The following is a 230,686-nucleotide window of genomic DNA, read 5'->3' as shown; positions in this document are numbered from 1 at the left end:
GTACAGACGAACCGCTTCCTCGGTCAGCGTTTGCAGATCGAGATTCAGGTTCTTCTCAACGATAATACGCAGAACGCCCAGCGCGGCACGGCGCAGCGCAAACGGGTCTTTGTCGCCTTTCGGATGCTGGCCGATACCGAAGATACCCGCCAGGGTGTCCATCTTGTCGGCAATCGCCACGGCACAGGCTACCGGGTTAGACGGCAGGTCATCGCCGGCAAAGCGCGGCTGATACTGCTCGTTCAGCGCCACGGCTACATCTTCCGCTTCGCCATCGTGACGCGCATAGTGCATGCCCATCACGCCCTGGGTGTCGGTGAACTCGAAGACCATGTTGGTCATCAGGTCACACTTGGACAGCAGGCCCGCACGCGTTGCATGGTTAACGTCAGCGCCAATCTGACCAGCAATCCAGCCCGCCAGCGCCTGGATACGATCGGTCTTGTCGCGCAGCGTACCCAGTTGCTGTTGGAACAGCACGGTTTGCAGACGCGGCAGATGATCTTCCAGACGTTTTTTACGGTCGGTATTGAAGAAGAACTCGGCATCCGCCAGACGCGGGCGAACAACTTTCTCGTTACCGGAGATAATCTGGATCGGATCTTTCGATTCGATGTTGGCAACGAAGATAAAGTTCGGCAGCAGTTTGCCGTCATTCGCGTAAACCGGGAAGTACTTCTGGTCACCTTTCATGGTGTGAACCAGCGCTTCTGACGGAACCGCGAGGAATTTATCTTCGAACTTCGCGGTCAACACTACCGGCCATTCCACCAGCGAGGTGACTTCTTCCAGCAGGCTTTCGCTCAGGTCGGCGTTACCGCCAATTTTACGCGCCGCTTCTTCAGCATCGGCTTTGATTTTCGCTTTACGCTCAGCGTAGTCCGCAATCACTTTCCCGCGCTCACGCAGGATTTCTGGGTATTGATCGGCAGAATTGATGGTGAATTCCGCTTCGCCCATAAAGCGATGGCCACGAATCACGCGATCGGACTGAATGCCCAGAATCGTTGCCGGAATCACTTTGTCGCCCAGCAGCAGGGTCACGGTGTGAACCGGACGCACGAAGTGGACGTCAGACGCGCCCCAACGCATCAGTTTCGGGATTGGCAGCTTAGCCAGCGAGGTGGCGATCATGTTCGGCAGCAGCGCTTCAGCGCTTTCGCCTTTCACATGCGCGCGGTACAACAACCATTCGCCTTTATCGGTGGTCAGACGCTCGGCCTGGTCAACGGTGATACCGCAGCCACGCGCCCAACCTTCTGCCGCTTTGCTCGGTTTGCCTTCGGCGTCAAACGCCTGAGCAATTGCCGGGCCGCGTTTTTCAACTTCACGGTCAGGTTGCGCTTCAGCCAGGTTCGCGACTTTCAGCGCCAGACGACGCGGTGCGGCGAACCACTCAACGGTGCCGTGCGCGATGCCAGCGTTATCCAGCTCCGCGGTAAAGTTCGCAGCAAAGGACTCAGCCAAGCTGCGCAGTGCTTTTGGTGGCAGCTCTTCAGTGCCGATTTCCACCAGAAAAGTTTTCTCAGACATGGCCGCCTCTTATTTGTCTTTGTTGCACATCGGGAAGCCAAGGGCTTCACGGGAAGCGTAGTAAGCTTCTGCCACTGCTTTAGTCAGGGTGCGAATGCGCAGAATATAACGCTGACGCTCGGTGACGGAGATGGCTTTACGCGCATCCAGCAGGTTGAAGCTATGGGCGGCTTTCAGAATACGTTCATACGCAGGCAGCGGCAGTGGGTTTTCCAGCGCCAGCAGCTGCTGCGCTTCTTTCTCGTACTGCTCGAAGCAGGTGAACAGGAAGTCCACATCGGCGTATTCGAAGTTGTAAGTGGATTGCTCCACTTCGTTCTGATGGAACACGTCGCCGTAAGTGGTTTTACCCAGCGGGCCGTCGCTCCAGACCAGGTCGTAAACGCTGTCTACGCCCTGAATGTACATGGCCAGACGTTCCAGACCGTAGGTAATTTCCCCGGTTACAGGTTTACATTCCAGACCACCAACCTGCTGGAAGTAAGTGAACTGCGTGACTTCCATACCGTTCAGCCACACTTCCCAACCCAGACCCCAGGCACCCAGCGTCGGGTTCTCCCAGTTATCTTCCACGAAACGGATGTCGTGGATGGTCGGGTCCATACCCAGCTCTTTCAGAGAACCCAGGTACAGCTCCTGAATGTTGTCCGGAGACGGCTTAATCACTACCTGGAACTGATAGTAGTGCTGTAAGCGGTTCGGGTTTTCGCCATAGCGGCCATCGGTCGGACGACGAGAAGGCTGCACATACGCAGTCGCCATCGGTTCCGGCCCCAGCGCACGCAGGCAGGTCATTGGGTGAGATGTCCCCGCGCCGACTTCCATGTCCAATGGTTGAACGATGGTGCAGCCCTGGCGAGCCCAGTAATCCTGTAAGGTCAGGATCAAGCCCTGGAAGGTCCTGGTATCAAACTTTTGCATATTATTTCGTGCTGGATACGTGTGGATTTAAAGGAAGCGGTCAGTATACCCGCTGGCTGCAAGATATACAGTACGAAACGGGAAAAAGGGGAAACTTAGCGCATGGAAAGGTGCAAAAACTGCCCGTCTGCGTCAAAAGAGCAGACAAAACTCTCTTTACGGAAGGTCGAACCGCGCATCTCATAGCTGCCCTGGAATTGTTCCAGGCCGGCGATATCAATTTTCTGCGTGCCGGTGTTATAAAGTTCTGCCGCCTCATTTTTGCACAATGACGCCATATCGAGCGAACGTGCGGCATTCACCTTTTGCGCCTTCTGCGCAGGTGCAGGCGGCGGTGTGTCGGCGCATGCCGCCAACAAAAGGATAGCGATCGCGGGAAAGAAATACTTCATCATCATTTTATTACCGCCTGGTTTGCTGGTCAGTCTTATTATTAGTGTCTGGACACAGATCCTATTTTGAGAATCTCATCAGACCATCTCAAGCTTTAGCGTAAAAACTCAGATTATTCCAGTGAGTTACGCTCGCAAAATATCGGTCAGACTTTTTTTAATGGAGACAGAGGAACTGATGCAGCCCAAAATTTTCTGGATTGATAACCTGCGCGGAATAGCTTGTTTAATGGTCGTGATGATCCACACCACAACCTGGTACATCACCAATGCGCACAGCGTCAGCCCGTTGAATTGGGATCTGGCCAATGTGCTCAATTCCGCCTCTCGCGTCAGCGTCCCGCTGTTCTTTATGATTTCGGGCTATCTGTTTTTTGGCGAGCGCAGCGCCAAACCGCGCCATTTCACGCGCATCGCGCTGTGCATTCTGTTTTACAGCAGCGTGTCGCTGGCCTATATCCTGTTGTTTACCTCGATCAATGCTGAGCTGTCGCTGAAAAACCTGCTGCAAAAACCGGTGTTTTATCACCTGTGGTTTTTCTTCGCCATCGCCGTCATCTACCTGGTTTCCCCGCTGATACAGGTGAAAAATATCAGCGGCAAGATGCTGCTGGCGCTCATGGTAGTGATTGGGGTGATTGCCAATCCCAACACCGTCTCGCAAAAAATTGGCGGTTTTGAGTGGCTTCCCATCAACCTGTACATCAGTGGCGACACGTTCTATTACATCCTGTACGGCATGCTGGGAAGGGCGATTGGCATGATGGATACACAGAAACGCTCGCTCACCTGGCTCTGTGCGGCGTTGTTCATCGTCGCCGTGTTTGTTATCTCTCGCGGCACGTTGCATGAACTGCGCTGGCGAGGCAATTTTGCCGATACCTGGTACCTCTACTGCGGCCCGGCGGTATTTATTTGTGCCGTCTCGCTCCTGACGCTGGTCAAAAACACGCTCAGCACGCGCACTCTGCCGGTATTGGGCCTTATTTCCCGCCACTCGTTGGGTATTTATGGCTTTCATGCGCTGATCATTCACGCGCTGCGCACCAACGGTTTAGAACTCAAGAACTGGCCGCCGCTGGATATGCTGTGGATTTTTAGCGCCACGCTGGCGGGTAGCCTGCTGTTGTCCATACTCTTGCAGCGCATTGATACACGCAGGCTGGTGAGTTAAGACTCGCCGTTTTGCTCATTCTGCCGTGGGCGCAGGAGTAAAACTTGTCCGGCCAAACACACGAAGAATGCTGCCGGGTATAGCCCCTTTTCGATGGGCGCTAACGGAATATTCCATATCCCGACCAGCAACAATCCGATCGTTATGAGCGCCACCATCTGACACACGGAAGTGAAGCGTTCGTCGTTCTGATTAAGATTTACAGCACGCTGATAAGCATACGTCACGAACATTCCCGTCATCAGCGCACCCAAAAAATAGCCTTTGCCGCTTAATAACGGGCAGGCCTGCCAGAAGCCAATAACGTAAATCAGTATGCCAGAGAAGAATAATATCCATGGCAACAGCCTGGTCGTCTTCATTGGGATCTCCTTATCCATCATGGATACAATATGAATAACCCGCTAAATACAACACAGAAAAATGCCACTACGCTACATTTTCAGAATAAATCCATTCCCATCAATTATTTATTAGATTGAAATATATATTTGATAAATCCCCTCTGCTAGCCAGAGGGGAAAGTCGTCAGGACATCAGCGGCTGTAATTGCTGATAAATACGACGGAAGGTTTCCCGACGCTGTTGGTAAAGCGCATGGCGATCAGCATCAGGATAATGCGCCTGTTCCAGCGTAAGCTGCGGCAGTATGTCTGATAACGCCTTTTGCGGGCTCATGGCAATTTGCGCCAGGCGCGCCGCACCGAGTGCAGGACCGACATCGCCGCCGGTACGATAATCCAGCTGCAACCCGCTGATATCAGACAGCATCTGACGCCAGTATTCGCTGCGCGCCCCACCGCCAATGAGCGTAATGCTGGCGGGCTGTACACCGCACGCATGCACCACATCCATGCCGTCGGCCAGCGCAAATCCCACACCTTCCAGTACCGCCCGCGCCAGTTCTGCCGGACCATGCTGATGCGTCAGACCGAAAAATACGCCCTTCGCCTGCGGGTTATTATGCGGCGTACGTTCACCGGACAGATAAGGTAAAAACCAGACCGGTTCGGCGTCTTCATTAGCCTGTTGCGCTGCGGCGATCAATGCCGGTACGCTCGCCAGTCCGGTTAATTTTGCCGCCCAATCCAGGCAGGATGCCGCACTCAGCATCACGGACATCAGGTGCCATCGCTCCGGCAAAGCATGACAAAAACTGTGGACCGCGCTTTCCGGCTTGCTGAGGAAGCCGTCGCTTACCGCAAAATAGACGCCGGATGTACCCAGCGAAAGCATCGCCTGACCGGCATTCATCATGCCTACGCCGACCGCCCCCGCCGCGTTATCCCCGCCCCCGGCAACGACCGCAACCTCACTCATTCCCCAGTCCTGGGCGACTTCTGGCAGCAATGTTCCGGTAATCGCACAACCTTCGTATAACGCAGGCATATGCGCACGAGACAGCTTACAGGCCGCCAGCATGACATCACTCCAGTCACGTTTAGCGACATCCAGCCACATCGTACCTGCCGCATCAGACATATCGCTGGCAAAATCGCCGGTCATACGCAGACGCAGGTAATCTTTCGGCAGCAGCACTTTATCAATCTGGCTGAAAATCTCCGGCTCGTGGCGCTGCACCCACAACAACTTTGGCGCGGTAAAGCCAGGCATCATCAGGTTGCCAGTGATAGCACGAGACTGCGGAACCTGGTTCTCCAGCATTACGCATTCTTCACCGCAGCGGCCATCGTTCCACAGGATAGCGGGACGTAATACTTTCTGTTGTTTGTCCAGTAACGTCGCGCCGTGCATCTGGCCGGCAATCCCTAACGCTTTCACCTCACTGAGCGAATGCTGCTGGCCCAGCGCTTTTACGGCGCGATCCGTTGCCAGCCACCATTGTTCAGGGTCCTGCTCTGACCATAACGGATGCGGGCGCGAGACCGTGAGTTTCTCCGTTTGCGAAGCGATCACATCGCCCTGCTCATTCAGCAGAATGGCCTTTACGCCTGAGGTGCCAAGATCTATCCCGATATACATAGCGTATCGTTCCTTAAAGAAAGGCCCGGCAGCGCGTAGCTTTCCGGGCTTACGGACGTTCTCAGAAACCTGTTATTTGTCGAACAAATAATGGTTTACCAGGTTTTCCAGCAGTTCCTGATGGCCGCTCTGGTGCACTGGCGCCAGGTTATGTTGTTCAGCGTACTGCGCAATTTCCGTCAGCGTCATCTGCCCTTTCAGAATTTGCTGGCCCAGCTCACCATTCCAACCGGCATAACGCTTGGCCACGCGCTGATCCAAACCACCGTCTTCAATCATACGGGCCGCAATTTTCAGCGACAGCGCCATAGTATCCATCGCGCCAATATGACCATAGAACAGATCGTATTTATCGGTACTCTGACGACGGACTTTGGCATCGAAATTCAGACCGCCGGTGGTGAAGCCGCCCGCCTTGAGGATTTCATACATCACCAACGCATTCTCTTCTACGCTATTCGGGAACTGGTCAGTATCCCATCCCAGTTGGGCGTCACCGCGGTTGGCATCGACAGAGCCAAACAGACCCAGCGCGATAGCTGTGGCGATTTCATGATGGAAGGAGTGACCCGCCAGCGTAGCGTGGTTGGCTTCGATATTCAGTTTGATCTCTTTTTCCAGGCCGAACTGCTTGAGGAACCCGTAAACGGTCGCCGCATCGTAGTCGTACTGGTGTTTGGTCGGTTCCTGCGGCTTCGGTTCGATAAGTAAAGTGCCCTGGAAACCCGTTTTGTGTTTATGCTCTACCACCAGTTGCATAAAGCGGCCAATCTGCTCACGTTCCTGACGCAGATCGGTATTCAGCAGCGTTTCATAGCCTTCACGACCGCCCCACAGAACGTAGTTTTCGCCGCCTAGTTTGTGCGTGGCGTCCATCGCCGTGACCACCTGCGTGGCAGCCCAGCTGAACACTTCAGGATCCGGGTTGGTGGCCGCGCCCGCGCCGTAGCGTGGATTGGTGAAGCAGTTTGCCGTTCCCCACAGCAGCTTGACCCCACTTTGTTCCTGTTTTGCCGCCAGCACATCAACCATCTGCGCAAAGTTGTTTTTGTACTCTTTCAGCGATGCGCCTTCCGGCGAGACATCCACGTCATGGAAGCAGTAGTAAGGGACGTTCAGCTTGTGAAAGAACTCAAACGCGACATCCGCTTTGCGTTTCGCCAGCGCCAGTGCTTCTCCAGGCTGCTGCCACGGGCGATCGAAAGCGCCCATGCCGAACATATCCGCACCGTTCCAGCAGAATGTATGCCAATAGCAGGCGGCAAAACGCAGATGATCTTCCATGCGTTTGCCCAACACGATTTCGTCAGGGTTGTAATGGCGAAATGCGAGCGGGTTAGTAGATTTAGTCCCTTCAAAACGAACACGATCGAGTTGGTCGAAATAAGCCTGCATAATAAGCTCCATAATCAGGTAATACGGCGAGTAAACTGCGATATCGCTATACTGGAATTTCCTGATTTATTGCTCAATTACGTTATTTCACACCGCTATTAAGAGAATACCCAAACGTGCGCTGGCTCCCAAAAAAGCGCATTGAAAAAAGAATTAAAAAAGCGATCGCGATCGAAGGTTAATCATTAAACAAAAAACCGTAATGCGCAGATAAAAAATGGCAATTGTCATCCCGCGTTCAGTATGTGAATTTTGCGTAGCATCAGGAAAATAAAAATTTGTCACGCTTCATCAAGCAGTCATACCTGCGGTTTTGCTAGTATCGACAGGCCACGTTAACCTTCCAGGACAGATTCTTATGTTTGATAAACGTCACCGCATCACTCTATTATTTAATGCCAATAAAGCCTACGACCGCCAGGTGGTAGAAGGAGTGGGTGAATATTTACAGGCATCGCAATCAGAGTGGGATATATTCATTGAGGAAGATTTCCGCGCCCGCATTGATAATATCAAAGACTGGTTAGGCGATGGTGTTATTGCTGATTATGACGATGATGACATTGCACAATTACTTGCCGATGTGGATGTTCCCATCATCGGCGTCGGAGGTTCCTACCATGCGGAACAGGATTATCCGCCGGTACATTACATTGCCACTGATAACCACGCGCTGGTAGAAAGCGCTTTCCTGCATCTGAAAGAAAAAGGGATCAACCGGTTCGCATTCTACGGACTGCCCGCTTCAAGCGGCAAACGCTGGGCTGCTGAACGTGAATATGCGTTTTGCCAGCTGGTCGCGAAAGAAAAGTACCGCGGTGTTGTCTATCAGGGGCTGGAAACCGCACCGGAAAACTGGCAGCACGCGCAAAATCGTCTGGCGGACTGGCTGCAAACTCTGCCGCCGCAAACCGGCATTATCGCCGTCACCGACGCGCGAGCGCGGCACGTCCTGCAAGCGTGCGAACACTTGCATATTCCGGTCCCGGAAAAACTGTGCGTGATTGGCATCGACAACGAAGAACTGACCCGTTACCTGTCGCGGGTGGCGCTGTCATCCGTTGCTCAGGGGGCCAGGCAGATGGGGTATCAGGCCGCTAAGCTTCTGCACCGTTTACTGGCGAATGAAGAACTACCGCTGCAACGCATACTGGTCCCCCCAGTACGCGTCATTGAACGCCGTTCAAGTGACTACCGTTCATTGACCGATCCGGCGGTGATTCAGGCGATGCACTTTATCCGCAACCATGCCTGCAAAGGCATTAAAGTCGAACAGGTACTGGATTCAGTGGGGATTTCGCGGTCGAACCTGGAGAAACGTTTTAAGGAAGAGGTCGGAGAAACTATCCACGCGGTAATTCATGCCGAAAAGCTGGAAAAAGCGCGCAGCCTGTTGATTTCCACCACGCTTTCAATCAACGAAATTTCACAAATGTGCGGCTATCCGTCTCTGCAGTACTTCTATTCTGTCTTCAAGAAAGAGTACGACACGACGCCAAAAGAGTATCGCGATGTGAATAGTGAAGTGTTGCTATAGAGAGAATGGCCGGATGGCGGCTTCGTTTGATCCGGCCTACAAGATGATTTGTAGACCGGATTAGCGCACGTTACATATGCGCGGCGATTAAGCGCTGGTTATCCTGATACATTGCGAACAGATAGTTGTTGTAGCTCTGTCCCTTCGTAGAATAACCCTTCAGCTTATGGATCATCGCGGTAGCGGTGACTTCCTGATCGGCTTTACGCAGTTGCGCACGTGACTTACGGAAAGAAGAGTAAGCAGGGTGCGTATTCAGGTTAATGACATAGGCATTGACTGACTCTTTCACTGATTCAAACTGTGAGTAGCCTTTCACCTTACCTGGGGCATTGTTACAACGCCCTTTGCCACATTTCATGCCAAACAGGTTGTTGTTGCTCCGCGCCAGCTTCGACGTACCCCAGCCGCTTTCAGCCGCAGCCATGGTTGCCACCATACTGGTCGGGATAATGTCTACACGCTCAAGCAGCGTATTCCACGGAATTTTACGCGTGTTACCAGACCAGCTCACCTTGTAGCGCTTGGCGATGTCTTTCATCCGCGTACGCTCTGTCGGTGACCAGCGATTCTGGTACTGTTTTGAAATCAGCCAGTTACGATCCGCCGTAATGGCAGCATTTTGGCTGGTAATATAAGGCATAACCGTCCGGAGAAACGCTTTTTTCCTTGGTGTTCCGGAAGGGTATTTTCGCAAATCAGGAAGTGAACTACTCTTTGCACTATTGCGAGAATACTCTTGTTTACTGCTAACCTGTTTATTACTTGCCTTGATTACCTGGGGCTTGTGACTCGTTGTCGCCGTGTGTGTCTTTGCCAGCACCTCACCCGAAAATGCAACGGTGAGTAACATAAGAATCATTGCCCCATATCGTCGAATGGGAGTCAATATCATTAGGTCTCCTGGTCGGATTTATACATTCCAACACCTTATATTTTTCACAAAAATGAGAGATGAATCTCAAATCATATCAAAAATAACGGTCAAGAGCACCCAAAGGAATAGTCCAATTCTGAAACTATGTCACGCGTTAACGATTCGGGCTGCCATTAATTTGATGAAAATGTGGGGGTTATCGCAAAATTAGTTCATTTTTTGCACGCGTTAACTCACCCTCACTTCTCCTCCTGGCGGAATCACCTCAAAGGAGGAGTTTCCGGCCTGATTTCACTGGCAAACTGGCGAAAATCGCAGCATCAAGGACCGCATTATGAAACTTGCCGCCGTTGCGCTGGCGCTAATACCCGGCATTGCCATCGCCTCCACATGGACTTCTCAGGGACTTCCCACCTTCGAAGCGGAAGGCACGGGTAAATTCGTCAGCCATGCAGCGTTGACGAAGGGTACTCGTCCTTTAATTCTGAATTTTGACCAACAGTGCTGGCAGCCAGCTGATGCAATAAAACTCAACCAGATGCTGTCGCTCAAACCTTGTGAAGGCGCCCCGCCGCAGTGGCGTTTATTCAAGGACGGCGATTACACGCTGGAAGTCGATACCCGCTCCGGCACGCCAACGCTGATGCTCTCAGTCAAAAGCGCCGCTGACCCCGTCAGCACCCAAATTCGCCAGTGTCCAAAATGGGATGGTTCGCCATTAACGCTGGACGTCAGTCAGACCTTCCCGGAAGGCACCGTGGTGCGCGACTACTACAGTAACCAAACGGCGACGGTAAAAAACGGGTCGATTACCTTGCAGCCCGCCGCAACCAGTAACGGCCTGTTGCTGTTGGAACGGGCGGAAACCGACTCCCCCGCCGCTTTTGACTGGCATAACGCGACGGTGTATTTCGTCCTGACGGACCGCTTTGTGAATGGCGATGCGGGCAATGACCACAGCTACGGTCGGCGCAACGACGGTATGCAAGAAATTGGCACCTTCCACGGCGGCGATTTACGCGGTCTTGCCAGCAAACTCGACTATCTGCAACAACTGGGCGTCAATGCGCTATGGATCAGCGCGCCGTTTGAGCAAATCCACGGCTGGGTCGGCGGTGGCACCAAAGGCGATTTTCCCCACTACGCCTATCATGGCTACTACACTCAGGACTGGACCACGCTCGACGCCAATATGGGCAACGAAAACGATCTGCGCGCGCTGGTTGACGGCGCTCACCAGCGCGGCATCCGTGTCCTGTTCGATGTAGTAATGAACCATGCTGGCTACGCCACGCTGGCGGATATGCAGGAGTATCAGTTTGGGGCCCTGTACTTATCAGGCGATGAATTGAAAAACACGCTCGGCGAACGCTGGACAGACTGGAAGCCAGCCGCCGGGCAGAGCTGGCATAGCTTTAATGATTACATCAACTTCAGCGATAAAGCCGGCTGGGAAAAATGGTGGGGCAAAAACTGGATCCGCACCGATATTGGCGATTACGACAACCCTGGTTTTGACGACCTGACCATGTCGCTGGCTTTTCTGCCCGATCTGAAAACCGAATCCACCACGCCCTCCGGCCTGCCTAACTTTTATCAGCACAAACCGGATACTCACGCCAAAGCTATCGCCGGCTACACGCCCCGGGACTATCTGACCCACTGGCTTAGTCAGTGGGTGCGCGATTACGGAATTGACGGCTTTCGGGTCGATACTGCCAAACATGTTGAGCTTCCCGCCTGGCAGCAGCTAAAAACACAGGCCAGCGCGGCGCTGATCGAATGGAAGAAAGCCCACCCGGACAAAGCGCTGGATGACAATCCCTTCTGGATGACCGGCGAAGCCTGGGGCCACGGCGTCATGCAAAGCGACTATTATCGTCACGGTTTCGACGCGATGATCAATTTCGACTATCAGGAGCAGGCGGCGAAAGCCGTCGATTGTCTGGCAAATATGGATCTCACCTGGCAACAGATGGCGGAAAAACTGCAGGATTTCAACGTCCTGAGCTATCTCTCCTCCCATGATACCCGGCTGTTCCGCGAGGGTGGAGACAAAGCCGCCGAGCTATTGCTGCTAGCGCCTGGGGCCGTACAACTGTTTTACGGTGACGAGTCGGCCCGGCCTTTCGGTCCCACGGGGTCCGATCCTTTGCAGGGTACGCGCTCAGAGATGAACTGGCAGGACGTGACCGGGAAATCTGCCGCCAGCGTCGCACACTGGCAACGTATCAGCCAGTTCAGGGCCAGACACCCCGCCATTGGTGCCGGTAAACAAACCACACTGACATTGAAGCAGGGGTACGGATTCGTCCGTGAGCGTGGCAACGATAAAGTCATGGTGGTGTGGGCCGGTCAGCATTGATCCTGACGGGCTTCTCGTACTCGCTGATGCGAGAAGCCCAACTCACGATAAAAAACTAGTCAGATAAAAATCTGCAGCACAAAACATCAATCCAGCCTGATGCCCCTGATTTGCACCCCGCCATAGGTAGCGCTATGGTTAGCCACTTTACTACTCAGTTCGACAGACCACCTGCTATGACATTCTCACTTTTTGGCGACAAATTTACCCGCCATTCAGGCATCACACGCCTGATGGAGGACCTCAACGATGGCTTACGCACACCAGGCGCCATCATGCTCGGCGGCGGTAATCCGGCGCAAATCCCAGAGATGAAAAATTACTTTCAGTCTCTGCTGGCAGATATGCTGGAAAACGGCAAAGCCGCTGATGCGCTTTGCAATTATGACGGTCCACAAGGTAAAACCGAGCTACTGGCCGAGTTGGCGAAACTGCTACGTGAGAAGCAGGGTTGGGATATCGAGCCACAAAATATTGCACTGACAAATGGCAGTCAGAGTGCATTTTTCTACTTATTCAATCTTTTCGCCGGACGCCGCGCCGACGGAACAACCCAAAAAGTGTTGTTCCCATTAGCGCCGGAATATATTGGCTATGCCGATTCCGGGCTGGAAGAAGAACTCTTTGTCTCTGCACGCCCAAACATCGAACTGTTACCAGAAGGCCAGTTTAAGTATCACGTTGATTTTGAACATCTGCACATCGGTGAAGAAACGGGGATGATCTGCGTGTCGCGCCCGACTAACCCGACAGGCAACGTGATCACCGACGAAGAACTGATGAAGCTGGATCGGCTGGCCAACCAGCACGGCATCCCGTTGGTGATCGATAACGCGTATGGCGTACCGTTCCCTGGCATCATTTTTAGCGAAGCGCGGCCGCTGTGGAACCCAAACATTGTGCTGTGCATGAGCCTTTCTAAGCTGGGTCTGCCAGGCTCCCGCTGCGGTATCATTATCGCCAATGAAAAAATCATCACCGCCATCACCAATATGAACGGCATTATCAGCCTTGCGCCTGGCGGAATGGGACCGGCGATGATGTGCGAAATGATTAAACGTAACGATCTTCTGCGCCTTTCTGAGACGGTGATCAAACCGTTTTATTACCAGCGCGTTCAGCAGACAATTGCGATCATTCGCCGCTACTTATCCGAAGATCGCTGCCTCATCCATAAACCAGAAGGGGCGATTTTCCTGTGGTTATGGTTTAAAGATTTGCCTATTTCCACCGAGCTGCTGTACCAGCGCCTGAAAGCGCGTGGCGTACTGATGGTTCCCGGTGATTACTTCTTCCCTGGGCTGGATAAACCCTGGCCGCATACCCATCAGTGCATGCGCATGAATTACGTTCCAGAGCCGGAGAAAATCGAAGCTGGTGTGAAGATTCTGGCGGAAGAGATCGAGCGCGCCTGGCTGGAAGGTTAATGCAAATCCCGACCCGAGCGCGGGTCGGGATCGCTTCACAGCGGCTGTGAACGCAGACGCTGTCGCTGCATACTGACAGCATCAATACACTGCAAGGCACGGGTCGGGCAGGCTTCTACACATGCAGGTCCCGTCTCGCGATGCCAGCACAAATCACATTTTATCGCCTGCGCCCGTGCCGTTCGTGCGACAACATTCATCGCCCCAAACGGACACGCAACCATGCAGCTTTTACAGCCGATACAATGCGCCTGTTCAACGAAGATATGCCCATGTTCACGACGAATAGCGTGCGTTGGGCACTCGTTAGCACAGGGAGCATCTTCGCACTGATGACAGGTAACTGCCGTCGTAAAGGCGTCGTCTTTAATAACCCGAATCCGCGGGATAAACGCCCCGGAGGAGACCGATGCGCAATCCTGATTTTCCTGATGCGCGACAACGCAGGCAACTTCGCAGGTACGACACCCAATACATTTTGCCGCATCCGCCATTATAAACGCGTTCATTGCCCCCTCCGTCTGAGTTAAAACCACAGAGTGCCAGAGAGAGCGTCCCTGCCGCCTTGATCGGACAGGGGAAACGGTTAAATTTTGTCAGGTGCCTGAACGACGCCAGGCATGCGCCTAATCGCGAACGGTAAAGCCCAGCTCATTGGAAATTGCCTGAGCGGTTTCGCGCAGCGGCTTAAGTAAATTCTTTTCCCCTACCTGCTTCAGACGCGAGGTAGAAAGTGAAATCGACACCGAATACGGCACCCGACCGTGAATATCAAACACCGGCACGGCAATACAGGAAACCCCCAGCTCGTTCTCTTCTCGATCCATCGCCATACTGCTTTCGCGGATCTGCGCCAGTTCATCGTACATCGCCGGTAAACCGGTAATGGTATTGCGGGTCAGCGGCTGAATCAGATCCTGATGGCTCTCCCAGTAGGATGCCACGTAATCCGCATGCCCAAACGCCATATAGATTTTGCCCATCGCGGAGCAGTACAGCGGCATATGCTGGCCGATATAGGCGCGGGTACGCAGCATGCCCGTCGTCGGCTCGAGCTTATAGATCAAAATAGCGTGGTCATCTTCACGGCTGGAGAAGTTGATGGTTTCGCCGGTGGCAATATTCAGTGCTTCAAGGTGCGGCGCGGCGACATGGATGATATTCAGTGACGACAGCGCCTTCTGCCCAACGGCGATAAATTTAGTGGTCAGGCGATAGCTGCCCGCAGCGGGTGCGGGAGTGACATAGCCGCAGGATTGCAATCCTTGCAGGAGTCGATGCACGGTACTTTTGTTCAGCCCCGCCAGTTCAGACAGGTGGGCCAGCGGGCACCCATTCGGATAGTTGCTCAGGATCTCAATCAACATCAACCCACGGAACAGGCTCTGACTTCCGGCTGGCCTCTCTTTGTCTTGCGTCATTTCACTCTCTTTTGTGCCCATTTTTTCCGCTCCCCTTTTCGTCGCGCTCTGATGGTAACGCAAAGTGTGTTTCAGTTCACGATCTGAACCGAAAAAACACAACTGTTTGATTTTTCAGATTTTAAAAAACAGGCCTCCCCGTTGATCTGTTAAATTTTGATCGCTATATTTGAAATCAGATTTCGCATAGTGAAATTTAGAGATAAAAAAGCGATCAAATTTAAACAAGGAAACAGGAATGAAAGTCACCTTTGAGCAGTTAAAAGATGCATTCAATCGGGTACTGCTGGCACGCGGTATCGCCGTTGAAACCGCCGATGCCTGTGCCGAAATGTTCGCACGCACCACCGAATCCGGTGTCTATTCGCATGGCGTCAACCGTTTTCCCCGCTTCATTCAGCAACTTGATAACGGCGACATCATTCCTGAAGCCAAACCTCAGCGCATCACCAGCCTGGGCGCGATTGAGCAATGGGATGCCCAGCGTTCGATCGGCAACCTGACGGCGAAAAAGATGATGGACCGGGCCATTGAGCTGGCTTCCGATCACGGTATTGGTCTGGTGGCGCTGCGTAACGCCAACCACTGGATGCGCGGCGGCAGCTACGGCTGGCAGGCTGCGGAGAAAGGTTACATTGGTATCTGCTGGACCAACTCAATTGCCGTCATGCCGCCGTGGGGCTCAAAGGAATGCCGCATTGGTACTAACCCGCTGATTGTCGCGATCCCTTCCACGCCAATCACCATGGTTGATATGTCGATGTCGATGTTCTCCTACGGCATGCTGGAAGTGAATCGCCTGGCCGGTCGCGAACTGCCGGTAGACGGTGGTTTTGACGATGAAGGCAATCTCACCAAAGAGCCTGGCGTTATCGAAAAAAATCGTCGCATTCTGCCAATGGGTTACTGGAAAGGTTCAGGTCTGTCGATTGTGCTGGATATGATTGCCACCCTGCTTTCTGACGGCTCTTCCGTTGCGGAAGTCACTCAGGATAACAGTGACGAATATGGCGTTTCGCAGATTTTCATCGCCATTGAAGTGGATAAGCTGATCGATGGCGCCACGCGCGACGCCAAACTACAGCGGATTATGGACTTCATCACCACCGCCGAACGCGCGGATGAAAACACGCCGGTTCGTCTGCCAGGCCACGAGTTTACAAAGCTACTGGAAGAAAATCGCCGTAACGGTATCACCGTTGATGACAGCGTCTGGGCGAAAATTCAGGCGCTGTAAGGAGCAACACCATGATCTTTGGACATATTGCTCAGCCTAACCCGTGTCGTTTGCCCGTGGCGATTGAAAGGGCGCTCGATTTCCTGCGCACCACGGATTTCCACAAACTTGAGCCGGGCGTGGTGGAGATCGAGGGTAAAAATATCTTCGCGCAAATTATCGATTTAACCACGCGTGACGCTGCCGAAAATCGCCCTGAAGTACATCGCCGCTATCTGGATATTCAGTTTTTAGCCTGGGGTGAAGAAAAAATCGGTATCGCCATTGATACCGGAAATAATGCAATCAGCGAATCGTTATTAGAACAGCGCGATATTATTTTTTATCACGCCAGTGAACATGAATCGTTTATTGAAATGATTCCGGGAAGTTACGCCATATTTTTCCCGCAGGATGTTCATCGTCCAGCATGTCATAAAACTGTCGCCACGCCGATCCGCAAAATAGTCGTGAAGGTTGCTATTTCAGTTTTATAAAAGGAGCACAAAAAATGAAAGCTAACACAACCGGTTATATTATCGGTGCGTACCCTTGTGCACCCTCATTTCACCAAAAGAGTGAAGAGGAAGAGAAGGAATTCTGGCGTCAACTCTCAGATACCCCGGATATTCGCGGACTGGAGCAGCCCTGCCTTGAGCATCTGCATCCGTTAGGTGACGAGTGGTTATTGCGCCATACGCCAGGCGAGTGGCGAATCGTGGTCACCGCGATTATGGAGACCATGCGCCGTCGTGGTAACAATAGCGGTTTTGGGCTGGCCTCCAGCGACGAAGAACAGCGTCAGGCCTGTGTGGCGTATTACCGCCATCTGCACCAGAAAATCAACCATATTAATGCGGCCAGCGCCGGGAAAGTAATCGCCCTTGAACTGCATGCCGCCCCGCTGGCAAGCAACCCAAACGTCGCTCAGGCCACCGACGCGTTTGCCCGTTCGCTCCAGGAAATTACCCGTTGGGACTGGTCCTGCGATCTGGTACTGGAACATTGCGATGCCATGACTGGCCCGGCGCCGCGCAAAGGCTTTTTGCCGTTAGAAAACGTACTGGATGCGATCGCCGGTTACGACATCAGCGTGTGTATTAACTGGGCGCGATCGGCGATTGAAGGGCAGAACCTCGCCCTACCGCTGGCCCACACGCAGCAGGCCCAACGGGCCGGGAAACTGGGCGCGCTGATGTTTTCTGGCACGACGCTGACAGGAGAATACGGCGAGTGGCAGGACCTACACGCCCCATTTGCCCCTTTCTGCCCGCAAAGCCTGATGACCACCGACCATGCCCGCGAATTATTCACCTGCGCAGGAACCGAACCACTGCAATTTGCCGGTATTAAATTGCTGGAAATAAATGCCAATGCAGATGTGAACCATCGCGTAGCGATATTACGCGACGGCATCGCTGCATTAAACAAAGCAAAACTATAAAAATACGACCCTACGAGAATATTAATATGAACATGACCTCTCGCCCTACACTCAAAGATATACCCCGCCAGCGCTGGCTGCGGATTATTCCCCCGATTCTGATCGCTTGTATTATCTCTTATATGGACCGCGTTAATATCGCATTTGCGATGCCCGGCGGAATGGATGAGGAATTAGGTATTTCCGCCACCATGGCAGGTCTGGCTGGCGGGATTTTCTTTATCGGTTATCTGTTTTTACAGGTTCCCGGCGGAAAAATTGCCGTACACGGCAGCGGCAAGAAATTTATCGGCTGGTCGCTGGTTGCCTGGGCGGTTATTTCCGTTCTGACGGGATTAATCACTAATCAGTATCAACTGCTGGTTTTGCGCTTCTTACTCGGCGTGGCCGAAGGCGGCATGCTGCCGGTGGTGCTGACGATGATCAGTAACTGGTTCCCCGACGCCGAACGCGGTCGCGCCAATGCGATTGTGATTATGTTTGTGCCTATTGCCGGGATCATTACCGCCCCGCTCTCGGGCTGGATAATCACCGTACTCGACTGGCGCTGGCTGTTCATTATTGAAGGTTTACTCTCCGTCGTCGTTCTGGTGCTGTGGGCCTATACCGTTTACGACCGTCCGCAGGAAGCGCGCTGGATCTCTGAGGCGGAGAAAAATTACCTGGTAGAAACCCTGGCCGCCGAGCAAAAAGCTATTGCCGGAACAGAGGTCAAAAATGCCTCTCTGGGCGCAGTGCTGTCCGACAAAACCATGTGGCAACTTATCGCCCTGAACTTCTTCTATCAGACCGGGATTTACGGTTACACCCTGTGGCTGCCGACCATCCTCAAAGAGTTGACCCACAGCAGCATGGGGCAAGTTGGCATGCTCGCCATTCTGCCGTACGTCGGCGCGATTGCCGGGATGTTCCTGTTCTCTTCTCTTTCTGACCGGACCGGTAAACGCAAGCTGTTCGTCTGCCTGCCGCTGATTGGCTTTGCCCTGTGCATGTTCCTCTCTGTAGCACTGAAAAATAACGTCTGGCTGGCTTATGCCGCGCTGGTTGGCTGCGGATTCTTCCTGCAATCGGCTGCGGGCGTGTTCTGGACTATTCCGGCGCGTTTGTTTAGCGCGGAAATGGCCGGTGGCGCACGTGGGGTCATCAATGCGTTGGGGAACCTCGGCGGTTTCTGCGGTCCTTACGCGGTCGGCGTACTCATCACCCTGTACAGCAAAGATGCAGGTGTTTACTGCCTGGCAATTTCACTGGCTCTGGCCGCGCTGATGGCATTGCTGCTGCCAGCGAAATGCGATGCGGGTTCCGCGCCGCTCAAAACACTGAACCCACATAAACGCACGGCGTAAAACCATGCCCGGGGGCGCTGCGCTTACCGGGCCTACAAAATCAATAAATACCCAAGGCCGGATACGCGCAGCGCCATCCGGCAAAAATGAGATAACAAAGATGAGTGATAGAGAGACCTTTTGGCTGGGGATCGATTGTGGCGGTACTTATCTGAAAGCCGGTTTGTATGATGCCAAAGGTCATGAGCATGGAATTAACCGGCAATCGTTGCAGACCGTATCGCCATTACCGGGCTACGCCGAACGCGATATGCACCAGCTGTGGCAACAGTGTGTAGCCACCATTGCCGGCCTGCTGAAGCGCACCGGCGTATCCGGTGAACAAATCAAAGGCATCGGTATTTCCGCTCAGGGCAAGGGACTGTTCCTTCTCGATAAACAGGACAAGCCGCTGGGCAATGCCATTCTCTCTTCCGACCGACGTGCGATGGGCATCGTTCAGCGCTGGCAGCAGGATGGGATCCCCGAACAGCTCTACCCGGTCACCCGCCAGACATTGTGGACCGGACATCCCGCATCCCTCCTGCGCTGGGTGAAAGAAAATGAACCGCTACGCTACGCGCAAATCGGCAGCGTCATGATGGGCCATGACTACCTGCGCTGGTGCTTAACCGGCGTGAAAGGCTGTGAAGAGAGCAACATCTCCGAGTCCAACCTCTACAACATGACGACAGGTCAGTACGACCCGCGTCTGACCCAGTGGCTGGGCATCAGTGAAATAGACAATGCGCTACCGCCCATTGTCGGTTCAGCAGAAATATGCGGGGAAATCACCGCTCAAACAGCCGCCATAACCGGTCTGGCGGCGGGTACTCCCGTCGTCGGCGGTCTGTTTGATGTGGTTTCCACCGCACTCTGCGCCGGGATCGAAGATGAACACACCCTCAACGCGGTGATGGGGACCTGGGCTGTCACTAGCGGGATCGCTCACGGCCTGCGCGACCACGAAGCGCATCCTTATGTCTATGGCCGCTATGTCAATAACGGGCAGTACATCGTTCACGAAGCCAGCCCAACCTCTTCCGGCAATCTGGAGTGGTTTACCGCCCAATGGGGCGAACTCTCTTTCGATGAGATCAACCAGGCCGTTGCCAGCTTGCCGAAGGCCAGTAGCGCTCTTTTGTTCCTGCCTTTTTTGTACGGCAGCAACGCCGGGCTGGAGATGACCAGCGGTTTTTATGGCATGCAGGCTATACACACCCGCGCCCACTTGTTACAGGCCATCTACGAAGGCGTGGTTTTCAGCCATATGACCCACCTCAACCGCATGCGCGAGCGCTTTACCAAGGCGCATACCCTGCGCGTTACCGGTGGCCCGGCGCACTCCGACGTCTGGATGCAAATGCTGGCAGACGTCAGCGGGTTACGTATCGAACTGCCGCAGGTCGAAGAGACCGGCTGCTTTGGCGCAGCGCTCGCCGCCCGCGTAGGCACCGGTGTTTATCACAATTTCAGCGAGGCCCAACGCAGCTTACAGCATCCGGTACGCACGCTGCTGCCGGACGCCGCGGCGCATGCGAACTATCAGCGCAAATACCACCAATACCAGAATTTAATTACCGCACTGCAGGGCTATCACGCCCGTATTAAGGAGCACGAAGAATGAGTCGACCATTACTGCAACTGGCGCTTGACCACACGAATCTACAAGCGGCCCAACGCGATGTCGCTCTGTTACAGGAAAGTGTCGATATCGTTGAGGCGGGCACGATTCTCTGTTTAACCGAAGGTCTGGGCGCGGTGAAAGCGCTGCGCGCTCAGTGCCCAAATAAAATCATCGTCGCCGACTGGAAGGTAGCCGATGCAGGTGAAACCCTCGCCCAGCAAGCGTTTGGCGCAGGCGCCAACTGGATGACCATTATCTGCGCCGCGCCCCTGGCTACCGTAGAAAAAGGTCATAGCGTCGCACAGTCCTGCGGCGGTGAAATTCAGATGGAACTGTTCGGCAACTGGACCCTGGATGATGCCCGCGACTGGCATCGCGTCGGCGTTCGCCAGGCAATTTATCATCGTGGACGTGACGCGCAGGCCAGCGGTCAACAGTGGGGAGAAGCGGATCTGGCGCGGATGAAGGCGCTTTCCGATATCGGTCTGGAACTGTCGATTACCGGCGGTATCACGCCCGCCGACCTGCCGCTGTTTCGCGACATCAACGTCAAAGCCTTTATCGCCGGACGCGCGCTGGCGGGAGCACAACACCCGGCGCAGGTTGCCGCTGAATTCCATGCGCAAATCGACGCCATCTGGGGGGCACAGTATGCGTAACCATCCGTTAGGTATCTATGAAAAAGCGCTGGCCAAAGACCTCTCCTGGCCGGAGCGGTTGGTGCTGGCGAAAAGCTGCGGTTTTGATTTCGTTGAAATGTCGGTAGATGAAACCGATGAACGTCTGTCGCGCCTTGACTGGACTCCTGCCCAGCGCGCATCGCTGGTGAGCGCGATGCTGGAAACCGGCATGGCTATTCCTTCCATGTGTCTGTCGGCCCACCGCCGTTTTCCCTTTGGCAGCCGCGATGAAGCCGTCCGCGCCCGGGCGCGCGACATCATGACCAAAGCCATCCGCCTGGCCCGTGATTTAGGTATTCGTACCATTCAGTTGGCCGGTTACGACGTCTATTACGAAGAACATGACGACGGTACGCAGCAGCGCTTTGCCGAAGGGCTGGCATGGGCCGTCGAGCAAGCCGCCGCCGCACAGGTGATGCTGGCGGTAGAAATCATGGATACCGCGTTCATGAACTCGATCAGCAAGTGGAAAAAGTGGGATGAAATGCTCTCATCGCCGTGGTTCACCGTCTACCCGGACGTGGGCAACCTCAGCGCCTGGGGTAACGACGTTACGGCTGAATTGACGTTGGGCATCGACCGTATCGCCGCTATCCATCTGAAAGACACGCTGCCGGTAACCGAAACCCATCCGGGCCAGTTTCGCGATGTCCCCTTCGGCGAAGGGTGCGTGGACTTTGTGGGCATCTTCAAAACGCTGCATGAACTGAACTATCGCGGATCGTTTCTGATTGAAATGTGGACTGAAAAAGCAAAAGAACCCGTGCTGGAAATTATCCAGGCCCGACGTTGGATAGAAGACCGTATGCAGGAAGGAGGTTTCCCATGTTAGAACAACTGAAAGCCGAGGTGCTGACGGCGAATCTGGCGCTGCCGGCACATGGTTTAGTCACCTTTACCTGGGGTAACGTCAGCGCAGTGGATGAAACACGCAAACTGATGGTTATCAAGCCATCCGGCGTGGAGTATGACGTGATGACCGCCGACGATATGGTGGTGGTGGATATCGCCAGCGGAAACGTGGTTGAAGGCAGTAAAAAACCCTCCTCCGACACACCAACCCATCTGGCGCTGTATCGCCGTTACCCTGAAATCGGCGGCATTGTGCACACGCACTCACGCCATGCGACAATCTGGTCGCAAGCGGGTCTTGATCTCCCGGCATGGGGCACCACGCATGCCGATTACTTTTACGGCACTATCCCATGCACCCGAATGATGACCGTGGAAGAGATCAACGGTGAATATGAATACCAGACCGGCGAAGTCATCATTAAAACGTTTGAGCAACGGGACCTGAACCCGATGCAGGTTCCGGCGGTACTGGTGCATTCACACGGTCCGTTTGCCTGGGGTAAAAACGCCGCGGATGCTGTGCATAACGCCGTGGTACTAGAGGAGTGCGCCTACATGGGGTTGTTCTCACGCCAGTTGTCCCCGCAGTTACCGGATATGCAGCCTGAGTTACTGGATAAACACTATCTGCGTAAACACGGCGCGAATGCCTATTACGGGCAGTAACGGGTCAGGCGCTATTGATATGTTCTTTGCAATAGCGCCGTTTCCATGCCGCTGGGGTCAGGCTGGTATGCTTGCGGAAGATTTTGCGAAAATAGCCCACGTCGTTAAATCCACATCTCCGCGCCACTTCAGTGAGCGACAGCGAATCGCTGATTAACAGTTTTTCTGCCGCTCTCACCCGTTGACGATGCAACGCTTCGGTAAGTGTCAGGCGAAAAGCGCCACGGAAAACACGCCCCAGATAGTCTGCATTGCAATGCAGTTCTTTCGCCAGCGTTGAAGCGCAAATCGGCAGGTGGAACTGGGTGTGAATCATTTGCTGCGCTTTCCATGCCAGCGCATTCCCAGGGCTATCAACAGGTTGCTCGCCGGCGGCTGCGGATATTTGCTGCAAAATCAACAGCAGGATCAGTTCCAGCGCCATGCTGCGATGAATATTTTCCTGCTCGCGTAAGAACTGGCGGAACAGTGAAATAATATATTGCGGCTCGCTCACCCGGGTATGCTGAGGAATCGCAAGTAACGGTTCTGTTGATGGAGCATCGTTTCCTGTCGTTAACTCAAAGTGCAGCCAGTAAAATTTTAAATCGGGCGGAAATTGCCCCACGCCAATATGTAAGCGATGCGGCCACAGCAGCAGACTTTCCCCGGCACTGACATAAAAAATGTTACTGCCTTCGCGAATCGTTAATGTCCCTTTTTCGACAAAGATTATTTCCCAGGATTGCAATTGCCGCGCAGGATGGCTACCGATACCGCGTGAAATAAATAACCCGCCGTTTTGCACTTTAATCGGCAGAGACATGGACAATTCTAGCATATATATTCAAATTCCCGCTTTTTGCATTAATTAGACCAGCCTTTACCTTTGATTATTCACGATAAAATCGCTTTTCGCCGGATCGAAATCACATTTTCCCAATGAAGTCGGAATTGTCACCTTTTTATACTTTTCTCTTCCCTTGTTGACCCAAACATAACGTGCAAAATTAATCATGTATTTTGCAAATTACATCCAAATAACCCGCAGAGTAGCGGGATACATTCCGAATATTACTTCCGGGAGTTATTTATGACTTCGGCTCCGATTACGACATCTGATTTGGCACAGCGTGCGCAAGACGACAAATTATCCCTGCGTGAAAAAATAGGGTATGGGTTAGGCGACGCAGGCGGGACGGTGATTACCTGCCTGATCATGAACTTCCTGACGTTCTTCTATACGGATGTCTTCGGGTTAACGCCCGCGCTGGTTGGAACATTGTTTATTGCCCTGCGCGTGTTTGATGCGATTTCCGACCCCATTATGGGCGTTCTCGCCGATCGGACGCAAAGCCGCTGGGGACGCTTTCGCCCCTGGCAGCTGTGGGTCGCGGTTCCGATTGGCATTATCGGCGTGCTGACCTTTACCGTCCCAGACGCCAGCATGGGCGTAAAAATCGCCTGGGCATTCGGCACCTATCTCTTGCTCTCCGTCGGCTATACCGCCATCAACGTACCGTACTGTGCGCTGATTAACACCATGACCACCCGCCATAATGAGGTGATCGCCTGCCAGTCATGGCGCTTTGTGCTGTGCGGCGTGGCGGGTTTTCTCGTCTCCGTCGGCCTGCCGTGGATGGTGGATGTGCTGGGCCAGGGCAATGCCGCGCAGGGGTACCAGTTCGGTGTCGGCGTCCTGTGCGCCATCGCGGTGGTCATGTTCCTGTGCTGTTTCTTCTGGGTGCGTGAACGTGTGCCGCTGGCGATGATGGGGAAATTTACCCTGCGCGAACATATTGGCGGCCTGCGCAAAAATGACCAGTTGCTGCTGATGCTGGTGATGTCGTTCCTGCTGATTAACGTCTTTAATATTCGCGGCGGCGGGTACATGTACTTCATTACCTACGTGCTGGAAGGCAGCACCGCCTACACCTCGTTGTTTTTCACGATGGTCACCTTCGCCTCTATCATCGGTTCCGTGCTCGTCAGCCCGCTGACCCGACGCATTGATACCGTCAAACTCTATTACTACACCAACCTGGTGTTGGCGGCGCTGGCGGTGCTGATGTGGTTCCTGCCAACCGGCCCGGCTTATCAGGCATTATGGCTGGCGGTTATCCTCGGTAACGGCATTATTCTGGGCTTCACGCTACCGCTGCACTTCTCACTGATGGCCTTTGCCGATGATTATGGCGAGTGGAAAACCGGCGTACGTTCCTCCGGTATGAATTTCGCCTTCAACCTGTTCTTCATCAAACTGGCCTGGGCCTCCAGCGCGGGGATCATCAGCCTGTTGTTTATTTTTGTCGCCTATCAGCCCGGCGCCGGTAATCAAACCGCCAGTTCGCTGCAAGGGATTACTGCCATGGAGACGCTGCTGCCCGCACTGTTCCACCTGCTGCTGGCGCTGTCTGTCCGCATCTGCAAACTCAATAACCCGATGATGTCGCGCATTGCTACCGATCTGCGTCAGCGTCATGTACAGCCTTAAGGAGCACGAAATGAATGTACTGGAAGTCGACCTGCATAAGCTCACGGTCAGCGATCCGTTCCTCGGACAGTATCAGCAACTGGTGCGTGACGTGGTGATCCCCTACCAGTGGGATGCGCTCAATGACCGCATTACAGAAGCGGAGCCAAGCCATGCGATCGAGAATTTCCGTATCGCCGCAGGCCTTCAGCAAGGCGAGTTTTACGGGATGGTTTTTCAGGACAGCGACGTGGCGAAATGGCTGGAAGCCGTCGCCTGGTCACTGTGCCAGAAGCCCGATGCGGCGCTTGAGAAAACTGCCGATGAGGTCATTGAACTGGTCGCCGCCGCGCAGTGTGAAGATGGCTATCTCAATACGTATTTTACGGTCAAAGCCCCGGATGAGCGCTGGACTAACCTCGCTGAGTGTCATGAGTTGTACTGTGCGGGTCATTTGATTGAAGCGGGCGTTGCTTTCTACCAGGCAACGGGAAAACGTCGTCTGTTAGAGGTAGTGTGCCGCCTGGCAGATCATATCGACAGCGTTTTTGGGCTGGGAGAGAATCAACTGCGCGGTTACCCCGGACACCCGGAAATCGAGCTGGCATTAATGCGTTTGTACGAAGTCACTCAGCAACCACGCTATATGGCGCTGGTAAATTACTTTGTTGAGCAACGCGGCGTGCAACCTCATTTTTATGATGAAGAGTACGAAAAACGCGGCCAAACGTCTTACTGGCACACTTACGGTCCGGCATGGATGGTGAATGATAAGCCCTATAGCCAGGCACACCAGCCTATTTCAGAGCAGCAAACGGCTATCGGTCATGCCGTACGTTTTGTTTATCTGATGACCGGCGTGGCGCATCTGGCACGCCTAAGTCAGGATGAAGGCAAGCGTCAGGATTGTTTGCGTCTGTGGAACAATATGGCCCAGCGTCAGTTGTATATTACCGGCGGGATCGGCTCGCAAAGCAGCGGCGAAGCGTTTAGCAGCGATTACGATCTGCCCAACGATTCCGTCTATGCCGAAAGCTGCGCCTCAATCGGGCTGATGATGTTCGCCCGCCGGATGCTGGAAATGGAAGCCGACAGCCAGTATGCCGACGTAATGGAGCGTGCCCTGTATAACACCGTACTTGGCGGCATGGCGCTGGACGGTAAGCACTTCTTCTACGTTAATCCGCTGGAGGTGCATCCTAAATCGTTAAAATTCAATCATATTTACGACCATGTAAAGCCCGTTCGCCAGCGCTGGTTTGGCTGCGCCTGCTGCCCGCCCAATATCGCCCGCGTACTCACTTCTCTTGGTCATTACATCTATACGCCACGTCAGGACGCACTGTATATCAACATGTATGTCGGCAATAGCATGGAAGTTCCTGTGGCAGACGGAGTGCTCAAACTGCGCATCAGCGGAAATTATCCGTGGCATGAGCAGGTAACAATCGCCATTGAATCACCGCTACCGGTCGATCATACCCTGGCGTTACGCCTGCCGGACTGGTGCTCCGCGCCGCAGATTTTGCTGAATGGTCAACCGGTTGCGCAAGATATACGTAAAGGCTATTTGCACATCAGCCGAACCTGGCTGGAGGGGGATACGCTAAGCCTGACCCTGCCGATGCCCGTGCGTCGCGTATACGGGAATCCACTGGTGCGCCATGTTGCCGGTAAGGTCGCCCTTCAGCGTGGGCCGCTGGTGTATTGTCTGGAGCAGGCCGACAACGGCGAAGAGTTGCATAACCTGTGGCTGCCAAAAGAGAGTGAGTTCAGGGTGTTTGAGGGGAAGGGACTATTCAGCCATAAGATGTTAATTCAGGCCGAAGGCGTGAAGCAAAGTACCCACAATGCGGCACAACAAGCGTTGTGGCACTACGATGTTTCACCAGCTTCGCGCCAGACGCATACGCTGACGTTCATTCCGTGGTTTAGCTGGGCAAACCGTGGTGAAGGCGAAATGCGAATCTGGATAAACGAGCAGTAATGATGACGACGGATGGCGGCGGTTAGCCCATCCGTCAAAACATCATGAAAAGATTGCCCTCCTCCCTGAGGACAAACGGGTGAGAATCAGAAACGCCAGGTCAGACCGGACATCAAGGTGAAGCTGTCATCGCGATCAACCATCGGGCTATTTTTAATATCATCCGGCAGCGCGCTATAGTTGGCGCTGGCCAGCAGCGTCAGGTTGCTGGTCAACGCGTATTTAGCGGACAGGCCAACGTACGGTGTCCAGCTGTCCCCTGGGGAGTAGCTTGATAACCCACTACGGCGGGATTCATTGCCAGAGATGCCGTAGTAATATTCGTTGAATTTTTCGTCATAGTAGAGCACGCCAATCGCCGGCGTCAGCGTCAGCTTGCCCATTGGCATTTGGCGGAACAGAGACATTTCCGCCACCCAGCCATTGCTGTTATCCAGTACATCCGCTGCGGCAGAGACCTTCACGCTGCCCCATTTCTCATGGTGATACCATGCGGCACCCGCCATCGCGGTTGCATCACGCTTGTCCAGTTGCTTCATCGCATGATCGTCGTTATCACCGGGATCAAACTCAAGCGGCATGTAAGAGGCAGTAATGCTAAATTCATTACTGTCACTTTTTGCAAGAATATAGCCTAGTGTTGTTTGCCTAAAATAAAATGATTCACTTTCATAACTGATAAGCGGTACTGCATGAACATTATCATTATATCCACGATAAGGAGATTCATTATAGACAGCGCCACCGCCAATAGAAAATTCTGCGGCAGTTGCACTCGCCATAAAAGAAAAGGCGAACAGCGCCACAATATTGCGTTTAATTAACATGCCAACATTCCATTTTAAAATAAGCTACAAAGCGCGTGCATAATAATGCTTACAATTTCATCGATGCAACCTTCATATTTATATAGTAGTATATACAAACATATATATATTGGGTTTGGCGATGAACAAATTACAACTCAAACACCGGGAACTGAAGATTATTTCGGTAATTGCTGCCAGTGAAAACATCAGTCATGCCGCTACGGTTCTCGGCATCGCACAGGCTAATGTCAGCAAGTACCTTGCTGATTTTGAATCCAAAGTTGGACTAAAGGTATTTGACCGCACCACCCGGCAGTTGACCCTGACGCCCTTTGGTGTAGCGCTGCTACCTTACATCAATGACATGCTGGACAGAAACGAGCAGCTAAATAGTTTCATCGCTGATTATAAGCATGAAAAACGTGGCAGGGTAACGGTGTATGCACCAACCGGAATTATTGCTTACTTATCGCAACACGTTATTGCAAAAATTCAGGATATCGGTGGTATTACTCTCTCGCTGAAAACCTGCAACCTTGAACGGAAAGCATTTTATGAAGGTGTAGACTTCCCGGATGATTGTGACGTTTTAATTACCTATGCGCATCCCAAAGATGAATCACTGGTCGCCAGCTTCATTACCAAATATGCAGTAATGGCGTTTGCCAGCCCTGAATATATCAAACAGCATCCTATTAACAGCCCTGATGAGCTGGAAAATCATTCCTGTATTTTAATTGATTCAATGATGATTGATGATGCCAATATCTGGCGCTTCAGCGCCGCGGGCGGCAAGGAAATGCATGATTACCGGGTGACCGGAAACTACGTCTGTGACAATACACAATCCGCGCTGGCGCTGGCGCGTAATCATCTGGGCATTGTTTTTGCGCCTTATGCGAGTATACAAAAAGACGTTCAATCCGGGTTGTTAGTTCCCTGTTTCTCCGAGCAACACGAATGGTGGCTGGATTTGGTGGCGATTTTCCGCAAGCGGGAATATCAGCCCTGGCGTGTACAGTTTATTCTCGACGCAATGTTAGCGGAGATACGTCAGCAGCTTACTCAGACGCTACAGCTGTCTGAGTAAGCAAAATAGCCTGCACCTAGTGGTCGAGATACAGGTAATGCACCCAACTGGTCATCCGCAGCAAAACTTTACGCATGACTGACACATGTTCGAAGTGGTCAGAGTAAACGGCGACCTGGGCGTAAATCCCGTCAGGTAACGCGCTCACATCCGCATTGTCGTTCAGCTCAATCGTGGCGATCACCCCTTCTGAACCGGGCGTAGAGTTTAAGGATTGCAGCGCCCCGTTCGACTGGTATGTTCCACCCGGTACTGCCGGGCTGATAGCTGCCAGTTTGCCGCTAAATACCTTACCCGGCAGAGCGTTAAACACCACTTCCGCTTCATCGCCTGGCTCCAGTCGCAGCAGCGAATTTTGACGGAACTGGGCGATAATTTGCCGCTTCTGTTCCGGGATAAACACCATCACCGGACGCATAGGCAGCGCCGCGGCATAGGTTCCTGGGCGCATCAGCACCTGTGTAACGTAACCATCGCTGGGCGCACGAACCACGGTCTGGTCAAGGTTAAACTCCGCTTCGGCGAGTTGCGCCTTCAGGCTGGCAATTTGCGAATTTTCACCCAGTACCAGGCTGTCTAACTGGCTCTGGATTTGCTGTTGCTCCGCAATAGACGATTTCACCGATGCTTCCTGCGCCAGATAGTTTTGGCGCGCCGCATCGATATCCCGTTCAGAAAAAGGGTTGACCTTCGCCTGACTCCCCTGCGCATAGCGCTGGTAATCTTTTGCCAGCTTGTCACGCGTGGCCTTTGCCCGCTGCGTATTGGCTTTCATTTCGTCTAACTGCGCAACCAGCGCCTGCTCTTTATGCTGAGCGGTGACAATATCGGCTTTCAGACGATCGACCCGTGCCTGATAACGTCCTGGATTAAGCTTAAACAGAACTTCGCCTTTTTTGATCAGCGTATTCTTCTTATCCGTCACTTCTGTTACAACACCCGTGACCTGCGGCACTACGGGAATCGAAATTACCGCTTTTTGCGCCTTAAAGGTATACGGATGGTTATAATTCATCAGTAATATAAGCCCGCAAACAATGAAAATACCCCCCAATGCCGCAGTGGGTACCGTCCATTTATTTACAGGAATTTTAAAAATTTTAAAAATTGACCATGCGCATGCCACATAGGTCAGAACAATCAGTAAATCCATCGAAATTACTCCGCCGGAGAGGTCTTACCCTCACCCAGTTTCTTTTCCAGGTCGGCAACCCGCGCCTGAAGCTGGATCAGGGAAGAATCCGCGCTCTGCATACCCCAGCCGCGCTCCGGGCGATAAAGCGTTGCCCAGATCCATAAAAAGGGCCAAATAACATGTAAGGTAAACAAGCTCACCCAGCCCGCAACATGTATCGCGTCAGCATGAGGATGGTTACGTTTCTTTGCAATAAGATAGGGAATATCATGCAGAATAATAATCCCGTAAAAAATGACCAGGAATACAAAAATAAGCACTCCTAATGCAAAATAATCAAGGAACATATTTGCCTCAGGGATTTAAAATTAAAAAATTCGGCTGCTATTTATTTAAAAAATAGAGTTGATAATAGTAGTGGAATGACCAGATTGGATGCAATGGTGTTATTTATATAACGATATATGAGTTTCTATATATACCCGTTGTCTTTCGAGCTGCTTCTTTGTTGGCTGCGTTCGCTCACCCCAGTCACTTACCGGAGTAAGCTCCTGGGGATTCCCTCTCTTGCCGCCTCGAAGCAACACGAAATCCATAGGGTACCCTTGTCATACTTTGAACTGCAGGACATAACTTGATGCCCGGTACGCTAAGCGCGACCGGGCAGTAAGTGACGGGATATTAGAACAGCCCCAGCGGTTTATCCGAGTAGCTCACCAGCAGGCACTTCGTTTGCTGATAGTGCTCGAGCATCATTTTGTGCGTCTCGCGCCCAATGCCCGACTGCTTATAGCCGCCGAACGCCGCATGTGCCGGATAAGCATGGTAGCAGTTGGTCCATACACGCCCCGCCTGAATCCCACGCCCCATTTTGTACGCCAAATTCCCGTTACGGCTCCAGACGCCAGCGCCAAGTCCATATTGGGTGTCATTGGCAATTTCCAGCGCTTCGTCCATGGTTTTAAAGGTCGTAACAGCCAATACCGGGCCGAAGATCTCCTCCTGGAAAACCCGCATGTTGTTTTTACCAAACAGAATGGTCGGTTCGAGGTAGTACCCCTCTTTTAACTCACCATCCAGTTGCTTGCGCCGTCCACCGGTCAGGACATCCGCCCCTTCTTTCTTACCAATATCGATGTAATTCAGAATGGTTTCCAGTTGACCATGTGAAACCTGCGCCCCCATTTGCGTCACGCTGTCTAACGGGTTGCCGCTGCGGATACTCTCCACCCGGCGAATGGCTCTTTCCATAAAGCGTTCGTAAATGGATTCCTGCACCAGCGCGCGGCTCGGACAGGTACACACTTCGCCCTGGTTAAAGGCAAACAGCGCAAAGCCTTCCAGCGCTTTATCGAAGAACGCATCTTCTTCATCCATCACATCCGCGAAGAAGATATTGGGTGATTTGCCGCCCAGCTCCAGCGTGACAGGAATAATGTTCTGCGTGGCGTACTGCATGATCTGCTGGCCGACTTCGGTTGAGCCGGTAAACGCCACTTTCGCAATACGTTTAGACGTCGCCAGATACTCACCGATTTCTCCACCCGCGCCGTTTACCACGTTCACTACGCCAGGCGGGAGCAGATCGCCGATGACTTCCATCAGCAGCAGCACGGAAAGCGGCGTCAGGCGCGCGGGTTTAAGCACCACGCAGTTACCCGCTGCCAACGCGGGCGCCATCTTCCAACTGGCCATCAGCAGCGGGAAGTTCCACGGGATAATTTGCCCGACCACGCCAAGAGGCTCATGGAAATGATAAGCCACGGTCTCACTATCAACCTCGCTGATCCCCCCTTCCTGCGCACGAATACAGGAGGCGAAATAGCGGAAATGGTCAATTGCCAGCGGCACGTCTGCCGCGCTGGTTTCACGAATGGGCTTACCGTTATCCCAGGTTTCTGCCGTCGCCAGCAGCTCCAGGTTTTGCTCCATACGATCGGCGATTTTGAACAGAATCGCCGCTCTGTCCTGCACGGATGTCTGCGCCCATTTATCTTTTATTTTGTGCGCGGCATCCAGTGCCAGATCGATATCCTTCTTACCGGAAGAGGCCACTTCGCACAGCAATTGCCCAGTGACCGGCGTCAGGTTTTGGTAATACTCGCCGTCCACCGGCGCGACCCAGTCACCGCCGATAAAGTTATCGTATCGGGCTTTTAACTTCAGAGGGTAACCATACTCGCCGGGATAAATACGCGTTGAAGGGGGGTTATTGGTCATGACCGTCTCCTTGCTGTAGGGGTACTACAAGGGTAGACGGGGCTGGCGAATTATTCGCCAGCCTTTTACTTCTTTACGACAGGTATCACGAATTACATCGCAGCGCGATAAATCGCCATGATCTCGTCATGAGTCGCCTGAATCGGGTTAGTGAAACCACAAGCGTCTTTCAGGGCATTGGTCGCCAGAACGGCAAAATCTTCTTCCTTCACGTTCAGCTCACGCAAACCGGCCGGAATATTCACTTTCTGCGCCAGTTCACGGATCGCCGCGATACAGGCTTCCGCCCCTTGCTCTGCACTCAGTCCTGCGACGTTAACGCCCATGGCAGCCGCGCAATCACGCAGACGAGCGGCTGCAACTTTGCTATTGAAAACCTGCACATGCGGCAGCAGCACGGCGTTACATACACCGTGTGGCAGATCGTAGAAGCCACCCAACTGGTGCGCCATGGCGTGCACATAACCCAGCGAGGCGTTGTTAAATGCCATACCTGCAAGGAACTGCGCGTAAGCCATGGCTTCACGTGCCTGAGCATTGCTGCCATCTTCAACGGCAACCGGCAGGTTTTCCGCAATCATGGTGACCGCTTTCAGCGCACACGCATCGGTAATCGGGGTCGCAGCAATAGAAACGTAGGCTTCAATAGCGTGGGTCAGCGCATCCATACCGGTGGCCGCCGTCAGAGACTTCGGCATACCGATCATCAGCGAGGAGTCATTGACCGACAGCAGCGGGGTGACGTGCTTATCGACAATCGCCATTTTAATATGGCGTTCTTCATCGGTAATGATGCAGAAACGGGTCATTTCAGATGCCGTACCCGCCGTGGTGTTGATGGCAATCATCGGCAACTGCGGTTTTGCAGAGCGGTCAACGCCTTCGTAATCACCGATGTAGCCACCGTTAGCGGCCACCAGCGCAATGCCTTTCGCACAATCGTGTGGTGAACCACCGCCGAGAGAAATAACGCTATCGCAGTCGTTTTCTTTCAGCATTTGCAGGCCAGCAGCAACGTTGCTGGTCGTGGGGTTAGGATGCGTACCATCGTAAATTACGCTGAAAATATCACGTTCCTGTAATGCCTTCTGAATCTCGCCAGCCATACTTAATTTGGCCAACATGGCATCCGTGACAATCAGCGTGCGGCGAAAACCATATTCCGCCATTGTATTCAGCGCATCTTTTAATGAATCAGCGCCGATTACATTCACGGAAGGAATAAAAAATGTTGAAGCAGCCATTGTACGATCCTTAATTACTCAAAAGAGTCAGGAAGCATACGTGTGAAATTTCCAACAAAATATGATCGCGGTTGTTATTTTCATAACATTCAGAATAAAAAAAGCACATTAGGTTAATAATCTAATGTGCTGATTTCAATCAATATATATATTGTATTAATTCATTTGATTTCTGAATTAATTGTTTCATTATTTTTCAGGAAACAGTAATGCATCGCGTAATAAATGATCATTCCCGCGACGACGCGTAAAACCAATCCGGTCAAAATATTCCAGAATCTGGATAGCTAATTTACGCCCCACGTTAAGCCTGTCGCGAAAATCGGCGGCGCAGGTCGATCCTTTATCCTGATCCAACTCGCGGATCATATTGGCGAAGGCCACAATACGATCGTTACGATAATAACGATCTTTCACGATCGCAGTAATGATGCCTTGCTGCGCCGCTTGTCGTAACGCCACGCGCATCATTTGCTCATCCGTCCCCGTCTGTTTTGCCAGGTCGCGCACCCACCACGGCTCATCGCCAAAAAGTGGTTCTGCTTTTTGCCAGATAGCCTGCTGTTCATCGCTGAACCCCGCCTTGTGATCCGGCAAATGCAGCCAACCGTGATGGCTATGGATGGCGCCGCTCTCGCGCATCTTTTCTATCAGCAGCAACACCAGCGCTTCATCTTCCATCGGCAAAGCCATACGACGCAGGCGTTCGCGCCCTGGCCCTGGCTCATCACGATGCTGTTCGTGATAGGTCGCCAGCGTATCGAGGACTTTTCGCTGCCAGCGCGCGGCAACGGGAGCATTCAACAGGCTATATCCCGCCTGAATAAAACCATGTTGCTCAATCAACGGACGCATACCGTTGCCGTTGAGCTGACGCGCCCAGGCGAAATCAGGAATATTCACCGCCCCACGCGTCAAATGTAGCGCCAGGGCGTCGCCGTCGGTGTGTGCATTTTCCAGCGCCGACAACCATTGCAGATATTCCGGTTTACGCTTTCCGCGTCGCGGTGAGTTGAGCGTGACGACGCGTGCGCCAGCCAGCGTCGTGCGGGCTGAAATATCGCGCAGCACCAGGCGGTCGTTATCGGCGAGCCACAGCGGTGTATCAAACACCAGTTCCGCCAGCGTTCCTTCAAGCAATGAGATGCGCCCGGTGACATGGCTGGCCGCGTGGTGAATATGCAGCGGTTGCCACTGCATCAACGGCGCGGCATGTTCTAAAGAGACTATCACACGGTTAAACGCCTCTGGCGGAACATCTGAAAGCAGCCAGTCGCCGCGGCTAAGCTCCTCTTTTTGCGCATCGCCTGCAATATTCAGCGCAATACGCTGCCCGGCATGAGCATGCTCAGTAGCCTGGTTTTGCGCATGCAGGCTACGTACGCGCATTGGCTTGTTGACGCCCGTCAGCCACAGCGTATCACCGACATTCACTTCACCGCTGAGCGCCGTCCCGGTCACCACCAGCCCTGCGCCTTTAACCGTAAAGGCACGGTCAATCGCCAGGCGGAAGCTGTGATCGCGGGCATGTTCGCGCGAGGTTAACTGCAACAAATGGTGGCGCAGTTCTTCGATGCCACGGCCTTCACTGGCGGCAGTCACAAAGAGAACCGCATCGGCAAAACCATAGTTTTCCAGCGTGGTGTGCACCTCTTTACGCACCGTATTGATGCGTTCCTCATCCACGCGGTCGGCTTTCGTGAGCGCCACGGTGATTTGCGGATTGCCCGTCAGCTGTAGAATTTGCAAATGTTCACGCGTTTGCGCCATCACGCCATCATCACAGGCGACAACCAGCAGCGCGTGGTCGATACCGCCTACACCCGCCAGCATGTTGGACAAAAACTTTTCGTGTCCGGGAACATCAATAAACCCCAGCACCTGCCCATCCGGCTGCGGCCAGTAGGCATAGCCGAGATCGATGGTCATGCCACGCTTTTTTTCCTCCGGCAGACGGTCGGCATTCACGCCCGTAATCGCCTGTAATAACGTTGTTTTTCCGTGGTCAACGTGTCCGGCGGTTGCAATAATCATTTCAGCATCATCTCCATAAACCGGGTCTCGTCTTCAAGGCAGCGCAGATCCAGCCACATGCGGCCATCATAAATTCGCCCAATGATCGGCACAGGCAGCGCACGCCAGCGGGCGGCCAGTGCGTCAAGGCGGCTACCGCGCCCGTCATGCGGGGTAAAGGTCAATGCCGCGCTGGGTAACCTGTCAACGGGTAACGAACCGCTACCAATCTGCGACAGGCAAGGCATGACATTCAAAGCAAACTCGTCGCTGTAACGATCGGCAAGCTGCGCCTGTAATTGCTGGGCCTGCGCGTGGATCGCCTCTTGCGAGCGGGTGAGCTGGCGTAACGTCGGCAACTTCGCCGCCAGCGCTTCCGGATGCAGATAGAGCCGCAACGTTGCTTCCAGCGCCGCCAGCGTCATTTTATCCGCCCGTAACGCACGTTTCAGCGGATGGCTCTGTAAGCGAGCGATCATCTCTTTTTTACCGACGATAATTCCGGCCTGTGGCCCACCCAGCAGTTTATCGCCAGAGAAGCTCACCAGACTCACGCCTGCGGCAATCAGTTGCTGCGGCATCGGCTCCTGCGGCAAACCATACTGGCTGAGATCGACCAGCGAACCGCTGCCGAGATCCGCCACCACCGGTACATCCAGCTCCCGGCCAATGGCGGCCAGGTCTGCCTCATCCACCGACTTCGTAAAGCCTTCGATGCTGTAATTACTGGTATGCACCTTCATCAGCAGGCCGGTATTTTCATTCACCGCCTGACGATAATCTTTCGCGTGTGTCCGGTTGGTGGTCCCCACTTCGCGCAGCATACATCCGGCCTGACACATCACATCAGGAATACGAAACGCGCCGCCAATTTCCACCAGCTCACCGCGCGAAACGACCACCTCTTTGCCGTTAGCCGTGGCGGCCAGCATCAGCAGAACCGCTGCCGCATTGTTATTCACGATACAAGCGTCTTCGGCCCCCGTCAGGCGACAGAGTAAATCCGCCAACGCCCGATCCCGATGTCCGCGCCCGGCATCATCCAGGCTGTATTCCAGCGTCACCGGCGTGCGCATCGCCTGCACCACCGCTTCGATGGCTTCCTCGGCCTGCGAGGCACGACCCAGGTTAGTATGCAACACCGTTCCGGTCAGGTTAATCACTGGACGCAGCGCGCTTTGCGATTCTCTTTCCAGCCTGGCTCTGGCTTCTTGCGCCCAGTCCTCACACCATGCCGGGAGCGCGTGGGCGTCGCGAATGGCTTCTCTGGCTTCGTCGAGCATATGACGCAGCAGGTCAACTACCCGGGTATGACCGTGGGATTCACGTAAGGCTGAGAAAGCGCTATCGCGCAATAAACGATCGATAGCAGGAAGCTGGCTGTAGAGTGAACGCATGTCGGTTGTCATGAAAGGGCCTGGCTGTTGGTGGCCCTCTCCACCGTGGAGAGGGCTATCGATATAGGAAGGATTGTATCGTGACTTTGCTCATGCGGACATAACGTGTATCAAGCCTTTGGCGGTTCCGTACGGGCAAAACTTTCGCGTTGAAAGAGCGTTTCCACCAGTTTGACCAGACGCGGGCGGTCCACACACCAGCCGGGCGCGACCCGACGAAAATTGAGATAGCCGACAGCGCAGGCAATCGCAATGGTGGCCAGGTTAACCGTATCCGTTTTCAGCGTACCATCCGCCAGATAGCCTTCCAGCACATCCAGACTGCGGGTGATCTTCTCCCGCTGGCGTAACAACTCAGTTTCTGACTGCTGTGCGGCGGGGCGAGCCTGTTCGCGTACCGAGACGAGACCGGCATCCATAATGCCGTCTGCCAGCGCTTCCAACTGACGTACCTTCAGCGCCGCCAGCGGTTCACGCGGCAACATAGCTGGCGCAATATCCAGCAGCTCTATGTATTCCGCGATGATTGGAGAATCAAACCAATACTCACCCTCATCAGTAACCAGCGCGGGCACTTTTCCTAACGGGTTATAGCGCGCCACGCCGCTATCCGCGTTGTAGGGGAGTTCATTTACAAATTCAAAGGTGATGCCCTTTTCCAGTAACAGAATAGAAATTTTACGCACAAAAGGGCTGGTATAGCTGCCAATGAGTTTCATGCCGGGTCCTTTTTGCCAACAAAAAGCTATGCCCAACGATTGTGGGGCACAGCTTAGTATGGCTCAGGTCAGCGCAAATGGCAGGTGATGACGGTCTCAATGATCCAAATAAAGGTAATGCATCCAGCTGGTCATGCGCAGTAGCACTTTACGCATCACCGACACGTGGGCGAAATGGTCGGAATAGACCGCCACCTGGGCATAGATACCGTCCGGCAGCGCCTCCACATCGGCATTCGGATCCAGTTCAATGGTTGCCAGTACGCCATCGGTCCCCGGCACCACCGTTAAGGACTGTAATGCTCCCTGCGCTTGATAAGAACCTCCCGGAACAACGGGAAGGATACTGGTTAGTTTGCCGCTGAACACCTGGCCTGGCAGCGCGTTGAAAACCACTTCAGCTTCATCACCCGGTTCAAGACGCAGCAGTGAGTTCTGGCGAAATTGCGCCACGATTTGCCGTTTCTGTTCAGGAATAAATACCATCACGGGTCGCAGAGGCAACGCGGCGGCGTAGGTCCCCGGGCGAATGAGCACCTGCGTCACGTAACCGTTGCTGGGCGCACGCACAACGGTCTGTTCAAGATTATATTTGGCTTCGGCAAGCTGGGCGCGCAGGGAGGCGACCTGGGATTGCTCACCGTTGACCATACTGTCTAACTGGCTCTGAATCTGCGTCTGTTCCGCTACTGAGCCTTTTACCAGCGCATCCTGAGCCAGATAGTTCTGGCGGGCATTGTCGATATCACTTTCGGAGAACGGGTTAACCTTCGCCTGACTACCCTTCAAATAACGCTGATAATCTTTATACAGGCGGTCACGTTCAGCAGACACGCGAGTGGTATTTGCGACCGCTTCCGACAGTTGCGCTTTCAAATTGTCGATGTTGTGGGTCGCGGTAACCAGGTCGGCCTGGAGTCTGTCAACCCGCGCCTGATAACGCACAGGATCGAGTTTAAATAACACTTCGCCTTTTTTAATCAGCTGATTATTTTTATCCGTCACCTCACTAACAATTCCTGTGACCTGCGGGGTAACGGGAATTGAAATAACCGCTTTTTGCGCCGTAAAGGTATACGGATGGTTATAGTTCATTAATAAGATCAGTCCCGCCACAATAAATACGCCGCCTAATGCCGCAGTAGCAAGCGTCCACTGGTTTACCGGAATGCGAAATATTTTGAAGATGGCCCAGGCGAATGCCACATAAGTCAGGACAATTAACAAATCCATGATTAAATCTCCGGAAAGGTGGAGTTATCGATTTTCTTTTCCCCATCCAGCTTTTTTTCCAACTGGGCGATGCGCGCGGCCAACACGGCTATCTCAGGGTCAGGTTCCTTTCCGGTCGGCGTGATGTGCGACTGCATCCCCCACCCCTTTTCGGGCTGGTAGAGCGTGGCCCAAATCCACAGGAACGGCCAAATAACATGTAACGTAAAAAGACTGACCCACCCTGCCGTATGGATAGCGTCGGCATGAGGATGATTGCGCTTTTTAGCGATGTTATAGGGAATGTCATGGATGGCGATGATTCCGTAAAACAGAACCAGAAAAACGAAGATCAGCACGCCTAACGCGAAATAATTTAGAAACATACCTGCCTCGAATTCACGCTAATTAGAGTTTTTTTATGCCGGCAGCCGTATGCACCCAGGCTGATGTTTTGAACATAACTGCAGTTTGCGGTTTTCGCCATACCACAAAAAAAATATTTTTTCTGGTTTTAAGTTGCTTAATCTGGCAAGGAAAATGTCAGCTCCAGAATCCGTCGCAGATCACATCTGATTAAACCCAGACAAAAATACTTTGTGAATCACATCACAAAAATTCAACAAACAGCAAATAAGAAAACGTGAACAAGTTCACGTTTAACCGCCATTTTTAGCGATTCCTTGCGCTGTGATGTTTTTTTGTACCGGTATTTTGTGATGAAAATCACATTAACTAATGCCATACACCCTATATTTACGTGACAAACATCACATAAAAGGCCGTCGACTGGACAGTTGAACGATTCAGTGCCAGATTTCGCAGTATCTACAGGGTCCGGCTACCTCCTGCCGCTACATTAACAAACCTCGGGCTTTCAGCCTGCGCGATAGCAAACATAAGAAGGGGTGTTTTTATGTCATCCGATATTAAGATCAAGGTGCAAAGCTTTGGTCGATTCCTCAGCAATATGGTGATGCCAAATATCGGCGCGTTTATCGCGTGGGGTATTATCACCGCATTATTCATTCCGACAGGGTGGTTGCCGAACGAAACGCTGGCGAAGCTGGTCGGTCCGATGATCACCTATCTGCTGCCGCTGCTGATCGGTTATACCGGTGGTAAGCTGGTAGGCGGCGAACGTGGCGGCGTGGTTGGTGCTATCACCACCATGGGCGTTATCGTCGGCGCGGATATGCCGATGTTCCTTGGCTCCATGATCGCAGGCCCGCTGGGCGGCTACTGCATCAAGAAATTCGATAACTGGGTAGACGGTAAGATCAAATCCGGTTTTGAGATGCTGGTGAATAACTTCTCCGCAGGCATCATCGGCATGATCCTCGCCATCCTGGCTTTCCTCGGCATTGGTCCATTGGTTGAAGGTCTGTCCAAAATTCTGGCGGCAGGCGTTAACTTCATGGTTGTCCATGACATGCTGCCGCTGGCGTCGATTTTCGTTGAACCGGCAAAAATCCTGTTCCTCAACAACGCCATCAACCACGGTATTTTCTCACCGCTGGGTATTCAGCAGTCCCATGAGATGGGCAAATCCATCTTCTTCCTGATTGAAGCTAACCCAGGTCCGGGTATGGGCGTCCTGCTGGCGTACATGTTCTTTGGTCGCGGCAGCGCTAAGCAGTCTGCGGGCGGCGCGGCTATCATCCACTTCCTGGGCGGTATCCACGAAATTTACTTCCCGTATGTGCTGATGAACCCACGTCTGATCCTGGCCGTTATCCTTGGCGGTATGACTGGCGTATTCACCCTGACCATCCTGAACGGCGGTCTGGTTTCTCCGGCTTCTCCTGGCTCGATTCTGGCCGTACTGGCGATGACGCCAAAAGGCGCTTACTTCGCCAACATCGCTGCTATCTGTGCCGCAATGGCGGTCTCCTTTGTGGTCTCAGCCATTCTGCTGAAAACCAGCAAAGTGAAAGAAGAAGACGATATTGATGCGGCGACCCGTCGTATGCAGGACATGAAAGCGGAATCTAAAGGCGCATCTCCGCTGGCGGCTGGCGATGTGACCAACGACCTGAGCCATGTACGTAAAATCATCGTGGCTTGCGATGCCGGTATGGGTTCCAGCGCCATGGGCGCAGGCGTACTGCGTAAGAAAGTGCAGGATGCGGGTCTGTCTCAGATTTCCGTCACCAACAGCGCGATTAACAATCTGCCGCCGGATGTGGATCTGGTCATTACCCACCGTGACCTGACCGAACGTGCGATGCGTCAGGTGCCTCAGGCACAGCACATCTCGCTGACCAACTTCCTCGACAGCGGTCTGTATACCAGCCTGACCGAACGTCTGGTCGCGGCACAGCGCCACAATGTGAACGAAGAGAAAGTCCGCGATCACCTGAAAGACAGCTTTGATGAGGGTGATACCCACCTGTTCAAACTGGGTGCGGAAAATATCTTCCTTGGCCGGAAAGCCTCTAACAAAGAAGAAGCGATTCGCTTTGCCGGTGAACAACTGGTGAAAGGTGGCTATGTTGAGCCGGAATACGTCGAGGCGATGCTGGACCGCGAAAAGCTGACGCCGACTTACCTCGGTGAGTCCATCGCAGTACCGCACGGTACCGTAGAAGCTAAAGACCGCGTGCTGAAAACCGGCGTGGTGTTCTGCCAGTACCCGGAAGGCGTACGCTTCGGTGAAGAAGAAGACGATATTGCCCGTCTGGTCATTGGTATCGCCGCACGTAACAATGAGCACATCCAGGTCATCACCAGCCTGACCAACGCGCTGGATGATGAATCCGTGATCGAACGTCTGGCCCATACCACCAGCGTGGATGAAGTTCTGGAACTGCTGGCTGGTCGTAAGTAAGCGTTATTGCCCGGTGGCGCTCACGCTTACCGGGCCTACAATATCCTCTCCCTTGTGGAGAGGGTTAGGTTGAGGGAAAAGCCTCACCCCAGCCCTCTTGGGTAAAAACATTAATGAAGGTTAATACTATGAAAGCATTACATTTTGGCGCAGGTAATATCGGTCGTGGCTTTATCGGCAAACTGCTGGCGGACGCGGGGATACAGCTGACGTTTGCAGATGTAAACCAGGTCGTGCTCGATGCCCTGAATGCCCGTCATAGCTATCAGGTTCATGTTGTGGGTGAAAACGAGCAGGTTGATACCGTTTCCGGCGTCAACGCCGTCAGCAGCATCGGCGAGGATGTCGTCGACCTGATTGCCCACGTTGATTTAATCACCACTGCCGTGGGTCCGGTTGTGCTTGAGCGTATCGCTCCGGCCATCGCTAAAGGGCTGGTAAAACGCAAAGCGCAGGGCATCTCTACCCCGTTGAATATCATTGCCTGTGAAAACATGGTGCGCGGAACCACACAGCTGAAAGGCCACGTCATGAACGCGCTGGCAGATGAAGACAAAGCCTGGGTTGAAGAACATGTTGGCTTTGTCGATTCCGCCGTGGATCGCATCGTGCCGCCATCTGCTTCTGCGACCAACGATCCGCTGGAAGTTACCGTTGAAACATTCAGCGAGTGGATTGTCGACAAAACACAGTTCAAAGGCGAGCTGCCAAACATCCCAGGAATGGAATTAACTGATAACCTGATGGCATTTGTCGAACGTAAACTCTTCACGCTGAACACCGGGCATGCTATAACCGCGTACCTCGGAAAATTGACCGGTCATCAGACCATCCGTGACGCGATTCTCGACGAGAAAATCCGCGCGGTGGTAAAAGGTGCGATGGAAGAGAGCGGCGCAGTACTGATCAAACGCTATGGCTTTGATGCAGCTAAACATGCAGCATACATTCAGAAAATCCTCGGTCGTTTTGAAAACCCGTATCTGAAAGATGATGTTGAGCGCGTAGGACGTCAGCCGCTGCGTAAACTGAGCGCGGGCGACCGCCTGATTAAACCGCTGCTGGGCACGCTGGAGTATGGTCTGCCGCACGTTAATCTGGTTAGCGGTATTGCTGCTGCAATGCACTATCGCAGTGAAGAAGATCCGCAGGCACAGGAACTGGCCGCGCTGATTGACGAAAAAGGTCCACAGGCCGCGCTGGCGCAGGTATCCGGTCTGGATGCCAACAGTGATGTGGTGGCGGAGGCGGTTAACGCATATAACGCGACCAAATGATAGAGAATGTGGCGCAGGTCAGCCTGCGCCCGAACGACAGATTGTCAGATATGCAGGCAATAATGGAACAAACGCAGGCCTTTGAAAATCGTGTGCTTGAGCGTCTGAATGCTGGCAAAACCGTACGCAGCTTCCTCATCACCGCCGTAGAACTGCTCACCGAGGCGGTGAATATCCTTGTGCTTCAGGTATTTCGCAAAGATGACTATGCGGTGAAATATGCCGTAGAACCGTTGCTCGACGGCGACGGTCCATTAGGCGATCTTTCGGTTCGTTTGAAGCTAATCTATGGTCTGGGCGTACTCAGCCGCCCGGAGTATGAAGATGCGGAGCTTCTGATGGCACTGCGGGAAGAGCTGAATCACGACGGCAATGAATATGCGTTTACCGACGACGAGATTCTTGGGCCGTTTGGCGAGCTTCACTGCGTGACGGCACTCCCGCCGCCGCCACAGTTTGATACCTCAGACTCAGGTTTGCACGCCATGCAGATCCAGCGCTACCAGCAAATGGTACGCTCCACGATGGTACTTTCCCTGACCGAGCTGATTTCTAAAATCAGCTTAAAAAAAGCCTTTCAAAAATAAGTCTATGCAGGCTTATTTCTCTTCCTGCTGCGGCCGATAAAGCTGTCGATAGTACGCCAGACGTTGCAGATACAGCTGCGCATTCTCCTGCGGTATTTCAGAAGGGACAACGTTGCGCGGCGGTGTTTTATTCAGATACTCGCGAAAAGCCTGGCTTGAGGCCATGAAATCAACAGTCTTATCAATAAGGACCGAAACATTCTCACCTATTTTCGCCATAATCCTCCCTCCTCCATGTATTAACCACGCTTAGCCTGCGCGGTTGATCATTTAAGTTTAGGATCGGTTGGGCGATTATATTGAGGAAAACGTGCTTCGCTATCAACCCGCCAACAGAAAGCGCCATGGCCGATCTTATTGCTTAAAATTCCTTATCAATCAAAAGCGTAATATTATCATTAGCTGATTAATACTTGCGTCATTTGATTATTTATCTTCGATTTGTTGTGAAGAATCCCGCTCTGCGCGCATACTATAGGATATACATTCTATTTTTATCAGAAGCTATCCTATGAAAGAAGTCGAAAAAAACGAAATTAAACGCCTGAGCGATCGTCTGGACGCCATCCGCCACCAGCAGGCTGACCTGTCGCTGGTTGAAGCCGCTGACAAATATGCCGAGCTGGAAAAAGAGAAAGAAACTCTGGAAGCCGAGATCGCGCGCCTGCGTGAAGTCCACGGCCAGAAGCTGAGCAAAGAAGCGCAAAAGCTCACGAAACTTCCCTTCCGCCGCGCCATTAGCAAAAAAGAACAGGCCGACATGGGCAAGCTGAAGAAAAGCGTGCGTGGTCTGATTGTCGTCCACCCGATGACCGAACTGGGCCGTGAAATGGGCCTGAAAGAGATGACAGGCTTCGCAAAAACCGAGTTCTGATCTCCTGCCGGGCGACATCCGTTTGCCCGGCTCTTCCTGCCTCACCAATTGGCCCTACCAATTATAGCCAGATCCTACCAGCGCCTCACATTTCATTAAAATGTGCGTACAATACCGTTGCCAACAAATAACATTTGATTAACTATTCATTGTCATTATCCCTACACAACAATATTGGCAGGGCCACTTTTACACATAATGTGACGAAGAGATGAGCAAAGACTCATTCCATTATGTCTGAGGCCCCCAGGAGACCTGCAATGAATCTCTGGCAACAGAACTACGATCCGGCCGGTAACATCTGGCTTTCCAGTCTGATCGCATCGCTCCCAATCCTGTTCTTTTTCTTCGCCCTAATTAAGCTCAAGTTGAAAGGCTATGTTGCGGCGTCCTGGACGGTTGTGATCGCTCTGGCGGTCGCCCTGTTGTTCTACAAAATGCCGGTCGATCACGCTTTGGCCTCGGTGGTGTACGGCTTCTTTTATGGTCTGTGGCCGATTGCCTGGATAATCATCGCCGCGGTATTCGTCTATAAAATCTCGGTAAAAACCGGGCAGTTCGACATCATCCGGTCATCAATACTCTCCATTACCCCCGACCAGCGTCTGCAAATGCTGATCGTCGGTTTCTCCTTTGGGGCATTCCTTGAAGGGGCGGCAGGCTTTGGCGCGCCGGTCGCCATTACCGCCGCGCTGCTGGTGGGTCTGGGCTTTAACCCGCTGTACGCGGCCGGGCTGTGCCTGATCGTCAATACCGCGCCGGTCGCCTTTGGCGCGATGGGTATTCCGATTCTGGTTGCCGGTCAGGTTACCGGACTGGACAGCTTCGAGATTGGCCAGATGGTCGGTCGTCAGCTGCCATTCCTGACGATTATCGTGCTGTTCTGGATTATGGCGATTATGGATGGCTGGCGCGGCGTGAAAGAAACCTGGCCTGCGGTAATGGTCGCTGGCGGCTCGTTTGCTATCGCCCAGTATCTCAGCTCGAACTTTATCGGGCCGGAACTGCCGGACATTATCTCTTCGCTGGTCTCACTGGTGTGTCTGACGCTGTTCCTGAAACGCTGGCAGCCGGTACGTATCTTCCGCTTCGGCGATATGGGCGCTTCCCAGGTCGATATGGACCTGTCGCGCACCCGCTACACCGCAGGGCAAATCATCCGCGCCTGGTCCCCGTTCCTGTTCCTGACAGCCACCGTCACGCTGTGGAGCATACCGCCGTTTAAAGCGCTGTTTGCGCCGGGCGGCGCGATGTACCACTGGGTAGTGAATATTCCGGTTCCGTTCCTCGACAAGCTGGTAGCCCGCATGCCGCCGGTCGTACACGAAGCCACAGCCTACGCGGCGGTGTACAAATTTGACTGGTTCTCCGCGACCGGTACCGCGATTCTGTTTGCCGCCCTGCTGTCTATCGTCTGGCTGAAGATGAAGCCGTCCACTGCACTGCAGACCTTTGGTAACACGCTGAAAGATTTGGCACTGCCCATCTATTCCATCGGGATGGTGCTGGCATTCGCATTTATCTCTAACTACTCCGGGCTTTCATCAACCCTGGCACTGGCCCTGGCGCACACCGGTAGCGCGTTTACTTTCTTCTCGCCATTCCTCGGCTGGCTGGGGGTATTCCTGACCGGGTCCGACACCTCATCTAACGCCCTGTTTGCCGCCCTGCAGGCCACCGCGGCTCAGCAAATCGGCGTTTCGGATGTGCTGATGGTGGCGGCAAATACCACCGGCGGCGTGACCGGCAAGATGATCTCTCCACAGTCTATCGCCATCGCCTGTGCGGCAGTGGGATTAGTGGGGAAAGAGTCTGATCTGTTCCGTTTTACCGTGAAACATAGCCTGATTTTCACCTGCATGGTGGGGGTGATTACCACCCTGCAGGCCTATGTCTTAACCTGGATGATTCCATGATTGTGATGCCCAGACGCCTGTCCGACGAGGTCGCATCTCGTGTGCGGGCGCTGATTGAAGAACAACAGCTGGAGGCGGGCATGAAGTTGCCCGCTGAGCGCCAGTTGGCCGTACAGCTCGGCGTGTCGCGCAACTCGCTGCGCGAAGCGTTAGCAAAGCTGGTGAGTGAAGGCGTACTGATTAGCCGTCGCGGCGGCGGGACGTTTGTTCGCTGGCAGCATGAAGCCTGGTCTGAACAAAACATCGTTCAGCCGCTGAAGACCCTGCTGGCGGACGATCCTGATTACAGCTTCGATATTCTGGAAGCCCGCCACGCCATTGAAGCCAGCACCGCCTGGCACGCAGCCATGCGGGCCACTAGCGCTGACAAAGAGAAGATCAGACTCTGTTTCGAAGCCACCCAGAGCGAAGATCCGGATCTCGCTTCGCAAGCGGACGTGCGCTTTCATCTCGCCATTGCGGAAGCCTCGCATAACGTGGTGCTGTTACAGACCATGCGCGGTTTCTTCGACGTATTGCAGTCTTCGGTAAAACAGAGCCGCCAACGTATGTACCTTGTGCCGCCTGTATTTTCACAGCTTACAGAACAACATCAGGCCGTGCTGGACGCCATTGTCGCCGGTGATGCCGATGGCGCGCGAAAGGCCATGATGGCGCACCTCAGCTTTGTCCACACCACGATTAAACAATTCGATGAAGATCAGGCCCGCCAGGCGCGTATCACCCGCCTGCCCGGTGACCCTGGTGAGAATAGCAGGGAGAACAACACATGATTATTTCAGCCGCCAGCGACTATCGCGCCGCAGCCCAACGCATTTTGCCCCCTTTCTTGTTCCACTACATTGATGGCGGCGCGTATGCCGAGCGCACTCTGCGCCGTAACGTCGAAGACCTGTCGGAAGTGGCGCTGCGCCAGCGTGTGCTGAAGAATATGTCCGATCTGAGCCTCGAGACAAAGCTGTTCAACGAAACGCTCTCCATGCCCGTGGCCCTCGCGCCTGTCGGCCTGTGCGGAATGTATGCGCGTCGGGGAGAGGTGCAGGCCGCCGCTGCCGCTGACGCCAAAGGCATTCCGTTCACGCTTTCTACCGTTTCCGTATGTCCAATTGAAGAAGTCGCGCCGACCATCAAGCGCCCAATGTGGTTCCAGTTATATGTTCTGCGCGATCGTGGCTTTATGCGCAACGCGCTGGAACGCGCCAAAGCGGCGGGCTGCTCCACGTTGGTCTTTACCGTCGATATGCCTACGCCGGGTGCCCGCTACCGTGACGCGCATTCGGGTATGAGCGGTCCCAACGCTGCGCTGCGTCGCTACTGGCAAGCGGTCACCCATCCGCAGTGGGCATGGGATGTGGGCCTGAACGGTCGCCCGCATGATTTAGGCAATATCTCAACTTATCTTGGCAAACCTACCGGCCTTGAGGATTACATTGGCTGGCTGGCGAATAACTTTGACCCGTCAATTTCGTGGAAAGACCTTGAGTGGATCCGCGAGTTCTGGGATGGCCCGATGGTGATCAAAGGGATCCTCGATCCGGAAGATGCCCGCGATGCCGTCCGTTTTGGCGCGGATGGCATTGTCGTCTCTAACCACGGTGGCCGCCAGTTAGATGGCGTACTGTCTTCTGCTCGCGCGCTGCCCGCCATTGCCGATGCGGTAAAAGGCGATATCACCATTCTGGCAGACAGCGGGATCCGTAACGGTCTGGACGTTGTGCGCATGATTGCGCTGGGCGCGGATAGCGTACTGCTGGGGCGTGCTTATCTGTACGCGCTCGCCACCCACGGCCAGGCCGGCGTGGCGAACCTGTTGAACCTGATCGAGAAAGAAATGAAGGTGGCGATGACCTTAACCGGTGCGAAATCGATTAGTGAAATCAGCCGCGATTCTCTGGTGCAGGAGCTGGGTAAGAGCTTGCCTGCTGCATTGGCTCCTCTGGCTCAGGGTAGCGCTGCGTAACACTCTCTCCCGTAAAATCGCGTTTTCTGCATGGTCGGCCTGTTTTCAGTCCGACCATTTTTTATGCAAAAATAACGACCAGTTAACATTTACAACCAATATATTTGACAACTTTTTATCCACCTGCCAAATGTATATACAAGCTAATACAAGGGTAATTTATACCGATAACAACCATCATAACGGGCGAGGGTGACATGGCTTATTCCGGCAAAGTGAATATCCAGCAGGCGATAGACGACAGTCCTTTTTCACGCTTTCATTGGGTGATTATTGTCCTGGGCTTTCTGGTGTTAGCCATTGACGGCTTCGATACCGCGGCGATGGGTTATATTGCTCCCACGCTCTCTGCCGACTGGGGTATCCAGAAGCAAGATCTCGGGCCTGTTTTAAGCGCCGCATTATTGGGTCTCTCATTTGGCGCATTAATGGCCGGACCGATTTCCGATCGTATGGGCCGTAAGCGTGTTCTGGTCTTTTCCTGCCTGTTCTTTGGTCTCGCCAGTCTGGGCACCGCCTATGCACAGACGCTGAATATGCTCACATTTTGGCGCTTTCTCACCGGGCTTGGACTCGGCGCGGCAATGCCTAATGCTATTACTCTGGTATCAGAATTTGCGCCCAAACGCTGCCGTTCGATGGCAATAAACACCATGTATTGCGGCTTTCCATTAGGGGCTGCAGGCGGTGGCGTCATCTCCTCCTGGCTGATCCCCAACTATGGTTGGCACAGCGTGCTGCTCGCTGGCGCAATCGCCCCGCTGACGCTCACCGTGCTGTTGGTGCTGTTCCTGCCGGAGTCGGTTAAGTATTTGGTGCACCGTGGCAAAAGCGTTACACAGGTGAAACGTATTGCCCAACGCTTTATGTCGGGCTGTCTGGAACAGGTCACCCAGTTTTATCTGGATGAAGACAAGGTTACGGTCAAAAAAGGAAGCGTGGCGCAGTTGTTCAGTATGCCCTGGCTGCCTGGCACGCTGATGCTGTGGATGACCTACTTTATGGGACTGGTTATCTATTACGTACTGCTGAGCTGGATGCCAACCCTGATGTTGGGCATGGGCTATCCGCTGGCGGAATCGGCCTGGTTAACCTCACTGTTTACCTTCGGCGGTACGGCGGGGATCCTGCTGGCCGGTTGGTTAATGGATCGCTGGGAAGCACATAAAGTGGTATCACTCGGCTTTATCCTGACGATGCTGTTTGCCCTCGCCCTCGGTTTTGAGCATAACCATATCATCCTGTTTGGCGCACTGATCTTCCTGATGGGGATTACCATGAACGGTGCGCAGTCCGGGCTGCAGACGCTGGCCGCAACGTTCTATCCTACCCACTGCCGCGCGACGGGTATTGCGTGGATGCAGGGCGTGGGTCGATTCGGCGGCGTGGCCGGAACGATGATGAGCGCCCAACTGCTTTCCCTGCAATGGCAGGCTGATAGTATCTTAATGTTCCTTAGCCTTCCCGCGCTGCTGGCTGCTGCTGCGACGATTTACAAGCTGCAACGCTATAAACCGCACGCGCTGACCGTCGCATAGTACCCGCTCTTTCTGCTATTCTGCCCCCCGTTATTAAGGGGGCAGTATGCTTAACATCGTTTTATTCGAACCAGAAATCCCGCCAAATACCGGCAATATTATCCGTCTTTGCGCCAATACCGGCTTTCGTCTGCATATCATTGAGCCGATGGGCTTTACCTGGGACGACAAGCGCCTGCGTCGTGCGGGACTGGATTACCATGAATTTACCGCCGTGCTGCGCCACCCTGATTACGCCGCCTTCGTCGCCGCAGAAAACCCGCAGCGTCTGTTTGCCCTGACCACCAAAGGTACGCCAGCACACAGCGCGGTAAGTTATCAGGATGGGGATTATCTTATGTTTGGCCCGGAAACACGCGGTCTGCCAGCCAGTATCCTCGACGCTCTGCCAGCCGAACAAAAAATTCGTATTCCGATGATGCCGGACAGTCGTAGCATGAACCTGTCAAATGCGGTGTCAGTGGTGGTGTATGAGGCCTGGCGCCAGTTGGGATATCCTGGCGCGGTATTACGGTCGTAAAAGAATTCAATGCCGGATGGCGGCTACGCCTTATCCGGCCTACAAATACCACGTAGGCCCGGTAAACGCAGCGCCACCGGGCATGGCTCGAAATCAGATGCCATCGCCGTATTCGAAAGTATGATGTATCCCGTTGAAATGCTGATCCATATCCATGGACGGCTTATCGCTGTCAGGCTTGCCGACGATACGTGCCGGAACGCCGGCGGCGGTGGTGTGCGGCGGTACGGGTTGTAAAACGACGGAACCCGCGCCAATCTTCGCGCCGCGCCCGACTTCAATGTTGCCGAGAATTTTCGCGCCCGCGCCAATCATCACCCCTTCACGAATTTTTGGATGGCGATCGCCGCCCGCTTTACCGGTCCCGCCAAGCGTGACGGATTGCAAAATAGAGACATCGTTTTCAATAACAGCGGTTTCACCCACCACAATACCGGTGGCGTGATCGAGCATAATCCCACGGCCAATTTTTGCCGCCGGATGAATATCTACCTGGAAAGAAACAGATACCTGATTTTGCAGGAAGATTGCCAGCGCCTGACGCCCCTGATGCCATAGCCAGTGGCCGATGCGGTAGGCCTGAAGCGCATGAAAGCCCTTCAGATACAGAAGTGGGGTGGAATATTTGTCGACGGCCGGGTCGCGCGTACGTACCGCCTGGATATCACAAGCCGCCGAAGCGATCATTTCGGGATCGGCCGCGTAGGCCTCTTCCACGACTTCGCGAATCGCAATGGCAGGCATGATTGGGGACGCGAGCTTATTGGCCAGCATATAGCTCAGCGCGCTGCCGAGGTTTTCATGCTTGAGCAGCGTTGCGTGGTAAAAACTGGCCAGCATAGGCTCACATTCCGCCAGTGCCCGGGCTTCCGCTTTAATGTTTTTCCAGACGATATCCAGTTCTTCACACGGCATTGCGTACTCCAGAAGGTAGCAAAACGACCGACCCGTTCTTCGCGGGTCGGGTCGTTATATTCAACAGATCCTTACAGCTAGTGGCGGCTCAGCTCGTCCTTGCGTGCACGGCCTAATAACGTTAATGCTGCCTCGCGCGCGTTTTTTCCGCAATACAATACTTGATAAATTTCCTCGGTTATTGGCATCTCAACACCAAAACGGTGCGCCAATTCACGAACTTCTTTCGTATTGCGGTAGCCTTCAACCACCTGACCAATCTTGTCCTGCGCGCCTTGCACGTCCATCCCCTGGCCAAGCATCATGCCAAAACGACGGTTACGCGACTGGTTATCGGTACAGGTCAGCACCAGATCGCCTAAACCCGCCATCCCCATAAAGGTGGCAGGATCGGCACCCAGCGCCGCGCCAAGACGCGACATTTCGGTCAGTCCACGGGTGATCAATGCGGTTCGCGCATTGGCGCCAAAACCGATGCCGTCGGACATCCCCGCGCCAATCGCGATAACGTTTTTCACCGCGCCGCCAAGCTGCACGCCAATGAAATCCGGGTTGCTGTAAACGCGGAAGCTTTTGCCGCAGTGCAGCAACTGCTGGAGATCGTCAGCAAAAGTCTCATCCGTTGAGGCCAGAGAAATCGCCGTCGGCATGCCCGCCGCTAGCTCTTTGGCAAACGTCGGGCCGGAGATGACCGCCAGTGGAATCGCATCTCCCAGCGCTTCACGCGCCACATCCTGCAGCAGGCGTCCCGTTTCCGCTTCCAGACCTTTTGTCGCCCAGACCAGACGCGCATCAGGACGCATCAGCGGTTTGATGTTACGCAGCACTTCGCCAAAGACGTGGCTCGGCACCACCACCAGAATATTACGACTGGCGGCCAGCGCAGTGGCTAAATCACTTTCCAGGCGCAGCGTGTCGGGAAAAGGCACATCAGGGAGGAACGCGACGTTGCAGCGATCGTGCTCAAGGGTCGCGATATGTTTTGGATCATGGCCCCACAGGACAACCTGATGGCCATTTCTTGCCAAGGTAATGGCAAGAGCGGTGCCGTACGAGCCGGCACCAATCACAGTCATTGAAGCATTACTTTGGTTCATCAGGCATCCTGATGTTCTTCAGTACCTTCGCCAGCCTGCTGCTGTAAATAGTTCATGAACAGCGCATCAAAGTTGACCGGCGCAAGGTTCAGTTGCGGGAACGTACCGCGTGAAACCAGGCTAGTGATGCATTCGCGGGCATACGGGAACAGAATGTTCGGGCAGTATGCGCCGAGGCAATGCGCCATCTGAGTCCCTTCGATACCACTGATGGAGAAAATACCGCCCTGCTGAACTTCACACAGGAACGCTGTTTCTTCACCAAGAGACGCCGTTACGGTGACACGCAGCACGACTTCATACACGTCATCTGCCAGTTGGGTAGATGCGGTATCAAGATCAAGTTTAACCTCTGGCTGCCAATCTTTCTGGAAAACATGCGGTGCATTTGGCGCTTCGAAAGATACATCCTTGGTATAGATACGTTGGATCTGGAAAGCCATTTCAGTGTTATTTTGTTCTGACATGTTTAGAAAACCCTTAGTGTTGTCCTTTAAATACTTTCAGTACGCCTTATCGCAGCAGGGGATCCAGTCCACCACGCGCATCCAACGCATACAAGTCGTCACAACCGCCAATGTGCTGTGCATCAATAAAAATCTGTGGAACCGTCGTACGGCCACTGCGCTTGATCATCTCTTCACGCTTTACGGCATCGCCGTCAATCGGAAGTTCCTGGAAACTCACACCCTTGCTGTTCAACAGCGCTTTTGCGCGATGGCAAAACGGGCAGGTTGCTTTGGTGTAGATCTCAATATTGGCCATGACTTATCTCCAGTGTTCTTTTTACCCTGCGGCATGAAAGAAGACGGGTAAATTACTTGCCGCGAACCAGTGGCAGATTCTCACCACTCCAGCCCGCTACGCCGTCTTTCAGTACGGATACCTGCTCAAAACCGGCTTTAATCAGCGCAGTTGCTGAATCCTGGCACTGCATGCCTGAACCATCAACCACAATCACAGGTTTGTTTTTGTGTTTTTCAAGTTCACCAAAATTGTTGGCTTTGATTTCGCTCGGCAGCAGGTTAGTGGAGCCTGCAATGTGGCCTTTGCGGAAGTCGTCGCGCTGGCGTAAATCCACAACAACGGCGTCTTCTTTGTTGATAAGACGTGTAGCTTCGCCGCGAGTAATCACCTTCACTTTTGAGGTCAGGCTCTTAAACGTGGTAAATAATACAGCCGCCAGTAACGCAATCCAGGCGATACTCAAGACAGGGTGGCGACTAACAAATTGCATAATTTCTTGCATGGGGGGTAACAACTCCCGACTCAGTGATTAAAAAAACCAGGAAAGGAGTATACCTGCGCGTTGGCGCAAATACAGCCAGAGCGTGCATTGGATTGCATTTTTGCGGGGCGCTACGGAAAAAAAAATGTAAATCGGTGTTCCCCCTGGCACGCGATCCCCCATTATTTGATCTTCGGGGGCTACTTTATCGATTCAGCTGTAGTAAAATTACGCAATTATTTTTTATCTATTGAGTGTGAGGTTGTCGCAATGTCGGTTTCTAAAAAACCTATGGTACTGGTGATTCTGGATGGCTACGGCTATCGCGAAGACAGCCAGGATAACGCCATTTTTAGTGCTAAAACCCCGGTAATGGATGCGCTGTGGGCAAAACGTCCGCATACCCTGATTGATGCGTCCGGTCTGGAAGTCGGCCTGCCCGATCGCCAGATGGGCAACTCCGAAGTGGGTCACGTCAACCTGGGCGCGGGCCGTATCGTGTATCAGGACCTTACCCGTCTGGATGTCGAAATCAAAGAACGTACTTTCTTCGCTAACCCGGTGCTGACCAACGCGGTCGACCAGGCAAAAAATGCCGGAAAAGCGGTACACATCATGGGTCTGCTCTCTGCTGGCGGCGTTCACAGCCACGAAGATCACATCATGGCGATGGTAGAACTGGCCGCTGAACGCGGTGCGGAAAAAATCTATCTGCACGCTTTCCTTGATGGTCGTGATACTCCTCCGCGCAGCGCTGAACATTCACTGCAGAAATTCGAAGAGAAATTTGCCGCGCTGGGCAAAGGTCGCGTAGCGTCCATCATCGGTCGTTACTACGCTATGGACCGCGACAACCGTTGGGATCGCGTAGAACAGGCTTACGATCTGATGACGCTGGCGAAGGGCGAGTTCCAGTTCGCTACGGCGGTTGAAGGCCTGCAGGCTGCTTATGCCCGCGACGAGAACGACGAATTCGTCAAAGCGACCGTGATCCGTGCCGAAGGCCAGGCAGATGCTGCTATGGAAGACGGCGATACGCTGATTTTCATGAACTTCCGTGCTGACCGTGCGCGTGAAATCACTCGTGCATTTGTTAACGCTGACTTCGATGGCTTCGCCCGTAAGAAAGTCGTTAACCTCAACTTTGTGATGCTGACCGAATACGCGGCAGACATCAAAACTGTTGTAGCTTACCCACCAGCATCTCTGGCTAATACCCTTGGCGAGTGGATGGCAAAACACGACAAAACGCAGTTGCGTATTTCCGAAACTGAAAAATATGCGCACGTAACCTTCTTCTTCAACGGCGGCGTTGAAGAGCCGTTCAAAGGCGAAGACCGTATTCTGATCAACTCGCCGAAAGTCGCTACCTACGATCTGCAGCCGGAAATGAGCTCTGCTGAACTGACCGAGAAGCTGGTTGCAGCGATTGAGAGCGGTAAATACGACACCATCATTTGTAACTACCCGAACGGCGACATGGTTGGCCACACCGGGGTGATGGAAGCAGCGGTTAAAGCGGTTGAAGCGCTGGACCATTGCGTTGAGCAGGTCGCGAAAGCCGTTGAATCCGTTGGCGGACAGCTGCTGATCACCGCAGACCACGGTAACGCAGAGCAAATGCGCGATCCGTCTACTGGTCAGGCGCATACCGCGCATACCAACCTGCCGGTTCCGCTGATTTATGTCGGTGGTAAAAACGTTAAAGCGGTCGAAGGCGGTAAACTTTCGGATATCGCCCCGACGATGCTGACGCTGATGGGTATGGAAATCCCGCAAGAGATGACTGGTAAGCCGCTGTTCATCGTGGAATAATCCCTCCCCATGAGGGGAAAGGCGATTAATACCATCACTCGGGCCGTGAAACTGCCAAAGTTTTCAGTCAGGCCCTTGTTCTACGCCAGCGCGCTTAGCGCTGGCGTATTGCTGTGCGCCTTTTCCGCCCACGCGGACGAACGCGATCAGCTCAAATCTATTCAGGCCGATATCGCGGCAAAAGAACGCGCGGTACGCCAACAGCAACAACAACGTTCCACTCTCCTCGCTCAGCTTAAAGCTCAGGAGCAGGCTATCGCCGTCGCCGCAAGGCAACTGCGCGAAACGCAAAACTCACTGGCACAGCTGAACGCACAAATCGCTGAGATGAACGCCGCGCTCGCGAAGCTGGAAAAGCAGAGGGCAGCGCAAGAGCGCAGCCTGGCAGCCCAGTTAGACGCCGCGTTTCGCCAGGGTGAACACACCGGTATTCAGCTCATCCTTAGCGGCGAAGAAAGCCAGCGCGGACAGCGCCTGCAGGCCTATTTCGGCTACCTGAACCAGGCGCGGCAAGAAACTATCGCGCAGTTGAAACAAACCCGCGAAGAGGTTGATTCGCAAAAAGCCGAGCTGGAAGATAAGCAGAGCGAACAGCAGACCCTGCTGTACGAACAACGCGCTCAGCAGGCTAAGCTGGAGCAGGCGCGTAACGAACGCCAGAAAACGCTCTCGGGTCTGGAGTCATCGATTCAACAGGGCCAGCAGCAACTGGGCGAAATGCGCGCTAACGAATCCCGTCTACGCAACAGCATTGCTCGCGCCGAAGCCGCGGCCAAAGCGCGCGCGGAACGTGAAGCGCGCGAGGCGCAGGCCGTACGTGATAAGCAGAAGGATGCGTCACGAAAAGGCTCGACCTACAAGCCGACCGAAAGCGAAAAATCATTGATGTCCCGTACCGGCGGCCTGGGTTCGCCGCGCGGCCAGGCATTCTGGCCCGTTCGTGGCCCAACGCTGCATCGTTATGGCGAACAGCTGCAGGGTGAGCTACGTTGGAAGGGTATGGTTATTGGCGCATCCGAAGGCACCGAAGTTAAAGCCATTGCCGATGGTCGCGTCATTCTGGCGGACTGGTTGCAGGGCTATGGCCTGGTCGTCGTGGTTGAGCACGGTAAAGGCGATATGAGCCTGTACGGTTATAACCAGAGCGCGCTGGTCAGCGTCGGTACGCAGGTTCGCGCCGGGCAGCCTATTGCACTTGTGGGTAGCAGCGGCGGTCAGGGCAGGCCGGCACTCTATTTCGAAATTCGTCGCCAGGGTCAGGCGGTCAATCCACAGCCGTGGTTGGGAAGATAAGTTTTGCCTCAATTTCGTCGTCTATTACTCTCTCTTGCCAGCGTGCTGGCCTTCGTAACACCTGTTTTTGCTGGCAAACTCGCCATCGTCATTGATGATTTCGGCTATCGCCCACAAACTGAAAACCAGGTGCTGGCGATGCCTTCCACCATCTCGGTTGCCGTTCTGCCTAATGCCCCACACGCGCGTGAAATGGCGATTAAAGCGCATAACAGCGGGCATGAGGTCTTAATCCATCTGCCGATGGCGCCGCTGAGCAAACAACCGTTAGAGAAAGACACGTTACGCCCGGAAATGAGCAGTGAAGAGATTGAGCGCATTATTCGCGACGCGGTAAGCAAAGTGCCGAATGCCGTGGGGCTAAACAACCATATGGGCAGCGCGATGACTTCCAGCCTGTTTGGCATGCAGAAGGTGATGCAGGCGCTGGAACGTTACGATCTCTACTTTCTGGACAGCATGACCATCGGCAACAGCCAGGCCATGCGCGCAGCGTCAGGAACCGGTGTGAAGGTCATCAAACGCAAAGTCTTCCTGGATGACACGCAAAATGAGGCTGACATTCGTCGTCAGTTTACTCGCGCCGTCGATCTTGCGCGCCGCAACGGCTCAGCAATCGCCATTGGGCACCCTCACCCGTCCACGGTGCGAGTATTACAGCAGATGCTTTATAATCTGCCAGCCGATATTACGCTGGTTCGTCCGAGCAGTCTGCTCAATGAACCGCAGGTCGATACCTCCAGACCCAACCTCACGCCGCCGAATAACAGCGCACCGCGTAATCCTTTCCGTGGTGTAAAATTGTGCAAACCGAAACAGCCGTTAGAACCCATTTACGCCAGTCGATTCTTCACCGTACTCGGTGAAAGCATCACCCAAAGCACGCTGGTGCAGTATATGCGCCTGCAGTGGCAGGGCTGGCAATAATCAGTCGTTAAGATCCAGCGTTAAATGGGCCAGGCGGCGCGACGTCAGTGATTTATCGCGCCACTGGCTAAAGCGGATGGCCCACAGCAGCACCTGATAACCCAGCTTAACGCTGCAGATATTACTCACCATCCGTTTGAACATACCCGACACGAATACTTCAGCAATCATACGCTGGCGGATTTTTTCGTCCGGCTCTTTACGTATGCAATGACAAACGCGTAGCGCTTCGTAAATCACCTGCTGTTTGAATTCCGGGTAAATGGGAATGCGCCCGGCGTACTCGTGATTCATCTTGTCGAGCAGGCGGGTAATTTTAATGTAATGGCGCTGATAGGCGAGGTTCTTCAGCCCGGTGCGCGGCAGACGACTCACAGACGCGCCGTGCAGGAAATATTTGTACAATGGAACTTCCGTGTAGCGCGCGCGTTTCGCATTAAACATAAACTCCGTGGTCCAGATGATATCCTGGTGGTGCAGGCCAGACAGGAAGGTCAGCCCCGCGTCACGGATCGTCTGATGGCGGTATACGCCCATCCAGACGACGTGCCGCCAGCGGCGACTGGCTAACGCTTTTCTTAACCAATCCGGTCCGGTCATCACCTCAGTAGAACGTATACGATCGGTAGGAATAGATGCCCATGTATGCCCCGTCTCCGCAATACACCAATCGGCATTGCACTGCGCCACATCCAGATTGTCCTGCAGCGCCATATTCATCAACGTTTCATACATTTCCGGATAAGCAATATCATCACCGTCAACATAAGCGATGTACTCGCCCCTGGCGACTTCCATCCCGGTATTACGCGCCGCTGAGACTCCCCCGTTCCGCTGATGCAGTAGATGAACATGCGGATAACGATCCGCATACGCCTGTGCGAGCTGCGCAGAGTTATCCGTAGAGCCATCATTAACAATGATGATCTCCAGATTTTTCCACGTTTGCGCAATCAGCGAATCCATACACGCAATGAATGGTTCACCCGTATTGTAGAGCGGCATGATGACGCTCAATAGGCCGGGAGTATAGGTCATATCAAATCCTGCCAAACAGTATAATTAACGGCAATTTCTAACATATTTAGCGGTAAATCTTCAGAGAAAATTTCTCAAACCTTTAGCGGAAAATGCGCCGGATGAGTGAGCACAGCAAACAAAAAAATCCCCGGAGAGTTAACGATAGTCAACATCCGGGGATTACATACAGAATCCACTACGTGGATACGGTTAATCCCAGCTCAGGATCACTTTCCCTGACTGGCCTGAACGCATCGCGTCAAAGCCTTGCTGGAATTCATCGATGGAGAATCGATGGGTGATGATTGGCGACAAATCCAGACCAGACTGAATCAGTGCAGCCATTTTGTACCAAGTTTCAAACATCTCACGACCGTAGATACCTTTAATAAACAGCCCCTTAAAGATAACTTTCGTCCAGTCGATAGACATATCCGACGGTGGGATCCCCAGCATAGCAATACGGCCACCGTGGTTCATGGTGTCCAGCATAGTGCGAAACGCTGGCGGCGCGCCGGACATCTCCAGACCTACATCAAACCCTTCGGTCATACCCAGCTCAGCCATCACGTCGGTCAGATTCTCTTTCGATACGTTGACCGCACGGGTGATGCCCATTTTGCGTGCCAGCTCAAGGCGATACTCATTCACGTCGGTGATCACCACGTGGCGTGCGCCAACGTGCTTCGCGACCGCCGCCGCCATAATTCCGATTGGACCCGCGCCGGAGACCAGCACATCTTCGCCCACCAGATCGAACGACAGCGCCGTGTGCACCGCATTACCAAATGGATCGAAGATAGACGCCAGATCATCGGAGATATTGTCCGGAATTTTAAACGCGTTAAATGCCGGGATCACCAGGTATTGTGCAAAACAACCAGGACGGTTTACACCGACACCGGTCGTATTACGGCACAGGTGAGTACGCCCACCGCGGCAGTTACGACAATGGCCACAGGTGATATGGCCTTCGCCAGAAACGCGATCGCCGATTTTAAAGCCTTTAACTTCCTGACCGATGCCAACAACCTCGCCGACATATTCATGTCCCACGACCATCGGAACCGGGATGGTTTTTTGCGACCAATCATCCCAGTTATAAATGTGAACGTCAGTCCCGCAGATGGCTGTTTTACGGATTTTAATCAGCAAATCGTTATGGCCGACTTCCGGTTCAGGAACGTCGGTCATCCAAATGCCCTCTTCCGCTTTCAGTTTGGATAACGCTTTCATTTCACATCCTCAGGCAATAACGCCCAGTTGTTTACCAATGCGTGTGAACGCCTCAACAGCACGCGTGATCTGCTCAGAGGTATGCGCTGCAGACATCTGGGTACGGATACGCGCCTGGCCTTTTGGAACCACTGGATAGAAGAACCCAGTAACGTAAATCCCCTCTTTTTGCAGCTCACGGGCAAATTCCTGCGCCACCACAGCATCACCCAGCATGACCGGGATGATCGCGTGATCAGCACCGGCTAACGTAAAGCCTGCGGCAGACATTTGCTCGCGGAACTGACGTGCATTCGCCCACAGGCGATCGCGCAGTTCGCTACCTTCCTCAACCATTTCCAGCACTTTAATGGAGGCCGCAACAATCGCCGGCGCCAGTGAGTTGGAGAACAAATAAGGACGGGAACGCTGACGCAGCCACTCAACAACTTCTTTGCGCGCTGCGGTGTAACCACCGGATGCGCCGCCGAGTGCTTTACCCAGCGTACCAGTGATGATGTCCACACGGCCCATCACGTCACAGTATTCATGGGAGCCACGACCATTTTCGCCGACAAAGCCGACCGCATGGGAATCATCAACCATGACCAGCGCATCGTACTTGTCCGCCAGATCGCAGACGCCTTTCAGGTTCGCGATCACGCCATCCATAGAGAACACGCCATCGGTGGCGATCAGGATATGACGAGCCCCCGCTTCACGCGCCTCTTTCAGACGCGCTTCCAGCTCGACCATGTCGTTGTTGGCGTAACGGAAACGCTTTGCTTTACACAGACGAACGCCGTCAATGATTGAAGCGTGGTTCAGGGCATCGGAGATGATCGCGTCTTCTGCGCCCAACAGCGTTTCAAACAGGCCGCCGTTGGCGTCAAAGCAGGAAGAGTACAGGATGGCATCTTCCATACCGAGGAAAGCAGCCAGTTTTTGCTCCAGTTGCTTATGGCTGTCCTGGGTACCGCAAATAAAGCGTACCGAAGCCATGCCAAACCCGTGAGAATCCATACCCGCTTTTGCCGCGGCAATCAGTTCCGGGTGGTTAGCCAGCCCCAGATAGTTGTTCGCACAAAAGTTAATAACGTGGCTTCCGTCTGCCACGGTGATATCCGCCTGCTGGGCAGATGTAATAATGCGCTCTTCTTTAAACAATCCTTCCGCACGTGCGGTTTCGAGATCGTTGGTTAACTGTTTGTAAAAATCCCCACGCATTTCAATTCTCCAGACTGGGCAAATTTCAGCACATATTACCCAAAGCTATACATTGATACGAGATGACGCATCATGACTTCTTCAAAATGAAGCATAAATCACGCGTACCCGCACAGCTTATCGGTGAATGGCTGAAGCCTGGAGCATGTAGTGATATGATAGAAAGTATTCGTGTCTGAGATTGTCTCTGACTCCATAATTCGAAGGTTACATTTATGATCATCGTTACCGGCGGCGCGGGCTTTATCGGCAGCAACATCGTTAAGTCCCTGAATGATAAAGGCATCACCGATATTCTGGTGGTGGACAACCTGAAAGACGGCACTAAATTTGTTAACCTGGTGGATCTGAATATTGCTGACTACATGGACAAGGAAGACTTCCTGATCCAGATTATGGCTGGCGAAGATTTCGGCGATATCGAAGCGATTTTCCACGAAGGCGCATGCTCTTCCACCACCGAGTGGGATGGCAAGTATATGATGGATAACAATTATCAATACTCCAAAGAGCTGCTGCACTACTGCCTGGAGCGCGAAATTCCGTTCCTGTACGCCTCTTCCGCCGCGACTTACGGTGGTCGTACGTCTGATTTCATCGAATCCCGTGAATATGAGAAACCACTGAACGTCTATGGCTACTCAAAATTCCTGTTCGACGAATACGTGCGCCAGATCCTGCCCGAAGCCAACTCTCAGATTGTTGGCTTCCGCTATTTCAACGTCTACGGACCGCGTGAAGGCCACAAAGGCAGCATGGCAAGCGTCGCTTTCCACCTCAACACCCAGCTAAACAATGGCGAAACACCAAAACTGTTCGAAGGCAGTGAAAACTTCAAACGTGATTTCGTTTATGTTGGCGATGTGGCGGCGGTAAATCTGTGGTTCCTCGAAAACGGGGTTTCCGGCATCTTTAACCTCGGTACCGGTCGTGCGGAATCTTTCCAGGCCGTAGCCGATGCAACGCTGGCGTACCACAAAAAAGGCAGCATTGAGTACATTCCATTCCCGGAAAAACTGAAAGGTCGTTATCAGGCGTTTACCCAGGCAGATTTGACCAATCTGCGCGCTGCGGGATATGACAAACCGTTCAAGACCGTTGCCGAAGGCGTAACGGAATATATGGCCTGGCTGAACCGCGACAACGCTACAAATTCACAAAATCATTCGAGCGGTATCAAGGCGGCAACTAAGTGAATCTCCGGGAGCTTACAAGAGTAAGTGACCGGAGTGAACGCAGGCAGCCAACGCAGAGACAGCTTGAAGGATGAAGTGAATGAAGATTTTGGTGGTAGGCCCGTCCTGGGTGGGCGACATGATGATGTCGCAAAGTCTCTATCGCACGCTCAAGGCGCGCTATCCCCAGGCGATAATCGACGTGATGGCACCTGCGTGGTGCCGTCCGCTGCTGTCGCGTATGCCTGAAGTCAACGAAGCCATCGCCATGCCGCTGGGACACGGCGCGCTGGAGATCGGCGAACGCCGTAAGCTCGGTCACAGCCTGCGTGAGAAACGCTATGATCGGGCCTATGTGCTGCCTAACTCGTTTAAATCCGCTCTGGTGCCGTTTTTTGCTGGCATTCCCCATCGTACCGGCTGGCGTGGCGAGATGCGCTACGGCCTGCTAAACGATGCGCGCGTGCTGGATAAAGAAGCATGGCCGTTGATGGTCGAGCGCTATGTGGCTCTGGCCTATGATAAAGGTGTGATGCTGACGGCCAAAGATTTGCCGCAGCCTCTGCTATGGCCGCAGTTGCAGGTCAGCGAAGGTGAAAAATCACTGACCTGTAGTCAGTTTTCCCTCTCTGTCGAACGTCCCATCATCGGTTTTTGCCCAGGTGCGGAATTTGGTCCGGCGAAACGCTGGCCGCATTATCACTATGCGGAACTGGCGAAACAATTAATCGATGAAGGCCATCAGATTGTGTTGTTTGGCTCTGCAAAAGACCACGAAGCCGGCAATGAGATCCTCGCTACGCTGAGCATTGAACAGCAGGCCTGGTGCCGTAATCTGGCGGGTGAAACACAGCTGGAGCAGGCGGTTATTCTTCTCGCCGCCTGCAAAGCGGTTGTCACCAACGATTCTGGGTTAATGCACGTTGCCGCCGCGTTGAATCGACCTCTGGTAGCATTGTATGGTCCAAGTAGTCCGGACTTTACCCCGCCGTTGTCGCACAAAGCGCGAGTCGTCCGCCTGATTACGGGCTACCACAAGGTGCGTAAGGGCGATGCGGCAGAAGGTTATCACCAGAGCCTGATCGACATCACTCCTCAGCGCGTACTGGAAGAACTCAATGACCTGTTGTTACAAGAGGAAGCCTGACGGATGCGGGTTCTGATCGTTAAAACATCGTCTATGGGCGATGTGCTGCATACGTTGCCCGCATTAACCGATGCGCAGCAGGCCATACCGGATATTCACTTTGACTGGGTGGTGGAAGAAGGGTTCGCTCAGATCCCCTCCTGGCATTCGGCCGTTGACCGCGTGATACCGGTGGCGATCCGCCGCTGGCGTAAAGCGTGGTTTTCCGCGCCGATTAAAGCCGAGCGTAAAGCGTTCCGCGATGCGGTCCGTTTACAACAGTATGACGCGATAATTGATGCGCAGGGGCTGGTAAAAAGCGCGGCGCTGGTTACCCGTCTGGCACACGGGATCAAGCATGGGATGGACTGGAGCACGGCCCGTGAACCGCTGGCGAGCCTGTTTTATAATCGCAAGCATCATATTGCCAGGCAACAGCACGCCGTCGAACGTACGCGTGAATTGTTCGCAAAAAGTCTGGGATATACCAAACCGCAATCGCAGGGTGATTACGCTATCGCTCAGCATTTTTTGACAGAAGTAAATGCTGATACAGAGCAATATGCGGTGTTTCTGCATGCCACGACCCGTGATGATAAGCACTGGCCGGAAGCCAACTGGCGGGAGCTGATTGGCCTGTTAAACAATGCAGGCATACGCATTAAACTGCCCTGGGGAGCCGCGCATGAAGAAGCGCGTGCCAGGCGACTGGCGGAAGGATTTACTTACGTTGATGTCCTGCCACGGATGAGTCTGGAAGAGGTCGCCCGCGTTCTGGCGGGGGCCAAATTTGTCGTGTCGGTTGATACAGGCCTGAGCCATTTAACCGCCGCATTGGATCGCCCCAATATAACGCTGTATGGCCCAACGGATCCGGGACTGATTGGGGGATATGGGAAAAACCAATATACACAACAGAGCCATTCCGGAAAATTGCAGGATCTGGATGCTAGTTTAGTCAACGCATCGCTGGTTGATAATAATTTGCTTTAACTTTAAGAGATGAACCATGCTTCACCAACACATGTTTTCTCGCTTTATATATAGTATAAAAAACAATCCTTTCGATTATATATACTTCTTATTTTATGTCGGGATACTTGCTACTTTAGGGATGGTACTGGTCAATCCAGATGAAGCGCTGAAGATATTTATTTTTTCCACGGCTCTGTCTCTGCCTCTTATAGGTAAAAACTTAAAGCATGTATGCAGTAACAAAAAGAATCTGGTTTTGCCTTTTATGTTGCTGCTCTTCGGTTTGCTGCAGATTATTTGGGTAGAAATATTTAAACAACCAGGCTCTGCTTTTACCGGAGCCTACCGCTCATACCAAAACGGTGGCAAAGTGATGCTTTTTTCCGCACTGGTGATGACCGCGCTAACATCGCGAGCGCCGTGTGCCAATAAAACCCGCATCACTAGTGTCTGGGTGATTGTTACAGCAATCGGTTTGTACCTTTTCGCGGGATATCAACTTGCCGGAGCGACTGAACCTTTAAAATACCGTGTAGCACTTGGTTTTGAACACCAAACTGGTACAGCTTATGCGCTGACATTGGTTAGCTTATTGGCATCTCAAGCCATCATCAACCTGCGTATGCGACATACCGTTTCACTGTATCTGTTACATTTTTTGATCTCGCTGGCGGTTATCATCACCACGCAAACTCGGGCAGCGATTTTGGTATACCCGATCCTGAGCATCGGCCTGTTTCTCATGCACTACCATCACAACCGGAGCATGTTGTTCAAGGCATTATTGGGCTTCGTGTTATTTGTGGGAATTGCGTCAATTCCGCTTAAATCAATTATTGAAAATCGTTACCAGAACATGATGGCCGATTTGCATTCCTATAGCCAGAATAATAGTAGAACCTCTATTGGCGCGCGACTTGCGATGCAACGAGCAGGTATTGAGGCAGGGAAAGTGCATCTCGGAGGGCAGTCACTTGAACAGCGTAGTTCGGAAATTCAGCGACTTGCTGTAGAAGATAACTCGCTGCAAGGGGCGATTAAGTTCCTTGACGTCCATCTGCATAACGAAATCGTTGATACCTTTTCGCTGAAGGGCATCCCTGGTGTGATTGTGCTACTCTTGCTCTATACTGCCATGTTTTTAACAGCTTACTGGCAACGCAATCCTCTGTTGTTCGTCATCTCTGGCGCTATCGCTATCTATGGCTTGAGTGATTTATTATTGTATGCCAAAGGTGAAGCCTTGAGCAGTATGCTGGCGTTATGTGTAGCAGCGATGCTGAGCTCGCAATTCAACGAGAGAACAATGCCATGATTAACGCTTCAGGTTATTTGCTGAGCATAATTATACCTACCTATAACAATGCTGAACTCATCACAGCTACGTTGACATCGATCCATCAGAGCATCACTGATGAGGTGGAGATAATCATTGTTAATGATGGCTCAACAGATTTAACAGAAGAATGTATCAAGGCATTTTATCGTGAGCAGAACTGCAACAACGTAAAATACATAAGTCATGAAAATCAGGGCGTTGCAATAACCCGAAACGTTGGACTTAACCAAGCGACGGGAAAATATATTGGTTTTGTCGACAGTGATGACATTGTCTGCGCTGATTATTTCACTATTCTCCTCCCTAAACTGCGGGAGGAAAAATATGATATTGTGGAATTCAATTTAACTCGAAATATCAACAACCTGTATCAGAATAAACCTGGAGCAAAGAATACCCTGGCCCAACACGAAATTGTCTTGGCTGATGATAACTATGCTCCCCTGTTGCCAACTTTTCGTGCCGGGCAATGGCATCTCATGACAAAAATTTTTCACCGTGACATTATTGGAAACGATCGGTTCGAAGAACATCGTCGCTATGAAGACATGATTTTTTGCCCCTTTCAATATTTTAAGTGTCATAACATATTAAAGATAGAGAATAAATTATATTACTATAGGGTAAATGAAAAAAGCATTACCGAGAATATTATTGATAGCGATGCGGACAGCATCTTCTTTGCTATGCGAAAAATGTATAACTATGTGAATCAAAATAACGAGAAACGTACCGTCGCCACATTAATGATCATCAATTGTTTTCTGGAAGGCCGCAAACTTTTACGTAAGAAAAAAGGCTACTATCGTTATAACGAAAGTATGTTGAATGATATTCAGAATGCGCTTGCGTGCTGCGATACAAAAATCGTTAAGAATAAAATAATCCTTAAGATGAAATATCCGCATATCGATCGCTCAATTTCTGAAATTAGATATAAGATACTATCCGCTTGCAAAAGTTTATTTTTTCGAAAGGGATTTTAACATGTTTGATAAAGTCGACCGTGTTCTTATTTGCAAGCTCAAATTTTATGGTGATGTTCTGTTAACAACACCGGTTATTGCCAGCATTCAGGCTCGTTATCCTCATGCTAAAATCGATCTTCTTCTTTATAAAGATACAAAATCAATTTTGGCAGCAAATGAAAGTATCAATGAGTTTTATCTCATTGAGAAAAAGAAGGGCCTTTTAGATACAGTAAAAAATTATCTTTCAGTGCGAAAACAGCTGAAAAAAAATCACTATGACCTGATCGTTAACCTAACCGAGCAATGGCCGATTGGCGCTCTTGTTGCCTCCTTACGTCGCCCCTCGATTGCATTTGAGCGTGATAAGAAACAATGGAACAACCTTTTTTCACGGGTTACACCACTGATCGGTACACACATAGTTGAACAAAATCTCTCCATTCTAAAGGGCATTGGATTTAGCGAAGCAGATCTGAAAAAAGAGATGTCACTGCACTATCGCCAGGATGATTATCACTATTTGGTTTCCCAACTTCCGGCATTATCTTCACAAAAATATGTCGTTATTCAACCGACTGCCAGACAAGAATTTAAATGCTGGGATGATGATAAATTCGCCCATGTGATTGACCATCTGCATCAGCTTGGCCTGCATGTTTACCTTACCTGTGGGCCAGCGTTTAGTGAGCAACAGCAAGTCCAGCGCATTGCTGAACAGTGTCAATCATCACCTGACCTGACGCTGGCAGGCAAAACAACCTTCCTGCAGTTGGCTGCGTTAATCGACCATGCAGTTCTATACATCGGGGTCGATTCTGCGCCTATGCATATGGCGGCAGCGTTAGGAACACCACAGGTCTGTCTGTTTGGTGCTACCAATTATCAGCAGTGGAGACCATGGTCAGATAATGCCGTGTTGATTTGGGCTGGTGATTACCATCCAATGCCCTCCAGAGATGAACTCGACAGGTCAAAAAAATATTTAACATGGATACCGGAACAAGCCGTGATTGACGCTATCGATAGGGTCCTTCATGATAGTGGCAATGATAAAGGTAATGAGAAAGCATAAATGGACAACAAAAATAACGTTATCAATATTGCTTACTGTACGGATGCTAATTATCTGGAATATGTAGCAGTATCCATTATGTCTGTCATAATGAACAACCCAGGACAAGACCTGTCATTTTTCGTTTTTGTCTATGACGTCTCAGATGACGAAATCAATAAACTGCGCTCAACCAGCGATAAAATTCAGGTTATCAATATTGATAAAGAGGAGATTGAAAAATATAACAATGATTTTGCAATCAAACACCTGAATCGTTCAACCTATATGCGCCTTGCCGTTCCGCGCTTACTTAAAGATAAAGTTGAGTACTTTATCTATTTAGATGCCGATACTCTGTGTTTTGATAAACTCAATGATATTTACAGTATTGACATCAGTAATGTCATTTGCGCAGTTAGCCACGACTCGCTCGATATCCATGATACAAAAAATGCTAAACGCCTGGGTCTTAGTACAGGTCATTACTTCAATGCCGGTTTTTTGTATATTAATATCGCGAATTGGATTAAATTCGGCATCGAAAACAAAGCAAATACTGTACTATTTGAACAGGGAAAAACCCTACCTTACTTTGATCAAGATGCGCTGAATATCGCAATGGATGGCAACGTCAAATTTATTGATAATCGATGGAATTTTTTGTTTAACTGGTTTAACGACCAACAAAAAGATAGCTTCTTCTATCAAAAAGATATCCTGCCGCGCATTATACATTTCACCGGTGGACGAAAGCCATGGTATAAAGAACATACTGGGCTTGCACAGCAACTGTATCTTTTTTACCATCATTTCACACCATGGCAGAACACCGAAATGCGCTCCTACGCTCCGCGCATGAGACCTACTGATTATCGGGTTTACTCGCGTCAGGAAGCCAAAAAGGGAAATTACTGCGCTTCTATCAAATGGTATGTGAAATATCTCAAAACAAAACTGCGCTAAATAAAAAACTCCCTTTCGGGAGTTTTTTTACTTACTTTGTAACTTTGCACGTAAATAGCCAATATAGCTAATTACTGAAGCGAAATATTTTCCTTGCAGCCGTTCATGCCGTGATTTCTTTTTATATTGCTTTGGTGTTCTGGCCGGTAACAAAGGGACATCAGCCCATGGAGAAGACTTCCACGCTTCAACAAAATACTGAGCTGAAGGATAGTTAGCCCATGAATTCCATGGTTTGGTCACGCCTATATAATGGATCAGAATGGTTTCAGGCGTAATATACTCTTTATACTTTGAAAGATCTTTGCTCTTAAGTTCTTGTTTAATACCGTATATTGCATCATAAATTCGTGGTAAGAAAATAGTTTTCCCCAAAAACATGATATTTAAAACATCCTGGTCAAGAAACGCAAATTTCTTAGTTTTATCTAACAAAGTAGAAAATGCTTTAGAGAAAAATTGTTGCGCCTTCCATTCCTTTAAATTAGCAAAAATAACCCCAGCATTAAAATACTGCTCATTAAACTCTGGAACATTAAGACGAGTAGCTGCATATGAGCGACTATCATCAACATCCTGAATAACCGCAGCTACATGATTCTCAAATTTGATGTTCGTTAAATCAATCAACGAACCCTTACATACCACATCGGCATCAATATAGAGCAAACTATCGATTTTTTCGCTAAGATATTCAAATGCAATGAATCTAAAATAAGTCGCATGAGACCAGGCATTTCCGCATGGCAGGACCTTTAGTCCTTCAGCATTCATTACATAGACAGTTATATTAGTCGCAAATTTTTTTGCTAGTTTTTCAAGCCGTTGCCGATAATCTAAATCAATATAATCAGTAAAAAGGTGGAAATGAATGCTGATATCTTGATTATGTAGTAAAACGGACGACATCGAAACTGCCGCTCCGAACATAAAATTCTGATCAACCCCCCATGCAATATTGAGCTGCGGGGTATGATCTGTTGGAGCACCAAAGATCTCAATGGTATCCTTGATAGACTGATGACAATCAAAATTCATGTACTACACCTTTTTTATGCTATCTGAAAATTATCTGCACAACAAACTAGTGCGACCGTGCATTATGTAGTTTATTTTTTATATACATAACATGACTGAGTACAGAACGGATATATTTTCGCTGCACTCTTTCATGTCGTGACTTACGTTTATACAACTTGGCTGTATTTGCATTTAACAGGGATTTTTCTGCCCATGCGGATTTCTGATATGCTTCAATAAAAAACTTAGCCACCGGATATTTGGCCCATGAATGCCATGGTTTTGTGACACCGACATAGTGAATTAATACCGTATTATCAGTAATGTAATCCTGATAAACTTTATCATTCTTGTTTTTCAGTTCCTGATCTACACCATAAATACAGTTAAAGTCTCTTCTCAGGAAAATAACATTCCCGACAAACAAAATATTGAGCACGTCCTGGTCGAAATAAAGTAATTCTTTTTGGCGTTTTTCCAATATAGAAAATGCTTTGGTTAACAACTGCTGCTCATGCCAGACTTTGAGATTCGCAAATACAACACCAGAATTAAAATACCCATTACTCAGTTCAGGGATACCGAGCCTGGATCCAGATTTAATCCGCACTTCATCAATATCATTGATGACAGCAGCATATTCCCCACAAAAATTAACCTCAGTAAACTCTCGAAGAGAACCTTTACAAATGACATCGGCATCCAGATACAGTACCGAGCTTAATTCGGTGCTTAAATATTCAAATGCAAAATAACGATAGTACATTGCATAGGTCCATGCTTTCGTACTCGGCAGTTCACGAAATGCCGCATTATCGAAAACAAGGACAGTCACGGTCGTACTGTACATTTGCGTCAGTCGTTTTATGCTTTCCAGATAGTCGTCATCGATATAGTCAGTGGCGATATAAAAATGGATATCAATATCAGGATTATTCACTAATACTGAGGTCATAGAAATGCCGGATCCAAATAAAAAATTACGATCGACACCATATGCAACGCTTAATTTTTTACTCTTGTCATGCGTCGAGCTGTCGATGATATGTTCTTGAATGATCAACTTCTGGAAATCGATGTTCATAATAAAATAGCCTCAAACTTCATGTGTAATTTATAGCGCTTTTCTTATTGTTCTTTGTCTTATTTTTTGCGCTTTTGTGACAGCCTGTTCAAACAACCTGACTTCCTGACGAAAGATTTCACGTAATGGCATCGAAAAATAGACACGTAAAAAACGGTAGATATCTCTGGACGTTAGCCCAATCTCCAGTGAGGAGAAATAGAGCCCGATCAAATCCTTATCCCGCCAGCGACGTGGTACCTGCTGACGTATTTGTGCACGATGTAGATCAATCACAGAGAGTTTGATATCCGCAACATCTGCTGGCATCGGCTGTTGGAGCAGGAAATGGCAGATATAACAATCCCGATGATTTACCCCACCTCGATGCATTTTACCCACCATTTCCGCCACGCGGGTAATAATGGTCCGTTTTAATACAAAATCGGGCCGTTCAACGCCCCAGTTGGCGCAAAAATCTTCAAGGCTGATGGCAGGAGAAAGATCCTCAGTGATAATAAATGAGGTTCGCTCTAACGGATTCAGCCCTTTCTGTCCAAAAGCAACACCCGTCATTGTATCCACATTCAGTGCTTGCAAACGGTGAATCGCCAGCCACTCCCGGTCCGCGCCAAGCACAGGCATGCGCAGAGAAATCAGGTTCTTCACCACTTCTTTAAGCGTGGTCCCATGATGGTATTTAAGAAAGTAACCTTTTCCCATCATCTCAAAACGCAGGGTACGCCGAGTTTCCAGAGCGCGAAAAACCTCGCCATCCAGCTTAGTGACTTCCGTGAACGGGTCTTTTCCTTGCCATTGCGTGGCAAATGGCTCTTTTAATTCAATCATTTTCGAAACCTAAAATGATATCTGCAGCTTTATCTGCCAGGCTGTAGAGATCTTCTGTATCAGCAAAATGTCGCGCATTTCCAGCCCAACGACTTCTCTGCTCATTATTTTGCAGCGCATCGAAAAGTGCTGTATTCAAATTACCCTGCGCAAAAGGTTCAGGGATCACCACACCGCATTGGGCGGCACTGATATAACCTGCATAGCCGCATACCTCAGTTGTTAATACTGGCAGCCCGGCCACTACGGCTTCTAACAAGACAATACCAGCGGCTTCCTGAACTGCCGGGTGAAGCAATAAATCAGCAGCGGACATCAATTCAGCGACATCATCTCGCCCCGAGAAGAATTGCACTTGCTCTTCAATACCTAATTGGCGGGCCTGAGCACGATAACGATCGGCCTTATCCTGACCAACAACCATCAACTGAGTGCGGTGACGTATAGACTCAGGTAAAGAAGCCAACGCCTGTAAGCTTCTTGGCACACCTTTGCGTTTGAAATCGGATCCGACCTGCAAAAGCAGGAACTGATCGAGACCAATACCATTCTTTTCCCTGACAATCTGCCTGCTGTTTTCAGGTTGCAGGCTGTATTTCCTGTCTGGGTATATACCTGGCGGCAGAATACGAAAACGCTGGCTCTCGGTATGATAATGCTTTTTGAAATCACCAATTTGCTTATCAGTTAACATCAAAAGCGTGGTGCCGGAACCTTGTTGAAAAGTCGCGTTTTCAAATGCAGAGTAGTGTCGATACCGACGCGTCAACTTATAGAAAAAGCCCTTCTCACGAGCGACCTTCTCCGCATAACACACGTCGGCGGCGTAATACACATCCAGCCCAGGCATTTTATTAAAACCAACGATACGATCGACGGGATGCTGACTTAAATAATCCTGAACCCACTGATAATATTGCTCGTTTTTCCCATGATTAGTTCTGGCTGTGACGGGTACGAGTATAATTTCCAGCCCTTCCGGACGTTCGCCCTGCCATGACTGGGTAAACACCTGGACATGATGACCGCGTGCAGCAACCGTGAGTGCTACTCGCAGAAAATCACGCTGTAACCCACCATAGGGGAAATACTTGTACAAACAAAAAGCAATATTCATGCATTAATATCCGCATCGCGTCGCCAGGCATAGCAGGTCTGATACATCCAAAGATTACCGCCCATGTTTTCGAAACGTTTCTGCCGGCTAGCTACCTGAAATTGCGCAGTAGTATATCATTTATTATCACGCATTCCGAAACGAATATTTTTTGAACAAAATAAAGAAATAAACATTTAAAAACAAAAAGATATAAAATTAGTGCGTTCACCTTAAAACACACGCCGCACAAGACGTTAAGCCACGTCAGTACGATCATTAGCATTTTTAAAATAGCCGCAGGTTAAAACAGTGCCCGACGATTCCATCGTTTTGATACAACCTGGATAAAAATGATGGTAAAGCCATAGTTAAATACATAGAATCCCCTGCACATTCATAAGTTAGCTACCATTATGCTCGAATTGCTTTACACCGCCCTTTTCTACCTTATTCAGCCTTTAATCTGGATACGGCTTTGGGTGCGCGGACGTAAGGCTCCGGCCTACCGTAAACGCTGGGGTGAACGCTACGGTTTTTACCGCCGTCCGCTAAAACCAGGCGGCATCATGCTTCACTCAGTTTCTGTGGGCGAAACGCTGGCAGCTATTCCATTAGTCCGCGCTCTGCGACATCGTTATCCCGACTTGCCGATCACGGTCACCACCATGACGCCAACCGGCTCTGAGCGCGTCCAATCCGCTTTTGGTACTGACGTTCAGCACGTTTATTTGCCATACGATTTACCGGATGCACTGAACCGTTTCCTGAATAAAGTTGACCCCAAACTGGTGTTAATCATGGAAACCGAGCTGTGGCCAAATCTGATCGCGGCACTCCATAAGCGCGGTATTCCTCTGGTCATCGCCAACGCACGGCTTTCTGCTCGTTCAGCCGCTGGCTACGCTAAATTAGGCAAATTTGTTGGTAAGCTACTGCGTCGAATTACGTTGATTGCCGCACAGAACGAAGAAGATGGCGCTCGTTTTATTACGCTTGGCGCCAGGAGCAACCAGGTCACCGTCACCGGCAGTCTGAAGTTTGATATTTCCGTCACGCCCCAGCTGGCCGCAAAAGCGATTACCTTGCGTCGTCAATGGGCGCCACATCGCCCGGTGTGGATTGCAACCAGCACGCACGATGGTGAAGAAAGCATTATCATTGCAGCCCATCAGGCGTTATTAAATCAGTTTCCTAATCTTTTACTGATCCTGGTTCCCAGGCATCCGGAGCGCTTCCCGGATGCCATTAACCTCGTACGTCAGGCTGGGCTAAGCTATACCACACGTTCTTCTGGCGAAGTTCCATCCTCAGATACTCAGGTCGTTATCGGCGACACCATGGGCGAGCTGATGTTGCTGTACGGCATTGCCGACCTTGCTTTTGTCGGTGGTTCACTGGTTGAACGTGGGGGACACAACCCACTGGAAGCCGCGGCACACGCCATTCCGGTGCTGATGGGGCCACATACCTTTAATTTTAAAGATATTTGCGCCCGTCTCGAACAGGCAAGCGGATTGATCACCGTCACCGACGCAACCACGCTGGTGAAAGAGGTCTCTTCTTTACTGACCGATGCCGATTATCGTAATTTTTATGGCCGTCATGCAGTTGAAGTCCTGTATCAAAATCAGGGCGCGCTACAGCGCCTGCTGCAACTGCTGGAACCTTATCTGCCACCCAAAACGCATTGAGGCAAATCATGCAAAAACGGGCGATTTATCCAGGAACCTTTGATCCCATAACTAACGGCCATCTTGATATCGTGACGCGTGCGACCAGCATGTTTGATCATGTGATCCTGGCGATTGCCGCAAGTCCCAGTAAAAAACCGATGTTTACCCTTGAAGAACGCGTCGAGCTGGCGCAACAGGCAACGGCGCATCTCGGCAATGTGGAAGTTCTGGGATTCAGCGACTTAATGGCAAACTTTGCCCGCGATAATCAGGCTAACATTCTGATCCGAGGCCTGCGCGCGGTAGCAGATTTTGAGTATGAAATGCAGCTGGCGCACATGAACCGCCACCTGATGCCGCAACTGGAAAGCGTCTTTCTGATGCCGTCTAAAGAATGGTCATTTATCTCATCGTCACTGGTGAAAGAAGTCGCCCGCCATCAGGGTGATGTGACGCACTTTCTGCCGGAAAACGTCCATCAGGCGTTAATGAGTAAACTAAAGTAATGCGTCTGGCCGGATAAGACATAAAGTTTATCCGGCCAGCAACGAATTTTATTTCTGACAGCGACGGCAGTAGAACGTCGTGCGCTGGGCGTGTTTTGTCGCAATGATTGGCGCGCCGCATACACGACAGGGTTCACCTTCTCTCCCATAGACCTGCAGTTCCTGGGCAAAATAGCCCGGCTTACCGTCGCTTTGCAGGAAGTCCTTCAGCGTCGTTCCGCCCTGTTCGATCGAACGCAGCAAAACCGCCTTGATGACGCGCACCAGCAGTTCGCACTCAACCTGCGACAGAGATGACGCCAGGCGGTCAGGATGGATGCCCGCTGCAAACAGCGACTCGCTGGCATAGATATTACCTACCCCCACCACCAACTTGTTATCCATCAGCCACGGTTTAATCGCGGTTTTCTTCTTCGCGCATTTCTGCTGCAGATAACTGGCGTTGAAATCGTCGCTCAGAGGCTCAGGGCCAAGATGAGCGAGAACATTATGTCCATCGAGCTCTGTAGTCCACAGCCAGGCGCCAAAACGGCGAGGATCGGTATAGCGCAGGACTTTGCCGTTACTCATCACTAAGTCGACGTGGTCATGCTTTTCTGCCGGAAGCTCTTCAGGAAGGATACGCAAACTACCCGACATCCCCAGATGAATGATAATCCAACCATCCGACAGCTCCAGCAGCAAGTATTTCGCGCGCCGCTGTACGCTGAGAACGGGCTTATCGCTCAGACGATAGATTTCCTCTGATACCGGCCAACGCAGACGACCGTTACGCACAGTCGCGTGCATAATCGTTGCCCCAACCAGATGCGGCTCAATACCGCGGCGGCTGGTTTCGACTTCAGGTAATTCAGGCATAGTATCTCCGGCGATGTATCAGGTCTCATTAATATGGGGACGGCCAGAAAACAAAAAACCCCGCCGAAGCGAGGTTTTTTATTACATCAAAGCGAGAATTATTTGATTTTCGCTTCTTTGTAGAGAACGTGCTGACGGACAACTGGATCGAATTTTTTCAGTTCCAGTTTTTCCGGCTTAGTACGTTTGTTCTTCGTAGTGGTATAGAAGTGACCAGTACCAGCAGAAGAAACCAGCTTGATTTTCTCACGAATACCTTTAGCCATGATTTATTTCCTCTTAGTACTTAGTACTTTTCGCCACGGGCACGCAGTTCAGACAGAACTGTTTCGATGCCTTTCTTATCAATAACACGCATACCTTTAGCAGATACACGCAGGGTGACAAAACGCTTTTCGCTCTCAACCCAGAAACGGTGAGAGTGCAGGTTAGGCAGGAAACGGCGTTTAGTCGCGTTCAGTGCGTGGGAACGGTTGTTACCGGTCACCGGACGCTTGCCAGTAACTTGGCAGACTCGGGACATGTCTATTCTCCAAAAATCAAATTAGCTCGAGCTTCGTATGGGGTATCGGCGCCTCGTCAGGCTTTACAGCCCGGTCATCGCATAGTTCTAAGTGAACTCTCGATTGCCAGGCCCAAATGCCAAACCCGAGATTCTCAAAGGTGGCGTAGTATACGCTGACCCGGCGTTATGCTCAAGTCCCGAACAGACAAAGATCCCGATGGATCGCGTAAAGTGCGTTAAATCCAACCGCGTTCCGCAAAAGAAACATACTCTCCGCGCCCAATGACCAGATGATCAAGCACCCGGATATCCATGAACTGACAGCATTTCACAACACGCTCGGTGATGAGTTTATCTGCTTTACTCGGCTCTGCACAACCCGAAGGGTGATTATGTGCAAGGATCACCGCTGACGCATTCATTTTTATCGCTTCACGCACAATTTCTCGCGGATGCACCTCAACATGGCTAAGCGTGCCGGAAAAAAGTTTGCTGTGTTTAATCACGCGATGTTGAGAATCCATAAAGATCACCATAAAGATCTCACGTTCCTCTTGCGCGAGCTGACTTTGCAGAAATTCTCGTGCCATTTCCGGGCTAAGTAACGCGCTCTCCTCCATCACTCGCACGTTATGGTAGCGCCTTGCCAGTTCGGCAATCCCTTTAAGCTGCGCATACTTCGCCAGGCCAATACCGTGAACGTGGCTAAACGCCATGTAGTCTGCAGATAACAGGCCATACAGCGAACCAAAATGCTGGATCAACTCTTTTGCCAGCGACAGCACATCTTTACCCAGAATCCCGGTGCGTAAAAAAAGCGCCAGTAGTTCAACATCGCTAAGTGAACCAGCCCCCTGCGCCAATAGCTTTTCCCGGGGCATCATACGTCCTGTATTTTCCATGCTTCCCCCTCCTTTCGCGTCCGCATAGTGGCATAACGCCAGTCGCGAATCGACGCTCTGTTATCACTTCTTCGTAGCGGCTCGCAAACTGAAGCGCGGGCAAAAGCACGACTCATTGCGGATTGTGATAAAATATCCGCCTTCTGGTGAAACCCAACAGGAAAGATCATGATGAGCCTGGCCGGTAAAAAAATCGTACTTGGCGTCAGTGGCGGCATTGCTGCGTACAAAACCCCTGAACTGGTGCGTCGTTTGCGGGAACGCGGCGCTGACGTCCGCGTGGCGATGACCGAAGCGGCAAAAGCGTTTATTACTCCCCTGAGCTTACAAGCGGTTTCGAGTTATCCCGTTTCCGACAGCCTGCTTGACCCTGCGGCTGAAGCCGCGATGGGCCACATTGAACTGGGGAAATGGGCCGACTTGGTTATCCTGGCCCCTGCCACGGCAGACCTGATTGCCCGCGTCGCCGCAGGTATGGCTAACGATCTGGTTTCAACGATTTGTCTGGCAACGTCTGCTCCTGTTGCTGTGCTGCCAGCCATGAACCAGCAGATGTACCGTGCTGCCGCGACCCAGCACAATCTGAGCATTCTTGCCTCGCGAGGTTTGCTCATTTGGGGTCCTGACAGCGGTAGTCAGGCATGTGGCGATGTCGGTCCTGGCCGCATGCTGGATCCGTTGACGATTGTCGATATGGCCGCAGAACATTTCTCGCCTGTCAACGATCTGCAACATCTCAACATCATGATTACGGCGGGCCCGACGCGTGAACCGCTGGATCCCGTGCGTTACATTTCCAATCACAGCTCCGGGAAAATGGGATTTGCTATCGCAGCCGCTGCCGCAAAACGCGGGGCAAACGTCACGCTGGTGTCGGGTCCTGTATCGTTACCCACGCCGCCATTTGTGCAGCGCATTGATGTGATGACCGCGCTGGAAATGGAAGCCGCCGTGCAATCTGCGGTGCAACAACAGCATATTTTTATCGGCTGCGCCGCAGTCGCTGATTATCGCGCCGAGACCGTCGCCCACGAAAAAATCAAAAAACAGGCGACGCAGGGTGATGAATTAACAGTAAAAATGGTCAAAAACCCAGATATTATCGCCGGTGTTGCCGCACTGGATGCTAATCGTCCTTTTGTCGTTGGGTTTGCCGCCGAAACAAATAATGTGGAAGAATATGCCCGGCAAAAACGCATCCGCAAAAACCTTGATGTGATCTGTGCGAACGACGTTTCGCTATCAACTCAAGGATTTAACAGCGACAGCAACGCATTACACCTTTTTTGGCAGGATGGAGATAAAATCTTACCGCTTGAGCGTAAAGAACTCCTGGGCCAATTATTACTCGACGAGATCGTGACCCGTTATGATGAAAAAAATCGACGTTAAGATTCTGGACCCGCGCGTAGGGCAACAATTTCCGCTCCCGACGTACGCCACTTCTGGCTCTGCCGGACTTGACCTGCGTGCTTGTCTCGATGACGCCGTAGAGCTGGCGCCGGGTGCAACTACGCTGGTGCCAACCGGGTTAGCTATCCACATCGCCGACCCTTCTCTGGCGGCGGTGATGTTGCCACGTTCCGGGCTGGGCCATAAGCACGGTATCGTACTGGGCAATCTGGTCGGTCTGATTGATTCCGACTATCAAGGACAACTGATGGTGTCTATCTGGAACCGTGGTCAGGACAGCTTCACGATTGAACCGGGCGAACGTATCGCGCAGATGGTATTTGTACCGGTCGTGCAGGCTGAATTTAATCTGGTGGAAGAGTTTGAAGCCACCGATCGTGGCGAAGGTGGCTTCGGCCATTCCGGGCGCAAGTAACCCGCAGAAAAGTATCCCGCAGCGTAATAACGCAATAACACACCGCAAACAGCCGTTTGCGGTCGCTGTGTGGATGCCTGCCTGGCAAGAGCTTATTTTCAGGGGTATTTTGTAACATGGTAGAAAAACAAACTGCGAAAAGGAATCGTCGCGAAGAAATACTTCAGTCTCTGGCACTGATGCTTGAGTCCAGCGATGGAAGCCAACGCATCACGACAGCGAAACTGGCAGCCTCTGTAGGCGTTTCCGAAGCGGCCTTGTATCGCCATTTTCCCAGCAAGACCCGCATGTTCGATAGCCTGATTGAGTTTATCGAAGATAGTCTGATTACCCGTATCAATCTGATCTTAAAAGATGAAAAGGACACCAGCGCACGTCTGCGTCTGATCGTTCTGCTGATTTTAGGCTTCGGTGAACGTAACCCCGGTCTGACGCGCATTCTGACCGGGCATGCGCTCATGTTTGAACAGGATCGTCTGCAAGGCCGCATTAACCAGCTTTTCGAACGTATTGAGGCCCAGCTGCGCCAGGTTCTGCGCGAAAAAAGAATGCGTGAAGGCGAAGGTTACACCGTGGATGAAACGCTGCTGGCCAGCCAGTTACTGGCTTTCTGCGAAGGTATGTTGTCCCGGTTTGTACGTAGCGAATTTAAATATCGCCCAACGGATGATTTTGACACCCGCTGGCCGCTGGTTGCCGCTCAATTGCAGTAACACGGTTGCCGGATGGCGACTTTGTCTTATCCGGCCTACGGTGATGTAGGCCGGATACGCGCAGCGGCATCTACAGTTCTTATACGCCGTATGCTTCGCGATATGCCCGCACTGCGACCAGGTGTTCTGCCATTTCAGGCTTCTCTTCCAGATACGCAATCAGGTCTTTCAGGGTAATGATTGAAATCACCTTGCAACCATAATCACGCTCTACTTCCTGAATCGCCGAAATCTCGCCACGACCGCGTTCCTGACGATCGAGAGAAATCAGTACCCCAGCAAGCGTAGCGCCATTAGCCTGAATAATCTCCATCGACTCACGAATAGCCGTACCAGCGGTGATAACATCATCCACCAGCATGACACGCCCCTCAAGAGCGCTACCTACCAGATTACCGCCTTCACCGTGGGTCTTTGCCTCTTTACGGTTAAAGCAGTACGGCAAATCTTTATCGTGGTGTTCCGCCAATGCTACAGCCGTGGTGGTCGCAATCGGAATACCTTTGTACGCAGGGCCAAACAACAAATCGAACTCGATGCCTGAATCCACCAGCGCCTCAGCATAAAAACGGCCTAACAGTGCCAGATCGCGCCCGGTATTAAACAGCCCAGCGTTGAAGAAATAGGGGCTTTTGCGCCCGGATTTCAGCGTAAATTCGCCAAACTTTAGTACCTGCTTGCTAAGCGCAAACTCAATAAACTGGCGCTGATACGGTTTCATGGATTCGCTCCTCATCTCACTTTATTACAGACAAAAAAAGGCGACTCTTCAGTCGCCTTTAAAATCAATTTTCTAACGCCGCCTTCTGCGTCGCTACAATGGATTCGATTCCCCCTCGGGCCAAGGCCAGTAGGGTGAGAAGTTCTTCATGGCTGAACGGCTCGCCTTCCGCCGTGCCCTGCACTTCAATAATGCGACCGTCTTCAGTCATCACCACGTTCATGTCAGTTTCTGCCGCTGAATCCTCAACGTACTCGAGGTCACAGAGCGCTTCACCATTGACAATACCCACGGAAACCGCGGCAACCATCCCTTTCATCGGGTTAGTTTTCAGCTTGCCGCTCGCCACCAGCTTGTTCAGCGCATCCGCCAGCGCAACGCATGCGCCAGTAATTGATGCAGTACGCGTACCGCCATCAGCCTGAATAACATCACAGTCCAATGTAATCGTGAATTCACCGAGCGTCTTCAGGTCAACGGCAGCGCGCAGCGCACGAGCGATCAGACGCTGGATTTCCATGGTACGACCGCCCTGCTTACCTTTCGCCGCCTCACGGGCGTTACGGGTGTGCGTGGCGCGTGGCAGCATGCCATATTCTGCGGTGATCCAACCCTGGCCCTGACCTTTCAGAAAACGTGGGACGCCTTCATCAATAGAAGCGGTACACAGCACTTTGGTATCACCAAATTCGACCAGCACGGAGCCTTCAGCGTGTTTTGTATAATTACGGGTCAGGGTGACGGGACGCACCTGATTGGCACTACGACCTGCTGGACGCATGATAAAATCTCCGGCTTGAAACGAATGTGGCTGCGCATTATACGGACTTCCGACGGTTATTCCTATCCTGACAAGACGTGGATGGCTATAATCCTCCCATCTCATCTTTAAAAACAGGAACGTCTATGATCCGCAGCATGACCGCCTACGCCCGGCGTGAAATCAAGGGTGAATGGGGTAGCGCAACCTGGGAAATGCGCTCGGTAAACCAGCGTTATCTGGAAACTTATTTTCGCCTGCCGGAACAGTTCCGTAGTCTCGAACCCGTGGTTCGCGAACGTATTCGCTCGCGCCTGACGCGCGGTAAAATCGAATGTACGCTGCGTTTTGAGCCTGATGCCAGCGCGCAGGGCGAGCTGATCCTGAATGAAAAGCTCGCTAAACAGCTCGTTAGCGCCGCTAACTGGGTCAAAATGCAGAGTGATGAAGGTGAAATTAACCCGGTTGATATCCTGCGCTGGCCGGGTGTAATGGCTGCCCAGGAGCAGGATCTGGACGCCATTGCCGCCGAAATCCTCGCCGCACTTGACGGTACGCTGGATGACTTTATCGTTGCGCGTGAAACCGAAGGTCAGGCGCTGAAAGCGCTGATCGAGCAGCGTCTGGAAGGCGTCAACGGGGAAGTGACGAAGGTACGTGCGCATATGCCCGAAATTCTGCAATGGCAGCGTGAACGTCTGGTGGCCAAACTGGAAGATGCTCAGGTGCAACTGGAAAATAACCGTCTTGAGCAAGAGCTGGTGCTGATGGCACAGCGTATCGATGTGGCTGAAGAACTGGATCGCCTGGAAGCACACGTCAAAGAAACCTACAACATTCTGAAGAAAAAAGAGGCGGTTGGTCGTCGTCTGGACTTCATGATGCAGGAATTCAACCGTGAGTCGAACACCCTGGCATCCAAGTCTATCAATGCTGAGGTGACTAACTCTGCAATTGAACTGAAAGTCTTGATCGAGCAAATGCGCGAGCAGATTCAGAACATCGAGTAAGCCACTACTCAACGTAGCCCGCCAGTAAACGGCGGGACTGCGTGTTTTTCCCGACGTTTCGCTTCAGCCCCTTTACTTCGAATTACGTTTTCTCATCGTTTATTATTATCCACCACACTTTAAACAGCATGCCATAACGCATTTCTGTCATATTCGCATTAGCTGTAGTTATTAAAATCGTTTCACCTTAGAAAATCTCAATCGTGACAATGCGCACAAATCGATAACCTTAGCCCCCAGCACATCAGGGGGAATACATGCTGTTACACGTTTTATATTTAATTGGTATTACTGCCGAAGCCATGACCGGCGCGCTTGCGGCGGGACGTCGCCGTATGGATACATTTGGCGTCATTATTATTGCCACTGCGACCGCCATTGGCGGTGGTTCGGTACGCGACATTCTTCTCGGCCACTATCCGCTTGGCTGGGTAAAACATCCCGAATACGTCATTATCGTGGCGGCCGCTGCGGTACTCACCACCATTATTGCTCCTGTCATGCCCTACCTGCGTAAAATATTCCTTGTACTGGATGCGCTGGGCCTGGTGGTCTTTTCTATTATTGGCGCACAGGTGGCACTGGATATGGGCCACGGGCCGATTATCGCCGTGGTCGCTGCGGTCACGACAGGCGTCTTCGGTGGCGTGTTACGCGACATGTTCTGCAAACGCATTCCGTTAGTGTTCCAGAAAGAGCTGTATGCTGGGGTTTCCTTTGCCGCTGCCGTACTTTACATCGTGCTGCAACATTACGTCTCCAGCCACGATGTGGTGGTTATCTCTACCCTACTCTTCGGCTTTACCGCCCGGTTACTGGCGCTGCGCCTGAAGTTGGGCCTGCCAGTATTTTATTATCGCCATGAAGGTCATTAAGGCATAAAGCCCGTAATACGCTGAGCAGCCAGCCAGTTGCTCAGCGCTATGACCTCCCTGGCCCCCAGCCACTGAATGATCTGTCGTGCCCGGCGTTCCCCCATTAAAGGGAGCTGTCGCCAGCTTTGTTCATCGCGGTCCTGCAACTGTTGCCACGAAGCATCCCGACTGGCATTCAGCGTTGCCTGTGTTAACGGTATTCCCATGGCAATAACCCAACGTGTGAACGGAAGATGGCGCGACAGGTTGAACTGATGCCACATCTTTTCCCCTTTGCTTACGCCTAATGTGGACTGGAGCTGCTCCTGGGTTAATCCGAGCCAGGAAAAGATATGTTCAAAGTGATACGTCTGATGAAGGTCACGCCATCCCGCTTCACCAATACCTTCTAATTCCAGCACCTCTTTTGCGCCCAACCAAACCAGTCTGGCAATAAACTGCTCATAACACGCCGGCGTGGCATAAAAGCAGGTCATTGGATTGAAGCGCCCCTCCGGCGGCGTTGGCTTAATGCGTTGAGTGCTGCGCCAGACCACTTCGTCGATACGAGGGATCCCCTGTCCGGCCAGGCTTATCAGGATCCGATCTCCCGGCGCGATATCCCATTCATTCCAGCGGCGTACAGAACCAATATTGACGCGTTGCACGCGTTTATCATCAAGCATGACGGGTGCCAGCAGCGCGACTACGGCAATTTTTCCACTTTTACCGACTGAAAACTGAATATCTGTGACCTCAGATACCTGAGCCACGGGCGGATATTTCCACGCCGCCAGCCAGCCTCCCTGCCCGGGTAACCAGTATCGCGCCTGCGGTTCTTTCCCCGATCGCACCACGACGCCATCCGTCACAAAAGGGAGTGCCGAAGTCCACCACCGGGCACGGGCATGCTCGACATCGTCCGCATTTTTCACGGGCTGGGTATAGTGTTGCGTGAAACTAAACCCGGCAGCAGTGAGTTGTTCCAGCCTTTCCGACATGACCGCCGGACCATCAGGCCAGGCCCAGATGAAAATAGCCAACGAGCGTAACCGTTCCGGGTTGCTCTGGCGCATCATCATTCCAGCGACCTTTGAGCGGGCGTTCATTCCCCCGCTCTGTTGCTGGATATGTCCTTCCTGCTGTAAAAATATCTCGCCCTGCAACGTACTGTTTGCCAGCAGACCTTTGGTCGTGTGTGGTACGGAAGGGATCTGAAGAATCTTTTGCGTCCAGTCTTCACCTTTCAGGCCATTACCTCGGCTAATCGCTCTTACCAGATTGCCATTGCGATAGACCAGCGTTACCGCCACGCCGTCGACCTTTGGTTGTACCCAGAGATCGCTGCGCACGCGCATCCATTGCTGTAACGCTTGCTTATCTGCCAGCTTACGGACCCCCGTGTGAGGCACTGGATGCGAGACTGTGCCACTAATTGGGGGTGCAGACAGATCAGGTGGAGCTTCATCGCCAAAACAGCGCTGCCATTGGATTAGTTGCGCATTGAGCTGGTCATAAACGCCGTCATCAACGGCGCTGACCCCTTGTTTCCAGTAACTGTCATTCCACCGTGTTATCTGCTGCTGTAATCGTGAAATTTCCTCGCTTGCCCGGGCTGGAGACCAGACCGGGCATACCGCCCAGACCGACAAATTCCAGACCAATAAAACTATGCCAAGGCATTTCCATAGCCCCATATTGCCTCCGCTAACCAATGTGTTTCCCGGCAGGTATAGCGCGGAGTGCAAGCGAAACAGAGCGACAAAAATTCATCGTGCGAGCAGGCTTCCTGACATTTTCACGTGTTACTGCAAATTGCCGGTAAAACAGGAAACGGGTACGCAAAACGCAATAAACATGCGCAAAAAGTGTGACAAAGGCTACGTCACATAGCGGCTACGTGTATAATAAGCCCGTATGTAGGCTCTCTTTCGACAATCACATACATTAAGATACTCATGGCTCAAGGCACGCTTTATATTGTTTCTGCCCCCAGTGGCGCGGGTAAATCCAGCCTGATTCAGGCTTTATTAAAGACCCAACCGTTGTATGACACCCAGGTTTCTGTTTCGCACACCACGCGCGCACCGCGCCCGGGGGAAGTGCACGGTGAACACTATTTCTTTGTGAACCATGACGAATTCAGAACCATGATTGGCAGAGACGCGTTTCTGGAACACGCTGAGGTTTTCGGTAATTACTACGGCACTTCGCGTGAGACCATTGAGCAAGTATTAGCATCCGGCGTAGACGTCTTTTTAGATATCGACTGGCAAGGTGCGCAGCAAATTCGTCAAAAAATGCCGCATGCGCGCAGTATTTTTATTTTGCCGCCATCTAAGATTGAGCTGGACCGCCGTCTTCGTGGTCGAGGTCAGGATAGTGAAGACGTGATCGCAAAACGTATGGCGCAAGCTGTTGCAGAAATGAGCCATTACGCCGAATATGATTATCTTATTGTGAACGATGATTTCGATACCGCCCTGGGCGATTTGAAAACCATCATTCGCGCCGAACGTCTGCGCATGAGCCGCCAAAAGCAGCGTCATGACGCTTTAATCAGCAAACTGTTGGCAGACTGAACCCACATTCAGTATCATGCCCAGTCATTTCTTCACCTGTGGAGCATTTTAAGTATGGCACGCGTAACTGTTCAGGACGCTGTAGAGAAAATTGGTAACCGTTTTGACCTGGTACTGGTCGCCGCGCGTCGCGCTCGTCAGATGCAGGTAGGCGGAAAGGATCCGCTCGTACCGGAAGAAAACGATAAAACTACCGTTATCGCGCTGCGCGAAATCGAAGAAGGTCTGATCAACAACCAGATCCTCGACGTGCGTGAGCGCCAGGAACAGCAAGAGCAGGAAGCCGCTGAATTACAAGCCGTTACCGCTATTGCTGAAGGTCGTCGTTAATCACAAAGCGGGTCGCCCTTGTATCTGTTTGAAAGCCTGAATCAGCTGATTCAAAACTACCTGCCGGAAGACCAGATTAAGCGTCTTCGGCAGGCGTATCTCGTTGCACGTGACGCTCACGAGGGCCAGACACGTTCAAGCGGTGAACCCTATATCACGCACCCGGTAGCGGTAGCCTGCATTCTGGCCGAGATGAAACTCGACTACGAAACGCTGATGGCTGCGCTGCTGCATGACGTGATTGAAGATACTCCAGCCACCTATCAGGATATGGAACAGCTTTTTGGTAAAAGCGTTGCAGAGCTGGTAGAAGGGGTATCGAAGCTTGATAAGCTTAAGTTTCGCGATAAGAAAGAGGCGCAAGCTGAAAACTTTCGCAAGATGATTATGGCGATGGTGCAGGATATCCGCGTCATTCTCATCAAACTTGCCGACCGTACCCACAATATGCGCACGCTGGGCTCATTACGCCCCGATAAGCGCCGCCGCATCGCCCGTGAAACCCTCGAAATCTACAGTCCGCTGGCGCACCGTTTAGGTATTCATCACATTAAGACCGAGCTGGAAGAGCTGGGTTTTGAAGCGCTGTACCCGAACCGCTATCGCGTGATTAAAGAAGTGGTAAAAGCCGCCCGCGGCAACCGCAAAGAGATGATCCAAAAAATCCTCTCAGAAATCGAAGGGCGTTTGCAGGAAGCAGGCATCCCGTGTCGCGTAAGCGGTCGCGAGAAACACCTGTACTCTATCTACTGCAAAATGGTACTCAAAGAGCAGCGTTTTCACTCGATCATGGACATTTACGCTTTCCGCGTCATCGTTCATGACTCCGATACCTGCTATCGCGTACTCGGCCAGATGCACAGCTTGTACAAACCGCGTCCAGGTCGCGTGAAAGACTATATCGCTATTCCCAAAGCGAACGGATATCAGTCTTTGCATACCTCAATGATCGGCCCGCACGGCGTTCCTGTTGAAGTACAAATTCGTACCGAAGACATGGACCAGATGGCGGAGATGGGGGTCGCGGCACACTGGGCGTACAAAGAGCATGGCGAAACCAGTACCACGGCACAAATCCGCGCCCAACGCTGGATGCAAAGCCTGCTGGAACTGCAGCAAAGCGCCGGTAGCTCGTTTGAATTTATTGAAAGCGTTAAATCTGATCTCTTCCCGGATGAGATTTATGTTTTCACACCGGAAGGGCGCATTGTCGAGCTGCCTGCCGGTGCGACGCCTGTCGACTTCGCTTATGCGGTGCATACCGATATCGGTCATGCCTGCGTTGGCGCACGTGTCGACAGACAGCCTTATCCGCTTTCCCAACCGCTGTTTAGCGGTCAGACCGTTGAAATCATTACCGCGCCAGGCGCTCGGCCGAATGCGGCATGGCTCAACTTCGTCGTCAGCTCGAAAGCGCGAGCAAAAATTCGCCAACTGCTGAAAAACCTTAAGCGTGATGATTCCGTCAGTCTGGGGCGTCGACTGCTTAATCATGCCCTGGGTGGTAGCCGTAAACTGGCTGAAATCCCGCAGGAAAGTATCCAGCGTGAGCTTGAGCGCATGAAGCTCGCCACGCTTGACGATCTGTTAGCGGAAATCGGTCTGGGCAACGCCATGAGCGTGGTGGTAGCGAAAAACCTCCAGCAGGGCGAAGCATCAGCGAACGTTCCTGCGCCATCTGGTCATGGTCATCTGCCGATCAAAGGCGCAGACGGCGTACTGATCACCTTCGCTAAATGCTGTCGTCCAATTCCTGGCGATCCGATCATTGCCCACGTCAGTCCGGGTAAAGGTCTGGTAATTCACCATGAGTCCTGCCGTAACATTCGTGGCTACCAGAAAGAGCCAGAGAAGTTTATGGCGGTGGAATGGGATAAAGAGACAGAGCAGGAGTTCATCACCGAAATTAAGGTGGACATGTTTAACCACCAGGGTGCTCTGGCGAACCTGACGGCGGCAATCAACACGACGACCTCCAATATTCAAAGTCTGAATACTGAAGAGAAAGATGGCCGTGTTTATAGCGCCTTTATTCGCCTGACCGCTCGCGATCGCGTGCATCTGGCGAATATTATGCGCAAAATCCGCGTCATGCCGGACGTGATTAAAGTCACCCGCAACCGAAACTAGAGATATGAACTCAAAACGCTATGAGCGCATTTGCGAAATGCTTGCCAGGCGTCAGGCCGATCTGACCGTCTGCATGGAGCAGGTCCATAAACCTCATAACGTTTCTGCGATCATTCGTACCGCAGACGCCGTCGGCGTACACGAAGTCCACGCCGTCTGGCCGGGTAGCCGTATGCGTACCATGGCCTCTTCTGCCGCGGGCAGTAACAGTTGGGTGCAGGTTAAGACCCACCCCACCATTAGCGATGCGGTCACACAATTAAAAAGCCAGGGCATGCAGGTTCTGGCGACCCACCTCTCTGATAAAGCCGTCGATTTTCGCGAGATTGATTATACGCGACCGACCTGCATCCTGATGGGCCAGGAAAAAACCGGTATTACTCAGGAAGCACTCGATCTGGCGGACCAGGATATCATCATTCCAATGATTGGCATGGTGCAGTCACTGAACGTTTCGGTTGCCTCTGCGCTGATTCTGTATGAAGCGCAGCGCCAGCGACAAAATGCTGGCATGTACCGACGAGAAAACAGCATGTTGCCGGAAGATGAGCAGCAGCGCCTGCTGTTTGAAGGCGGTTATCCGGTGCTGGCGAATGTCGCTAAGCGCAAGGGACTTCCCTACCCTCACGTAAACACGCAGGGCGAAATTGAAGCCGATGCAACGTGGTGGGCCACTATGCAATCTGCGAAATAAACGCGATGAAAGGCCGTTTACTGGATGCCATCCCGCTCAACTCTCTGACGGGCGTTGGCGCAGCACAAAGCAGTAAACTGGCGAAAATTGGCCTGCACACCGTGCAGGACCTCCTGCTCCACCTCCCTCTGCGTTACGAAGACCGTACTCATCTGTACCCCATTGGCGAACTGCTGCCGGGCGTCTATGCCACCGTTGAAGGCGAAGTGCTGAACTGCAATATCACTTTCGGTGGCCGCCGAATGATGACCTGCCAGATAAGCGATGGCTCCGGCATTCTCACTATGCGCTTCTTCAACTTCAGCGCAGCAATGAAAAACAGCCTCGCCACCGGGCGCCGTGTGTTGGCCTATGGCGAAGCTAAACGTGGCAAGTACGGCGCAGAAATGATCCATCCGGAATACCGCGTACAGGGCGATCTCAGCACGCCGGAACTGCAGGAAACACTCACACCGGTTTATCCGACCACTGAAGGCGTTAAGCAGGCAACGCTGCGCAAGTTGACCGATCAGGCGCTGGATCTGCTCGATACCTGCGCCATTGCCGAGTTGCTCCCTCCGGAATTACTACAAGGCATGATGAGCCTGCCGGAAGCGTTGCGCACACTGCACCGCCCGCCGCCGACGCTACAGCTTAGCGATCTCGAAATCGGGCAACATCCGGCACAGCGGCGCCTGATTCTGGAAGAACTCCTGGCGCACAATCTCAGCATGCTGGCGCTTCGCGCCGGGGCGCAACGTTTTCACGCCCAACCGCTGAGTCCTAACGATCGGCTGAAAGATCAACTGCTGGCGGCGCTCCCCTTTAAGCCAACCGGCGCACAGGCACGGGTCACAGCCGAAATTGAACGCGATATGGCGCTGGATGTCCCAATGATGCGCCTGGTGCAGGGCGATGTCGGTTCCGGTAAAACGCTAGTTGCAGCACTTGCCGCCCTGCGCGCAATTGCGCATGGTAAGCAGGTGGCGCTGATGGCTCCTACTGAGTTGCTGGCTGAACAGCACGCAAATAATTTCCGTAACTGGTTTGAACCTCTGGGCGTTGAAGTGGGTTGGCTGGCGGGTAAGCAAAAAGGTAAAGCACGCCAGGCACAGCAGGAAGCCATCGCCAGCGGTCAGGTGCAGATGATTGTCGGCACACACGCAATTTTTCAGGAACAAGTTCAGTTCAACGGGCTGGCGCTGGTGATTATCGACGAACAGCACCGTTTTGGCGTGCATCAGCGTCTGGCGCTGTGGGAGAAAGGCCAGCAGCAGGGTTTCCACCCACACCAGCTCATTATGACCGCCACCCCGATCCCGCGTACGCTGGCCATGACCGCCTATGCCGATCTCGACACGTCAGTGATTGACGAACTGCCGCCGGGGCGTACGCCGGTCACCACGGTGGCGATTCCCGACACCCGCCGTAGCGATATCATTGACCGTGTGCGCAACGCCTACACCCACGAAGGGCGTCAGGCGTACTGGGTTTGTACACTAATCGAAGAGTCTGATTTATTAGAAGCGCAGGCGGCAGAAGCCACGTGGGAAGAACTTAAGCTTGCCCTACCAGAGCTGAATATTGGCCTGGTGCACGGGCGCATGAAGCCCACCGAGAAGCAGTCGGTAATGGCCGCCTTTAAGCAGGGTGAATTACATCTGCTGGTCGCCACCACGGTGATTGAAGTGGGTGTGGACGTGCCAAACGCCAGCCTGATGATCATTGAAAACCCGGAGCGATTAGGCCTGGCGCAGCTGCACCAGTTGCGTGGCCGCGTAGGCCGTGGCGCCGTGGCTTCCCACTGCGTCCTGCTCTACAAATCGCCGCTGTCAAAAACGGCGCAGAAACGCCTGCAGGTTCTGCGGGACAGCAATGACGGGTTCGTGATTGCACAAAAAGATTTAGAGATCCGCGGACCAGGCGAGCTGCTGGGTACGCGCCAGACCGGAACGGCAGAATTCAAAGTAGCGGATTTATTGCGCGATCAGGCTATTATTCCGGAAGTTCAGCGTATAGCCCGCCATATTCACGAACGTTATCCGCAACAGGCTGCCGCGCTGATAGAGCGCTGGATGCCGGAAACCGAACGTTACTCCAACGCATAATCGACTTATCGCGGCGGATGTTACTCCGCCGCACCGCCGTTATTGCGCAAAAATCGGCAGCAGCAGATACAGCTTAATCACCAGCGCGTTGACGATATCGATAAAGAACGCCCCCACCATCGGCACCACCAGGAACGCCATATGGGATGGCCCAAAGCGTTCGGTAATTGCCTGCATGTTAGCAATCGCCGTCGGCGTCGCGCCGAGGCCAAAACCGCAGTGGCCGGCTGCCAGTACGGCGGCATCGTAGTTTTTGCCCATCATGCGCCAGGTCACAAATACCGCGTACAACGCCATGAAAATCGTCTGCACAACCAGTATCGCCAGCATCGGCAGCGCCAGAGATGCCAGTTCCCACAGTTTCAGGCTCATCAGCGCCATCGCCAGGAACAGCGACAAGCTCACGTTGCCCAGCACTGAAACCGCCCGTTCGAACACCCGATAAAAGCCCATGAGTGCCAGGCCATTACTGAGGATCACACCAACAAACAGCACGCAGACGAAGGTCGGCAGTTCGAGCACCGTTCCGACCAGCATTTGCGCAACGATTTTACCCACCGTCAGACAGATAGCGATCAGCGCGATAGTTTCAATCAGCACCAGCGAGGTGATTATGCGTCCAACGTCCGGCTTTTCAAACGCGGTCGGTACAGCCTGATCGTCCGGCATACCATCAGGCGTAGTGGAGTGTTTAACCAGATAGCGCGCCACCGGGCCGCCAATCAGTCCCCCCAACACCAGACCAAAGGTTGCGCAAGCCATTGCTACTTCCGTCGCATTGGCAAAACCGTAGCGCTCAATAAACAACTTGCTCCACGCAGCCCCGGTTCCGTGTCCACCAGAGAGCGTTATCGAACCGGCAATCAGGCCCATTATCGGATCCAGGCCCAGCAGGCTCGCCATACCGATGCCGATGGCGTTCTGCATCAACAGCAGACCCACAACGACAATCAGAAAAATACCCACCACGCGGCCACCGGCGCGCAGGCTGGCGATATTGGCATTCAGGCCGATGGTAGCGAAGAACGCCAGCATCAGCGGATCGCGCAGGGTCATATCGAAGTTTACTTCCCAGCCCATGCTTTTTTTCAGCACCAGCAACGCAATCGCCACCAGCAATCCACCGGCTACAGGTTCGGGAATGGTGTATTTTTTCAGGAAGGAGACAGACTGGACGAGCTTACGTCCCAGCAGCAACACAAGGGTTGCCGCAACCAGAGTAGATAACGTATCGAGATAAAACATTTACAGCTCCATTAGTGCGTTTAGCACAATCACGCACGATGCATTCCAGACCGATTTTTAGCTCTTATTGAGTTTTCGGGGTGGATTTTAAGCAGAAAATGATGAAAAGTTATATAAAAAAGTTTGTTTATCCGTTTTAAATATTAAGAATAACTGCTGGCAAACGTTTGCTTTTCCTCCCTGGTCAGATAAAATCACCGCTTTTCCACCATGGGATTGCCTCTGATGTCCGTTAACGCCGTAGAGTCAACAAATGCGCAACCGGTTGCGCAGACTCACAACAGTGAACTGATTTACCGTCTTGAAGATCGCCCCCCGTTAGCCCAGACCCTGTTTGCCGCCTGTCAGCATCTGCTGGCCATGTTCGTTGCGGTGATCACCCCGGCGCTGTTAATTTGCCAGGCGCTCGGTTTACCGGCTCAGGATACTCAACACATTATCAGTATGTCGCTGTTCGCTTCCGGCGTAGCTTCTATCATTCAGATCAAAGCCTGGGGGCCGGTCGGCTCCGGCCTGTTATCTATTCAGGGCACCAGCTTTAATTTTGTTGCGCCGCTGATTATGGGTGGCACGGCGCTAAAAACCGGTGGCGCAGATGTCCCAACCATGATGGCGGCCCTGTTCGGTACGCTGATGTTGGCGAGCTGCACTGAAATGGTTATCTCGCGTGTACTGCATCTGGCGCGGCGTATTATTACCCCTTTGGTCTCAGGCGTAGTGGTGATGATTATTGGCCTGTCGCTGATTCAAGTGGGCCTGACGTCGATTGGCGGCGGCTATGCCGCAATGAGCGATAACACCTTTGGCGCACCGAAGAATTTACTGCTGGCCGGCGTTGTGCTGGCACTGATCATCCTGCTTAACCGCCAACGCAACCCGTACCTGCGCGTTGCGTCCCTGGTGATTGCGATGGCGGCAGGCTACCTGCTGGCCTGGTTTATGGACATGCTGCCGCAAAATACCGCGCCGGTAAGCCAGGAGCTGATCATGGTGCCAACGCCGCTGTACTATGGCCTCGGCATCGACTGGAGTTTACTGCTGCCGCTGATGCTGGTCTTTATGATTACGTCGCTGGAAACCATTGGTGATATTACGGCGACCTCCGATGTTTCCGAACAGCCGGTTTCTGGTCCGCTGTATATGAAACGCCTGAAAGGCGGCGTGCTGGCGAACGGTCTGAACTCGTTTGTTTCCGCCGTGTTTAATACCTTCCCGAACTCTTGTTTTGGTCAGAATAATGGGGTCATTCAGTTAACGGGCGTTGCCAGCCGCTACGTCGGTTTTGTGGTGGCGCTGATGCTGATCGCGCTGGGCCTGTTCCCGGCAGTCAGCGGTTTTGTACAGCATATTCCTGAACCGGTACTGGGCGGCGCCACTCTGGTAATGTTCGGAACTATCGCCGCATCCGGCGTGCGTATTGTGTCTCGCGAGCCGCTGAACCGCCGCGCTATTTTGATTATTGCGCTCTCGCTGGCCGTTGGCCTGGGCGTCTCTCAGCAGCCGCTAATCCTGCAATTTGCCCCGGATTGGGTGAAAAATCTGCTCTCCTCAGGCATTGCCGCAGGCGGTATCACCGCTATCGTTCTGAATCTGGTGTTCCCCCCAGAGAAGCAATAAGCAAAATGCGGCGTTGGTTCTGAATCAACGCCGCTGTAACGCTCTTTCACCATTCCTGCCTTGAGCATTGCCTCTAAATCGTGCATAACTTGACTATGTGCACTTCGCGGGATGGAAGACCATGAAATTTATTGGAAAGCTGCTTCTTTACGTGCTGATCGCCTGTGCAGTGGCGATTCTCGGCCTTTATTTTCTACTGCAAACCCGTTGGGGCGCAGAGCACGTCAGCGCCTGGGTTTCAGAGAACAGCAGCTATCATCTGGCCTTTGATGCTATCGATCACCGGTTTTCTTCCCCTTCCCATATTCTGCTGGAAAACGTCACCTTTGGTCGCGATGGTCAGCCCGCAACGCTGGTCGCTAAAACGGTCGATATTGGGCTGAGCAGTCGCCAAATCACCGACCCATTGCACGTAGACACTATCCTCTTGCAAAACGGCACGCTGAATCTTTCCCAGCAAACCGCACCGCTGCCGTTCCAGGCCGATCGCCTGCAGTTACAGGATATGGCGCTCAACAGCCCCGGCAGCGAGTGGAACCTGAGCGCCCAGCGCGTGAACGGCGGCGTGATTCCCTGGAGCCCTGAGGCAGGTAAAATTCTCGGTAGCAAAGCACAAATTCAGCTCAGCGCCAGCTCATTGATGCTGAACGATGTCCCAACCACCAACGTATTGATTGAAGGCAGCATTGACCATGGCCGGGTGATGCTAAGTAATATTGGTGCAGACGTAGCGCGGGGCGCATTAACCGGCGTGGCGCAGCGCAATACCGACGGTAGCTGGGTGGTAGAGAATCTGCGCCTGAACGATATCCGGCTGCAAAGTGATAAATCGCTGACCGACTTTTTTGCGCCGCTAACCACTATTCCATCCTTGCAAATTGGTCGTCTGGAAGTGACGGATGCCCGTCTGCAAGGTCCTGACTGGGCGGTCACGGACCTTGATCTGAGCTTGCGCAACATGACTTTTAGCAAAGATGACTGGCAAACGCAGGAAGGGAAGCTGTCGATGAACGCCAGCGAGTTTATCTACGGCTCACTGCATTTCTTCGATCCGATTCTGAACGCCGAGTTCTCGCCGCAGGGCATTGCGCTGCGCCAGTTCACCACCCGCTGGGAAGGGGGAATGCTCAGAACATCCGGAAACTGGATCCGTAACAACAAAGCGCTGGTTCTCGACGATGCCGCGATTGCCGGTCTGGAATATACGCTACCGGAAAACTGGAAACAGCTATGGATGAACCCTCTGCCAGCCTGGCTAAACAGCCTGACGCTGAAGAAATTCAGCGCCAGCCGTAATCTGGTGATCGACATCGACCCGGCCTTCCCGTGGCAACTCACCGCCCTGGACGGTTACGGCGCTAACCTCGGACTGGTACAGAATAATCAGTGGGGGATCTGGAGCGGTAACGCTACGCTCAACGCTGCTGCTGCCACCTTTAACCGCACCGACGTGCGTCGTCCTTCGCTGGCGCTAACGGCGAACAACAGTACTATCAATATCAGCGAACTAAGCGCCTATACAGAAAAAGGGCTGCTGGAAGCCACCGCCAGCATTTCGCAACTGCCTCAGCGTCAGGCCCAGGTCAGCCTGAACGGGCGCGGTGTGCCAATGACCATCCTGCAACAGTGGGGATGGCCCGCACTGCCGATTTCCGGCGACGGTAACATTCAGCTCACCGCCAGCGGCAACATTCAGGCCGATACGCCGCTCAAGCCAACGGTCAACGGCCAGTTACATGCGGTCAATGCAGAGAAACAGCAGGTCACCCAAACCATGCAGGCGGGTGTGGTATCAGGTAGTGGAGTTGTCGCCCCACCCGTTACGCAGTGATTATTGCCCGGTGGCGCTTTTGCCCGCCGGGTCGCCGCTTATAGCTATAAACGCTCATATTCACTGCATAATAACCATTTCACCGGCTCATCCTCTTCTATCACCGGGAAGCGATCGCCTGGTTCAAGGAAGTGATTGTCATGCTGGTCGTCATTGACCATCGAGATTTCCCAGCCCAGCACAAACGCTTTCTCAGCCCAGAAACGATGATACAGTCGCGGCGGCAGACACACGCCCTGCCCCGGTTTGAGCACCAACGTATCACCAGATTTAACGGTACGTCGCTGACCATCTACGCTAACCTCAACAATGCGCTGGGTATCATATTCGTCATCGGGTGTGGACCACGCCAGTTGCATACACAAATCACCGCCGCCGCGGTTAACGATATCCTCCATCTTATGGCAATGAAAATGCCACGGTGTTTGTTGATCCTGCTGAATTTGCAGCATCTTTTCGGCATACGGTTTGGGGTAATCCGCTGACCCCATCAGACCATTGCGCAACGTCAGTAACGTCAGCCCCGTTTGCGCAAAATCTCCGCGCCCAAAGTCAGTAATGTCCCAGCCCAGTTGGAGATCGCGCACTTCACGCCACAGAGTTTGATCCTGTTGTCGCCAGGCGTCGACCGTAAAATACGCAAAATCTGGCAGACAGACCCGAAAGGTCTCGGCGATGGCATGCGCTTTATCGATGACATAATTAATATGTGAACGCTTCATTGCACTTTTCCTTGGTGCGAAAGAGGCGGGTCACCCCGCCTGCATGCCGTTAGTACAGTGATGCTTTTCCGGTTGAGCCAAACAGTTTCATTTTGTGGCGGATCACGTCCCGCGCGGCGCTGATGGCTTCCGGGTAGATGACGTTCGGGTCCCACCAGGTCTCTTTTGCCAGGATTTCACGTACTTTCTGGAAGTAGGCGTATTTCATATCGCTGGAAATGTTGATTTTGCCCACGCCAAGGGTGACGGATTCAGCGATTTCCGCATCCGGATTCGCAGAACCGCCGTGCAACACCAGCGGAATGTCCACCCGCCCGGCGATGTCGCGCAGGATGTTCATTTGCAGCTCTGGCTGCATCCCTTTCGGGTAGATGCCGTGCGCGGTGCCAATCGCCACTGCCAGCGTATCGGCCCCGGTACGGGCGATAAAATCCTGCGCCTGGGCGGGATCGGTATAGGTGACTTTCGACACGCCGCCTTCCACGGACGTTCCGGTCTGGCCAATCGTTCCCAGCTCGCCTTCAACCGAAACGCCCACTGCATGCGCCAGCTTGACCACTTCACGGGTTAACGCCACGTTTTCTTCATACGGCAGCAGCGAGCCATCAATCATCACCGAGGTAAACCCACACTGAATCGCCCGCAGGACATGCTCTACCGAAGCGCCGTGATCCAGATGCAAAGTGAACGGGACCGGGCTGCGCAGGGTGATATCTCGCACATAGCTAAAAAACGCATCACCGAGGAAGTCATGTTCGCTGGGGTGAATGGAGATAATCGCCGGGGTGTTGGTCGCTTCCGCTTCTTCCACTACCGCACGTACAAAGCAGCTATCCGCCACGTTAAATGCGCCGATGGCAAAGCCGTGCTGACGGGTCGGTTGCAGTAATTCTTTCATCGAAACTAACATGTTAATTCTCCAGTTTCAGGGTGTAGAAAGCCCTGCCAGTGCGTTATCGCAGAGGCATAAAAGGCGTTACAGAAAATGACTCAGGCTTTGCCGATAGCGCCGCTGGCCTGTAGATACGGAATAATGGCTTCCTCGCAGGCCTGCTCCATCAGAGCCAGGGCATCAACAAGTTCGCAGGATGTGTCACGACACAAGGTGTGCAATAGCGCGGCCTTTCCGGCTTCGAAGACCGCCGCACCAACATTAATCTTGGCGACGCCGAACGTCGGGCAACGCTGTAGCTGGTCAAACGGCGTCCCGCTACCGCCATGCAGCGCCAGCGGCACCGTTGATAAACGGGCAATTTCCTCCAGCCGTTGAAAATCAATGGCTGGCGTTACGCCCGGCGCGTACATACCGTGCGCCGTACCGACCGACACCGCCAGTAAATCAATCCCGGTCTGTTGGATAAATGGCTCCACGTCAGCGGCCTGAGTCATCAAATCAGCGTTAGCGGCATGGTCATAGCGCGGGGCGTCGGCCAGGTGGCCCAGCTCGCCTTCCACGCACAGAGAAGCGCTGGCTGCAAGCTCGACCACCGCCCGGGTCTGGCGAATGTTTTCTTCCAGCGCAAAGGCGGAGGCGTCGATCATTAACCCGCTGAATCCGGCGCGAAAAGCCTGGCGAATGCGTACAGGATCCTTTCCATGATCTAACGCCAGCGCGATCGGTACCGAAGCTTCCTCTGCCAGCGTTTTAACCACCACCGCCGCTATCGGGGCCGGAAAATGGTCCAGATGCCCCTGATACAGATTCAGAATGATGGGCGCACGGTGTTTCTCTGCGACGCGTACCGCCGCTCGGGCGCTTTCCAGGTTCATACAGTTAATGGCCAGCAGCGCATACTGCCCGCGCCAGGCTTTCGTCACCATGCTTTTCATATCGGCAAACATACGGCCTCCGGTTATTCCAGGGTGAAGGTGATCTCTTCGTCTTTCAACTTTTGATCGCTGAGCTCATCAAACTCTTCGTCACGCTCGGTCACCGGTTTCTTCCACAGCGACAGCATGACGCCGCAAATCACCGTACCGATCCCCAGCGCCAGGCAAAACAGCAGCGGATGCGTAAAGAGTGGAACCACAAACATGCCGCCGTGCGGTACCGGGCTTTCGACGCCCCATACCATAATCAGGCCACCCGCTATCGCCGAGGCCACCACGCAGGAGCCCACCACGCGCAGCAGATCACGCGCCGCAATCGGAATAACCCCTTCGGTTATCATGCAGATCCCCATCGGGAATGCCGCTTTCAGCGCCTCACGTTCCGCACGGGTGTACTTGTGGCGTGTGAGCAGGAAGGAGAGGGTAATACCGAACGGAGGGATTATCGAACCGACAAACTTCACCGCTTCGGGGCCATACACGCCGCTGACCAGCATGCCGTCAGCGAACAGCGACATGGTTTTATTCACCGGACCGCCGAAGTCGAACGTCGCCATTGCGCCGAGAATGGCGCCCATCAGGAAGCGTGACCCGCCTTGCATGGACTCCAGCAGATGAATTAGCGCGTCCTGCAGCCAGGCTATCGGCTTGCCAATCAGCGTCATCATCAGCAACCCGCCGATGACGGTGCTCAATACGGGCAGCACCATGATGGGCATCAGACCCTGCATCGACTGCGGTAAACGGATATAGCGCTTGAGCAGCAGAACGGTATAACCGACCAGAAACCCGCCCAGCATCCCGCCAATAAAACCGGTATGAATTTCGCCGCAGACAAAACCGACAATCAGACCCGGCGCGAATCCGGGACGATCGGCAATGGAGTACGCAATCGCCGCACTAATCAGCGGCACGATTAACCCCATCCCCCAGCCGCCAATCTGGTTGAGCATCCAGGGTATAGTCCCTGTTTTTTCGCCGACGTTAGTGCCGCCAAGTATTTGCCCGAGGGCAATACAGATCCCGGCGGCCACAATTAACGGGATCATCCACGAAATCCCCGTTAATAAATGTCTTTTTATTTCCTGAGATAGCGGAATTTTATTTTCACTCATGTGAAATCCCTCCAGAATGAGGAGCGCTACTGGTTAGTGTTAACTAATGATTTTTCGACCTTTTCAAGAAACTGAATGGGTGATTTTATAACAATTTCGGTTTTTACTCGCACAATACGTTTATTTGAAAATCGTTCCTCCCCTTTTATTTTGACATCGACGGCAAGAATCACGACATCCGCAGCAGAAATATCATCTGCCAGCAGTTCGTTTTCCGTGCCGATTGTGCCCTGGGTTTCAACTTTTATATTATGCCCAAGCGCTTTAGCGCCTTTAATTAATTTTTCGCGGGCAATATAGGTGTGCGCAATACCCGCCGTACAGGCGGCAACACAAACAATATTCATAACATGCTCCACATTTTATTTAGCAGACGTTGGATTCAGCATATTGACTAAACAGTTCAATAATTTTCTGTGGACTACTTTCAACTAAGAGTTGTTCAATAATGTCGTCATCCGCTAGCGCGCCGGCAACCTGCGAGAGCAGACGAATATGGGTAGTGTTTTGATCTTCAAGACGTACGGCAAACAGAATGATGCAGCGCACATTGCTGCCGTCCAGGGTTTCCCAGGGAATATCCTGACGGGTACGACCAATTGCCAGGGTGGTATTAACCACCGCCGAGGATTTCCCGTGAGGGATCGCAATATGATTTTCGAATCCGGTCGAGCCTTCGGACTCGCGCTGCCAGACATCCTGAATAAACGTTTCCCGACAGCTAATTGCCCCATCATTTTGCAGAATATCAGTAAGTTCCTCAATAGCCTCCGTTTTGTTCGTAGCCTTCATATCCAAAATAACGCGATTTGTATTGAGAATTTTCGTGATGTCCATCAATCATACCTCATGGAGTTCAGACATTAATTTTCAACGACCAGCGACGTCGCCTGATGTAATTTTTCCGTAATAACCGTTTCCGTTACCCGCTTAATATCCGCATCATTGAAAAAGGCGGTGACATACACGACCGGCATAGCAATGGCGGGTAAATTAATGGTCGATACCACCAGCTCAATATCGTCCGTCAGTACGGAGGGCAAACTGCCAGCTGACACCACGCCGACAATTGTCCAGTCCGGAAAGGCGCGCAGAATGCGGCTTTTAAGTAAATGTGAAGTACCAATCCCCGTTGAGCAGACTAACAACACCCGCTTACGCGCTATCTGGCGCTCCATTGCGGCCTGAAAATGCACGGTTAAATATCCCACCTCATCTTCCGAAACGGCCCGTTCGCCCCAGCCGCTAAACACCCGATTCACTGCACATTGGGTCAGACGCCAGACATCCTGCAACTCGCCTTTAATGTCCTCCAGCAGCGGATTACGAATGCGGATCTGGTAGTTCAGGCGGTTAATCAGCGGCTTAATATGGATTAGCAATCCATCATACAGCGCAGTATCCTGGCTGAGATCGCTGTCGACCATCTCGGCGAAGGAGGCAATCAGCCGGTGAGTAATCAAGCGCGCTTCGTCGCTGGAGTGCATATGCCCAATCACACTCACGTCGTTATGCTCTTCAATCACCACGCCAGACGAGATAATGTATTGATAGATAAACCAGACCTCGTCTTCCGGCAGCGGGTGGGCGATGCGTTTTTCGATATGCTGAATCATACGACTGGCAATAGATAAAATATTCTCGTCACATGAGGTAATATTTTCATCTTTTCTCGGCAACGCATTTCCGCGCGTGATGCGGTACATCATGATCAAAATATGAGTGAAGATATTGACGTAATAAGGCTCACCCAACGACCAACACAGGTCGTTCTCCATTTCCTGCAGCAGCGTCTGGACAAATAAAACGTCTTCCTCGCCGAAGTAATGCACTAACGCTTTATAGCTGCCGGGATCAAGACGCGAATACACCATGCTGCCGGGTTCATTATGGTTAATCACACCGTTAATCAGCGACGCCATCGCCTGTCGCACGCCGCTCTCGCTGCCTTCAATGTGTGTGCCGCTTTGACTGCGGATCAGCGATAGCCCCAATGGCGTTATCCAGGATTCAATCACTTTCAGATCGTTAACGATCGATGCGCTACTAATGAAATAACGTTCAGACAATTTACTGATCGACGTTTCATACGGCGTTTCGCTTAATAATTGCGATGCTATCTTAACGCGCCGCGAATTACTCATCATGCCGTCAGTATCATCACCCTCAGTCCCTAATAACTGATCCAGATATAAAAGGTCAGTAATATTCTCGGCACTTAATATTACGCCCGCGCCAGAACGTTTATCGATGGATATTTTCCATTCCGCTAACCATGGTTCCAGCAACCGCAGATCGCGCTGCACGGTTTTCTCTGAAACAGATAAATATTCGGCAATTTTTAGCAGTGTGACATATTCCTTCCTGGACAGAAGGAATTTTAATAATCTGTTTTGTCGCGAGGTAATCATTTGCATTATTTACCCTTATTACACACCAGATTAAATATCTCTACCCGTCATACTTCAAGCTGCATGTGCGTTGGCTTTCCTCGCTCACCCCTGTCACGTACTTATGTACGCTTCAGGGGATTCGCTGCGTCGCCGCCTTCCTGCAACTCGAATTATTTAGGGTATAAAGAAGCATTTAAGCTCCACGTGTCATCCGTGATGATAAATATAAGAGGACTACGATGCGCCAACAATACTAAATCGTGTCCTGTATTCCGGACAGAAATAAGACAAAACAGGGAAATAGTGAGATATTTACGGCGCAGATCACATTTTTTACGAGAATTAGAGTGATAACGCTCGCAAATATGGGTAGGTAAAATTTTAAGTCAGAATATTTTTGCTTTTCAGATCTGGAACGCTGGCCGCATCGTGGGCCGGATAAAACGCATCCGGCACCACGTAGACTGAATTTACAGGGTAATCGTCAGAGTATCACCTTCAGGCGTTACCACGACGCCCTGCTCACTGCCGACATATGAACCGCCCTTCACGCCGCTAATTTGCGGAATATTACGCAGGCACAACGTCCAGTTACGCGCTTCACCGCTGCTTTGTACGGTGATGGTTTTACCCGTGTGTATCGCCTTCAGAGTGAAGATAACCGACCCGTCAGCCGCCGGGACTTCACAGACCGCTTCCCTACCTTCTTGCAGATGGAACAACTGGAATGCGGTCCCTTCATGCCATGCGTAGTCCGGCTTCTGGTTATTACTGCCCAGCGCCAGCAGGGTGTTGTCGCGCACGTACACCGGCAGGCTCAGGAAATCATGCTGCTGTTTATACCAACGGCTGCCCTGCACTTCGTCGTTGTGCCACAGATGCGTCCAGCGCCCTTCCGGCAGGTAGAACTGCACGTCACCAGCTTCGGAGAACACTGGCGCCACCATGACTGAATCGCCCAGCATGTACTGACGGTCGAGGTAGTCGCACGCCGGGTCGTCCGGGAACTCCAGCATCATGGCACGCAACATCGGCGTGCCGTATTCGTTCGCCAGCGCGGCCTGACGGTACAGGTACGGCATCAGGCGGCACTTCATTTCGGTGAAATAACGCACCACGTCGCAGGACTCTTCGTCATACGCCCACGGCACGCGGTAGGATTTGCTGCCGTGCAGGCGGCTATGGCTGGAGAGCAGCCCGAATGCACACCAGCGCTTGTAGACATCCGCCGGGGCGGTGTTCTCGAAGCCGCCAATGTCATGGCTCCAAAAACCAAAGCCTGAGAGACCAATGGACAGGCCGCCGCGCAGGCTTTCGGCCATGGATTCGTAGTTGGCGTAGCAGTCGCCGCCCCAGTGTACCGGAAACTGCTGCGCGCCCACGGAAGCTGAACGGGCGAACAGCACCGCCTCTTCTTCACCGACGGTCTCTTTCAGCACGTTCCACACTAGTTCGTTGTAGATGTAGGCATAATGGTTGTGCATTTTCTGCGGGTCTGAGCCATCAAACCACTGCACATCCGATGGAATACGTTCGCCAAAGTCGGTTTTGAAGCAGTCCACGCCCATCTCCACCAGGCCTTTTAGCTTGTCGGCGTACCACTGGCAGGCTTGCGGGTTGGTGAAGTCGTAAATTGCCAGCCCCGGCTGCCATTTATCCCATTGCCACAGGGAACCGTCCGGGCGTTTGAGCAGATAACCTTTCTCTTTCAGTTCCTTGAAAACAGGTGATTTCTGACCGATGTACGGATTGATCCACACGCAGACCTTGAGACCTTTTTCTTTCAGGCGCTGAATCATACCTTTCGGGTCCGGGAAGGTCACCGGATCCCACTCAAAGTCGCACCACTGGAAAGCCTTCATCCAGAAGCAGTCGAAGTGGAAAACATGTAGCGGAAGATTGCGCTCGGCCATGCCGTCGATAAAGCTGTTCACCGTCGCTTCGTCGTAGTTGGTGGTGAACGAGGTGGTGAGCCACAGGCCGAACGACCAGGCTGGCGGTAGCGCTGGACGACCGGTAAAGCGGGTATAGCGATCCAGCACCGCTTTCGGCGTCGGGCCATCGATGACAAAATATTCCAGATACTCGCTTTCAACGCTGAACTGCACTTTCGACACTTTCTCAGAACCGATTTCAAACGACACGCACTGCGGATGGTTTACCAGCACGCCGTAGCCACGGTTGGTGATGTAGAACGGGATGTTCTTATAAGACTGCTCGGTACTGGTACCGCCATCACGGTTCCAGGTCTCTACCGTCTGCCCATTACGCACCAGCGCGGTAAAACGCTCGCCCAGCCCGTACACCGTTTCACCGACGCCCAGATCCAGGCGCTCGAACATATAATTGCGTCCGCTGTTGGCATCCTGCACATAGCCGTTGTTTTTCAACTGGCTGCCGGTAATACGTTCACCGTTACGCAGGAAATCCAGCGACCAGAATTCACCTTTGGTGACGCGCACGCTCAGGTTGCCGCTTTTCAGCTCAGCAAACTCGGCGGTGTTGTGCATCTCAACCTTTACGTCCTGCTGCACGTTCAGCGGGTAATGCGGACCGTTGTCCAGCGCGCCCTGGAAGTGTTCCATCCGGACACCCACCACGCCTTCCTGCGGCGAGAAAAGGCGCAGCGTGAACAACGGAGTATCGAGTTGCCAGGTCCGTTCACGCACGTCACGCGGCGCAACGTAGACCAGCATCTCATTACCTTGCTGTTCAACCTCGAACACCTGGATTGGGTTAATCACATTCAGGCCGGGCTGAATCAGCCAGTTTCCGTCGCTAATTTTCATAATCGGTTCCTTAGTTCTGTAATTCTTTCGTCGTAAAATCCTGCTGATTACGGCGCGCACCCTGCGCCAGTTGACGCATAATTTCAGTCAGATACGGGGTTTTCAGGGTGTAGAAGCGTTTGGCGATCACAGCACTCAACAGGTAGCAAATAGCCGGAATAAGGGTGAACAATGCAATGATGATGCTGATGGTGGCACTGTTTTGCGTTTTCGCCGCGGCGTCGTAACCACCACCTGCCAGCATCCAGCCGATGAGCGCCCCGCCGAGCGCCAGACCCAGCTTGAGCACGAACAACGTTCCCGCAAAGCTGATCCCCGTCAGACGCTTGCCGTTACACCACTCGCCGTAATCAACGGTGTCGGACATCATGACCCACTGGATTGGCGTCACGAGCTGATGCAGAACGCCAATCACAAAGATAAAGACAAACATGGCGATGTCGGCGTGCATCGGGACGAAGAACATCGCCACGCTGATGACGGCCAGCAGGGCGTTCGTCCACCAGAAGACGCTGACTTTGCATTTCCAGTCGGTCAGCGGTTTTGCCAACGCAGAGCCAATCAGGTTGCCGACGCAATAGGTGGTAAGGAAGGCGACAAATACCTCCGGAGTGCCCAAAATCCAGGTGACGTAATACATCATCGCGCCGCCGCGAATGCAGACCGCCATAATGTTGAGGATGGTGAGCAAGCCGACAATACGCCATTGATCGTTCTGCCAAATGTCACGCAGGTCTTCACGCATCGAGGTGCTGCTCGGCGGCGCTTCCACGCGTTCTTTGGTGGTGAAAAAGCAGAATGCGAGCATCAGGAACGCCACAACCGAGAGCACTGCGATGCCGCCTTGGAAACCCAACGCTTTATTTTCGCCGCCAATCAGCTTTACCAGCGGCATCATCAGAACGGTGGAGAGCATTCCGCCCGCCGTCGCCAGCACAAAGCGCCACGATTGCAGGGAGATGCGCTGCGTAGGGTCATTGGTGATCACGCCGCCCAGCGCGCAATAAGGGATATTCACCACGGTATAAAGCAGGGTTAGCAGCGTATAGGTGATGACGGCATAAATCATTTTGCCGTGCAGGCTGAAGTCGGGCGTGCTGTAGGCGAGAACACAAACCAGACCAAACGGCAGCGCGCCAAACAGCACCCACGGACGGAATTTACCCCAGCGCGACCGCGTACGGTCAGCCAGCAGCCCCATGCAGGGGTCTGAGATAGCATCCAGCGCGCGGGCCAGTAAGAACATCGTGCCGACAAAACCGGCCGGGATACCAAAAATATCGGTATAAAAGAACATCATATATAACATGACGTTATCGAAGATGATGTGGCTGGCGGCATCGCCCATGCCGTAGCCAATCTTCTCCTTAACAGACAGAATCTCACTTTTCATTACGCATCCTTGTTTGCACTTTCACACGCACTGGTACCGGTTACAGTTCTTGTAAACCATCCTTGTGAGCGCGGGTATTCCGATATCTCGTTATCAAATTACGATTCTTGTTTTCTGTGATCGGAGTAGCGTCAAAAAATATGTCTAAGTGTAAGTAATGGATTTTGTAGAGATTTATTTGAAACGGGTCATGGTAAGGAGAAAGGGAAGTTAAAAAAGTGAGTGAGGGGGTGTGGAAACCCCAGGAAGTAGCTATAATGCGCCCCGCCTCCATGTAGCAATCGAGGCGCGGAAGATCGTCATCTCCGGTGAGGTGGCTGGACTTCAAATCCAGTTGGGGACGCCAGCGTTCCCGGGCAGGTTCGACTCCTGTGATCTTCCGCCAAAATTCTCATATTTTATTTATAATTTTCCTAGACAAACGTCTTTATATTTATATTATAAACGTTGCGCTTTTTATTATTGGATCGAATATGGAAAGTCAAATAAGTATAAAGATAGATTATAATGCAGAAAGAAAAAGACCAGAAGATATATTTACAGCAATGGCTCTATATATTTCTGCTCAGAAAAAATATGGAAATTTATTAGCAAAAGCATTAGATCTTAATATTAACTACGACTTAGTACTTTCTGATATTGAAAGAGGTTCAATAAAATCAATTTTAGGTTCTATAGCAAATGGATTTGGAAACTTTATTAACAGGCAATCAATGAATTTAGTTAATGACCTTATTGATTTGGAAAACTTAGATTCAACTGATAAGATTGAATCATTGATAGAAAACCAAGAAGTAAGAATTAAGAATGAGTGTAATAAAATATCACCTCATATAGATAGAGTACGATTTACAGAAGTAGTTTCAGATATTGCAACTGCAAATCAGCTTTTAGAAAAAAACGAAACCGTCGAAATAGGTCATAAAATAGATAGTATTGATAATGTATATTACCTTAATACAAGAATGAGACTCTCAGTTTTACCTGAAGATATGATACTGAAAGGAGAATATGTAATACACACAGTTAAAGATTATTTAGATATCATTAAGCCTGTAAATTTCGGTGACTCACAGTGGCTTGTTCGTAGTCGAACAACAGGAAAGCAGTATTTAGCATTCATGGGAGATAAACCATGGCTTAACAAGTATCAAACAGGACAACTCCCTGTTATCACAGCCAAATATTGTATGATTGCAATCATAAAACTCGAAGCATACAAAACAAAAAAGAAAACAGAAATAAAAAAAGCAACTATTTTAAGTGTTGAGGATATAATATCAAGTGATGAGGTACAACATGAATTATTCTAAACACTTAAAGAGTTTACTAGCGGCCTATGCATTTGTAGTTGTTCCATTTACTTTAATGATTTTAGTAAAAGCATCAGAAAAAAAATGGCAAGAAATAATACTTACCAGTGACTGGTCCATAGCAAGTTTTATTATATTTGGACAATCTTTAACATTTTTATCGTCTGTATTGATATCAACACCAAAAAATAAAAAAAGAGAAGGTTGGGAATGGTACATTGCAAAAGTTTTTTTGACAGGCATTGGGCCTAGTTTAGTTTTATATACTTTATTATTAGTCAAACCATCTATTCCTATTGGTATAGGACAAATTGTTTTATTTGTTTACGCATCCTATAGATTTTTTGTTGATGGTTTGGCAGCCAAAAAACTAGAAAGTGATCTTATTCAATGAAGTAAAACCATTAACTTTTCCTCAATCGTTCTATACAAGCCTCCTTCACCCACTTACTAAAATTCCCTTTCCCCGCAGCTTTCTCGATCTGTTCCAACAGCTCATCCTCAAAACGGATGTTCTTCATGGTGCTTTTAGTGCGGTCAAAATTTGGTTTCTTTTTTTCTTGCATGGTAGGTACCACTTAGGTTAATTTACACACATGTGGTACCTACCACATGGAATCTAAAATTAAGCAACGCCCAACAGTGCTGTCACACCAAAGGGCGTCTAACCTCACCAACTATCAAGGAGTTGATTATGGCTGATTCGCATTCTACCCCAGACACCGACCAATCCGGAACCGAACGTTCGGTAATTGTGGGATACCGCCCGAATGTTTTCGACAAATCCACACCAAAAATTGTTCTTTCCGGCAAGTGGCTACGCGACGCGGGGTTTGATACCGGCCAACAGATTACCGTAAAAGTGATGAATGGTTGTATCGTCCTGATGGTCTACGGCGAACAGGAACAACGGCTGCAGGATGAGTTGAAAGAGGCACATCAGAAGTTGAACAGAATTGAGAGCACGCTGGCGACTCTCCAGTGAAGTACGGCTGAACCTGCAAGCGGTACTTACAGGTTCACCTGGTGCCGGATGGCGCTTACGCTTATCCGGCCTACTCAACTGAACTGGATTTGATAGAAAATGAACTATCCGGAAATTCCGGATAGTTCATCGGGAAGGGAAAGATTAGATTTCCGGATCAATAGCTCTCTAGAATCGCGTAAGTGACACTTACATGCTCACCTGGTGCCGGATGGCACTTGCACTTATTCGGCCTACTTTCAAAATGAATTAATCTTCCATAACAAATCATCCTGCTTATATATAGATATTTTAAATTCAGCCGTGGAATGATTTATTTATTTTTCTCTATTATTAACACCTTCACTATTGCAAACCAATCGCAAAAACCCTCATATATTATTTTCTCAACAAAATGGATTATTAAAATGGCAATTCCTGCTTATCTCTGGCTCAAAGACGATGGTGGCTCACTTATAAAGGGATCTGTTGATGTAACCAATCGCGAACGCTCAATCGAGGTGATATCGTTTAGCCATAACCTTTACATCCCCACGGATGGCAATACAGGAAAGCTTACTGGCACACGAGTGCACGGCGCACTGATTTTTGAGAAGGAATTCGATAGCGCTTCACCTTACCTTTTTAAAGCCGTTGCCACAGGGCAAAGCTTGCAATCGGCAGAATTTAGGTGGTACGAGATCAATAATGCAGGTCAGGAAGTAGAGTACTACAACATGCTCCTCGAAGGGGTTAAAGTTGTATCCGTAACACCGATGATGCATGACACTAAAACTGTCATCAATGTTGGTCATAGAGAACAAGTACAGCTGCGTTACGATAAAACACTTGGCATTATCTCGATGGTAATATCCAGTATTCGGATGCCTGGAATGAACGCATAACCGAATAAGTGAAATCATATGGACACTATCGAAGAGCTTAACGGTACATATTTCTACAGAGGGTTTGCTAATCTTTCAGCAGGAGAACTTCTTTTCTGGATTTTCCTGGATGAAACAAGTGAACAATTTGGCGTAAATGATTACATGACCTTGGGTCTAATTTTACTTGGTCAACCTACGATCGCAACCAGAGGTAAGCCGATAGGGGCAACAGCAGGGACATCACCTCTGAGCTCTCAGCTACGACACTGGTTAAATATAGAAACCAGACGTTTACCCACCCTAACTACAGGAAGTATAAGACGATTAAAATTTGCATATGTAACAAATCTGGGCGCTTTTGTTGGAAGATGGATTCCAATATTGGGGATTATCATAATGGCTTATGACGTGAGTGCGATTTCATACAAAGCCACAATTAAATACAACACCATTGCCAGAGGTAAAGATAAGCTATGGTAAGTGATAATGATGTCATCGCCTGGTACGATGAAACATTTAATAAACCCAGCTTATTCTTTAAAAAGCGTTGGCCAGTCACGCTCGATACCAGCCTTTCAACAGGAGATTATGTGTGGGCCAGTGAAACGGGCGCACACATCATGGATGCTTACTTTGCAACTTTCGATGTTGATTGCGCCAATTTCGATTTCTATAAATATTGGCCTATTGAGACATTCATACTTTATGCAATTTTTACCTGTAGCAGAGATGACGATGAGCCACAGCCATTAACACTCCGCATGCTTGCAGAGTCAGCTAAAGCGGGTAAATGGCTTTATGACTGAGCCTTATTGACGGATGCCATTTATCCGACCTACCGCTTCCAAAAAATAAAGCCGCTGACCCATTAATCAGCGGCTTTTCCATTACCGCATTAGATTAGAAATTATATTTCACGCCGAGCATACCGCGGGTATCACTGTAGCCTTTGTCGCCAACCTGTTGGGCCACGTTGCTCCACACGTTGAGGCGCGGAGTGATTTGACCTTCAACACCCACCTTCAGCTCGCCGATATTCTTCGTGCCGCGCATGTCGTTCCTCACATCGTCCATCTTCACGCTGGCAGTCTGCGTATTGTGGATCCAGTTCGCTTCGACAAACGGCTGGAACTCGCGAGATTTACCGTCGTCGATGGCGTTGTGGCCGTTGATAAAGGCTTTCACACCCAGACGAGTCATCAGGTTGCCATCGGTGTCATCCTTCACGCGGGTGCCGTTCGCTTCTCGATGGCTGTCGGCCTGTACGTCCATCCACACCACCTGCGCTTTCGGTTGTAGCCAGTAACTGTTACGCTCGCTTTCGCCCAGTTTAAAGCTGTAACCGGCTTCGACCGAGGCGGTGATACCGCTGGATTTATATTTCTCTGTCGCCAGCTCCTGGCCCATTACTTTGTTATCAAACCAGTTATACAGCGCCCAGGTATCTACGTAGGTGCCGGTCTTGTCTGCGTCATTGGCATACCAGGTGCCGTACAGCCCCACGCTGTAACCAGTAACCTGTCCACGTGAATAGTAGCCGGTCAGGTTAGACTGCGTGCGGTTCTGGCTGTTGGCATAACCTGCCATCGCGCCAATATGCCAGCGGTCGAGACCGTCGCTACTCCACTGCGCCAGATCGCCGCCTAACTGTAAGACGTAGCTGTTGCTTTGGGTTTTCAACTGCCCGCTACCGTCTTTGAAGCGGGTATGCGCGCCAACGTTACGCATCCACAGGCTGGTCACTTTTTTCTCACCGGTCAACATGTCGACGTACTGGGTTTCCCCCAGACGGTCGTGCAGTCGGGTCATGAACAGCGTGTTAGCGGCATAGTTGTTCGCCAGATAACTGCCGGCTTCCGGACGATACTGTTGCTCTGTGACCGGCGGAACATGAGGCTCTTCCGGTCCAGGAATAACCGGGTCCACAGGGTCGGTCGGGTCAGGGTTAACCGGATCAGGGATAACCGGGTCCACTGGGTCCGGGTCTACGGGATCGGGGTCGATGGGATCAACCGGGTCCGGGTCCACCGGATCGGGCGGAGCGGGAATAAAGCTGGTCAGATACCAATTGCTGCCCTTCTGCACAACGTTATAGTCGTACGCCCCGGCAACAATACGGCTCTCTTTCTCAAAAGTGCCGTCAGAATTGCCAGCAACCTCGATTATCTCAATGCCTTCAACGGTCTGCGCCCCGGTACCGCCAATGTTATTCACCGCCACAAAGGCATTACCCGTCGTATTGCCGAGCACTGTTAACTTATTGGTTTCGGAGGCATCGTCATTCAGTACGGTATTGAAAACCAGTTTGCCGCCATTGCCGGTAAAATCTTCATTAATGGTAAGCGTCTGCCACGGTTCGCCGTCAACATGGCCAAAGTTAACCACTGCCCCGCTGTTCAGCGTCAGGTCGGTCAGCGTTGAGCTGTTGGTCATATTCCAGGTCGCATCGCTCATTTGCAGAGAGATTACCCCCGTCCCGGCGGTCGCGCTGGTGATGTAAGACGCCCCGTTCCATAACGAGTTATCGGTCATGTTGAGCTTAATCGTACTGTTTTGCTGGGGCAGACTACTGGTCGCTGCTGTCGCTCCGGCAGCATGAAGATCGCCGTCGATAAGAAAGCGTCCACCAGCGGAGCCGTCGACGGTGCCGCCCGTTTCTGTGCTGATGGCATAGCTTTCAGTACTGTGGTCGCCCGCCATAGTAATGGCAGCACCGCCGGCCAGGTTTATCGCTCCGCGTGAAATCGCAAACAGGCCGCGTGGCGCTTTGCTGTATGAAGCCGCTTTTCCAGAACTGTTCACGCTAATCGTCGCGTTATCGCCCAGGTTCACGGTCGCGTTGGTGGAATAGACCGCATGCGCACTCGCGCCATTAACCGTAATAGTGGCGTTATTACCCAGTTCCGTTTTGGAAGATGAGGCGGCATAAATGCCCGTTGAGGAGGCACCCGACGTCTCGATAGTGGCGTCATTGCCAAGCAGTATTGAGGAGCCGCTCTGCCCGGAGCGAATGCCTTCAGAGCCGTCGCCGGTCGTCACAATATGCGCACGATCGCCAACAACAATCGTATTTTTGGCAAGCGTCGCATCTCGCATGGCATTGGCGGTGATACCACGCCCCTGGTTACCCGTCGTTTTGATGTACAGATCATCACCGACGTAGATATTTGCCGAGCCTATCCAGCCCTGGCCTATCGCGTTATAACCAGCGTTAATACCGTCACCATCCTGACCGTCCACATAAATACTGGTGCGGTCCCCGGTGATGATAAAGACCGGATTATCCGGCGTATTGGCCCCATGCGTGCGGATACCGTCAACATCTTTACCATTATTGGCGGCATTTTTCGACTGGGTGCGAATCGTCAGGTCGTCACCGAAAATAACGCCAGGACTCCCTGTTTTATTATTTTGAATAACGGTAAGGGAATGTTCAAAGGCTTCTGCGCCTGGCCCATTTAACGTTATTCCATTACCATAAACGGGAATGGTGCCCGCGCTCCACTGATAAACATAATTTGGTATGGCACTGGTTTTAGCGAAATTGGCATTTGCCTGCGCAGGGATTATTGCCTGCAATTCCGGGGGCAGACTGCTAACCAGACCGCTGGAAGGAAGACTATCAACATCAACCCAGGCTGCATGGGCTGAAAATACCATAGACGTTAATGCGGCTGAAACCGCGATGGCAATACGAGAGTAAGACTTTGGATTTGGCATATTAGCCTCCTGCTATCAGGCGTAGAGCGTCCACCACATCGCAAGGATGTGAAATAATAAAAATCAGAAATGCGTTATAAAATATTCGATAGTATTTGATGAATACTATGGCCCAACTTATCTTCAAGCCGGAGCTTATAGACATATATTTTCTTAATATCAATATTATCTATTTGGGTAATTTGCTGAATACTTTTTCCTGAGACAAATCGCTTCAGTAATATCATTTCTGTGTAGTTGAGTGAGCGTCCACGTTTACTGTTAGCGAGATGACCAGTAAATAATCGTCTCATTTTCTGATGCTGTACGTCATCATCATCATCAGAATATATAATGCCTTGTATTTTAGTGCTTTTCGACAACCAGTAGTTGGCTAACGGCGCCAGGTTCCGGTCCGCTATCAAAACAATATGCATGCCGCTATAAGCCAGACGGTCAACCCATTGCGGGTCGGCGAACAGGCGCAGGTTTGGGAAGGAGAAATCCACAAAAATAAACCCGCGCGACAAATGGTTTTGATTATTAAGCAGAAGTTTTTCAATAACGCCTCTTTGCAGAAAGCCATTTCCCTCCGGCCAGATCGCAAAAGCAGCACGGTGACAGTACCTGGCGCGTACCGCAGTATCCGGAAATAATTGACAGGATAATTCACAGCTTATGCAACGAATACTCTGTGATGGGGATCTGTTCATAAAAAATGACTCCTGTTATTTTTCCATAAATATTTCATCGGTAAATAAATGTGTCAATCCGACACGCATGACATTCCTTGTCAGTTAATAACAGCAACCCTAAAAAAATGTAATAAACTCTTGATGCGCTAATATGTACATACGGTAAGCAATGCCATACCGCTAAGTTTTTTTATGTTTTATCTCAGAATAACAATCTGGGCATTAGGAATTTTATGCATAAATTAAAATCCTAGGATAAATCTTAAAAAAGCACTATTTGCTAAAAAATAACCGATGTAAAGGTTACTTGTTAATTACACAATTCAGATAACTTAATCACCCTTGTCGCTCTGTGGATAAATATAATGATAACCCAGATAAAACTGTAATGAATTCTCATTATTTAACATTAGCTAATTCCCACCTAAGAAATTAGGTTAATAACGTGTTGTATTTGAAGGGTTTTTATCCCCTAAGTGAAATTCTTATCTTCGATCATGTACAAAGAGTGAGGCGTCTTATCGATTTGGATGTAAAATTTAAGGGGTGTGCAAGGACACGCTGTGATACGTTTTGGTTACTGAGGGCTGGGCAATTGTATCTTATCAATCAGTTGGTCGAATTTAATCCTGATAGCAAAAGTCTGGTCAATCGCCAGACCGGGCGCACAATACAACTCCAACTCCCTGCTTCGCTCTGTTTTCTCTATTTAATTACTCACGCAAGTGACATTGTTTCCCAGAACACGTTGATGATAGTGGGTTGGGGAGAGAGAAATAATGTCACCACCACCAACACGTTCTACCAGGCAATTCTGACGTTACGTAATGCGCTGGCGGAAGTGGGACTACCGCGCGATACGGTGAAAACTATTTCCCGCCGTGGGCTAAGATTGAATGAAAACGCTCAGGTAGAAGTGATACCGGATCCTCAGAGTGAGGTTTCCCTGCCACCGGTTATTGAGGAGCGCGCGCCTGTAAAGGTAATTCTTACCGCACCACAACAAACGACGCAGACCTCCTGGTGGAACATTTTATTTAGCGTTAGTATTGTTATTGCCACTCTGGTTATCTGGCTGGTGTGGTATCAGACTCGCCCGGTTATGCCATTTAGTAAGTTTGTCTCTGTTTCCATGCAGATCCCTTCGCGGCAAAACTGCAAAATTTATTACTCGCCAAATGAGTATGACCAGCATGGCTATTTCAATCTGATGCAACTTCATCCTTTACTTTGTGAAAACAACAAGCACGTATTTCTATCCGGCTACCTCAAAGCAGAAAGGATGGTAGCATTTGTATGCGATAAAGATGCGCGGATGGATGCCCACGCATTTTGTACTACCCATTATTATTGGATGCGCGGGCAATGAAAAAAATACGCCACAAAATCTTGCTCACTATTGGTCTGGTTACCCTGCTTGGTTCTGGCAGTTGGCTATGGTATTCGCGCTATGCCGAAAAGCCGCTGAATTGTGTTGGGAATGTTGAATGGAATATTGGCAGCAATCGCTTTGTCGGTACGGTTTCGTTTCGGATGTACAGCCAGGAAGGATTATCGACAATTACCGGTAAGCTGTATGGGCGTAATATCTCAGACATCAGCAGGAACATCTATTTCAGCTACACCCAACAGCGTGATGCGCGGGTGTTACAGGCCATGCAAGTCGTCAAAACCTTCGCCGACACGGCCGATGAAGCGGATATCAACAATACGTTGCCCGGATTTTATCGGCAGACCGGACGCAGCCTGAGCCTGGTCATGGAGGAGTATAAGGGCGCATGGATTTTTGCCAGTTCCAATGTTCCCTCGCTGTATTGCCGCAAAAGGTAACGTCATATCCGGAAACAAAAAGTACGGTGCTCTCACGGGATTCACATTTGTCATCATTAACTTACGCGACACAGGTCACTGAATCCACTAATAAGCCATTCTATTCTTCACCGCGAATCAGGAAACATCCTGAATATCAGGATATTCGTTGCGTAATAATTAAGCGAAATGGACATTTTATTTTGTCCAGAAGACTTCAACCTACGAATGAATATTTGGAGAAGACGTGGGCAGGGGCGTTTATCTCTCTCGCGAGAACTGTCTGAACATTCAGGCGTTATCGCATTTCAGGAAACGGTATGTTTCCGGTGTATTTTGGCGTACATATGAGGGATACGTAATGTTTACTTTTAAAAAGTGCCTGATTGCACTTTCAATAAATTTGGCGGTTGTTTCATCAGGTTTTGCTTGTACGACCCTGCTGGTTGGCAATGAAGCATCAGCGGACGGCTCCATGTTGGTCGCCCGTAGCGCAGACAGCGATGCCCTGAAAGCACAGCATTTTGTCATTCATCCGGCAAAACAGAATCAGACCGGGGTATACAGCACCAAAGCACATAATGGCGCGAATGATTTTACCTGGCCACTGCCGAAAAACTCTCTGCGTTATACCACCGTCCCAAACTGGAAAACTCAACTGCACGGCGCGACCGGATTTAACGAACTGGGCGTCGGTGTGAGTGGGACAGAGTCTATTTTTGCTTCACCAAAAGCGCTGGCCGCCGACCCGTACGTTGAGGATAAAGGGATCACTGAAGACGATATCCCGGATATTCTGCTGTCGCAGAGCAAAACCGCACGTGAGGCCGTTGCGCTGCTGGGACATATTGTTGAAACCGTCGGTGCGGGCGAAGGCTTTGGCGTTGCCGTGGTCGACGATAACGAGATCTGGTACCTGGAAACCGGCAGCGGCCACCAGTGGATGGCGCAGCGCCTGCCCAATAACCAATATTTCGCCACCGGTAATCAGGGCCGCCTAAAGGATTACGATCCTAAAAACCCGGATATGATGGCGTCAAAAAATCTGATTCAGTTCGCAACGGAAAAAGGTCTGTACGAACCGACGAAAGATGGCAAATTCAACTTCGCCAAAGCCTATACCCGTGATGACGAGCGTGACCGCACGTATAACGATCCTCGCGTATGGACCATCCAGAAAACGTTCAATCCTTCCGTAAATCAGGATATGGCCAAAGGACGTGAATTCCCGGTCTTCATGAAGCCAGAGAAGAAAATGACGCTGGACGATGTGAAAGCCGTACTGCGTAGCCACTATGAAGGCACCAGCCATGACCCGTACACCAACGGCCTGAACGGTAAAGAGCCGTGGCGTCCGGTCAGCGTCTTCCGCACCTATGAAGCGCACGTTATGCAGGTACGTCCGTGGTTGCCAAAAGAGATCGGTGAAACAACCTACATTGGTCTGGGTATGGCCGATCTCACCGCCTTTGTTCCGTACTACAGTGGCCTGAAAGCATATCCGGCCAACTATACAATGGGTACAGATAAGGCTGACGATCAATCCATCTACTGGAAATATCGTAAATTGCAGACGCTGACGATGACCGATTATCCGAAGCTCGCGCCAATCGTCAAAAAGGCCTACAAAGCGTGGGAAGATAAAGTGGCGAAGGAGCAAAAAGAGGTCGAAGCAGAATATCTGAAGATGGCGAAAACCAATAAACCTGCCGCAGACAAAATGCTGAATGACTTCAACCTGCGCATCATGGCCGATGCCGAGAAGTTAACGGAAGATCTCACTAATCAGCTGTTTACCATCCGCACCAAAGACATTCAGTCTGATATTTTCTTTGCTAACGCAGCGAAAAAAGACTAAGTCACACCACAGTAATGTACTGGCGCAAAGCGTATCTTAGCTTTGCGCCAGCATCTCACATCGCGCCTTCACGGCGTCATGCAGCAAGCGTACTGCTGTTGACAGCTGCTTACGATGCGGGCAAATCATATTCAGCGGTACTTTCTCTCCTTGATAATCCGTCAGCAGCAACTGCAATCGTCCTTCGCGGACATCCTCGCTAACATCCAGCCACGACTTGTAGGCAATCCCCTCACCCGCAATCGCCAGCCGTCGGATCACTTCGGCATCATCGCTCATAATCGTGCCGTTGACCTGCACGCTGCTGACCTCGCCGCCGCGTGTAAAGGCCCAGCGGTCGTGCAGGCGTCCACGTAAGACAAAGGTCATGGCGTTCAGATGCGCTAAATCTTCCGGGGTTTTCGGCGCACCATTTTGTAGAACCCAATCCGGGGATGCCACCAGCACGCGTCGGTTACCCGGCGCAACGGGCAGCGCAATGTATGACGCATCTTCGGTATTACCATAACGAAATGCGACGTCGACAGGATCTTTAAAGACATCCGTCACCTGATCGGAGAAAAAGATCCGCAAACGCAGTGCAGGATAGCGGCGTCGAAAAGATTGAAAGACCGGCAGCAGCAAATTCCGCCCAAGATCGGAAGGAACGGCGATTTGCAGCGTGCCAGAAACTTCATCTTCCGGGGTCTGAATTTTTTGCAGCCCGGCCTGCATCACGTCCAGCATCTGGCGGGCATAGGGCAACCAAATCTCGCCTTCCGGCGTCAGGCGCAGACTGCGCGTGGAGCGAGCGAACAGGCGGATAGTCAACGTAGACTCCAGGCGCTTAATAGCAGAACTGACCTGAGCAGGCTGGACGCCGACTTCGCGTGCCGCATCGCTAAAACTATTCAGCGCCGCGGCGCGGACAAACAACGTGAGATCTTCAAGCCGGAACATTTTCACTCCCCGAGTATAAGTCCTGTCGCTGTAGGGCTATTTTTCCCGTTCTGCTGCCGGTTTACCATCGAATTATTCAAGATTACTGTGACCGGAGAGACTATGAAAGCCATCGCCATTACCCGCGCCGCGACCAACGGCAATAACATTGAGTTTTTACAAGAGATTGACCTGCCCATGCCAGTTGCCACAGGGCATGACCTGCTGGTTGAAGTGAAGGCCATTTCCGTCAACCCCGTTGATACCAAGGTCCGCGAAGGTTTTAACGCTGATGTGCCGCGCGTGCTGGGTTGGGATGCCGTCGGCGTGGTGAAGTCCGTGGGCGAAGCAGTCACTTTGTTCTCGCCTGGCGATGAAGTCTGGTACGCCGGAGCACTGGGGCGTGCGGGGAGTAACAGCGAATTTCAGTTGGTTGATGAGCGAATCACCGCGCTGAAACCGCGATCGCTGGATAACGCCTCTGCGGCAGCGCTGCCGCTGACCGCAATCACCGCCTGGGAAATGCTGTTCGATCGCCTGGGCATTGAGGAAAACGGCAACGAAGGCGATGTGTTACTGATTGTCGGTGCGGCTGGCGGCGTGGGCTCCATTCTGACGCAACTGGCCAGTAAGCTGACCAAAATGACCGTCATCGGTACCGCATCGCGTGCGGAAAGCCAAAAATGGGTTCGTGAAGTCGGTGCGCACCATGTGATTGACCACAGCAAACCGCTGACGGAAGAACTGGCGCGGATAGGGATCGAGGAAGTGACGCACGTTGCCAGCCTGAACAATACCGAGCAGCACTACCAACAAATTATTGCCGCACTGGCTCCGCAAGGAAAGCTGGCGCTGATTGACGATCCGCAAACCCTTGATGCCCGCCCGCTGAAGGCCAAAAGTATTTCGCTGCACTGGGAATTTATGTTCACCCGTTCGATGTTCACCACCCACGATATCATTGCCCAGCATCAGTTATTGACCCGCGTGGCGCAGTTGATCGACGACCACACCATCCATACCACGCTGGGCGAACATTTTGGCGCAATCACCGCGGCGAATCTGCAAAAAGCGCATGCGCAAATTGAAACGGGTCGCTCGGTCGGCAAGATTGTGCTGGAGGGGTTTTAACATGTCTGATGCAGAAGTGATTTCAATTATTGCAGTACTGAAAGCCAAACCAGGGAAAATCGATGCACTAAAACAGGCGCTACAGGCTCTCTTGCTGCCCACGCGCCGGGAGGAGGGCAATATTGAGTATGCGCTGTTCCAGTTACGCGACACGCCAGATGTATTTTATGTGCGCGAATCCTGGCGCGGTCAGGCTGGTCTGGACGAACATATCGCCCTGCCTCATTTCCAGTCGTTTATATTGCAAATGAACGATCTACTGGCCGAGCCGCTACGACTGGATTATCTGACGCCGATTGAACCTTGATTTCATCTACATTATCCCCCGCTGCGCGGGGGATACTTGTCAGGCATTACGCCCTGCCATAACACCGCCATCGACATCCCAGACAGCGCCGGTCACCCAACCTGCCTTGTCTGACAGCAGGAACGCGACGGTTTCAGCAACGTCAAGCGGCGTACCGACCCGACCGATCGGGTGGAAACCATTAAAACTGCTCATCACACCTTGTACCTCTTCTTTCGGGATGAATCCTTCATAGATGGGTGTATGCACGACAGCTGGCGAAACGGCGTTCACGCGAATCCCATGCGCGCCCAGTTCAATAGCCAGATTTTTGGTTAAAGCATGCAGACCCGCTTTGGCCATCGAATAGGCCGATGAAGGCGTCGCGCCCACCGCTTGTTGCGCCCACATTGAACCAATATTCACGATGGCGCCGTTAATATTGTCTGCCAACATATTGCGCACCACGTCGCGGGTAATGAAAAACGTCGCCCGATTGAGGCTCATATATTGCTCATAATCCTCAACCTCATGTTCAATAAACGTTTTCGGGAAAAACACGCCAGCCGCATTGACCAGCAAACTGATATCTTTATGCTCGGCATTCAGGCTGGCCATTACCTGATGCATTCCGGCTTCCGACATCAAATCCGCGACAATCACCGCGACATCCCCCGCCGTCGCCAGAGTTTGACGCGCTTGTTCGGCTTTGTCGGCGCGGTTGCCTACCAACACCACGCTACCGCCGCCCCGAAGGATCAGTTTCGCCGTTTCGAACCCCATTCCACTGGTTCCACCCACTACTAATAATTTCTTTCCGGCAAATAATGTGCTCATCGTTAACCTCGTTTAAAGAATCCGTTGACGCGCTAAAGATGCCAGTCGGCTCAGAGGTTGACGACTGAGAAGAAATAACGTCTCAAGAAAGAAAATCTATCTCGCTGGCGTATACTGAAAACAGTTAACAAGAATGGATAAAAGCAGATGCGTTCACTCAATCGGCTAAAATGGTTACACGCTTTTGAAGCCACCGCCCGCCATGGCAGCTTCACCGGCGCGGCGCAGGAACTGGGCGTGACGCCTGCAGCCGTTGGGCAACTGGTGCGGGCGTTGGAAGATTGGGTAGGCCATCCACTGTTACATCGCACCCGTACGGGCAAAGAACGCCTCACGCTGGTCAGCGAAGCACAGGACGCATTGCGCGACATCACTCAGGGACTGGATAACCTGGAATCCGGACTCAACAAGCTGCGCGGCCGTCGGGCGCGCTCGGTGGTGATCATCACCGCGTCACAGGTACTGGTCATGAACTGGTTGATGAGTCGTCTTAATCGATTCTCACAAACGCATGAAAACATCGAATTACGTTTGAATGTGACGGAAAAGCTGATGGATGTCGCCCACGGCGAAGCCGATCTGGGCGTACGCTGCGGCAAAGGTGACTGGCCAGGCGTCAACAAAACCTGGTTAATGGATGAAGAAGCCGTCCTGGTCTGCAGCCCACGAATTGTACCGGTAGATAAAATCGTCTGCGGAGAATGGCTGGCCGCGCAAAAGCTGATCCACGATGATACCCCCCACCCCGGCGCTCATTTTCCTGCCTGGGATGATGCCTTGAACGCTACCCATGCCCCGACCGTCCGCGACAGTGGACTGCACATCAACTCCACCTCTGCGGTGATCCTGGCGGCAATCTGCGGTCAGGGCGTGGCTATCGTTCGCCGGGCGCTGGTTCAGCAGTTACTTACCGACGGACAACTGGTGCAACTTCACCCCGACACCCGTTGGCCGCTGACGTGGTCATACTACATCGTCACGCCGCAACACGCGGTAATGCGTCCGGAGGTGAAAGTCTTTAATGACTGGCTGATTACGGATGTGCTGGCAGAAATCGCGGCTAACTCTGCTATGATGCCTGCACACAAATAAAACAAAACAACATGCCGAGGGAAAGATGGGTTCCACCAGAAGAGGGATGATGAACGTCCTGATTGCCGCCGTATTGTGGGGAAGTTCAGGGGTTTGTGCACAGTACATCATGGAGCAAAGTCAGATGTCATCTCAGTTTCTGACCATGACGCGTCTGATTTTCGCCGGACTTATTCTACTGATGCTCTCTTTCGTTCACGGCGACAAAGTATTCTCCATTTTCAAAAACCGCAAAGACGCGATTAGCCTGCTGATTTTCTCCGTGGTAGGCGCGCTTACCGTACAGTTGACCTTTCTGTTAACCATTGAAAAATCTAACGCCGCCACCGCGACGGTACTGCAATTTTTGTCACCGACCATTATCGTGACGTGGTTTTCCGTAGTACGTAAAGCGCGACCGGGTATTTTGGTGCTAACCGCGATCCTGACCTCGCTCATTGGCACGTTCCTGTTGGTCACCCACGGTAACCCGACGTCGCTGTCTATCTCACCTGCCGCGCTGTTCTGGGGAATTGCCTCCGCATTTGCCGCCGCGTTTTATACCACCTACCCTTCAACGCTTATCGCGCGCTATGGCACGCTGCCGATTGTTGGCTGGAGTATGTTAATCGGCGGGATGATCCTGCTGCCGTTTTATGCCGGGCAGGGAACAAACTTTGTCGTCAATGGCAGTTTGATTCTGGCGTTTTTCTATCTGGTGGTTATCGGTACGTCACTCACGTTCAGCCTGTACCTGAAAGGCGCGCAGATGATTGGCGGTCCGAAAGCGAGCATTTTGAGCTGCGCAGAACCGCTGAGCAGCGCGTTGCTGTCTCTGCTGCTGTTAGGTATTACGTTCACCCTGCCTGACTGGCTGGGCACGATACTGATCCTCTCATCGGTAGTGCTGATCTCAATGGATTCACGTCGCCGCGCCAGAGCGGTTTAACCCCAACCGGCGCGGCAACGGGTTAATTACCAGCCCGGAACCGCGCCGCCGTTGAAGATGGTTTCCGCCGCTTTTGCCACTTCCGGTGACTGATAAGCTTGCAGGAATTCTTTCACGTTTTCGGCATCTTTGTTGTCTTCTCGCGCCACCAGGATATTCACATACGGCGAGTTCTTATCTTCGATAAATACGCTGTCATGTACCGGGGAAAGTCCGGTTTGTTGGATATAAGTGGTACTGATAATCGCCACATCCACTTTCCGATCGTCCAGTACGCGTGGTAGCTGCGCACCTTCCAGCTCCATGATATTCAGATGCCGTGGATTATCAGTGATATCCAGCGCCGTAGGCAGCAAACCTGTCCCCGCTTTCAGCGTGATTAACTTTTCTTTTTGCAGCAACAACAGCGCCCGCCCGAGGTTGGTCGGATCGTTAGGTATTGCAATCGTTGCGCCGTCTTTCAGTTCCGCTACGGTTTTGATTTTCTTCGAATAACCGGCCATCGGAAAAACAAAGGTATTGCCCACCGCCACCAGCTTATAGTTATGCGCTTTATTATCCTGTTCGAGGAACGGACGATGCTGGAAGACGTTGGCATCCAGTTCGCCATGATTAGTGGCATCGTTGGGTAATAACGAGCCGCTGAAGCCTACCAGCTCGACGTCCAGGCCGTATTTCTCTTTGGCTACTTTCTTCGCGACCTCCGCCACGTCCTGCTCTGCGCCATTAATCACGCCCACTTTGATATGTTTCGCGTCGTTGCTCTGCCGATCGCACCCTGCCAGCAACAATCCCGCCAGCAATACCACCGTCCCGGCTGCAAAATGAGGTATCTTCAGTTTCACGTTTTTATCCTTTTGAAATAACCGCCTGATAGGTAATGAAATGACTATAGCGGGAAGGCCGTTGCGGTTTAAAAAACGAAAAAGCATCAGCAAGAAGAAAAAAGCATAATGGAAAAAGGATAATTAGTCGGAAGGTGCCGTGAGCTCATCAATGGAAAGCCCGGTAGCGCTTACGCTGACCGGGCTGGTGACATGAGGTTATCTGTAGGCCGGATAAGCGAAGTGCCATCCGGCGATAGCAACATCACACCATCTCTTTCACTATCTCCATTAACCTGGCGACATCTTCAGGCCGGGTATTACCCGTTTGAGGATCGATAATCGAGCTGTAAACATGCGGCATCACACGGGGCACTCCCGCCTCCAGACAGGTTTTCAGGATAATGCCGAAGTTATCGAGATCGATCCCGCCCGTCGGTTCAATCAGCGTCATGCCGTTTCGCGCAGCGGTCATTGCCAGCGCGTACAACTCAGGCAGCGACTGCTCTCCTCCCATCGGGAAAAACTTCGCCGCGTGAGCACCTGAATCCAACATCATCCGTACCGCTGCATCGCAGGAAACGCGGGCAGGCGTGCCCTGGCTACTGCTGACGCCCGTCGAGATCAGCACTTCCCCCGGTGTGCCTGTCGGGCTGACCAGCGCATTGATATGAGTTTGTTCGCCGCCCGTGGCCGCCAAGGCGCCTGCCGCAAACCCGCAGCCGGTAAAGGTCTGGTTGACATGCGCCGGGTGAACCGCTGAGGCTATCATCGCCGCTTTGTAATACTGTGCCGGGTCGCCAGCCCCCAATCCGACGGAGATCGACGGCACATCCATCATCCAGCGTTTAACTTCCCGAACGCCCTCATCAACTGACGTAAACTGCGCGGAAAGCACGCCGATCACCGCATGGCCTTCAGCGGCATCATAGATTTCCCGGGCATTGGCGATATCCTTCGCCAGCACGTTAATGGCCACTTTATTACGATAAAAATTAATGTGCTGCATGGTCTGCAATCTCCTTTAATCGCGCTACTATCAACGCCATTTCCCCTTCTGCGACCGTACGCGGGTCAAGACTAAAAACGCCCTGATGAAGGTTGTAACGACGAGCGTAAATCGCGATATCGCCCTCGCGAAGTTGCGCTTCTACAGCATAAGCATCCAGCCCCAGCGCCTGCGCGTTCACCCGAATTCGAATCCGCCAGATGGCGCGTCCGGCTTCGTCCTGCTCGATATCGGCGTCCAGTCCGTGAATCGCTGATATCGCTTGCGCCACGGGCTGGAGTTCCTCAGCAGTCACCACGGTCTGTCCCTGATGATAGTTTTCCAGGGCATACACCAGCCCGACCATATTCTCTTTGCCGATTTTCATCGCCCGGGCAATCCCGTGGTGCTGCGCTTTACATGCGGCAATCCACTGTTTCTTACCGGTGATAAACCCGGAAGTCGGCGCGTTAAAGGCTTTTGCCCCGCTGTAGACCACCATATCCGCCCCGCTCGCCACCCAGGCGTGTAAATCTTCCTCGGCGGCGGCATCGACAATTAGCGGCAGGTTGTGAACCTGCGCGATCTGCACAAAATCCGCGATGCTCAACATGCCCTTCTGCACGCAGTGGTGCGATTTCACGTACAACAGCGCGGCGGTGTTATCGGTAATCGCGCTCTCCAGCTGCCAACGGGCCGCCAGATTACTTGAGCCTACCTCCACCACGCGACCACCGCCCAGGCGAATCGCGCTGGTGATTGGCGCCCCGTAGTCAACGTTATGCCCGCGCAGCATGACCACTTCATTCGCCATACCCGTGCTATCAGGCATTAGCGAGACTCGCGCCGGGTCGCCACGGGTAATGGCTGCGGCAACAGAGATAGCAATACCCGCCGACGCACAAGAGGTGACATAGCTGTCCTCCGCGCCGGTATAGCGGGAAACCAGCTCGCCGGTACGGTCCACCAGCCGATCGATTTCAACAAAGGCTGAGGCCGCTCGTGCAGTGGCCTGCATCACCTCCGGCGCTACGCTGGAAACCCCCAAAATCGTCATCTTGCCGCAGGCGTTAATGACCTGTTTTAGCCCCAGTTGTTGATAAATATTCTGTGTCATGGCTTACAGCACTCCCAACAGCGAACAAACCACGCTGAGCGCCACAATCGACAGCAGAATAGTGGTGTAACGCGGTCCTTTCTTCACCAGATAAAAGTAGATGGCGAACACCGCCGCCAGCGGCAACAGGCCGGGGGCAATAGAGTCGAGGATTTGCTGGACCACCACTTCAGATCCTTTCAGGGCGCTGAGTTTTAGCGGGGTGGTGATCTTAACGTAGCTCGCAGAAAGCGCGCCCATCATGATCAGACCCAGCACGTTCGCACCGTAGATAAGCTCCTTAATTCGCCCTCCCTGCAGCAGACCGATAATCGAGTCACGCCCCAGCGTATAGCCTTTGTGCACCATGCCGTAGCTGATGGCCAGCGTAATAGCGGGATAGAGAATTAACGGTACAATTCCGCCCATCGCGCTGCCATTGGCGGCGAATGGGATGAAAATAGCAATTAACAGCGGCATAACGGCGGCCCAGATGATGGAGTCGCCCATCCCGGCCAGGGGCCCCATTAAGCCGGTTTTAATCCCAGTGATCGAAGCGTCACTAATCGGCTCGCCGCGCGTTTTCTGCTCCTCCATCGCAATGGAGATCCCCTGAATCACTGCCCCGAACGTCTGCTCTGAGTTGAAGAAGTTGAGATGGCGTTTCAGCGCTTCCACCTGCTCCTCTTTTTGCGGGTAAAGTTTTTTGATGATCGGTGTCATCGAGGCGCAGAAAATCAGGCTCTGCAAACGCTCGTAGGAGCTGGAAACTTCAGCACCCAGCCAGTAGATAAACCAGGCTTTGGTGATATCTGCTTTGGTCAGCGTGCCGCTTTCGCGTGCGCGTTCCACCAGTTCATGCTGCATTACGTCGCTGCTCATCATGCTGCTCCTTCATTTTTCGCCAGACCTTTAATCAGGAAGGCCACGCAGGTACCAAAGATTGCCATCGCCATGATGTCCACCTTCAGGTACAGCACTGCAAAGAATCCGCCGATAAACCACGGCAGCAGGCTCTTTTTACCGATCACCATAATGGTGATGGCGAAGCCCAGCGCCGGCAGAATGCCGCCCATAATTTCAAAGGAGTGAGTGAGCCAGTGCGGCATCAGCTTCAGGAAGCTTTCCACCACGTCCTGACCAAAATAGTTAGCGGCGAAGACCACCGGGAAACGCAGCACCAGCCCGAGTAATGCCGGGTAGAGGAACGCACAGCGCATAATGCCCGCCATGTTGGCCGTTTCCGCGTGCTTGTCGGCCATATGTACCCACGCGGCGTTTAGCGTGCGACGCAACTGGTCAAGGAACACGCCGATAACGCCAAACGGGATCGCCAGTGCGATGGCCAGGTTCGGGTCCATTCCGGCCTTCACGGCGATAGGAATTGAAATACAGGCAGCCAGCGCCGGATCCGACGGGACGTTGCCGCCCGGCGTAGAGGTCACGCCGAGGTAAACCAGTTGCATGCCTGCGCCAATGATCATCGCCGTTTCCATGTTGCCTAACAGCAGGCCAACGAAGACGGCAATCACCACCGGCTGTAGCAGCATGGCGGAGAAGGTGTAGCCAAGGCGTAATCGGGCAAACCAGTAATACAACCCCATCAGGCTTGCAAAGACTAAAGTATCCATAGTTTTTTACCCTGTTATCAAAGGATTAGAATTTTTTCAGGATATCGTCCAGCGACTGCGGCTTATCTTCCGGTATAGTCTGGAAGAACACCTGAATCCCACGATTTTTCAGGTCGCTCAGAATGCCGACGTCTTTTTCATCCAGCGTGATGTTCTGGAATACTGCTTTGCGGTTTGGCCCACCGCCCAACCCACCGACCTGAATGGTGGTGACGTCAAACCCCAACTGGACCGCTTCCTGAACTGCCGCCAGAGAGGGGAACAGCACCAGAACCTTGCCGTCACCAAGCTGGTTTTCTTTCCATGCGGCGGCAAAACTCTGGTTACCGAAGCAATCCACTTTGATATTCGGCGGCGCTGCCATCAGGTAGATATTTTTCATAAATGGGTCGGCGTCCAGCTCATCGCTAACCACCGCAATCCGGTTTGCCTGAGATTGACCAACCCACTTAGTCACAACCTGTCCATGAATCAGACGGCTATCGATACGACATAAAACGATGTTTGCCATGATGTTTATTCCTTATTGTGATTGTTGTAATTGACGTACGTGAGCAACAACGTCCAGGCAGCTGCTACGCCCGGCCTCGACCAGTTCGGCCACACAGGTGGTCAGTTGGCCCTGCTCGCGTTTGTCCAGCGCCTCCAGTAACAAAGAGGCATTCAGCCCGGAAATGACTGCCACCGGGTAATCGGCACTCAGCCGCGCGGCCACGTTAGAGGTAGTGCCACCAATAAAATCGGTCAGGATCAGTGAGCCTTCCGGCATGGTTTTCACCACGGCTTCAACGCGCTGATAAAACTCGCCGAGCGTATCGACAGGCATCAACGCAATTTCCGTCACGCCTTTGATTTCGCCCATCACCATGCGCAGGCTGTTGCAAAGCTGTTGCCCCCAGCCGCCATGGGTCAGCAGCAGGATCTGGGGCAAGGATTCAGTGGTAGTCAAAATGGCCTCCTGGCTCGATTACATAGACATAGGTAAACAGAGCAAAGGCTGTGCCAGAATTTGTGTCACGCGGGGGAGTGGTAGATGCTGGCGGGGCGCAAAGCCCCACCAGGAAAGAGATTAGCTATACAGCAGTTCGTAGATATAAAAATATTCCGCGTCCGATAAGCGAATGGCGTAGGCCTCTTCGATCGGCAGGAAAGCCGATTTAATGACACTAAACGCGCGGATATCCAGATCCGGCTTGTTCTCTAACGCCATCTGTAACGGTTTGCGGTTAATCACGATACGCTCCACCATACAGCAGCAGTGGATCAGGAAGCGCAGTGTCACCTGACGGCTCGGTTTCAGCGAAAGCGCGGTGGTCAAATGATTCAGCACACCTTCCATCTCTTTCAAAATGCGCTGCGGGTTGAGCACCGAAATATGGTTAATGATGCTTTCCATGGTCAACGCGCTGATGAAACGCATCGCGCTGCGCTCCATCTCCAGACGTCGTTCACTGCTGGAGAGATCCGGCGTCAGCAGACTGAGCACCAGTTCGGGTCCCTGCTCAGAAAACAACTCCTCGAGCGAGATAAACGGAATGTCCGGCAGCCCCGGTTGGAAAGTGCCGACGATCCCCGCCAGACGCTCGCTGGCGTTAATCGCCTGCTGAACGCGCTCCAGGCTGCGGACTTCATTGTAGTCGAGGATCACCATCCGCGTGTCCTGCGACATCAGCTCACCGAAGCTCTCTTCCAGCACCTTTTTGATTTTTTCCGCCGTACCCATACCGGTGATACAGGAGATGACCAGCACTTTGCCGCTGTTTTCCTGCTGTGGCGTACAAAGCTGACAGGGAATATTTTTGCTCTGCATTAATGCCGCCAGCTGCGGTAAATCACTGGTTTCGTAACTTAAATCCAGTCCTATTTCCAACAAGCTGGTGAGCGTAATGTTCGGCATCAGCAGAACATCTATCTGGAATAATTTGCTGATCGTGCTGCCAAAATGGACCAACGAGCCAATATCCACCATCAGAATCAGTCGGCGATATTGCCGGACCTGGATCATCTGCGTCAGGGCTTCCAGCGTGTCATGCACCGACTGCTCGAAAGGCATATCGATAGCGCTGAACAACTCACGCTCCAGCACGCGATTCACATACTGCGCCTGGCTGGTGGCCGTCGTCGCGCCATGGGCGATCAAAATCACACCACAGTCCGGGCTGGCATCAATGCGTTGGCGGTAATGCCGACACTCTTTGAGGAACAGGCACAGCCAGACCACCTCCGTCGCCGGGCACTGAATATGCAGCAGTTCGTTGATTTTCCGGCATAACAGCGTAGCGTTTTCGTATTCATCTTTACAGCGATCGAGGATCAGGCTGGAAGAATAAAGCTGGGGAATAAGCCCGCGCTGCACGTAGCCAATCAGCGCCAGAAAGTGTTTGCGCAGCGGGTTAACCAGATTCTCCGGCAGCGTGAAACCAAGCACCTGCTCAACGCAGCCGATCAGCAGCGTCACGCGCTCTTCAATCTGATCGCCATAGCGCGGGGGATGCGCCACGCTGTCGCGGCTGTAGAGACCGTATTCAAAAATCGAGCTGAGTTTGTTTTTAAGTATCGCCAGGGTTTCGGCTGGCGGTACGTTGCTGTTACGCAGGTTGATATATTCCCGGGTCAGGAAGCTGTAAAAGAGATCGCTCTCTTCAATTTCGGCTCCGGTCGCCAGCGAGTTTTTCAGTGCGGGTAGTGTACGGGCATCGATACTCAGGTGCTCTTTACCTTCGAACAGCGCCCCAACCAGCAGACGTTGTTCCGGCGTGGCGTTAAACGGCATTTCTGCCAGACGTTTATCCAGCTGTAGCGTATCGCTGTGTTCCGTCATCCCCGAGGCCCAGGCCTGGGCGCAGAGAAACTGAATGTCGCTCTTGAGCTGACCAATATTGCCTTCCAGCGGCTTATTCAGCAGCCAGAGCAGCAGGGTACGGTCGATGCTTATCGTGCGCTCGATTTTGCGGCTTTCACGCTGTAAGAAGCCGACGATCAGTTCAACCTGCTCTTCCACCGAGCGCTGGCGGATGCCGGGTAAGTCGATACACACCTGAATACGTCGCTGGAAGGTGCGCAGCAGCGCCGAGCTGACCGGTTCGGTGGTCGCACAAATCAGACGTACCGAAATAGAACGCGCCACGGCGCTTGAGCCGAGCGGCCGGTATTCGCCTTTGTCGAGAATTGAGAACAGCTTTTCCTGACCTTCATACGGCAGGCGATGCACTTCATCAAGCAGCAGATACCCGCCATCAGCCTGCTCCACCAGACCCGGTTTATTCTCGTTTGCGCCGGTAAAGGCCCCCTGTCGATGCCCAAACAAATGGGACGAGAGCAGCTCCGGGTTATGGGCGTATTCCGCACAGTTAAAATAGACCAGTGGTGGCGGTGTTCCCGTCGCGCGTTCACAGGCGAAACGGTGCATCAGTTCGGCAAAAAAGGTTTTACCCACGCCGGAGGGGCCGGTCAGCAAAACGTGCAGCCCGTGGGGATAAAGCACCGCCGCGCGACCTTTTTCCACCGCATCGCGCAGGCTGCGATCGTAACCAATCAGGCCGAAAAAGGGATCGTCTGTCGCCTGGTCTTCCTGAACAGGCAACAGATCGGCGACGGTTTGCACTTCGCGTTCGGACTCATCCAGTTGGCGTCCCAACAGCGTTTCGATTGCCTGACGATGCAGAAAGAATACCGGACGTCCGCGACTTTTAATCGCCAGACCGTCATTCCAGAGCTGATTGAGATCTTTACTGACCGAGTTACGCGCCAGCCCAAGATTAAAGCCGATGGCCTCCGCTGTGAACGCCGTTTCCTGCGCCAGTTGGGCAAGATTCAGTCCTCGCGTCAGCCGTTCCAGCTCTCCCAGTATTATCTCAATCCGTCTCATCTCTTTACCGCTTAAGAAATAAATGATTGTTCAGAACATACACTATTCTGCTACGCAAGAAAGTGAGGCGGCATCCAGACCTTCCGGTCATCAAAACGTTTTCGACAAATAATGGCGCGCGGCACCGGTTTCCGGGAAGTTATCGAGGGTCATTTGCAACTGATAGCCGTTTTTCTGATAAAACGGCAGCGCCTGAAAACTCATCGTATCCACCAGCGCATGCAGACACCCTCTCTCACGCGCTGTTTGTTCCGCAGCCTGCATCAATTTTGTGCCGTAACCGCCTTTACGCAGCGAATCATGCATCCATAAAAACTCAATGCATAGCCATTCGCCTTTAATTTTGCCGATCAGCCCGCCCAGAATTTCATTGCGCTCATGGCGCCAGTACACCGCCAGGTCGCCAAAATTGGTGGTTCTGAGAAACTGGCGATTGTACGCACGCAATCCGGCCAGTAGCGCGTTTTGATCGTCTTCGGTAATCGTATCGGTAATCTGTATTTGCATCCTATCCTCCTGAAAAACTACAACGTCTGGCTGATTTAGTTTTAGGCATTAACACAGGCTGATGAGTGAGTCGTATGCCGTCTACACTTACTCTTGAGATGATGCGCATAGACAACAAGGATTATTATCATGAAACGAGTCATTTTTCCGATTATTGCCGTCCTTTTAACGCTACCCGCTCTGGCGCAAGCCGACTCAGCGTATGGCAGTCTGCAGGCTGTACATGAAAAAAACACCGTGCTGAAGGATTTACGTAAGATTTGCACCCCGCAAGGGTCGCCGTCGGATGAGGTGTGGGAAAAAACAATTATGTCTGATACGCGCAATCAACAGCATATTCGCGAAGCCATTCTGGCAATACAAAGAAACAATCAGAACAACTACTGGGAAGCGCTGGGCAAAGTGGAATGCCCGGATTTATAGGCATTATGTTGTAAAATGAGTACTGTAACCGGTTTCTGTATCGTAAAAACACGTATTGTTGCCAGAACAGATAAATAGCAATGGAGCAACAATATGCGATACCGTTTTCCTGAAAACTTCTGGTGGGGCAGTGCCTGCTCGGCGCTGCAAACCGAAGGAGATAGCCTGAACGGCGGCAAAAGCAAAACCACATGGGATGTGTGGTTCGAACGTCAGCCAGGTCGTTTTCATCAGGGGGTTGGCCCAGCGAATACCTCAGGCTTTTATCAGCATTGGAAACAAGACATCGCACTGCTCAAACAGCTGAAGCACAACAGCTTCCGTACATCTCTGAGCTGGTCACGCCTGATCCCGGACGGCACCGGTGAGGTTAATCCTGAGGCCGTCGATTTCTATAACAACGTCATCGACGAGCTGCTGGCGCAAGACATCACGCCATTTATCACCCTGTTCCACTTCGACATGCCAATGGTGATGCAGGAAAAAGGCGGCTGGGAAAACCGTGAAGTGGTCGAAGCGTTTGGTCGCTACGCACAGACGTGTTTCAAATTGTTCGGCAACCGCGTTAAGCACTGGTTCACCTTCAACGAACCGATTGTGCCGGTAGAAGGCGGTTATTTGTATGACTTCCACTACCCAAACGTGGTGGATTTCAAACGTGCGGCCACCGTGGCGTACCATACCGTGCTGGCGCATTCGACGGCAGTGCGGGCGTATCGTGATGCAAACCATGATGGTGAAATTGGCGTGGTATTAAACCTGACGCCTTCGTATCCGCGCTCGCAGCATCCCGCGGATGTGAAAGCCGCGCACCATGCGGATCTGCTGTTTAACCGCAGCTTCCTCGACCCGGTGCTGAAAGGGGAATATCCGGCTGACCTGGTGGCATTACTGAAAGAGTACGATCAGCTTCCGGCCTGCCAGCCTGGCGATGCGCAGTTGATCGCCGATGGCAAAATCGACCTGCTGGGGATTAACTATTACCAGCCGCGTCGTGTGAAATGTCGCGATACGGCAGTCAATCCGAATGCGCCGTTTATGCCGGAGTGGCTGTTTGATTACTACGAAATGCCGGGACGTAAAATGAACCCTTACCGCGGCTGGGAAATTTATGAGCCGGGTATTTACGATATTATTACCAATCTTCGCGATAATTACGGTAACCCACGCTGCTTTATTTCAGAAAACGGTATGGGCGTAGAAAACGAACAGCGCTTTATTCAGGAAGGGCAAGTTAACGACAGCTACCGTATCGAATTTGTTTCTGAGCATCTGAAATGGCTACATAAAGGCATTAGCGAAGGCTGTCATTGCCTTGGCTATCATATGTGGACTTTTATTGATAACTGGTCATGGCTTAACGGCTATAAAAACCGCTACGGCTTTGTCCAGCTAGATTTAGCAACGCAAAAACGCACGGTGAAAAAGAGCGGCGAATGGTTTGCCCATACCGCCGAAAATAATGGTTTTGATTGATTCAGTTACCGGATGGCAGCGTTGACTGAAAACAGCGCGCCATCCGGCAACAATTTTCACTGAATCCTGACCTTCATCGTTACCAGAAGCGCTGTCAGCAGCATTAGGCTACCCGAGAGCATCAGGGGCGATAGCAGTCCGAGGTTATCGAGCGCGTAGCCACCCACCGCAGCCCCACAGGTATTGGCAAGCTGGATCACGGCGACCTGAACGGATCCGGCTTTTTCTGCCTGATCGGCAAGTGAGCGGGTGATCCACGTCGACCAACCGACCGGAACCAATGCAAACGCCAGGCCCCAGATAATCGCAATACCCGCCGCCACAACTTTGTCGCTGCCCCACAGGATCAGGACCAGCGCACTGAGCGCCAGCACCAACGGCGAACCGGCTAAGGCCAGTTTGACCGAGCGCTTCAGAATCACCGAAGAGAGCGATGTCCCGACAAAACTGGCGATACCAAAGCTCAGTAGCACCAGTGTCAAACCATCAACATCAAAGCCTGCCAGATTCATATAGATCGGGCGAATATAGGTGAAGAAGGCGAACTGCCCGGCAAAAGACATGAAGATGGCGATCATCCCCGCCATCACTCCGGGGCGTTGCAGCAGGCTGAACATGTTTTGTTTCTGATGTGAAGGTTCGCCAGGCAGCGAAGGTAGCGCTCTCACCACCCAGATGGTGCACAGCACGCCCATTACCGCCGCCGCGTTAAATACGTTGCGCCAGCCGATGATGCCGCCCAGAAAGCTTCCCAACGGCGCAGCGATCACCAATGCGATAGAGACCGCGCCAAATATCACCGACAGCGCTTTCGGTACCGTACGCGCGGGAACCAGACGCATGGTCAGCGACGCCGACATCGCCCAGAACCCGCCGAGCGCCAGCCCCAGACAGGCTCGACCGATCAGCAGCAGCGTAAAAGAGTTGGCAAAAGACACCAGCAGGCAGGAGAGCGTCAACAGTACCGAAAATAGGATCACCACGTAGCGACGATCGGTCGCCTGGATAATTTGCGTCACAAACAGGCTGGCAAACATGGCGACAAATGCCGTCACGGTCACTGATTGTCCAGCAATACCTTCCGAAATTCCCAGATCCTGCGCCATTGGTGTAAGCAGGCTAACGGGCAGAAACTCAACGGTTATCAGGCAGGCAACGCAGAACGCCACGGCGAATACCGCCGACCAGTTCGGGCGGGTATTTGCCTCAGCGCGGGATTTTTGTTCAACAGCGTCACTCATTTTGTTACCTGCGTGGGGTTATTGTAGAAAAGTTACGCATTGTAACATTAAAAGTGTGACGTATTTAACGTTTTGACAACCTTGTTATTTGCATTACGGCCTTCGAGTCAGCTCGCATAAGCAAAATTTCCACTCCACTAACGCTTTAACAGGATCTTGAATCTCATAATATAACACTAAGTGCTATACTTACGGTTACAGGATGTCTCCGATGCGTGTTTTCAAGACTAAATGGTTCGCCAGGGAAGCCAAATCCCACACGGTAAAAGATAATGAATTGTGCAAAGCCATTGCAGCTGCTTTGCAGGGAAAAGTGGAGGATCTCGGCGGCGGAGTTTATAAGAAACGCCTGAACCAGAATCGCGATCGAGCGATCATTCTGGCGAAAGGAGGTGACCATTGGTTCTACACGTTTCTCTATACCAAACAGGATATGGCAAATGTTAGTCACAGCGAATTGATAGGATTTCGAGAATTGGCGAAGCATTTCGCCAAACTTACAGATGAAAAAATCATTATCTTATTGAAAAATAAAGAACTAGTAGAGGTCTGTTGCAATGACCGAAAAAAATGATTTCAAAAGCCCGGCCTTTGAAGCTATCCATAGTGCGGCAACCGGCTTGTTTAGCGTCGAGGCGATCCCGCAGGAAACTATGCGTAATTTCGACAAAGCGTGTTTGAGCCGTGTCATCGATCTTCAGCCTCGGGAAATCAAAGCGCTCCGCGAAAAATTTAACGTGAGCCAACCGGTTTTTGCACATTACCTCAATACCAGCGTGTCGACAGTGCAAAAATGGGAGAGCGGTGCCAAGCGGCCGAGTGGAATGTCTCTTAAGCTACTCAGCGTCGTTCAAAAGCACGGATTACAAGTTCTGGCGTAGGCCTGATGAGCGTAGCGCCATCAGGCATGACTCTCAGTGCAGCCAGTGCACGCCATCTTCAGGTTGGAAAAAGGCGTTATAGCGCATCTGGAACGCATTAAGCTCCTGCATATCCGGCTCCATTTCACGTAGAAACCCGAGTGCCAGGCGCACCTGCGTGTCGGTGATCGGGGCGGCCAGTCGAGATTTTTGCAGCAAGCGGTGCCATTGCAGCAGATTCTGCTCGCTGCCGTCGACAATGACGATTTGCCAGATTAACAATACCTGGGCGGCATTTTGCAGATGCGATTCATCAGGGCGGTGCAGGTACTGTAAAAATGCCTCGCCCTGTACTTTTCCCATCTGGTCAATCATCGATTCTACCGGTACCACATCAATATTCAGTCGCTCGCTCAGACGGCGAATGGCCCGTCGCGATCCGGACGTCAGCACCCGAAAACCCACTACAAAAACAACCACCAACGTGGCCAGCATTATCCAAATCATTAATGACGATACCGCCCGCTTAAACTAATTTTTCCGAGAGTGACTGACAGGCTTCGCGCACCCACTGCGAATATTGTGGAATACAATTTTTTGGCATTTGTAATTCAACGCCGCTGATACTTATTGCCGCAATCACGTCTTTATTACGGTTAAATACCGGTGCGGCAATGCAATAGATGCCAGGGGAGTCTTCGGCGTTATCAAAAACCCAGCCTTGCTCGCGTATTCTGGCAAATTCCTTCATTAATGCTTTTTTGCTGGTGATGGTGGTTTCGGTATACCGTGGCAACACTTCCTCAGGCAACAGTTCATCGATTTTATCCTGCGGCAGCCAGGCACAAAGCGCTTTCCCCACACCGGAACTGTGCATCGGTAATTTTTTACCAACCCAGGTACGAATGCCAATCGGCTGGGTATTCTCCAACTTCATAAGATAAATTGGCGCGACTTCATCCAATATACCTAAGTGACAGGTCAGGTCCGTTTGCTGACGCAGTTTTTCCAAAACAGGAAGTGCTGCATTACGAATATCAAATTGTTCCAACGAACGATTTCCCCATTCGTACAGCTTCAACCCCAAAAAGAAACGTCCATTTTCCAGGCGCAAAAGATGATGCGCCACCAGTGCATTTAGCAAGGAAGACGTGCTGCTTTTGGGTAATGCCAGATCCTGCTGAATCTGACTGAAGGTCGCTCCTGGGGAGTTAAAAAGATAATTACAGATTTTTACTGTCTTATCCAGTGCGGGAACAGAGGTCGTAATGTCTTGGTTCATGCGCTATTAATCTTTTTTATTCATAGACTCGGCACAGTATACCGCAATCACTTTTCTCAGGAATGCGGCTTTTTTGCACATACGCAAACAGAGCTCCATTACCTAAATTTTATACCCACAAACCCGATCCACCTCACAGTTGTTCATTTGTTCTGCAAAAAACGTTGACGAACGATTTGGATATTTGCTGTACTAACTTCAATATACAGAACATAAGTTCCATATACAGAACTAAAGGAGTGGCAATGTTGAACATTTTTAAGGGCATCTTCCCGCCAGTACCGACTATCGTTGACGAAAGCGGTGAATTGGATCGTGCAGGAATGGCAGTCATGATTGACCATGTTATTAGCAATGGTGCCGACGGAATGCTAATTCTGGGCAGTGGTGGCGAATTTTCCCATTTCTCGTCCGAACAAAGAAAGCAAATTGCAGAGTTTAGCCTGCAGCATGTTGCTGGTAGAGTTCCTGTTCTTATTGGTATCGCCTGCGCCAGCACAGCAGAAACTATCGAACTTGGAAGGCATGCTGAAAACGCGGGGGCAAAAGGAGTACTCGTAGTCAATCCTTATTATGCAAAACTCAGCGATGAGGCCCGCTTTACGCATTACAAACGAATCGCTGAAGCGCTAAGCATTCCCGTCTTCTTATATAATTTTCCAGAACTAACTGGCCAGGATATTGGTTTAAACGTCATCACTCGCCTTGCCCGCGAAGTACCAAATATCGTTGGAATTAAAGATACGATTGATAACATTAGCCACACCAGGGAAGTTATCAATCAGGTTCACAGTTTCCGTCCAGATTTTATCATTTTTAGCGGCTATGACGAATATTTGCTTGATACATTATTACTCGGTGGGCATGGCGGCATTCCGGCAACATTTAACTTTGCGCCTCATATTACACGCGGAATTTATCAGGCGGTTCAGCAGAACGATCTCGCTACCGCCAAAGCATTTCAACAACAACTTGCCGGGTTATCACCTTTATATGCCTTAGAACAACCTTTCTTTGCCGTTATCAAGACCGCCATTAAATTAAGTGGTGTGGACATATCAACTGCAGTTGTCCCGCCAGCATTACCGTTAAATGAAGAAAAAAGAGAACAGGTTAAAAATATTTTATCCCGTATTACGGTATAAACCAGCATGAGAGCAATGATAATGAACATCAACCCTGTATTAAAATTGAATCCCAAAGATGATGTGGTTATCGCAAGGCAGGCTGTCCCCGTTGGCACCCGGCTTGAAGAAGAGCACATTACGGTACTCAGCGATATTCCCGCTGGGCATAAAATCGCCCTGCATGCACTGAGTGTTGGCGATGCGGTCAGACGCTATGGGCAAATAATTGGCTTCGCAACTCAGCCCATTAAGCCTGGCGAACACATCCATATGCATAATTTGGGAATGGGTGACTTTGAACGCGACTATGCCTGGGGCGAAGATTGCCATTCAACCTCTCCAGCCCCTCAACAGGATACCTTTATGGGTATCCGCCGCGCCGATGGCCGCGCAGCTACACGTAATTACATCGGTATTTTAAGCTCCGTAAACTGTAGTGCCACGGTTGTAAGAGCTATTGAGGATCACTTCCGTCTGCGGGGTCTTGCAGATTACCCGAATGTTGATGGCGTGGTGTCATTACCACAAAGTTTTGGCTGTGCTATTGGCTCTAAAAGTGAATCAATGGACGTCATGAGACGCACGATGGCCGGTTATGCCACCCACGCCAACTTTGCCGGAGTCATCATCGTTGGGCTGGGATGCGAATCCAGTCAAATTAAAGACATGATGAACGCCCATGGACTGGCCGATGGCCCAATGATGCACAGTTATACCATTCAGGATGTGGGCGGTACACGTCACGCCATTGAGAAAGGAATTTCCCTGGTTAACCAAATGCTGCCTGTTGCTAACCAGGTAACACGTCAACCAATCCCTGCATCAGAAATTATACTCGCACTAGAGTGTGGCGGTTCCGACAGCTATTCCGGGATCTCAGCCAATCCAGCTCTGGGCTATGCGGTAGATAAACTGGTGCAACAAGGCGGAACAGCGATTTTATCTGAAACCTCCGAAATTTATGGTGCAGAACATCTTCTTACCCGCCGCGCCGTTTCTCGCGAGATAGGTGAAAAGCTCATTGCCCGTATTCACTGGTGGGAAGAGTATTGTCGCCGCACTGGAAGCGAAATGAACAACAACCCCTCGGCGGGTAACAAAGTCGGCGGACTGACGACAATTCTGGAAAAATCACTTGGTGGTATTGCGAAAGCGGGTACAACCAATCTGACAGAAGTGTATGAATATGCTGAACCGGTAACTGCGAAAGGTTTTGTCTTTATGGATACCCCTGGATATGACCCTATTGCCGTCACGGGGCAAATCGCCGGAGGAGCAAATCTTCTGTGTTTCACCACAGGCCGAGGTTCTGCCTTTGGTTCCAAGCCAACCCCAAGCCTGAAGCTGGCTACCAATAATGCGCTTTGGCAACGCCAACAGGAGGATATGGACATTAATTGCGGAACCATTGTCGAGGGGGAAGAATCCATTGCAGAAGTCGGTGAACGTATCTACCAGATGATCCTTGAAATGGCATCAGGTAAAAAAACCAAGAGTGAGGAATTTGGCTATGGCAGTCAAGAATTCGTCCCCTGGACTGTTGGCTCCATAATGTAACACTCCACAAGATAACAATACCTCGTACCGCCATACTCATTATGAGTATGGCAAGGAGCCCTTATGTCTATTGTTAACGTAAATACTGAAGAAGAAAAATTAAAGGCAACAACAGTAAGGTGGCGCATATTTATTATTATGCTTTTATTAGGTGCTATTAACTATATTGACCGCACCTCTCTTTCTATTGCCATGCCTTATATTACAGATGAATTTGGTATTACCGATACTCGCGTTGTCGGTGTTATTCATAGTGCCTTTTTCTGGGCTTATGCTTTAATGCAAATCCCCAGTGGGGTCATTGCTGATAAATTCAAAGCCAGAAATATCATTGCCCTGGCCACTATCTTATGGGGAGCATTTCAAGCCGTTGCGGCTCTGTGTCACTCTATTTTCACCCTGTCACTTTCTCGTCTGGGGTTAGGCGTCACTGAATCTCCAATCATGCCCGCTGGCGCGAAGTTAATGGGCACATGGTTAACGCCAACCGAACGCGGTCGTGGTTCGATGCTACTGGATGGCGGCGCACCATTGGGTACGGCGCTGGGTGCGGTGATCATCGCTGGACTTATTGCCTTTTTCGACTCATGGCGTATGGCATTCGTGGTGGCGGGTGTGGGCACAATGATTGTCGGTCTACTGGCCTGGTGGTACATCCGCACTTACCCATCAGAACATCCCAGCATCAATAAAGCTGAACTAGACCATATTGTTGCGGCGAACGGTGCTGAAACGAGTAGCAAGAAATACCGTCTGGCCGATATCAAACCTTACCTGAAACAACGTAATGTGATTGCGCTTATCTGTGGCTGGGTCTGCTATAGCTTCGTGTTCTATGGCCTGATGACATGGCTGCCGCTCTATTTCCAGGCCACCTACGGTTTTGATATCAAATCGATGGGCGGAGCAATGGCGCTGATCTTCCTGCTATGTTTTGTCGGCCAACTGACTGGCGGCTACATTATGGATAAATGGCGCAGCAAAGGAGCAAAAACAAGCCGCGTTATGCATACGATGTTGGCGATTTCAGCTACCACCGCTGGTGTTGGTATTTTCCTTTGCGCACAAAGCTCGACGCCAGCCGTCGCAATCACCTTGCTCACTATTGCCCTTTTTCCTCTGCGATGGGCCAGCGTTTACTGGTCAATACCCGGACTGCTGGGCGCACAATCCGTTGCAGGCACCATTTGCGGAACCATGAACTTCACCAGTAACTTGTTCGCAGCCATCCTTCCCATTTTTATCGGTTTCCTGGTGCAATCCACGGGAAACTATTACGCAGCGATGATGTTCTTTGCACTGGCTGCGGTGGGTTATCTCATCTGCTCGTTGCTGATCAACTTTGATAAAAAAATGGTCATTACCGACGAGTAATCCGCCTGAATATGGCCCGTTGACGGGCCATCTTTCAACATCAGGAACGATGTATGTTCAATTCAGAGAATTTCATTGCCGTAGACTGGGGCTCAAGCAACCTGCGCATTTGGGTCTATCAACAGAACCAATGTGTCTGGCAACACGCCAGTCAGAATGGTGTACTCAAACATCAACCCGGTGTATTCAAAGACACCTGGCTAACACTGCTCAGTTTGTGTCCGCGGCCACTAAGCAAAGATACAACCGTCATAATGAGCGGAATGGTGGGCAGTAATATCGGGTGGGTAGATAGCCACTATTTACGCTGTCCAACCCCGTTAAGTGCATTATCACAGCATCTAACAAAGGTTGAAGATGCGGGCCCTTTTCCCACTTTCATCGTTCCAGGGCTGCAAATTGACGGGCCGGAAAACTACAACGTCATGCGTGGAGAGGAAACTCAGCTTTTTGGCGCCTTAGCTGATGAGAACTGGTACGTATTCCCGGGAACACACAGCAAATGGGTTCAGGTACAAGAGAGTAACGTCTGCGATTTTCAAACCGTCATGACCGGCGAGTTTTTCCACTTACTTTCACACTACTCCATCGTTGGAAAAAACGCCGAGGAACAAAACACGAACGAACAGGCTTTTTTAGCAGGAGCCGAACGCGGCTGGCAGGAAACATGTTTATCCCGCAGCCTATTTGATCTGAGAGCCCGAATACTCACCCATGCGTTGTCACCTGATACGCTTTACGAATCTCTGTCAGGGTTATTGATTGGTCATGAAATAGCACAAATGCTACAGCACTATGCCATTAACACTGAAGAAGAAGTCATTCTGGTGGGCAATGACGATTTGCTCAGCCGCTATCAAAGCCTGTTTCATCATTTCGGTTATCGCTGTCGGCTGTGTAACGGTGAAAAAGCATTTATTAATGGTATCAGGAGACTTTTAAATGAATAGTCGCAACCCTTTGGTCGCTATTTTACGTGGGGTGAAACCCGATGAAGTGCTGGCCCATATTGATGCACTTATCACAGCCGGATTCAGCACAATAGAAATACCGCTGAACTCGCCAGACTGGCAACGTAGTATTGCTCTTGCCGTGGAACATTATGGTCATACGGTAAAAATCGGTGCCGGAACGGTCACCAATGTCGGTGATGTCAGCACACTTTCTTCGCTGGGATGTGCATTTATCCTTACGCCCAACACCGATCCGGAAGTAATTAGTACTGCGCGAGCGGCCAAAATGACAACCTGCATCGGCTGCCAAACAGTCAGCGAAGCATTTGTTGCATTCCGGCATGGCGCAGACGGATTGAAAATTTTCCCTGCAGGGGAACTGGGGCCGGATTATATCCGGGCATTAAAAGCCGTTTTACCTCCTCAAGTCCCTTTGTATGCCGTGGGCGGAATTAGGCCAGACAATTTGTCCCATTACCTGAAGGCAGGTTGTTTCGGTGCCGGCTTAGGCAGCGATCTGTATCGTGCCGGACAATCTATCAACCAAACAGCCGCAAATGCGAAGGCATTTATCGAGGCTTATAATACCTTCTGTCAGCCTCAGGCATAAAAAAGCCCGCCATTAAGGCGGGCAAAAGTTACCAATGCACACTTAACTCAAGCAACTTTCAATTGTTGAATCTTTTTCTCGCGGCGAATTTTACGTTCTTCAAACACGGCCACGATGGCCATCAGGCAAATGCAGCCAATCGCCGCGGTATCCAGCGCCGCAAAGGTGCCCGCCCAGCCGGTGAGGCCGAAAATCGGCGTGCCGTCGGCAATCATCCCGAGACCCAGCTTGGCGAAGCTGTCACCAATCAGGTAAGCAAAGGTGCCTTTAATTCCATCGGCCGCGCCGATCGCTTTTTTCGGTACAAATCCGACGGCGGCAACGCCGATTAACAACTGCGGGCCAAACACCAGGAAGCCGAGCGCAAACAGCGACGCCAGATAGACGTACTGGTTGCTGGCGTGCTGGTAAACACCCAGTGTCGCGATGATGAGTGCCAGCGCCACACAGGCCACCAGCGCACGACGACCGTTTGCGAGATCGGAGAGCCAGCCCCACAGCAGCGTGCCGACCAGCGCGCCCACTTCAAACAGGGTAAAGCCCTGAATCGCCACTTCTTTGGAGAGCTTCAGCTCCTGGAAGGCGTAGACGGTAGACCACTGGTCGATGCCGATGCGCACCACGTACAGGAAGATGTTGGAGAAGCACAGCAGCCAGATCACTTTGTTTTTCAGCACGTACTCAACAAAGATCTGCCATTTAGTCATCTCGTTTTCTTCGGTCTCTTTGTCCTCTTCGCTGATCTCCTCGCCGAACAGCTCTTCGGCTTTACCGAGACCGTAAGATTCCGGGGAGTCGCTGCCGTAGCGCAGGCCGATAAAACCGACAATCAGGGCAATAATCGACGGGAAGATAAACATCCCGATGACGTGGCCATCGAACAGGTAATTCGCGCCGAACAGCGCGACGCCCGCCGCACCCGCACCGCCGAGGTTGTGGGAGATATTCCACATGCCGAGGTAGGAACCGCGCTTACGGCGCGGCGTCCACTTGGTGATGGTGGAATAGCTGCACGAGCCGCCGGTGCTCTGGAAGAAACCGCTCAGCGCGTAGAAGGCAATCATCAGGAACAGGCTGGTTGACCCCGCACCCATGCTGGCGCTAAAGCCGAGCATACAAATAGCGGAGAGGATCAGCATAAACGGCAGGAACTGCTTGGTGTTTTTGCCGTCCGCGTAGTAGGAAACCAGCGTTTTACCCACGCCATAGGTGATGGAGAAGCCCAGGCCAATCATCCCCAACTGCGTCATGCTCAGCCCGTAGGTGGAGATCATGTCGTTCTGCGCGATGTTGAAGTTCTTGCGGATCAAGTACATGGTCAGATAGCCGATAAAGACCACCAGATAGGACTGCATGAACGGTTTGAACCACATTTTGCGCCGCACATCGAGCGGCAGATCCAGGGTCGGCTTACGCACCTGGTTGAGAAAGGCCAGCATTTGACACTCCCGAGCTAATTTTTTTTTACCTGCGAATGGCAGGCATTGTAAAAATCAGCCGGGAGACATGCCTGAGACAGCGTCCAGGTGAAACCGGGAATATTTCTTAGTTTTGCCCCACTCGGGGCAAAAAGGTGAGGTGCATCACGCTTCGCTGAGATCGCGCGGTGCCTGGGCGTTTAAGAACGGCAGCAACAGCAGTGCTGAGATGCCGGCCGCGATGGCGATCACCACAAAGAATCCGCTCCAGTGCCAGACTTCCATCACCTTCGCCAACGGCCAGCCGGAGAGCGAGGCCCCCAGATAAGCAAACAGGCCGACAAAACCGGTCGCCGCGCCCGCCGCCTCTTTGTGCGAGCACTCTGCCGCCGCCATGCCAATCAGCATCTGCGGGCCAAAAACAAAGAAGCCGGTGGTGAAGAAGCACGCCGCCTGCATCACGTAGCTGGCAAACGGCATCAGCCACAGCGAGCCCACAGAGAGCAGAATTCCGGCGGCGAAAATCAGGTTCATCGGCCCGCGGTTGCCGTTAAACAGCTTGTCCGAGCCCCAGCCCGCCACCAGCGCGCCGATGAAGCCCCCCAGTTCGAACATCGTCACGGCGGTGTTCGCCGTCACCAGATCGACGCCCAGCGTCTCCGACATATACAGATTGCCCCAGTCGTTGATCGCCGCGCGCACCACGTACACCAGCACGTAGCACAGCGACAGCAGCCAGATGTAGGGGTTCAGCAGCACGTATTTGGTGAGGATCTCTTTACGAGTTAACCCCGCGCCCTCCTGCTGCTGGGCAATTTCCAGCTCATCGTGCCGCCAGTCGCCAATCGGCGGCAGACCAATCGCCTGCGGCCTGTCGCGCAGCCGCCAGCAAAGAAAAACGCCCACCACGATCGCCAGCGTACCGGCAATCATCATCCCGGCGCGCCAGCCGTAATGCAGCGCCGCCGCCCCCATAACGATCGGAATCAGCGCGCCGCCGACGTTGTGCGCGGTGTTCCAGATAGCCCACCAGCCGCCGCGCTCATTGCGCGAATACCAGGCGGTGAGCAGGCGGGCGCACACCGGCGCGCCCCAGCCCTGGAAGAAGGCGTTCAGCGCCCACAGTACGGCAAAGGCCCAGACCGAGGTGGAGAAGCCGAACAGGATGTTAACCACGCCGGTGGCGATAAGCCCGATACCCATAAAATAGCGGGCGTTGGAGCGATCGCTGACGATACCGGAGACAAATTTCGACAGCCCGTAGGTGATGTAAAACAGCGTCGCCAGCAGGCCAATATCGCTGCGGGTAAGCACGCCGCTGGTGATGATTTCCGGCACCGCGGCGTTAAAGCTTTTGCGCGTGAAATAAAATAGCGCGTAGCCGAGCCAGATAGTCAGCAGGATATGCCGCCGCCAGTAACGGTAGCGGGCGTCCACTTCCTGCTTGTCGGTGATAAGCGGCGCGCTGGCCGGGGCTTTTAAAAACTGAAACATGGCCGTTCCTTAGGCGTAGCGCTGGGGCAGCGACACGCTGACGCGCGTGCCGTGCATGCAGGAAATCGTGAGTGAGCCGCCGAGCGCCGTCACACGCTCACGCATCCCGGTGAGGCCAAAACCCTGTTGGTTCGACCCCGGCGGCAGGCCGCTGCCGTCGTCTTCCATCACCAGCATCAACCGTTCATCCTGCTGCCAGCCCTGCAGCGTCACCGCGCTGGCGTTGGCGTGCTTTACAATGTTGTTCAGCCCTTCCTGACAGACGCGGAACAACGTCACGCGCTGGCTTTCGCTGAGTGCTGATTCGTCAATTCGCCAGTCGAGGTGGCTGACGATGCCGCGGCTTTCCAGCTCCATTTCGCGCATCAATGAGCGGATGGCCTGCTCCAGCGTGAGATCATCCAGCTGGCGCGGTCGCAGGCGACCCAGCAGGCGGCGCACCGAATCGTACACGCCCAGCGACAACTGCTCGATATGCGCCCCGCTTTGCTTAACGCCCGCGTTCTCAGGGGCCAGGCGCTGAACAATGCCCGCCTGAGTGCGAATGGCGGTGATGGTCTGGCCGATATCATCGTGCAGCTCGCGCGCCACGTCGCGGCGCACGCTCTCTTCGGTCTCCAGCAACCGTTCCGCCAGCCGATGATTACGCGCCAGCTCGTTTTGCAGCGACTGGTTAAGCTCACGCAGCCGCTGAATACCCGCACCGAGCAGCAGCCCGGTCAGGCTTTGCACCAGCAGCGAGAGCAGTAAATCGACCGGGTGATCGTGCCAGGTCTGGCTGGCAATCAGCGCGATGGCGTTCATCAACGTCGCAATCAGCGCCCCCTGCCAGCCGTAGTGCCAGGCGAGCGCAATAATCGGTAAAGCGAGGCAGAACGGCGTAAAGCGCGAAAGCTCAGCGGGTAAACCAAGCTGTAGCCACAGGCTGACGGTGAACAGCAGCAGGTACCACACCAGGTGCCGCCCGCGCCAGTTTACCGGCTGCGACACCAGCGCCGGGCCGAGCGGCAGCCAGGTAGTGCTGGTCAGGTAGTGCCAGAACACCAGGCAGATCGGCGCCAACGTTAATCCGCCGGTCAGGGTCAGTAGCAGCGCATTCCACGCTTCCTCGCCCTGCCCCAGCCACGGCAGCGATTGCAGCAGCGCCGCCGCCGTCAGCGCCGCCCCCTGCAACAGCAATGTGCGCCAGTCGCGCTGATGGCGATAGCGAGAGATTAGCGTCACTGGCAGCAACGTGAGGAAGCTGCCGATCATCAAAATAGACAGATGCGCCAGCGCCACCTCCTGCGCCAGCCAGTACATCAGCAGCCACTCCGCGCCCAGCAGCACCGGCCAGTAGCCGCGCGGGCATTGCAGCATCAGCCCCAGACGCAGGCCAAACGGAAACAGCAGCACCGCCAGCTCCGGACGCTCAACCAGATGCAGGCTGATGCTCCACAGGCAAAACCACGCGGCGGAGAAAATGAAAAAGCAGGCGACAACGGTGATCAGCCGGGAGAAAAGTGCGTTCATTGCCAGCCGTCAAACATCCGGCGGGCCAGCTCAACGTCGTTGCTGACGTTCAGCTTTTCCATCAGGTTAGCGCGATGCACGTGCACCGTTTTCGGCGACAGCCCCAGCTCGACGGCAATCTCTTTCACCGCCATCCCCTGCGCCAGTTTCTCCGCCACCTGGCGCTCACGTTTGGTCAACGGATCCTGCCGCCCGGCCGCCAGCTTGACGGCGATGTCCGGTGTCAAGTAGCAACCGCCCGTCGCCACGGTATGCACTGCCGCAATCAGTTCATCCGGGCTACAGCGTTTTGAAAGAAAACCACGCGCGCCTGCGTTGATCGCCTGCTCGACCAGCGCCGGGCTGTCATGGACGGAGAGCATGATAATCGCCATCCCTTTTGGCAGTTGGCTGAGTAGCTCCAGGCCTGAGATGTCGGGCATTGAGATATCGCAAATACACACCTGCACGCCACGCCCCGGCAAACCGGCCAGCGCCTCGCGCCCGGAGCCAAATTCCGCCACAACCTGCAAATCAGCTTCCAGCCCCAGCAGTTGGGCAAAGCCGGAGCGGACGATAGTGTGGTCGTCGATAAGGGCGATGGTGATCATGGGTTTGTCCTGGCGCTAAAGCATGCCTGATGGCGCTACGCTTATCAGGCCTACAGGAAGGTAGGCCGGACAAGGCATTTATGCCGCCATCCGGCAAAAGCGCTTACCTTAACGATAAGCGCGTTGCTGTTCAAGCCTTGAGCGAACTACTCGAAGAAGACGGTGATTTTGTTAAACATCGACGGGTCGGACTGGTTGCGGGCCACTTTCACTACATCTTCCAGCTTGTCGATCTGACTTATCATCTGCTCCAGACGCTGATCGTCGTTGACCAGTAACCAGATGCGGCTCTTATCACTGTTCTGAATCGGTAGGCAGAGAATACCTTCCACGTTGAATGCGCGACGGGCAAACAGCCCGCAGACGTGGGTCATTACGCCCGGATGGTTGCGTACGGTGAGTTCCAGGATTACGTTGTCATGAGTCTGCTGTTGCATGGCTTATTCCCCCACCATTTCAGTGTTTGCCGCACCAGGCGGCACCATCGGGTACACTTTTTCTTCCGCGTCGATACGCACGTGGATCAGTGCAGGTCCAGGTCGATTAATTATCTCCTGCAACGCTGCCTGTGGATCCGCTTCGTTATTCAAATCGCAGGTTTCCAGACCAAATCCGGCGGCTATCTGCATAAAGTTAATCATCCCCGGATAGGTCGCCGCAAAAACACCCTGCTTATAGAACAGGCTCTGCTGCTGATATACCAGACCCAACGCTTCGTTATTCATCAGGATGATTTTAATATCCAGCTGATTTTCGCTGGCCGTCGCCATTTCCTGAATATTCATCATCAGACTGCCGTCGCCGGAGAAGCACAGCACTTTTTTATCCGGGTTCGCCAGCGCCGCGCCAATTGCTGCGGGCAGGCCAAATCCCATGGTGCCGAGACCGCCAGAGGTCAGCCACTGACGCGGACGGTTCAGCGGATACGCCTGCGCCGCCCACATCTGATGCTGGCCGACGTCAGTGGTGATAATGGCGCTGTCATCCACGCAGGCGGCCACCGCGTTGATCAGCCCATAGTGACTGAGCGGGTCGCTTTCCTGTGGAATGGCGCAAGGAAATTCACGTTGTAAATCGGCCACCATCTGATGCCATGCCTCTCGCGGCTGGGCTTCAACCATTGGGATCAACTGCGCCAGAACCTCATCGACATCCGCCTGAATCGCTACGTGCGGCTGTTTGATTTTACCCAGCTCTGCGCGGTCGATATCTACATGGATGATTTTGGCGTTCGGGCAGAACTGCTCGGTTTTACCAATCGCCCGGTCATCAAAACGTGCGCCCAGAACAATCAGTAAATCGGCTTCTTGCAGAATAAAGTTGGTGCTGCGCGCGCCGTGCATACCCAGCATGCCTAACGACAGCGGATGTGCCTTGGGCAGCATGCCAAGCGCCATTAAGGTCATGGTGGTAGGCAGCATGGCTTTTTCGGCCAGCTCACGAACGCGGGCGGGCGCGTTAATCACGCCGCCGCCGAGGTACAGCACCGGACGCTTTGCAGCGTTAATCATGGCCGCGGCATCGCGAATGCTGTCCTGACTGAACGCCGGTGCCGCCATTTTCTGCGCGGGTTCCGGCATCTCTTCAATGTCAAATACGGCGGTTTGAATATCCTTAGGAATGTCTATCCACACCGGGCCTGGACGTCCGGACTGCGCAATGCGGAACGCATCGCTCATGACCTGCGGTAATTCATTGATATGGCGGACCAGATAGTTGTGCTTGGTGATGGGGATAGAAATTCCGTAGGTGTCGACCTCCTGGAAGGCGTCGGTACCGATCATCGAGGCCGGAACCTGCCCGGTGATGCACACCAGCGGGATGGAATCCAGGCGAGCGTCGGCAATAGCGGTCACCAGGTTGGTGGCGCCTGGGCCGCTACAAGCCATACACACGGCGGGTTTGCCATCGGTTCGCGCCATGCCTTGCGCGATAAACCCCGCACCCTGTTCGTGGCGCGCCAGGATATGACGGATTTGCGTGCTTTGGCTTAAGGCGTCATAGACGGGAAGAATCGATCCGCCAGGGATACCGGTGACCACCTGGATTCCCTGACGTTCCAGGAAATGAACGATGAATTCTGCGCCCGTAAAGCGAGTGCGCTTGGATGTTATGCCCGAACTTGCCATGCTCCAGTCCTTTTATTCTGGGCCTTTGCTCCGGGCAGGTCTCTTAAACGAAAAACCCCGCCCGGTTTGCGCCGGCGGGGTTTTGGAATCGTGTGTTGATCCGGACCCTACGGCGCATTGCCGACGACCACCACCACACGCACGACGACCGCTGCGCGAGATGGCGCAGTTTTTAGTAGGGTCGCAGTCAGCATGGAAGGGTTCATTAGGGACCTGTCTGTTTGTTGATTAACTGGATTTATACAAACACAGGTTTTTCAGCGTGACAATGGAAAAATTTTCATCTGCACAAAAATGCGTCAGCGATCACATTTCGCTATACGGTGTGGAAAAACAAAAAACCCCGCCGGAGCGAGGTTCTTTTCAGCGTTGTGCGGTTGGTAGCCGCCGAGCACACTGTGTTATGTCAACGGGAAAAGTATACGCGTTCTGCGAAGAACACGCAATTTCGGCACGAATTTTGATGAGTTTGAGTATGGCCTAATGTTGACGTCTCGTCCACAAAATACTGTTAATTTATACAGTATTTATCTATAATATTTCGGTACGCAATGTGTTATGCGGGGGTCGCATCGTAAACCGGCGCATCAAAGTCCTGGCTGAAACGGGTGGTGCCGTCAGCGCCTTAACCCCCGTGTGAGCACACTGTGTTATGTCAACAAAGGTGCTGGCAACAGGCAGCGGCGAGGTACGTCAGCACCGTGCTCCTTGTACCAAAAGGAGAGCGTATGAGCCTCGTGGATATCGCTATTCTTATCCTCAAACTCATTGTTGCAGCACTGCAACTACTTGATGCCGTTCTGAAATACGTTAAGTAATTCAGATTCAAGTCGCACCTAAGGGGAGCGGGTAACACTCCGCTCCCCTTTCACTTTTTCCCAGGTGCTTGTCACGCGCCAATATGTTACGTTTTTATGACATTCTCAGGGAAGAATTCCGCCATGACGCTTTCTGTTTTCTGCATTTTGCTGTTCGCCGCGCTGCTGCATGCCAGCTGGAATGCCATTGTTAAGGCTGGAAACGATAAACTGTACTCGGCGATCGGCGTCAGCGGTTCTGCTGCGATTATGGCGTTGATCTGCTTACCCTTTGCGCCTCAGCCTTCTGCCGCCAGCCTGCCGTTTTTAGCTGTCTCAACGGCTTTACAAGTGGTGTACACGGTCCTGGTCGCCAAAACCTATCAGGTTTCGGATATGAGTCAGACCTACCCTTTGATGCGCGGCACCGCACCATTGCTGGTTGCGATTATCAGCGTCCTGTTCCTTGGCGATAGTCTCTCTATGCTTGCCTGGGTGGGGATTGCCACCATCTGTCTGGCTATTCTCGGCATGGCATTTAACGGGCGCAGCAGCTCGCAACGCGGGATCGTACTGGCGCTCATTAACGCCTGCTTTATTGCCGGTTACACGCTGGTCGACGGCACCGGGGTACGCTTATCAGAAACCGCGCTGGGTTATACGCTGTGGACCTTCTTTCTGAACGGTTCTTGCCTGCTCACCTGGGCGATGATCGCCCGACGCCGGGAAGCATCACGCTATCTGGTACAACAGTGGAAGAAAGGGATTCTTGGCGGGATTGGCACGATGGGTTCTTACGGACTGGCGCTGTGGGCCATGACCCAGGCACCGTTGGCGGTGGTCGCTGCGCTGCGTGAAACTTCTATCCTGTTTGGCGCGCTGCTCGCCTGGCTGTTGCTGAAAGAAAAGGTCGCAGGGATACGTCTTGTCGCGGCTGCAGGTATTGCCATAGGCGCGGTTTTGCTACGCTTGTCGTGATCTCTTTGTCGACCTGATGCAATCCGGCAACATTTGTTGCCGTTTTTTGTTTACATTTCCTGCCGTTCCTCGCTTAAACATTCCAGCCTACTATCTGGCCTTCTTTTTCTGTTGTGGTAGATTCCACGCGCATTTACGGGAAAGTGCAGCACCTTATTCTTATTTTTTCACTTTTTGAAAAGTTATCAGCGAAATGAAAAGGCATAGAAGCGTCAATTTGTTGTTGATGTTGGTATTACTGGTGGCGGTTGGACAGATGGCGCAAACCATTTATATCCCCGCGATTGCTGATATGGCGCGTGAACTGAACGTTCGCGAAGGGGCGGTGCAGAGCGTGATGGCCGCCTATCTGCTGACCTACGGCCTGTCACAACTGTTTTACGGCCCACTTTCCGATCGCGTTGGCCGCCGTCCGGTGATCCTCGCCGGGATGTCTATTTTTATGCTGGCCACGCTGGTCGCCATCACCACCCACAGCCTGACGGTACTGATTATCGCCAGTGCAATCCAGGGGATGGGAACAGGCGTCGGCGGTGTGATGGCGCGAACCTTGCCGCGAGACCTGTATGAAGGTACGCAGCTTCGTCACGCCAACAGTTTGCTGAATATGGGGATCCTGGTCAGTCCGCTGCTGGCACCGCTGATTGGCGGTATGCTGGATACCGTGTGGAACTGGCGCGCTTGTTATATTTTTCTACTGGTCCTGTGCGCGGGCGTCACGTTTAGCATGGCGCGCTGGATGCCGGAAACGCGCCCGGCAGGCGCGCCGCGTCCACGGCTTATCGCCAGCTATAAGACGCTGTTTGGCAACAGCTCTTTCACCTGTTACGTGCTCATGCTGATCGGTGGCCTGGCGGGTGTTGCGGTCTTCGAAGCCTGCTCCGGGGTATTATTGGGCGCAAGGCTGGGTTTAAGCAGCATGGTGGTCAGCATCCTGTTTATTCTGCCTATTCCGGCGGCGTTTTTCGGCGCCTGGTTCGCCGGTCGCCCAAACAAGCGTTTCTCAACGCTGATGTGGCAGTCGGTTATTTGCTGTCTGGTCGCCGGTTTGATGATGTGGATCCCGGGTCTGTTCGACGTGATGAACGTCTGGACGCTGCTGGTTCCCGCCGCGCTGTTTTTCTTCGGCGCCGGGATGTTGTTTCCGCTGGCAACCAGCGGCGCAATGGAGCCTTTCCCGTTCCTGGCGGGCACTGCCGGCGCGCTGGTCGGGGGATTACAGAACATTGGTTCCGGCGTGCTGGCGTGGTTCTCTGCGATGCTGCCGCAGACCGGACAAGCCAGTCTGGGCCTATTGATGACCCTTATGGGGCTGCTGATTTTTGTGTGCTGGCTTCCGCTGGCGTCACGCGTGTCGCATCAGGGGCAGGCGGTTTAAGCGCATGATGGCCCGGTTTATCGCCGGGCTTTTCGCATTCAGGCGCAATCATCGTCGTCAGCAACGGCTCCAGCGCCGGACGCCAGGCCCCCTCCTCGCCATCATAAAACTGCGTATCCGCATTGATAGCATAGGGAATCTTCGCTTTCTTCAGCTCGCACGCCATAAACCGGGCGAAGGCCATTTGCGCAGCAGAAGGCCCATTTTTAATGGTTTCTCCCGGCGACCAGCCCCCCACCCAACTCACGTGACCGGTTTTCTGCTGCCAGCGAATGGCGGTATTGATACGGGCGCGAATAGCCGTCTTTTCAGCCGCAGTCCCGGACGTCCATGGATATTTGCCGTTATTTTTCAGCGGTCCCCACGGGAAGATATGCCATTCGGCCAGCACGGTATTCTGGCTTTGCGGCGGCAACTTCAGGTTCGGTAACTCTTCCGGCGCGGCACGCAGTCGCGGCGCGATGAAGATCATCCGTTGCGGGTCAATAGCGTGGATGGTGCGAATCGTTTTGTCATATACCCGATTGAGCGATGCCTGATTATGGTTGAGCTTATCCGCAGGTTCATAAATCAGGTCAAAACCCAGTAGCGGCGAACGTTGACCAAAGTAATGCGCCACCGCCACCCACCAGTTAACCACCTCTTTTTCATTACCGGCGCTGGGGTCTTGTTTATATTCATCCGCCTGGTAAGCAATAATCGGGATTACGCCATACTGCTCGCAGGCTTCGACCAGCTTGCGCAGATGAATCAGTCTGGCTTCTGTCGGTTCTCCCGCCACGCGGATACGCACATGGGAAATGCCTTTCGCCCTGAAATCCCGTACCACCAGCGGATCGAACTCACGAATGCCACGCTCGGTTCGCGCCCAATCTACATCCATCCCGACCCCAAGCTGCTGCGCATACGACGCCGCCGTCAACGCAGGTTGCGCGGCACACACGGTGGCGCTGGCGAAGAGTAACAGGGAAACAATCGGTTTTAGCACGGTCGTCCTTACGCAAATCATCAGGAGTGATATCACGTATTTAGCATGCTTTTTCACTTTCCGTGTAGAGAGAAAGCGTAAAAAATATGCGTGACCCGCTTATTTAACCTGCTCCTGAAGCCAACCAATAAACGCCTCGATTTTCGGCCACTGCCTGCCGGGCAGCGTGGTGATGTAGTAATGCTGGTGGCATTTCAGCGCCATATCACCAAAAGGCGCGACCAGTTCTCCGCTGTCGAGGCGTTTTTGCACCAGCCTTTTGCGCCCCATCGCCACGCCGATATGGTTCATTGCCGCAATCACCGCTAAATCAGAACGATCGAAGCCAATGCCCGACGATGTTGGCAAATTTACCGCAAAATGCTGCGCCCAGCTGTGCCATTCATCGGTCCCGGAGTCGTTACTCCACGCCTGCCTGTCGTGCAGCAACGTACAGTGCGGCAGATTCACCAGCGAGCCAGTGAGACCATAACGAGAGGCGTAGTCCGGGCTGCATACCGGCAGGATCTCTTCATCCATCAGGAAGTGATGGGTGAGCTGGGCGGAGGGCGCATCGTCAAAATAAATAGCCAGATCGATTCCGGCACGCTGCAGGTTGACGTTGTCATTCCCGGTCAGCATGGTCAGCGAAATCGACGGATAGCGTCGGGTGAAGTCGCCGAGCGCCGGAACCAGCCAGCACTGGGCGATGGAGGGCCGTGAGTACACGGTGAGCGTCCCCGACAGCTCCTGATTTTTGATATCAAGGATTTCCTGGTTGAGCGTATCCAGCGACGATTTCAGTGCCCAGAACACCCGTTTACCCTCGTGGGTCAGTTCCACTTTGCGGTGAGAACGGACAAACAGCTGAATACCCAGTTCATCTTCCAACTGATTAATGCGGTGGCTGACGGCGCTGGGGCTTAATGAAAGCTCGTCTGCCGCCAGCGCAAATGACTGATGGCGAGCAGCCACTTCAAAGGTATACAGCTTTGACAGCTGCCAGCCGTTGAGCAGTCGGTTTCTGACTTCGCGTAGGGGATCCATATTCATCTCTGTCATCCTGAATGATGCGTCGAAGTGTAAAAAAAACCGCTGTAAAAATCAGCATAAAGGTGAATCAGAGTGAACCATATCGCATTAATGACGCGTAATTAGACGTAAATCACTTAATTGATGCAATCTGGCTCATGTGAAAGAGGATTTATATCGTTTGTCAGACCCTGCCTTATTTTTGTCCAATAACCCCAGGTTAATCACAGGGCAAGGTGAGTTATGCACTCTCAAATCTGGGTTGTGAGCACGCTGCTGATAAGCATCGTGTTAATCGTTTTGACCATCGTGAAGTTCAAATTCCACCCGTTTCTGGCGCTGCTGCTGGCCAGCTTCTTCGTGGGTACGATGATGGGTATGGGGCCGCTGGATATGGTCAATGCCATTGAGAGCGGCATCGGCGGTACGCTGGGCTTCCTCGCTGCGGTTATCGGCCTCGGGACCATTCTGGGCAAAATGATGGAAGTGTCCGGCGCGGCCGAACGCATCGGCCTGACGTTACAGCGCTGCCGCTGGCTTTCCGCTGATGTCATTATGGTACTGGTCGGGTTGATTTGCGGGATCACGCTGTTTGTTGAGGTTGGCGTGGTGCTGTTGATTCCGCTGGCTTTTTCAATTGCCAAAAAGACCAATACCTCACTCCTGAAGCTGGCGATCCCACTGTGTACGGCGCTGATGGCGGTGCACTGCGTGGTACCGCCGCATCCGGCCGCCCTGTTCGTGGCGAATAAGCTGGGCGCAGATATTGGCAGTGTGATTGTCTACGGTTTACTGGTGGGCCTCATGGCATCACTGATCGGCGGCCCGCTGTACCTGAAATTCCTCGGTAACCGTCTGCCGTTTAAACCGGTGCCGGCTGAATTTTCTGATCTTAAAGTGCGTGACGAAAGTACGCTGCCGTCGCTGGGCGCGACGCTGTTTACCGTCCTGTTACCCATTGGCCTGATGCTGGTCAAAACCGTTGCTGAATTGAACATGACGAAAGGCAGCACGCTGTACACGCTGCTGGAGTTTATTGGTAACCCGATTACCGCGATGTTTATTGCCGTCTTCGTGGCCTACTACATTCTCGGCCTGCGTCAGCACATCGGTATGGGGGCGCTGCTGACCCACACCGAAAACGGTTTTGGCTCGATTGCCAACATTCTGCTGATTATCGGCGCAGGCGGCGCATTCAACGCTATCCTCAAGAGCAGCGGACTGGCCGATACTCTCGCGCTGATCCTCTCGAACATGCATATGCACCCAATTCTGCTGGCGTGGCTGGTGGCGTTAATTCTGCACGCTGCGGTGGGCTCTGCCACGGTGGCGATGATGGGGGCCACGGCAATCGTAGCGCCGATGCTGCCGCTTTACCCTGACGTTAGCCCGGAGATCATCGCCATTGCGATTGGTTCTGGCGCAATTGGCTGCACGATCGTCACAGATTCCCTCTTCTGGCTGGTGAAGCAGTACTGCGGCGCCACCCTGAATGAGACATTTAAATACTATACGACCGCGACATTTATCGCGTCCGTTATTGCACTGGCTTGCACATTCCTGCTTTCCTTTATTATCTAAGCGCGAAGAGACTGACTATGGAAAACATTCAAACACTTATCGCCCAGTATCCTTTAGTGGAAGATCTGGTGGCTCTCAAAGAGACCACCTGGTTTAACCCTGGCACCACCTCTCTTGCGGAAGGTTTACCCTATGTTGGCCTGACCGAGCACGATGTGCAGGATGCCCATGCCCGGCTGACGCGCTTCGCGCCGTACCTGGCGCAGGCATTCCCGGAAACCGCAGCCACCGGCGGCATTATTGAGTCTGAGCTGGCCGCCATTCCATTGATGCAAAAGCGGTTGGAAAAAGAGTTCGAACAGCCCATTCGCGGCGAAATCCTGCTGAAGAAAGACAGCCACCTGCCGATTTCCGGCTCAATTAAAGCGCGTGGCGGCATTTATGAAGTCCTGACCCACGCGGAAAAACTGGCGCTGGAAGCCGGTCTGCTGACGACAGAAGATGATTACAGCATTCTGCTTTCACCTGAATTTAAACAGTTTTTCAGCCAGTACAGCATCGCGGTAGGTTCCACCGGCAACCTCGGGATGTCTATCGGCATCATGAGCGCCCGCATCGGCTTTAAGGTGACGGTGCATATGTCTGCCGACGCGCGCGCATGGAAAAAAGCCAAACTGCGCAGCCACGGCGTGACGGTCGTCGAGTATGAAGAGGATTACGGGGTGGCGGTTGAACAGGGCCGCAAAGCGGCAGAGTCCGATCCGAACTGCTTCTTTATCGATGATGAAAACTCCCGCACGCTGTTTTTAGGTTACGCGGTGGCTGGTCAGCGTCTGAAGGCGCAATTCGCGCAGCAGGGACGCGTGGTCGATGCCGATCATCCGCTGTTTGTGTACCTGCCGTGCGGCGTCGGCGGCGGCCCTGGCGGGGTAGCGTTTGGTCTGAAGCTGGCATTTGGCGATAACGTGCACTGCTTCTTCGCCGAGCCGACCCATTCACCGTGCATGCTGCTGGGGATTTATACCGGGCTGCACGATACCATTTCCGTGCAGGATATTGGCATCGACAACCTGACGGCGGCGGATGGGCTGGCGGTGGGCCGCGCTTCGGGGTTTGTCGGCCGGGCGATGGAGCGTCTGCTCGACGGTCTGTACACCCTGGACGATCAAACGATGTACGACATGCTGGGCTGGCTGGCGCAGGAAGAAGGGATTCGCCTTGAGCCTTCGGCGCTGGCGGGGATGGCCGGTCCGCAGCACGTTTGCGCCTCTGCTGACTATCAGCAGATGCACGGCTTCAGCGCCGACCAGCTCAATAACGCCACGCATCTGGTGTGGGCGACCGGCGGCGGCATGGTGCCGGAAGCCGAAATGGCGCAGTATTTAGCCAAAGGGCGGTAACGCCGCTGAGCTTAACGCAGCATCGCCATCAGCTCCATCGGTGAGCGATGCTGCTTAAGCAGGTCACGCATCACGCGCATATGCGGGGCGGTATGGTTGAAGAAAGCGCTGTATCCGCCGCAAATTGCACTCTTTCCACGGCTGTCACGATGCTTTGGACAATCGCCATGGCAAAAGCGTAACAGCGAACACGCCTGGCATTCCGCACTCAGCGTGGTCTTCTTGGACTGACCAAACTCCGCTGCCTGCGGGCTGGCATTGAGCTCGCTCAGCGAGGTGTGATGAAGATTACCCAAGCGAAAATCCGGGTAGACATAGTGATCGCACTGATACAAATCGCCATTCGCTTCCAGGGCAAAAGCATGTCCGCAGGTTGAGCTTAGCGAACACATCTGCGACGGATGCCCACACCATACGCCCAAAGTTGAATCAAACAACTGGACGAAAACGCGGCCAATATCTTCTCTGACCCAGATATCAAAGACAGAATTCAGGAAGGTTCCCCACGCCTGCGGTGGGACGGATTCGCTGGTAAGCTCACCTTTTTCATCATATTCAACCAGCGGAATGAACTGCAAAAAGGGTGTGCCAAGCTGGCGAAGGTAGCGATACATCGGCCCTGGCCGTTGGCTGTTCAGGGAATTAACCACCACCAGCAGATTGAACTCTACCTGATGCTCACGCAGCCTGGTAATGGCATCCACCACCTTATGGTGGGTCGGTTTTCCGCTGCGGCTAACGCGATGGGCGTCGTGTAACTCTGCCGGGCCATCCAGGGAAATCCCAACCAGCCAGCCGTTATCATGTAAAAACTGGCACCATTCGTCGTTGAGCAAAATCCCGTTAGTCTGGAAAGCATTATGGATTTGCTTTCCTTCCCCGTACCGTTTTTGCAACGTCACGACGCGGCGAAAAAAGTCGATCCCACAGAGTGTTGGTTCCCCACCCTGCCAGGCAAACATCACTTCAGACCCCGACTGCGCGGCGATATGTTGGCGTATAAACGTCTCTAAGGTGGCATCATCCATTACGGGTTGAGTGGGTTTATCAATGTAAAAACAGTAACGACAATCAAGGTTACAACGAGAGCTGGCCGGCTTGGCCATGACCTGACATCCTGTCATGCTAAATTCCCGATAAATGCAATAAGTTGGCGAACATGTGTTACAGCAAACAGTATTGCGAGGGATAACACCGCGAGGGAGATCATAAATTTGTCACGCACCGCGCGAGATTCAGAAAAATCACTATGACTAACATCCATGAGGTTGCGACTGCGGGTGTAGCGCCATAGAACGATTGCCGCCATCGCCAGCACGGCAATTGAAACCCAAAACAGGAACCCCGCCTGATGCCAGTTGTGCTTCAGCGCTAACGCCATTAACGCGCCATAGCCCAGCAGGGTACGAAACCAGGCCAGCGATGTTCGCTCCGGCTGTAACCCCGGATCGGCGATACGTCGCGATTTACGGCTATCCGGCATACAGTATCAGTCCCATGACAATCACCGCGACGATCATCAAAATCAGACTGATGATTAACAGGCTATGGGTGTACGGCAAATCCTCTTTCAGACGCATTGCCCTCTCATTACGCAGCCAACGCAGGTAGCCGTAAATCGCCAGTCCACCGGCAAACAGACACAATAACAGCGCCAACAGCTCGCGAATGACTGGCGTGGCAAAATCCGGAGCCAGTTGGTCAAGGCCAACGCCCGCCGCCAGAAATCCCAGCGCAGTACGGATCCACGCCAGAAAAGTACGCTCATTTGCCAGAGAGAAGCGATAATCCGGCGCTTCGCCAAGGCGGGAAATCTTCATGACAACTCCTTTTCTTTTTCGCGATCGTCCGCGAGTCCTGCTCATTTTCAGAATTTCATACAACGTATTGCTGATATGCTTTGCGCTATCCAGCACAGGGAGTTCGGATGGACATCATAGCGCAAAACAAATGTAGCTCATTGGGAATGCTTTTCGGCGCGATTGCGTTGATTCTTGGCATTTTCCATTTCTCTTTTGGCCCCTTTTCCGCCCCGCCGTTTGGGCTGGAAAGCGTGGTGGCAGAGAAGGTGTCCGCTGTTAAAAAAGGTATTCTTGCCGGGCTGAAAGGCGAACAACCGCGCGACGCTCGCCTTTCATGCTCTACTCTTTGGCATTGCTATTATCTGCGGCATCATTCTGCTTATGCTGATATTTTCCTTTCTCAGCGGCGGTTCACCAATTTAAACTGTCGGGTGGACGACCATTTGCGTGACGCCCACCCGCACGCAGCAACTATTATCTGAAAAGATGACGGGTTAGAGCAGTGAACGTAACTCTTCATAAGTAAAGATGCGACCGCGATAGCCTAATCCCTTATCAATATTATAAATAGAGAGGCCAATATTGTTATCTGTATCAAAGACAAAGAAAGATTGCTCTGCGCCAAAATAAACATTGTAATAGTCGTTGCCTACATCAAAGACCGACGATGTAAGTTCACTGCGTTGACCAGGAAAGCTAAACTGATCCAATCTCTCCACCGTTAAAGCGGTTAAATCGATAGCCAAAATTGTAGGCAGGGAATCAAGCTCAGCTGAACTATAAGCGACAGGATCGGATTCAATGATACGCACTAGCTCATTCCCACTCTCATCCGCACAAGAATTATTATTGAACAGAGAAATGACGAATTTATTGTCACCCCGCCAGGCCTGATACTTGCTATTTTGAGTAATAAAAACCGCATGTTCCCCATTGGGATAATGAAAATCGTCGGCATTCACCACGCTTAAATTGCATGGGCTCGCCAACACTGGAAAATCAGGATTATCAATAATCCACTCAGCATCGCCGGAGTCAACGTTCAGGCCAATAATTGTACAGCTCGAACGTGAGTTGACGATTAACTGATTAGTTTCTTTTACATACTCAAGGCTATTAAAATGCACATCATTGGTATCAGTATTATCCAGTACCGTGGCTCCCAAAAACTCCTGAGAGTAATCACGTTGCCAGAGTAACGTCCCGCTGGCGATGTCATATTTATAAATTATGCACTCCAGTTTTTGCTCATCACTCCAGTTATCCAGCAACGAACCCAATAGCCAGAGATTACCTTTCCCATCCGTGGTGATATCGTGATGAAAACCATAGCCTGCAGGTGCGGTATAGGTTTGTGAAACGTCTCCCGCCAGGTTAAAACGATATAAAGCAGGTGCAAATGCATGCTTATCGGGATCATAAGTTTCACTGGCTAACGCTGACCACAACGCATTGTCGATGATCTTTAAGTTACCGTACATCCATGGGAAAAGGCCGGTAATACGTAGATCGCCATTAATGTCATAGCCGTTCCATGCACTGGTGACAAACCACCCCCGTCCTAAGGTCTTTTCCGCCATCGCGCTGTCTTCAGTATTGATTGTCAGCACCAGAGGAACATCGCCATACTCCTGACCCTCAGTTGAGATTGTTACCGTGAAAGAGGTGGTAGCATTATCCACCGTATAAACATTCAGCGTAACCGTATTCTGATAATCGGCATACAAGCCAACAACAATAATCTGAGTATTAGAACTGTATTCATCAGTGCTGTAATAAAAATCGGCATTTAATGTTTTACCATGAACAGTATAATCAAATTTTACCGCCTCTATATTGTCCAACTGAATTAATGCACTAAGTTTATTTTGATTATAAGGATTAATTATCACTGTATAATTCGCACTCATCTTTTATCCCTTTCATTAAAAATAAGAATGTAATAACTTTCAAAATAAAACTACTCCTCATACTAGCCATGTTATGTGGATGAGTGCACAAAATAACATATTGATATAAACCATTTTATCAAGAACATGCACCATAAACTCAAAGAATAACAAAACATTAAACATACAAAATAAAAATATAAATAAAACAAATAATTTGTAGTGTATTTTTTTAAGAATAACCTCAAATCAATATCATCCATGAATAAACCAAATTAATACACAGGAGTTATAAAGGATGTTTTTTTGCAAATTAAATCACAAAAAATCACAAGCAATCTTTTAATGAGTAAATTTGATTACTAAAGTGATTTTGTTTTCATAAAAATCTGTCGCAGAAATAAATAGTCGTCCGTTATTGAATGAGCACCAACAACTTTGATCTGGAAGCGAATATCACGGGGGTTGACTGAGTTATGTTTTCTGAATTTATCAATGTAATACAATCTTTCTTAACAGAGCCCGCGATCCTAATTGGTTTGCTCGTAGGTTTAGGTTATGCCCTTGACAAAAAGCCGCCAATTAAAATTATTACAGGCATGGTTAGCGCGATGGTCGGGTTGATGATGGTTCTATTTGGCGGCTTCCAATTTTCAGCCACCTTTAAACCTGTCGCAGATGCCGTCAGTAAATCCTACGGTATTCATGGTTATTTAATGGATTCATATGCCATGAAAGCGGCTACCCAAATTGCCCTCGGGGATAACTTTGGTTATGTCGGCTACGTCTTCGTACTGGCTTTTTTTACCAATCTTTTGCTGGTGCTATTTGGTCGCTATACGCGGGTAAAAGGGATTTTCTTAACCGGTAACACTGGGGTTTCACACTCGCAGGCCGTACTCTGGCTGATCGTATTCTGGTTAGGCTTCGGTTGGGTACAGTCAATCATCATTGCTGGTATTTTAACTGGGGTTTTCTGGGCCTTTGCCACGACGTTAATAGCTAAACCCGTTGCGAAAATCACCAATAATGCCGGTTTTACTATCGCCCATAATCAGATGATCGGAATCTGGTTTTTTTCAAAATTCGCCCATCTGTTTGGCGATGCCGAAAAGCAGGATGCAGAAAACCTGAAACTGCCCGGCTGGTTGGCTATTTTTAACCATAATGTCACCGCTATTGCCATTGTGATGACGCTGTTCGTCGGCGGATTTTTGCTCTCGACCGGCATTGAGAATGTTCAATTGATGGCAAAAGGCAAACCCTGGTATATCTATGTGATTAACCTCGGACTGCAGTTCTCCATGTATATGGTCATTCTCCTGCAGGGCGTGAGAATGATGGTTGGGGAAATAAATGCCTCCTTTAAAGGCTGGCAAGATCGCTTAATCCCCGATGCCATTCCGGCAGTAGATGTTGCCGCACTATTACCTTTTTCACCAAATGCAGCCACTCTTGGATTCATCTTCTGTACCTTCGGCACCATATTTTCGATGGGAATCCTGCTTATTACCAAAAGCCCTATTATGGTATTACCCGGTTTTGTGCCCCTTTTCTTCTCCGGTGGTCCGATTGGCGTTTTAGCCAACCGGATGGGAGGTTATCGCTCCGTTATCATTTGTACATTCCTGCTGGGGATAATTCAAACCTTCGGCACAGTATGGGCAATTCCCTTAACCGGTCTGGCAACAGAAGGCGTTGGCTGGACCGGTATATTTGACTGGGCAACATTATGGCCGGCCATTTGTGAATTACTGAAACTGATCGCCTCTGTATTCAATCTGGGCCCTTATACGGTCTAAATAACCTCGAATTAAAAGGATATCGTCATGAAAGATAAAATTAATCTTCTGTTTGTTTGCGGCTATGGTGTCGGTAGTAGCGTAATGTTACAGACGGTCGTTAAAAAAGCGCTGGCTAAATATGATTTTCAATTTGAATTTGCGATGGAACATACCGCCGCTGGTGAAGTGGGTGGATTTACTGACTGGGCTGATATTTATGCCATTTCGAAAAAACTGATTGATGTCGTCAGCTTGGATCCGCGCCATGGTCAGTATCTTATTCCTATCGAAAATATTATGGATGGAGAGGCTATCGGTAAGCAGATCTACGCGGTGATTGAGGCGCATTTCCCTCACCTGTTATCTGCCCGTTAAGGAGCGCGGATGAAAGCAATTATTCTGTTGTACGACAGCCTGAATAAACACTATCTGCCACCGTATGGCGATATGATAACCCAGGCCCCCAACTTCCAGCGTCTGGCCGCACATTGTACGACGTTCAATAACAGTTATGTTGGCAGCATGCCCTGTATGCCAGCCCGCCGGGAGTTGCACACCGGCCGACATAACTTTTTGCACCGTGAATGGGGACCACTGGAGCCATTTGACGACTCAATGCCAGAATTGCTGAAAAAGGCGGGGATCTATACGCATCTTATTAGCGACCATCTGCACTACTGGGAGGACGGTGGCGGTAACTATCATAACCGCTATAACACGTGGGAAATCATTCGTGGTCAGGAAGGCGATCACTGGAAAGCCAGCGTTGCAGACCCAACCATTCCTGAGGTACTACGTGTCCCACAGAAACAGACGGGGTGCGGTGAGTCCGGGTTATGGCGGCAAGACTGGGTCAACCGTGACTATATCCAACAGGAAGCGGACTTCCCGCAATCCTGCGTCTTTACGGCAGGTTGTGAGTTTGTCGAAAAAAACCATCAACAGGATAATTGGTTACTACAGATCGAAACATTCGATCCCCATGAACCTTTTTATACTACCGAAGCGTATCTCTCGTTGTATCAGGATAGCTGGGATGGCCCACATTATGACTGGCCTCGCGGTAAAGTGGATGAGAGCGGGGAAGCTGTAGAGCATATACGTTGCCGCTACCGCGCTTTAGTGTCGATGTGTGACCACAATCTGGGGCGTATTCTCGACATGATGGACCGTTTTGACATGTGGCATGACACGATGCTCATTGTGGGGACCGATCATGGTTTCCTGCTCGGAGAGCATGGGTGGTGGGCCAAAAACCAGATGCCGTACTACAACGAAGTGGCAAATAATCCGTTGTTTATCTGGGATCCACGTGGTGGTCAGCGGGGTGTTCAGCGTAACGCACTGGTGCAGATGATTGACTGGGCTCCCACGCTGTTGGAGCTCTTTAATCAACCTATCCCTGACGATGTGCAAGGGCATCCGCTGGCGAAAATTCTTGAGGATGACACGCCTGTGCGTGATGCGGCCCTGTTCGGCGTATTCAGCGGACATGTCAATGTCACTGATGGTCGCTATGTTTATATGCGCGCCGCACTGCCCGGACGTGAGAATGACATCGCTAACTACACCCTGATGCCAATTAAGATGAATACTCGCTTTGATGTGAAGGAGTTGCAGTCATTAACGCTCGCGCCACCGTTTAGCTTTACTAAAGGGGTTAAAACGTTGCGGATTCCGTCCCGTGAGAAATACCCTGGAATCAATCGTACGGGCCATTTGCTATTCGATTTACACACCGATCCACAGCAGCTTACGCCAATAGATGATAAAGAGGTGGAGGCACGGATGATTGCCCTGCTGGTACGTCTGCTACATGAAAACGACGCCCCGGCAGAGCAGTTTGTTAGGCTGGGTTTAACTTTCTAACCCAGCCCCCAGAAGATCACCGCCAGCAGTTGCGGGGTGATAATCCTCAGGAACATCACCAGCGGATAAACGGTGGCATAGGAAAGCGCTGCCGCCCCGCTGGTGGCATGCAGGTTGTTAGCGAACGCCAGCGCGGGAGGATCGGTCATCGACCCCGCCAGCATACCGCACAGCGTCAGATAGTTCATTTTGGCGAAGATACGCGCCAGTAATCCCACGGTAATCAGCGGAATGGCGGTAATAAAAATACCGTACCCGACCCAGCTCAGCCCATCGCCCTGGGTCAGCGTATGAACAAAATCACCGCCGGACTTCAGGCCAACCACCGCAAGGAACAGCACAATACCTAACTCTCGCAGCGCCAGGTTAGCGCTGGGAGGCATAAACCAGTACAGCTTACCAATGCTACCAATACGCCCCAGTATCAAGGCCATAATCAGCGGTCCACCGGCCAAACCCAATTTTAACGCTACCGGGAAACCCGGAATGAATAGCGGGATGGAACCCAGTAGCACGCCCAGTCCGATACCGATAAATACCGGCAGCATCTGCACCTGTTGCAGTTTTTGCTGCGCGTTGCCGACAACATTGGCAACGGCATCAATAGACGCGGGACGCCCCACCAGGTTGAGGATATCCCCGAATTGCAGGCTGGCGTCGCTGCTGGCCACCAGCTCAACGCCCGCACGGTTCAGACGGGAGATAACCACGTCGTAACGTTCTTTAAAATGCAGATCGCGGATACGTTTACCCAGCACCTGTTCGTTTGTCACCACCACACGTTCAACGCGTAAATCAGTACCTCGCGTCGACAGCGATGTGTCCACCTCCTGCCCAATCACCACCTGCGCGTTGTGCAGGTCACCAGGCTGGCCGACCAGGTGTAGCAAGTCGCCCATCTGGATAATCGTCCCTGGCGACGGCACCATCAATGTCTCTTCACGTTTCAGACGCGAGCAGATGATTTTATCGCTGTTCAGAATTGGGACATCCTGAATCGCCATATTGTTGAGGTTCGGGTTTTCCACGCGGATGTTCATCGTTTGAATCAGCGCGTGTCCGTTGGTCAACGTGGATTCATGCTGCTGAGCTTCGGCATCGACGTTAACGCGGAAAATAAGGCGCATCAGCCACATTGTGAGCAAAATACCGCAAATACCAAAAGGATAAGCCATGGCATAGCTCATCCCCATCTGGTCTACAATATCTGCTGGCGTACCCAGATCGCGCAGAATTTGCTGCCCCGCCCCCAGCGCCGGCGTATTGGTGACCGCGCCCGAGAATATCCCCAGCACCACCGGAAGGGGAATGGCAAAAATCTTATGCAGGATCGCGGTGACCAGGCCACCCATGATGACAATCAGTACGGCAAACAGATTCAGCCGCAGCCCGGAAACGCGCAGTGACGCAAAAAAGCCCGGCCCCACCTGAATACCGATGGTGTAGACGAAAAGAATCAGGCCAAATTCCTGAATGAAATGCAGCATGTCGCCGCTCAAGGTCATCCCTGCCTGATCGACAAAATGTCCGACAATAATACCGCCGAACAGCACCCCTCCGATGCCAAAACCAACGCCACGTATTTTTATGTTGCCGATCCATAATCCGACAACCGCCACCAACGCCAGAACGCTGACCGTCAATGCTATATCACTCATTATCCTGTTCCCTGTGAATAACATTTCATTTAACGAGGATTATGACTGAACCGTTCAGGCATGAATGCAGAGTGGCGCACATTATCATGCTACAGAGCGCCCATAAGCACTTAAGAAGAGCGTTATTTAGTGTTTTTCTTCACGTCGATTTGTAGTTGCTGAATGCTTTTTTCTGGCAATGGCAGTGCTTCCGGCATTGTGCCCCCCAACTCATGAATAGTCTGGCGAACTTTGCGTCCCACCTCGTAATGTGTCTGATTCGCTTGCTGTTTGGTGTTAACAGAATCTCTGCGCAGTTTGTCTTCCGTTTGCGTTGCCCGAAACAGATTTGCCGCCAGCTCTGTAGACCCCATGTAATCGAGAATTTTCTGGCTTTTCTTCAATCCCTTACGTTCATGAATCGCTCGCTGATCTAAACCGCCATAAAGCCCCTTGTAACCATGGTTTTGAAAGATAGCAAAATCGAAAGCGGTCTCAACGCCTGCAAGCTGTGCAGTTTCAACCAGATGCTTATTGTGTTCTTTTAGTTCATTGCGTAAGAACAAACGCTTTTCATCCTCACGCAGAGATTTAAAAGCAGCATCATCGGCCAACTCCTGACGTCGGGTTTGAATGGCAAAGTAGGTTTGTCCTGCCGCGATAACAGGTTTCGCGGGATCACCATTTTGCACGACCAGATAACAGGCGTAGCGGGAGAGTTTTACGTCTTTTAATTCCCGACTAGCTCCAGACCCAATTCGTACCATTGCGAGGATCTCCTCGAAATGGTCACTCTCTAATTGACCACTGGCTACACATGACTCCACAGCTTTCTTTATCACAGGTAGAAAATGTCGGTACTCTGAATATTCAAGAACTTTAGCTAATGCCCGGGCAGACCAATATTCAATCCCGGCATCATCAAACTGTTTCATAGCTTCAAATGGTTGATGTTCACTCATAAAAACATTCCTTCGTTAAGAGCATTAATACTGGATATTTTTACAGTGAAACATCCGTTACAACAAGACAGTTTCATGTGTGCTGACGCACAAAAAAGCCCCGTCATTTCTGGCGGGGCAAAGGCATGGAGCTATTTAGCTATTTAATGCGGGACGTTCGCTGATGGCGATACGTTGTGGGGCAATGGTTTCAGGTTCATTACGGGTCAAATCGATATGCAGCAAGCCGTTAGTAAAGCTTGCGCCGGAGACCTCCATATTTTCAGCCAGCGTAAAGCTCAGACTGAATGGCTGAGTAACCAGCCCCTGGTGCAACCATTTTGTCTCTTTTTCCGGCTGCTGCGGTGTACCTTTCACGGTCAGGCGCGTACCTTCCAGTTGAATATCCAGATCTTCCTGGCGGAAACCGGCTAACGCAAGGGTAATGCGATAGTGGTTATCATCGCTCTTTTCGATGTTATAGGGTGGGAAGCTCTGGCTTTCACCGGCGTTTTGTAACGCATTGGCCAGTTTGTCAAAACCGATCCATTGACGAAGCAGTGGGGATAAATCGTAGTTACGCATAATAATCTCCTTCTAAGAAGCGAGTAGGTACCTTTCGGCTCCCTGACGGCAAGCCGATTGCTTAGCAGGGCCGCCTGAAGCGGCCCACAGAATTAGTTGATTTCGATGCGGCGCGGTTTGTTCGCTTCGGGAATAACGCGCTCAAGATCGATATACAGCAGACCATTCACCAGGTTTGCGCCGCGAACATGAATGTTCTCCGCTAACTGGAACTTACGTTCGAAGTTGCGCTCGGCAATACCCTGATACAGGTAAGTACGTTCTTTTTGCTCATCCGCATGAGCGCCTTTTACCACCAGCAGATTGTCCTGAGCGGTAATTTCCAGCTCGCTTTCAGCGAAACCGGCAACGGCAATCGCAATGCGGTAATGGTTTTCGTCTACCAGCTCAACGTTGTACGGAGGGTAGCCGCCATTACTCTGGCTCTGGTTGTTTTCCAGCAGGTTAAACAGACGGTCAAAACCAATAGCAGAACGGTACAGCGGGGATAAATCAAAGTTACGCATAATCAATAGCTCCTGAAATCAGCGAGAATGTGAGACCTTCCATCATGGACAGGTCAGGTAGCCAGGACACCCATCAGGCATGCCCTTCTGTTGTCTACATCCTAAAAATGGGTCTTAAAACAAACTTTTCAAGCGTATTCATCTGACTTTTTTTGCAGTTTGTTGTCTATTGCATACACTGGGAAGAGCAGTTGTTATCGATAAATCGCGATAGCCGCCACAGTGCGACGAAATGGTGATGTTATTTTCGCAACGGATCGCTTTAACTCACCATGCAAACACGATGAAAACAGATGAATAAATGATGATAAAAAAAATGTTGGTAACACTGACAATGTGCAGCGGGATGGCGTTTTTGAGCGGCTGTTCCAGCATAATGTCACATACCGGAGGCAAAGAAGGGACGTATCCTGGCACACGCGCCAGTGCCACCATGATAAGCGAAAGTGATACGAATTGGGGAACAAAGTCGCTGGCAATTCTGGATATGCCTTTTACGGCGGTGCTGGATACCGTATTGCTCCCGTGGGATCTCTTTCGCAAAGATAACTCGGTGAGATCCCGCGTAGAAAAGAGCGAGGAGAGAACGCAGGCCACGAACGCCGTTCTCCCTCCGGCGAAAATGACCGCACCTTAATTAACGCCCTGTTTCAGTCATCCACAGTTGGCGGAAACCTTCGACGTCTTCCATCCACGCAACCCATCGCCCATCAGGAGAGAAGACGACCGCGTCGGCCGAGGGCGGGTTGCCGTGACGCTCCGTTAAAAAATCAATCTCTCCCGTCTGAGCATCACAACAGGCGATTCTGTTTTCCAGCACAAACCCCAGCCATTTCCCCGACGGATGCCAGTTGAATGCTGACTGAATACCTGTGGCGCAGCGGGTAAGCTGACGCGGCTCACCCCCCTGTGGTGAAATTAACCACAGTTGCACAACGCCATGGTTATCGCGCATTAAAAACGCAATTTCAGACGCCTGTGGATTACTGCGCACCCAGTGGCGCGGCTGATTCACCAGCCCCGGAAAGGCGCGCTCATGAGTAAACGTCAGACGGCGTTGGTGAATACCGGATGGCGGCGCAGGCATTGTCGCCTCTGTGCCCTCCAGCGGAGCATCACCCGCCTGTTTCCAGGCGCTTTCATTCTGTGGCAAATCAACAATAAACAGCTCCGGCACCTTCTCACCGGTCACTGACAACGTATCGCCGATAAACGCCAGGGTGCTTTCGCCCACCCAACCTTCTTCATAGGCGCGGTTTATCTCATCGCTCCCCGGTTTTGGCGCAGGTGTCGTTTGACTCACCAGCACGCACCAGCGGCTCCCGCTATATTCACGTGGATGCTGCGCGGATACGTTCACCGGACCATACGGCGCAGCCACGCCGACGTTACGTAAATCCAGCGCCGGAGAGCGTTCATGCAGGACATGGTCGTTATAAGTGAAACTGACAAGTTCACCGTTCGGGCTAAAGACATGCACATGACTACCGCCACGTAACGCCCCAGGCGTGTACGGCGCGGTGATATCCATCGCATCCAGGTTAGACACCTCTGCCTGCGAAACAATCACTCCACGGCGATGATGAAAATCGTAATCCCATGTTTCATCAGGATTTTCTGGACCATGAATAAAAACATACTGTTCCAACTTTGGATGAACGGTCACCACGCCAACATGTGCCTCTTGAGTGGCCCGGTAAATCACCTCCAGTTCGCCAGTATGAACATTGACACGTTCAATCGTTTCTCCCGTAAAAGAGGCACCGGAAGGACGCACGTCGAAGACCAGCCAGTTACTGTCCGGGGTCCAGGTGTTGATATTAGTAAGCTGATGATTACGCGGCGTAAAGGTGATTTGCTTCATGAGATGCCCTGATACAAGACGATTTAAGCAATCATACTTCACAAGCACTTCACTTTCAGGCTTTAGCGTATGTCCATCTTCATTTTTTGCGGACAGAAAGATGGAACATTTTGACGTAGCGATTATTGGATTAGGCCCGGCAGGCGCAGCGCTGGCGCGACAGTTGAGTGGAAAAATGCGCGTGATTGCATTGGATAAAAAGCGCCAGTGCGGCAACGAAGGCTTCACGAAACCCTGCGGCGGGCTGCTGGCCCCGGATGCTCAGCGTTCGTTTATCCGCGACGGGATAACCTTGCCCGTTGATGTCATCGCCAACCCACAGATTTTTAGCGTTAAAACGGTTGATGTTGCAGCCTCTCTGACCCGTAACTACCAGCGCAGCTACATTAACATCAATCGCCATGCGTTTGATTTATGGATGAAAACACTCATTCCTGAAGATGTTCAGGTGTACCACGATAGCCTGTGTCGGAAGATCTGGCGCGAAGGCGATAACTGGCATGTTATCTTTCGCGCCGACGGTTGGGAGCAGCAGATCAGCGCGCGTTATCTGGTGGGTGCCGATGGCGCGAATTCACTGGTACGCCGTTATCTCTATCCCGAGCACCAAATCCGTAAATATGTCGCAATTCAGCAATGGTTTGCGGAAAAAAATCCCGTGCCGTTCTATTCATGTATTTTTGATAACGACGCAACCGACTGTTATTCATGGAGTATCAGCAAGGATGGTTATTTTATCTTTGGCGGCGCCTACCCAATGAAGGACGGCCAGGCACGCTTTGACGTACTGAAAGAGAAGATGGAAGCGTTCCATTTCCAGTTCGGCAAACCGGTGAAAAGCGAAAAATGCACGGTGCTGTTCCCATCACGCTGGAAAGACTTCGTCTGCGGTAAGGACAATGCGTTTTTGATTGGCGAAGCGGCCGGTTTTATCAGCGCCAGCTCGCTGGAAGGGATTAGTTACGCACTGGATAGCGCGGAAATCCTCAAATCAGTATTAATACAGGATACAAAGGATATGAATCTCGCTTACAGGAATGCCACTCGCAAGCTACGTCTTAAACTGTATGGCAAGATCCTTAAAAGCCGCATATTAACAGCGGCGTGCATCCGGAAATGGATAATGCAAAGTGGCGTGGCGCATATTCCCCTGACAGGATCAGAAAAACATCCGCCAATAAAGTTCTGGTGGAGGTTTCTAATAAAGGAATGAATGCTCATCCACTTTCGACAGATTATCGCTCTCACCTGCAAGCGTAGCCAGCGCAGGGAAATTCGCTTCGCTATACCAGGATTGTGGTAAAGGTAGCCGCGCCATGTGACTTCCGGGTCGGAGTTGAAGTTGTGCCAGCATATCAAGGGAGTAATTTCGCCAATGATGCGGTAGCGACAGGCGTAGCGGCACGGCTTTTTCGCCCGGCACTGGCGTTGGCAAACGAGAATCACTCACATCGTAGTTTCTGTGCAGCACCAGATATTTCTCCGGCACCCGACGCTGGCTGTTCCACCACTTGCCATCCAGCATATCAAACTGAAAACGGGTTATTGTTTCAGGCTTAGCGCCCAACTGCGTTAACGCCTGATGCAGTGCCTTGTTCATTGCCGCATCGTACATTTTTGATGTTGCCAGTTGCCCATCAAGGATCAGCGACACCGCAATTCTTGCCCCCAACAGGTTGGAGTAGAGATCTTCCGGTGAAAATGCGGAAACTTCCTCAGAAAACCCCGGAATTGACTCAAAACCGTACCATTGTGCAATTTCATGCCAGGCCGCGAGTTGAAAGGCCAGATGTGCTGCCAGCCAGGCCGCTAATGCGTAACGATCGCCCGCCGTTTCAGGTGGCGTGAAGGCATTGAAAACAACATGCCGCTCCGCCAGTTCATCTTCCAGACGCAGCGTAAAAGGCTGGCCTAACCGTGGAAGTAGATGGCTAAAAAGCCAGACCGTCATATCTGCGGTATCTCGTACATGCGCGGTATCGATAAAACCGCCGCGTGAGGTGTACACAATGCCATTGTGTTCATGCCCGATGCCGGCCAGATTCACTAACCCTAACAGCAGGCTATCGTTATAGCGATGCTCGCCAATACCGTCAGCCGTAACGACGTTATCAAGTTCATAAAACGGTACCGGCATCTCCAGCACCTGTGCGTGCAGGTCGTAACCAAAAGCGCAGCACGGACGTAATCCTTGAGGCGCGGGGAGCGGCGAAACCACCGGCCAGGCGATACTTTGAACCTTATCACCTTCAGTTAGCTGCAAAGGTACAGGTATAGCAGCATGGACCCCGATCGCCGCCAATAACAAGGTCGTCATCAGCACCATTTTATTGATCAAAACGCCTCTCCTACCTGAAAATAAAAACCGCTGCTCCCTTTGCCAATGCCATAATCCAGACGCACATTCACCCGCGGCTTAAATTCAAAGCGATACCCCACCCCCGCCGAGGGTAGCCAGCGTCCGTCATCCAGCGCGCTAAATGATGGTCCCATTGTCCCTGCGCCCAGCCAACCAACCACGCCATGCCGCCAGTCAAGTTTGCGGCGATACTCTACCTGCCCGCTGACGGCGTTTTTATCGCGATAGCGTCCTTCGTAATAGCCGCGCATCCGCTGATTACTACCGAGCAGCGGCATCATGTTCCACGGCACGTCACCTTGAGTAAAAGCACCGTCCATCTCCCACGCCAGTACGTCCTGGTCGTCCAGGGAGTGGTAACGACTGTAGTGCAACTGGTATTCATCAAACCGGGTATCGCTCCCCACATCGGGCGTATAACGGGTATAGCGTACGTCGGCATATTGTCCCTGGCGCGGGTTAGGAACAAAGTCACGGTCGTCCCAGCTAAGTTCTACACTGCTGCCGGAACTCAACACCGACGCACCCTGCCCGGTATTTTCAATTTTGGGGGGATCATTGTCATCCATTTGCGCCGCATGCTGCGCGTTCAGCGACCAGCCGACGCCCAGATAGACATTAGGCGCTACCCGACGATACAACGTGGGGCGTAGATCCAGCACCTGAGCCGTATATTGCTGTTTCTGGCTGTCTTTATCTCCGGCACTAAATCCCTGCCCCCAGTACCAGGTTGGCGTATCAGTTAATGCGCCATTGAGAAAGAAACGCCAGCGATCGTCGGCAAAAAAGGCGTAATTTTGTATTGTGACGCCGAAAGCGCCCGTTGAGCTAAAGTAGCCGCTGAGAGTCAGCGTCGAGTTTTGACTCACCGTGTCGTTTGGGTCCGGGCGATACATCCCCACCACCGCCGTGCCGATCCCCAGCCCCAGTTCCGGAGTGTAAAACGGTCCCGGAATTACGCCCCAATCAATACCTTTGCTGGCGTTAAAGTTATCGCTGGCGCCCAGTTTATTCAGCCAGCCGTCAACTTCGTCGCGGGTCGGCAATTCTGCCTGCGCAATGCAGGTGAACAGACTCACCAGCAACAGAAGAGCAAGGCGGATCAAAAGCGGTACTCTCCCGCCATGAAAAAGCTGTTACGGTCGGCAAAGCCAATTTCGGTGGTCACGTTAAAGTTTCGGGTCAATTCATACTGTGCCCCGACCAGTACGTTCCAGGGAGATTGCAGGTGCTGTTTAACGTCGAAACGGCCATTGCCATCCTTATTCGCGATATCCACCATTTTCTGCAGCGCCTCTGACGGCATGTTGAGATCGCTCAGGCTGCCCTTGAACTCTTGCTGCACGTCCTGATACATACTGCCAACCCACAGATTCAGATTGCCGGACGGCAGATATAGCGCATCTACGCCTGGGGTAGTAAAGCGATAGCCTACGCGCGGAGAGAGGGTAAAGGCATTAATACTGCCATCCAGAATATCGAACTGCGTCTGAGTATAGTTGGCATCAAAAGCCGTAAACCAGTTACCCACGCCGCCCACCAGTGTCGTCCCCACACCGTAGGTTGTACCTTTAAAGTCGAGCTGAAACGCCAGGTTCTGCAAATTGTCTGGTGTGTGGACTTTGCGTGGCCCATTAATTCCTACACCAATTTGCGAAACGGAGTGACCGTCGGTATAGCCCACCAGGCCATAGACGTTCATAAACGGCAGCAGCCAGGCATCCAGCTTCAGAGTTTCTGTTTTGCTTCTCTCGCGTGTATTGCCAACGTTAATTTTGAACGCGTTATCCAGCGAATGACCGCCCAAAGAAAGGCCATTAAAGTTAATACTGTCTACATTAATATTTTGCCTAATATTCATGTAGTTAATATTTACACCAAACGGCTCAGGCAGGTCGTAACCACGTTTACGCGCCTCGTCACCTAAAAAGGGCAAAACAGAGTGGCTTGCAGCAGGTTTAGCCGCCGGTTTTACCGGCACAGGAGTAGCCTGACCATCGTCCTGATAATCATACAGCGGTGTCAACGTTGAGCCAGAATCCGTCGCAGCCCAGGCTTGAAAAATCAAACAGGAAGACGTCATCAACACCAGGCGAATGCTTGTGTTAGTCATAAGAAAACATAGTTGCAGGCAGGAATCGCCCGAATATAAAAGAAGGGGGGAGAGTATAGAAGTTGCGTACTAAATGGAGGGATTAATGTGCTGTTTCACATCTGATAATACAAACATGATTTTTATAACATTCTTAATGTTTTATGCCTGACCTCAGCCAGGCATAACGCACATCAGGAGAGGACGTACTTCTCAATGGCCCAGGCAACACCGTCTTCCAGATTAGATTTCGTCACGAAGTTGGCGATCTCTTTCACCGTTGGGATGGCGTTATCCATCGCAACGCCCACGCCAGCGTATTCAATCATCGCGATGTCGTTTTCCTGATCGCCAATCGCCATGACCTCCTCGGCTTTAATGCCCAACGCATCGGCCAGCGATTTTACGCCAGTCCCTTTGTTGACGCGTTTATCGAGGATTTCGAGGAAATACGGCGCACTTTTCAGCACGGTGTACTTTTCTTTCACTTCCGCCGGAATGCGCGAGATGGCCTTGTCGAGGATCTCCGGCTCATCAATCATCATCACTTTCAGGAACTGGGTCGCAGGATCCATTTTTTCGGCTTCACAGAACACCAGCGGAATCGTCGCGACAAATGACTCATGTACCGTGTAATAACTGATATCACGGTTCGCGGTATACAGCGTGTTGCGATCGAGCGCGTGGAAATGCGAGCCAACTTCCCGGGAGAGCTGCTCCAGATAGCGATAATCATCATAGCTCAGCGCGGTTTGCGCAACGGTACTACCATCGCCAGCTTTCTGCACCAGCGCACCGTTGTAGGTAATGCAGTAGTCACCGGGTTGTTCCATATGCAGTTCTTTCAGATAGCTGTGGACGCCGGCATACGGGCGTCCCGTGGTCAGCACCACATTCACGCCACGCGCGCGCGCCGCGGCAATTGCCGTTTTGACCGCAGGTGAAATGGTGTGATCGGGCAGCAGAAGTGTGCCATCCATGTCGATAGCAATAAGTTTGATAACCATGAGTTCCCCGGATGAAATGAGTCCGCCCTCATGCTAACGCGATTCCGCTCAAAAAACAGCTACGAAAAGGGGGATAGAAAGGGGAATCAAGATTCCCCTTTTGTAGGTCGGTTGTCGTTTGTAGGCCTGATAAGCAACGCGCCATCAGGCACAATACAACGTTTTGCCGGATGGCAGCGTAAACCGCCTTATCCAGTCTACAGATTGGCTTAGATATCGATGTTCGCCGCTTTCAGGGCGTTTTCTTCGATAAATGCGCGGCGTGGTTCAACGGCATCGCCCATCAGCGTGGTGAACAGCTGGTCGGCGGCAATGGCGTCTTTCACGGTCACACGCAGCATACGGCGGCTTTCCGGATCCATGGTGGTTTCCCACAGCTGTTCCGGGTTCATCTCGCCCAGACCTTTATAACGCTGGATAGCGAGACCGCGACGAGACTCTTTCTGCAACCATTCCAGTGCCTGCTCAAAGCTTGCTACTGGCTGACGACGTTCGCCACGTTCGATAAACGCATCGTCTTCGATCAGCCCGCGCAGCTTCTCGCCGAGCGTACAAATACGACGGTATTCACCACCGGTTACGAATTCATGCTCCAATGGATAGTCGGTATCGACACCGTGGGTACGCACTCGGATCACCGGTTCGAACAGGTTCAGTTCAGCGTCTTTACGCACGAAGCTGTTCCAGGTGCTGCCGTGCATTTCGTTTTCATTCAGCACGTTCACCAACTGGGAAACCCAGGCCGTAACTTTCGCTTCATCAGCAAGATCGGCTTCAGCCAGCGTCGGTTGATAAACCAGTTCTTTCAGCAGCGCTTTCGGGAAACGACGTTCCATACGGCCAATCATTTTCTGCGTCGCGTTGTATTCAGAAACCAGTTTTTCTAACGCTTCACCCGCCAGGGCTGGTGCGCTGGCGTTAGTGTGCAGCGTGGCGCCATCCAGAGCGATAGAGATCTGGTATTGATCCATCGCTTCATCGTCTTTGATGTACTGTTCCTGCTTGCCTTTCTTCACTTTGTACAGCGGCGGCTGCGCAATGTAGACATGGCCACGTTCAACAATTTCCGGCATCTGACGATAGAAGAAGGTCAACAGCAGCGTACGGATGTGCGAGCCGTCGACGTCAGCATCGGTCATGATGATGATGCTGTGATAGCGCAGTTTGTCCGGGTTGTACTCGTCACGACCGATACCACAGCCCAGCGCGGTGATCAGTGTTGCCACTTCCTGAGAGGAGAGCATTTTGTCGAAACGCGCTTTCTCAACGTTAAGGATTTTACCTTTCAGCGGCAAAATCGCCTGGTTCTTACGGTTACGCCCCTGCTTAGCAGAACCGCCCGCTGAGTCCCCTTCCACCAGGTACAGTTCAGAGTGGGCCGGGTCGCGTTCCTGACAGTCTGCCAGCTTGCCCGGCAGACCGGCTAAGTCCAGCGCGCCTTTACGACGGGTCATTTCACGCGCGCGACGTGCAGCTTCACGAGCACGGGCAGCGTCAATAATTTTGCCGACGACGATTTTCGCGTCAGACGGATTTTCCAGCAGGTATTCGCTCAGCAGTTCGTTCATCTGCTGTTCAACCGCCGATTTCACCTCAGAGGAGACCAGTTTGTCTTTAGTCTGCGAGGAGAATTTCGGGTCCGGCACTTTCACGGAAACCACCGCAATCAGGCCTTCACGGGCATCATCACCGGTGGCGCTGACTTTAGCTTTTTTGCTGTAGCCTTCTTTGTCCATGTAGGCGTTCAGGGTACGGGTCATCGCCGCGCGGAAGCCCGCAAGGTGAGTACCGCCGTCACGCTGCGGAATGTTGTTGGTGAAGCAGTAGATGTTTTCCTGGAAACCATCGTTCCACTGCAGCGCAACTTCAACGCCGATGCCGTCTTTTTCGGTGGAGAAGTAGAAGATATTCGGGTGTATCGGCGTTTTGTTTTTATTCAGATACTCAACGAACGCCTTGATACCGCCTTCGTAATGGAAATGATCTTCTTTGCCATCACGTTTGTCGCGCAGACGAATAGAGACACCGGAGTTCAGGAATGACAGCTCGCGCAGACGCTTCGCCAGGATGTCGTATTCGAACTCAACGACATTGGTAAAGGTTTCGTGGCTTGGCCAGAAACGCACCTGAGTCCCCGTCACTTCTGTTTCGCCCGTTACCGCCAGCGGCGCCTGCGGCACACCGTGCACGTAAGTTTGCTGATGCACTTTGCCTTCACGACGAATCACCAGCTCCAGTTTCTGCGACAGGGCGTTAACCACGGAGACACCTACGCCGTGCAAACCGCCGGAAACTTTATAGGAGTTATCATCGAATTTACCGCCTGCGTGCAGAACGGTCATGATAACTTCCGCCGCCGAAACGCCCTCTTCCGGGTGAATACCGGTTGGGATACCACGGCCATCATCGGTAACGGACACTGAGTTGTCAGCGTGAATCGTTACCACGATATCTTTACAGTGACCCGCGAGCGCTTCGTCGATAGCGTTATCTACCACCTCGAATACCATGTGGTGCAGACCGGTGCCGTCATCCGTGTCGCCGATATACATACCCGGGCGCTTACGCACCGCATCCAGCCCTTTCAGGACTTTGATACTGGAGGAGTCATAAGAATTCGACATCAACGTTTCTCGCTCATTTTATCTTGGGTTAATCCGTTATTTTACCCTTTTCCACGGTAAACATCTTCGAATTTTCATCGGACATGTCTATAACGTGTTCAGCGCTGATTGCGCTGACAAAGACCTGAGATTGCGTGGCTTTTAAGCGGCTGGCCAGCAGCCCGCGACGCGCATCATCCAGTTCAGAGGCAAAATCATCTATCAGGTACAGGCAGCGCCGTCCGCTTTCACGGGTCAGGAACTCCCCTTGCGCCAGTCGTAAGGCGCACATTAGCAGTTTTAGCTGCCCACGCGACAACGTGTCTTCCACCGGCGCACCGTCGGCGCGAATGCGGAAATCCGCCTTATGCGGACCGTGTGCGGTGTAGGTCAACATGCGATCGCGTTCAAAACTGCGTTCCAGCACCTCGGCATAATCTGTCTCCTTCTCCCAGCCGCGCTGGAAAGAGAACGAGAGAGAAAACTCGGGAAGAAACTGCTGGCAGGTATCCGCCATATCCTGCGCGATACCCGCGCTGTACTCCGCGCGCCAGGTGCTGATTTGTTCCGCCAGCGGGATAAGTTCTCTATCCCACGGGCGCAGTTGCTCATAACGACTCACCTGGCGCAGTGCCGCATTGCGCTGCTTGAGCAGTCGCTTCAGGTTGCTCCAGGCGGTGAAAAATCCGGCTTCATTGTGAAAGCATCCCCAGTCAAGGAATGCTCTTCTGTATTTGGGGCCGCCGTTGAGTAAAGTAAACCCTTCTGGCGTGATCAGCTGCATCGGCATCAGGTGCGCCAGTTCAGCGACCTTGTGCCCGTCGGTGCCGTCAATGCGCACTTTGCTGTCGCCCAGTTTGTCTTTCGTCAGACCAATCGATGTCTCGCGCTCTTCTCCCTGCAATCGTCCGTGTAAAACAAACGACTCCTGCTCGTGGCGGATCACGCGGCCAATCTGCAAACTGCGAAACGCCCGGCCATGGCCGAGCGTATAGATGGCTTCCAGGACGCTGGTTTTGCCGCTGCCATTTGCGCCAACCAGGAAGTTAAAGCCAGGGGATAAAGCGAGATCCGCGTTTTCGATATTGCGAAAATCGCGGATCAACAGGCGGGTGAGCGACATTACAGTCTCATTGGCATAACAACATAGGCAGCCGACTGTGATGCGGCATCTTCAATCTGTACGCTCGATACGGAATCGGTCAGCAAAATACGCACGTTCTCGCACTTCAGCGCATTCAGCACGTCAAGCACGTAGCTCACGTTAAAACCGATTTCCAGTTCTGTACCAGGATAGGAGACATCCAGAATTTCTTCTGCTTCTTCCTGCTCCGGGTTATTGGCGGTGATTTTGAGCTGGTTTTCGCTGACATACAGACGCACGCCGCGGAATTTCTCGTTCGAGAGGATCGCCGCACGGGCAAACGCCTGCTTGAGGATATCGCAACCGGCTTCCAGATGTTTGTCCGGATTCTTCGGCAATACGCGGCGATAATCCGGGAAACGACCATCAACCAGCTTGGAGGTGAAGATGAAATCCCCCACGTGCGCACGAATGTTGTTGCTGCCAATCTGCACGCGCAGCGGGTTGTCACCGCCGTCGAGCATACGCATCAGTTCAATCACGCCTTTACGCGGTACGATCACCGAATGGCTGGGCAACGGCTGACCGACAGGCATTGAACAAACCGCCAGACGGTGACCGTCGGTCGCCACGGTACGCAGCTCTTCCCCTTCGGTTTCAAACAGCATGCCGTTTAAATAGTAACGCACGTCCTGATGCGCCATCGAAAACTGGGTCGCTTCAATCAGGCGCTTCATCGTGGCCTGCGGCAGGGTGAATTCGACTTCGCTCTGCCAGTCATCCAGATTAGGGAAGTCGGCGGCAGGCAGCGTGGACAACGAGAAACGGCTGCGACCAGAGCGAACCAGCATGCGGTCGCCTTCCAGTTGAACGGCTATTTCCGCGCCTTCCGGCAACCCGCGGCAAATGTCGAAGAATTTACGCGCCGGAACGGTAGTCGCACCAGGTTCATGAGGCAGGATCAACGCCACGCGCGCCACCATCTCCATTTCGAGATCGGTACCAGTCAGAGAAAGCGCACCGTCAGCGACCTGCAGCAGCAGGTTTCCGAGGATCGGCAGTGTAGGACGTCCACCCAGCGGGCCGCTGACCTGCTGAAGCGGTTTTAATAAATGTTCACGTTCAACGGTAAATTTCATAGCGTCACGAAGATAATGTTCTGATTAAATTGGAGAAATCTTCTTTAATATCATGGCTTTCTTCACGCAACTGCTCAATCTTGCGGCAGGCATGAAGCACGGTAGTATGGTCACGCCCACCAAACGCGTCGCCAATTTCCGGCAGACTGTGGTTGGTGAGCTCTTTTGCCAGCGCCATCGCCATCTGGCGCGGGCGAGCTACCGAGCGAGATCGACGCTTAGACAGCAGATCCGCAATTTTGATTTTGTAATACTCCGCCACCGTCTTCTGAATATTGTCGATGGTGACCAGCTTTTCCTGCAAAGCCAACAGATCGCGCAGCGCTTCGCGCACGAAATCGATGGTAATCGCCCGGCCGGTAAAATTGGCGTTGGCGATCACGCGGTTCAGCGCGCCTTCCAGTTCACGCACGTTAGAGCGTAGACGCTTGGCAATAAAGAACGCCACTTCACCCGGCAGACGAATGTCGTTTTCGTCGGCTTTTTTCATCAGGATCGCCACGCGTGTTTCCAGCTCTGGCGGTTCGATCGCAACAGTCAGTCCCCAGCCGAAGCGGGATTTCAGTCGATCTTCAACGCCATTGATCTCCTTCGGATAACGATCCGACGTCAGGATGATCTGCTGATTACCTTCCAGCAGGGCGTTGAAGGTGTGGAAAAACTCTTCCTGCGAGCGCTCTTTGTTGGCAAAGAACTGGATGTCATCGATCAGCAGCGCGTCGACGGAGCGGTAGTAGCGTTTAAACTCTTCGATCGCATTGTTTTGCAGAGCTTTAACCATGTCCTGCACAAAACGCTCGGAGTGCATATACACCACTTTCGCGTTCGGTTTACGCGCCATAATGCCGTTACCGACAGCATGCAACAGGTGGGTTTTACCCAGACCCGTACCGCCATAAAGGAATAACGGATTGTAGGCGCCGCCAGGGTTGTCCGCCACCTGACGTGCCGCCGCGCGCGCCAGTTGGTTAGATTTACCTTCAACGAAGTTATCAAACGTATGTTTGACGTTGACGTTAGAGCGATAGGTAGGTTCTGCCGGAGCCGGGACGTTGTCCCAGCCTGGACGCGCTGCCGGAGCAGCCGTGCGCTGAGGCTGCACTTGTTGCGCCACATACGCAGGCGCGACAACGTTGTTCACCGGCGTCTTCAGCGTTTGCGTGACGGGTTTAGTTCCGACCTCAAAGCGCAGCTGTGGGGCATCCGCTCCGCAGAAATTATTGAGTAATCCATTAATATTATTAAGGTATTTATCCCTTACCCAATCGAGCACAAAACGGTTTGGCGCATACAAAGCCAGCGTGTTATCGCTCAGTTCCGCCTGCAACGGGCGTATCCACATACTAAATTCTGTGGCTGGTAACTCATCCTGCAATCGGGCAAGACACTGCTGCCAAAGCGAAAGTGACACGGCGGACTCCACTCGAACAAAAGTCGATAAATGACAAAGGCTGAAACATTCATGATTGTTGACGCACATCGACAAGACCCTATGCAAAGGGTGACGTGCGAATTGCTATCTGCAATTTTACCCGATCAGGATCCATTGAAACGATCGGGACCGCGGATCATAGCGTAAACTGAGAAAGAGATCTTCTGTTTCTCACAGATTCTTCCCGATTTATCCACAGGATGATCCAGAATCGGCTAAGTGTAAACGATCCTGGAGAAGTGCTGCAGGTTTTAGCGCGCATATTGAAAAAATTAATGAGTAAAGATGCTTTACTGCTTAAACGATCTAATAAAGATCCCGCGCGATCCTTGCGCTTTATCCACCAGCCCGTATAATTCTTACCCCCAGCGAGTAACGGTCGCCTTACGGCGTCAACGCTGCCTGTTTTTTACGCGAAACCATGCGGAAAAAAGCGGGAAATAAGGAAAGAGAATTGACTCCGGAGTGTACAATTATTACAATCCGGCCTCTTTAATCACCCACACTGTGGCGTAAGTCGTTCGGAATTCGTTCGGGTCTACGCAAAAGTCAGTGAATTTATTCAAGTTTAGGTAGAAATCGCCATGAAACGCACTTTTCAACCGTCTGTACTGAAGCGCAACCGTTCTCACGGCTTCCGTGCTCGTATGGCTAATAAAAATGGTCGTCAGGTTCTGGCACGTCGTCGTGCTAAAGGCCGTTCTCGTCTGACCGTTTCTAAGTAATAAAAGCTAGCCCCTGAGTGGTTAAGCTCGCATTTCCCAGGGAGTTACGTTTGTTAACTCCCACTCATTTCACATTCGTCTTCCAGCAGCCACAACGGGCTGGCACGCCGCAAATCACCATCCTCGGCCGCCTGAATTCGCTGGGGCATCCCCGCATCGGTCTTACCGTCGCCAAGAAAAATGTTAAACGTGCGCATGAACGCAATCGGATTAAACGTCTGACGCGTGAAAGCTTCCGTTTACGTCAGCACGAACTTCCCGCAATGGATTTCGTGGTGGTGGCGAAAAAAGGGGTTGCTGACCTCGATAACCGTGCTCTCTCGGAAGCGTTGGAAAAATTATGGCGTCGCCATTGTCGCCTGGCTCGCGGGTCCTGATAGCCCTCATTCGGGTCTATCAACGCCTGATCAGTCCGCTGCTTGGGCCGCATTGCCGTTTCACTCCAACCTGTTCGAGCTACGGAATTGAGGCATTGCGCAGGTTTGGAGTGATAAAAGGCAGTTGGTTGACGGTGAAACGCGTATTAAAATGCCACCCTTTACACCCTGGTGGTGACGATCCCGTCCCGCCCGGACCATTTGATACCAGAGAACACTAACGATGGATTCGCAACGCAATCTTTTAGTCATCGCTTTGCTGTTCGTGTCTTTCATGATCTGGCAAGCCTGGGAGCAGGATAAAAACCCGCAACCTCAGGCCCAACAGACCACGCAGACAACGACCACCGCAGCGGGTAGCGCCGCAGACCAGGGCGTACCGGCCAGTGGCCAGGGGAAACTGATTACGGTTAAGACTGACGTGCTTGATCTGACCATCAACACCCGTGGTGGTGATGTGGAACAGGCTTCGCTGCCAGCTTACCCGAAAGAACTTGGTTCTACCGAACCGTTCCAGTTACTGGAAACCACGCCACAGTTCATCTATCAGGCACAGAGTGGCCTGACCGGTCGTGACGGCCCGGATAACCCGGCTAACGGCCCACGTCCGCTGTACAACGTCGAAAAAGACGCATTTGTACTGGCAGACGGTCAGAACGAACTGCAGATCCCGATGACCTATACTGACGCAGCGGGTAACACGTTCACTAAAACGTTTGTCCTCAAGCGTGGTGAATATGCTGTCAACGTTAACTACAGCGTGCAGAACGCCGGCGAGAAACCGCTGGAAGTCTCCACCTTTGGTCAGTTGAAGCAATCCATCAATCTGCCATCTCATCGCGACACCGGTAGCAGCAACTTTGCGCTGCACACCTTCCGTGGCGCGGCGTACTCCACGCCGGATGAGAAGTATGAGAAATACAAATTCGACACCATTGCTGAAAACGAAAACCTGAACGTCAACGCTAAAGACGGTTGGGTCGCAATGCTGCAACAGTATTTCGCAACGGCATGGGTTCCGCGTAACGACGGCACCAACAACTTCTATACCGCTAACCTGGGTAACGGCATTGCCGCTATCGGCTATAAATCTCAGCCGGTACTGGTACAGCCTGGCCAGACTGGCGCGATGACCAGCACCCTGTGGGTCGGTCCGGAAATTCAGGACAAAATGGCGGCCGTTGCACCGCACCTGGATCTGACCGTGGATTACGGCTGGTTGTGGTTCATCTCTCAGCCGCTGTTTAAACTGCTGAAGTGGATCCATAGCTTCCTGGGTAACTGGGGCTTCTCCATCATCGTTATCACCTTTATCGTTCGTGGCATCATGTACCCGCTGACCAAAGCGCAGTACACCTCCATGGCGAAGATGCGTATGCTGCAGCCGAAGATTCAGGCGATGCGTGAGCGTCTGGGCGATGACAAACAGCGTCAGAGCCAGGAAATGATGGCCCTGTACAAAGCTGAGAAGGTTAACCCGCTGGGCGGCTGCTTCCCGCTGATCATCCAGATGCCAATCTTCCTGGCGTTGTACTACATGCTGATGGGTTCCATTGAACTGCGCCATGCGCCGTTCGCGCTGTGGATCCATGACCTGTCTGCACAGGACCCGTACTACATCCTGCCGATCCTGATGGGCGTGACGATGTTCTTCATTCAGAAGATGTCTCCGACCACCGTGACCGACCCGATGCAGCAGAAGATCATGACCTTTATGCCGGTCATCTTCACCGTGTTCTTCCTGTGGTTCCCGTCAGGTCTGGTGCTGTACTATATCGTCAGCAACCTGGTAACCATTATTCAGCAGCAGCTGATTTACCGTGGTCTGGAGAAGCGTGGGCTGCATAGCCGCGAGAAGAAAAACTCCTGATTCGGTGTAGGCCGGATTAGGCGAAGCCGCCATCCGGCAAACGGAACATAACGTAAAGGGCGGTCATTAGACCGCCTTTTTTATTGCATTAAGAAGAGACAAACCATGAGCCATAACGACACCATCGTCGCTCAGGCCACCCCTCCGGGACGTGGTGGCGTGGGTATTCTGCGTATCTCCGGCCTGAAGGCACGTGAGGTCGCAGAAACCGTGCTGGGCAAACTGCCAAAACCGCGTTATGCCGATTATCTGCCGTTTAAAGACGCAGATGGCAGCGCGCTGGATCAAGGCATTGCCCTGTGGTTTCCCGGCCCAAACTCCTTTACCGGTGAAGACGTTTTAGAACTGCAGGGCCACGGCGGTCCGGTGATTCTTGATCTGCTGCTCAAACGTATTTTGACCATTCCCGGGCTGCGCATTGCCAGACCCGGTGAATTCTCCGAGCGCGCGTTTCTCAATGATAAGCTCGATTTAGCCCAGGCAGAGGCGATTGCCGACCTGATCGATGCCAGCTCGGAGCAAGCGGCTCGCTCAGCGCTGAACTCGTTGCAGGGCGCCTTTTCCGCACGGGTAAATCATCTTGTGGAAGCGCTCACTCACCTGCGCATCTACGTGGAAGCAGCGATTGATTTCCCGGATGAAGAAATCGACTTCCTGTCTGATGGCAAGATTGAAGCACAGCTCAATAGCGTTATTAGCGACCTTGATGCCGTACGTGCCGAAGCGCGTCAGGGCAGCCTGCTGCGCGAAGGGATGAAGGTCGTGATTGCTGGTCGCCCGAACGCCGGGAAATCAAGCCTGCTGAACGCGCTGGCAGGCCGCGAAGCCGCCATTGTCACCGACATCGCCGGCACCACCCGCGACGTGCTGCGTGAGCATATTCATATTGACGGTATGCCGCTACACATCATCGACACCGCCGGTCTGCGCGATGCCAGCGATGAAGTTGAACGCATAGGGATCGAACGCGCATGGCAGGAAATCGAACAGGCCGATCGCGTACTGTTTATGGTTGATGGCACCACCACCGACGCCGTGGACCCGGCTGACATCTGGCCCGACTTTATTGCCCGTCTGCCCGCCAAACTGCCTATTACCGTGGTGCGTAACAAAGCGGATATTACCGGTGAAACGCTGGGTCTTAGCGAAGTAAATGGCCACTCACTGGTTCGTCTCTCCGCACGTACCGGTGAAGGCGTTGACGTGCTGCGCAACCATCTCAAGCAGAGCATGGGCTTTGAAACCAATATGGAAGGCGGCTTCCTGGCGCGTCGTCGTCACCTACAGGCGCTGGCAGAAGCGGCGGAACATCTCGAGCAGGGCAAAGCCCAACTGCTCGGAGCATGGGCCGGAGAATTGCTGGCAGAGGAGCTACGTCTGGCGCAGCAAAACCTCAGTGAGATCACCGGGGAATTTACCTCCGACGATCTGCTGGGACGGATTTTCTCCAGCTTCTGTATTGGTAAGTAGGCTCTAAATTTTGGCTTTTCATTTGAGATCGTGCGTGGGTCGAGAAACGGAAAGCAGGCACAAAAAAAGCGGAGAATCCCTGCTTTTCGGATTCTCCGCTGCTCCACATGATCAGCATTCCATGGCGTCAGCCCCGCACTCGTCGGTGAGTGCGCGAATTTTAGACTCTGAAATCAACGAGCGCTCACCTGCAAGAAACGATAATTTTTTGTATGACTCAACATCCCCGCCAGTTAACGGTGAGGGCAACGCAATATTGCGCTCGATTAAGTCATCGTTAATCGCACTGGCGATAGTGCCGTCGCTAAAACCGGCGCGAGTTAATCGATTAATTTTTTGATAGTTCCACTCGCGTAAACCTGCCGCAACAATACCCATAATTAATTGCCTCCAAATAATGTATTAATCAGTTGATAAGGATTTGGCAACACTGCCGGAGGTGCTGCCTCCAATGACCGCGCCAACCGTGGTGACGACGGCCTTTCCTCCCGCCATACCCAGCCCACCAGAAGCCAGGCTCCCACCGCCTAACGCAGCGAGTCCAGCAGAAGAGGCCGCCGCACCGCTTAAGGTCCCACCGGCCACGCCCAACCCCGCAGCACTCGCCGCTGCGCCTATGGCTGGTGCCATGACCGCTGCCGCGCCACCGGTCGCGACGGTCGCCGCCACGACCGCGAGAGACTTGATAGGATTTTCACGAATATAATCAAAGAGATCGCTAAACATATTTATCACCTTTATCAACGTAACGGGCTCATGCCTCGCTGACATCAATGATATTCAACATACAAAATAAATCAAAATAAAAAATAAATCATACAATTTGATATAAAATAGTATTTATTATGAAAAGAATTCGAAGATTTTTATTACTTGCCTTATTTGGTTCAATAAATTATTTTTTATTTGGCATTAGTTTTATATTTTGACTTATAAAAACAGGCTGGTAATTTTCAAAGCAGCTTCGAAGAATGTCATGATTGAACCTCCCGGGTTCTCTCTTTTTCCGGCACGGCATTCGCATGTTAATTTTGTGACGAAAGTCACAAAAAAATGGAGAATCAATGGCCCTTTCCGATCATCAAAAACAGGTTTTCCGCGATTTTCTCTCTGGCGATCGCCTCCCATTTGCGGATATATACGAGGCGATAAGCGAGCAGTTACTTCTTCTTATCTTTAAAGCTCGCCATCTTTATACCCTTGCCGACTACCGCCATTGGTTTGAAGAACAACATCGCGTCCTCACTGCGCTGCAAGCCCAAAGTGCTAAAATCAATGAGATTTTCAAATCAGATAACTATGTCGTGGGTGCAGAGGAGGAAAAAGAGGATCCTCTTATGAATGCTCTCGCATTTATGAACCCACTGTATGACGGTTTTGATAAAGGTAACGTCAGCCTGAAGACATGGGGGGAGATGAATCATCCACCTGAGCAACGCAGAGGGGTCTACCAGCATCAGATTACCCTCCGTGAGCAATTTATTCGTGACGATCTGTTTGCCATTTTGACCAGCTGTCAAACCGGTTGCCCCGCCATTCCGACAGAAATGCGGCAGGGCTATTGCCATCAGGATCTTTCCATCGCCCATTCACACGGCAACCTGCTATTAGAAAAATTAGATAACTATTTTTCTATCGATAGAGTGGCGATTTTATCCGAGACCGTTTTCCTTCTCATTGCGGATTATCGGCAAAAACACAGCGCACTCCCTCAATGGCTGGCACCCTTCGCGGAGAACTCCGGTGGATTAGCCTTCAGAGGAATACGTGAAAGCTATGATTATAAAACCATCAAGCAACATCTTGAAAAACAGGGTTGTGAACCGTTTATTGATAGTGTGATCGCTCAAGAATCAGAGCATGATGCTCAGCGTATCCTGAACGTTTATATCGGCGTTTACGCCACTGATATTCACCACTGGCTTTATGACATCCTGCAGTATTTGAAGACACCGCAGACAACGCCCTATCGCTGGAAATTTACAACCATCTCACCTGATAAAACTCAAAAGGATGAAGAAAAAAAAGAGCATGAGTCCATCGATTGGGATCGCGAATTTTGCCAAATCACAATAGATCGCCATAACCTATTAGAACTCATCCAATCGAACACCCTTTATGACGCAGTGCTTACACTTGCCGATCGCCTGCTGCATATTTATCGCCCCCAGGCAGAGCAAGCATTGCAAAACAAAGATAACGTGGCTTCACTCACCGAGAACGAGCAAAAAATCCACAACTCGAATAGTTTTCTGTTTCCTGAATCAAATCGGCGATCGTATGAAGAAAACGTGGGCAAAGTGCAAATATTTGAGGCCTGGTACCAACGAAATAAAGTGCTGCTGATCAGCAAGAATATTAAGCGAACGGAAAAAATCACCGTAGCAGAACGGATTGCTGGACTTAAAAGCTATGACCTTAAAATGGGCATCCCTTACGGCAGTAAAATGAAGGTCAAAGACGGTGTTTACGATACCGCCAAAAACTACAGCTTTGTGAGATTACCCGATAAGTTAAGCAAGATTTCACTACAGCGATATCACTCCAAAGCGAAAGCAATTATCAATACGGAAATTGACACCCTGTTACACGCTCAACAAACTAAAAACGCAGAATTTCCGTTCAACGGTGCGGCCTATGCCATTAAACCCCTTTGGGCAAAATGCGAATACACACTGAATACCGGGAACGAGTGAATCGTCATCGCATCCACAACCGTGATTTCCTGTAGGGAAATCACGGTTGTCCAAATGGCAACTCGTGCTACTGACTCTCTGCCCGTATGCTTAGCGCCACATTCCTCATGAGGTCGCTATGACACGCTTTCTAATCTGCAGTTTTGCCCTGGTTCTACTTTATCCCGCCGGTATTGATATGTATTTGGTGGGTCTGCCCCGCATTGCGGCCGATCTACAGGCCAGCGAGGCGCAACTGCATATCGCGTTTTCGGTTTATCTGGCGGGAATGGCCACGGCGATGCTTTTCGCCGGAAAAGTCGCCGACCAGTCAGGACGTAAACCGGTCGCCATTGTCGGCGCCCTCATCTTTATTTTCGCCTCTGCGCTATGTTCTTTCGCCGAAAGCGGTACGCCGTTCCTGGTAGGCCGCTTTATTCAGGGCGTGGGCGCAGGCTGCTGCTATGTGGTGGCCTTCGCTATTCTGCGCGACACGCTCGACGATCGCCGCCGGGCAAAAGTGCTGTCGCTGTTGAACGGAATCACCTGTATCGTACCGGTGTTGGCTCCGGTGATGGGGCATCTGATTATGCTCAAATACCCGTGGCAAAGCCTGTTTTACACGATGATCGGTATGGGTGTGGTCGTATGCCTGCTGTCGGTATTTATCCTGCGAGAATCGCGCCCAGCAACGTTAACGGCGACGACGGAAAAGAACCACACGACCGAATCGCTGGTGAACCGTTTTTTCTTAAGCCGCCTGGCCATTACCACCCTCAGCGTGTCGGTGATCCTGACCTTCGTGAATACCTCTCCGGTGCTGCTGATGGAAGTGATGGGCTTCGACCGCGGCGAGTACGCCACCACAATGGCCATGACCGCAGGCATCAGTATGGCGGTCTCTTTCTCCACACCATTCGCTCTGAGCGTGTTTAAGCCTCGCGTTCTGATGCTGACCTCGCAGGTGCTGTTTCTGGCTGCGGGCGTAGTGTTAACTCTCGCCAGCTCGCATACGGTGACGCTGTTTGGGTTGACCTTAATCTGCGCCGGGTTCTCGGTTGGTTTTGGTGTCGCCATGAGTCAGGCGCTGGGGCCGTTCTCGCTGCGGGCGGGGGTTGCCAGCTCGGCGTTAGGTATTGCGCAGGTTTGCGGTTCATCGCTATGGATTTGGCTGGCAGCGGTCCTCGGCCTTGATGCGCTGAATATGCTGATCGGGATTCTGATTGGCTGTAGCATAGTGAGTATCATGCTGATTATCACTGTTGCCCCCAACCGGTCCGCGCCAACTCATGAAGAAATCCCTCAGCAGTCTCGATCTTAATTTGTTGCTGTGCCTGCAGCTATTGATGCAGGAACGCAGCGTTACCAAAACCGCCAAACGGATGAACGTCACGCCGTCGGCGGTCAGTAAGTCGCTGTCGAAACTGCGAACCTGGTTTGACGACCCGCTGTTTGTAAACACCCCGCTGGGCCTGACGCCGACGCCGTTAATGGTCAGCATGGAGCAGAATCTGGCAGAGTGGATGCAGATGGGCAATCAATTGCTGGATAAGCCGCACCATGAGGCTCCGCGGGGGTTGAAGTTTGATCTGGTGGCCGAAACGCCGCTGGTGATGATCATGTTCAACGCCCTCTCCCGGCAGATCTATCAGCGTTATCCCCAGGCGACGATCAAAATACGCAACTGGGACTATGATTCGCTGGATGCGATTATTCGCGGCGAGGTGGATATCGGCTTCACCGGGCGCGAAAGCCATCCGCGTTCGCGAGAACTGCTGAGCCTACTGCCGTTGTCGATCGACTATGAGGTGCTGTTTTCCGATCTCCCTTGCGTCTGGCTACGTGAAGATCATCCGGCATTGCAGGAAGAGTGGAATCTGGACACATTTCTGCGCTATCCCCACATCAGTATTAGCTGGGAGCAAAGCGATACCTGGGCGCTGGACGATGTGCTTCAGGAGATGGGGCGCACACGCAATATCGCGTTATGCCTGCCTGGTTTTGAGCAGTCGCTGTTTATGGCCGCCCAGCCTGATCATGCGCTGATAGCCACAGCGCCGGTCTATTGTCAGCGTTATAACCAACTCCACCAGCTTCCGCTAGTGGCACGTCCTATGCCATTTGATGCCGCACAGTTAGAGAAAATGCGCGTACCGTTCACTCTCCTTTGGCATAAACGTAACAGCCACAATCCGAAGATCGTCTGGCTGAAAGAAACGATCAAGGCGCTGTATCGCGATATGTCCTGACGATCCGCCGTCAGAATGTTGCTTAAATGACCATTCTGGCAACAGAAATGTAAATGTCGCGTAATGTATCCCGTTTCCGTTTATTTTTTAACCCGTAAAACCTGCCTGAACACCGTGTAAATGTTACTCTGGTTATAATCACGGACCATTAATCACGGAGCGAAAAATGGCGACACATTTTGCCAGAGGGATTCTTACGGAGGGACACCTGGTTTCAGTTCGTCTCCCTACTCCATGTCACATTGAAGCAAGAAATCTACCCACTCACCGCCGAACACGCTTCCTGGCCTCCCGAAGTCTTCTCGCAGAACTGATGTTTATGCTTTACGGCACCAGCACGTTGCCTGAGATTGTTACTGAGGCGAAAGGTAAGCCCGTTTTTCGCGATAAAAACCTGCCGGGATTTTCGATTTCTTATGCCGGAAATATCGTTGGCGTTGCGCTGACAACAGAAGGTGTTTGCGGCCTGGATATGGAGCTTCAGCGAGCGACACGCGGTTTCCACAATCCGAATTCAGCACAAACCTGGCGCTTCTCCAGTAACGAAAACCTGTGGATTAATAACCAAAACGACCCTAACGAAGCGCGTGCGCAGCTCATTACGTTGCGCCAGAGCGTTCTTAAACTCACCGGCGATGTGTGTAATGACGATCCGCGCGAACTCCAGCTTTTACCCGGCGCAGGACGTCTGAAATGTGCCCATGTTGCGCAGGTTGAAGCCATTTGCGATGCGGAAGATGTGCTGGTGTGGTCGGTTGCGGTTACGCCAACCATTGAAAAACTCAAGGTTTGGGAGTTTGATGGTAAACAGGACTGGAAAAGTTTGCCTGATATCCAGACTCGCGCTAATGAGCCAACGGGTCGTCTGATCCGGTTCTCTCAATTATGCGCAGCGAAAAGCCATACGCTTAACTGATTTAACCTTCATGATGAAACAGGAGTCACCATGTCTGAAACATTGAATGTTGTTACGTTACTGGGAAGTCTGCGCAAAGGTTCGTTTAACGGAATGGTTGCCCGCACGCTGCCTAAAATTGCTCCCGCAGGAATGGAAGTGAGCGCGTTACCGTCGATTGGTGATATCCCGCTGTACGATGCCGACCTCCAGCAGGAAGAAGGTTTCCCAGCCAGCGTAGAAGCGCTGGCAGAGCAAATCAGGAAAGCTGATGGTGTTGTTATTGTGACACCGGAATATAACTATTCTGTTCCTGGCGGACTGAAAAACGCCATCGACTGGCTGTCCCGTCTGCCCGACCAGCCATTATCTGGCAAACCGGTACTGATTCAGACCAGCTCAATGGGCGCTATTGGCGGCGCGCGCTGCCAGTACCATCTCCGTCAGATCCTGGTGTTCCTCGACGCCATGGTGATGAACAAGCCGGAATTTATGGGCGGCGTCATTCAGAACAAGGTGGACCCGCAGACGGGTGAAGTAATCGACCAAAGCACGCTGGACCATCTGACCGGTCAACTGACCGCATTTGGCGATTATATCCAGCGCGTGAAAGCGTAAACGAAAAAGCCCGGCGATTTGCCGGGCTTTTTCGTTCTAAAACCAAACAAACAGCGATCAGTGCGCGTCGATAAACACAATCTTCAGCACAAACAGCAGCGCGACAACGATGACGCACGGGCTGAGGTCGCGGAAACGTCCGGTACCGATTTTCATCACGCAGTAGGAAATAAAGCCCAGCGCGATACCTTCGGTAATCGAGAAGCTAAACGGCATCATCACGGCGGTAATAAACGCAGGAACCGCTTCGGTCAGGTCATCCCACTTCACGCGCGACAGGCTTGATGTCATCAGCACACCGACGTAAATCAGCGCACCGGCCGCGGCATAACCCGGCACCATTCCCGCCAGCGGCGACAGGAAGATAACCAGCAGGAACAGCAGGCCGACAACCACGGCGGTAAGCCCAGTACGTCCGCCGACAGAAACCCCGGAAGATGATTCAATATACGCGGTTACGGAAGAAGTACCGATAAACGCGCCGGTAACAGATGACACGCTATCTACATACAACGCCTGCTTCATACGCGGGAACTTGCCCTTCGCATCCGCCAGACCGGCTTTATCCGTAACGCCAATCAGCGTACCGGAGGAGTCGAACAGGTTGACCAGCATGAATGAGAAAATCACGCCCGCCAGGCCAAGGTTAAACGAACCGGCCAGATCGACATGGCCAATAACGGACATCACGCTCGGTGGCGCAGAGACGATACCGTTGTAATGCACATCGCCCAGCATCCAGCCCAGCAGCGTGGTCACAATGATGGAGATCAGCACCGCCGCATGAATGTTGCGTGACGCCAGAATCGCGATGATAAAGAAGCCCAGAATACCGAGCAGCACGCTGTGAGACGTCAGGTTGCCGATGGACACCAGCGTGTCTTTGTTCGCCACGATAACACCGGCGTTTTTCAGCCCCATCATGCCGATGAACAGACCAATACCGCTGGTGATCCCTACGCGCAGGCTAACCGGGATATTAGCAATCATCCAGTAACGTACGCGGAAAATTGTCAGCAGCAGCAGACCTACCGCACCCCAGAAGATAGCACCCATACCAATCTGCCAGGAGAGTCCCATCGCGCCGACGACCACGAAGGCAAAGAATGCGTTCAGGCCCATAGCAGGCGCAAGTGCGACCGGCAGGTTGGCAAACAGGCCCATCAGGATGCTACCAAAAGCAGCAATAAGACAGGTGGTAACAAAGACGGCACTGGTATCCATGCCAGCCACGCCAAGAATTTGCGGGTTAACAAAAACGATATACACCATCGTCAGGAAGGTGGTTAAACCGGCGATCACTTCGGTCCGTGCCGTCGTGCCATGTTCGCGCAGTTTGAACACGCGTTCCAGCATCCCCTGGCCAGAAGCCTGGGTTGTGTGTTGTTGACTCATTATCAATTTCCGAACAAGGAGGGAAAATTCGTCGCTATCCTATACCAAAATGCGACAATAGGGTTGGGTTATGAGCAACTTTTTTCATTGATTTTGCTTATACGGCAACGATTGCGTGGCCCAATAATGCATTACGAAAACGTTAAACTTGTTAAAATGGAAATGACATGTCCCAGATAGAAGCCGTATTTTTTGACTGTGACGGTACCCTTGTCGACAGTGAAGTGATTTGTTCTCGCGCGTATGTCAGCATGTTCCAGGCGTTCGGCATTACACTCGATCTTGAAGAAATTTTTAAACGCTTCAAAGGGGTAAAGCTGTACGAGATCATCGACATTATCAACGAAGAGCACGGTGTCGAACTGGCAAAAACCGATTTAGAACCGGTTTACCGCGCTGAGGTCGCACGTCTGTTCGATACGGAACTGGAAGTGATCGCTGGCGCTAATGCGCTACTGGACAGTATGACGGTGCCCATGTGCGTAGTGTCCAACGGTCCGGTCAGTAAAATGCAGCATTCGCTGGGTAAGCTGGGCATGTTGCACCATTTTCCTGATTTACTGTTCAGCGGTTACGATATCCAACGCTGGAAGCCCGATCCGGACCTGATGTTCCATGCGGCAAAAGCGATGGACGTCAACGTTGAGAACTGCATTCTGGTCGATGATTCCAGTGCCGGCGCACAGGCGGGGATTGCTGCGGGAATGGAAGTATTCTATTTCTGTGCCGATCCGCACAACAAACCGATCGATCATCCAAAAGTGACGACTTTTACCGATTTGGCACAGTTGCCGGAATTGTGGAAAGCGCGCGGATGGGATATTACGCGTTAACTGAAATGCCGGATGGCGCTAACGCTTATCCGGCCTACTTTCTCTGTTTTTATTACTCTTTCGGATCTTTCCCCGCCAGCAGCTTATCCAGTTCATCTCCGCCTACATGACGGAAATCTTGTCCCTTCACGAAGTAGAAAATGTATTCGCAGATATTCTGGCAACGGTCACCGATACGCTCGATGGAACGGGCGCAAAACAGCGCGGTCAGCACGCTTGGGATAGTACGCGGGTCTTCCATCATATAGGTCATCAGTTGACGCACGATGCCTTCATATTCCTGGTCAACTTTCTTATCTTCACGATAAATACGTACCGCTTCGTCCAGATCCATACGCGCAAAGGCGTCCAGCACGTCATGCAGCATCTGCACGGTGTGGCGGCCCAGTGATTCCAGGCTGACCAGCAGCGGCTGATGCTGATGCGAGAATTTCTCCAGCGCGGTGCGACAAATTTTGTCCGCCACGTCGCCAATACGCTCCAGCTCAGCGATGGTTTTGATTATCGCCATCACCAGGCGCAGGTCGCTCGCGGTCGGCTGACGTTTGGCGATGATGCGCACGCAGGCTTCGTCGATCGCCACTTCCATCATGTTGACGTTCTTATCGCCTTCAATGACGCGCTTCGCCAGCTCGCTATCCTGGTTGTGCATGGCGGTAATCGCATCAGAAAGCTGCTGCTCGACCATACCGCCCATGGTCATCACCTGGGTACGGATGCTTTCCAGTTCGGCATTGAACTGGCCGGAAATATGTTTATTAAGGTTAAGGTTATCCACAACAAGCTCCTGAATCAGCCGTAACGACCGGTGATGTAGTCTTCAGTTTGTTTCTTCGCGGGCTTGGTGAACAGATCGTCCGTGTTGCTGAACTCAATCAACTCGCCCAGGTACATAAATGCCGTGTGATCGGAACAACGTGCCGCCTGCTGCATGTTGTGGGTCACGATAACAACGGTGTAATCCTCTTTCAGCTCAGTGATCAGCTCTTCGATACGCCCGGTAGAGATCGGGTCGAGCGCTGAACATGGCTCATCCAGCAGAAGCACTTCCGGGCGAATGGCGATGCCACGCGCAATGCACAGACGCTGCTGCTGACCACCAGAGAGAGAGTACCCACTCTGGTGTAATTTATCTTTGGTTTCGTTCCACAATGCGGCCTTGGTCAAGGCCCACTGCACACGCTCGTCCATATCCGCACGAGAGAGTTTCTCAAACAAACGCACGCCAAACGCGATGTTGTCGTAGATGGACATCGGGAACGGCGTCGGCTTCTGGAATACCATCCCCACTTTGGCACGCAGCAGCGCGATATCCTGGGTATTGGTGAGAATATTGTCGCCATCCAGCAGGATTTCACCTTCCGCACGCTGCTCCGGGTACAGCTCAAACATTTTGTTGAACGTACGAAGCAGCGTCGATTTACCACAGCCTGACGGTCCGATAAACGCCGTTACCTGGTTTTTAGCGATATCCAGGTTGATGTTCTTCAGGGCATGGAATTTGCCATAGTAGAAGTTCAAATCACGAACCTGAATCTTACCTGGGGCAGTATCAACCATACTCATTTCAATCTATTCCTTATCATGCCTGATGGCGCGCAGCTTATCAGGCCTACAAATATGTTCGACCGTAGGCCGGATAAGGCGTTTACGCCGCCATCCGGCAATTTGGCTTAACCGTGTTTCTTCTTCGCGAAAATGACGCGCGCCAGAATGTTCAGCAGCAGTACGCACAGGGTAATAATCAGTACCCCAGCCCAGGCCAGTTGCTGCCACTCAGCAAATGGGCTCATCGCAAACTTAAAGATAGTGACCGGCAGGTTGGCGATAGGCTGCATCATGTCGGTGCTCCAGAACTGATTGGAGAGCGATGTAAACAGCAACGGAGCCGTTTCACCGGCAATACGCGCAATGGCCAGCAGGACACCTGTAATAATGCCCGAGACAGATGCCTTCAAGGTGATCGCAGAAATCATCTTCCACTTCGGCGTACCCAGCGCATAGGCGGCTTCACGCAGGCTGTCCGGCACCAGTTTGAGCATGTTCTCCGTGGTACGAATCACAATGGGCACCTGCAGCAGCGCCAGCGCGATAACGCCTGCCCAGCCGGAGAAGTGTTCCATTTTTGCGACCACAATGGTGTAAACGAACAGACCCACCACGATTGATGGCGCAGACAGCAGGATGTCATTGATAAAACGGATGACCTCAGCCAGCCAGGACTTACGTCCGTACTCAGCCAGGTAGATGCCCGCCATAATACCCAGCGGGGTACCAAACACGGTCGCCCACAGGATCAACAATCCGCTACCGGCCAGAGCGTTCGCCAGACCACCACCAGCGGTATTCGGCGGCGGCGTCATTTCGGTGAATAGCGCCAGCGACATACCGTCAATACCACGGGTAATCGTGGACATCAGGATCCAGATAAGCCAGAACAGACCGAACGCCATGGTCGCCATAGAGAGCGTCAGCGCAATGCGGTTCTTCAGGCGGCGACGCGCCTGCATTTTACGGCGGGATTCCGCAAGCGCAGTGGTATTTTGCATTTCAAGCGTAGCCATTAGCGTGCCCCCTCGTTCTTCGCAAGGCGCATGATCATGAACTTAGACGCAGCCAGTACGATGAAGGTGATCACAAACAGAATCAGACCCAGCTCCATCAACGCGGCAACGTGCAGCCCTGATTCCGCTTCAGCAAATTCATTCGCCAACGCAGAGGTAATACTGTTGCCCGGCATATACAGCGATGCACTGTCGAGCTGATAGGTGTTACCGATGATAAAGGTCACCGCCATGGTCTCGCCAAGTGCGCGGCCCAGACCCAACATCACGCCGCCGATCACGCCATTTTTGGTGAACGGGAGGACGATGCGCCAGATGACTTCCCAGGTAGTGCAACCGATGCCGTAGGCTGACTCTTTCATCAGCACCGGCGTTTGTTCGAACACATCGCGCATAACCGCCGCAATGTAAGGAATAATCATGATGGCGAGGATCACGCCCGCAGCCAGAATCCCAATACCAAACGCCGGACCAGCAAACAGCGCGCCAACAAACGGAATGTTAGAAAGGATATTACCGACCGGTTCCTGGAAATAAGTCGCAAACAGCGGAGCAAAGATAAACAGGCCCCACATGCCGTACACGATACTTGGAATTGCCGCCAGCAGCTCAATGGCGATACCCAGTGGGCGACGCAGCCAGCCGGGCGCAAGTTCAGTCAGGAACAAGGCAATGCCGAAACTCACCGGCACGGCAATCAGCAGAGCGATAAGCGAGGTGACCAGCGTACCGTAAATCGGTACTAATGCACCGTAGATATCGTTTGGCGCATCCCATTCTTTGGTCCATAAGAAGGAGAAACCAAATTTCTGAATGCTTGGCCAGGAGGAGATAATCAGAGAGACAATGATGCCACCCAACATCAATAGCACAATCAGCGCAGCCAGTTTTACCAGCGCGCTGAATATCATGTCACCCTTTTTACCCGGGGGGTTAAAAGCAGGCTTTGTTGCAGCCATAAATCACTCTTTAAGTTAAACGCATTTACTAAGTTGCCCATGCCGGATGGCGCTACGCTTATCCGGCCTACACTCAGGGCCTACGGTAGAAACCGTAGGGCGGATAAGCGTAGCGCCATCCGCCAATTCGTCAAAGATATTCTATTAGTACAGTGCTTTACCGCTGCTGTCTTTCACGTTGGTTTTCCATGCAGCACGAATCTGCTCAACCACGCTGTCCGGCAGGCTGGCATAATCCAGGTCATTCGCCTGTTTGCCGCCATTTTTGTACGCCCAGTCGAAGAACTTCAGCACTTCAGCGCCCTGCTCAGGTTTCTTCTGCTCTTTATGCACCAGGATGAAGGTGGTGGAAGTAATTGGCCACGCATCGTCACCTTTCTGGTTGGTTAGATCCTGAGCGAAGGTTTTGCTCCAGTCAGCGCCTTTCGCAGCGTTAGCAAAGTTTTCTTCGGTCGGGCTTACCGGTTTGCCATCAGCAGAGACCAGCCTGGTGTATGCCAGATTGTTCTGCTTAGCGTAAGCGTACTCAACGTAGCCGATAGAGCCAGGCAGACGTTGTACGAATGCGGCGATACCGTCGTTCCCTTTACCGCCCAGGCCAGTCGGCCAGTTAACGGTAGAACCGGAACCAATTTTAGATTTCCACTCTTCGTTCACTTTTGCCAGGTAGCTGGTGAAGACGAAGGAAGTACCTGAACCATCAGCACGACGCACAACGGCGATATTCTGCGAAGGCAGCTTCAGGCCCGGGTTCAGTTTGGTGATGGCTTCATCATCCCACTTCTTGATTTTGCCCAGATAGATGTCGCCCAGCGTTTTACCGTCAAGCACCAGCTCGCCGGATTTCAGGCCAGGGATATTCACCGCCAGCACCACACCGCCGATCACGGTCGGGAACTGGAACAGGCCTTCTTGATTGAGTTTTTCGTCAGACAGCGGCGCATCTGAGGCACCGAAATCAACGGTATTCGCAGTGATTTGTTTTACGCCACCGGAGGAGCCGATACCCTGGTAGTTTACTTTGCTACCGGTCTCTTTCTGATAGGTATCTGCCCATTTGGCATACACTGGCGCAGGAAAAGTTGCACCTGCACCTGTCAGGCTCGCTGCGGCAAAGGCAGAGAACGCGCTCATGGATAAGGTCGCGGCGACAACAGTTGCGACAGTGGTACGCATAACTTTCATAATGTCTCCTGCACGGTTTTCGTAAATAGTTGTTTGAGTTGCTACTGTGAGCAAAATAGGACAAACAGGTGACAGTTAAATGTACGAAATATGACAGTTTTATGACAATAAAAAATAATGCGCCAGAACCAATTAAAAACAGTATAAAAACAGAGAGTTAATCGACTATGTGACAATCATATTTCGGCAAAATTTTCTTTTTATGACATTGAAAACAGTAGCTGAAGATGACGGTTTGTCACATAAAACAGGCGGGACAATTGATTAAAAACAGAACATGTTTAAAAAAATGCCCCGCGTTGAGCAGGGCATTTTCAGTTCAGCGGGGTACGGCTTATTCCACGGTAACCGACTTCGCCAGGTTACGCGGCTGGTCCACGTCGGTGCCTTTAATCAGGGCCACGTGATACGCCAACAGTTGCAGTGGAACGGTGTAGAAGATCGGTGCAATCACCTCTTCCACATGCGGCATCTCGATGATGTGCATGTTTTCGCTACTGGTAAAGCCAGCATCCTGATCGGCAAAGACATACAGTTGACCGCCGCGGGCACGAACTTCTTCAATGTTGGATTTCAGTTTTTCCAGCAGTTCGTTGTTCGGTGCGACCACGATAACCGGCATATCGGCATCGATCAGCGCCAGCGGACCGTGCTTCAGTTCGCCTGCAGCATAAGCTTCAGCGTGAATATAAGAGATCTCTTTCAGCTTCAGCGCGCCTTCCAGCGCAATTGGATACTGATCGCCACGGCCCAGGAACAGCGCATGGTGCTTGTCAGAGAAACCTTCCGCCAGAGCGGCAATGCGTTTGTCCTGGGACAGCATCTGCTCAATACGGCTCGGCAGCGCCTGCAGTCCATGAACGATCTCTTGCTCAATAGACGCATCCAGCCCTTTCAGACGAGACAGCTTAGCCACCAGCATCAGCAGAACGGTCAACTGAGTGGTAAAGGCTTTCGTGGAGGCCACACCGATTTCGGTACCGGCATTGGTCATCATCGCCAGGTCGGACTCACGAACCAGAGAGGACCCCGGTACGTTACAGATAGCCAGCGAGCCCAGATAGCCCAGCTCTTTAGACAAACGCAGACCCGCCAGGGTATCCGCCGTTTCACCTGACTGGGAAAGGGTGATCATCAGGCTGTTACGACGCACGGCAGATTTGCGATAGCGGAATTCGGAAGCGATTTCGACATCACAAGGAATACCGGCCAGCGACTCAAACCAGTAACGGGACACCATACCGGAGTTGTATGACGTACCACAGGCGATAATCTGGATATGCTCAACCTGAGACAGCAACTCATTAGCACGCGAACCCAGCTCGCTTAAATCCACTTCACCGTGGCTAATGCGCCCGGTCAGCGTATTTTTAATCGCGTTCGGCTGTTCGTAGATCTCTTTCTGCATGTAGTGGCGATAAATACCTTTTTCGCCCGCGTCATATTGCAGATTCGATTCGATATCCTGACGTTTCACTTCCGCGCCAGACTTGTCGAAAATAGAGACCGAACGACGGGTCACTTCCGCAATGTCACCCTCTTCCAGGAAGATAAAGCGACGGGTTACCGGCAGCAGCGCCAGCTGATCGGAAGCGATAAAGTTTTCACCCATACCCAGACCAATGACCAACGGGCTACCAGAACGAGCAGCCAGCAGCGTTTCCGGGTTACGGGTATCCATGATTACCGTGCCATAGGCACCGCGCAGCTGCGGAATAGTACGCAGTACGGCTTCACGCAGCGTACCACCCTGTTCCAGCTCCCAGTGCACCAGGTGAGCAATCACTTCGGTATCAGTTTCAGAAACAAAGGTGTAACCACGGGTTTTCAGCAGTTCACGCAGCGGTTCATGGTTTTCAATGATGCCGTTATGCACCACGACAATGTGTTCAGAAACATGGGGATGCGCGTTCGCTTCTGAAGGTTCTCCGTGAGTCGCCCAACGGGTATGAGCGATACCGGTACCGCCATGCAGCGGATGTTCTTCCGCTGCAGCAGTCAGCATCTGCACTTTACCCAGACGACGCAGGCGAGTCATATTGCCTTCAGCATCGACAACGGCCAGACCAGCAGAGTCATAACCACGATATTCCAGACGACGTAAACCTTCGAGAAGGATTTCAGCTACATCACGCTGCGCGATAGCGCCAACAATTCCACACATATTTTTTGATTCCGAATTTAGGCATTATGCCTGTCGTTGTCGCTGACCTGTATTTGCCCTTTCCGGGCGCCCCGAGCCTTGTAGAGAGTGGGGTTATTTTTATGGTACTGCTTGTGAGCGGAGGATTATGTTATCCCCTCGTCTCTTGTCTGCCTGATGGCGCTCACGCTTATCAGGCCTACAGAACGTCACCGCACGTAGGCCGCCATCTGGCAAAAACTGAATTACGTTTTCTTCACCGGGCGTTTCCAGCCCTGCTTGTTAACCTGCGGAACGCGGCTCAACACCAGCTCGTTTTCCGCTACGTCGCGCGTTACTGTCGTACCGGCGGCAATTGTTGCGCCTTTACCGACTGACACCGGGGCCACCAGCTGAGTATCGGAACCGACAAACACATCATCGCCAATAATGGTTTTAAATTTATTCGCACCATCGTAGTTACAGGTGATCGTACCCGCGCCGATGTTCACGTTATCACCAATTTCCGCATCGCCCAGATAGGTCAGATGACCCGCTTTAGAGCCTTTACCCAGACGCGCTTTTTTCATTTCGACGAAGTTACCCACGTGTGCGCCTTCCTGTAGCTCAGCACCCGGGCGCAGACGCGCGAAAGGACCGATAGTGCATGCGGCTTCCAGATGCGCATCTTCCACCACGCTGTACGGACTTAGCTCACAACCATCACCAATCACGCTGTTTTTGATGATGCAGCCAGCGCCAATCTTGACGCGATCCCCAACGGTTACGTTACCTTCAATGATAACGTTAGTATCAATTTCAACATCGCGCCCGTGAATAAGCGTACCGCGAAGATCAAAACGTGCAGGATCGCGCAGCATCACGCCCGCCAACAGCAGTTTTTCTGCCTGCTCGGACTGATAAACACGCTCCAGACGAGAGAGCTGAAGACGGTTGTTCACACCTTCCGTTTCACTGATTCGTGCCGGATGGACCGCAGCAATTTCGCGCCCTTCCTGATACGCCATCGCAATGATATCGGTGATGTAATATTCACCCTGTACATTGTTGTTGGTCAGTTTAGACAGCCAGCGCTTCATGTCTGCGCCGTTGGCAATCAGAATCCCGGTGTTGATTTCCTGGATTTGACGCTGCTCGTCAGTGGCATCTTTATGTTCAACAATGCCTGTAACTTTACCGTTATCACGGGTAATACGCCCATAACCCGATGGGTCGTCCAGTTTTACCGTTAACAAGCCGATGCCACCCTGCGGTTTGGCATCACGCAGGCGACGTAGTGTTTCGGTGGAGATCAGCGGCACATCGCCATAGAGCATTAAAATGTCTTCGTCATCCCCAAAGAACGGCGCTGCCTGCTGCATTGCATGCCCGGTACCCAACTGCTCGGCCTGCAGGACCCAGTTCAGGTTGCCATCTTTCAGCGTCTGCTTAAGCAAATCACCACCGTGTCCGTAGACCAGATGTACGTGAGTCGCCCCTAATTCATTAGCGGCATCAATGACATGCTGCACCATCGGTTTTCCTGCGAGGGTATGCAGCACTTTAGGGAGATCGGAATACATACGCGTGCCTTTGCCTGCGGCAAGGATCACGACGCTCATAGCATTATTCAACATACACGTCCTGACTGTAATTTGAGAACGAATTTATACCGTTTCACATTGAAAATACTACATTTTTTTCATCGTGAAATGGGCCGAAGATAAAACGTTCAATCGGGGAAATTCCCCATCTGATAACTGTCTATTTTCGTCTATATCTACGTCTTTTGTCTCCCCAAAACCAGCAGTCTGCTCTTATTAAAGCCTTAGGTGGATGTTTTTGCTATTTTTTTGCCGCATAAATAAAGAATGACATTAGCGAATGTATGATTTTTTGTATGTGATTCAGCGGGAAGCAGTAAAAGGCAAACACGACAGTAAAGATTTGAGAGAAAAGAGCAGGGGGAATTTAACAACAAATGGCGCTAGCTGATAAACCGCATTAAGCTTCGCGCCACAGAGCAGGCGGGGAAAGACTAAAAACTCATATTGCTGAACAGGGCGATGATTTTGTTGATCAATTTCATGTTGGTATCTCTTTTTTATCTGAGTTCATTATGTGACACACATCACATAAAAAAGAGTCTACGCCTCATTTTTTAACCAATCAATATTTTTATGATCTAAATCACGAAATAATAAAACTACTTTTTATTTACATTTTTCCTGTAACCAAGCCATAAAAAAAGCCAGCCTGGAAACCAGACTGGCCTTGTGTTTTTCAAGCCGGTGTTACATCGCTTTTTTGGTCAACTCGATAACGCGCAGTTTCGCGATCGCTTTGGCCAGTTCCGCAGATGCCTGAGCGTAATCCACGTCACCATGAGAGCTCTTGATATGCTCTTCAGCCTTACGCTTCGCTTCCAGGGCTCTCGCTTCATCGAGATCCTGTCCGCGAATCGCGGTATCAGCCAGAACGGTCACGCTGCCAGGCTGCACTTCAAGAATGCCGCCGGACAGATAGATAAACTCTTCATGACCGAACTGTTTAACGATGCGGATCATACCAGGCTTAATGGCGGTGAGCAGCGGGGCGTGACCCGGGAAAATACCCAGTTCACCTTCACTACCCGTTACCTGGATTTTTTCGACCAGACCAGAGAACATTTGTTGCTCTGCGCTGACGACGTCCAGGTGGTAAGTCATTGCCATATCACCCTCCGATTAAGGCGTTAAAGTTTTTTGGCTTTTTCCACGGCTTCGTCGATAGAACCAACCATGTAGAACGCCTGCTCTGGCAGGTGGTCGTATTCGCCTTCCATGATGCCTTTAAAGCCACGGATGGTGTCTTTCAGGGAAACGTATTTACCCGGAGAACCGGTGAATACTTCCGCAACGAAGAACGGCTGGGACAGGAAGCGCTGGATCTTACGCGCACGTGCTACCACCAGTTTATCTTCTTCAGACAGTTCATCCATACCCAGGATGGCGATGATGTCTTTCAGTTCCTGATAACGCTGCAGCAGGGACTGTACGCCACGCGCGGTGTCGTAGTGTTCCTGACCAACAACCAGCGGATCCAGCTGACGGCTGGTGGAATCCAGCGGGTCAACGGCCGGGTAGATACCCAGAGACGCGATCTGACGGCTCAGTACCACGGTTGCATCTAAGTGCGCAAAGGTGGTTGCTGGGGATGGGTCAGTCAAGTCATCCGCAGGTACGTATACCGCCTGAACGGAGGTGATAGAACCGGTTTTGGTAGAGGTGATACGTTCCTGCAGAACACCCATCTCTTCCGCCAGGGTCGGCTGATAGCCTACCGCTGATGGCATACGACCCAGCAGTGCGGATACTTCAGTACCGGCCAGGGTGTAACGGTAGATGTTATCAACGAACAGCAGAACGTCACGACCTTCGTCACGGAACTTCTCAGCCATGGTCAGACCGGTCAGCGCAACGCGCAGACGGTTTCCCGGCGGCTCGTTCATCTGGCCATATACCAGGGATACTTTGTCCAGAACGTTGGAGTCGGTCATTTCGTGGTAGAAGTCGTTACCCTCACGAGTACGTTCCCCTACGCCCGCAAACACGGAGTAACCGGAGTGTTCGATCGCGATGTTACGGATCAGCTCCATCATGTTTACGGTTTTACCTACACCCGCACCACCGAACAGACCAACTTTACCGCCCTTCGCGAACGGACACATCAGGTCGATAACTTTGATGCCGGTTTCCAGCAGTTCCTGAGAACTGGACAGTTCTTCATAGGAAGGTGCCGCGCGGTGGATAGCCCAACGCTCTTCTTCGCCGATATCGCCTTTCATGTCGATCGGGTGACCCAGGACGTTCATGATACGACCCAGGGTTGCTTTACCTACCGGGACTTCGATCGGGTGCTCGAGGTCTTTAACTTCCAGACCACGACGCAGACCGTCGGAAGAACCCATGGCGATGGTACGTACGATACCGCCGCCGAGCTGTTGCTGAACTTCCAGCACCAGGCTCTCTTTACCATTCATAACCTCAAGAGCATCGTACACGCGCGGTACGGCATCCTGAGGGAATTCGACGTCAACCACGGCGCCGATTACCTGGACAATTTTTCCAGTAGCCATCTTGAATCCTCTACGAATTAACCTGGTTATACCGCGGATGCACCACCGACGATCTCGGTGAGTTCCTGAGTAATGCTGGCCTGACGAGCTTTGTTGTATACCAACTGCAGCTCTTTAATCAGGCTGCCGCCATTGTCGGTCGCGGCTTTCATCGCCACCATACGTGCGGCCTGCTCGCTGGCCAGGTTTTCTACCACGCCCTGATAAACCTGAGACTCGACATAACGACGCAGCAAGGTATCCAGCAGCGCTTTCGGGTCTGGCTCATACAGGTAATCCCAGGATTTACGCTTCAATTCATCATCATCTGATGCCGGCAGAGGCAGCAGTTGAGTGATGGTTGGCGTCTGAGACATGGTGTTAATAAATTTGTTGCTGACAACGTACAGTTTGTCCAGACGACCTTCGTCGTAGGCCTGCAGCATCACTTTAACCGGACCGATCAGTTCGGACAGGGAAGGGTTATCCCCCATGCCGGTTACCTGAGCAATCACATTACCGCCAACGGAGTTAAAGAAAGACACGCCCTTAGAACCGATCATTGCGATATCGCACTGAACGCCTTTATCGGACCATGTTTTCATATCCGCCAGCAGTTTTTTGAACAGGTTAATGTTCAAGCCACCGCACAGACCACGGTCGGTCGACACCACCAGGTAGCCCACGCGTTTAACGTCGCGTTCTTCCAGGTAAGGGTGCTTATATTCCAGATTACCATTCGCAAGGTGACCAATCACTTTGCGCATGGTCTCTGCATAAGGACGGCTGGCCGCCATGCGATCCTGCGATTTACGCATTTTGGAAGCGGCGACCATCTCCATCGCTTTAGTGATCTTCTGCGTGTTCTGGACGCTTGCGATCTTACTACGTATCTCTTTTGCGCCGGCCATGAGCTTCTCCTCAATGCCTTGCGGTCCGCCCTAGGACAGACCGCCAGACGTTACCAGGACTGGGTTGCCTTGAAGGAATCGAGGATAGCTTTCAGCTTGCCTTCGATTTCATCGTTATAGCCACCGGACTGGTTGATCTCTTGCATCAGCGGAGCGTGGTCACGGTCGACGTAAGCCAGCAGAGCAGCTTCGAAACTACCGATTTTCGCCAGTTCCACATCTTCGAGGTAACCGCGTTCAGCCGCAAACAGCACCACACCCTGCTGTGCAACAGACATTGGGGCATACTGTTTCTGCTTCAGCAGTTCAGTTACTTTCTGACCGTGGCTCAGCTGCTTACGCGTAGCTTCATCCAGGTCGGAAGCGAACTGAGAAAACGCGGCCAGTTCACGATACTGCGCCAGCGCGGTACGAATACCACCGGACAGTTTCTTGATGATCTTGGTCTGCGCTGCGCCACCTACACGAGATACGGAGATACCCGGGTTAACTGCCGGACGAATACCGGAGTTGAACAGGTTGGTTTCCAGGAAGATCTGACCATCGGTAATGGAGATTACGTTGGTCGGAACGAACGCAGAAACGTCACCCGCCTGGGTTTCGATAATCGGCAGAGCGGTCAGGGAGCCGGTTTTACCTTTAACTTCACCGTTGGTGAACTTCTCAACGTATTCCGCGTTTACGCGGGATGCGCGTTCCAGCAGACGGGAGTGGAGGTAAAATACGTCGCCCGGGAATGCTTCACGTCCTGGCGGACGACGGAGCAGCAGGGAAACCTGACGATAAGCAACAGCCTGTTTAGACAGGTCATCGTAAACGATCAGAGCATCTTCACCGCGGTCACGGAAGTATTCGCCCATTGCGCAACCGGCATATGGCGCCAGGTATTGCAGTGCAGCAGATTCAGACGCGGTCGCCACAACAACGATGGTGTTAGACAGTGCGCCGTGTTCTTCCAGTTTACGAACCACGTTAGAAATGGTGGACGCTTTCTGGCCGATAGCCACGTACACACATTTGATGCCGGAGTCACGCTGGTTGATGATGGCGTCGATAGCCATCGCGGTTTTACCGGTCTGACGGTCACCGATGATCAGCTCACGCTGGCCACGACCGATTGGGATCATGGCATCAACAGATTTATAACCGGTCTGCACTGGCTGGTCGACGGACTGACGTTCGATTACGCCTGGTGCGATAACTTCGATTGGCGAGAAGCCATCGTTATCAACCGGACCTTTACCGTCAATCGGGGAACCCAGAGTGTTCACCACACGACCCAGCAGGCCACGGCCAACCGGAACTTCCAGAATACGACCCGTACACTTAACCTTCATGCCTTCGGCGAGGTCAGCGTATGGACCCATCACAACAGCACCTACAGAGTCGCGCTCCAGGTTCAGTGCGATAGCGTAACGGTTACCCGGCAGGGAAATCATCTCACCCTGCATACAATCGGCCAGGCCGTGAATGCGGATAACACCGTCACTTACAGAAACAATAGTACCTTCGTTGTGAGCTTCGCTCACAACACTGAACTGAGCAATGCGCTGCTTGATCAGTTCGCTGATTTCGGTGGAATTCAGTTGCATGCTCCAGTCCCCTTAAGACTGCAAGACGTCTGCAAGGCGCTCAAGACGGCCGCGTACGCTGCCATCAATGACCATATCACCCGCTCGGATGATTACGCCTGCCATTACAGACTTATCGATTTTGCAATTCAGCTTAACTTTGCGTGACAGACGTTTTTCCATCGCTGCACTAATCTTCGTAAGCTGTTCATCACTCAGTGCATTGGCAGAAGTGACTTCTACCTCAGTGATAGCCTCACTGGCTGCACGCAGATGAATAAACTGCTCAAGAACATCCGGGAGCGCATTCAGACGGTTATTTTCAGCCATCACCCTAATCAGGTTTTGGCCGCTTTCGTCCAGCTGCTCACCGCACACGGCGATAAACGACTCAGCGAGCGTTTCCGGCGCCAGCGCGCCAGAGAGAAGCTCTGCCATTTGTTCGTTTTTCGTCACCTCAGCGGCAAACATCAGCATATCCTGCCAACGGTCAACGCTTTGGTGCTCAACGGCAAAGTCAAAAGCTGCTTTGGCGTAGGGGCGAGCTACCGTAATAAATTCAGACATCAGCCCCTCCCTCCTTACAGTTCAGCGACAAGTTTGTCCACGATGTCGCTATTAGCAGCTTCATCCACGGAACGTTCGATGATCTTCTCGGCGCCAGCAACAGCCAGGATAGCAACTTGCTTACGCAGCTCTTCGCGAGCACGTTTACGCTCGGCGTCAATTTCCGCCTGCGCCTGTGCCACGATTTTAGTACGTTCCTGTTCTGCTTCAGTTTTAGCTTCGTCCAGGATCTGAGCACGGCGTTTGTTCGCCTGCTCGATGATTACCTGAGCTTCCGCCTTCGCTTTTTTCAGCTGGTCGGTCGCGCTGGCCTTTGCAAGGTCAAGATCCTTATGTGCTCGTTCTGCGGAAGCAAGGCCGTCAGCAATTTCTTTCTGACGTTTTTCGATGGCAGCCATTAACGGCGGCCATACGTACTTCATGCAGAACAGAACGAACAGGACAAACGCGATGGCCTGGCCGAGGATTGTTGCGTTAAGATTCACAGCACAATGCCTCTATCTAGTTAACGTTCTGATATTGCTCTTAATTCAAGCAACGCTTACTACGCGACAGCAAACATCACGTACAGACCCAGACCTACAGCGATCATTGGGATTGCATCCACCAGACCCATAACGATAAAGAACTGAGTACGCAGCAGAGGAATCAGATCCGGTTGACGCGCTGCGCCTTCCAGGAATTTACCCCCGAGGATGCCGATACCGATCGCAGCACCGATTGCCGCCAGACCCATCATCACAGCGGCAGCAATGTACAGCAGATCCATATTCAGGTTTTCCATGACAGTCTCCAGTTTGTTTCAGTTAAAACGTAGTAGTGTTGGTAAATTAATGCTCTTCAGATGCCATCGACAGATAGACAATCGTCAGAACCATAAATATGAAGGCTTGCAGCGTGATAATCAGTATGTGGAAAATGGCCCATGGCACATTCAGAATCCACTGTGACCACCACGGCAACAGACCAGCAATCAGAATGAAAATCAGCTCACCAGCGTACATGTTACCAAACAGTCGCAGACCAAGAGAGATTGGTTTGGACAGCAGGCTTACCCCTTCAAGGATTAAGTTGATAGGGATGAACGCCCAGTGATTGAACGGCTGCAGCGTCAACTCTTTCGCGAAGCCACCGATGCCTTTCATTTTGATGCTGTAGAACAGAATGAGGATAAATACGCCCAGCGCCATCGACAGGGTGATGTTCACGTCAGCGGACGGAACCACACGCAGAGCCGGCAGGCCAAAGATATGCTCGCCGATGTACGGCAGCAGGTCGATAGGCAGCAAATCCATAAAGTTCATCAGGAATACCCAGACGAAAATCGTCAGGGCCAGCGGAGCAATCAGCTTGCTTTTGCCATGGTACATGTCTTTCACGCTACCATGCACAAAGCCGATTACCAGCTCAATCGCGGTCTGAAATTTACCTGGTACGCCGCTGGTCGCCTTTTTGGCAACGCTACGGAACATTAACAGGAACAACAGACCCAGAACCACCGAGAAGAAAATGGAGTCAATATTGAGCGTCCAGAAGGTGGCTGGGGGGTTGTGCGGATCCACCAGCGAGAATGTACGTAGGTCCAACTGAAGGTTATTCAGATGGTGTCCTATGTAATCCTGCGGCGTCATATTTTCTGAAGCCATGATGCCTTTACCCTTTGTTGTTAATTACAGCCGGCGCCAGTATCTGAACCACCAGCACCAAAACCCACGTAACGATCAGCGGCACGAATACCGCTTTCAAAACAGCCAACGCCACCATCAGCAACACTAGCATAGCTAACACCTTGAAGGCTTCGCCGAATGCGAACGACCAGGCTACCCGACCTTTCGCTGGTGTATGCACCTGGTGACGCCAGGCGAATATCATAAACAACACGTTGGGCAGTAACACTGCCAATCCTCCGCACAGTGCGGAGATGCCCCAGAAGGGGTCTTTGAGGCTAAACAGCAATCCACTTGCTATTACCGCCAGAAGTTGTGTGAGCAAAAGCTTACGAGCAACGTTTCGACTCAAGAGCGACATAGACATCACGTGTTTACTCCTGCTCCCTTCGAGGTATGCCGCGTGTCGTATAAAACGTTCTTTATGGCTTAGAGTCAAGCATCAAAAAGCGGTCAAATTATACGGTGCGCCTTCGTGATTTCAAACAATAAGTAGCTAAAAAGTGAATAAATGTTTAAATATTTTTCGCTGCGCCACATTTATTACTTTTTGGCAAACTGTGAACGATCATGCAAAACTGCAAATGCCGCGAAAACACTGGCGTCAAAGCGTGCACCAGATCACATATTGAACATATACACCTTCGCATAATTTATTAACGTGGCAAATGATGCCATTTCATCTTTTTGATATTTAAGCGTAAAAAGCGCCACTATTTCAAAAACAACGTCTAACAACAAAAAAACCACCGATTGACATTTATAATAAAAAATTAACACAAACGGTAATTCTTAGGTTCTATTTTTAGCAGACTGATATTTTCACAGTTGACTTGTTTCGCTTTTAACAAAAAACGGTACGTTATAGTTATGATGCAAAACCGTAAGGTGTTGGTGAAATGTAACAGCATTTCACCACACTATTCCCTATGACTTTTAACACCTGAAGAGCCGTCTTTTCTCTATTTTTTTTGATAAAAATTAAATTTTGTTTGGCTTAATAACCACCAAATGACGTTCGCCATCCAACTGCGGGACGCGCAATTTTTCGACTGACTCGACGCTAAATTTAACCGGCAGCGAGGCAATTTCATCTTCAGGCAACTGTCCTTTTAGCGCATAAAAGCGCCCGTTCTGACCAGGCAAATGATGGCACCAGCTCACCATATCATTGAGAGACGCAAAAGCACGGCTAATCACCCCATCAAATGGCGGCTCTGAAGGAAATTCTTCCACCCGACTTTGCACAGGCGTGATGTTAGTCAGACCAAGCTCATGCTGCACCTGACGTAAAAAACGGACGCGTTTTCCCAGGCTATCCAACAGTGTGAAATGCGCTTCAGGACGCACGATAGAGAGCGGAATTCCCGGCAGACCCGGTCCCGTGCCAACATCAATAAAGCGCTCGCCCTTCAGATAAGGCGCGACAACAATACTGTCCAGAATATGGCGTACCAACATTTCGTTGGGATCCCGCACTGACGTCAGGTTGTATGCTTTGTTCCATTTGTGCAGCATATCGACATACGCAATCAGCTGATTTTTCTGGTGATCGGTAAGAGAAATACCGGCATCAGCCAGCAGACGAGAGAGTTTGTTGAGCACGGTCGTTACCTGTTAATAATCAAATGCCCGATGCGCTTTCGCTTATCGGGCCTACAAATTTGCAGGGCGGGCAAGCGAAGCTCCCCGCCAAATTAGTGTTATCAAGCGCTGCGGCGCAGCATACCTTGTTTTTTCAGCCATACCAGCAGAATGGAGATAGCGGCAGGCGTTACGCCAGAAATGCGCGATGCCTGGCCGATCGATACCGGTTTGTGATCGTTTAGTTTGGCGATGACTTCGTTCGACAAGCCCGAGACCTGGCGATAATCCAGCGTTGCAGGCAACAGGGTATTCTCATTACGCTGTTGTCTTTCGATTTCTTCCTGCTGACGAGCGATATACCCTTCGTATTTCACCTGAATCTCAACCTGTTCCGCGGCCTGAGCATCATCAAGCGCCGGTGCGAATACAGATAAAGAGGTCAACTGAGCATAGGTCATATCCGGGCGACGCAGCAGATCTTCACCGCTAGCCTCACGAGATAAAGGTGTTGCCAGGTGAGCATTCACTTCTGCTGCAGATTCCGCTAACGGGTTTACCCAGGTTGATTTGAGACGCTGGCGTTCCTGTTCGATGCGCTCCAGCTTCTCGTTGAAGCGAGCCCAACGCTCATCGTCCACCAGACCCAGTTCACGACCTATTTCCGTCAGACGCAGATCGGCGTTATCTTCACGCAACATCAAGCGATATTCAGCGCGTGAGGTAAACATGCGGTACGGTTCTTTGGTTCCCAGCGTGCACAGATCGTCAACCAGCACGCCAAGGTAAGCCTGATCGCGACGCGGCGCCCAGCCGTCTTTCTCTGCAGACAAGCGTGCGGCGTTGAGACCAGCCAGCATGCCTTGCGCGGCGGCTTCTTCGTAACCGGTTGTACCATTGATCTGGCCGGCAAAGAACAGACCCTGGATAAATTTGCTCTCCAGCGTCGGTTTCAGGTCGCGCGGATCGAAGAAATCGTACTCAATGGCGTAGCCAGGGCGAACGATACGGGCGTTTTCCATCCCCTGCATTGAGCGGACAATCTGCATCTGCACATCGAACGGCAGGCTGGTGGAGATACCGTTCGGATAAATTTCGTTAGAGGTCAGTCCTTCCGGTTCGAGGAAGATCTGATGCTGGTTGCGATCGGCAAAGCGCATTACTTTGTCTTCGATCGACGGGCAGTAGCGCGGGCCAATACCTTCGATCACGCCAGCGTACATTGGGCTACGATCGAGGTTATTGCGGATCACGTCATGGGTTTTCTCATTGGTATGCGTGATGTAGCACGGCATTTGGCGCGGATGCTGAGAAGCGTCGCCCAGGAATGAGAAGACCGGCATTGGGTTGTCGCTGTTTTGCTGACCCAGCACGCTGAAATCAATCGTACGTGCATCAATACGCGGCGGCGTACCGGTTTTCAGGCGGCTGACGCGCAGCGGCAGTTCACGCAAACGGCGTGACAGTGGGATGGACGGCGGATCGCCAGCACGGCCACCGCTGTAGTTGTCCAGACCAATATGAATTTTGCCGTCGAGGAAAGTCCCCACGGTTAATACGACCGCCTTAGCACGGAACTTCAGTCCCATTTGGGTGACGGCACCCACAACACGATCGTTTTCAACAATCAGATCTTCAACCGCCTGTTGGAAGATCATCAGGTTGGGTTGATTCTCCAGCGCGGTGCGTACCGCCTGACGGTAGAGCACACGATCGGCCTGAGCTCGGGTAGCGCGAACGGCTGGCCCTTTGCTTGCGTTTAGTATCCTAAACTGGATACCTGCATGGTCGATCGCTTTTGCCATCAATCCACCAAGCGCATCCACTTCTTTTACCAGGTGTCCCTTCCCAATACCGCCAATCGCCGGGTTGCAACTCATCTGCCCCAGCGTGTCGATATTGTGTGTCAAAAGCAGGGTCTGTTGTCCCATTCGCGCCGCGGCCATTGCGGCCTCGGTGCCTGCATGACCCCCGCCAATGATGATGACGTCAAAAGGATCCTGATAAAACATGGTAATTGCCTCGCATAACGCGGTGTGAAAATGGATTGAAGCCCGGGCCGTGGATTCTACTCAACTTTAGTCGATCGAGAAAGACCTGGGATCCTGGGTATTAAAAAGAAGATCTTTTTATTTAGAGATCTGTTTTATTGTGATCTCTTATTAGGATCGCCAGTTTCTGTGGATAAGGGCGATCCTTTGAATAAGATCAACAGGTTGCTGAGGATCATTAGCTGTGAATGATCGGTGATCCTGGTCCGTATAAGCTGGGATCAGAATGAAGGGTTATACACAACTCAAAAACTGAACAGCCGTTATTCTTTGGATAACTACCGGTTGATCCAAGGTTTTAACCAGAGTTATCCACATAAAAAAGTGCGATCTTTACAAATCTCTGAGCAATGGATGCCAGGATCCCAGCCAAATTTCAGCCGGATCTTCCGGAATTTCATGTTCCAGCACATTGATCTTCAGCGTTTCGCCGATCTGTTTTGCCCCACAGGCTTTCAGTTCCGCTTCCAGCTTGTCGATTGCGCCGCAAAAGGTGTCATATTCACGACTGCCGATGCCGATTGCACCAAAGCGTACCTGAGAGAGGTCAGGTTTCTGCTCGCATAATGCTTCATATAAAGGCAGTAGATTGTCAGGAATGTCTCCAGCACCGTGTGTGGAGCTGATCACCAGCCAGATCCCTTCGCCTGGAACCTCATCCAGCATTGGGCCGTGCAGTATTTCGCTGGAAAAACCAACGTCGTCCAGCTTTTCAGCCAGATGTTCTGCTACATATTCCGCACTGCCAAGCGTGCTGCCGCTGATAAGAGTGATGTCTGCCATGCTCGCCCACCTTTATAAAGAAGGCGCATTGTACGCTGTGAGCGAGCTGGGATCTACCTGTGGAAAAATGTGGGATTAAAAAAAATGATCACGGCTTGATGGTGCGCATAATCGGGTTCTGCAGGACGATCAGGGTTTCAGTGGACTGAATTTCATCAATTGTTTGGATCTTGTTGATAAGTACCTGTTGCAGCGCGTCGATCGATTTGCACATCACCTTAATAAAGATGCTGTAGTGCCCGGTGGTGTAATACGCTTCAGTTACCTCATCAAGACTTTCCAGCCTGGCCAGCGCTGACGGATAGTCCTTCGCGCTTTTCAGGATGATGCCGATAAAGCAGCCAACGTCATAACCCAACTGTTTGGGACTGACATCAATACGCGCACCGGTGATGATCCCGGCCTGCTTCATTTTTTCTACGCGAACGTGAATTGTCCCCGGACTAACGCCAAACTGTTTGGCCAATTCAGCGTAGGCGGTGCGGGCATTTTCCATCAGGGCATCAAGAATGCCGCGGTCCAGATTGTCGATCTGATAATTTTCCATAGGTTTTTCTTATGTAGATTAATGATTCTTTCTATTTTAGACGTAAATTTTAACGAATTAAAATCGAAGTCGGCTTTTTGTTTGTTGATTATTGAATATTACCTCCGTTCTGTTGCTTAATCATAGGCAACAGGACACAGGAGTACACATAATGAAAACCGCTTACATTGCCAAACAACGTCAAATTAGCTTCGTAAAATCTCATTTTTCTCGTCAGCTGGAAGAGCGTTTAGGTCTGATCGAAGTTCAGGCTCCGATCCTCAGCCGCGTAGGAGATGGCACGCAGGATAACTTGTCGGGCTGTGAAAAAGCGGTGCAGGTGAAGGTTAAAGCATTGCCAGACGCCCAATTCGAAGTGGTTCATTCACTGGCGAAGTGGAAGCGTCAAACGTTAGGACAACATGACTTTAGCGCAGGCGAAGGGCTGTACACGCACATGAAGGCCCTGCGTCCCGATGAAGATCGCCTCTCCCCGCTGCACTCAGTGTATGTTGACCAGTGGGACTGGGAGCGCGTGATGGGCGACGGCGAGCGTCAATTCTCCACTCTGAAAAGCACGGTAGAGGCTATCTGGGCGGGAATTAAGGCCACCGAGGCTGCGGTTAGCAAAGAGTTTGGTCTGGCACCGTTCCTGCCAGAGCAGATCCACTTTGTTCATAGCCAGGAGTTGTTATCTCGTTATCCGGATCTTGACGCGAAAGGCCGTGAACGTGCGATCGCTAAAGAGCTGGGCGCAGTATTCCTGGTAGGGATCGGCGGTAAGCTCAGTGATGGTCATCGTCATGATGTACGCGCGCCGGATTATGATGACTGGAGTTCGGCCTCCGAGCTGGGTCATGCCGGTCTGAACGGTGATATTCTGGTCTGGAACCCGGTTCTGGAAGATGCGTTTGAACTGTCTTCTATGGGGATCCGCGTGGATGCTGACGCCCTGAAACATCAACTGTCTCTGACCGGTGATGAAGATCGCTTGAGTCTGGAATGGCACCAGGCGCTGCTGCGCGGTGAAATGCCGCAGACGATTGGTGGTGGCATTGGACAGTCGCGTCTGACCATGCTTCTGCTGCAATTACCGCACATTGGTCAGGTTCAGTGTGGCGTATGGCCGGCTCAGGTACGTGAAAGCGTTTCTTCTCTGTTGTAAGAATTAACGCCGCCAGCGTCTGAGCAGGCGGCTTCGCATCCCGGTATCAAAGCGCCAGATATGGTCGAAAATGCGCATGATGCCGGGTTTGCCGTGTGCTGACATCGCCACCGCATGAAAACGATGCTGGTGCACCCGCTGTAATTCACCCACTTTATTGACGACCTCATCGGGCAATCGCTGAGCGATAAAATCAGAGATCACCACCGCATCGGCATCAAACCATTCCCGACCCTGCATGCGCTCTATAATGGCGCGAAAGCAGCTGGCAATATCGGTACCGCCGCGAAAACGCTGGCTTAAAAAACGGATCGCTTGTTCAATACCTTCCGGGCCAGACAGCTCATAGCGCACCACTTCTGTTGAAAACAGCATAATGAAACAGCGCCGGTTATCGGCCAGGGCGACGCGCATTAGCGCCAGGCAAAAGGCTTTCGCACACTGCTCATTAAACCCGCCCATTGATCCCGACGTATCTACGCAGACGATAAAAGGTCCGCGCGGCTGCTCATCAAAATCTTGATGCACCACCGGACGTTCCGTTACTTTCTCGCGCCATGCCTCGCCGTGCAGACGATAGGTTAACAGCTGTTTTTCCACCAGCCGACGGTAGAATTCGTATTCCAGTTCAGTAATGCCCAGCGTGGCCAGTTCCGGCGGCAACAGGCGCAGGATGTCGTCGCTTTGCTGGATGCCATCCACCTGTTCCGGGACGGTGGCGGGTTCCCGCACAAGGGTACGGAAGGTTTCCATTGGCGCATCTTTACGCGGCACAGATTTCGCTTCTCTGGAACGGCCTAACTGTTCAGCCAGACGCTGGAGTTCGGGTTGTTGCGTCAGGAATTCGCCGTATTTCACCATCAGTTGATAATCGCCGCGCTTGATTTGACCTGCGCTCATATCCCATAACCGGCCTGCGGCGTTGTCGTTTTCTGCCAGAACGGGTTCCAGTTGCCCGCTGAGGGTCATTCGCTCCTGGACTTCACTGAGTAAATGTTCACGCTCATCTTCCAGCAGTTGCTGATTCAGCGTTGTAGTTTGTACCACCAGACTCAGGCGCCAGCGCTGGAGAAAAAGCGTATGCAGGGCGGGCGTAAAGGTACTGTTGTCATCAACCAGTTGCTGAGCTTGCCCGGCCCACGGCGAATGGAGGCGGTGCAATAGCGATAATATTTGCGGGAGCTGGACTATAAACTGCGCATGAGAGAGGAGCTGGCTTTGTTGGTAACAAATGACCTCTTCCGTCAACTCCGGCGGTACATGGGTATCTTTGAGACGACTGCGCAATGATTCACGCCAACGGGGAATATCGTCAGTAATCGCTTTTTTAAGGCGGGGAAACTTTTTAAAAAACACCACCATCTTTGGAGAAGCCAGCAGGGCGACGATCATCTCTTCGATCATCGCCTCTTCGCTGACAGCCAGCATGATATTGAGCGTATCAAGAGTTAGCATTGTTGCGCCTGGCGGATTTGTGCCCCGACATCCTGCAGGCTGGCCTCAATGCGGCCTAACCAGTCGCTATGAATAAACAGACATTTTTGCTGTTCGCTGAATGCGCTGTGCTGCTGGTGCCACTCGTTATCAAGTGCTTCAAGCTGCTGTTTTATCTCATCAGGCATACTCTCTTGCGATGCGCCGGGCAGCGCCAGACGAGAGCCTTGCAAACTGACGTCGCGCACAACCAGGTGCTGTGCGCTATCGACTTCCATGTTCAGCGTTTGGGCGAAGCCGATCCCGTTTAATTTTCCGCGGATCTCACCGCCTTTGGTCAGCCAGAGTTCCAGCGCACTACGTTCAAAAGCAATATGGATAACTTCCATATCATGCAACTTTAAAGGCTTTTGCAGCAGTAATGTCACGACTGAAGATGTGGCTTCCGGGGGTAAATCATAATGAGGACGACGGCTGAACATGCCGCCCTGACGGATCACCGTGAATGCTGTTTTGTCGCTTTGCTGCTGCTGGAGCTGGATGCGGCGCTGCACAATGCTGGCCAGACGCGTCAGCATGGCTTGCTGCTGCCAGGCGTGTCCGGTCATCAATATTTCGAGCTGCTGTTGCATCAGATTCAGGCTTTGCGCGTCGTACCACAGGCAATCTTTCAACAGGATCAGGTCGATAGGCACGACCGCATCACGTCCGCTGAAGAAGGCACTGGCCTGGAGTAAGCGGATAGCTTTTTTCCAGCGGCGATCGGATACATAGGGGGCATTCGGTAATGCGTCTAGCTGTTGGCGCAGCGTGAAAATAAGCTCAAAGACGCGATCGGGAAGCTTGATGGCGCCAATGTCCTTTTGCCACTGGTAATACTCTTCATCCGTCACCTGTAACGACGCCGGGACCGGGTTGTCACTTTCATCCTGCTGGCTTAACAGCATGGAGCGGAAGTTGGCTTTGTCCTGAACTTTATCCAGCCACAAGCGGATCAGCATACGGTCGTACAGGGCTTCCAGGCTGCTGTCTGCTTCAGGCAGTTCGTTGGAGGCGGCCACCAGCAGACGCATCGGGATTTTTTCTTCATGCGCGCCGTTACGAAAATGCCGTTCGTTAATGGCGGTCAGCAGGGTGTTGAGAATGGCCGGGCCTGCTTTCCAGATTTCATCGAGAAAGACAATTTCAGCTTCGGGTAAATAGCCCGCCGTTAAGCGTTCATAGCGACCTTCGTCTTTCAGCGCCTGGATAGACAGCGGGCCAAACACCTCTTCCGGTGTAGAGAAGCGCGTCATCAGGTATTCGAAAGCGCGGGCGTTTTGAAAGGCGAACTTTAGTCGACGGGCGATTAAGCTTTTTGCGATCCCTGGAGGACCTAATAAGAATACGCTCTCGCCGCTTAGAGCAGCCAGCAGGCAAAGGCGAATGGCGTGGCTACGTTCATAAAGTCCCTTTTCCAGCGCATTGCTCAGACGGGAAATTCTTTCCGCTAATAAATGTGGGTGAGCCATAATGAAGTGGCGTCCTTTCGCCAAATGTACTGCATAAACTGCGAGTATAGATGCTTCACACCAGTGCAGTAATAGACTGAAGGTGCGCTTATTTTTCTTTGAGCCAGATTAATCTGGTCTCATTTAGGGGTACGATTTTGTGATTAATCGTGCATACTGTGCGCCTTTTTGTGGGCCAAGGGACGACGCACACATTTCTTATATATACACCATATCAATCATACTGCACCAAGGCGGCAATGGAGTTTTCTTCTGGGATGGGGGGAATAACGAATGCAGCCCACACGGAGTGGCATGAATGATGATGTGTATAAACGAAAGACGAGTCTATGAGCACTGATAATAAACAATCATTGTCTGCGATTACCCTTGCGGCCATTGGGGTTGTCTACGGTGATATTGGTACCAGCCCACTTTATACGCTTCGTGAATGTTTGTCTGGCCAGTTTGGTTTTGGCGTTGAACGTGATGCTGTGTTTGGTTTTCTCTCGCTGATTTTCTGGCTGCTGATCTTTGTTGTCTCCATTAAATATCTGACGTTTGTCATGCGGGCGGATAACGCCGGGGAAGGTGGGATCCTGACGTTGATGTCATTGGCCGGGCGTAATACCTCGGCGCGAACAACCTCAATGCTGGTCATCATGGGGTTGATTGGCGGCAGCTTCTTCTATGGTGAAGTGGTGATTACGCCAGCCATTTCAGTGATGTCGGCGATTGAAGGTCTGGAGATCGTTGCTCCGCAACTGGATACCTGGATTGTTCCGCTCTCGATTATCGTGCTGACCCTGCTGTTTATGATTCAAAAACACGGTACCGGCATGGTTGGTAAACTGTTTGCGCCGATTATGCTGCTATGGTTCCTGACGCTCGCGGTATTAGGCGTGCGCAGTATTATCGGTAATCCAGAGGTACTGCAGGCGCTAAATCCTTACTGGGCGGTGCATTTCTTCCTCGAATTCAAAACGTTGTCCTTTATTGCGCTGGGCGCGGTAGTGCTGTCGATTACCGGTGTTGAAGCGTTATATGCGGATATGGGCCACTTCGGTAAGTTGCCGATTAGACTGGCATGGTTCTCCGTAGTATTGCCTTCGCTGGTGCTGAACTATTTTGGTCAGGGGGCGCTGCTGTTAAAGCATCCTGAAGCGATCAAAAACCCGTTCTTCCTGCTGGCGCCGGACTGGGCATTGATACCGCTCCTGATCCTTGCCGCACTGGCAACGGTTATCGCTTCGCAGGCGGTTATTTCCGGTGTCTTCTCGCTGACGCGCCAGGCCGTGCGTCTGGGGTATTTGTCGCCGATGCGTATCATCCATACTTCGGAAATGGAGTCAGGGCAGATCTACATTCCTTTCGTTAACTGGATGCTCTATTTCGCGGTAGTTATCGTGATTGTGAGCTTTGAACACTCCAGTAATCTGGCCGCGGCGTACGGGATTGCGGTTACGGGGACGATGGTACTGACGTCTATTCTGTCTACCACCGTGGCGCGCAAAAACTGGCACTGGAATAAATACTTCGTCTTCCTGATCCTGGTGGCGTTCTTATGCGTCGATGTTCCGCTGTTCTCCGCGAACCTCGATAAACTGATTTCCGGCGGTTGGCTGCCTCTGACGCTGGGTCTGGTGATGTTCACCATCATGACCACGTGGAAAAGCGAACGTTTCCGTCTGCTGCGTCGCATGCATGAGCACGGCAACTCTCTGGAGGCGATGATCGCCTCTCTGGAGAAATCCCCACCGGTACGCGTACCGGGAACGGCGGTATATATGTCTCGTGCGCTGAACGTCATTCCGTTTGCGCTTCTGCATAACCTCAAGCATAACAAGGTGTTGCATGAACGTGTGATTCTGCTGACGCTGCGTACGGAAGATGCGCCATACGTGCACAACGTGCGTAGGGTGCAGATTGAGCAGTTATCGCCCACCTTCTGGCGCGTAGTGGCCAGCTACGGCTGGCGTGAAACGCCGAACGTTGAGGAAGTGTTCCATCGCTGCGGTCTGGAAGGCTTAAGCTGTCGGATGATGGAAACCTCCTTCTTTATGTCACACGAGTCGCTGATTGTCGGCAAACGACCATGGTATTTGCGTCTGCGCGGCAAGCTATATCTGCTGCTCCAGCGCAATGCGCTGCGTGCGCCGGACCAGTTTGAAATCCCACCGAACCGGGTTATTGAGCTTGGTACTCAGGTAGAGATTTAAGGTAATCGACGCCCTCTTTCATTGCGAAAGGGGGCGTTTTGTTTTGTCCCTCCCAGTTTTCATTTCATCGAATGATAATCCTTGCGAAACGTTTCGATGGCGATCACATTTTCGTAACGTCGCGGTGGTTTTCTGTCCACTCTTCGCACTACACTTCTCTTCAGCGAAACGTTTCGCTAGTGGGGAAAGAAAATGAAGAAAGGCACGGTACTCAACTCTGAAATTTCAACGGTGATCTCCCGTCTGGGGCATACCGATACGCTGGTGGTGTGTGATGCAGGTTTACCCATCCCGAACAGCACAACGCGTATTGATATGGCATTAACCCAGGGCGTACCTTCTTTTATGCAGGTACTGGATGTGATTACACGTGAAATGCAGGTTGAGGCGGCCATTCTCGCGACGGAAATTAAACAACATAATCCGCAACTCCACGAAACGTTGCTCAGCCACATTGAGCAACTGCAACAACACCAGGGAAACACCATAGAAATTCGTTACACCACGCATGAACAATTCAAAAAACAAACCGCAGACAGTCAGGCGGTAATTCGCAGCGGAGAGTGTTCTCCGTATGCGAATATCATTCTCTGTGCTGGCGTCACGTTCTGAGGCCATCATGAACGCATTACTGCAACTCAAAGGGATCGATAAAGCGTTCCCGGGCGTAAAAGCGCTATCCGGCGCTGCGCTGAATGTCTATCCAGGTCGCGTAATGGCGCTGGTGGGCGAAAACGGCGCGGGCAAATCCACCATGATGAAAGTGCTGACCGGGATCTACACCCGTGATGCTGGCTCTTTATTGTGGCTGGGGAAAGAGACCACCTTTAATGGCCCAAAATCCTCTCAGGAAGCCGGAATCGGTATCATCCATCAGGAATTGAACCTGATCCCGCAACTCACTATCGCTGAGAACATTTTTCTTGGCCGTGAGTTTGTGAATCGCTTTGGCAAAATTGACTGGAAGAAGATGTACGCCGAAGCCGATCTGCTGCTCGCCAAACTCAATCTGCGCTTTAAAAGCGACAGGCTGGTCGGGGAGCTGTCGATTGGCGATCAGCAGATGGTTGAAATCGCCAAAGTACTGAGCTTTGAATCGAAAGTCATCATTATGGATGAGCCGACGGATGCGCTCACCGATACCGAAACCGAATCCCTGTTCCGCGTTATCCGCGAGCTGAAATCGCAGGGGCGCGGCATTGTCTATATCTCCCACCGTATGAAAGAGATCTTCGAAATCTGTGATGACGTGACCGTCTTCCGGGACGGGCAGTTTATTGCCGAGCGTGAAGTCGCAACGCTGACCGAAGACTCGCTGATTGAAATGATGGTGGGACGTAAGCTGGAAGATCAGTACCCGCGTCTGGAAAAAGCGCCGGGCGATATCCGCCTGAAGGTCGATAATCTGTGCGGCCCTGGGGTAAACGATGTTTCGTTCACGCTGCGTAAAGGCGAGATCCTTGGCGTATCGGGGCTGATGGGCGCCGGACGTACCGAGCTGATGAAAGTGTTGTATGGCGCATTGCCGCGCACCAGCGGCTACGTCACGCTTGATGGGCATGAAGTTGTCACCCGTTCGCCACAGGATGGTCTTGCAAACGGCATCGTCTATATTTCTGAAGACCGTAAACGTGATGGCTTAGTGCTGGGCATGTCGGTGAAAGAGAACATGTCATTGACCGCGCTGCGCTATTTCAGTCGCGCCGGCGGAAGCCTGAAGCATAAAGATGAGCAGCAGGCGGTAGGTGATTTTATTCGTCTGTTTAATGTTAAAACGCCATCGATGGAACAGGCTATCGGCCTACTATCCGGCGGTAACCAGCAGAAAGTGGCCATTGCGCGCGGTCTGATGACCCGACCAAAAGTCCTGATCCTCGATGAACCAACGCGCGGCGTCGACGTTGGGGCTAAGAAAGAAATTTATCAGCTTATCAACCAGTTTAAGGCCGATGGGCTGAGCATCATTCTGGTCTCCTCTGAGATGCCAGAAGTATTGGGCATGAGCGATCGTATTATCGTTATGCATGAAGGGCATCTCGGCGGTGAATTCACTCGCGAGCAGGCCACTCAGGAAGTATTAATGGCTGCCGCTGTGGGCAAGCTTAATCGCGTGAATCAGGAGTAAAAAAGATGACTACCCAGGCTGTTTCTGGTCGCCGTTATTTCACTAAAGCATGGCTTCTGGAGCAAAAGTCGCTCATCGCTCTGTTAGTGCTGATCGCGATTGTTTCCACCATGAGCCCCAACTTTTTTACCGTTAATAACCTGTTCAACATTCTTCAGCAAACGTCGGTAAACGCCATCATGGCCGTCGGCATGACGCTGGTTATCCTGACGTCGGGTATCGATCTGTCCGTCGGCTCCTTGCTGGCGCTTACCGGTGCGGTGGCAGCTTCCATTGTCGGTATTGAAGTCAATGCGCTGGTGGCCGTTGCCGCTGCTCTGGCGCTCGGCGCTGCTATTGGCGCAGTAACCGGGGTCATTGTCGCGAAAGGCCGCGTGCAGGCGTTTATCGCCACGCTGGTGATGATGCTGCTGCTGCGCGGTGTGACCATGGTGTACACCAACGGCAGTCCGGTAAATACCGGGTTTACTGACAATGCCGATCTGTTTGGTTGGTTTGGTATTGGTCGTCCGTTAGGCGTCCCTACGCCTGTGTGGATCATGGGGATTGTCTTCCTGGCGGCGTGGTACATGCTGCATCACACGCGTCTCGGTCGTTATATTTATGCGCTGGGCGGTAACGAAGCGGCAACGCGTCTGTCCGGTATCAGCGTGAGTAAAATCAAAATTATCGTTTACTCCCTGTGCGGTCTGCTGGCATCGCTGGCGGGCATCATTGAAGTGGCTCGCCTCTCCTCTGCGCAGCCGACAGCAGGTACCGGCTATGAGCTGGATGCTATCGCCGCGGTGGTGTTAGGCGGTACCAGCCTGGCGGGCGGAAAAGGACGTATTGTTGGGACGCTGATCGGCGCATTGATTCTTGGTTTCCTCAATAATGGTTTGAATTTGTTAGGTGTATCCTCCTATTACCAGATGATCGTCAAAGCGGTGGTGATTTTGCTGGCGGTACTGGTAGACAACAAAAAGCAGTAACAACGATTACAGGACATCTTAAATATGAACATGAAAAAACTGGCTACCCTGGTTTCTGCTGTTGCGCTGAGCGCCACCGTGAGCGCGAATGCGATGGCGAAAGATACCATTGCGCTGGTGGTCTCCACCCTCAATAACCCATTCTTTGTGTCTCTGAAGGATGGCGCGCAAAAAGAGGCGGATAAGCTGGGCTACAACCTGGTGATTCTGGATTCACAGAACAACCCGGCGAAAGAGCTGGCTAACGTTCAGGACTTAACGGTTCGCGGGACTAAAATTCTGCTGATCAACCCGACTGATTCCGATGCCGTGGGTAACGCCGTGAAGATGGCAAACCAGGCGAAAATTCCGGTGATTACGCTTGATCGTCAGGCGACCAAAGGTGAAGTGGTGAGCCACATTGCGTCTGATAACGTACTGGGCGGTAAAATCGCCGGTGATTACATCGCGAAGAAAGCAGGTGAAGGCGCGAAGGTTATCGAACTGCAGGGGATTGCCGGTACTTCAGCGGCGCGTGAGCGTGGCGAAGGTTTCCAGCAGGCCGTTGCGGCACACAAATTTAACGTACTGGCCAGCCAGCCGGCAGACTTTGACCGCACCAAAGGTCTGAACGTCATGCAGAACCTGCTGACCGCGCATCCTGATGTGCAGGCCGTATTTGCCCAGAACGATGAAATGGCGCTGGGTGCGCTGCGCGCACTGCAAACCGCAGGTAAATCTGATGTGATGGTGGTTGGATTTGACGGCACGCCAGATGGCGAAAAAGCAGTAAATGATGGCAAACTGGCTGCGACCATTGCTCAGTTGCCGGATCAGATCGGCGCGAAAGGCGTGGAAACTGCGGATAAGGTTCTGAAAGGCGAGAAGGTTCAGGCTAAATATCCGGTTGATCTGAAGCTGGTCATCAAGCAGTAACACCGATTCAGGTCGCTCGCGGCCTGATGGAGACATAAATACGCCATCCCTGGGCCTGGTTCTAAGGATGAAAGCGTAAAAAGAAAAGCAGGGCACGCGCCACCCTAATCCGGTGGCGCACTTTACTGGACACTCCGAACATGAAAACCGCAGGCAACCTCGTTGTTCTTGGCAGCATCAATGCCGATCACATCCTCAACCTTAAATCTTTCCCAACGCCTGGTGAAACCGTAACCGGTAGCCATTATCAGGTCGCATTTGGCGGAAAAGGCGCTAATCAGGCTGTTGCTGCGGGTCGTAGTGGCGCGAACATCGCGTTCATTGCCTGTACGGGTGATGATGATATTGGCGAAAGCGTGCGTAAACAGTTGGCCAAAGATAATATCGATATTGCGCCGATAAGCGTCATTTCGGGGGAATCGACCGGTGTGGCACTGATCTTTGTGAATGGTGATGGCGAGAACGTCATTGGCATTCACGCCGGTGCGAACGCAGCCCTTTCTCCTGCGCTGGTGGAAGCACAACGCGACCGCATTGCGCAGGCTTCCGCCTTACTGATGCAGTTAGAGTCGCCGATCGAAAGCGTGCTGGCTGCGGCAAAAATTGCGCAGCAAAATAAGACCACGGTCGCCCTTAACCCGGCACCGGCGCGTGAACTTTCTGACGAACTGCTGGCGCTGGTGGATATTATTACCCCGAATGAAACCGAGGCTGAGAAGCTGACGGGGATCCGGGTAGAAAACGATGAAGATGCGGCCAAAGCAGCGCAGGCATTACACGCCAAAGGGATCCATACTGTACTGATTACTTTAGGTAGTCGCGGAGTGTGGGCCAGCGTGAATGGTGAAGGTCACCGCGTGCCTGGTTTTAAAGTGGACGCCGTTGATACCATCGCTGCCGGGGATACCTTTAACGGCGCATTAATTACAGCGTTACTGGAAGAGACTCCGCTGCCTGAAGCGATCCGTTTTGCCCATGCGGCTGCGGCGATTGCGGTCACCCGTAAAGGTGCGCAGCCTTCCGTTCCATGGCGCGAAGAAATAGAAGCGTTTTTAAGTCAACAGAGGTAACGCTTGGCTACAATGAAGGACGTCGCCCGCCTGGCGGGTGTTTCTACGTCGACGGTTTCTCACGTCATCAATAAAGATCGCTTTGTCAGTGAGTCTGTCACTGACAAAGTTGAAGCGGCAATTAAAGAGCTTAACTACGCGCCTTCCGCGCTGGCGCGTAGTCTCAAGTTAAACCAGACCCGCACCATTGGCATGTTAATCACTGCCAGTACCAATCCTTTTTATTCCGAACTGGTTCGTGGCGTTGAACGTAGCTGTTTTGAACGCGGCTACAGCCTGGTGTTATGCAATACCGAAGGCGATGAACAGCGCATGAACCGCAATCTGGAAACGTTGATGCAAAAACGGGTGGATGGCTTGCTGCTGCTCTGCACGGAAACACATCAGCCTTCCAGAGAGATAATGCAACGCTATCCTTCTATTCCTACCGTGATGATGGACTGGTCGCCCTTTGATGGCGAAAGCGATTTGATTCAGGATAACTCCCTGTTAGGCGGGGACTTAGCCACTCAGCATCTTATCGATAAAGGTTTTACGCGCATTGCCTGTATTACCGGGCCGCTGGATAAAACACCGGCGCGTTTACGTCTGGAAGGATATCGGGCGGCTATGAAGCGAGCGGGCTTGCCTGTCCCGGAAGGTTACGAGATCACCGGTGACTTTGAGTTCGGCGGTGGTTTTGAAGCTATGCAAACGTTGTTATCACATAAACAGCGGCCGCAGGCCGTTTTCACCGGGAACGATGCAATGGCCGTCGGCGCGTATCAGGCATTGTATCAGTCAGGATTGCGTATTCCGCAGGATATGGCGGTGGTGGGTTATGATGATATCGAACTGGCACGCTATATGACGCCGCCGCTGACGACCATCCATCAACCCAAAGATGAATTGGGCGAACTGGCCATCGATGTGTTAATCCACCGGATGGCGCAGCCCGCATTGCAGCAGCAACGCCTGCAACTTACTCCTGTTTTGATGGCGCGGGGGTCGGTTTAGGCTTATGCCGATCTTTGATCAGGTTACGTCCATCTTTGGCTTTTAGCAGCATAAACATCAGGGCGGAGACAATAGTGATCGCGCCCATGGTTATGAAGGTGTAATGGAACTGTTCAACCGTATTGGTACCTTCCATGCCTTCATAGATACGCAGGACGGCGGCGCTGATAGCGACCCCTAAACTGATCGACAGTTGCTGCGTAACGGCCAGCACACTGTTACCGCTACTGGCGTTCTCATCGGTCAGGTCCGCCAGAGTGATGGTATTCATTGAGGTAAACTGGGTGGACATCGCCATACCTAAAATAAACAACGGTAGGATCAGCATCCAGACCGGCATGGCAGGCGATTGCAAAGCGAATTGCGCAATCATCAGGCCGATAAACACCGTTACACCCACCAGTGTCGTTCTGTAGCCGAGTCGGCGCAGCACCTGCGTCACCATTGATTTTGCCAGTATTGATCCCAGCGCCGTTGGCGCCATCATGCAACCCGCAATTAGCGCCGGATATCCAAAGCCTACCTGCAGCATCAGCGGCATTAAGAACGGCACACATCCGGTACCCAGACGCGTGGCAAGGTTTCCAGCTATTCCGACGGAAAAGGTTCTGGTCTTAAATATTGGAAGCGATATAAGCGGCGTTGGGTGACGGCGCGCGTGACGAATGTAGGCAAGCAGCAACAGAATACTGGTCACAATAATGCTGAGTGCGACCCAGGTAGCGACAAGCTTCTCACCAAATAGCTCAACACCGCTGGAAAACAACACCAGGCTCAGGCCAAAGAGGAAGAAACCTGTCATATCAAAGCCGCGGCGCGGCGTGGTGAAGTTCGGCATATATTTGCGTGCATAGAAGATACCCGCCACGCCAATGGGAATATTAATCAGGAAAATCCAGTGCCAACTGGCCCACGTGACCAGAACACCGCCCAGTACCGGACCTAAAATTGGACCCACAAGACCAGGCATGGTCACGAAGTTAAGCACAGGGAGGAGTTCGCTGCGCGGGTAAGCTCGCAATAAAGCCAGACGGGCAACAGGCATCATCATCGCGCCGCCGATGCCCTGGATGACGCGGAAAACCACCAATTCACTTAAGGAACTGGATAGCGCGCAGGCCAGCGATCCCAGCGTAAACAGGCTCACAGCAATCATAAAGACGCGTCGGGTACCGAACCTGTCTGCCAGCCATCCACTCACCGGGATCAGCATGGCGACCGTCAGGGTATAGCTGATAATAGCCGACTGCATGGCGAGTGGAGAGCGGTTAAGGCTGTGCGCTATTGCGGGTAAGGCGGTATTGAGGATAGTGGCGTCTAATGCCTGCATAAAAAAGGCCATGGCTGCTATCCACGGCAGCCCGGCCATACTGCGAGATTTCTTTTCTGACATATTATTTATCCGGTAGCACGTTCGGTGCTATCAGCAATGCCTGACAGGCAGTGAAGGCGCGATCGCCATCGCTATCCTCTATTGCATCGACAATGGCCTGGTGCAAATCCAGCTTCACCACATCGTTATAGGTAATAGAGGTAAAGTAAGTCTGGTAGACGGAATGGAAAAGTGATGCAAAGGAGATAAGGAACGGATTCGCACTCATTTCATAGATGTGCTCATGCCAGGCGATATCAACTTCTATCCAACGGTCGCGCCGGAAATTTCTTTTCAGCTCGACCATCTCTTCCATCAGTGTATTGAGATGCGCTTTCTGTTCTGCCGTCCCGATAGTCGCCGCCAGTAAACAGGCCTGAGGCTCCAGACTGATACGCATCACCAGAAAATGTTTTATGACCTGAGGGAAATTATCTTCCGTCATCCACCAGGTAAGCAGCTCCTGGTCGAGGAAGTTCCAGTTTGCCTGAGGCATGACGCGAGTGCCAATACGCGGGCGCGGTAATACCATACCTTTTGCCGTTAACGTTTTTACCGCTTCTCTTACTGCGGTACGACTCACGCCAAACTGATCGCCCAGCTCTATTTCACCGGGCAGGATAGCTCCCGGCGCGTATTCACCTTTTAATATTCGCTGGGCTAGCTTTTCGGCCAGAACGTAGGACAGATTCTTCTGTGCGGCTAGCTGTTGGGCATTTAAAGGCATGAATGTTCTTCCTTACTCTTTTTCTTATTCATTAGTATGCCACCAGGAAGTGTGATTGCGGCTGCATAAACGGCAAATTGCTTATTTTATGGCATGTTAATGGTGCTTTTGGTGAAAAAATACGCATTCAGAAAGTTATTTTAAATTTCCCCTTGTCAGCCTGAAATAACTCCCTATAATGCGCCTCCACTGACACGGAACAACGGATTACATGCCGCCGGGTCAGCGGAGAAAAGCGTAAATAAACGCTTGACTCTGAAGCGGGATAGCGTAATATGCACACCCCGCGCCGCTGAGAAAAAGCGAAGCGGCACTGCTCTTTAACAATTTATCAGACAATCTGTGTGGGCACTCGAAGATACGGATTCTTAACGTCGCAAGACGAAAAA

219 protein-coding genes, 1 tRNA gene, 2 pseudogenes and 1 other annotated feature (1 of these 223 cut by a window edge) are annotated in these 230,686 nt (G+C 52.0%); of the genes and pseudogenes, 102 read left to right on the top strand and 120 right to left on the bottom strand.

Annotated features, from left to right (window positions below; genetic code table 11):
* From glyS to ACVXHP_RS13085, 3 genes are all read right to left on the bottom strand, one after another.
* Positions 1-1,533: the 5' portion of a glycine--tRNA ligase subunit beta gene (gene glyS / locus ACVXHP_RS13095; protein ID WP_447571604.1), read on the bottom strand. 537 nt of this gene lie to the left of the window's left edge; 1,533 of the gene's 2,070 nt are visible here — the first part of the coding sequence; the start codon lies at positions 1,531-1,533; its stop codon lies beyond the left edge, outside the window.
* A 9-nt stretch (positions 1,534-1,542) separates the two neighbouring features.
* Entirely contained in the window at positions 1,543-2,454 is a 912-nt protein-coding gene (gene glyQ / locus ACVXHP_RS13090) for a glycine--tRNA ligase subunit alpha (protein WP_001168551.1), read from the bottom strand.
* 95 nt (positions 2,455-2,549) lie between these two features.
* Positions 2,550-2,852, bottom strand: a complete 303-nt coding sequence (locus ACVXHP_RS13085) for a YsaB family lipoprotein (protein ID WP_447571603.1) — start codon at positions 2,850-2,852, stop codon at positions 2,550-2,552.
* A gap of 172 nt (positions 2,853-3,024) precedes the next feature.
* On the opposite strand from ACVXHP_RS13085, the gene ACVXHP_RS13080 reads away from it, so the two are divergent.
* Positions 3,025-4,020, top strand: a complete 996-nt coding sequence (locus tag ACVXHP_RS13080) for an acyltransferase (RefSeq protein ID WP_447571602.1) — start codon at positions 3,025-3,027, stop codon at positions 4,018-4,020.
* On the opposite strand, the gene yiaB is transcribed toward ACVXHP_RS13080, so the two are convergent.
* The 3 genes from yiaB to xylA all read right to left on the bottom strand — a co-directional run bounded on the left by yiaB (position 4,017) and on the right by xylA (position 7,398).
* A complete protein-coding gene (gene yiaB, locus ACVXHP_RS13075) occupies positions 4,017-4,382 on the bottom strand; it encodes an inner membrane protein YiaB (protein WP_447571601.1) in 366 nt (121 codons plus the stop codon). The two genes, ACVXHP_RS13080 and yiaB, sit on opposite strands and share 4 nt — an antisense overlap.
* A gap of 166 nt (positions 4,383-4,548) precedes the next feature.
* Positions 4,549-6,003 carry a xylulokinase gene (xylB, locus tag ACVXHP_RS13070; RefSeq protein WP_447571600.1) on the bottom strand — a complete coding sequence of 485 codons (1,455 nt, stop codon included), beginning with the start codon at positions 6,001-6,003 and terminating at the stop codon, positions 4,549-4,551.
* Between the two features lie 72 nt (positions 6,004-6,075).
* Positions 6,076-7,398 carry a xylose isomerase gene (xylA, locus tag ACVXHP_RS13065; RefSeq protein ID WP_042311674.1) on the bottom strand — a complete coding sequence of 441 codons (1,323 nt, stop codon included), beginning with the start codon at positions 7,396-7,398 and terminating at the stop codon, positions 6,076-6,078.
* 358 nt (positions 7,399-7,756) lie between these two features.
* Here xylA and xylR point away from each other — a divergent pair, with 358 nt between their 5' ends.
* Complete coding sequence (xylR, locus tag ACVXHP_RS13060) at positions 7,757-8,935, top strand: D-xylose utilization transcriptional activator XylR (protein ID WP_200008814.1); 1,179 nt, start codon at positions 7,757-7,759, stop codon at positions 8,933-8,935.
* Between the two features lie 70 nt (positions 8,936-9,005).
* Here the strand turns inward: xylR and ACVXHP_RS13055 are convergent, their stop codons facing one another.
* Positions 9,006-9,830 carry a protein bax gene (locus ACVXHP_RS13055; RefSeq protein WP_042311671.1) on the bottom strand — a complete coding sequence of 275 codons (825 nt, stop codon included), beginning with the start codon at positions 9,828-9,830 and terminating at the stop codon, positions 9,006-9,008.
* 316 nt (positions 9,831-10,146) lie between these two features.
* Between ACVXHP_RS13055 and malS the strand changes: the two genes are divergently transcribed.
* Together malS and avtA are read left to right on the top strand one after the other, a co-directional pair.
* Complete coding sequence (gene malS / locus ACVXHP_RS13050; RefSeq protein WP_447571599.1) at positions 10,147-12,177, top strand: alpha-amylase; 2,031 nt, start codon at positions 10,147-10,149, stop codon at positions 12,175-12,177.
* 176 nt (positions 12,178-12,353) lie between these two features.
* On the top strand, positions 12,354-13,604 hold the full coding sequence (avtA, locus tag ACVXHP_RS13045) for a valine--pyruvate transaminase (protein WP_200008816.1): 1,251 nt from the start codon (positions 12,354-12,356) through the stop codon (positions 13,602-13,604).
* Between the two features lie 35 nt (positions 13,605-13,639).
* Here avtA and ACVXHP_RS13040 read toward each other — a convergent pair whose 3' ends face one another.
* Together ACVXHP_RS13040 and yiaJ are read right to left on the bottom strand one after the other, a co-directional pair.
* Positions 13,640-14,113: a 4Fe-4S dicluster domain-containing protein gene (locus ACVXHP_RS13040; RefSeq protein ID WP_447571598.1), complete on the bottom strand. Its 474-nt coding sequence runs from the start codon at positions 14,111-14,113 to the stop codon at positions 13,640-13,642.
* Positions 14,114-14,230: 117 nt separating this feature from the next.
* A complete protein-coding gene (gene yiaJ / locus ACVXHP_RS13035; RefSeq protein ID WP_038642923.1) occupies positions 14,231-15,046 on the bottom strand; it encodes an IclR family transcriptional regulator YiaJ in 816 nt (271 codons plus the stop codon).
* Positions 15,047-15,263: 217 nt separating this feature from the next.
* Here yiaJ and yiaK point away from each other — a divergent pair, with 217 nt between their 5' ends.
* The 8 genes from yiaK to araD all read left to right on the top strand — a co-directional run bounded on the left by yiaK (position 15,264) and on the right by araD (position 22,838).
* Positions 15,264-16,262 (top strand): 3-dehydro-L-gulonate 2-dehydrogenase, encoded by a 999-nt coding sequence (yiaK, locus tag ACVXHP_RS13030; RefSeq protein WP_006687562.1) that lies wholly within the window; start codon positions 15,264-15,266, stop codon positions 16,260-16,262.
* A gap of 11 nt (positions 16,263-16,273) precedes the next feature.
* Positions 16,274-16,738: a YhcH/YjgK/YiaL family protein gene (locus ACVXHP_RS13025; protein ID WP_200008818.1), complete on the top strand. Its 465-nt coding sequence runs from the start codon at positions 16,274-16,276 to the stop codon at positions 16,736-16,738.
* Between the two features lie 14 nt (positions 16,739-16,752).
* Entirely contained in the window at positions 16,753-17,685 is a 933-nt protein-coding gene (locus tag ACVXHP_RS13020; protein WP_447571597.1) for a DUF4862 family protein, read from the top strand.
* A 26-nt stretch (positions 17,686-17,711) separates the two neighbouring features.
* Complete coding sequence (locus ACVXHP_RS13015; RefSeq protein WP_304702631.1) at positions 17,712-19,031, top strand: MFS transporter; 1,320 nt, start codon at positions 17,712-17,714, stop codon at positions 19,029-19,031.
* Between the two features lie 100 nt (positions 19,032-19,131).
* On the top strand, positions 19,132-20,637 hold the full coding sequence (locus ACVXHP_RS13010; protein ID WP_447571596.1) for an FGGY-family carbohydrate kinase: 1,506 nt from the start codon (positions 19,132-19,134) through the stop codon (positions 20,635-20,637).
* Positions 20,634-21,296 carry a 3-keto-L-gulonate-6-phosphate decarboxylase UlaD gene (gene ulaD / locus ACVXHP_RS13005; RefSeq protein ID WP_447571595.1) on the top strand — a complete coding sequence of 221 codons (663 nt, stop codon included), beginning with the start codon at positions 20,634-20,636 and terminating at the stop codon, positions 21,294-21,296. The genes ACVXHP_RS13010 and ulaD overlap by 4 nt, the downstream gene beginning before the upstream one ends.
* Positions 21,289-22,149, top strand: a complete 861-nt coding sequence (locus ACVXHP_RS13000) for an L-ribulose-5-phosphate 3-epimerase (RefSeq protein ID WP_447571594.1) — start codon at positions 21,289-21,291, stop codon at positions 22,147-22,149. The genes ulaD and ACVXHP_RS13000 overlap by 8 nt, the downstream gene beginning before the upstream one ends.
* Positions 22,143-22,838 carry an L-ribulose-5-phosphate 4-epimerase gene (gene araD, locus ACVXHP_RS12995; protein ID WP_447571593.1) on the top strand — a complete coding sequence of 232 codons (696 nt, stop codon included), beginning with the start codon at positions 22,143-22,145 and terminating at the stop codon, positions 22,836-22,838. Before ACVXHP_RS13000 ends, araD begins: the two co-directional genes overlap by 7 nt.
* Before the next feature lie 4 nt (positions 22,839-22,842).
* Here araD and ACVXHP_RS12990 read toward each other — a convergent pair whose 3' ends face one another.
* A complete protein-coding gene (locus ACVXHP_RS12990; RefSeq protein WP_200008824.1) occupies positions 22,843-23,658 on the bottom strand; it encodes a helix-turn-helix domain-containing protein in 816 nt (271 codons plus the stop codon).
* A 252-nt stretch (positions 23,659-23,910) separates the two neighbouring features.
* Between ACVXHP_RS12990 and ACVXHP_RS12985 the strand changes: the two genes are divergently transcribed.
* Entirely contained in the window at positions 23,911-25,311 is a 1,401-nt protein-coding gene (locus ACVXHP_RS12985) for an MFS transporter (protein ID WP_447571592.1), read from the top strand.
* Between the two features lie 10 nt (positions 25,312-25,321).
* Positions 25,322-27,277, top strand: a complete 1,956-nt coding sequence (locus tag ACVXHP_RS12980; RefSeq protein ID WP_447571591.1) for a glycoside hydrolase family 127 protein — start codon at positions 25,322-25,324, stop codon at positions 27,275-27,277.
* 86 nt (positions 27,278-27,363) lie between these two features.
* On the opposite strand, the gene ACVXHP_RS12975 is transcribed toward ACVXHP_RS12980, so the two are convergent.
* Positions 27,364-28,104 carry a MipA/OmpV family protein gene (locus ACVXHP_RS12975; protein WP_447571590.1) on the bottom strand — a complete coding sequence of 247 codons (741 nt, stop codon included), beginning with the start codon at positions 28,102-28,104 and terminating at the stop codon, positions 27,364-27,366.
* A 121-nt stretch (positions 28,105-28,225) separates the two neighbouring features.
* Between ACVXHP_RS12975 and ACVXHP_RS12970 the strand changes: the two genes are divergently transcribed.
* The gene (locus tag ACVXHP_RS12970) at positions 28,226-29,176 is read left to right on the top strand and encodes a LysR family transcriptional regulator (RefSeq protein ID WP_304702622.1); all 951 of its coding nucleotides are present in this window, start codon (positions 28,226-28,228) and stop codon (positions 29,174-29,176) included.
* 16 nt (positions 29,177-29,192) lie between these two features.
* Here the strand turns inward: ACVXHP_RS12970 and ACVXHP_RS12965 are convergent, their stop codons facing one another.
* The 9 genes from ACVXHP_RS12965 to ACVXHP_RS12925 form a co-directional block, all read right to left on the bottom strand.
* On the bottom strand, positions 29,193-30,329 hold the full coding sequence (locus tag ACVXHP_RS12965; RefSeq protein ID WP_200008829.1) for an HlyD family secretion protein: 1,137 nt from the start codon (positions 30,327-30,329) through the stop codon (positions 29,193-29,195).
* Positions 30,330-30,334: 5 nt separating this feature from the next.
* The gene (locus ACVXHP_RS12960; protein WP_200008830.1) at positions 30,335-30,658 is read right to left on the bottom strand and encodes a DUF3302 domain-containing protein; all 324 of its coding nucleotides are present in this window, start codon (positions 30,656-30,658) and stop codon (positions 30,335-30,337) included.
* Positions 30,659-30,992: 334 nt separating this feature from the next.
* Positions 30,993-32,531 carry an aldehyde dehydrogenase AldB gene (aldB, locus tag ACVXHP_RS12955; RefSeq protein WP_038635264.1) on the bottom strand — a complete coding sequence of 513 codons (1,539 nt, stop codon included), beginning with the start codon at positions 32,529-32,531 and terminating at the stop codon, positions 30,993-30,995.
* A 92-nt stretch (positions 32,532-32,623) separates the two neighbouring features.
* Positions 32,624-33,775, bottom strand: coding sequence for an L-threonine dehydrogenase (gene yiaY / locus ACVXHP_RS12950; RefSeq protein WP_447571589.1), 1,152 nt, complete (start codon positions 33,773-33,775; stop codon positions 32,624-32,626).
* A 189-nt stretch (positions 33,776-33,964) separates the two neighbouring features.
* Entirely contained in the window at positions 33,965-35,809 is a 1,845-nt protein-coding gene (selB, locus tag ACVXHP_RS12945; protein WP_447571588.1) for a selenocysteine-specific translation elongation factor, read from the bottom strand.
* Positions 35,806-37,197, bottom strand: a complete 1,392-nt coding sequence (selA, locus tag ACVXHP_RS12940) for an L-seryl-tRNA(Sec) selenium transferase (protein WP_447571587.1) — start codon at positions 37,195-37,197, stop codon at positions 35,806-35,808. Before selA ends, selB begins: the two co-directional genes overlap by 4 nt.
* 98 nt (positions 37,198-37,295) lie before the next feature.
* Positions 37,296-37,904, bottom strand: coding sequence for a glutathione S-transferase (locus ACVXHP_RS12935; protein ID WP_006687581.1), 609 nt, complete (start codon positions 37,902-37,904; stop codon positions 37,296-37,298).
* A 96-nt stretch (positions 37,905-38,000) separates the two neighbouring features.
* On the bottom strand, positions 38,001-39,137 hold the full coding sequence (locus tag ACVXHP_RS12930; RefSeq protein ID WP_447571586.1) for an HlyD family secretion protein: 1,137 nt from the start codon (positions 39,135-39,137) through the stop codon (positions 38,001-38,003).
* Between the two features lie 2 nt (positions 39,138-39,139).
* Positions 39,140-39,502: a DUF3302 domain-containing protein gene (locus ACVXHP_RS12925; RefSeq protein ID WP_006687590.1), complete on the bottom strand. Its 363-nt coding sequence runs from the start codon at positions 39,500-39,502 to the stop codon at positions 39,140-39,142.
* 530 nt (positions 39,503-40,032) lie between these two features.
* Here ACVXHP_RS12925 and mtlA point away from each other — a divergent pair.
* The 3 genes from mtlA to mtlR all read left to right on the top strand — a co-directional run bounded on the left by mtlA (position 40,033) and on the right by mtlR (position 43,810).
* A complete protein-coding gene (gene mtlA, locus ACVXHP_RS12920) occupies positions 40,033-41,946 on the top strand; it encodes a PTS mannitol transporter subunit IICBA (RefSeq protein WP_165407989.1) in 1,914 nt (637 codons plus the stop codon).
* 128 nt (positions 41,947-42,074) lie between these two features.
* A complete protein-coding gene (mtlD, locus tag ACVXHP_RS12915; protein ID WP_447571585.1) occupies positions 42,075-43,223 on the top strand; it encodes a mannitol-1-phosphate 5-dehydrogenase in 1,149 nt (382 codons plus the stop codon).
* Positions 43,220-43,810: a mannitol operon repressor MtlR gene (gene mtlR / locus ACVXHP_RS12910; protein WP_005120486.1), complete on the top strand. Its 591-nt coding sequence runs from the start codon at positions 43,220-43,222 to the stop codon at positions 43,808-43,810. Before mtlD ends, mtlR begins: the two co-directional genes overlap by 4 nt.
* A 12-nt stretch (positions 43,811-43,822) precedes the next feature.
* On the opposite strand, the gene ACVXHP_RS12905 is transcribed toward mtlR, so the two are convergent.
* Entirely contained in the window at positions 43,823-44,029 is a 207-nt protein-coding gene (locus ACVXHP_RS12905) for a hypothetical protein (protein WP_003827334.1), read from the bottom strand.
* A 292-nt stretch (positions 44,030-44,321) separates the two neighbouring features.
* Between ACVXHP_RS12905 and ACVXHP_RS12900 the strand changes: the two genes are divergently transcribed.
* From ACVXHP_RS12900 to trmL, 6 genes are all read left to right on the top strand, one after another.
* Entirely contained in the window at positions 44,322-44,684 is a 363-nt protein-coding gene (locus ACVXHP_RS12900; RefSeq protein ID WP_061380915.1) for a YibL family ribosome-associated protein, read from the top strand.
* Between the two features lie 260 nt (positions 44,685-44,944).
* Positions 44,945-46,600 carry an L-lactate permease gene (gene lldP / locus ACVXHP_RS12895; protein ID WP_447571584.1) on the top strand — a complete coding sequence of 552 codons (1,656 nt, stop codon included), beginning with the start codon at positions 44,945-44,947 and terminating at the stop codon, positions 46,598-46,600.
* The gene (gene lldR, locus ACVXHP_RS12890; RefSeq protein WP_042311604.1) at positions 46,597-47,373 is read left to right on the top strand and encodes a transcriptional regulator LldR; all 777 of its coding nucleotides are present in this window, start codon (positions 46,597-46,599) and stop codon (positions 47,371-47,373) included. The genes lldP and lldR overlap by 4 nt, the downstream gene beginning before the upstream one ends.
* Complete coding sequence (gene lldD, locus ACVXHP_RS12885) at positions 47,370-48,560, top strand: FMN-dependent L-lactate dehydrogenase LldD (protein WP_447571583.1); 1,191 nt, start codon at positions 47,370-47,372, stop codon at positions 48,558-48,560. Before lldR ends, lldD begins: the two co-directional genes overlap by 4 nt.
* 197 nt (positions 48,561-48,757) lie before the next feature.
* Positions 48,758-50,098, top strand: coding sequence for an MFS transporter (locus ACVXHP_RS12880; protein ID WP_447571582.1), 1,341 nt, complete (start codon positions 48,758-48,760; stop codon positions 50,096-50,098).
* A gap of 46 nt (positions 50,099-50,144) precedes the next feature.
* Positions 50,145-50,618, top strand: a complete 474-nt coding sequence (gene trmL / locus ACVXHP_RS12875) for a tRNA (uridine(34)/cytosine(34)/5-carboxymethylaminomethyluridine(34)-2'-O)-methyltransferase TrmL (RefSeq protein ID WP_003827329.1) — start codon at positions 50,145-50,147, stop codon at positions 50,616-50,618.
* 93 nt (positions 50,619-50,711) lie between these two features.
* Here trmL and cysE read toward each other — a convergent pair whose 3' ends face one another.
* The 5 genes from cysE to ACVXHP_RS12850 all read right to left on the bottom strand — a co-directional run bounded on the left by cysE (position 50,712) and on the right by ACVXHP_RS12850 (position 53,879).
* Complete coding sequence (gene cysE, locus ACVXHP_RS12870; RefSeq protein WP_016154965.1) at positions 50,712-51,533, bottom strand: serine O-acetyltransferase; 822 nt, start codon at positions 51,531-51,533, stop codon at positions 50,712-50,714.
* 77 nt (positions 51,534-51,610) lie between these two features.
* The gene (gene gpsA, locus ACVXHP_RS12865) at positions 51,611-52,630 is read right to left on the bottom strand and encodes an NAD(P)H-dependent glycerol-3-phosphate dehydrogenase (protein WP_200008842.1); all 1,020 of its coding nucleotides are present in this window, start codon (positions 52,628-52,630) and stop codon (positions 51,611-51,613) included.
* Positions 52,630-53,097: a protein-export chaperone SecB gene (secB, locus tag ACVXHP_RS12860; protein WP_003024155.1), complete on the bottom strand. Its 468-nt coding sequence runs from the start codon at positions 53,095-53,097 to the stop codon at positions 52,630-52,632. The genes gpsA and secB overlap by 1 nt, the downstream gene beginning before the upstream one ends.
* 46 nt (positions 53,098-53,143) lie before the next feature.
* Positions 53,144-53,395, bottom strand: a complete 252-nt coding sequence (gene grxC, locus ACVXHP_RS12855; RefSeq protein WP_003024152.1) for a glutaredoxin 3 — start codon at positions 53,393-53,395, stop codon at positions 53,144-53,146.
* A gap of 52 nt (positions 53,396-53,447) precedes the next feature.
* Positions 53,448-53,879, bottom strand: coding sequence for a rhodanese-like domain-containing protein (locus tag ACVXHP_RS12850; RefSeq protein WP_003024148.1), 432 nt, complete (start codon positions 53,877-53,879; stop codon positions 53,448-53,450).
* Positions 53,880-54,128: 249 nt separating this feature from the next.
* Between ACVXHP_RS12850 and gpmM the strand changes: the two genes are divergently transcribed.
* From gpmM to ACVXHP_RS12835, 3 genes are read left to right on the top strand one after another with little or no spacing between them, the layout of a single operon-like run.
* Positions 54,129-55,673 carry a 2,3-bisphosphoglycerate-independent phosphoglycerate mutase gene (gpmM, locus tag ACVXHP_RS12845; RefSeq protein ID WP_304702615.1) on the top strand — a complete coding sequence of 515 codons (1,545 nt, stop codon included), beginning with the start codon at positions 54,129-54,131 and terminating at the stop codon, positions 55,671-55,673.
* A 33-nt stretch (positions 55,674-55,706) separates the two neighbouring features.
* Positions 55,707-56,966, top strand: a complete 1,260-nt coding sequence (gene envC, locus ACVXHP_RS12840) for a murein hydrolase activator EnvC (RefSeq protein WP_233639320.1) — start codon at positions 55,707-55,709, stop codon at positions 56,964-56,966.
* 3 nt (positions 56,967-56,969) lie between these two features.
* On the top strand, positions 56,970-57,893 hold the full coding sequence (locus tag ACVXHP_RS12835) for a divergent polysaccharide deacetylase family protein (protein ID WP_137361678.1): 924 nt from the start codon (positions 56,970-56,972) through the stop codon (positions 57,891-57,893).
* Here the strand turns inward: ACVXHP_RS12835 and ACVXHP_RS12830 are convergent, their stop codons facing one another.
* The 3 genes from ACVXHP_RS12830 to kbl form a co-directional block, all read right to left on the bottom strand.
* Positions 57,894-58,931, bottom strand: a complete 1,038-nt coding sequence (locus ACVXHP_RS12830) for a glycosyltransferase (RefSeq protein WP_447571581.1) — start codon at positions 58,929-58,931, stop codon at positions 57,894-57,896.
* Positions 58,932-59,123: 192 nt separating this feature from the next.
* Complete coding sequence (gene tdh / locus ACVXHP_RS12825; protein WP_137349133.1) at positions 59,124-60,149, bottom strand: L-threonine 3-dehydrogenase; 1,026 nt, start codon at positions 60,147-60,149, stop codon at positions 59,124-59,126.
* A 9-nt stretch (positions 60,150-60,158) separates the two neighbouring features.
* Positions 60,159-61,355, bottom strand: coding sequence for a glycine C-acetyltransferase (gene kbl, locus ACVXHP_RS12820; RefSeq protein ID WP_200008845.1), 1,197 nt, complete (start codon positions 61,353-61,355; stop codon positions 60,159-60,161).
* A 215-nt stretch (positions 61,356-61,570) separates the two neighbouring features.
* On the opposite strand from kbl, the gene rfaD reads away from it, so the two are divergent.
* From rfaD to ACVXHP_RS12785, 7 genes are all read left to right on the top strand, one after another.
* Entirely contained in the window at positions 61,571-62,551 is a 981-nt protein-coding gene (gene rfaD / locus ACVXHP_RS12815; protein WP_048227317.1) for an ADP-glyceromanno-heptose 6-epimerase, read from the top strand.
* A 79-nt stretch (positions 62,552-62,630) separates the two neighbouring features.
* Positions 62,631-63,677 carry an ADP-heptose--LPS heptosyltransferase RfaF gene (gene rfaF, locus ACVXHP_RS12810; RefSeq protein WP_316129933.1) on the top strand — a complete coding sequence of 349 codons (1,047 nt, stop codon included), beginning with the start codon at positions 62,631-62,633 and terminating at the stop codon, positions 63,675-63,677.
* A 3-nt stretch (positions 63,678-63,680) separates the two neighbouring features.
* A complete protein-coding gene (gene rfaC, locus ACVXHP_RS12805; protein WP_316129934.1) occupies positions 63,681-64,649 on the top strand; it encodes a lipopolysaccharide heptosyltransferase RfaC in 969 nt (322 codons plus the stop codon).
* Positions 64,650-64,665: 16 nt separating this feature from the next.
* Entirely contained in the window at positions 64,666-65,946 is a 1,281-nt protein-coding gene (locus ACVXHP_RS12800; RefSeq protein WP_447571580.1) for an O-antigen ligase family protein, read from the top strand.
* Positions 65,943-66,956 carry a glycosyltransferase family 2 protein gene (locus ACVXHP_RS12795; protein WP_447571579.1) on the top strand — a complete coding sequence of 338 codons (1,014 nt, stop codon included), beginning with the start codon at positions 65,943-65,945 and terminating at the stop codon, positions 66,954-66,956. Before ACVXHP_RS12800 ends, ACVXHP_RS12795 begins: the two co-directional genes overlap by 4 nt.
* A 1-nt stretch (position 66,957) precedes the next feature.
* Positions 66,958-68,013: a lipopolysaccharide core heptosyltransferase RfaQ gene (rfaQ, locus tag ACVXHP_RS12790; protein WP_447571578.1), complete on the top strand. Its 1,056-nt coding sequence runs from the start codon at positions 66,958-66,960 to the stop codon at positions 68,011-68,013.
* Positions 68,014-68,958 carry a glycosyltransferase family 8 protein gene (locus ACVXHP_RS12785; protein WP_447571577.1) on the top strand — a complete coding sequence of 315 codons (945 nt, stop codon included), beginning with the start codon at positions 68,014-68,016 and terminating at the stop codon, positions 68,956-68,958.
* Positions 68,959-68,985: 27 nt separating this feature from the next.
* Here ACVXHP_RS12785 and ACVXHP_RS12780 read toward each other — a convergent pair whose 3' ends face one another.
* Genes ACVXHP_RS12780 through ACVXHP_RS12765 form a run of 4 tightly spaced genes read right to left on the bottom strand, consistent with a single transcriptional unit; the run spans position 68,986 to position 73,007 of the window.
* Entirely contained in the window at positions 68,986-69,996 is a 1,011-nt protein-coding gene (locus ACVXHP_RS12780) for a glycosyltransferase family 8 protein (protein WP_304702605.1), read from the bottom strand.
* A gap of 46 nt (positions 69,997-70,042) precedes the next feature.
* Entirely contained in the window at positions 70,043-71,062 is a 1,020-nt protein-coding gene (locus tag ACVXHP_RS12775; protein ID WP_447571576.1) for a glycosyltransferase family 8 protein, read from the bottom strand.
* Between the two features lie 30 nt (positions 71,063-71,092).
* Positions 71,093-71,890, bottom strand: coding sequence for a lipopolysaccharide core heptose(I) kinase RfaP (gene rfaP / locus ACVXHP_RS12770; RefSeq protein WP_038635354.1), 798 nt, complete (start codon positions 71,888-71,890; stop codon positions 71,093-71,095).
* Positions 71,883-73,007: a glycosyltransferase family 4 protein gene (locus ACVXHP_RS12765; RefSeq protein ID WP_447571575.1), complete on the bottom strand. Its 1,125-nt coding sequence runs from the start codon at positions 73,005-73,007 to the stop codon at positions 71,883-71,885. Before ACVXHP_RS12765 ends, rfaP begins: the two co-directional genes overlap by 8 nt.
* A gap of 395 nt (positions 73,008-73,402) precedes the next feature.
* Here ACVXHP_RS12765 and waaA point away from each other — a divergent pair, with 395 nt between their 5' ends.
* A complete protein-coding gene (waaA, locus tag ACVXHP_RS12760; protein ID WP_316129943.1) occupies positions 73,403-74,680 on the top strand; it encodes a lipid IV(A) 3-deoxy-D-manno-octulosonic acid transferase in 1,278 nt (425 codons plus the stop codon).
* A gap of 8 nt (positions 74,681-74,688) precedes the next feature.
* Positions 74,689-75,168, top strand: a complete 480-nt coding sequence (coaD, locus tag ACVXHP_RS12755) for a pantetheine-phosphate adenylyltransferase (RefSeq protein WP_003024099.1) — start codon at positions 74,689-74,691, stop codon at positions 75,166-75,168.
* A gap of 48 nt (positions 75,169-75,216) precedes the next feature.
* On the opposite strand, the gene mutM is transcribed toward coaD, so the two are convergent.
* The 4 genes from mutM to radC form a co-directional block, all read right to left on the bottom strand.
* Complete coding sequence (gene mutM / locus ACVXHP_RS12750) at positions 75,217-76,026, bottom strand: bifunctional DNA-formamidopyrimidine glycosylase/DNA-(apurinic or apyrimidinic site) lyase (RefSeq protein ID WP_447571574.1); 810 nt, start codon at positions 76,024-76,026, stop codon at positions 75,217-75,219.
* Between the two features lie 98 nt (positions 76,027-76,124).
* Positions 76,125-76,292 carry a 50S ribosomal protein L33 gene (rpmG, locus tag ACVXHP_RS12745; protein WP_003024094.1) on the bottom strand — a complete coding sequence of 56 codons (168 nt, stop codon included), beginning with the start codon at positions 76,290-76,292 and terminating at the stop codon, positions 76,125-76,127.
* A gap of 20 nt (positions 76,293-76,312) precedes the next feature.
* Positions 76,313-76,549 (bottom strand): 50S ribosomal protein L28, encoded by a 237-nt coding sequence (gene rpmB / locus ACVXHP_RS12740; RefSeq protein WP_003024071.1) that lies wholly within the window; start codon positions 76,547-76,549, stop codon positions 76,313-76,315.
* Positions 76,550-76,767: 218 nt separating this feature from the next.
* The gene (radC, locus tag ACVXHP_RS12735) at positions 76,768-77,433 is read right to left on the bottom strand and encodes a RadC family protein (RefSeq protein WP_304702599.1); all 666 of its coding nucleotides are present in this window, start codon (positions 77,431-77,433) and stop codon (positions 76,768-76,770) included.
* A gap of 171 nt (positions 77,434-77,604) precedes the next feature.
* On the opposite strand from radC, the gene coaBC reads away from it, so the two are divergent.
* The 3 genes from coaBC to slmA all read left to right on the top strand — a co-directional run bounded on the left by coaBC (position 77,605) and on the right by slmA (position 79,974).
* Positions 77,605-78,825: a bifunctional phosphopantothenoylcysteine decarboxylase/phosphopantothenate--cysteine ligase CoaBC gene (gene coaBC, locus ACVXHP_RS12730; RefSeq protein WP_447571625.1), complete on the top strand. Its 1,221-nt coding sequence runs from the start codon at positions 77,605-77,607 to the stop codon at positions 78,823-78,825.
* Entirely contained in the window at positions 78,803-79,261 is a 459-nt protein-coding gene (gene dut / locus ACVXHP_RS12725) for a dUTP diphosphatase (protein ID WP_006687626.1), read from the top strand. The genes coaBC and dut overlap by 23 nt, the downstream gene beginning before the upstream one ends.
* Before the next feature lie 116 nt (positions 79,262-79,377).
* Entirely contained in the window at positions 79,378-79,974 is a 597-nt protein-coding gene (slmA, locus tag ACVXHP_RS12720) for a nucleoid occlusion factor SlmA (protein ID WP_003024060.1), read from the top strand.
* Positions 79,975-80,053: 79 nt separating this feature from the next.
* Here slmA and pyrE read toward each other — a convergent pair whose 3' ends face one another.
* Together pyrE and rph are read right to left on the bottom strand one after the other, a co-directional pair.
* Entirely contained in the window at positions 80,054-80,695 is a 642-nt protein-coding gene (gene pyrE, locus ACVXHP_RS12715; protein WP_003837602.1) for an orotate phosphoribosyltransferase, read from the bottom strand.
* 64 nt (positions 80,696-80,759) lie between these two features.
* Positions 80,760-81,476, bottom strand: a complete 717-nt coding sequence (gene rph / locus ACVXHP_RS12710; RefSeq protein ID WP_003024054.1) for a ribonuclease PH — start codon at positions 81,474-81,476, stop codon at positions 80,760-80,762.
* Positions 81,477-81,601: 125 nt separating this feature from the next.
* Between rph and ACVXHP_RS12705 the strand changes: the two genes are divergently transcribed.
* On the top strand, positions 81,602-82,465 hold the full coding sequence (locus tag ACVXHP_RS12705; protein ID WP_447571573.1) for a YicC/YloC family endoribonuclease: 864 nt from the start codon (positions 81,602-81,604) through the stop codon (positions 82,463-82,465).
* Positions 82,466-82,722: 257 nt separating this feature from the next.
* Positions 82,723-83,340, top strand: coding sequence for a trimeric intracellular cation channel family protein (locus ACVXHP_RS12700; RefSeq protein WP_038635410.1), 618 nt, complete (start codon positions 82,723-82,725; stop codon positions 83,338-83,340).
* Here the strand turns inward: ACVXHP_RS12700 and ligB are convergent.
* Complete coding sequence (ligB, locus tag ACVXHP_RS12695) at positions 83,337-85,016, bottom strand: NAD-dependent DNA ligase LigB (RefSeq protein WP_447571572.1); 1,680 nt, start codon at positions 85,014-85,016, stop codon at positions 83,337-83,339. The two genes, ACVXHP_RS12700 and ligB, sit on opposite strands and share 4 nt — an antisense overlap.
* A 261-nt stretch (positions 85,017-85,277) precedes the next feature.
* On the opposite strand from ligB, the gene gmk reads away from it, so the two are divergent.
* Genes gmk through recG form a run of 5 tightly spaced genes read left to right on the top strand, consistent with a single transcriptional unit; the run spans position 85,278 to position 91,142 of the window.
* Positions 85,278-85,901: a guanylate kinase gene (gmk, locus tag ACVXHP_RS12690; RefSeq protein ID WP_019078035.1), complete on the top strand. Its 624-nt coding sequence runs from the start codon at positions 85,278-85,280 to the stop codon at positions 85,899-85,901.
* A gap of 54 nt (positions 85,902-85,955) precedes the next feature.
* Positions 85,956-86,231 (top strand): DNA-directed RNA polymerase subunit omega, encoded by a 276-nt coding sequence (rpoZ, locus tag ACVXHP_RS12685; protein WP_000135058.1) that lies wholly within the window; start codon positions 85,956-85,958, stop codon positions 86,229-86,231.
* A gap of 18 nt (positions 86,232-86,249) precedes the next feature.
* Complete coding sequence (spoT, locus tag ACVXHP_RS12680; RefSeq protein WP_137360308.1) at positions 86,250-88,361, top strand: bifunctional GTP diphosphokinase/guanosine-3',5'-bis pyrophosphate 3'-pyrophosphohydrolase; 2,112 nt, start codon at positions 86,250-86,252, stop codon at positions 88,359-88,361.
* A gap of 4 nt (positions 88,362-88,365) precedes the next feature.
* Positions 88,366-89,055 carry a tRNA (guanosine(18)-2'-O)-methyltransferase TrmH gene (trmH, locus tag ACVXHP_RS12675; RefSeq protein ID WP_316130365.1) on the top strand — a complete coding sequence of 230 codons (690 nt, stop codon included), beginning with the start codon at positions 88,366-88,368 and terminating at the stop codon, positions 89,053-89,055.
* A 5-nt stretch (positions 89,056-89,060) separates the two neighbouring features.
* The gene (gene recG / locus ACVXHP_RS12670; protein ID WP_447571571.1) at positions 89,061-91,142 is read left to right on the top strand and encodes an ATP-dependent DNA helicase RecG; all 2,082 of its coding nucleotides are present in this window, start codon (positions 89,061-89,063) and stop codon (positions 91,140-91,142) included.
* A gap of 39 nt (positions 91,143-91,181) precedes the next feature.
* On the opposite strand, the gene gltS is transcribed toward recG, so the two are convergent.
* The gene (gene gltS, locus ACVXHP_RS12665) at positions 91,182-92,387 is read right to left on the bottom strand and encodes a sodium/glutamate symporter (RefSeq protein ID WP_316130368.1); all 1,206 of its coding nucleotides are present in this window, start codon (positions 92,385-92,387) and stop codon (positions 91,182-91,184) included.
* Between the two features lie 225 nt (positions 92,388-92,612).
* Here gltS and xanP point away from each other — a divergent pair, with 225 nt between their 5' ends.
* Entirely contained in the window at positions 92,613-94,004 is a 1,392-nt protein-coding gene (gene xanP, locus ACVXHP_RS12660) for a xanthine/proton symporter XanP (protein WP_447571570.1), read from the top strand.
* Positions 94,005-94,125: 121 nt separating this feature from the next.
* On the top strand, positions 94,126-95,835 hold the full coding sequence (locus ACVXHP_RS12655; protein WP_447571569.1) for an AsmA family protein: 1,710 nt from the start codon (positions 94,126-94,128) through the stop codon (positions 95,833-95,835).
* A gap of 44 nt (positions 95,836-95,879) precedes the next feature.
* On the opposite strand, the gene ACVXHP_RS12650 is transcribed toward ACVXHP_RS12655, so the two are convergent.
* The 9 genes from ACVXHP_RS12650 to ACVXHP_RS12610 all read right to left on the bottom strand — a co-directional run bounded on the left by ACVXHP_RS12650 (position 95,880) and on the right by ACVXHP_RS12610 (position 106,077).
* Entirely contained in the window at positions 95,880-96,557 is a 678-nt protein-coding gene (locus ACVXHP_RS12650; RefSeq protein WP_447571568.1) for a D-lyxose/D-mannose family sugar isomerase, read from the bottom strand.
* A 49-nt stretch (positions 96,558-96,606) separates the two neighbouring features.
* Positions 96,607-97,467: a ketose-bisphosphate aldolase gene (locus ACVXHP_RS12645; RefSeq protein ID WP_006687642.1), complete on the bottom strand. Its 861-nt coding sequence runs from the start codon at positions 97,465-97,467 to the stop codon at positions 96,607-96,609.
* Positions 97,468-97,547: 80 nt separating this feature from the next.
* Positions 97,548-98,399 (bottom strand): class II fructose-bisphosphate aldolase, encoded by an 852-nt coding sequence (locus tag ACVXHP_RS12640; protein ID WP_447571567.1) that lies wholly within the window; start codon positions 98,397-98,399, stop codon positions 97,548-97,550.
* Between the two features lie 11 nt (positions 98,400-98,410).
* On the bottom strand, positions 98,411-99,502 hold the full coding sequence (locus ACVXHP_RS12635) for a PTS fructose transporter subunit IIC (protein ID WP_016157774.1): 1,092 nt from the start codon (positions 99,500-99,502) through the stop codon (positions 98,411-98,413).
* Positions 99,503-99,528: 26 nt separating this feature from the next.
* A complete protein-coding gene (locus ACVXHP_RS12630; RefSeq protein ID WP_042311542.1) occupies positions 99,529-99,849 on the bottom strand; it encodes a PTS fructose transporter subunit IIB in 321 nt (106 codons plus the stop codon).
* A 19-nt stretch (positions 99,850-99,868) separates the two neighbouring features.
* Entirely contained in the window at positions 99,869-100,339 is a 471-nt protein-coding gene (locus ACVXHP_RS12625; RefSeq protein WP_316130373.1) for a PTS sugar transporter subunit IIA, read from the bottom strand.
* A gap of 26 nt (positions 100,340-100,365) precedes the next feature.
* Entirely contained in the window at positions 100,366-101,919 is a 1,554-nt protein-coding gene (locus tag ACVXHP_RS12620; RefSeq protein WP_447571566.1) for a BglG family transcription antiterminator, read from the bottom strand.
* A 446-nt stretch (positions 101,920-102,365) separates the two neighbouring features.
* Entirely contained in the window at positions 102,366-104,684 is a 2,319-nt protein-coding gene (yicI, locus tag ACVXHP_RS12615; RefSeq protein ID WP_447571565.1) for an alpha-xylosidase, read from the bottom strand.
* A 10-nt stretch (positions 104,685-104,694) separates the two neighbouring features.
* Positions 104,695-106,077: a glycoside-pentoside-hexuronide family transporter gene (locus ACVXHP_RS12610; protein WP_447571564.1), complete on the bottom strand. Its 1,383-nt coding sequence runs from the start codon at positions 106,075-106,077 to the stop codon at positions 104,695-104,697.
* A 290-nt stretch (positions 106,078-106,367) separates the two neighbouring features.
* Here ACVXHP_RS12610 and ACVXHP_RS12605 point away from each other — a divergent pair.
* The 3 genes from ACVXHP_RS12605 to ACVXHP_RS12595 all read left to right on the top strand — a co-directional run bounded on the left by ACVXHP_RS12605 (position 106,368) and on the right by ACVXHP_RS12595 (position 107,784).
* Positions 106,368-106,462, top strand: a tRNA-Sec gene (locus ACVXHP_RS12605).
* 88 nt (positions 106,463-106,550) lie between these two features.
* Positions 106,551-107,390, top strand: a complete 840-nt coding sequence (locus ACVXHP_RS12600; RefSeq protein WP_447571563.1) for a hypothetical protein — start codon at positions 106,551-106,553, stop codon at positions 107,388-107,390.
* Positions 107,377-107,784 carry a hypothetical protein gene (locus tag ACVXHP_RS12595; RefSeq protein ID WP_447571562.1) on the top strand — a complete coding sequence of 136 codons (408 nt, stop codon included), beginning with the start codon at positions 107,377-107,379 and terminating at the stop codon, positions 107,782-107,784. The genes ACVXHP_RS12600 and ACVXHP_RS12595 overlap by 14 nt, the downstream gene beginning before the upstream one ends.
* A 10-nt stretch (positions 107,785-107,794) precedes the next feature.
* Here ACVXHP_RS12595 and ACVXHP_RS12590 read toward each other — a convergent pair whose 3' ends face one another.
* Positions 107,795-107,956 (bottom strand): YlcI/YnfO family protein, encoded by a 162-nt coding sequence (locus ACVXHP_RS12590; RefSeq protein WP_447571561.1) that lies wholly within the window; start codon positions 107,954-107,956, stop codon positions 107,795-107,797.
* Positions 107,957-108,084: 128 nt separating this feature from the next.
* Between ACVXHP_RS12590 and ACVXHP_RS12585 the strand changes: the two genes are divergently transcribed.
* The 4 genes and pseudogenes from ACVXHP_RS12585 to ACVXHP_RS12570 all read left to right on the top strand — a co-directional run bounded on the left by ACVXHP_RS12585 (position 108,085) and on the right by ACVXHP_RS12570 (position 110,047).
* Positions 108,085-108,375, top strand: coding sequence for a SymE family type I addiction module toxin (locus ACVXHP_RS12585; protein ID WP_447571560.1), 291 nt, complete (start codon positions 108,085-108,087; stop codon positions 108,373-108,375).
* 407 nt (positions 108,376-108,782) lie between these two features.
* Positions 108,783-109,267: pseudogene (locus ACVXHP_RS12580) on the top strand (Hcp family type VI secretion system effector).
* Between the two features lie 10 nt (positions 109,268-109,277).
* Positions 109,278-109,721, top strand: a complete 444-nt coding sequence (locus tag ACVXHP_RS12575) for an STM2901 family protein (RefSeq protein ID WP_146718181.1) — start codon at positions 109,278-109,280, stop codon at positions 109,719-109,721.
* Positions 109,715-110,047: a DUF1493 family protein gene (locus ACVXHP_RS12570; protein ID WP_316129135.1), complete on the top strand. Its 333-nt coding sequence runs from the start codon at positions 109,715-109,717 to the stop codon at positions 110,045-110,047. Before ACVXHP_RS12575 ends, ACVXHP_RS12570 begins: the two co-directional genes overlap by 7 nt.
* Positions 110,048-110,141: 94 nt before the next feature.
* Here the strand turns inward: ACVXHP_RS12570 and misL are convergent, their stop codons facing one another.
* Positions 110,142-112,961, bottom strand: coding sequence for an intestinal colonization autotransporter adhesin MisL (misL, locus tag ACVXHP_RS12565; protein ID WP_447571559.1), 2,820 nt, complete (start codon positions 112,959-112,961; stop codon positions 110,142-110,144).
* A 74-nt stretch (positions 112,962-113,035) separates the two neighbouring features.
* Positions 113,036-113,653: a helix-turn-helix transcriptional regulator gene (locus tag ACVXHP_RS12560; protein ID WP_304702583.1), complete on the bottom strand. Its 618-nt coding sequence runs from the start codon at positions 113,651-113,653 to the stop codon at positions 113,036-113,038.
* Between the two features lie 577 nt (positions 113,654-114,230).
* Between ACVXHP_RS12560 and ACVXHP_RS12555 the strand changes: the two genes are divergently transcribed.
* From ACVXHP_RS12555 to ACVXHP_RS12545, 3 genes are all read left to right on the top strand, one after another.
* Complete coding sequence (locus tag ACVXHP_RS12555; protein ID WP_447571624.1) at positions 114,231-115,004, top strand: winged helix-turn-helix domain-containing protein; 774 nt, start codon at positions 114,231-114,233, stop codon at positions 115,002-115,004.
* Positions 115,001-115,465 (top strand): hypothetical protein, encoded by a 465-nt coding sequence (locus tag ACVXHP_RS12550; RefSeq protein ID WP_200008875.1) that lies wholly within the window; start codon positions 115,001-115,003, stop codon positions 115,463-115,465. The genes ACVXHP_RS12555 and ACVXHP_RS12550 overlap by 4 nt, the downstream gene beginning before the upstream one ends.
* Positions 115,466-115,805: 340 nt before the next feature.
* Positions 115,806-117,302 carry a C69 family dipeptidase gene (locus tag ACVXHP_RS12545; RefSeq protein ID WP_447571558.1) on the top strand — a complete coding sequence of 499 codons (1,497 nt, stop codon included), beginning with the start codon at positions 115,806-115,808 and terminating at the stop codon, positions 117,300-117,302.
* 36 nt (positions 117,303-117,338) lie between these two features.
* Here ACVXHP_RS12545 and ACVXHP_RS12540 read toward each other — a convergent pair whose 3' ends face one another.
* Positions 117,339-118,241 carry a LysR family transcriptional regulator gene (locus tag ACVXHP_RS12540; protein ID WP_447571557.1) on the bottom strand — a complete coding sequence of 301 codons (903 nt, stop codon included), beginning with the start codon at positions 118,239-118,241 and terminating at the stop codon, positions 117,339-117,341.
* Positions 118,242-118,343: 102 nt separating this feature from the next.
* Here ACVXHP_RS12540 and ACVXHP_RS12535 point away from each other — a divergent pair, with 102 nt between their 5' ends.
* Positions 118,344-119,351 (top strand): zinc-binding alcohol dehydrogenase family protein, encoded by a 1,008-nt coding sequence (locus ACVXHP_RS12535; RefSeq protein WP_200008878.1) that lies wholly within the window; start codon positions 118,344-118,346, stop codon positions 119,349-119,351.
* 1 nt (position 119,352) lies between these two features.
* Positions 119,353-119,658, top strand: a complete 306-nt coding sequence (locus ACVXHP_RS12530) for a putative quinol monooxygenase (RefSeq protein WP_079225797.1) — start codon at positions 119,353-119,355, stop codon at positions 119,656-119,658.
* Between the two features lie 39 nt (positions 119,659-119,697).
* Here ACVXHP_RS12530 and ACVXHP_RS12525 read toward each other — a convergent pair whose 3' ends face one another.
* Positions 119,698-120,474, bottom strand: coding sequence for an SDR family NAD(P)-dependent oxidoreductase (locus tag ACVXHP_RS12525; protein WP_447571556.1), 777 nt, complete (start codon positions 120,472-120,474; stop codon positions 119,698-119,700).
* A gap of 147 nt (positions 120,475-120,621) precedes the next feature.
* On the opposite strand from ACVXHP_RS12525, the gene ACVXHP_RS12520 reads away from it, so the two are divergent.
* Positions 120,622-121,566, top strand: coding sequence for a LysR substrate-binding domain-containing protein (locus ACVXHP_RS12520; protein WP_447571555.1), 945 nt, complete (start codon positions 120,622-120,624; stop codon positions 121,564-121,566).
* A 25-nt stretch (positions 121,567-121,591) separates the two neighbouring features.
* Positions 121,592-122,494: a carboxylate/amino acid/amine transporter gene (locus tag ACVXHP_RS12515; RefSeq protein ID WP_447571554.1), complete on the top strand. Its 903-nt coding sequence runs from the start codon at positions 121,592-121,594 to the stop codon at positions 122,492-122,494.
* Positions 122,495-122,520: 26 nt separating this feature from the next.
* Here ACVXHP_RS12515 and nlpA read toward each other — a convergent pair whose 3' ends face one another.
* The 9 genes from nlpA to ACVXHP_RS12470 form a co-directional block, all read right to left on the bottom strand.
* Positions 122,521-123,339, bottom strand: coding sequence for a lipoprotein NlpA (gene nlpA / locus ACVXHP_RS12510; protein WP_304702577.1), 819 nt, complete (start codon positions 123,337-123,339; stop codon positions 122,521-122,523).
* A 244-nt stretch (positions 123,340-123,583) separates the two neighbouring features.
* A complete protein-coding gene (dagF, locus tag ACVXHP_RS12505; protein ID WP_447571553.1) occupies positions 123,584-124,327 on the bottom strand; it encodes a 2-dehydro-3-deoxy-phosphogluconate aldolase in 744 nt (247 codons plus the stop codon).
* Positions 124,314-125,423 (bottom strand): D-glucosaminate-6-phosphate ammonia lyase, encoded by a 1,110-nt coding sequence (gene dgaE / locus ACVXHP_RS12500; protein WP_447571552.1) that lies wholly within the window; start codon positions 125,421-125,423, stop codon positions 124,314-124,316. The genes dagF and dgaE overlap by 14 nt, the downstream gene beginning before the upstream one ends.
* Before the next feature lie 3 nt (positions 125,424-125,426).
* On the bottom strand, positions 125,427-126,287 hold the full coding sequence (locus tag ACVXHP_RS12495) for a PTS system mannose/fructose/sorbose family transporter subunit IID (protein ID WP_005121522.1): 861 nt from the start codon (positions 126,285-126,287) through the stop codon (positions 125,427-125,429).
* Positions 126,284-127,033 carry a PTS mannose/fructose/sorbose/N-acetylgalactosamine transporter subunit IIC gene (locus tag ACVXHP_RS12490; protein ID WP_003023960.1) on the bottom strand — a complete coding sequence of 250 codons (750 nt, stop codon included), beginning with the start codon at positions 127,031-127,033 and terminating at the stop codon, positions 126,284-126,286. Before ACVXHP_RS12490 ends, ACVXHP_RS12495 begins: the two co-directional genes overlap by 4 nt.
* A 25-nt stretch (positions 127,034-127,058) precedes the next feature.
* On the bottom strand, positions 127,059-127,544 hold the full coding sequence (locus ACVXHP_RS12485) for a PTS system mannose/fructose/N-acetylgalactosamine-transporter subunit IIB (protein ID WP_003023959.1): 486 nt from the start codon (positions 127,542-127,544) through the stop codon (positions 127,059-127,061).
* A gap of 12 nt (positions 127,545-127,556) precedes the next feature.
* Complete coding sequence (locus tag ACVXHP_RS12480; RefSeq protein ID WP_061380878.1) at positions 127,557-127,982, bottom strand: PTS sugar transporter subunit IIA; 426 nt, start codon at positions 127,980-127,982, stop codon at positions 127,557-127,559.
* A 120-nt stretch (positions 127,983-128,102) separates the two neighbouring features.
* Positions 128,103-130,901 (bottom strand): transcriptional regulator DagR, encoded by a 2,799-nt coding sequence (gene dagR / locus ACVXHP_RS12475; protein WP_316129120.1) that lies wholly within the window; start codon positions 130,899-130,901, stop codon positions 128,103-128,105.
* A 90-nt stretch (positions 130,902-130,991) separates the two neighbouring features.
* A complete protein-coding gene (locus ACVXHP_RS12470) occupies positions 130,992-131,408 on the bottom strand; it encodes a GNAT family N-acetyltransferase (protein ID WP_447571551.1) in 417 nt (138 codons plus the stop codon).
* A gap of 129 nt (positions 131,409-131,537) precedes the next feature.
* Between ACVXHP_RS12470 and ACVXHP_RS12465 the strand changes: the two genes are divergently transcribed.
* Positions 131,538-131,831: a YicS family protein gene (locus tag ACVXHP_RS12465; protein ID WP_200008888.1), complete on the top strand. Its 294-nt coding sequence runs from the start codon at positions 131,538-131,540 to the stop codon at positions 131,829-131,831.
* 93 nt (positions 131,832-131,924) lie between these two features.
* On the top strand, positions 131,925-133,307 hold the full coding sequence (locus ACVXHP_RS12460; RefSeq protein WP_316129119.1) for a glycoside hydrolase family 1 protein: 1,383 nt from the start codon (positions 131,925-131,927) through the stop codon (positions 133,305-133,307).
* 56 nt (positions 133,308-133,363) lie between these two features.
* On the opposite strand, the gene nepI is transcribed toward ACVXHP_RS12460, so the two are convergent.
* Positions 133,364-134,548, bottom strand: a complete 1,185-nt coding sequence (nepI, locus tag ACVXHP_RS12455) for a purine ribonucleoside efflux pump NepI (protein ID WP_304702568.1) — start codon at positions 134,546-134,548, stop codon at positions 133,364-133,366.
* Between the two features lie 211 nt (positions 134,549-134,759).
* Here nepI and ACVXHP_RS12450 point away from each other — a divergent pair, with 211 nt between their 5' ends.
* Positions 134,760-135,122 (top strand): type II toxin-antitoxin system RelE/ParE family toxin, encoded by a 363-nt coding sequence (locus ACVXHP_RS12450; protein WP_447571550.1) that lies wholly within the window; start codon positions 134,760-134,762, stop codon positions 135,120-135,122.
* On the top strand, positions 135,106-135,429 hold the full coding sequence (locus ACVXHP_RS12445; RefSeq protein ID WP_087857246.1) for a helix-turn-helix domain-containing protein: 324 nt from the start codon (positions 135,106-135,108) through the stop codon (positions 135,427-135,429). Before ACVXHP_RS12450 ends, ACVXHP_RS12445 begins: the two co-directional genes overlap by 17 nt.
* Positions 135,430-135,462: 33 nt before the next feature.
* Here the strand turns inward: ACVXHP_RS12445 and ACVXHP_RS12440 are convergent, their stop codons facing one another.
* Together ACVXHP_RS12440 and ACVXHP_RS12435 are read right to left on the bottom strand one after the other, a co-directional pair.
* A complete protein-coding gene (locus tag ACVXHP_RS12440; RefSeq protein ID WP_316129116.1) occupies positions 135,463-135,915 on the bottom strand; it encodes a DUF1198 family protein in 453 nt (150 codons plus the stop codon).
* A 19-nt stretch (positions 135,916-135,934) separates the two neighbouring features.
* Complete coding sequence (locus ACVXHP_RS12435; RefSeq protein ID WP_080248829.1) at positions 135,935-136,690, bottom strand: IclR family transcriptional regulator; 756 nt, start codon at positions 136,688-136,690, stop codon at positions 135,935-135,937.
* 245 nt (positions 136,691-136,935) lie between these two features.
* Between ACVXHP_RS12435 and ACVXHP_RS12430 the strand changes: the two genes are divergently transcribed.
* The 5 genes from ACVXHP_RS12430 (at position 136,936) to ACVXHP_RS12410 (ending at position 142,311) form a co-directional block, all read left to right on the top strand.
* Entirely contained in the window at positions 136,936-137,835 is a 900-nt protein-coding gene (locus ACVXHP_RS12430) for a dihydrodipicolinate synthase family protein (protein ID WP_304702566.1), read from the top strand.
* Positions 137,836-137,856: 21 nt separating this feature from the next.
* A complete protein-coding gene (locus ACVXHP_RS12425; protein WP_316129115.1) occupies positions 137,857-139,374 on the top strand; it encodes a UxaA family hydrolase in 1,518 nt (505 codons plus the stop codon).
* A 63-nt stretch (positions 139,375-139,437) separates the two neighbouring features.
* The gene (locus ACVXHP_RS12420; RefSeq protein WP_316129114.1) at positions 139,438-140,748 is read left to right on the top strand and encodes an MFS transporter; all 1,311 of its coding nucleotides are present in this window, start codon (positions 139,438-139,440) and stop codon (positions 140,746-140,748) included.
* A gap of 53 nt (positions 140,749-140,801) precedes the next feature.
* The gene (locus tag ACVXHP_RS12415) at positions 140,802-141,698 is read left to right on the top strand and encodes a 2-dehydro-3-deoxygalactonokinase (protein ID WP_304702564.1); all 897 of its coding nucleotides are present in this window, start codon (positions 140,802-140,804) and stop codon (positions 141,696-141,698) included.
* Positions 141,691-142,311 (top strand): 2-dehydro-3-deoxy-6-phosphogalactonate aldolase, encoded by a 621-nt coding sequence (locus tag ACVXHP_RS12410; RefSeq protein WP_316129112.1) that lies wholly within the window; start codon positions 141,691-141,693, stop codon positions 142,309-142,311. The genes ACVXHP_RS12415 and ACVXHP_RS12410 overlap by 8 nt, the downstream gene beginning before the upstream one ends.
* A gap of 47 nt (positions 142,312-142,358) precedes the next feature.
* Here ACVXHP_RS12410 and uhpT read toward each other — a convergent pair whose 3' ends face one another.
* From uhpT to ivbL, 7 genes are all read right to left on the bottom strand, one after another.
* Positions 142,359-143,750: a hexose-6-phosphate:phosphate antiporter gene (gene uhpT / locus ACVXHP_RS12405; RefSeq protein WP_003023929.1), complete on the bottom strand. Its 1,392-nt coding sequence runs from the start codon at positions 143,748-143,750 to the stop codon at positions 142,359-142,361.
* Positions 143,751-143,894: 144 nt separating this feature from the next.
* Entirely contained in the window at positions 143,895-145,223 is a 1,329-nt protein-coding gene (uhpC, locus tag ACVXHP_RS12400; protein WP_447571549.1) for an MFS transporter family glucose-6-phosphate receptor UhpC, read from the bottom strand.
* A gap of 9 nt (positions 145,224-145,232) precedes the next feature.
* Positions 145,233-146,735: a signal transduction histidine-protein kinase/phosphatase UhpB gene (gene uhpB, locus ACVXHP_RS12395; protein WP_447571548.1), complete on the bottom strand. Its 1,503-nt coding sequence runs from the start codon at positions 146,733-146,735 to the stop codon at positions 145,233-145,235.
* Positions 146,732-147,325, bottom strand: coding sequence for a transcriptional regulator UhpA (gene uhpA / locus ACVXHP_RS12390; protein WP_447571547.1), 594 nt, complete (start codon positions 147,323-147,325; stop codon positions 146,732-146,734). Before uhpA ends, uhpB begins: the two co-directional genes overlap by 4 nt.
* A 146-nt stretch (positions 147,326-147,471) precedes the next feature.
* Positions 147,472-147,762, bottom strand: coding sequence for an acetolactate synthase small subunit (ilvN, locus tag ACVXHP_RS12385; RefSeq protein ID WP_316129109.1), 291 nt, complete (start codon positions 147,760-147,762; stop codon positions 147,472-147,474).
* A 3-nt stretch (positions 147,763-147,765) separates the two neighbouring features.
* Complete coding sequence (ilvB, locus tag ACVXHP_RS12380) at positions 147,766-149,454, bottom strand: acetolactate synthase large subunit (protein WP_447571546.1); 1,689 nt, start codon at positions 149,452-149,454, stop codon at positions 147,766-147,768.
* A 107-nt stretch (positions 149,455-149,561) separates the two neighbouring features.
* The gene (gene ivbL / locus ACVXHP_RS12375; protein ID WP_003827118.1) at positions 149,562-149,660 is read right to left on the bottom strand and encodes an ilvB operon leader peptide IvbL; all 99 of its coding nucleotides are present in this window, start codon (positions 149,658-149,660) and stop codon (positions 149,562-149,564) included.
* A gap of 522 nt (positions 149,661-150,182) precedes the next feature.
* Here ivbL and tisB point away from each other — a divergent pair.
* From tisB to emrD, 3 genes are all read left to right on the top strand, one after another.
* On the top strand, positions 150,183-150,272 hold the full coding sequence (gene tisB, locus ACVXHP_RS12370) for a type I toxin-antitoxin system toxin TisB (RefSeq protein ID WP_003023909.1): 90 nt from the start codon (positions 150,183-150,185) through the stop codon (positions 150,270-150,272).
* A gap of 123 nt (positions 150,273-150,395) precedes the next feature.
* Positions 150,396-151,229: a DMT family transporter gene (locus ACVXHP_RS12365; RefSeq protein ID WP_085049145.1), complete on the top strand. Its 834-nt coding sequence runs from the start codon at positions 150,396-150,398 to the stop codon at positions 151,227-151,229.
* Positions 151,230-151,422: 193 nt separating this feature from the next.
* The gene (gene emrD, locus ACVXHP_RS12360; protein WP_200008902.1) at positions 151,423-152,607 is read left to right on the top strand and encodes a multidrug efflux MFS transporter EmrD; all 1,185 of its coding nucleotides are present in this window, start codon (positions 151,423-151,425) and stop codon (positions 152,605-152,607) included.
* On the opposite strand, the gene ACVXHP_RS12355 is transcribed toward emrD, so the two are convergent.
* Positions 152,534-153,616: a cellulase family glycosylhydrolase gene (locus ACVXHP_RS12355; RefSeq protein WP_410053819.1), complete on the bottom strand. Its 1,083-nt coding sequence runs from the start codon at positions 153,614-153,616 to the stop codon at positions 152,534-152,536. The genes emrD and ACVXHP_RS12355 overlap by 74 nt on opposite strands.
* A 78-nt stretch (positions 153,617-153,694) precedes the next feature.
* On the bottom strand, positions 153,695-154,621 hold the full coding sequence (dsdC, locus tag ACVXHP_RS12350; protein ID WP_069323826.1) for a DNA-binding transcriptional regulator DsdC: 927 nt from the start codon (positions 154,619-154,621) through the stop codon (positions 153,695-153,697).
* 228 nt (positions 154,622-154,849) lie between these two features.
* Here dsdC and dsdX point away from each other — a divergent pair, with 228 nt between their 5' ends.
* Complete coding sequence (dsdX, locus tag ACVXHP_RS12345) at positions 154,850-156,187, top strand: D-serine transporter DsdX (protein WP_316129105.1); 1,338 nt, start codon at positions 154,850-154,852, stop codon at positions 156,185-156,187.
* A gap of 17 nt (positions 156,188-156,204) precedes the next feature.
* On the top strand, positions 156,205-157,527 hold the full coding sequence (dsdA, locus tag ACVXHP_RS12340) for a D-serine ammonia-lyase (RefSeq protein WP_447571545.1): 1,323 nt from the start codon (positions 156,205-156,207) through the stop codon (positions 157,525-157,527).
* Positions 157,528-157,538: 11 nt separating this feature from the next.
* Here dsdA and ACVXHP_RS12335 read toward each other — a convergent pair whose 3' ends face one another.
* Genes ACVXHP_RS12335 through ACVXHP_RS12325 form a run of 3 tightly spaced genes read right to left on the bottom strand, consistent with a single transcriptional unit; the run spans position 157,539 to position 159,347 of the window.
* A complete protein-coding gene (locus ACVXHP_RS12335; RefSeq protein ID WP_447571544.1) occupies positions 157,539-158,651 on the bottom strand; it encodes an anaerobic sulfatase maturase in 1,113 nt (370 codons plus the stop codon).
* Positions 158,648-159,010, bottom strand: coding sequence for a DUF202 domain-containing protein (locus ACVXHP_RS12330; protein ID WP_447571543.1), 363 nt, complete (start codon positions 159,008-159,010; stop codon positions 158,648-158,650). Before ACVXHP_RS12330 ends, ACVXHP_RS12335 begins: the two co-directional genes overlap by 4 nt.
* The gene (locus ACVXHP_RS12325; RefSeq protein WP_447571542.1) at positions 159,000-159,347 is read right to left on the bottom strand and encodes a YidH family protein; all 348 of its coding nucleotides are present in this window, start codon (positions 159,345-159,347) and stop codon (positions 159,000-159,002) included. Before ACVXHP_RS12325 ends, ACVXHP_RS12330 begins: the two co-directional genes overlap by 11 nt.
* A gap of 107 nt (positions 159,348-159,454) precedes the next feature.
* Between ACVXHP_RS12325 and ACVXHP_RS12320 the strand changes: the two are divergent.
* Positions 159,455-159,752 (top strand): annotated as a pseudogene (locus ACVXHP_RS12320) (hypothetical protein).
* Between the two features lie 71 nt (positions 159,753-159,823).
* Here the strand turns inward: ACVXHP_RS12320 and ACVXHP_RS12315 are convergent.
* Entirely contained in the window at positions 159,824-161,239 is a 1,416-nt protein-coding gene (locus ACVXHP_RS12315; RefSeq protein ID WP_447571541.1) for an aryl-sulfate sulfotransferase, read from the bottom strand.
* Between the two features lie 455 nt (positions 161,240-161,694).
* Between ACVXHP_RS12315 and ACVXHP_RS12310 the strand changes: the two genes are divergently transcribed.
* Genes ACVXHP_RS12310 through ACVXHP_RS12300 form a run of 3 tightly spaced genes read left to right on the top strand, consistent with a single transcriptional unit; the run spans position 161,695 to position 164,871 of the window.
* On the top strand, positions 161,695-163,020 hold the full coding sequence (locus ACVXHP_RS12310; protein WP_447571540.1) for a PTS sugar transporter subunit IIC: 1,326 nt from the start codon (positions 161,695-161,697) through the stop codon (positions 163,018-163,020).
* A gap of 27 nt (positions 163,021-163,047) precedes the next feature.
* Positions 163,048-163,377, top strand: coding sequence for a PTS sugar transporter subunit IIB (locus tag ACVXHP_RS12305; RefSeq protein WP_447571539.1), 330 nt, complete (start codon positions 163,048-163,050; stop codon positions 163,375-163,377).
* A 9-nt stretch (positions 163,378-163,386) separates the two neighbouring features.
* Positions 163,387-164,871 (top strand): sulfatase, encoded by a 1,485-nt coding sequence (locus ACVXHP_RS12300; RefSeq protein WP_447571538.1) that lies wholly within the window; start codon positions 163,387-163,389, stop codon positions 164,869-164,871.
* On the opposite strand, the gene ACVXHP_RS12295 is transcribed toward ACVXHP_RS12300, so the two are convergent.
* The 4 genes from ACVXHP_RS12295 to ibpA all read right to left on the bottom strand — a co-directional run bounded on the left by ACVXHP_RS12295 (position 164,868) and on the right by ibpA (position 168,540).
* On the bottom strand, positions 164,868-166,529 hold the full coding sequence (locus ACVXHP_RS12295; protein ID WP_200008904.1) for a putative transporter: 1,662 nt from the start codon (positions 166,527-166,529) through the stop codon (positions 164,868-164,870). The genes ACVXHP_RS12300 and ACVXHP_RS12295 overlap by 4 nt on opposite strands.
* 122 nt (positions 166,530-166,651) lie before the next feature.
* Positions 166,652-167,470: a DNA damage-inducible protein D gene (gene dinD, locus ACVXHP_RS12290; RefSeq protein WP_447571537.1), complete on the bottom strand. Its 819-nt coding sequence runs from the start codon at positions 167,468-167,470 to the stop codon at positions 166,652-166,654.
* A gap of 135 nt (positions 167,471-167,605) precedes the next feature.
* Positions 167,606-168,034, bottom strand: coding sequence for a small heat shock chaperone IbpB (gene ibpB, locus ACVXHP_RS12285; RefSeq protein ID WP_006687721.1), 429 nt, complete (start codon positions 168,032-168,034; stop codon positions 167,606-167,608).
* 92 nt (positions 168,035-168,126) lie between these two features.
* Positions 168,127-168,540 (bottom strand): small heat shock chaperone IbpA, encoded by a 414-nt coding sequence (gene ibpA, locus ACVXHP_RS12280; protein ID WP_006687722.1) that lies wholly within the window; start codon positions 168,538-168,540, stop codon positions 168,127-168,129.
* Positions 168,534-168,606 (bottom strand) — a sequence feature (ROSE (Repression Of Heat Shock gene Expression) occurs in the 5'-region of heat shock genes and acts as an RNA thermometer to modulate expression.). It overlaps the preceding gene by 7 nt.
* Before the next feature lie 238 nt (positions 168,607-168,844).
* Here ibpA and ACVXHP_RS12275 point away from each other — a divergent pair.
* On the top strand, positions 168,845-169,177 hold the full coding sequence (locus ACVXHP_RS12275) for a YceK/YidQ family lipoprotein (RefSeq protein ID WP_304702810.1): 333 nt from the start codon (positions 168,845-168,847) through the stop codon (positions 169,175-169,177).
* Here ACVXHP_RS12275 and ACVXHP_RS12270 read toward each other — a convergent pair whose 3' ends face one another.
* Positions 169,178-170,404, bottom strand: coding sequence for a DUF3748 domain-containing protein (locus ACVXHP_RS12270; RefSeq protein WP_447571536.1), 1,227 nt, complete (start codon positions 170,402-170,404; stop codon positions 169,178-169,180).
* 100 nt (positions 170,405-170,504) lie between these two features.
* On the opposite strand from ACVXHP_RS12270, the gene cbrA reads away from it, so the two are divergent.
* Positions 170,505-171,617, top strand: a complete 1,113-nt coding sequence (gene cbrA, locus ACVXHP_RS12265) for a colicin M resistance lipid reductase CbrA (RefSeq protein WP_447571535.1) — start codon at positions 170,505-170,507, stop codon at positions 171,615-171,617.
* Here cbrA and ACVXHP_RS12260 read toward each other — a convergent pair.
* The 8 genes from ACVXHP_RS12260 to dnaA all read right to left on the bottom strand — a co-directional run bounded on the left by ACVXHP_RS12260 (position 171,603) and on the right by dnaA (position 182,099).
* Complete coding sequence (locus ACVXHP_RS12260; RefSeq protein WP_410053818.1) at positions 171,603-172,730, bottom strand: DUF4056 domain-containing protein; 1,128 nt, start codon at positions 172,728-172,730, stop codon at positions 171,603-171,605. The two genes, cbrA and ACVXHP_RS12260, sit on opposite strands and share 15 nt — an antisense overlap.
* 8 nt (positions 172,731-172,738) lie before the next feature.
* Entirely contained in the window at positions 172,739-173,869 is a 1,131-nt protein-coding gene (locus ACVXHP_RS12255) for a BamA/TamA family outer membrane protein (RefSeq protein ID WP_447571534.1), read from the bottom strand.
* Positions 173,866-174,876: a hypothetical protein gene (locus tag ACVXHP_RS12250; RefSeq protein WP_233612723.1), complete on the bottom strand. Its 1,011-nt coding sequence runs from the start codon at positions 174,874-174,876 to the stop codon at positions 173,866-173,868. Before ACVXHP_RS12250 ends, ACVXHP_RS12255 begins: the two co-directional genes overlap by 4 nt.
* 173 nt (positions 174,877-175,049) lie before the next feature.
* Positions 175,050-175,862, bottom strand: a complete 813-nt coding sequence (yidA, locus tag ACVXHP_RS12245; protein ID WP_447571533.1) for a sugar-phosphatase — start codon at positions 175,860-175,862, stop codon at positions 175,050-175,052.
* A gap of 209 nt (positions 175,863-176,071) precedes the next feature.
* Positions 176,072-178,486, bottom strand: coding sequence for a DNA topoisomerase (ATP-hydrolyzing) subunit B (gyrB, locus tag ACVXHP_RS12240; protein ID WP_200008909.1), 2,415 nt, complete (start codon positions 178,484-178,486; stop codon positions 176,072-176,074).
* A 28-nt stretch (positions 178,487-178,514) separates the two neighbouring features.
* Positions 178,515-179,588 carry a DNA replication/repair protein RecF gene (recF, locus tag ACVXHP_RS12235; protein ID WP_200008910.1) on the bottom strand — a complete coding sequence of 358 codons (1,074 nt, stop codon included), beginning with the start codon at positions 179,586-179,588 and terminating at the stop codon, positions 178,515-178,517.
* Positions 179,588-180,688 (bottom strand): DNA polymerase III subunit beta, encoded by a 1,101-nt coding sequence (gene dnaN, locus ACVXHP_RS12230; RefSeq protein WP_447571532.1) that lies wholly within the window; start codon positions 180,686-180,688, stop codon positions 179,588-179,590. Before dnaN ends, recF begins: the two co-directional genes overlap by 1 nt.
* Before the next feature lie 4 nt (positions 180,689-180,692).
* Entirely contained in the window at positions 180,693-182,099 is a 1,407-nt protein-coding gene (gene dnaA / locus ACVXHP_RS12225; RefSeq protein ID WP_200008911.1) for a chromosomal replication initiator protein DnaA, read from the bottom strand.
* 221 nt (positions 182,100-182,320) lie between these two features.
* Here dnaA and ACVXHP_RS12220 point away from each other — a divergent pair, with 221 nt between their 5' ends.
* The 6 genes from ACVXHP_RS12220 (at position 182,321) to mnmE (ending at position 186,562) form a co-directional block, all read left to right on the top strand.
* Positions 182,321-182,476, top strand: a complete 156-nt coding sequence (locus ACVXHP_RS12220) for a hypothetical protein (protein WP_447571531.1) — start codon at positions 182,321-182,323, stop codon at positions 182,474-182,476.
* Positions 182,477-182,704: 228 nt separating this feature from the next.
* Positions 182,705-182,845 (top strand): 50S ribosomal protein L34, encoded by a 141-nt coding sequence (rpmH, locus tag ACVXHP_RS12215; protein WP_003023858.1) that lies wholly within the window; start codon positions 182,705-182,707, stop codon positions 182,843-182,845.
* 17 nt (positions 182,846-182,862) lie between these two features.
* Entirely contained in the window at positions 182,863-183,222 is a 360-nt protein-coding gene (gene rnpA / locus ACVXHP_RS12210) for a ribonuclease P protein component (RefSeq protein ID WP_003844432.1), read from the top strand.
* Positions 183,186-183,443 carry a membrane protein insertion efficiency factor YidD gene (gene yidD, locus ACVXHP_RS12205; RefSeq protein WP_003023846.1) on the top strand — a complete coding sequence of 86 codons (258 nt, stop codon included), beginning with the start codon at positions 183,186-183,188 and terminating at the stop codon, positions 183,441-183,443. The genes rnpA and yidD overlap by 37 nt, the downstream gene beginning before the upstream one ends.
* A gap of 2 nt (positions 183,444-183,445) precedes the next feature.
* Positions 183,446-185,092: a membrane protein insertase YidC gene (yidC, locus tag ACVXHP_RS12200; RefSeq protein WP_003023844.1), complete on the top strand. Its 1,647-nt coding sequence runs from the start codon at positions 183,446-183,448 to the stop codon at positions 185,090-185,092.
* A 105-nt stretch (positions 185,093-185,197) separates the two neighbouring features.
* Positions 185,198-186,562 (top strand): tRNA uridine-5-carboxymethylaminomethyl(34) synthesis GTPase MnmE, encoded by a 1,365-nt coding sequence (gene mnmE / locus ACVXHP_RS12195; RefSeq protein WP_032945460.1) that lies wholly within the window; start codon positions 185,198-185,200, stop codon positions 186,560-186,562.
* A gap of 111 nt (positions 186,563-186,673) precedes the next feature.
* On the opposite strand, the gene ACVXHP_RS12190 is transcribed toward mnmE, so the two are convergent.
* A complete protein-coding gene (locus ACVXHP_RS12190; protein ID WP_316130439.1) occupies positions 186,674-186,940 on the bottom strand; it encodes a hypothetical protein in 267 nt (88 codons plus the stop codon).
* Between the two features lie 24 nt (positions 186,941-186,964).
* Entirely contained in the window at positions 186,965-187,288 is a 324-nt protein-coding gene (locus tag ACVXHP_RS12185; protein WP_187253953.1) for a hypothetical protein, read from the bottom strand.
* Positions 187,289-187,626: 338 nt separating this feature from the next.
* Here ACVXHP_RS12185 and ACVXHP_RS12180 point away from each other — a divergent pair, with 338 nt between their 5' ends.
* From ACVXHP_RS12180 to ACVXHP_RS12160, 5 genes are all read left to right on the top strand, one after another.
* Complete coding sequence (locus ACVXHP_RS12180) at positions 187,627-189,258, top strand: hypothetical protein (protein ID WP_447571530.1); 1,632 nt, start codon at positions 187,627-187,629, stop codon at positions 189,256-189,258.
* Between the two features lie 118 nt (positions 189,259-189,376).
* A complete protein-coding gene (locus ACVXHP_RS12175; RefSeq protein ID WP_447571529.1) occupies positions 189,377-190,558 on the top strand; it encodes an MdtL family multidrug efflux MFS transporter in 1,182 nt (393 codons plus the stop codon).
* On the top strand, positions 190,527-191,486 hold the full coding sequence (gene yidZ / locus ACVXHP_RS12170) for an HTH-type transcriptional regulator YidZ (RefSeq protein ID WP_200008913.1): 960 nt from the start codon (positions 190,527-190,529) through the stop codon (positions 191,484-191,486). Before ACVXHP_RS12175 ends, yidZ begins: the two co-directional genes overlap by 32 nt.
* Before the next feature lie 166 nt (positions 191,487-191,652).
* On the top strand, positions 191,653-192,402 hold the full coding sequence (locus ACVXHP_RS12165) for a 4'-phosphopantetheinyl transferase family protein (protein WP_200008914.1): 750 nt from the start codon (positions 191,653-191,655) through the stop codon (positions 192,400-192,402).
* Positions 192,403-192,432: 30 nt separating this feature from the next.
* Positions 192,433-192,999: an NADPH-dependent FMN reductase gene (locus ACVXHP_RS12160; protein WP_003023832.1), complete on the top strand. Its 567-nt coding sequence runs from the start codon at positions 192,433-192,435 to the stop codon at positions 192,997-192,999.
* A 57-nt stretch (positions 193,000-193,056) separates the two neighbouring features.
* Here ACVXHP_RS12160 and adeP read toward each other — a convergent pair whose 3' ends face one another.
* Complete coding sequence (gene adeP / locus ACVXHP_RS12155; RefSeq protein ID WP_137361472.1) at positions 193,057-194,394, bottom strand: adenine permease AdeP; 1,338 nt, start codon at positions 194,392-194,394, stop codon at positions 193,057-193,059.
* A gap of 167 nt (positions 194,395-194,561) precedes the next feature.
* Between adeP and yieH the strand changes: the two genes are divergently transcribed.
* The gene (gene yieH / locus ACVXHP_RS12150; RefSeq protein ID WP_316130444.1) at positions 194,562-195,227 is read left to right on the top strand and encodes a 6-phosphogluconate phosphatase; all 666 of its coding nucleotides are present in this window, start codon (positions 194,562-194,564) and stop codon (positions 195,225-195,227) included.
* Between the two features lie 52 nt (positions 195,228-195,279).
* Here the strand turns inward: yieH and phoU are convergent, their stop codons facing one another.
* From phoU to asnC, 20 genes are all read right to left on the bottom strand, one after another.
* Positions 195,280-196,005, bottom strand: a complete 726-nt coding sequence (gene phoU, locus ACVXHP_RS12145) for a phosphate signaling complex protein PhoU (protein WP_038635754.1) — start codon at positions 196,003-196,005, stop codon at positions 195,280-195,282.
* A gap of 14 nt (positions 196,006-196,019) precedes the next feature.
* Entirely contained in the window at positions 196,020-196,793 is a 774-nt protein-coding gene (gene pstB / locus ACVXHP_RS12140) for a phosphate ABC transporter ATP-binding protein PstB (protein WP_003023821.1), read from the bottom strand.
* Between the two features lie 107 nt (positions 196,794-196,900).
* Entirely contained in the window at positions 196,901-197,791 is an 891-nt protein-coding gene (gene pstA / locus ACVXHP_RS12135; protein WP_003827037.1) for a phosphate ABC transporter permease PstA, read from the bottom strand.
* Positions 197,791-198,750: a phosphate ABC transporter permease PstC gene (gene pstC, locus ACVXHP_RS12130; protein WP_200008916.1), complete on the bottom strand. Its 960-nt coding sequence runs from the start codon at positions 198,748-198,750 to the stop codon at positions 197,791-197,793. The genes pstA and pstC overlap by 1 nt, the downstream gene beginning before the upstream one ends.
* Before the next feature lie 144 nt (positions 198,751-198,894).
* Positions 198,895-199,935 (bottom strand): phosphate ABC transporter substrate-binding protein PstS, encoded by a 1,041-nt coding sequence (gene pstS / locus ACVXHP_RS12125; RefSeq protein WP_304702540.1) that lies wholly within the window; start codon positions 199,933-199,935, stop codon positions 198,895-198,897.
* A gap of 334 nt (positions 199,936-200,269) precedes the next feature.
* Complete coding sequence (glmS, locus tag ACVXHP_RS12120; RefSeq protein ID WP_003023813.1) at positions 200,270-202,099, bottom strand: glutamine--fructose-6-phosphate transaminase (isomerizing); 1,830 nt, start codon at positions 202,097-202,099, stop codon at positions 200,270-200,272.
* A gap of 224 nt (positions 202,100-202,323) precedes the next feature.
* Positions 202,324-203,694 carry a bifunctional UDP-N-acetylglucosamine diphosphorylase/glucosamine-1-phosphate N-acetyltransferase GlmU gene (gene glmU / locus ACVXHP_RS12115; protein WP_447571528.1) on the bottom strand — a complete coding sequence of 457 codons (1,371 nt, stop codon included), beginning with the start codon at positions 203,692-203,694 and terminating at the stop codon, positions 202,324-202,326.
* A 657-nt stretch (positions 203,695-204,351) separates the two neighbouring features.
* Positions 204,352-204,771, bottom strand: a complete 420-nt coding sequence (locus ACVXHP_RS12110; protein WP_003023809.1) for a F0F1 ATP synthase subunit epsilon — start codon at positions 204,769-204,771, stop codon at positions 204,352-204,354.
* Positions 204,772-204,791: 20 nt separating this feature from the next.
* Positions 204,792-206,174, bottom strand: a complete 1,383-nt coding sequence (gene atpD, locus ACVXHP_RS12105) for a F0F1 ATP synthase subunit beta (protein ID WP_003023806.1) — start codon at positions 206,172-206,174, stop codon at positions 204,792-204,794.
* A gap of 26 nt (positions 206,175-206,200) precedes the next feature.
* Positions 206,201-207,064, bottom strand: a complete 864-nt coding sequence (gene atpG, locus ACVXHP_RS12100; protein WP_006687765.1) for a F0F1 ATP synthase subunit gamma — start codon at positions 207,062-207,064, stop codon at positions 206,201-206,203.
* A gap of 50 nt (positions 207,065-207,114) precedes the next feature.
* Positions 207,115-208,656: a F0F1 ATP synthase subunit alpha gene (gene atpA, locus ACVXHP_RS12095; RefSeq protein WP_003827026.1), complete on the bottom strand. Its 1,542-nt coding sequence runs from the start codon at positions 208,654-208,656 to the stop codon at positions 207,115-207,117.
* A gap of 12 nt (positions 208,657-208,668) precedes the next feature.
* A complete protein-coding gene (gene atpH, locus ACVXHP_RS12090; RefSeq protein ID WP_304702538.1) occupies positions 208,669-209,202 on the bottom strand; it encodes a F0F1 ATP synthase subunit delta in 534 nt (177 codons plus the stop codon).
* Positions 209,203-209,216: 14 nt separating this feature from the next.
* On the bottom strand, positions 209,217-209,687 hold the full coding sequence (gene atpF / locus ACVXHP_RS12085; protein WP_003827022.1) for a F0F1 ATP synthase subunit B: 471 nt from the start codon (positions 209,685-209,687) through the stop codon (positions 209,217-209,219).
* 59 nt (positions 209,688-209,746) lie between these two features.
* Entirely contained in the window at positions 209,747-209,986 is a 240-nt protein-coding gene (gene atpE / locus ACVXHP_RS12080) for a F0F1 ATP synthase subunit C (RefSeq protein ID WP_003023794.1), read from the bottom strand.
* A gap of 46 nt (positions 209,987-210,032) precedes the next feature.
* The gene (gene atpB / locus ACVXHP_RS12075) at positions 210,033-210,848 is read right to left on the bottom strand and encodes a F0F1 ATP synthase subunit A (RefSeq protein ID WP_006687768.1); all 816 of its coding nucleotides are present in this window, start codon (positions 210,846-210,848) and stop codon (positions 210,033-210,035) included.
* Between the two features lie 7 nt (positions 210,849-210,855).
* On the bottom strand, positions 210,856-211,236 hold the full coding sequence (gene atpI, locus ACVXHP_RS12070) for a F0F1 ATP synthase subunit I (RefSeq protein WP_447571527.1): 381 nt from the start codon (positions 211,234-211,236) through the stop codon (positions 210,856-210,858).
* A gap of 614 nt (positions 211,237-211,850) precedes the next feature.
* Positions 211,851-212,474 (bottom strand): 16S rRNA (guanine(527)-N(7))-methyltransferase RsmG, encoded by a 624-nt coding sequence (gene rsmG, locus ACVXHP_RS12065; protein ID WP_304702537.1) that lies wholly within the window; start codon positions 212,472-212,474, stop codon positions 211,851-211,853.
* A gap of 101 nt (positions 212,475-212,575) precedes the next feature.
* Positions 212,576-214,465 carry a tRNA uridine-5-carboxymethylaminomethyl(34) synthesis enzyme MnmG gene (mnmG, locus tag ACVXHP_RS12060; RefSeq protein ID WP_200008922.1) on the bottom strand — a complete coding sequence of 630 codons (1,890 nt, stop codon included), beginning with the start codon at positions 214,463-214,465 and terminating at the stop codon, positions 212,576-212,578.
* Between the two features lie 372 nt (positions 214,466-214,837).
* Positions 214,838-215,287: an FMN-binding protein MioC gene (mioC, locus tag ACVXHP_RS12055; protein WP_200008923.1), complete on the bottom strand. Its 450-nt coding sequence runs from the start codon at positions 215,285-215,287 to the stop codon at positions 214,838-214,840.
* 88 nt (positions 215,288-215,375) lie between these two features.
* Positions 215,376-215,834, bottom strand: coding sequence for a transcriptional regulator AsnC (gene asnC / locus ACVXHP_RS12050; RefSeq protein ID WP_003023780.1), 459 nt, complete (start codon positions 215,832-215,834; stop codon positions 215,376-215,378).
* Between the two features lie 151 nt (positions 215,835-215,985).
* Between asnC and asnA the strand changes: the two genes are divergently transcribed.
* Positions 215,986-216,978 (top strand): aspartate--ammonia ligase, encoded by a 993-nt coding sequence (gene asnA / locus ACVXHP_RS12045; RefSeq protein WP_200008924.1) that lies wholly within the window; start codon positions 215,986-215,988, stop codon positions 216,976-216,978.
* A gap of 3 nt (positions 216,979-216,981) precedes the next feature.
* Here the strand turns inward: asnA and viaA are convergent, their stop codons facing one another.
* Both viaA and ravA read right to left on the bottom strand, forming a co-directional pair.
* Entirely contained in the window at positions 216,982-218,433 is a 1,452-nt protein-coding gene (gene viaA / locus ACVXHP_RS12040; RefSeq protein WP_316130348.1) for an ATPase RavA stimulator ViaA, read from the bottom strand.
* Entirely contained in the window at positions 218,427-219,923 is a 1,497-nt protein-coding gene (ravA, locus tag ACVXHP_RS12035) for an ATPase RavA (protein ID WP_200008926.1), read from the bottom strand. Before ravA ends, viaA begins: the two co-directional genes overlap by 7 nt.
* 329 nt (positions 219,924-220,252) lie before the next feature.
* Here ravA and kup point away from each other — a divergent pair, with 329 nt between their 5' ends.
* From kup to rbsR, 7 genes are all read left to right on the top strand, one after another.
* Positions 220,253-222,121: a low affinity potassium transporter Kup gene (kup, locus tag ACVXHP_RS12030; RefSeq protein WP_042311390.1), complete on the top strand. Its 1,869-nt coding sequence runs from the start codon at positions 220,253-220,255 to the stop codon at positions 222,119-222,121.
* Between the two features lie 192 nt (positions 222,122-222,313).
* Positions 222,314-222,733 carry a D-ribose pyranase gene (rbsD, locus tag ACVXHP_RS12025; RefSeq protein WP_447571526.1) on the top strand — a complete coding sequence of 140 codons (420 nt, stop codon included), beginning with the start codon at positions 222,314-222,316 and terminating at the stop codon, positions 222,731-222,733.
* A 7-nt stretch (positions 222,734-222,740) separates the two neighbouring features.
* Positions 222,741-224,246 carry a ribose ABC transporter ATP-binding protein RbsA gene (rbsA, locus tag ACVXHP_RS12020; RefSeq protein WP_016157825.1) on the top strand — a complete coding sequence of 502 codons (1,506 nt, stop codon included), beginning with the start codon at positions 222,741-222,743 and terminating at the stop codon, positions 224,244-224,246.
* Positions 224,247-224,251: 5 nt separating this feature from the next.
* A complete protein-coding gene (gene rbsC, locus ACVXHP_RS12015) occupies positions 224,252-225,217 on the top strand; it encodes a ribose ABC transporter permease (protein ID WP_003023762.1) in 966 nt (321 codons plus the stop codon).
* Positions 225,218-225,241: 24 nt separating this feature from the next.
* A complete protein-coding gene (rbsB, locus tag ACVXHP_RS12010; protein WP_088902911.1) occupies positions 225,242-226,132 on the top strand; it encodes a ribose ABC transporter substrate-binding protein RbsB in 891 nt (296 codons plus the stop codon).
* A gap of 140 nt (positions 226,133-226,272) precedes the next feature.
* Complete coding sequence (gene rbsK / locus ACVXHP_RS12005; protein ID WP_042311386.1) at positions 226,273-227,202, top strand: ribokinase; 930 nt, start codon at positions 226,273-226,275, stop codon at positions 227,200-227,202.
* Between the two features lie 3 nt (positions 227,203-227,205).
* Positions 227,206-228,198 (top strand): ribose operon transcriptional repressor RbsR, encoded by a 993-nt coding sequence (gene rbsR / locus ACVXHP_RS12000; protein WP_087857265.1) that lies wholly within the window; start codon positions 227,206-227,208, stop codon positions 228,196-228,198.
* Here rbsR and mdtD read toward each other — a convergent pair.
* Positions 228,164-229,591, bottom strand: coding sequence for a multidrug transporter subunit MdtD (gene mdtD, locus ACVXHP_RS11995; RefSeq protein ID WP_038635809.1), 1,428 nt, complete (start codon positions 229,589-229,591; stop codon positions 228,164-228,166). The two genes, rbsR and mdtD, sit on opposite strands and share 35 nt — an antisense overlap.
* A 1-nt stretch (position 229,592) precedes the next feature.
* Positions 229,593-230,297 (bottom strand): FadR/GntR family transcriptional regulator, encoded by a 705-nt coding sequence (locus ACVXHP_RS11990; RefSeq protein ID WP_042311382.1) that lies wholly within the window; start codon positions 230,295-230,297, stop codon positions 229,593-229,595.
* Between the last annotated feature and the right edge of the window lie 389 nt (positions 230,298-230,686).

This window comes from Citrobacter freundii complex sp. 2025EL-00176 (assembly GCF_053309355.1).
This window is presented reverse-complemented; position numbering and strand designations above follow the sequence as displayed.

Excerpts from the sequence above, each read along its gene's own strand:
- dgaE (WP_447571552.1), bottom strand. The coding sequence starts at position 125,423 with ATGACACAGAATATTTATCAACAACTGGGGCTAAAACAGGTCATTAAC.
- misL (WP_447571559.1), bottom strand. The coding sequence starts at position 112,961 with ATGCCAAATCCAAAGTCTTACTCTCGTATTGCCATCGCGGTTTCAGCC.
- kbl (WP_200008845.1), bottom strand. The coding sequence starts at position 61,355 with ATGCGTGGGGATTTTTACAAACAGTTAACCAACGATCTCGAAACCGCA.
- lldD (WP_447571583.1), top strand. The coding sequence starts at position 47,370 with ATGATTATTTCAGCCGCCAGCGACTATCGCGCCGCAGCCCAACGCATT.
- mnmG (WP_200008922.1), bottom strand. The coding sequence starts at position 214,465 with ATGTTTTATCAGGATCCTTTTGACGTCATCATCATTGGCGGGGGTCAT.
- pstB (WP_003023821.1), bottom strand. The coding sequence starts at position 196,793 with ATGAGTATGGTTGATACTGCCCCAGGTAAGATTCAGGTTCGTGATTTG.
- dagF (WP_447571553.1), bottom strand. The coding sequence starts at position 124,327 with ATGCAGCACATTAATTTTTATCGTAATAAAGTGGCCATTAACGTGCTG.
- ACVXHP_RS12190 (WP_316130439.1), bottom strand. The coding sequence starts at position 186,940 with ATGGGTATTGTTGCGGCAGGTTTACGCGAGTGGAACTATCAAAAAATT.
- pstS (WP_304702540.1), bottom strand. The coding sequence starts at position 199,935 with ATGAAAGTTATGCGTACCACTGTCGCAACTGTTGTCGCCGCGACCTTA.
- radC (WP_304702599.1), bottom strand. The coding sequence starts at position 77,433 with ATGGAAAATACAGGACGTATGATGCCCCGGGAAAAGCTATTGGCGCAG.
- adeP (WP_137361472.1), bottom strand. The coding sequence starts at position 194,394 with ATGAGTCAACAACACACAACCCAGGCTTCTGGCCAGGGGATGCTGGAA.
- tisB (WP_003023909.1), top strand. The coding sequence starts at position 150,183 with ATGAGCCTCGTGGATATCGCTATTCTTATCCTCAAACTCATTGTTGCA.
- ACVXHP_RS12420 (WP_316129114.1), top strand. The coding sequence starts at position 139,438 with ATGTCTATTGTTAACGTAAATACTGAAGAAGAAAAATTAAAGGCAACA.
- ACVXHP_RS12830 (WP_447571581.1), bottom strand. The coding sequence starts at position 58,931 with ATGACCTATACTCCCGGCCTATTGAGCGTCATCATGCCGCTCTACAAT.
- ACVXHP_RS12925 (WP_006687590.1), bottom strand. The coding sequence starts at position 39,502 with ATGTTTCTAAATTATTTCGCGTTAGGCGTGCTGATCTTCGTTTTTCTG.
- ACVXHP_RS12705 (WP_447571573.1), top strand. The coding sequence starts at position 81,602 with ATGATCCGCAGCATGACCGCCTACGCCCGGCGTGAAATCAAGGGTGAA.
- rfaQ (WP_447571578.1), top strand. The coding sequence starts at position 66,958 with ATGTTTGATAAAGTCGACCGTGTTCTTATTTGCAAGCTCAAATTTTAT.
- ACVXHP_RS13000 (WP_447571594.1), top strand. The coding sequence starts at position 21,289 with ATGCGTAACCATCCGTTAGGTATCTATGAAAAAGCGCTGGCCAAAGAC.
- uhpA (WP_447571547.1), bottom strand. The coding sequence starts at position 147,325 with ATGATCACCATCGCCCTTATCGACGACCACACTATCGTCCGCTCCGGC.
- viaA (WP_316130348.1), bottom strand. The coding sequence starts at position 218,433 with ATGCTAACTCTTGATACGCTCAATATCATGCTGGCTGTCAGCGAAGAG.
- ACVXHP_RS12315 (WP_447571541.1), bottom strand. The coding sequence starts at position 161,239 with ATGAGTGCGAATTATACAGTGATAATTAATCCTTATAATCAAAATAAA.
- pyrE (WP_003837602.1), bottom strand. The coding sequence starts at position 80,695 with ATGAAACCGTATCAGCGCCAGTTTATTGAGTTTGCGCTTAGCAAGCAG.
- trmH (WP_316130365.1), top strand. The coding sequence starts at position 88,366 with ATGAACTCAAAACGCTATGAGCGCATTTGCGAAATGCTTGCCAGGCGT.
- rfaP (WP_038635354.1), bottom strand. The coding sequence starts at position 71,890 with ATGATTGAATTAAAAGAGCCATTTGCCACGCAATGGCAAGGAAAAGAC.
- ACVXHP_RS12625 (WP_316130373.1), bottom strand. The coding sequence starts at position 100,339 with ATGGACATCACGAAAATTCTCAATACAAATCGCGTTATTTTGGATATG.
- mnmE (WP_032945460.1), top strand. The coding sequence starts at position 185,198 with ATGAGCCATAACGACACCATCGTCGCTCAGGCCACCCCTCCGGGACGT.
- ACVXHP_RS13040 (WP_447571598.1), bottom strand. The coding sequence starts at position 14,113 with ATGAACGCGTTTATAATGGCGGATGCGGCAAAATGTATTGGGTGTCGT.
- mutM (WP_447571574.1), bottom strand. The coding sequence starts at position 76,026 with ATGCCTGAATTACCTGAAGTCGAAACCAGCCGCCGCGGTATTGAGCCG.
- ACVXHP_RS12930 (WP_447571586.1), bottom strand. The coding sequence starts at position 39,137 with ATGGATTTGTTAATTGTCCTGACTTATGTGGCATTCGCCTGGGCCATC.
- ACVXHP_RS12410 (WP_316129112.1), top strand. The coding sequence starts at position 141,691 with ATGAATAGTCGCAACCCTTTGGTCGCTATTTTACGTGGGGTGAAACCC.
- ligB (WP_447571572.1), bottom strand. The coding sequence starts at position 85,016 with ATGGGGCTATGGAAATGCCTTGGCATAGTTTTATTGGTCTGGAATTTG.
- ACVXHP_RS12765 (WP_447571575.1), bottom strand. The coding sequence starts at position 73,007 with ATGAATATTGCTTTTTGTTTGTACAAGTATTTCCCCTATGGTGGGTTA.
- ACVXHP_RS12540 (WP_447571557.1), bottom strand. The coding sequence starts at position 118,241 with ATGTTCCGGCTTGAAGATCTCACGTTGTTTGTCCGCGCCGCGGCGCTG.
- recG (WP_447571571.1), top strand. The coding sequence starts at position 89,061 with ATGAAAGGCCGTTTACTGGATGCCATCCCGCTCAACTCTCTGACGGGC.
- xylA (WP_042311674.1), bottom strand. The coding sequence starts at position 7,398 with ATGCAGGCTTATTTCGACCAACTCGATCGTGTTCGTTTTGAAGGGACT.
- trmL (WP_003827329.1), top strand. The coding sequence starts at position 50,145 with ATGCTTAACATCGTTTTATTCGAACCAGAAATCCCGCCAAATACCGGC.
- rfaD (WP_048227317.1), top strand. The coding sequence starts at position 61,571 with ATGATCATCGTTACCGGCGGCGCGGGCTTTATCGGCAGCAACATCGTT.
- dut (WP_006687626.1), top strand. The coding sequence starts at position 78,803 with ATGATGAAAAAAATCGACGTTAAGATTCTGGACCCGCGCGTAGGGCAA.
- cbrA (WP_447571535.1), top strand. The coding sequence starts at position 170,505 with ATGGAACATTTTGACGTAGCGATTATTGGATTAGGCCCGGCAGGCGCA.
- avtA (WP_200008816.1), top strand. The coding sequence starts at position 12,354 with ATGACATTCTCACTTTTTGGCGACAAATTTACCCGCCATTCAGGCATC.
- ACVXHP_RS12970 (WP_304702622.1), top strand. The coding sequence starts at position 28,226 with ATGAACAAATTACAACTCAAACACCGGGAACTGAAGATTATTTCGGTA.
- ilvB (WP_447571546.1), bottom strand. The coding sequence starts at position 149,454 with ATGGCAAGTTCGGGCATAACATCCAAGCGCACTCGCTTTACGGGCGCA.
- ACVXHP_RS12965 (WP_200008829.1), bottom strand. The coding sequence starts at position 30,329 with ATGGATTTACTGATTGTTCTGACCTATGTGGCATGCGCATGGTCAATT.
- ibpA (WP_006687722.1), bottom strand. The coding sequence starts at position 168,540 with ATGCGTAACTTTGATTTATCCCCGCTGTACCGTTCTGCTATTGGTTTT.
- ACVXHP_RS12365 (WP_085049145.1), top strand. The coding sequence starts at position 150,396 with ATGACGCTTTCTGTTTTCTGCATTTTGCTGTTCGCCGCGCTGCTGCAT.
- aldB (WP_038635264.1), bottom strand. The coding sequence starts at position 32,531 with ATGACCAATAACCCCCCTTCAACGCGTATTTATCCCGGCGAGTATGGT.
- rph (WP_003024054.1), bottom strand. The coding sequence starts at position 81,476 with ATGCGTCCAGCAGGTCGTAGTGCCAATCAGGTGCGTCCCGTCACCCTG.
- yiaJ (WP_038642923.1), bottom strand. The coding sequence starts at position 15,046 with ATGGGCACAAAAGAGAGTGAAATGACGCAAGACAAAGAGAGGCCAGCC.
- ACVXHP_RS12270 (WP_447571536.1), bottom strand. The coding sequence starts at position 170,404 with ATGAAGCAAATCACCTTTACGCCGCGTAATCATCAGCTTACTAATATC.
- ravA (WP_200008926.1), bottom strand. The coding sequence starts at position 219,923 with ATGGCTCACCCACATTTATTAGCGGAAAGAATTTCCCGTCTGAGCAAT.
- glyQ (WP_001168551.1), bottom strand. The coding sequence starts at position 2,454 with ATGCAAAAGTTTGATACCAGGACCTTCCAGGGCTTGATCCTGACCTTA.
- ACVXHP_RS12335 (WP_447571544.1), bottom strand. The coding sequence starts at position 158,651 with ATGACAGGATGTCAGGTCATGGCCAAGCCGGCCAGCTCTCGTTGTAAC.
- slmA (WP_003024060.1), top strand. The coding sequence starts at position 79,378 with ATGGTAGAAAAACAAACTGCGAAAAGGAATCGTCGCGAAGAAATACTT.
- ACVXHP_RS12490 (WP_003023960.1), bottom strand. The coding sequence starts at position 127,033 with ATGGATACTTTAGTCTTTGCAAGCCTGATGGGGTTGTATTACTGGTTT.
- ACVXHP_RS12300 (WP_447571538.1), top strand. The coding sequence starts at position 163,387 with ATGAAAGCAATTATTCTGTTGTACGACAGCCTGAATAAACACTATCTG.
- ACVXHP_RS12425 (WP_316129115.1), top strand. The coding sequence starts at position 137,857 with ATGAACATCAACCCTGTATTAAAATTGAATCCCAAAGATGATGTGGTT.
- ACVXHP_RS12465 (WP_200008888.1), top strand. The coding sequence starts at position 131,538 with ATGAAACGAGTCATTTTTCCGATTATTGCCGTCCTTTTAACGCTACCC.
- ACVXHP_RS12700 (WP_038635410.1), top strand. The coding sequence starts at position 82,723 with ATGCTGTTACACGTTTTATATTTAATTGGTATTACTGCCGAAGCCATG.
- atpE (WP_003023794.1), bottom strand. The coding sequence starts at position 209,986 with ATGGAAAACCTGAATATGGATCTGCTGTACATTGCTGCCGCTGTGATG.
- ACVXHP_RS12990 (WP_200008824.1), bottom strand. The coding sequence starts at position 23,658 with ATGCTAGAATTGTCCATGTCTCTGCCGATTAAAGTGCAAAACGGCGGG.
- ibpB (WP_006687721.1), bottom strand. The coding sequence starts at position 168,034 with ATGCGTAACTACGATTTATCCCCACTGCTTCGTCAATGGATCGGTTTT.
- ACVXHP_RS12460 (WP_316129119.1), top strand. The coding sequence starts at position 131,925 with ATGCGATACCGTTTTCCTGAAAACTTCTGGTGGGGCAGTGCCTGCTCG.
- ACVXHP_RS12525 (WP_447571556.1), bottom strand. The coding sequence starts at position 120,474 with ATGAGCACATTATTTGCCGGAAAGAAATTATTAGTAGTGGGTGGAACC.
- ACVXHP_RS12545 (WP_447571558.1), top strand. The coding sequence starts at position 115,806 with ATGTTTACTTTTAAAAAGTGCCTGATTGCACTTTCAATAAATTTGGCG.
- recF (WP_200008910.1), bottom strand. The coding sequence starts at position 179,588 with ATGTCGCTCACCCGCCTGTTGATCCGCGATTTTCGCAATATCGAAAAC.
- ACVXHP_RS12160 (WP_003023832.1), top strand. The coding sequence starts at position 192,433 with ATGTCTGAAACATTGAATGTTGTTACGTTACTGGGAAGTCTGCGCAAA.
- ACVXHP_RS12450 (WP_447571550.1), top strand. The coding sequence starts at position 134,760 with ATGCGTGTTTTCAAGACTAAATGGTTCGCCAGGGAAGCCAAATCCCAC.
- ACVXHP_RS11990 (WP_042311382.1), bottom strand. The coding sequence starts at position 230,297 with ATGCCTTTAAATGCCCAACAGCTAGCCGCACAGAAGAATCTGTCCTAC.
- gpsA (WP_200008842.1), bottom strand. The coding sequence starts at position 52,630 with ATGAACCAAAGTAATGCTTCAATGACTGTGATTGGTGCCGGCTCGTAC.
- uhpB (WP_447571548.1), bottom strand. The coding sequence starts at position 146,735 with ATGAACGCACTTTTCTCCCGGCTGATCACCGTTGTCGCCTGCTTTTTC.
- ACVXHP_RS12310 (WP_447571540.1), top strand. The coding sequence starts at position 161,695 with ATGTTTTCTGAATTTATCAATGTAATACAATCTTTCTTAACAGAGCCC.
- ACVXHP_RS12645 (WP_006687642.1), bottom strand. The coding sequence starts at position 97,467 with ATGTTAGTTTCGATGAAAGAATTACTGCAACCGACCCGTCAGCACGGC.
- atpI (WP_447571527.1), bottom strand. The coding sequence starts at position 211,236 with ATGTCTATGTCGCTCTTGAGTCGAAACGTTGCTCGTAAGCTTTTGCTC.
- dsdC (WP_069323826.1), bottom strand. The coding sequence starts at position 154,621 with ATGGATCCCCTACGCGAAGTCAGAAACCGACTGCTCAACGGCTGGCAG.
- gpmM (WP_304702615.1), top strand. The coding sequence starts at position 54,129 with ATGTCGGTTTCTAAAAAACCTATGGTACTGGTGATTCTGGATGGCTAC.
- selB (WP_447571588.1), bottom strand. The coding sequence starts at position 35,809 with ATGATTATTGCAACCGCCGGACACGTTGACCACGGAAAAACAACGTTA.
- yiaY (WP_447571589.1), bottom strand. The coding sequence starts at position 33,775 with ATGGCTGCTTCAACATTTTTTATTCCTTCCGTGAATGTAATCGGCGCT.
- malS (WP_447571599.1), top strand. The coding sequence starts at position 10,147 with ATGAAACTTGCCGCCGTTGCGCTGGCGCTAATACCCGGCATTGCCATC.
- ulaD (WP_447571595.1), top strand. The coding sequence starts at position 20,634 with ATGAGTCGACCATTACTGCAACTGGCGCTTGACCACACGAATCTACAA.
- yiaK (WP_006687562.1), top strand. The coding sequence starts at position 15,264 with ATGAAAGTCACCTTTGAGCAGTTAAAAGATGCATTCAATCGGGTACTG.
- ACVXHP_RS13085 (WP_447571603.1), bottom strand. The coding sequence starts at position 2,852 with ATGATGATGAAGTATTTCTTTCCCGCGATCGCTATCCTTTTGTTGGCG.
- ACVXHP_RS12110 (WP_003023809.1), bottom strand. The coding sequence starts at position 204,771 with ATGGCAATGACTTACCACCTGGACGTCGTCAGCGCAGAGCAACAAATG.
- emrD (WP_200008902.1), top strand. The coding sequence starts at position 151,423 with ATGAAAAGGCATAGAAGCGTCAATTTGTTGTTGATGTTGGTATTACTG.
- ACVXHP_RS12495 (WP_005121522.1), bottom strand. The coding sequence starts at position 126,287 with ATGATGAGCAGCGACGTAATGCAGCATGAACTGGTGGAACGCGCACGC.
- rpmH (WP_003023858.1), top strand. The coding sequence starts at position 182,705 with ATGAAACGCACTTTTCAACCGTCTGTACTGAAGCGCAACCGTTCTCAC.
- ACVXHP_RS12520 (WP_447571555.1), top strand. The coding sequence starts at position 120,622 with ATGCGTTCACTCAATCGGCTAAAATGGTTACACGCTTTTGAAGCCACC.
- ACVXHP_RS12220 (WP_447571531.1), top strand. The coding sequence starts at position 182,321 with ATGATCCAGAATCGGCTAAGTGTAAACGATCCTGGAGAAGTGCTGCAG.
- rbsK (WP_042311386.1), top strand. The coding sequence starts at position 226,273 with ATGAAAACCGCAGGCAACCTCGTTGTTCTTGGCAGCATCAATGCCGAT.
- ACVXHP_RS12975 (WP_447571590.1), bottom strand. The coding sequence starts at position 28,104 with ATGTTAATTAAACGCAATATTGTGGCGCTGTTCGCCTTTTCTTTTATG.
- ACVXHP_RS12575 (WP_146718181.1), top strand. The coding sequence starts at position 109,278 with ATGGACACTATCGAAGAGCTTAACGGTACATATTTCTACAGAGGGTTT.
- ACVXHP_RS12535 (WP_200008878.1), top strand. The coding sequence starts at position 118,344 with ATGAAAGCCATCGCCATTACCCGCGCCGCGACCAACGGCAATAACATT.
- araD (WP_447571593.1), top strand. The coding sequence starts at position 22,143 with ATGTTAGAACAACTGAAAGCCGAGGTGCTGACGGCGAATCTGGCGCTG.
- ACVXHP_RS12250 (WP_233612723.1), bottom strand. The coding sequence starts at position 174,876 with ATGACTAACACAAGCATTCGCCTGGTGTTGATGACGTCTTCCTGTTTG.
- yieH (WP_316130444.1), top strand. The coding sequence starts at position 194,562 with ATGTCCCAGATAGAAGCCGTATTTTTTGACTGTGACGGTACCCTTGTC.
- ilvN (WP_316129109.1), bottom strand. The coding sequence starts at position 147,762 with ATGCAACAGCAGACTCATGACAACGTAATCCTGGAACTCACCGTACGC.
- nepI (WP_304702568.1), bottom strand. The coding sequence starts at position 134,548 with ATGAGTGACGCTGTTGAACAAAAATCCCGCGCTGAGGCAAATACCCGC.
- atpH (WP_304702538.1), bottom strand. The coding sequence starts at position 209,202 with ATGTCTGAATTTATTACGGTAGCTCGCCCCTACGCCAAAGCAGCTTTT.
- ACVXHP_RS12330 (WP_447571543.1), bottom strand. The coding sequence starts at position 159,010 with ATGCCGGATAGCCGTAAATCGCGACGTATCGCCGATCCGGGGTTACAG.
- ACVXHP_RS13020 (WP_447571597.1), top strand. The coding sequence starts at position 16,753 with ATGAAAGCTAACACAACCGGTTATATTATCGGTGCGTACCCTTGTGCA.
- ACVXHP_RS12630 (WP_042311542.1), bottom strand. The coding sequence starts at position 99,849 with ATGAATATTGTTTGTGTTGCCGCCTGTACGGCGGGTATTGCGCACACC.
- ACVXHP_RS12470 (WP_447571551.1), bottom strand. The coding sequence starts at position 131,408 with ATGCAAATACAGATTACCGATACGATTACCGAAGACGATCAAAACGCG.
- ACVXHP_RS12960 (WP_200008830.1), bottom strand. The coding sequence starts at position 30,658 with ATGTTCCTTGATTATTTTGCATTAGGAGTGCTTATTTTTGTATTCCTG.
- coaBC (WP_447571625.1), top strand. The coding sequence starts at position 77,605 with ATGAGCCTGGCCGGTAAAAAAATCGTACTTGGCGTCAGTGGCGGCATT.
- ACVXHP_RS12655 (WP_447571569.1), top strand. The coding sequence starts at position 94,126 with ATGAAATTTATTGGAAAGCTGCTTCTTTACGTGCTGATCGCCTGTGCA.
- glmS (WP_003023813.1), bottom strand. The coding sequence starts at position 202,099 with ATGTGTGGAATTGTTGGCGCTATCGCGCAGCGTGATGTAGCTGAAATC.
- ACVXHP_RS12175 (WP_447571529.1), top strand. The coding sequence starts at position 189,377 with ATGACACGCTTTCTAATCTGCAGTTTTGCCCTGGTTCTACTTTATCCC.
- atpA (WP_003827026.1), bottom strand. The coding sequence starts at position 208,656 with ATGCAACTGAATTCCACCGAAATCAGCGAACTGATCAAGCAGCGCATT.
- asnA (WP_200008924.1), top strand. The coding sequence starts at position 215,986 with ATGAAAACCGCTTACATTGCCAAACAACGTCAAATTAGCTTCGTAAAA.
- ACVXHP_RS12530 (WP_079225797.1), top strand. The coding sequence starts at position 119,353 with ATGTCTGATGCAGAAGTGATTTCAATTATTGCAGTACTGAAAGCCAAA.
- ACVXHP_RS12775 (WP_447571576.1), bottom strand. The coding sequence starts at position 71,062 with ATGAACATCGATTTCCAGAAGTTGATCATTCAAGAACATATCATCGAC.
- glmU (WP_447571528.1), bottom strand. The coding sequence starts at position 203,694 with ATGTTGAATAATGCTATGAGCGTCGTGATCCTTGCCGCAGGCAAAGGC.
- ACVXHP_RS12415 (WP_304702564.1), top strand. The coding sequence starts at position 140,802 with ATGTTCAATTCAGAGAATTTCATTGCCGTAGACTGGGGCTCAAGCAAC.
- uhpC (WP_447571549.1), bottom strand. The coding sequence starts at position 145,223 with ATGTTTCAGTTTTTAAAAGCCCCGGCCAGCGCGCCGCTTATCACCGAC.
- dnaN (WP_447571532.1), bottom strand. The coding sequence starts at position 180,688 with ATGAAATTTACCGTTGAACGTGAACATTTATTAAAACCGCTTCAGCAG.
- ACVXHP_RS12850 (WP_003024148.1), bottom strand. The coding sequence starts at position 53,879 with ATGCAAGAAATTATGCAATTTGTTAGTCGCCACCCTGTCTTGAGTATC.
- ACVXHP_RS12980 (WP_447571591.1), top strand. The coding sequence starts at position 25,322 with ATGAATGTACTGGAAGTCGACCTGCATAAGCTCACGGTCAGCGATCCG.
- xylR (WP_200008814.1), top strand. The coding sequence starts at position 7,757 with ATGTTTGATAAACGTCACCGCATCACTCTATTATTTAATGCCAATAAA.
- ACVXHP_RS12445 (WP_087857246.1), top strand. The coding sequence starts at position 135,106 with ATGACCGAAAAAAATGATTTCAAAAGCCCGGCCTTTGAAGCTATCCAT.
- gyrB (WP_200008909.1), bottom strand. The coding sequence starts at position 178,486 with ATGTCGAATTCTTATGACTCCTCCAGTATCAAAGTCCTGAAAGGGCTG.
- ACVXHP_RS12635 (WP_016157774.1), bottom strand. The coding sequence starts at position 99,502 with ATGAGTGAAAATAAAATTCCGCTATCTCAGGAAATAAAAAGACATTTA.
- mdtD (WP_038635809.1), bottom strand. The coding sequence starts at position 229,591 with ATGTCAGAAAAGAAATCTCGCAGTATGGCCGGGCTGCCGTGGATAGCA.
- rbsB (WP_088902911.1), top strand. The coding sequence starts at position 225,242 with ATGAACATGAAAAAACTGGCTACCCTGGTTTCTGCTGTTGCGCTGAGC.
- ACVXHP_RS12595 (WP_447571562.1), top strand. The coding sequence starts at position 107,377 with ATGAATTATTCTAAACACTTAAAGAGTTTACTAGCGGCCTATGCATTT.
- ACVXHP_RS12650 (WP_447571568.1), bottom strand. The coding sequence starts at position 96,557 with ATGAAGCGTTCACATATTAATTATGTCATCGATAAAGCGCATGCCATC.
- xanP (WP_447571570.1), top strand. The coding sequence starts at position 92,613 with ATGTCCGTTAACGCCGTAGAGTCAACAAATGCGCAACCGGTTGCGCAG.
- ACVXHP_RS12600 (WP_447571563.1), top strand. The coding sequence starts at position 106,551 with ATGGAAAGTCAAATAAGTATAAAGATAGATTATAATGCAGAAAGAAAA.
- ivbL (WP_003827118.1), bottom strand. The coding sequence starts at position 149,660 with ATGAACCCTTCCATGCTGACTGCGACCCTACTAAAAACTGCGCCATCT.
- ACVXHP_RS13080 (WP_447571602.1), top strand. The coding sequence starts at position 3,025 with ATGCAGCCCAAAATTTTCTGGATTGATAACCTGCGCGGAATAGCTTGT.
- ACVXHP_RS12785 (WP_447571577.1), top strand. The coding sequence starts at position 68,014 with ATGGACAACAAAAATAACGTTATCAATATTGCTTACTGTACGGATGCT.
- ACVXHP_RS12305 (WP_447571539.1), top strand. The coding sequence starts at position 163,048 with ATGAAAGATAAAATTAATCTTCTGTTTGTTTGCGGCTATGGTGTCGGT.
- dinD (WP_447571537.1), bottom strand. The coding sequence starts at position 167,470 with ATGAGTGAACATCAACCATTTGAAGCTATGAAACAGTTTGATGATGCC.
- pstA (WP_003827037.1), bottom strand. The coding sequence starts at position 197,791 with ATGGCTACGCTTGAAATGCAAAATACCACTGCGCTTGCGGAATCCCGC.
- mtlA (WP_165407989.1), top strand. The coding sequence starts at position 40,033 with ATGTCATCCGATATTAAGATCAAGGTGCAAAGCTTTGGTCGATTCCTC.
- ACVXHP_RS12560 (WP_304702583.1), bottom strand. The coding sequence starts at position 113,653 with ATGAACAGATCCCCATCACAGAGTATTCGTTGCATAAGCTGTGAATTA.
- atpG (WP_006687765.1), bottom strand. The coding sequence starts at position 207,064 with ATGGCCGGCGCAAAAGAGATACGTAGTAAGATCGCAAGCGTCCAGAAC.
- xylB (WP_447571600.1), bottom strand. The coding sequence starts at position 6,003 with ATGTATATCGGGATAGATCTTGGCACCTCAGGCGTAAAGGCCATTCTG.
- rpmG (WP_003024094.1), bottom strand. The coding sequence starts at position 76,292 with ATGGCTAAAGGTATTCGTGAGAAAATCAAGCTGGTTTCTTCTGCTGGT.
- rbsC (WP_003023762.1), top strand. The coding sequence starts at position 224,252 with ATGACTACCCAGGCTGTTTCTGGTCGCCGTTATTTCACTAAAGCATGG.
- rbsA (WP_016157825.1), top strand. The coding sequence starts at position 222,741 with ATGAACGCATTACTGCAACTCAAAGGGATCGATAAAGCGTTCCCGGGC.
- ACVXHP_RS12610 (WP_447571564.1), bottom strand. The coding sequence starts at position 106,077 with ATGAAAAGTGAGATTCTGTCTGTTAAGGAGAAGATTGGCTACGGCATG.
- ACVXHP_RS12640 (WP_447571567.1), bottom strand. The coding sequence starts at position 98,399 with ATGTTTGCCGATATGAAAAGCATGGTGACGAAAGCCTGGCGCGGGCAG.
- ACVXHP_RS12800 (WP_447571580.1), top strand. The coding sequence starts at position 64,666 with ATGCTTCACCAACACATGTTTTCTCGCTTTATATATAGTATAAAAAAC.
- yiaB (WP_447571601.1), bottom strand. The coding sequence starts at position 4,382 with ATGAAGACGACCAGGCTGTTGCCATGGATATTATTCTTCTCTGGCATA.
- ACVXHP_RS12900 (WP_061380915.1), top strand. The coding sequence starts at position 44,322 with ATGAAAGAAGTCGAAAAAAACGAAATTAAACGCCTGAGCGATCGTCTG.
- atpB (WP_006687768.1), bottom strand. The coding sequence starts at position 210,848 with ATGGCTTCAGAAAATATGACGCCGCAGGATTACATAGGACACCATCTG.
- ACVXHP_RS12295 (WP_200008904.1), bottom strand. The coding sequence starts at position 166,529 with ATGAGTGATATAGCATTGACGGTCAGCGTTCTGGCGTTGGTGGCGGTT.
- ACVXHP_RS12985 (WP_447571592.1), top strand. The coding sequence starts at position 23,911 with ATGACTTCGGCTCCGATTACGACATCTGATTTGGCACAGCGTGCGCAA.
- dsdX (WP_316129105.1), top strand. The coding sequence starts at position 154,850 with ATGCACTCTCAAATCTGGGTTGTGAGCACGCTGCTGATAAGCATCGTG.
- yidA (WP_447571533.1), bottom strand. The coding sequence starts at position 175,862 with ATGGTTATCAAACTTATTGCTATCGACATGGATGGCACACTTCTGCTG.
- grxC (WP_003024152.1), bottom strand. The coding sequence starts at position 53,395 with ATGGCCAATATTGAGATCTACACCAAAGCAACCTGCCCGTTTTGCCAT.
- rpoZ (WP_000135058.1), top strand. The coding sequence starts at position 85,956 with ATGGCACGCGTAACTGTTCAGGACGCTGTAGAGAAAATTGGTAACCGT.
- ACVXHP_RS12550 (WP_200008875.1), top strand. The coding sequence starts at position 115,001 with ATGAAAAAAATACGCCACAAAATCTTGCTCACTATTGGTCTGGTTACC.
- atpD (WP_003023806.1), bottom strand. The coding sequence starts at position 206,174 with ATGGCTACTGGAAAAATTGTCCAGGTAATCGGCGCCGTGGTTGACGTC.
- ACVXHP_RS12905 (WP_003827334.1), bottom strand. The coding sequence starts at position 44,029 with ATGGCGAAAATAGGTGAGAATGTTTCGGTCCTTATTGATAAGACTGTT.
- ACVXHP_RS12590 (WP_447571561.1), bottom strand. The coding sequence starts at position 107,956 with ATGCAAGAAAAAAAGAAACCAAATTTTGACCGCACTAAAAGCACCATG.
- ACVXHP_RS12570 (WP_316129135.1), top strand. The coding sequence starts at position 109,715 with ATGGTAAGTGATAATGATGTCATCGCCTGGTACGATGAAACATTTAAT.
- yidC (WP_003023844.1), top strand. The coding sequence starts at position 183,446 with ATGGATTCGCAACGCAATCTTTTAGTCATCGCTTTGCTGTTCGTGTCT.
- ACVXHP_RS12440 (WP_316129116.1), bottom strand. The coding sequence starts at position 135,915 with ATGATTTGGATAATGCTGGCCACGTTGGTGGTTGTTTTTGTAGTGGGT.
- ACVXHP_RS13010 (WP_447571596.1), top strand. The coding sequence starts at position 19,132 with ATGAGTGATAGAGAGACCTTTTGGCTGGGGATCGATTGTGGCGGTACT.
- ACVXHP_RS12185 (WP_187253953.1), bottom strand. The coding sequence starts at position 187,288 with ATGTTTAGCGATCTCTTTGATTATATTCGTGAAAATCCTATCAAGTCT.
- lldR (WP_042311604.1), top strand. The coding sequence starts at position 46,597 with ATGATTGTGATGCCCAGACGCCTGTCCGACGAGGTCGCATCTCGTGTG.
- ACVXHP_RS12515 (WP_447571554.1), top strand. The coding sequence starts at position 121,592 with ATGGGTTCCACCAGAAGAGGGATGATGAACGTCCTGATTGCCGCCGTA.
- dsdA (WP_447571545.1), top strand. The coding sequence starts at position 156,205 with ATGGAAAACATTCAAACACTTATCGCCCAGTATCCTTTAGTGGAAGAT.
- rpmB (WP_003024071.1), bottom strand. The coding sequence starts at position 76,549 with ATGTCCCGAGTCTGCCAAGTTACTGGCAAGCGTCCGGTGACCGGTAAC.
- coaD (WP_003024099.1), top strand. The coding sequence starts at position 74,689 with ATGCAAAAACGGGCGATTTATCCAGGAACCTTTGATCCCATAACTAAC.
- waaA (WP_316129943.1), top strand. The coding sequence starts at position 73,403 with ATGCTCGAATTGCTTTACACCGCCCTTTTCTACCTTATTCAGCCTTTA.
- ACVXHP_RS12430 (WP_304702566.1), top strand. The coding sequence starts at position 136,936 with ATGTTGAACATTTTTAAGGGCATCTTCCCGCCAGTACCGACTATCGTT.
- ACVXHP_RS12935 (WP_006687581.1), bottom strand. The coding sequence starts at position 37,904 with ATGAAACTCATTGGCAGCTATACCAGCCCTTTTGTGCGTAAAATTTCT.
- ACVXHP_RS13055 (WP_042311671.1), bottom strand. The coding sequence starts at position 9,830 with ATGATATTGACTCCCATTCGACGATATGGGGCAATGATTCTTATGTTA.
- ACVXHP_RS12880 (WP_447571582.1), top strand. The coding sequence starts at position 48,758 with ATGGCTTATTCCGGCAAAGTGAATATCCAGCAGGCGATAGACGACAGT.
- pstC (WP_200008916.1), bottom strand. The coding sequence starts at position 198,750 with ATGGCTGCAACAAAGCCTGCTTTTAACCCCCCGGGTAAAAAGGGTGAC.
- cysE (WP_016154965.1), bottom strand. The coding sequence starts at position 51,533 with ATGCCGTGTGAAGAACTGGATATCGTCTGGAAAAACATTAAAGCGGAA.
- dagR (WP_316129120.1), bottom strand. The coding sequence starts at position 130,901 with ATGAGACGGATTGAGATAATACTGGGAGAGCTGGAACGGCTGACGCGA.
- ACVXHP_RS12180 (WP_447571530.1), top strand. The coding sequence starts at position 187,627 with ATGGCCCTTTCCGATCATCAAAAACAGGTTTTCCGCGATTTTCTCTCT.
- ACVXHP_RS12355 (WP_410053819.1), bottom strand. The coding sequence starts at position 153,616 with ATGATTTGCGTAAGGACGACCGTGCTAAAACCGATTGTTTCCCTGTTA.
- ACVXHP_RS12325 (WP_447571542.1), bottom strand. The coding sequence starts at position 159,347 with ATGAAGATTTCCCGCCTTGGCGAAGCGCCGGATTATCGCTTCTCTCTG.
- uhpT (WP_003023929.1), bottom strand. The coding sequence starts at position 143,750 with ATGCTGGCCTTTCTCAACCAGGTGCGTAAGCCGACCCTGGATCTGCCG.
- ACVXHP_RS12260 (WP_410053818.1), bottom strand. The coding sequence starts at position 172,730 with ATGGTGCTGATGACGACCTTGTTATTGGCGGCGATCGGGGTCCATGCT.
- mioC (WP_200008923.1), bottom strand. The coding sequence starts at position 215,287 with ATGGCAGACATCACTCTTATCAGCGGCAGCACGCTTGGCAGTGCGGAA.
- gmk (WP_019078035.1), top strand. The coding sequence starts at position 85,278 with ATGGCTCAAGGCACGCTTTATATTGTTTCTGCCCCCAGTGGCGCGGGT.
- ACVXHP_RS12165 (WP_200008914.1), top strand. The coding sequence starts at position 191,653 with ATGGCGACACATTTTGCCAGAGGGATTCTTACGGAGGGACACCTGGTT.
- ACVXHP_RS12620 (WP_447571566.1), bottom strand. The coding sequence starts at position 101,919 with ATGCAAATGATTACCTCGCGACAAAACAGATTATTAAAATTCCTTCTG.
- asnC (WP_003023780.1), bottom strand. The coding sequence starts at position 215,834 with ATGGAAAATTATCAGATCGACAATCTGGACCGCGGCATTCTTGATGCC.
- rbsD (WP_447571526.1), top strand. The coding sequence starts at position 222,314 with ATGAAGAAAGGCACGGTACTCAACTCTGAAATTTCAACGGTGATCTCC.
- mtlR (WP_005120486.1), top strand. The coding sequence starts at position 43,220 with ATGATAGAGAATGTGGCGCAGGTCAGCCTGCGCCCGAACGACAGATTG.
- yidD (WP_003023846.1), top strand. The coding sequence starts at position 183,186 with ATGGCGTCGCCATTGTCGCCTGGCTCGCGGGTCCTGATAGCCCTCATT.
- ACVXHP_RS12585 (WP_447571560.1), top strand. The coding sequence starts at position 108,085 with ATGGCTGATTCGCATTCTACCCCAGACACCGACCAATCCGGAACCGAA.
- mtlD (WP_447571585.1), top strand. The coding sequence starts at position 42,075 with ATGAAAGCATTACATTTTGGCGCAGGTAATATCGGTCGTGGCTTTATC.
- rfaF (WP_316129933.1), top strand. The coding sequence starts at position 62,631 with ATGAAGATTTTGGTGGTAGGCCCGTCCTGGGTGGGCGACATGATGATG.
- ACVXHP_RS12780 (WP_304702605.1), bottom strand. The coding sequence starts at position 69,996 with ATGAATTTTGATTGTCATCAGTCTATCAAGGATACCATTGAGATCTTT.
- lldP (WP_447571584.1), top strand. The coding sequence starts at position 44,945 with ATGAATCTCTGGCAACAGAACTACGATCCGGCCGGTAACATCTGGCTT.
- ACVXHP_RS12795 (WP_447571579.1), top strand. The coding sequence starts at position 65,943 with ATGATTAACGCTTCAGGTTATTTGCTGAGCATAATTATACCTACCTAT.
- kup (WP_042311390.1), top strand. The coding sequence starts at position 220,253 with ATGAGCACTGATAATAAACAATCATTGTCTGCGATTACCCTTGCGGCC.
- ACVXHP_RS12275 (WP_304702810.1), top strand. The coding sequence starts at position 168,845 with ATGATAAAAAAAATGTTGGTAACACTGACAATGTGCAGCGGGATGGCG.
- ACVXHP_RS12485 (WP_003023959.1), bottom strand. The coding sequence starts at position 127,544 with ATGGCAAACATCGTTTTATGTCGTATCGATAGCCGTCTGATTCATGGA.
- yicI (WP_447571565.1), bottom strand. The coding sequence starts at position 104,684 with ATGAAAATTAGCGACGGAAACTGGCTGATTCAGCCCGGCCTGAATGTG.
- ACVXHP_RS13025 (WP_200008818.1), top strand. The coding sequence starts at position 16,274 with ATGATCTTTGGACATATTGCTCAGCCTAACCCGTGTCGTTTGCCCGTG.
- yidZ (WP_200008913.1), top strand. The coding sequence starts at position 190,527 with ATGAAGAAATCCCTCAGCAGTCTCGATCTTAATTTGTTGCTGTGCCTG.
- gltS (WP_316130368.1), bottom strand. The coding sequence starts at position 92,387 with ATGTTTTATCTCGATACGTTATCTACTCTGGTTGCGGCAACCCTTGTG.
- ACVXHP_RS12435 (WP_080248829.1), bottom strand. The coding sequence starts at position 136,690 with ATGAACCAAGACATTACGACCTCTGTTCCCGCACTGGATAAGACAGTA.
- secB (WP_003024155.1), bottom strand. The coding sequence starts at position 53,097 with ATGTCAGAACAAAATAACACTGAAATGGCTTTCCAGATCCAACGTATC.
- tdh (WP_137349133.1), bottom strand. The coding sequence starts at position 60,149 with ATGAAAGCGTTATCCAAACTGAAAGCGGAAGAGGGCATTTGGATGACC.
- selA (WP_447571587.1), bottom strand. The coding sequence starts at position 37,197 with ATGACAACCGACATGCGTTCACTCTACAGCCAGCTTCCTGCTATCGAT.
- ACVXHP_RS13015 (WP_304702631.1), top strand. The coding sequence starts at position 17,712 with ATGAACATGACCTCTCGCCCTACACTCAAAGATATACCCCGCCAGCGC.
- rfaC (WP_316129934.1), top strand. The coding sequence starts at position 63,681 with ATGCGGGTTCTGATCGTTAAAACATCGTCTATGGGCGATGTGCTGCAT.